This window comes from Blautia sp. NSJ-140 (genome assembly GCF_022868965.1).
Taxonomy (GTDB): domain Bacteria; phylum Bacillota; class Clostridia; order Lachnospirales; family Lachnospiraceae; genus Blautia_A.
Genome location: NZ_JALIFS010000001.1, coordinates 346,029 through 549,242 on the forward strand (window position 1 = coordinate 346,029; position 203,214 = coordinate 549,242).

A 203,214-nucleotide genomic window follows, 5' to 3' on the forward strand; every position below is an offset into this window, starting at 1 on the left:
AGGACATATAGCGATTTTTTGTTATGACAGCCGACGTACCGCCAATTAGCGCCCAAAAAGCGCCATTTAAAAACAATCTCAGAAAGCTTACCGCCGTTCTGCCCACAAGCACTGCCATCTCATAATTTCCGTCAATCAGAGAAGGATACTGACCGAACCTCAGTATACAGATTACAAGAAGGAACACCATGGCTAAAAAAGCTGTCAAACCTCCGGAGACCAACAATCCTGCTGCTTTTCCTACGAGATACTGTTTTCTCCCTGAACGGATATAACTGAACAGAAAAAAACGACTGTGCAGCTCAGCCTCCGTATTCTCTCCACCCGCAAAAGCAACGGCAATGGGAACAAACAGAAGCATATTAACGCTGTTCATACAATAGGTGTATGCTACGAACCAGCCTGGTCCTTCTGCAGATCCGCCTGCATTTATGATCTTCTGCAACATCTCATGCTCAGACATCAGGGTAGCCGAAACGATTAGAAAAATCCCCAAAATAAAGCGAATGCTTCGAATATTGTTTTTTATGTCCGTTGCCAACACATTTCTCATACGCTTTTCTCCTCACTTCAAACAGCTATAGACTTGATTTTTTTATTTTTATAAAATCCTAGTTTTTTGCAATAATATCACTATTTGTATAAAACTACACTCCTTATCAAACAACAGTTAAGGACTTGCAAAAACTGTTGTTCCTACTGAAAGCATTGCAACAGCTGTAAAAATTGATAATATTTTAAATTTTCTATTATTCTAAGTTCTACAAATACATAAGCCGCCAGTTAAGTACGATTAGTTTTATTATAATTCAATAAATTTCATCCAACTTTCCACATTTTATTGTACAATTTTACCATTTATATAATAACATGTCAACATTTAATGAACGTTTATAACAAAAAAATGCAGGGCTATAAAAAACTAAAGAAATTGCTCTATTTTACAAAATTATATCCTATTTTTCAATTCCAACTCAATTTTCCCTCAATGTCTTTTTCCTCCAACTTTCGTATGCTTATCTCACAGCAAAGCAGTACCACACCGGTACAGCCTGCTGAATTAATCAATACGAAAATGGAGGTGTTTTTTATGCGAGAACTCAGAAACACAAAAATCATTGCTGTAGATCACGGCTACGGCAACATGAAAACAGCAAATACCGTCACACCAACCGGAATCAAAGCCTATGAAACAGAACCCATCTTCACCGGGAATATTCTGGAATATAACGGCATTTACTACCGGATTGGCGAAGGACACAAAGAATTTATCCCAGATAAAGCTATGGACGAAGAATATTATCTTCTAACTCTCATGGCGATTGCAAGGGAACTGAATGTCTTTTCCATCCGTGAAGCAGACGTTCATCTGGCTGCCGGGCTTCCTCTGACATGGATCAGAAACCAGAGAGAAGATTTCCGTTCCTATCTGCTCCAGAATCCAGAAGTCCATTACCGATTTAACAGCAAAGAGTATCATCTCCGTTTTGTGGGATGCAGCCTTTACCCGCAGGGATATCCGGCTATCGTAAACCGACTTGGAGATTTCAAGGGGACAAATCTTCTTGCAGATATCGGCAACGGAACCATGAACATTCTGTATATCAATAATAAGAAAGCACAGGAAAGCCGGTGCTGGACAGAAAAGTTTGGCGTAAACCAATGCATGATTGCCGCTAAAAACGCTGTTCTGGACAACTTCGGAGTAAAGATTGAAGAATCTACCGTAGAGCAGATTCTGCGGTTTGGAACCGCTGACATTTCAGCGTCTTATCTGGATTGTATTACTGCTGTTGCCAGACAGTATGTCACAGATATTTTTGCCACGCTCCGCAAATATGAATACAATCCTGGCCTGATGCGCCTGTATGTGGTCGGAGGCGGTGGATGCCTGATCCGTAACTTTGGAGCGTATGACAAATCACGAGTTACCATCCTTGATGATATCTGTGCCACTGCCAAAGGTTATGAATCTCTGGCTTATATGAGCCTGAAAAGGAGGGGATAAGCCATGCAGAACCATATCCGCAACACAAACCTGCGATTTAATCTGGACAAAGACCAGCAGCGGAGAGCCTGGGAATATTTACAGACGATGGACAGACAGAATTTTAAATCTTACAGCCAGGTAATCTCCCTTGCACTGGTCGATTATTTTGACCGCTACTACCGCACTCAGGCTGATCCCTATCTGGAAACAAGGGAACGGGAAGAACTTTTTGTGAAACAGATTGTAGAAGCAGTAGAACACAGCCTGAAACAGTCATTGCCGATTTTTCTGTCCGGGCTGACTGCAGGCATGTTGGAAAGGGAATCCCCCATCAGGATGCCCTTTCCAGCTCCTGAAAAAGAACAGCCGGATCGTGATATAGACTGGGATTTTCTTGGAGAATAAACCATTGTGATTGGAGGTGAACACATGACGGACTTTCTGACAGCAGACACAAGCCTGCCATCTTATATGATGTTTCCCCGTTTTCTTCTGGACATGGAAATAAACGAAACTGCCAAAATGCTTTATATGATCCTGCTCGACCGTGCAAGGCTTTCCCAGAAAAATGAGGGCTGGTCAGATACAAATGGTCATGTGTTCCTCTACTTTACGATTGAAGCACTGGCAGAAGTTCTCCACAAAAGCCAGATGACGGTGAAAACTGCTCTGGCAGTACTGGAAAAACAAGAGCTTATCTTCCGAAAACGGCAGGGACCCGGACACCCTAATCGGATCTATGTAAAAATCCCGAAAGAAACCCTCAGCAATACAGACAGAATTCTTTCCTCAAGACAGACAGAAAACTGTCCTATTGACAGACAGGATTCTTTCCCTGATACAGACAGAAAACTGTCCAGTAATAAGAAAGAGATAAAAAAGAACCATTTAACAATAAGAGGGAGTAAAGAGCCACGCTCACCCTATGGAACATTTCAAAATGTTTTTCTGTCAGAGACGGAGCTGGAAAATATCCGGCAGACAATCCCTGACTGGCAGGACTATATGGAACGCTTATCCGGTTATATGGCTTCTACCGGAAAGCAATACCAAAACCATGCAGCTACCATCATCCGTTGGGCAAGACAGGATCATCCTGTTTCCCGGCAACGAAATTATGAAAGTGAGGAATACGAAACATTATGACAACATTTACAGAAAAACCAACAGCTATCACACCAAACAGAGAGCTTCAGTCTGATGAATATTTTAACGAAACAAATCACCTGATCTACTGTTCCAAATGCAATACGCCAAGACAGTGCAGGCATGAATTACAGGGAAAGGTTCTTATTCCTTCCATCCGCTGTAAGTGCCAGCAGGAGATCTTTGAACAGGAGGAAGCCCAGAGAAAACTTCATGAAAAGCAAATGGAAATAGAGCATCTCAAAACCAGCGGCTTACAGGACAAATCACTTTATGACTACACCTTTGCCAAAGATAACGGCAGCAATCCGGAAATGAAACTTGCACACAATTATGTAAGTAACTGGGAAGAGATGAAAGCAAACGCTTCCGGACTTCTCATCTGGGGCGATGTCGGTACTGGAAAATCTTTCTTTGCAGGCTGCATTGCCAATGCCCTTCTGGAAAAAGGCGTCCCGGTACTGATGACCAACTTTTCCCGGATTCTGAATACCCTTACCGGAATGCATTTTGAAGACAGGAATCAGTTCATCCACAGCTTAAACCGCTACAGCCTTCTGATCATTGATGACCTCGGAATTGAACGGAACTCTGACTTTGCACTGGAACAGGTATTCAATGTGATTGACAGCCGTTACCGCAGTAAAAAGCCCCTGATCATAACAACCAATCTCACTTTATCAGAGCTGAATAACGCCGCTGATATCGCACACAAGCGAATTTATGACCGGATTCTGGAGAGATGTGTTCCCATCCGTATCAATAACCGGAATATCCGTCAGGACAATGCAACAGCTAATTTAAAAAAAACGAAAAAAATTCTGTTAGATAATCACACTTCAAACCAGAGTTGAAACAAAGCAGCATCGTACAATAACTATTTTTCACTGACAGTAGTACTACTTTCTTTTCTTATTTATCACCAGAGACATGCCACTGTCAGTTATCTAAAACTATAGTACTAAACCACAAGATTTTAAAACTAAATCGCCCGGATACGGGCATAAAAAGGAGGTGCCAGATATGGCAAATAAAAGAATTATGACACCAGAAGAAAAAGTGCTTTTACAGGCAAAACACAGACTGGAAGAAATCGAAGCAAGAAACCGTAAAAAGGAACGTAATGCCAGAACACGCAGATTGATTCAAGAAGGAGCGATTCTGGAAAGCATTGCTCCACATATTAAAGAAATGGATTTAGATACCCTAAAGCGGGAGCTGATGCTCCGGCTAAGAGGAATGTAAATACACAAGTTCTACTCCCGAAGGGCGCACTTACTCACCACCCGATAAATCGGGCGGTGGTATCCCCTACGGGGCTCGTGCGCTCTGCCGAGGGCTATCCGCTGTTGCAGGCAACATCGAAAGGAGGTGCCAGATATGGCAATTTATCATATGCAAGCCAAGGTCGTCAGCCGTGGTTCCGGGCGGTCTGCTGTCGCTGCATCTGCTTATATGAGCTGTAGCCGCATATACAATGATTACGATGGCATCCAGCATGACTACACCCGAAAACATGGACTGATCTATCAGGAAGTAATGCTTCCCCCTATGGCTCCGCCTAAATGGAAAAACCGGGAGCAACTCTGGAATGCTGTAGAAGCTGCTGAAAAAACAAAAGACAGCCGACTGGCAAGAGAATTTGTTGTCGCACTCCCTATTGAGTTGGATAAAGACAGCAATATTTCTCTTCTTCAGAATTTTATTCAAAAGAATTTTGTAGATATGGGAATGTGTGCCGATTTCGCCATTCACGATACAGATGGTCACAATCCCCATGCACACATTCTACTTACTGTCCGTCCATTAAACGAAAACGGAACATGGCAGTATAAAACCGAAAAAGAATATCTATGCATCAAAGATGGAGAGGAAAAGGGATTTACTGCTTCTGAATTTAAGGATGCTCAGAAAGAGGGCTGGGAAAAACAGTATCGTTATAAAGCTGGGAAAAAGAAAGTATATCTGACTCCCTCGGCAGCACAGGAGAAAGGTTATGAACGTATCGACAAACATCCAAAAAGCACCCGGTATGGCAGACAAAACCCGATTTCCGAACAATGGAACAGTGAGGAACAGCTCTGCCTCTGGAGAGCAAACTGGGCAGATGCCGTAAATAAAATGCTTGCCCTTAATCAGATAAATGCCGCCATTGATCACCGCAGTTTTGCAGCTCAGGGAATCACTGAACAGCCAACCATCCACGAAGGCTACATTGCCCAGAATATGGAAAAGAAAGGCATGATAGCAGACCGGTGTGAAATCAACCGTCGGGTTCGTGCGGATAACAGAATACTACGGGAATTAAAAACACAGATAAAAAAATTGGTTCAAGCTGTCGAAAAATCTATTCCGGTAATTGCAGAAACATTAGAAGCAATCCGCAATCATATGATTTTTACACAATATCATTTACTTCATAATGAAATGCAAAAAGAAGTGATCCATGACTGGATGCAGCATTTTCGTCCTATCCTAAATAAATATGATACCATTAAGAAAAAGCTCAAAGCGAAAGTTACTGAAAAGAAAGAACTAAATGTGCAAAAAAGTAAAACCAGTATTCTAAATCCTTTCCAGCATATAAAGTTAAACCAGCAGCTTACAACCGTAACAGAAGAAATCGAGGAACTGAAATCTGCCAAAGAACAGCTGCTGTTTCAGGCTGAATGCTCCACAGAGAAAGATATGGCGAGCCTTTCCAGAAAATACGACCAGATGGATAAGAATCTGGATATTCTCGATTCTCAGGATATGGCTCTCAAAGAGCAGCTTGAAAAAGATGCTGTCGCTTTCCAAGAGGAAAAACTCCGGCCTAAACCAGAGCAATATACAGAATTACTGGATGCCAGAATCCAGATACGACCTACTTTCCGAGAGAAACTGATTGAGCAGCTCAAAGGTACTTTTGGTGAATATTATGACTATCACTATCGTGATATCGCAACCCATGAAGTGGATGATCTCAATATGGAAGATCCCTATAGCTTCTCTCATCGTACCTGGGAACTTGAATATCAGAGGAAACAGGAATTGCAAAAAAAACATCCTGTTCAATCCAGGCAAAAATCGCACAACACAGAACTATAATGTTTAAACTACTAATATAAAAAATATCCCGTTTTCTCAAAACAGTTATATTGCTTCATCCCAATAATTCACAAACTGCTAACCACCGAGCAAAAGTGAGGCACAAAGTGCGTAAGCATAATTTGATTTCTTTCCGCTTACGCACTCTCTTTTTATCTTGAGCAAAAAATTCCTACTTTGTAAAGCCAACAAATGGGGTTTGGGGGGCTCCCAAAGTGCGTTTGGATATCCAAACGCTATGCTTGCAAAACCAGTTCCACTAATTTCCCTCGATACTCCCTTCTTCTAAAATCAATGATAATTATAACATTGCCAATTTTGTAAAGTAATAATCAACTTAAAATATAGACGACAAACAATAAAACCATGATACTGTTACAAAAAGCAGTAGCATGGTTTCTTTATATTTCATTATAGATTTTCTCTATCTATCATATTTTCTATTGTTTCTGAGAAACAACACTCTTTCAAATCAATACTTTTGTCCATCTTCACAAGATTTGTATATTTCTCATCTGTATAGTGTTTTGATATTACAGCAAATACTTTATATGTAGGCTGTGCTGTTACATCTCTGATGTCCTTTTTCAGCAATGTGTTCGGTACATTTAATTTCGTATTTTTATCTTTTACGAAGCCAATACAACCACATATATTCCCGGCAGCTTTTTCTGTATATAATTTCGGTCCTCGATCTGTAAATTCTCCTATCATTGTTACGTTTTTCTTAATAAGCATCATACGTTCCAATATATCCAATTTTTGCCCCGTAGAGCCATCTTTTGCAAAAACAAAATCATTTTCTGTTAATCGCTTATCCAGGCATTTCTGGTAAAAATGAATTGCAGAAGCTGTCTCTTTTTTATTCAATCGAACTCCTGTCAAATGTAAAAAATTGTATCTATGGAAAACAACTTCATATCCCTGTACAGATGACAAAATCTTATTACTTTCCTGTAATTGCTTATTCACCTCTTTCGGTAAGCCATATAGGAACAAAACCTTCTGATCCTCAAGATGTTCTTTATATAGTTGTGCCGCTTTTGTCATAATCTGAATTGCACGTCTTTTGTCCATAACTTAATCCTTATCCCATAAAATTTAGAGAAGGGAATGTTCACGCCGCAGCACTAAACATTCCCTTCTCATGGTTGATTTTTCCGTTGTCTGCCAACCTCCAGCACCTTCGTCTGGAAAATATCAGGTTTTTCCGTTGCCTGCCAACCTCCGACACCTTCGTTCGGAAAACGTATCAGATTTTAGGTGTCAACCCACCGCTGATGCACAGCTTTTCTAATTACATTTTACACGAACTATGTGGAAAATGCAATTACAATTTTATCTTATGATGCCCTGCTACATTTTATACACTATTTATCTTACATTTCATTCTTGATAAATTATCTCTTTATCCACAATCTCCCTCGCACATACTTGTATATTGTTCATTCTTCCTATCCATTCCAAGACATTTTCCACCTTTAGCTGTTCTGTAATGCCTTGTGCCTGTTTCATCTGTTCTACAAGTCTTTCAAAGCGTTCCTGTGCCTGTTCTTCTATATCAGCCAAATAACCATTCAGCCTGCCGCTTGTAAGCATATTCAGATATAGCAATCTGCGGTATTCCTTCAAATACCGCAAATGTCTTTGTCCCCATACACCGACAACCCTTTGTTCTTCTTCCTTCGGTAAGGTAAGAGCAGGGATAAGATAATCCCCATGTCTGATATAAGTACCGCCCATCTCTTCAAAAATTGTTTTCTTCATTGTCTGTTCTACCTTTCTTATCGTTCTCTATTCATAGATTTTCTTTACGACCGTTCCAATTTTACAGTAACAATAATTCTTCAATTTTCAGTTCACATTGCCCCTCCCGAAGAAGTATGATAGAATAATTCTATTAAATTGAATCGGAGGTGCCACATGGCTATCAGTTCCAACAATATTCAGGTCTATACTACTTTGTCCAAAGAACTGGTTGCTGAGATTGATAAGGATGCAAAAGCGAACTATCGTACACGTTCCCAGCAGATTAACATGATCCTGACCGAGTATTATAAGACTCAAACAACAACCAAACATGAATCCGAGTAAAACACTGAATTGCCTGAAAACACAGGAAATATCAGTGTTTTCTTATGTTTTCCCTTAATTATAAGGTTCATGAGACCCATAATTATTCCCAAAACTCAGATTGATCACCAACGGCCGATTTAGTTCCAGCGCCTTCCTCATCAGATAGTCGATTCCCTGGATCAGTTCCGTTGTCCTGGGAAAAGAATTCTCCTTTGGAATTCCCATTTTCACAACCAGGAGATCACTTTCATAGGCAACGCCTCTGTTCACACCACCGGAAGCCCTTCCGTTTCCGGCTGCGATTCCAAGCACAGCAGTCCCGTGTCCGCTGATATCCACAGACGGAACAAGGCGTCTGCCCTGGTTTTCTCCAAGTGCAAGCGCCTCATCAATTTCTTCTTTCGTATATTCTGTTCCTGCCCCATATCCTGCCGGTGGTTTTCCCGGAATTCCCTGATCCCATAGATACAGGATCCGGCTGCTTCCATCCTCATTTCGAAAATCAGGGTGGAAATAATCAACACCGGAATCCACGATTCCCATAAGGATTCCTTCTCCGGTCAACCCTTCCGCTCCGGTCTGTACCGCCTGGATGCAGCTGGCTGTTTTTCCCTGAAACACTTCAAAATAAAGTTGTTTTGGTTTTTCCATAAAGATCACATTTTCTCGGTCAGAATAGCTGTCGATCTCACGCTCCGGAAAAGTAACAACTGCATAGTTTCCCAGAAGCGGAACTGCCTGTATTCCCTCTCCGGAAAGCTCCTCCTCCCTGCCTGTGTATTTCACGATCACATCCCAGGTTTTCCCAGCAGGATCATATCCTGTGTTCAGATTTCCGGATTTCTGGCGTTCCTCTTCTGTAGCATCCAGGGCTAGATTTAAAAGATTGTCAATTTTCTGATCTGGCATGATAAGCTCGCTTCTTTGATTCCTTACTTTACTATACACAGTTAGCCCACATTAATTAACTTGAAAAGCTTATCAGATTACATGACAATTTCCAGTTCTCATTCTTAACACTGTCAGGATATCACGCTTCATTTCTGTTGTAGTTTCTTTTATGCAGTGCTATAATTCCAGGTAAAATTTACAACCTTCGGGAGAACTATTATGCAAATCACGAAACCTACTTTTTGTAATGAATTTTCCTGCATCGCAGGCAGCTGTCCGGATACCTGCTGTGCCGGCTGGCAGATCATGATCGATCAAAACAGTCTCAAAAAATACCGCCACTGCAAAGGAGCTTTTCGCAACCGCCTTCTGAATGACATCGACTGGAAGGAACATTCTTTCCGTCATTATCAAAAACGCTGTGCATTTTTGAACGAAGATAATCTCTGTGATATCTACAGCGAAGCGGGCAAAGATATGCTCTGCGATACCTGCCGTAAATACCCGAGGCATATCGAAGAATTTGAGGGACTTCGGGAATTGTCTCTGTCTCTTTCCTGCCCGGAAGCCGCCAGAATCTTTCTCAGCCACAAAGAAAAAATCACATTCCGGACTGTGGAAAAGGAAACTCCAGAAGAGACTTATGACGACTTCGACTATTTCCTTTTCACCGCGCTGATGGACACCAGAGACTATCTCTTCTCCGTGATCCAGGACCGTTCTGTTCCCTGTGCGTTACGCCGCCGGAAGCTTCTGGCCTGCGGCCATGATTTTCAGCTCTGTCTGGACCGGAACAAATTGTTTCAATGGGAAACGATCCGCAGTCGTCATCAAAATTCTGCTTTCGGAGATTCCTTCCAGAAAAAACTCCACAAGTGGATCACTGCCAAAAAGCCTTCTGCTGACCTGCGAAAAAACATATGGAAAACCATCATTCCTCAAATGGAAGTTCTCCGCTCTGGCTGGCATGATTACCTCTTGGAAACCTTAACCCCGTTATATACCGCCTGTGATACCGAACAACAATACCAGGATGTCTGTCTTGAATTCGAAACCTTTTATCCGGACTGGAAGATTCAGGAAGAACAGCTCCTGCTCTATTGGATCTACACGTATTTCTGCGGGGCCGTATATGATGAACAGATCTTCGCCAAAGTAAAAATGGCAGTTATCTGCACCTTCCTGATCCACGAGCTGGCAATGGGAACCTGGCTTTTGCAGCAAAAGCAGTTTTCCTTTCCAGATCTGGTCTCAATCTGTTACCGTTTTTCCAGGGAGCTGGAACACTCTGACCAGAATCTTAATAAAATGGAAGAACTTCTTGATTGGGAATCAATTTTTTCTCTGGAAAATCTGCTGGAAATATAAAGGGTAATTAAAGTTGTTGAAGGGCTCTCTTCGTGAGGGGCAAACTTGAGGGTGTTGCTAGAATAGCCTGCCAGAACGCCAATTTTGTGCCTAATATCGTTTTTACCAGCCACAGAACCGATTCCATTCTGGACATGGTGACTAATCAGGCCTGTGTGGCCCTGTTGATGGATGTTCACGTCCAGCTTCCCGAGAACGGTCCCAGACCCAGCTACTCTCCATGGCGTGCCATTCCCATCACACCTGCGATCTCTTCACATCTGTCCCTGTGCTACCGCAGTGACAGACCTCTTTCCAGAACAGCTCAGCTGTTTGTGGATCTCTGTAATGATAAACTGTTTAAAAAATAAAATAACAGCCCAGCAGAAGGCATGTGGCATACATAACCATATGCAGTCTTCAGCGAGGCTGTTTTCATAAAGCCAGGAGCTGACCGGATACTTAAAACTGATTTTTATAATACTCCAGATCCATATCCTTAAACACATTAAAGATCACCCGGTCAAAAGCATCTCCATGTTTTTCCAGAAAGGCTTCTGTGGTGTTCACAGCGATCTCTGCTGCTTCTTTGTTGGGAAAATGGAACTCTCCGGTGGAGATACAGCAGAACGCTACGGACCGGATATTGTTTTCCAGGCAGCAGTTCAGCACACTTTCGTAACAGTTTTTCAGATCCTGCCGTAACTTGTCCGTGACTTCGTAGTAAACAATAGGCCCCACCGTATGGATCACATGCTCCGCCGGAAGGTTATAGCCACCGGTCACCATGGCCTGGCCGGTTGGTTCTTCATAGGATCTTCCGTAGCGGATCCGTTTCTGGTTCATCTGGCGGCTGCACTCTGCACGAAGCTCCACTCCCGCAGCCGAATGGATCGCGTTGTCAATACATCTGTGGCAGGGCACAAAACAGCCCAGCATCTGGGAGTTGGCTGCATTGACGATAGCTCCCACCTGAAGTCTGGTGATATCGCCCTGCCAGATAGAGATTTTTTCCGCAAAAGGCACAGTACTGTGGTACGCCTCTTTTACCGTCGGGATCTGATTCAGTGTCACGATTCCTTTTTCCCTGGCATCTTCCTTCAGGAATTCATCCTGCACCTTCAGGATTTCTTCATCCATATGCCGGGGCATGCGAATGTTCATGAGAGAACGAAGGATTCTTCTTTTTTCTGCATCGTTGTCCGAGACCTTAAGGTTCCTGTATTCTCCGAAATCTTCTTTGAATTTTTCCACAAGATAATCAAGACGCTGTTTCTGATCCATATGTCCTCCTTCTGTTATTTACCAGTTCTGTTTTGACCTGCCTGTAATACTTCCGCAGATTTTTCCCATTGGGCACTTTGGTTTCTGTTGGGTTTTATATCAGCTGTCCTGCAAATGATCTGCGGATATCTTTTTTATTTCTATTGTAATATCCCGTAAGCTGTCGCACAAGTCACGATTAATTCCGATTCCACGTTCTCCGAAGCTTTCCGGTATCACAGCCTCGTCTCTGTTCAGGCGGATCAGCTCTGTATTTTTGTGCTCACGTACCATTTTTTCAAAAGGAAAGCGAATAATAGATGGTGTGTTAAAACCAACGCCCAGCTCCAGCAGTACAGACTTGCCTTTTTTCAGCTGTTTCAGATACTTTCCATAATTTTCCGCAGCCTCATTCCACTGCTCATCCTCCACAAAATACTGGTCGCATCGGAGATTCATAGCCATAGGGCCGCCGCATACCGGACATTTCGGCACCATATAAGAAGGAATCTTACAGTCCTTTTCTGCCTGAACCATCTGGGCAAACATGGAAACGGCATCATAGGTCCTGGGATGACATCCCTTCATGCACTGGATCCGGCCATAATCTCCCTGTGTGGCAAAGATCCTCTCTTCCAAAAATCCGGCTTTCTGAAACTGGTGATCCACATTGGTGGTCAGCACAAAATAGTCTTTTTCTTTCACCAGGTCAAAAAGCTGCTGATACAGTGGCAAAGCCGGTGGTTTGATACGGTTTACATAAGAATGTCTGCACCAGTAACCCCAGCGCTCTTCCTCTGTCTGAAATGGATAAAAACCGGCAGAATACATATCCTGCAGCCCGTATTTTTTTATAAAATCGCTGAAATTTTCCTGAAAACGTTTCCCGCTGTAGGTAAGACCGGCCGCTGCAGAAAGGCCGGCACCTGCTCCGATCAGCACATGATCTGCTTCCTTCAGATATGCCGAAGCCTGTGTGATCTGTTCCTCATAGGGCTCCTTCTGAAATATATAATCTCTTTCGGGTATCCCGCATAAAAACTGTGTCCAGTCCACTTTTTTCTGCCTCCTTACGATATGAAGATGTTTACGGATTTCCATAGCTTACCTTCTTTCCACTGCTCCGAAAGGACAGACCTCCATGCAGTTCCTGTGAAATGTATCTGTTGTAAATGTCCGCTTTTTATGTATTGGAAATGTTACTGTTCACAGAGTGAACAGTAACCAGGAAATTCCTGCGTCCATTGAATGAGAAATGAATGCAGGAATTTGCCTTGGTGCTATCGGGAGTCTGTTATGACATAGAATCAATTGGGTGTTGATTCAATTAGAATTCATATGGCGGGTTTCCGGAGAAGTCTGCGATCAGACCATGTGGGTTCTCAAGGTAGAATACCTCAAAGATCGGGTTCTCAGCAGTCTCATACTGACCTTTGACAATAGGATTCTCCATGCAGGATACCTTTACTTCATGGTTGTCCTCAAAAACAGCCTTTCCGTGAAGACGGATCCATGCATACTCAGGACTGGATACGGAAATCTCGATCTCCGGGTTAGCCAGGATATCCTTGTAAACATCCTTGGTGTTGTTGGTGCAGAACCAGAGCTTTCCGTCTTTCTCAAAACAGAACATGAACGGGCGGCATTTCGCCTTTCCATCGCGTCCTACAGTTGCCAGGTACTGTACCGGGTTTGCCTGTAAAAATTCTACTACTTTTTTCATGATCGTTTTCTCCTTTATTTTTATTATTCGCTTAAATAACATTTTCTTATGTTCATGACCGGCCAGCCATTGTTGTAACCTTCTTTATTACATCAAGTAATATAGCATCGTTTTATTGTAATGTCAATAGTTACAACTAGATTTTTATATTTTTTTCTCAAGTGCTTTTTTGTACCATGAAATATCACTGAGCAATTTCCCACAATATAAAAAACCGCTACTCAGCAGATTTCATAACTTCTCTGCTTGGTAGCGGCTTATCATTTCTGTGATGCGCTTTCGCGATTCTGTTCTGTTTTATCTTTTACTACTGAAGATATTTCTCCAGATCTTCTTTCACATCCTCCAAAGTGATAGACTGAAGCTCCCGCTCCATTGCGTCCTGCACCTGCTGCAGCTTATCATCCAGGATATTGTGGATATTTTTTCCTACCGGACACTGCGGGTTGGGATTCTCGTGGAAGTGAAAGAGCTTGTTGTCTTCCACACACTCCACCGCTTTATATATATCCAGAAATGTGATTTCTGATAACGGTCTGGTAATGGTAGTTCCGCCGGTTCCCCTGGCAACCTGCACCAGACCGGCAGCCTTCAGCTGCAGAAGGATCTTGCGGATGATCACCGGATTTACATTGGTACTGCCCGCAATAAAATCACTGGTTACTTTATATTCATTCTGAAACGTATCAATGCATGTAAAAATGTGCACTGCTAACGTAAATCTGCTGGATATCTGCATTCTTCTTCACCTCTTCTGTTTTTTCTTATCATATATCCTTCCCGTTGTAATGTCAATGATTACAGTAAGGTGAAGATCAAAATCACCTCGTCATCTGATAAAATGAGTAAATGCCCGTTCTTCTGTTTCCGGAAGCCCGAATTTTTCTTTTCCCAGGGCAATGCTCTTCATGAGGAATGTCATGTTTCTGGCAAGGACACGCATGGTCTGCTTACCTTCCTCATCCTGTTCTGCTTCTCCCTGCTCCCGTCCATGAATGGAATTCCAGTACTGGCTGGATGCGATGGGCATATTTGAGATGGTGAAAAATTTGTTCAGCTCATCAAAGGTGGCGGAACATCCGCCACGTCTTGCACAGACAACGCTGGCACCTACCTTCATGGTCTTGTCAAAATGGGTGCTGTAAAAAAGTCTGGTAAGAACAGCAACCAGTGTGGCATTGGCAGAAGCAAAATAGACCGGACTGGCAACTACAAGACCGTCTGCTTCTTCAAATTTCGGCGCCAGTTCATTTACGATGTCATCAAAGACACATTTTCCAAGCTCGTAGCAGCGCTGACAGGCAATGCAGCCTCTCACGTCTTTATGTCCTACCCGCACGATCTCAGCTTCCACGCCCTCCTGCTCAAAGACTTTTTTCATTTCCTCCAGCGCAAGTGCTGTATTTCCCTTTCCCCTGGGACTTCCGTTAAGCATTAATACTTTCATGTTTTGTTCCTCCTTATACATAACTGCCTTCCATTTCGACAAAAAAACAGCATCTGCAGCTTCTTTTCTGCAGACGCTGTTTTTTTATTCTGTAAATGTATATCTTACCATGTAACCGTTTCCGTCACCGGTTACGATCACCACATCCCCGTCCGGATTCTGCGCCGTATCGATCACCGGAAATCTTCCGTTCTGTTTCACATAAGCTTCCGGGCTCTCAATCTCCGCTTCAATGATCTCCTGCTGGGAATGACGCTCGCCGCCGCATGGATTGATCGTTTCAATAATGATCTCGTATTCTTTCATGTTATCCACCTCTTCCTGTTTTCTTAACTTACTACGATAAATGCCTGTTTGAATTTTATACAGATTCTATCTTTTATTTTACCGCAGAAAAGTTTTTTCTGCAAAAGGCTTCTTTCACAAAACACCCTTCTCAGCATTGGTGATTTTTACTATTCTTATACTTCTTCCGCTTCCATCTCTTTCTGAATCTCATCTTCGCTGTCTGCCATGGCCTGCAGTGTCATGGTAAGAAGCTTGGCAAGATCCCATCCCAGCTGATCAGCACCACGCTGGATCACCTCTCTGGAGCAGCCGGCTGCGAAGCCTTTGCTCTTATATTTCTTTTTGAGGGATTTCAGTTCCATGTCCTTGGTGCTTTTTGACGGACGCATCAGCGCTGCTGCCCAGATCAGTCCTGTCAGCTCATCTGCCGCAAAGAGAACTTTTTCCATTTCATGCTCCGGTTCCGTCTCAATGGTTTTTCCACAGCCAACGGTAATTCCGTAGCCATGGGAAACCACTGCATGAATGATATCCTCTCCCACACCAGCCTCACGAAGAAGCTCCGGTGCTTTCAGACAGTGTTCCTCCGGATAAAGTTCAAAATCAATGTCATGGAACAGTCCTACAATGCCCCAGTACTCTGCGTCATCTCCATATCCCAGCTCTTTTGCGTACCACTTCATCACTGCCTCAACTGTCAGTGCGTGCTGAATATGAAAAGGGTCTTTGTTGTATTTTTTTAATAAAACAAATGCTTCATCTCTTGCGATATGTTCCATTTTTTGTTCCTCGATTCTGTCATTATGTTTCTTCACAGTCAGCTGTTTTATTCCACGAAATGGATCCTGCTTTCATCAAACCGGTTCTGCTGTTCTCTTTTTTCTGCCGGATAGCCCAGGGCAAACAGAGAAAATACCTCCACGTTTTCCGGAAGCTCCAGCATGTCATGAACCTCATCCATGCGGTCCTGCATCGGTGCGATTCCGATCCACACACCGCCAAGTCCCAGAGCATCGGTTTCCAGCCAGATATTCTCCTGGGCAATGGACATATCGATCTGTGCCATAGACTGTACCACCAGGCCTTCTTTGCGATATACCGGAACGATCACAACAGGCGCACCTGCCGCGCAGCCGGAATAAGGCGTCGCACCGGAAAGCTTCCTGATCTTCTCTTTATCTGTTACCACATAAAATTCCCAGGGCTGCTGATTGCACGCGCTTGGGGCCTGCATACCTGCTTTCAGGATCTGCAGGATCTTTTCTTTCTCTACCGGTCTGTCTTCATATTTTCGGATACTTACTCTGTGAAAAATATTCTCCATGATGATTCCTCCCGTACAAAATTTTTATTTATTTTATCATAATTATAAAAGAATCAACAGTGCATATTTCTGAAAACGTTTTCTGTTTTTCTACAGTGCCGTTCCCTCCTTCGGAACAAAAAATCCGGTCATATCTGTTTTTTCCAGTTTCAGAAGCGCGATCTTCTTGTCGATCCCGCCGGCATATCCGGTGAGACTTCCGTTACTTCCCACCACACGGTGGCAGGGAATGATAATGGATATCTTGTTATGACCCACCGCTCCTCCTACCGCCTGCGCGGACATTTTTTTCACACCCCGCTGTGCGGCAAGCTGTCCGGCGATCTCACCGTAGGTGATCGTCCGGCCGTAAGGAATCCTGCGCAGGATCTCCCACACCGCACACTGAAATTCTGTTCCCACCGGATGAAGCGCCGGCATAAAATCCGGCTCTTTTCCCTGAAAATAAATATCCAGCCAGCGTTCTGTATCCTTCAATACCGGCGTTTCTTCCTGCCTGCATTCTTCTTTTTTTATCTGGGCAGCATAGTATTTCTGCCCTTCCAGCCACAGACCGGTAAGACCTTTTTCATCTGCCGCAAGAAAGATCGTTCCCAGTGGTGACTGATAATCCGTTGTATAAACCATAGCATTTTCCTCTTTTTTCATATAAGTACATTTCCATTACCATAATAATCCCGTACCATATCACTTTATACACGCTGCTTCTTTTTCAGATACAGCATGCAGTCAATGGCATAGGCTTTCAGATAATCTGCCGCCACATCAATAACCATGGTATCCGATGAGAAGATTCCCGCCAGAGCACCTCCATGGAAAAATGACAGGAAAAACATTCCCACGCCGATGGCAAAAGAAACTGCCACCCCATAATGCAGTGCTTTTTTTGCACGGTCCATCTGTCCCGCGCCGTAATTCTGAGCCACAAAAGCAGAGATGGACTGCATAAATGCTGAGGAGATCAGCATGATAAACGCGCAGACTTTTTCCGCAACTCCCACTCCTGCGGAAGCTGTCACACCCATGGAATTCACGATGGCAAGAATGATCAGGAAGGAAATACTTACCAGCAGATCCGTACATAATCCACAGTCTTGTCAAAAGCTTCTTCCGGCGCATTCATGATACTGCTGACCTGAGGCGCAAAAATCACAAGGATCACAGTCATGATCAGCGCGATCACTCCGAACATCACGATAGCTGTTCCCACCGTCCGACCTCCCTTTTTCCGCTCTCCACAGCCAATCTGCTGCCCCAGCAGAACCGTAGTTCCCATGGCAAAGCTGCTCACAAGATTAATCAGCGGCTTCAGGATCTTGCCCTGGGTGATTGAACCGCCAAAGAAGCCTATTGTCAGCTCTTCTCCTCTTTCGGCGCGCTGCATACAGCGAAAAAGTCTGCTGAAATCTTATTTTACCGTATCCATTTTTCTATCTCCCCTGCTGCATTTTTATTCATCTTCCTTATACGCCTGTCGGCTAAACAATTTCTAAACATTCTTATATTTATTGACGATATTTTTTTATCATATCACAAACTGCTCCGCCTGTCGTCCCATATAAAACTGCTTTGAAAAATTTCACTCAAAAGTAACACTCTGCAAACCATTGACATATCTTTTCTTTGCGATATAATGTTAGTTAAAACTAATTTAAAATAAAACCATTTTGCCGGAGGAACTATGCCACTGAATTTAGCTGATATCAACACAGATTATATCATTCAAAAAATATGCGGCAATGAAAACGAACGCCATCATCTGGAAACGCTTGGTTTTCTTGAAGGAGCAACGGTACGGATTCTGTCGATTCTTTTCGGCTCTTATATTGTACGAATCCAGGAAAGCAAGATCGGCATCAATCAGGACTTTGCCAAAATGATCATCGTGCAAGTCTGAAATACTCTGCCATTTTATCAGTAAACAACAAGGAGATTTATTTAATTTATGAAAAAAGAAAAAAGTGTACTTCATCTTTGTGAATGCATCCTGCTGGCGCTTGTAATCCTGCTGATCATTGACCTGTATCTCCTGAAATTTCTTCAGGAACCCGGTGTTTCTTATTATCCTATGCTCCGGCTTATGGAAATTGCACTGGCTCTGCTTGTGGTGACTCTTGCCCTTTCCCTGATTCAGAGAGAGCTGCTTTCCCGCCTTATCGTAAAAGCCTTCCGTGATATCACCGGTGTCCACAATAAAACTTCCCTGGAAAAACTGATTCTGGAGCTAAATAACCGTCCGAGTACCTTTGGCATCGGTGTCATGATGTTCGATCTGAATGATCTGAAATATGTCAATGACACCTACGGGCATGAAAAAGGAGACGAATTTATCCAGTCCTTCTCCTACTGTCTGACGCGCATCCTTGATTCTGACAGTTTCCTTGCCCGTTACGGAGGAGATGAATTTATCATCATCCAACAAAATACTTCAGAAGCCTCTCTTCGACAGATGGCCCGAAAACTGAATTCCCTTGTACAGGAATATAATAGCAGAACCACCCTTCCGCTAAGCTATGCCATCGGTTACGAGGTCAGCTATCAAAATCACTACTTTATGATGCAGGATCTTATTAATGCGGCAGATCAGAAAATGTATCAGGATAAAGCGCATAAGAAAATTGCAGCAAATAAAAAATTTTCTTCCCGTTCCGTTTGTGCAGGCACTGCAATTCCCACGATTTCTTCTGAAACTCTTTCCGAAAAGATTCGGCAGATTCAGAGTAATACCGGAAACACCCATTCCCTTGCTCTGATCTCCATTGATGTGGAAAACTTTCATTTTATCAATGATAAATATGGATATTCCCTGGGAAATGAGATTCTGAACATGGTCTATGAAGAAATTGCCGGTGCACCTTTTACCATTTTTACCACTCGTTTTTTCTCGGATGTTTTTATCAGCATTGCAGATATTTCTGATCTTACAAATGATGCATTTCTTTCAGAGATCCAAGCTCTTGACCGAAAAATCTGCAAGCGTATGAGAAATACCTTCCATGTAAATTTTTTCCGTACCAACTCCGGAATCTGCCTTGTTCCTGATGCCGATACCACTCCGGAAACTATCCTTTCCTGTGCAAATGTAGCCCGTAGACTTTCCAAAAAAATGCTTTCTCCTTGCTGTATTTATTCTGATGAGATCGACCGCCAGGAAAAAATGCAGGCCGAGATTCTCCACTCTTTTCATCAGGCACTGAAAAACGAGGAATTTCAAATATATTTTCAGCCCAAAGTAACTCCCCAAAATGGAAATATCTCCAGTGCGGAAGTTCTGGTTCGATGGATTCGTGACCAAAAAATGCTATGGTCACCAGCTGTATATATTCCTCTTTTTGAGCAAAACGGCTTTGTGATCCGCCTGGATTATTATGTTTATGAAAAAACCTTCCGTTGGCTTCAGGAATCTGTGGAATTTCTTCCCGAAAATTTTCGGCTGTCCTTAAATGTTTCTCCTCTTCATTTCGAAGAACCGGAAAACTTTGTAAAAAAGATCTGCGAGCTGATACATACCTATCAGGTGGATACTTCCAGGCTGACCTTTGAGATCACAGAATCCACTTATGTAAATAATACAGAAGCTGTCAATCAGGTGATCCGACGCCTGAAGCAGCTGAATATCCAAATCTCCATGGATGATTTCGGTTCTGGTTATTCCTCATTAAATACACTGAAAGATCTGCTCTTTAATGAAGTTAAGATCGACCGAAAATTCCTGGGGGATTCTCTGACCGAAAACACCCAGATCGTTCTCCAGGAAGTTTTCCATATGCTGAAACGTATGGGAAAATCTATCGTATGCGAAGGTGTGGAAACAAAAGAAATTGCAGAATTTTTAAAAGCAGAGGGCTGTGACGAAATCCAAGGCTTTCTGTATTACCGACCTATGTGCCAAAAGGATTTTGAAACACTTCTCCATATATAAAGCAAAGCTCCCGGACAGCCACATCCGGGAGCTTTTATGGTTCTCATATTATCCTCTTTTTCCATGTTTCAGATCTTCCACGATCTCATTGTATCTTTTTCTGTTCAATCTGTAGAAGAACAGCACCACTGCCGTAACGATCCACAGGATTCCGGGGATCGTGGTAAAGGAATGTTTCATGATGCTGAGCACGGCTGAATTCTGGGCCTGGTTTGCCACATAACCGTATTTTCCCAGAAGCGCCGCAAGGAGCGCTGTTCCGATCGCCATTCCAATCTTGTTTCCGAGGGATACGAACGCATACTGGAAACCATCGTTGCGAAGACCTGTTTTCCATTCTCCGTATTCCACGCAGTCCGGTATGATCGCATAGATTGCCGTGTTAAATCCGGAGAAAAAGAACTGTGTGATTCCTGCCAGGGCGTAAAAGGCAGCCGGAGATTCTTTTACATTAAAGAAATACATGGCAAGCATGGAAATTCCGGTAAGGAGCGCAAACAGAGACGCTGTCCGCCCTTTGTTGTTCAGTTTCCGGAAGACCGGCTGAAAGCAGGCAGCTCCGATAATGGACGGAATGATGATACACATGGAGTAAGTTGTATAGTAAGACGCGTTTCCCTCCACATAGGTAAAGTAATACAGAACATCCGCGTTTCTTCCGTAAAGAGTGAAACCAAACAGTACCTGTCCCACCAGTGCCAGAAGATATGGCCGGTTCTGCATGACTGCTTTCAGCTGAACCCGGATGGAGATCTTTTCTTTTTCCGGTGTGGTCACCTGCTCCTTTGTTTTTGCAAAGCAGAAAATATGACATGCCGCAAAAATGCATCCGTAAATGATAGCTACCAAAAGATAACCTGTCTTCTGACTGCTGCTTCCCAGTTTTCCGATCAAAGGCACAGTAATGATGTTGATAATTCCGATAGCGATCATAGCCGCAACCGAACGGGACGTGTTGATCTTCGCCCGCTCATCAATGTCCTGTGTCATTGCGCCGCAAAGCGTTCCGTATGGAATGTTTACACAGGTATATCCCAACACCAGCAGGCAGTATGTGATCACCATATAGATGATCTTGGATGTATCCGACCAGTCCGGATGTGCCCAGAACGTCATCATCAGAAGGATCGCTGTAACAGGCGCCGCAATGAGCAGCCACGGACGGTACCGTCCCCATCTGGTCTTCGTCTTATCCGTAAGTCCTCCGACAATGGGATCGTTGATCGCATCCCAGAATCTTGAGAACAGCATCAGTGCTGAAACAGCCGTCATACTGATCCCGAATACATCTGTGTAAAATATCATCAAAAAATTACTGACAAACATCCAGCTGAAATTACAGCCTACATCACCAAAGCCATACGCGATCTTACTGATCAGCGGTACCTTTCCGTATCTGTCTTCACTACCCATAACTCCTCCTGTTTTTCGTTACTCCTCGTTTACTGCTTATCGCTTATATCTCTCCCGGACATCCACATCCGGGAGATTTCCTGTTAGTACATTTCCTGGTGTTATTTCTCCTGCACGTTGATGATAACCTTCATGGTTGTCTCACGGTTGGCATCAATATACTGGTAAGCCTTGAGATAATCCTTAAAGGCAAAGGTCTTGGAAATCAGCGGTCTTAAATGAACCTTCTCTGCGTTCACAAGATCGATGGCATCCACATAGTCATCATGACGGTACATCATCGTGCTCTTGATATCCAGCTCATGGTCATTGGCAACTGCCAGGTCAATGGTGGCCATATCCGCAAAAACAGCTACCAGCACGATCACGCTGCCTTTTCTTGCGTATTTGATCGCCTGTCCCATGGTGATGTTATTTCCGGCACAGTCATAGATCACATCTGCTTTATCCGGGCCAAAAGCTTCCACCATAGCCTCACCAAAATCTTTCTCCTTGGTATTTACGCACACATCAATACCGCACTCTTTCGCTTTCTCAAGGCGAAGATCACTGACATCCGTGATCATAACCTTCGCAGCGCCCATTCCTTTGGCACTCTGTGCCACCAGATTTCCAATGGGGCCGGCACCAAGAACAGCAATATTCATCCCCTTCACATCGCCCATCTGTTTCACTGCGTGAACAGCAACTGCCAGAGGCTCGATCATCGCACCTTCCTCATAAGACATTTCCTCCGGGATCGGTGTGACCTTGGAAGCGTCTACCGCAAAATACTCGGAAGCTGTTCCTGTTGTCTGGAAGCCCATAACCTTCAGCTCTTCGCAGAGATTATATTTGCCGTGGCGGCATGGATAACAATGTCCGCAGTATACCTGTGGCTCGATCGTTACCTTCTGTCCTACCTGAAAGCCTGTGACATTCTTTCCCAGCTCTGTAATCTCACCGGACACCTCATGTCCCTGTGTCACCGGATACTTGGTAAAAGGATGCTTGCCGTGATATACATGAATATCGGAACCGCAGATACCAATGTTCATGATCTTAACGAGAACCTGGTCATCTCCCACCTTCGGAACCGGAACCTCTCTGAAAATAATCTCTCCTGGATTTGTCATTACCTGCTGGATCATAATGTTTTTCCTCCTTGTTTATTATGTATTATCTTTTATTAATTGTTTTATTAAAGTAATTACATTATTGTTCTTTTGAGAGGATTTGTCAATAGGGTTTCCGGTGATTCTCCCTGTTGAACAAATTCGATCCGGTTTTTTTATGCACATTTCACTATCCACCACATAAAAAAAGAACCCGCAGCTCCGGCAAGGTTCTTCCATGCCGGAGCTGCAGATTCTTTTCTCTGCATGATTCGTATTCTCTATGCATTTGGTCAATCGGATATTCACACCCCCGCAGGGGACTTACTTGATTCGGTTAAATATTTTTGATCAGCTCATGAAAAAAGTGCTTCGCCGCGCCAACTGCAGATGCTTCCTTCCGGTAGCTGCAGTTCTTAAGATATCTGGTATCACGGTCAAAACCATTGTACTCCATCACTTTTTCTCCGAGAGGCAGCATATGATCCGGCAGATATCCGCCAACCTCGCCGCCCAGGATAATATCCATATCATAAGCCATCCGGAGATTGGAGATCAGTACGGCAAGATGGTCCAGATACTCTCCCCATTTTTCAGAGGCATCTGCTTCTCCTGCGGAAAGACTGTCCATAAACTGTTCCAAAGACTCATAGCGCTCACCGGTCAGCGCGCTGGATGCACAGTAAGCGTCTGCGCATCCCTTCTTGCCGCAGTAACACGGTCTGCCACCCGGAACCAGGATCATATGGCCAAACTCACCGGCCTTCTGATTCTGCCCGGCAAACAGTTTCCCGTCAATACAGAAAGCACCGCCAAGCGTATTATTAAGAGACAGATAGATCGCGTCCTGATACAGATGAAGATCTTCCGCCAGCATAGCTGCATTCGCGTCATTTTCAAAATAAACAGGACAGGAAAAAGCCTGCTCCAGAAAACTGAGGCTGTAATTTTCGATCTTAAGCGCATGCGATTTCACAACAAGATGCTGCTCCCGACTGATGATCCCGGGAATTGAGATTCCGATTCCAAGCAGCTTCTCAGGAGCTTCCATATCTCCCAGAAAATCTTTGACCAGGGAAGACAACTCCAGGCAGTAAGAAGTCTCCGGAGAAAACTTCATTCTTACACGCTCTGTCTTCTCAACCTCTGACCGCATATTTACCAGGACCATCCCGACATGATTCGCCGTGATCATAATTCCTGCTGCATAACGGTAAGAAGGATTAATGCCGATACTTTTCGCCTTTCTGCCTCCTGTGGATGCATACTCCCCGGTCTCTACAAGAACACCGCTCTCCATCAGTTCATTTACGTTGGACAGCACAGTCGGCATACTCATATTCAGGTTTTTGGAAAGCTCCACCTTTGAGGTGCTCCGGTTATTCATCACATAGGTGATGATCCTGGATCTTGTATTGTTTTTTTTCTCTGCTTTTCCTGCCATATCAAACCTCTTGATTGCTTTTATTAATTCTTTTATAAAAGTATGATATTCCTTTCCGGCAGATTTGTAAAGAGAAAATCAATACCAGCGGGTCATTGGCAGATCATTATTCACACCCTTGGTCATAAGGATCTGATGAAGATCGATAATTCCGTTGTGGAAGGTTGCCGCACATGCTGACAGGTACAGATCCCACATACGCAGGAACTCTTCGTCAAACATAGTCTTTTCTTTTTCAATATTGTCCCGGAAATTCTTTTCCCAGTGAAGCAATGTCTTATTGTAATGCAGACGGAGATTTTCGATATCCAGGGTATGGAAATTGTCCTCTGCCATATGGTTCAGGATCTCACGTAAGCTCGGAACAGTTCCACCCGGAAAAATATATTTCTTGACCCACGGATCGCCCGGATGCTCCTTCAGAGCACTGATAAAATGAAGCAGGAACAGTCCGCCCGGCTTCAGAACCTTTTCTACGCAGTCAAGAAACAGCTGATAATTATCACGTCCAACATGCTCCAGCATACCGACACTGACAACACGGTCAAACTGATACTCTTTCTTTGGCAGATCACGGTAATCCATCAGCTCTACCGTAAGATAATCTTCCAGACCCTGATCCTTGATCCGTCTCTGAAATTCTGCATACTGTTCATGACTTAAGGTGATACCGGTACCATGAACCTTATATTTCTTAGCTGCCTCGATCAGCAGAAAGCCCCAGCCGCAGCCGATATCCAGAAGACTCATACCCTCTTCCAGATGTAATTTTTTAAGAATATAATCAACTTTATTTACCTGTGCCTGATACAACGTATCATCCTCATGGATAAAATACCCGCAGGAATAACTCATAGTCTCATCCAGCCAAAGTTTATAAAAGTCATTTCCAATATCATAATGGCTGGTTACTTCCTTTTCCTGGTTCTTCTTTGATGTTGAACTGAACATGATCTTTTTCAGAGCAGATTCATTGGTAGAAAATTTTCCCATCTGACCCAGAAAATGATCCAGCGCTTCATAAAGATTTCCCTCGATATCCAGATCTCCACGCATATACGCCTCACCCAGTGCAAGGGATGTGCTCTTCATCAGATCTGCCAGAGGAATCGCTTTCTTAAAATTCACCGTAAATGTAGGTTCACCCTCTCCGATGTGATACTCGGAATTCTTGAACTTTACCAGAAATGGATAATCTGTAAAGCGTTCAAGGAACTGCACCATTGCTTTCTCTTCAGTCTTCTCCTGTAATGTCTCAAACATAATAGTCTACCTCCTTTAACACTGCATATGATACACCCGGAGGAAGGCTTTATGTCAAGGGAGATATACGACAAAATTCCATCAATAAAATGGGGATATTTGGTAAATTTCTCACTTACACTTAGTGAAATAAACTAGATATTTACAATCCATTTTTAAACAAGCCGGTAAAAACACTGATATTTTTAAGACACATCTGTTAATTATATATCACTTTTCAATAATCGCCTTTGTATTTTACGTATTTTTTATTGCTTTATATACAATTCAGACTTATAATAAAAGATACAAAAAAAGAGCGAAAACCATATAAAATTCAACACTGGAGGGAACATTATGAACGAAGAACTTTTTAATGAAGCATCAAAATCCAATATTCTGTCAAAACAGCTGGTCGACAAGCTTCAGGAAAGCATGACCTACAGCAGCATCTCCTTCATCAATTGGACCATCGAAGTCCTCAAACTCCTGAAAGCCCGCATCGAACGCGGCGACAAGATCAAAGATGAGACCACCGGCGTGATCTACGATTTCTACACCTTCCGCCAATTTGTAGAAACCAACTTCTCCACCTACATCACCGGTCAGGTCTTCAACACCTCCATCCGGTCCCAGAAAGTCTACTTCACCCTAGAATCCTGCCCAGGCGGCTACAACCTTCTCATGGCAGACTCCGGCAACGAAAAAACCTACCGCTGGATCTCCAGCTTAAGCAAACGCTTCTCCCTGGTAGAAATGATCGCCACCGGAATCGTCTACGTCAAAGACAACCGGACCGACACCTACCAGCCATTTATCTCCGAAAACGGCAAATACTGCAAATACAACAAAGACCTTGGAAAACTCATAGAACTCTGATCAAAACGGGGAATCCGCAGCCGCAGATTCCCCGTTTTCCCCAGCCATCCAGCGCAGCGCTGATGGCCACCCCTCTCGTCAAACCACAAGGAAACTCAGCCTTTCCTCCCAGCCGTCCAGCGCAGCGCCGATGGCCCCCTCTCGTCAAACCACAAGGAAACTCAGCCTTTCCTCCCAGCCGTCCAGCGCAGCGCTGACGGCTCATCCAACTCCCGTCATGCCACCATACTATCAACACTCCCCACGAGATTTAACACGTCTCACGGCCAACGCACAGCCAGTAAGGGGCTTCTTTCCAGACTGACTCTGCAGGAGGGGAGCTGATTCTTAGGTGGCGGAAATCTGCGTTGCTTCAAAAAATCTCGCTGTTTGAGCGGCTTCAGACGCGAGTTCGAGATTATTTGAAGCGCTTTTAGCAGAATTCCGGCACCTTAGAAGCCAGCCCCCGACGAAGCCCCAGTCTGGAAAGAAGCCCCTCGCTGGCGTCCCCTTCCATCATTTAAATCTCCCCAAGGAACCCAAACGGCTCCTCATCCTTCAAAAAGTGCATCAACATATATGCACACATAATAGCAACCCTCTCCTCCTTCAAAATCCTTCGCACTTCATCTCTGTCAGCAATAACAACTTCAATCTCTTCACTATCCTCCTGAGCAGCCTTACTAACCTCACCACTGGCATACCCATAAACCGTAGCACAAGATTCATCCGTCATCCCAATCGTCGTAAAATACGGCTTCTCAAAAGCCTCCGCAACCTTGATCGGCTCCAGCTTCAACCCGGTCTCCTCAAACATCTCCCGCACGGCACCCTCATGGAAATCCTCCCCAGGCTCCACAAGTCCCGCCGGAAACTCATAAATATACCCGCCGATCGTATACCGATACTGACGGATCAGCACAACCTTATCCCTCTGCTCTCCATAAATACTGTAAATGATCACCCCGTCCGGATGATTCTCCCCCGTAGAAAGCTTCAAATCCTCCACACACTTCGCCCTGGAAGCCACAAAATAAGAAACCGGCGTATCATGTACACTGGTCGCATCCACCCCATAAAGATTCACGAACTTATTATCTGTAAGTTTTTTCACATTGTTGATCTTACCCATCTGAAAAGCTCCTTCCCGAAATTTTTTTCTAAAAACATTTTATCCCATCCAAAACCAAAGGTCAATTTTTTATACTTACACTCACTTCACAATAGTGCTATAATAAATACCCTACTATAAAAATTACTTATTACATTACCAAACAGCTACTGTAGATAAGAAAGAAGGAAAAAACATTGAAAAACCAGACCACCTCTGCCCAGGCCGAAAACCCTCTGGGAACCGCCCCTGTAGGCAGCCTGATCACCAAATTCGCCATTCCCGCCATCATCAGCATGCTGGTCAGCGCTCTGTACAATATCGTTGACCAGATCTTTATCGGCCAGGGCGTAGGAATGCTTGGAAACGCCGCCACAAATATCGCATTTCCCGTAACCATTATCTCTACTGCTGCTGCACTGCTCCTGGGAATCGGCAGTGCCTCCAATTACAACCTGGAAATGGGCGCAGGAAACGAAAAAAAAGCCAGCTCCATCGCAGGAACCGGACTTTCCTCGCTGATAATCTCCGGTACGATACTCTCTGTCATCGTCCTTCTGTTCCTGAAGCCACTGCTTCATTTTTTCGGCGGAACACCGGACGTCATGCCCTATGCCATTGATTACATGGGGATCACCGCCATTGGACTTCCTTTTTACGTTTTAAGCACAGGCGGCAATCACCTGGTCCGTGCAGACAGGAGTCCCACCTATTCCATGACCTGTATCCTGGCTGGTGCTGTCATCAACACCATCCTGGACCCACTTTTCATCTTTGGATTCGGCTGGGGCATCAAAGGTGCTGCCTGGGCAACCGTGATCGGTCAGGTCGTATCCGGACTTCTGATCATTTTTTATTTTTCCAGACTTCGGAAAATGTACCTAGACCGCTCCATGCTGATTCCTAAGGCACGCAATCTGTCTGCCATTTTTTCTCTGGGAATGGCATCCTGTATCAATCAGGTTGCCATTGCTGCAGTGCAGATCGTCATGAACAATACACTTCGCCATTACGGAGCACTCTCAGCCTACGGGAGTGATATTCCGATCGCCTGTGCAGGAATCATTTCCAAAGTCAACCAGGTATTTATGGCCATCTGCATCGGAATCTCCCAGGGCTCCCAGCCCATCTGGGGCTTTAATTACGGTGCCGAAAAATACAGCCGCGTGCGCCAGACATACCGCTATTCCGTAACCTTATGTACTGTGATCGCAACCATATTTTTTATCTGCTTCCAGTTCTTCCCACATCAGATCGTAGGCATCTTCGGAAACGGCAGCGACCTGTACTTTCATTTTGCAGAAAAATATCTCCGCATCTTCATGCTGATGACCTTTGCCAACGGAATCCAGCCTATGTCCGCCGGCTTTTTTACCTCCATTGGAAAAGCCAGACTTGGTGTGATCATGTCCCTTACAAGACAGGTGCTCTTCCTGCTGCCACTGATCGTCATTTTCCCGATTTGCTTCGGAATCGATGGCGTCATGTACGCAGGACCAATTGCAGATACCTCTGCATTTGTACTGGCCGTTGTTTTTGCCAGACGTGAGCTCGGAGTCATGAAAGCTGCTGAACAAAACGCCTGACATAAAAAATGCCATGTAATTTACTGCCCATCGGCAATATATTACATGGCATTTCTCACATTCTCAGATATTTATCTGAAACCACCAATTTCTGATCTTTTCTTCATCCTCCGGCAACTGCTTATGATCAGTCACCCTTCAGTACAACACGGATCTTCTTATAAATTACAAACACGATCAGAGATGTCAGTGCATACTTAAAGATATTAAACGGTGCAATGATCAGCAGTGCAAAGGTAAGCAGTCCGTTTACGGAACTGTGTACTGCGCTTCCCATCTGGATAAAAGTCTCGATCGGCATTCCAAAAGCCTTACCGTAAGCCGGAAGCAGCACAAAGGCATTGACAAAGCATGCAAGGATCGCTGTCAGAACTGTTCCTGCTGCCATACCTGCAACTGCATGTACTCTGCTCTTTTTATGACGGAAACGATAGATCAGGCCGGCCGGTACCACATAGGCACATCCAAACAGGAAGTTGGCAACATCACCAACACCGGCAGTCATGGTTCCCTTAGTCACAAGATGTACAAGGATCTTCACAAGCTCGATCAGGATACCTGCCACTGGTCCCATAGCGAAGGTTCCTACCATAACCGGTACCTCGGAAAAATCAAGCTGATAAAAAGACGGTGCAAGAAAAGGAATCGGAAACTCAAGATTCATCAATACTCCTGCCACAGCACCAAGCATGGCTACCTGCGCGATGGTTCTTGTTCTGCTTCTTTCCACGGCATTTCCTCTCTGTAATATCTGTTCACTCATAACTCTCTCTCCTTCTTCAGAAATATTCAAAGAAAATTTCTACAAGAAATCTTTATGCGAAAAAAATTTCTTCACATAAAAAGCCCCGGGAGCTTCTTCCCGGGGCACTGAGCACGTTCTTCAAATACTGCGCGTTCTTCTCTCATCCAGACTTTACTGTCGGTTCCGGAATCTCACCAGATCAGCCGCCAAAGCGGGTCGCGGACTATACCGCCGGTAGGGAATCACACCCTGCCCCGAAGAAATTTTCTTTTTTATGGGTTCATTATAACGCGCTCTTTTTATAATTACAAGCCTTAATTTTTCTCTACAAAAACCGGCGCTTTCAGAAGACCTGACGGTTTTATCTGATACTCATAGGACCAGAGGTCACCGGTTGTCCTCCATGCATTTGGTCCATACCAGTCTTCTTTCTGGTCACAGTTGTGTAAGATTCCAAATGTATTCACCCTGTTTCCAAATACAGTCAACTCCAGGAGATGCTCTCCTGACGGCAGTTCACCAAGAGATACCTCATAAGGAGAAAATGCAATATACCCCGCTTCTTTTCCATCCACAGAAGCCTTCATAACCGGTGCGCGGAACAGATTTGCCCGTACATTTACTTCTCCGCCTTTGCTGATAAATGGAATTTTATATGTCACATTTCCACCATAGAACGGATAACCCTGAACGGTAAGATCACTGAAGGCTGCCTTGTGGCTCACCGCATCCAGCACCTGATCTCTTCCCACAACTTTCACGGAAAACTCTCCCAGCAGGAACATTGCTTCGATATTCACTTTGGAATTGTAAGGGATCTCCACAACCAGTTCATGCTCTCCGGATTCCATCTTCGGAAGCGGCACTTTGCGGATACAGTGATCTGTATACCATCCCTCTGCACGGTTTTCCACTGCTTTCTCATCCAGGAATATTCTGGTTTTCCCGTCATTTTCCATGGCAAGGAAAATCCCTTCCAACAGAACCTCTGTATGAATATGGAATCGCAGGGACAAAGTATGTTCAAAGCCTTCCTCTCTGTCATTGGTCCACGGCTGTGCAAAAGCCTCCATGCGGAGCGGATATCCCAGTTTCTCACGGAACAGATTGTCAATGCGGAGAATCTCTTCCTCCGGCTGCCACTCCCCACCGTCAAACGCATATTCAGCCAGATCCAGAATACTTACATTCGGCTCACTGCGAACAATCTCCACCTGATCGGAAATATCCAGCTGGAAGCTACATTTCTTCTCCTCACTCGCAGAATCATTCTCAGTATTCTCAGCATTATCTGTTTCAGAAAGCAATTCTTCTGATACCATGGATGCTGTGCCAGCCGGCTCCAGCCAGAGAAGAAGACTGTCGTGATCAAACATGCTTCGTTCCAGAACAGTGTCCCCTTTATGGTACTCTGCTTTCACCGGATAAATTTCACCTGTCATGGCATCATATACCGTCATCTTCCAGGATCCACGGATACGGATGCGGAGTTTTTCTTCTCTTGGAAGATCCTGATTTTTCTTACGCTCCTGCAGTTCATTGATCACGATACAGGCATCGGAGACCTTATCTGTACGGTTTACATGACACAGGAACAGCCAGCGGTTTTCTCCCTCTTCTCTCATCTGGTAGATCAGGTTTGTAGCTGGTTTACCGTCATCCTCAAGTACCTCGATATCTCTTGCCTCTTTCACAGCCTCCAGCAGACGGTACTTACTGAATGACACAATCTCACACTTCTCTGCCAGCTTCGCACCTCTGTCTGACGGACTGGCATCCGCATATTTCGGAAGCTGTCCTGCAAAGATCACCCGGCCGCCTCTTTCCTTAAATTTCTCAAGAATCTCCAAGGTAGAGCTTCGAAGTGTCAGGCAGTTCGGTACGAGAACTGTATCATATTTCATTACTCCCACCTTCAGAAGTTTTTCCTCTTCCTGTCCCTGATTCAGATCCGGAAGCAGAGACTCTGAAATAAAATCAAAATCAACGGTACCATAAAGCAGCCATTCGATCATATGGATAAAGTTTTCATCCATCTCCTCACGGATTGGTGCTGTCTGCTCCTTCGGTCCCCAGAAAAGCCAGTAAGACTCTACCGGATGGATCACTGCCAGCTTCACATGTGGCACACCTCTTGTGAGGGCTGTATTGACTCTTGCAAAATAATTTTCCACAAGGGGATATTCTTTATACCACGGCGACTGGTAGCTGATAGAAGCCGGGTAATCACGTTTTGCCTCACCTGCCATGGAGGTCCAGGTCAGATGCGGCACACGGACCGTTACTCCAAGAGCTGCCTGCCAGTCTCCCTGAAGCTTATGGCCCCGGAAATCAAAATCCCAGTTTGTAACACCATAAAGTTCACTTGTCATTCCCTCTCTTCCAAACTGGTGCACAGCACTTTCTGCCTGCTTTGCAGTAGAAAATTCTCTTCTGTCACAGAGCATATCAATTCCCGGGATCTCAAAGGAACGATAGGAACGCATGGCTTCTCCCAGGGCCGCTGTCTGTGTTTCCAGAGTCGGCTCCTCCATCATATGTCCGGTCAGGGCAATGCCATGTTCCTTACACCAGCCTCCCACAGTATCCGCAAAAGCCTCTGCAAAACGCTCCGCAATGTGGTCATGATACTCATAACGGATTCTGGAAACTGCATCTCCCGGAAGTTCCCAGAACAGTTCCGGAAGATGCTTAAGAAGGCTATGTCCATATGCATCACGGAAAGTTTCTTCCAGATCATCGGTATATGGAATGGTCACATCCATCCGCTCATCTGCAAAATCCAGGCACTGTTTATGGGAAAACTGCGGCTCATCTGTAAAGATGGCAGGAATGGTTTTCCCAAACTCCTCTCCCAGATTTTCATAATACTTCTCGTGGGTTACCTGGATAAAACGCTCCACTGCCTCTTTATCCAGTGTGTTCAGATACGCCTCATTGTTAAACCATGGATTATCACCGGACACCTCAAGATAGGCAAACCATTCCTGAAATCCCTCCTTCAGCGGTGCATCCTCATCGATCTTTTCATACTCTGTAAGATAACCATCCTCCAGCCGTACCTGATATCTTCCAAGGAATGTACGCTCATTGCTTCGGATCGCCTGTCCGGAAGAACGAAGTTCGCTGTTTTCAATCTCTTTTCCATCCTGGCACTCCGGAGTAAAAAGCAGAAAACGGATCCTGTATTTGTGGTCTCTTGTTACCAGTCCGCCGCCTGCTCCGGATGGCCAGCGGTCTTCATCATACAGCCAGGTCAGCATATTTTTTTCCAGGCTTTTTTTCCAGGAATATTTTACCAGATCCAGAAACTCTTCGCCCATGTAAGGATTATCCATTCCTGTGCGGCAGTGGATATGTCCGCCGCCCATTCCCATTTCCTTCAGAGCATCCAGAGTATTGTCGATCTCCGCTTCTGTCATCTTACAGTTCCATGCCCAGAACGGAGCCGCTCTGTACTCGCTTCCCGGATCCTGAAATTTCTCTTTTGTAAGCTTTTCCCCATTATGATACAGCATACCTTAACCCTCCATTTTAGATTAATATTATTTTTGTTATATCATCCCATGATTTTCTTTCTCAACATATTCTGATGGTCTCACTCCTGTATAGGAATAAAAAATACGACTGAAATAAAACTGATCTTTGTATCCTACCTTTTCCGCAACATCTTTCACATACATCTTCTCTTCACGCTGAAGAAGAAGCTTTGCCTTCTCCATGCGAAGTGCTGTCAGATAAGTATTAAAAGATGCATCCTCATACCTTCTGAAAAGTCTGCTTAAATATGTCTGGGAAACTCCCACTGCTTTGCTCACACTGTGCAGAGACAGCTGTTCCGCCATGTGTTTTCGGATGTATTCTTTCACACTCTCAAAATATTCTTCGGTATCTGTTTTCTGTGTGGATGCCAGATCTTCCTTTATATCCTTAAAAAAGATATCGGAAATCCCGTTGCAAAGCTGTTCCACATTTTCTGCAGTGGAAAAAATATCATCCATAAGAAATTCTGACTCCCGGTAATCCCGGTTTCCTGCATCATAACGCTGAAGCAGATAGCCTATCTGCCGCACACGTCCTTCGATCCACAGCTGAGGATGTTCTTCCTGCACCCACCTGCTGATCAGTGCTTCTACTTCCTTCTGAAGCCGGTCGTACTTCTGTTTGCCAGCCAGATATTCCAACTCTTCCAGATATTCGTAATCCTTTCCCGGTCTTCCAGCTTGAACCTGCGATGCGGTTTCCTCCAGGAGCAATGTCTGATTTTTTCCAAGGATAATAGAAGAATCCAGCTTCCGGTAAAGCTCTCGCATCATTTCTCCGATCTGTGCTGCCGGAACTGATCTCCGCCGGATCACAGACGTCACATATGCAGCTTCCGGCTGTTCTTTTCCAATACGTCTCCTGATCATCTGTTCATAATCCTCATCATTGACCAGTTCTCCCGGACAGAGATACAGTGTCTCCTGAGTGTCACGTCCATATGCGATCATCATCTCATTGATGTCTGAAAAGACTTCCTTTTTCCCCCGTTCCCCGTAACGACTGGGAAGTCCGTTCAGTCTTACAATGGCCCCGTAATAACATTCTGACTGAAAATATCTCCGAAGTGTTTTTTCATCCACAGGAATTTCATTTACCATCTTGTGTATCAGTGTATTTCGTTCTTTATAATATTTTTGTTTCAGCTTTTCTTCTATCCTGGTGATCAGTTTGGAAAATTCCGAGGGCACGATCGGTTTCAGGATATAATCACACACCCCAAAAGCAATTGCCTGTTTTGCATACTCAAATTCCTGATATCCACTGACGATCACACTGATCACATTGGGATATTGCTTTTTTGTTTCTTCCACAAGCTTCAATCCGTTCATTACCGGCATCTGGATATCTGTGATCAAAATATCCGGTTCTCCTTTTTCCTGTATCAGCTCCAGTGCTTCTTCACCGTTATAGGCAGTTCCCATAATCTCGAACTTGTTGTATTTCTGTTTTATAATGTTGACGATCAGACTGGCGGCCATCGGCTCATCATCAACAACCATCACCTGATACATCGGCTTCGACCTCCTTTTCCGATACTCCTATGATGACGCTTAATCCTTCTTCAAGGTTTCGTATCCGGAATACTGCTCTTCCATTGTACAGAAGGAACATTCTGGCATAGGTATTCGCCAGTCCCATACCTCCGATTTCCATCTCTATGCTGCTTCCTCTGGACATGATCTTTTTCCGGATTTTTTTCATTTTTTGTTTTAACTCTTCACATACTTCATCTGTGGCACCCTGTCCGTTATCCCGTACTTCAAAGTACCAGCCGGTTTCATCCCGCCAGCCACGTACATAAATTTTCATGATATTTTTGCTGTTATTATATCCATGCTGTATGCTGTTCTCCACCAGCTGCTGCAGCACAATCTTGGGAAGCTGTTCATGTTTTACGGATTCCTCACAGTCTACTTCCACTTCCAGGCGATGCTCATACCTGGATTTCAGCAGAAAAATATAACGTTCAAGATACTCCAGCTCTTTTTCTACCGTTGCGTATCTCTCCTTTGTGTTTGTGGAATATCGGAGCATGGCTGCCAGACAGCCGCATATCTCACAGATTTCCTCATCACCGTCCATAATGCCTCTGCTCGATATCACATTCAGTACATTATAGAGAAAATGCGGATTAACCTGAGCCTGAAGGGTATCAAACTGAGCCTGAAGCTGCAGAAGAGACATTCGTTTTTCCTTTACAATGGATTCGTTCAGTCGACGCATCAGGTTCTGGTATGCGATTCCTACTGCCTGCACTTCATCATCTGTATCCGGAACTGCAAGCTCTGCATCCAGATTCTCGAGCCCGGTATTTTCCATCTGATCCTTCAGTGCAGTAAGTGGCTTGGAAAGCCTGCTTGCAATAAAGATCACCACTCCCATAGAGATCACAAAACAGCCGACAGCCATTCCCAGTGCGATCATCACCGCTTCCTTCATGCCCGCAACGATCTCCGTCTTTTTCTCCAGTGCAACCACCCGGATCCCGTAATTATCGGACACTTCTGATGCCGATGCCCACATGCTCGTGTCTGAAGAAACGGTAATGGAATCCATTTTTGTTACTTCCGGATGCTTCTTCATGTAGCTTACCAGATCGCCAGTCAGTCCCTCAGACTGATACAATACTTCTCCTCCCGGAAGAAACGCCACAACTTTAATATCGGAATCCGGAATCTCAAATATATCCTTCAGTTCATCCGTAGCATACTGAACTTCAATATATCCGAAATCTCCGCCCTGTACTTTTCTGGCCAGAGAAAAAACTTCCTCGCTTTCCCGGATTCCCCAGCCATCCATATGTGGTGCTATCAGGATCGGTTTACCGTGCATTCTGTCTGCTGAATCCAGCCATTTGATGTTGGATGTATTTCTTGCCTTATTGGTAAGCTTGGAACCGGTATTGGTACTGGATGCCACATCTCCGAATTCATTAAAAATAATCACTCTGTAAAAATTTCTGTTGATATAATACATAGCAAGTCCTGAATTCAACGCATCCAAAAGGTCATTGTGCACTATTGTCCTGCCGACACTAAAACTGCCGTTTTCATAATACTTCGGAAGCGTTTTCATCGCATTGAGCATATCCTGGTCCGACAGGATATAGTCTGTCACATGCTTCATGGAATCTATGGTAAAATCAACACTAGAAGCAGTCTGCCTGGAATATAATTTCAAATTTTGCGCTGCTTTTTCTGACAGCCTTCTAAAATTATAGTTATAGCAGACTATCCCCAAAATTGTTGATATAAAAAATATTACAACAGAAAAACCTAAGATCAGTTTTGTACGGAATTTCATAAGAACACCTCGCATTTCATCTGTATATAGTAATAAACAGATACCCCGCCTGTACAGCAGAGTATCTGTTTTTCCCAGTTGCACGGCATCTTAAATCTTACCATACAAAACTGATCTTGCATATTTGGTAACCTGTTTTGCATCAGCCTTTGACAGCTCCGGCTACCATACCATCTACAATCTTCTTGTTGAAGAACAGGAAGAGGATCAGCATCGGAATGGTGATAAGCAGTACATCTGCAAACAGCAGATTGTAGGAACTGGAATATCTTCCCATGAAGTTGTAAAGAGTAAGCTGAACTGTTACGTTGTCATTTCCGGGAAGGAAATACAGCGGGTTTGTAAAGTCATTGAAGATCGTTACCGCATTCAGGATAATGATTGTGGAAGTAACCGGTTTCAAAAGAGGGAAAATAATCTTTACAAACAGATTGTTTCTCGTACAACCGTCAATATATCCGGCCTCTTCAAGCTCTACCGGGATCGTATTCATAAATCCCTTATAAAGCATAATGGTAAATGGAATCTGAAGTGCTGTCTCAACCATGATCATACCAAACATGGTTTTATAAATATGAAGTCCCTGCATAACCCAGATGGTAGGAAGGATCGCAGGAGGGATCATAAGGCCTGTCATAACAAGTGTATCCACGATCTTTACAGGTCTGTCAGATCTTCTCTGAAGAACATAGCCTGCCATGGAGCCTACAATGATCAGCACGATCAGGGAGCCTATCGTGAGGATGATACTGTTCTTAAATGCTGTGATGATCTGATAATTGTTTGCGGAAAATACTTCTTTGAAGTTGCTCCACATCCACTCCGTCGGAAGGGAGAGTCTCAGAAGATTTGCTTCTTTTCTGTCCTTCAGTGCATTGATCAGCATGAAGAGAAACGGTACTGCAAAAATGAGAATACCGAAAACACATCCGAGGATGTCTCCTAATAAGGTAATTCTTTTCTGTTTTTTCATTTTAGTTGTACACCTCCCTGCTGTTAAGGAACTTCTGAAGTGGGAATGCGATGATCGCAATTACCGCAAACATGATAACGTTTCCTGCTGTAGACAGACCGAAGAAGCCTGCTGCGTACTGCTTGTAAACAACCGATGCAAGTACGTCAGTTGCAAATCCAGGACCACCCTTTGTCATAGCCCAGATCAGGTCAAAGCAGCGAAGCCCTCCGATCAGGGAAAGTGTGATGATAGTATTTGTTGAAGAACGAACCAGAGGCATTACAATGTTTCGGATCGTCTGCCAGCGGGTTGCACCGTCAATGGAAGCAGCCTCATAATAGCTGGAATCAATCGAAGTAATACCTGCAATAAAGATAACTGTGGAAATGCTGACACCTTTCCACACATCAACTGCAATCACAGAAAACAGTGCCAGGCTTGTATCTCCAAGCCAGTTCGGTCCGGAAATTCCGATGGCTGCAAGAAGTGTATTGAACAGACCCTTGCTCGGATGCATCAGTGCCTTAAAAATAATACCGATGGCTACTGCACTGACAAGATTCGGGAAAAATACAAGAGATCTTAAGAAATCTTTTGTTTTGATCTTACTTGTCAGGAACAATGCAATGAAAAATGCAATGATCACCTTCAGTCCACTTGTAAGAAATGCGTAGATCAGGGTATTTCTTACAGATATACTTAAGGATCTCTCACTGAAGAACGTTTTATAGTTATCAAAGCCACAGAATGTAAATGATTTCAAGTCCCATACAGTTAAGCTAAAAAACAGTGATGTCACCATCGGAATGATGAAAAAGATCACAAAGATCGCAACTGCCGGAACGAGGAACCATAAACTATATATTTTCTTTTTGTTCATGCTCTATTTCCTTTCCGTTTTTCCAGATATCTGGCAGCTTTTTGTAAATGCAGTTCCGTAAAATCGGCCGCCTGCAACACAGGCGGCCGACACACATTCATTTATTTCCAGTCAAGTCCGAGCTGTGTAGCCTGTTTCTTGCAGTCCTCATCGTAAGCCTTTGCAGCTTCCTCTGCTGTAGACTGTCCGGTTGCAACCTCAGAGCAGATATACTCGCAGTTTGTTCCCTTTACAGATGTCTGGAACTCCATTGCAACGCTTGTTTTGCCTGCATCGAAATATTTCTCCTGAGCCTCTTTAACTCCGTCATATGCGTCATCCGGAAGCTCATAGCCCTTGATGCAGTATGGGCCGTCCGGTTTCTGTGCAGCTGTAAATGCATCCAGTGCCTCATCAGATGTGTAGAACTCCATGAATCTTAAGATATCATCTTTCTTATCGCTGTTTGCATTTCCATAGATAGCAGTTGGCTCCCAAACTGTGATTCCGTGGTTATCTGCATCTGTTCCAGGAACACCCATAACACCGATCTTATTTACATCATCTCCGTAAAGCTCGTAGATGCTGGAAAGTGCCTGGGAAAGAATGAACCAGTGTGCGCCCTCACCATTTACAAGTTTATCGCATGCATCTGCATATGTAGTTGCTGTGTAGTCATCATTGAAGTAATCCTGAAGATCAGCAAGTTTCTGGAAGCTTGCAAGACCAGCCTCTGTTGTAGCGTATTTTGCCTCGCCAGCTTCAAATTTCTCTGAGAAATCAGGCTCTGCTGCAAGTACATTGTAGTGATCTCCAAGGTATGGAACCTGAATGGTCCAGGAATCTCCAAGAGATCCGATCACTGCTGTCTCACCAGCCTCTTTCAGAGTATCGCAGTTCTTAAGGAAATCTTCCCATGTGTCCGGAACCTCAAGATCATACTGCTCATAAAGATCTTTGTTGTAAAGAACGCATCCCAGCATGGAAGCGGTAAGCGGTACACCGTATACTGCGGAATCAGAACCTGCACTTACTGCAGATGCGAATGTATCGTCAAGACGGCTTGCCCACTCTTCGCCGGAAATATCGATGAAGTTGTTCTCCGGATCGAGCTCATTGAGTTTAGCTCCTGAGTTGTATCCGCAAAGATCTGTCATCTCGCCGGATGCAAGTCTTGTTTTTACCTGGTTGTCTCCGTCACCGCCTGATGCACGAAGCTCTGTCTCAATGTGGATACCTGTCTCTTTCTCGCAGAGATCAAATACTGCCTGATATCCGGATGATGCTGTGTCCGGATCGATCAGGAATGTAAGAGTAGCCTCTTTGTACTCCCATTTGCTGTCGGAATCTTTGTCGTCAGCTGCAAGTACGCTTGTTGCACCTGCCAGTGTTGTTCCCATCATCGCTGCACAGAGCAGAACGCTGAGCATCTTTCTTTTCATGTTTCGTCCTCCTTTATTTTGACGTTCTCCGTTATTTGATGATGCTATTTTAACAATTTGGACACAAAAAATACATGGATTATCCAATCCTTCTGCATGGATTATTGAGCACTTTGCATATGGAACATGTATTTTTTCGTCATATAGACGATATTTTGTATGTATATTTTTATTTTATACACAGAAAAAGAGCCGCCCTGTTGTGATATTTTACCACAGACATGGACGGCTCTGATATTCCGGTTTCTTCTATATTATACTGATTATACTGCAACGAAATAATATATCCGCTCCGGCTGGCTGCTGAATATCCCGAAAACAGTTATACTGTGCTGCATGCTTATCTGCATTCCGTTCTTTTACAGAATATCGATATGCTCTCCTGCAAGTGCCTTGTTCATGCTTCGTACTGCACAGAATTTACCGCACATGGAGCAGGTATCATCATGCTCTGGTTTGCGCTCGTTCCAGATACGTTTTGCGGTTTCTGGATCCATGGCGCATTCCCACTGTGCCTCCCAGTCAAGCTTTCTTCTGGCATCTGCCATCTTGTCATCGATCTCACGGGCACCGCGGACACCTTTGGCAATGTCTGCTGCATGTGCTGCGATCTTGGATGCCATGATTCCCTGTTTTACGTCTTCAAGATTCGGAAGTGCAAGGTGCTCTGCCGGTGTTACATAACAGAGGAATGCTGCTCCGGACATAGCTGCTACTGCGCCGCCGATCGCGGATGTGATGTGGTCATATCCCGGTGCAACGTCAGTTACGATAGGTCCTAATACATAGAACGGTGCGCCCTGACAGATGGACTGCTGTACTTTCATATTTGCCTCAACCTGATCAAGCGGCACATGTCCCGGTCCCTCGACCATAACCTGGACGTCTTTTTCCCATGCACGTTTGGTCAGCTCGCCAAGACGTACAAGTTCCTCGATCTGGCATACATCTGTTGCATCAGCCAGACATCCCGGACGGCAGGCATCACCAAGAGAGATGGTCACATCATACTCGCGGCAGATATCCAGGATCTCGTCGTAGTATTCATAGAACGGATTCTCCTCACCTGTCATGCACATCCATGCAAATACAAGAGATCCTCCTCTGGAAACGATATTCATTTTTCTCTTGTGGTTACGGATCTGATCGATGGTCTTTCTTGTGATTCCACAATGAAGAGTTACAAAGTCAACACCATCCTGTGCATGGAGTCTTACTACATCGATAAAATCCTTGGCTGTCAGTGTATCAAGATCTCTCTGATAGTGGATAACAGAGTCATAAACCGGAACGGTTCCGATCATGGCTGGACACTCGGATGTCAGCTTGCGTCGGAACGGAATGGTATTTCCGTGGGAAGAAAGATCCATGATGGCATGAGCGCCCATGTTTACAGCTTCCATAACCTTCTGCATCTCCACGTCGTAATCCTTGCAGTCTCTGGATACACCAAGGTTTACATTGATCTTGGTGCGGAGCATGGAGCCTACGCCCTCCGGATCGATACATTTGTGATTTTTATTTGCACAGATAGCCACCTTACCGGAGGCTACCAGCGGAAGCAGTTCCTCTGTTGTCATGCGTTCCTTCTTAGCTACGATTTCAAGCTCAGGTGTGATGATGCCTTTACGGGCAGCCTCCATCTGTGTACTGTAATTTCTCATGTAAAAAAACTCCTTTCATTTTGTATCCAAATCTGGAAAATCTGTCACTACTGTCGGAAGTTCTGTTCCCGGCAGATAGTTATAGGGTATCCCTCTGTAAATTCTTTGTGTTTATACAACAAAAAACCGGCTGCTGCAACGCACACGCATCACGGCAACCGGCTCTTAATCTTACGTACTTAATGAAAATCTTCTGTACTTCTGATCTCTTCTGTACTCTCTGATCTTCTGTGTCTTTAAGAATCCTTCGTGCATATGTCCCTACGTTGGCATTATCCAAATCAGGTTATGGGTCAAGACATTTACAGTCTACTCTCAGCTCGCTTCAGCGGGCCCCCCTGTTTTCATATGTTGGGGACGTCTGTTCGTCCATGTGATTATTATAGTATACCGGCTAAAATTTGTAAACCGCATTTCTGCATTTTATGACTTTTTCTTTCGACATAATGTGACTTGTGTCTATTGGTTGTACCAGATTATCACACTCTGTCTCCACAATCGACAGCGCATGCACATATCGTATGTGCGTCACATCTGCATTTACCGGCACTGTTAGACATATTCTCCGTAATATTTCCCGAACTTTTCTTTAATCGAGATATCATGACGATCAATTTCCGTAAAAATCTGCGGCGTTTTTCTTTTTTCTCCCGTTCTTTCTTAAACTCAACTTCAAATCCCTGGTTAATCATAGCTCCGATCATAGAATAAGTATCATTATATTTCATACTGGCTTCCTCCTTTTTTATTCTGCATTGATATTTTTTATTTACCTACATCATAGCGGAATATCGGAACTGCTTCCATGGTCTAAAATAATCAATTTAATTGACTTTATTTATTCTTTCTTCTGTATTGGCTTGGTGTATCATTGTATAAACGGCGAAATGCACGGATAAAACTTTCCGGATTTTTATACCCTACCCTGTCACTGATATCTTCTACGCTGAGCTGGCTGCAGAGAAGAAGCTGTTCGCCTTGCTGCAGACGGATCTCTGTGAGAAGATTGGAGAAAGTTTTTCCGGAGATAGATTTGATCAGTTTTGAACAATATGGTACAGAAAAATGAAATTTCTCTGCAAGTTCATTTAAAGTTACTGTACTGCAGTTTCTCATCATATAAGCAAGCATTTCGGATTCCTGCTCCGTTCGTTCTCTTCTGTTATCCGGTATGCTTACTTTTTTCCCGTGGCGTCTGGTCAGTTCCACAAAAAACAATGTAAGGATGCTACAGATGATCCTGTCCGAAAAACTGTCGCCGGTTTTCTGTTCCCTATACATGTCCAGAATGTAATTGCGGATAACTATATCATCCTTCGTATGGAAAAGAAGGTAGCGTATTTTTTCTCTGGAATATAGATTTCCTACAAAGAAACCGGAAATCTGGGTCTTATCACGGACTGTATTATAAAAGATATCCATAAATGTGCTGCGGCGGATCAGGATATTCAGAATGATGCTGCCATCCTCCACTGCCAAAATTCCATGTCTGACATTAGGTGCAAGCAGGCACAGGTCTCCTGCTGTCAGTTTCTCTGTGGAATCCCGGAAGGAATTAGTACAGGTTCCTGACAGAACATATATGATTTCAAAAAAATCATGTTCATGATAAAATACCGGCAGATAACGGGGATGCTTTACAAGACTTACATTATATTTTTCAGAAATAAATTCATCTTCACCTGCATGCTGATTCAGTAATTCTGGATTCAGCACCCATCCTACTTCCAGTTCGTGATCAGAATGGCTTTTCACAAAATCTTTAACTTTTTCGGGAGTTTTTTTCATAAAGTAGTATTCCCGGTATATCTTCTCATCATACCCCCATGTATTCAATTCCTGTATCAAATCATCACATTTCATTGCAGTGTCCTCTTTTACAATGTTTAATGTTCACAAGCTCCTTTCCTGAGCCCGTATTATATCTGCGATTTATGTTTCTTATGTTTCCAGTCTAACATGCTATTTTCAAATCCACAACGCAAAAAGCCCGGCAACGTACAGATTATCCCATACGCCACCGGGCTTCTTTATAAACGATATTTCGAATTTCCTTCAGTATTCTTCTGACTTTTTATCTTTCTTCTGCCAATGTACTGCTCCCTAGTTCTGTCTGACGTTCTGCACCTGCACGGCGGATCCCCGCAAAAATGGAGCCCGCAATATTGTGCCATACACTGAAGATCGCGCCCGGAAGTGTTGCAAGCGGATTGGCTGCAAAATTAGCTGCTGCCAGTGAGACAGCAAGACCACTGTTCTGCATGCCTACCTCTATAGCTATAGCTGTTGTTCTGGAATACTCCACATGGAAGATTTTTGCAGCCAGAAAGCCCAGCATCATACCACAGAAATTGTGGATCGCCACTACTCCAAGCACCAGAACTCCACAGCTTACGATCTTCTCTGCATTTACAGCCACAATTCCTCCGATGATCATAACAATAGCTACAACCGACACCAGCGGCATAACATCGGATACCTTATCCACATGCTCTCCCGCAAGGCTCCGGAGAAAAACTCCCAGGAGAACCGGGATCAGAATTACCTTTACCACAGAAATCACCATAGCCCAGAAGGATACTTCCACCCAGGCTCCTGCCAGAACATATACAAGAAACGGTGTCATCAACGGCGCTGCCAGTGTGGAAACTATGGTCATTCCCACAGAAAGCGCCACATCACCTCCTGCGATATAGGTGATCACATTGCTGGCTGTTCCGCCCGGACAGCATCCCACCAGGATCACTCCCAGTGCCAGATCTGCCGGAAGGTTCATCACTTTACACAGAAGCCAGGCAATCACCGGCATAATGGTATACTGAGCCACTGCACCGATCACCACTTCTTTGGGTCTGGAAAAAATTGCCCGGAAGTCGTCCAGTTTTATGGTCAGGCCCATACCAAACATGATCACTCCCAGAAATACAGACGTATAGTTCGTCATCCAGGAAAAGCCGTCACGCCAGAAAAAAGCCAGGCAGGAAAAAGCGATGATAATGATCCCGATATATCTGGATGCAAGGCTGCTGATGATTCCGATTTTCTTTAAAATTTTCCCCATACATTACACCTCGTAGCTGAAGTTGTCGATCAGTCTTGTTTTTCCGATGTAAACAGCCATTGCTACAAGAACGCTGCGGTCAGCTTTTTCCACCGGCTGCATGGTAAGTGCATCTACCATGGATACATAATCAATCTTTGCCAGAGGCTCTGCTTCGATCACTGCTCGCATTTTTCCGAGAAGCTCTTCTGCCGGGATTCCTGCGTGAATGGCTTCCTGTCCGGCTTTTACTGCCTTTGACAGGCAAAGAGCTGCTTTTCTCTCTTCAGGGCTTAAATATGTATTTCTGGAGGATTTTGCAAGTCCGTCCTCCTCACGGATGATCGGACAGCCTACGATCTCAATATCGAAGTTCAGATCACTCACCATCTTGCGGATGATGGCCAGCTGCTGTGCGTCTTTCTGTCCGAAATATGCTCTGTCCGGTGCCACAATGTGGAACAGCTTGGTCACAACGGTACACACACCTTTGAAATGGATCGGACGTGTTTTTCCACAAAGTGTCTCTGACAGAGTATCTATACTTACAAATGCGTGGGGATCATGATACATCTCGGAAGGCTCCGGGCAGAAGATCAGGTCCGCTCCCAGGCTTTCGCACAGTTTGCTGTCACGCTCAAAGTCTCTCGGGTAGGCTTCCAGGTCTTCGGTAGGACCGAACTGTGTAGGATTGACGAAATCGGATACCACTACGATATCATTCTGCTCTCTGCATTTTTTGATCAGGCTTGCATGTCCCTCATGGAGAAATCCCATGGTTGGTACAAGGCCTACTGTTTTTCCTTCTTTTTTCCACGCTTTGATCTGTTTTCTTGTTTCTTCTACTGTTTTTGTTACCTGCATTGTGCTCTCCTCTTTTCCGGTTCCGGAACCGGTTTTCTTTATAGATTCGAGATAGCCTCTTTTCTGAATTCACCTTCGTCTTATTGTATTTCTGATCTGCGTCAGGCCATATCCTTCAGCAGTCCGTGTTTCTCATAATTAGTCACTCTGCTGATCCTGTTCTCTTCATCTACAAATACAACTGCAGGCTTGTGGGTACGGGCCTCTTCCTGCTCGTACTGTGCATAAGCCATGATGATGATCTTGTCACCGGTACTCACACATCTTGCTGCCGCTCCGTTCAGGCAGATCATACCACTTCCGCGTTCTCCGCAAATGGTGTATGTCTCGAAACGGCTGCCGTTGTTCACATCTACGATCTGAACCTTCTCATATTCCAGTATCCCGGCAGCTTCCAGCAGTTCCTCATCCACAGTGATACTTCCTACATAATCCAGTTCCGCCTGGACAACGGTTGCTCTGTGGATCTTTCCTTTTAACATCTCTATTGTCATCTTATATAAGTCCTTTCCTGCAGGGAATAACTTTCAAGTGGATAAAAGCATCCGCTTCCGTATTTAATAAAAAAGCGTCTCGGGGCACACTTCGACCCTGAAACGCTTCTGATTGATTCCCTGTATATTGAGTCCTGTTTTTTGTACATAAAAAACATTCACATAATTTATGTCATTAATACAGGCTCGTATCTTTCATAATCTTTTATAATTTTCATATATCCGTCCGTTCCCGATCCCGGGTTCCGGCTGGCTATTTTTATATAAGATTCCAGTGATTTCAGCCAGAGTATAGTTTTGAGTCCAAATACTATCTCTGTGGGGTATTATTACACCCCGACACTGGTTTGTCAATAATTTTCATATTCTCTGCCATGTGAAAGGGCTTTATCTTTCTTCCTTTATGCATATTATTTATGGATATGCACATCCAGCTGATTATAAGGAATCTCAATTCCATAATAATCAAAATCTTCCTTGATCCTCTGGTTCAATCTCCATCTGGCTGCCCAGTAGCGGTCGGTAGCTACCCAGACACGAAAGCCCATGATCACAGAGCTTTCTGCCAGCTCGTCTACAAATACCACCATCTCTTCGTCTTCTCTTGTATCCGGATCTTCGGTGAGGATATCTTCCAGGATATCCTTGGCCTTCTGGATATCTGCATTGTAAGAGATCCCTACTTTGATCTCCAGCCTTCGCTGATCCCTTGCTGTTACGTTGGTGATGGTCGCATTGGAAAGAGTACCGTTCGGGATCACGATGTGCTTGTTATCAATGGATAATAACGTTGTATAACAAATCTCGACCTTGGCTACCGTTCCCTCGCTTCCGTCCTGTCCGTTAACGATGATGTAATCCCCTACCTGGAAAGGCTTGAACAGAAGAAGCATCATACCTCCTGCCAGATTGGCAAGTCCGCCCTGGAGGGCAAGACCCATAGTAACACCTGCAGTTCCAAGAAGTGCTGCCAGAGATGATTCCTTTACTCCAAAGCTTGTGGATATATTAAAGATCAGGAGTATGTAAAGTACGATCTTGACCAGTGAGGATATAAACTGTGCCGCTCCTGTATCCAGCCTGGATTTTGTCAGTGATTTCCTCACAAACTTTACGATCCATTTAATTACCGTGCTTCCTACCCAGAAAGCAACGATAGCCAGAACAACCTTGATTCCGAATTTTGTGATGTCCGGCAGATAATTTTCAAACATCTGCCTGTACTGGTTTACCTGATTTCCGACCTCCTGCACGGTCTGTACAGTACTATCCAAATATAATCCCCCCTGTCTGATCGATCATTCGATATACATATGCGGATCGATCTATGTATTCCTGATGTAAACATTCCCTATAATCCGCATCTGGCAATATAATAATACAGCAGTAGTTTTTCCCTGTAAACCTGATTTCTCCGGTTTTATAAAGTATAGGGTATAAACCACTGCTGTAATTCTGTTATAGGTTATAGCTTTATTGTATTTCTGTCCGGTAATCCGCCGCAGAATGCTGCAGAATATACGTTACTTTTCACTCCGTTCTCAGTAACACGCCTGGCGATGCACAGAATTTATGCTGATCGCATAAATTCGCGCGGTATGTCCCGGGTTTTTTCTTTATTTATTAATTCCCTTCATGGAAAGGCTGATACGTTTTTTCTTCATATCAACACCAAGAACACGGACATCCACGATGTCTCCCACACTGACCGCTTCCAGCGGATGTTTGATGAATTTCTCGCTCATCTCAGAAATATGGACCAGGCCGTCCTGATGCACACCGATATCCACAAAAGCGCCGAAGTCAATAACATTGCGGACAGTTCCCTTAAGAACCATGCCCTCTTTCAGATCCTTCATGTCCAGTACATCAGTACGGAGAATCGGTTTCGGCATCTCGTCACGTGGATCTCTGGCAGGTTTTTCCAGTTCCTTTACGATATCACGTAAGGTTGGCTCTCCGATCTCCAGCTCCTTTGCCAGTTTTCCGTAATCGCGGATCTGTCCGGAAATACCGGAAAGCTTGCGCTCTGCCACATCTTCCGGTGTGTAGCCTAGCTTTTCCAGGAGTTTTTTTGCTGCGTCATAGCTTTCCGGATGGACACTGGTTGCGTCCAGGGGATTTTTGCCTCCTGTGATCCGTGTGAAACCTGCACACTGCTCAAAGGCTTTCGGACCAAGCTTGGCAACCTTAAGAAGCTCTCTTCTTGTCTGGAAACGGCCATTTTCCTCACGGTAGGCTACGATATTCTTTGCGATGGCCTTACTGATTCCGGAAATATACTCCAGGAGGGAGGCAGATGCCGTATTCAGATCCACTCCGACCTTGTTTACACAATCTTCCACAACACCGTTAAGGGCTTCTCCCAGCTTCTTCTGGTTCATATCATGCTGATACTGACCGACACCAATGGATTTCGGATCGATCTTTACAAGCTCTGCAAGCGGATCCTGTACACGTCTTGCGATGGATGCGGCGCTTCTCTGTCCAACATCGAAATTCGGGAATTCTTCCGTGGCAAGCTTGCTTGCGGAATATACAGAAGCACCTGCCTCGTTGGTGATGACATACTGGACCTTTTCCGGAATTTCCTTAAGAAGCTCCACGATGATCTGCTCGGATTCTCTGGATGCCGTTCCGTTTCCTACAGAGATCAGTGTCACATGATATTTGCTGATAAGCTTTTTCAGGGTTTCCTTTGCGGCACGGATCTTGGTCTCATTGGTTGGTGCTGTGGGATAAATAACTGTGGTATCCAGAACCTTTCCGGTCGGATCTACCACTGCCAGCTTGCATCCGGTACGGAAGGCAGGGTCCCAGCCAAGAACTACCTGTCCTGCGATCGGAGGCTGCATGAGAAGCTGCTCCAGATTTTTGCCAAAGACATGGATGGCACCGTCCTCTGCTGCCTCTGTAAGGGCGCTCCGGATCTCACGCTCAATAGCCGGTCCGATGAGACGTTTATAGCTGTCCTCAATGGCTTCTTTCAGAACAGGTGTAGTGTATGGATTAGCGCGGACGATCACCTGTTTTTCAAGATAACGGATGATCTCTTCCTCAGGTGCAAGGATCTTCACAGTAAGGAATTTCTCTTTCTCACCACGGTTCAGAGCAAGGACACGATGACCTGCAAGCTTTTTCACCGGCTCTTCAAAGTCATAATACATCTCGTATACAGACTGCTCCTTCTCATCTCTCGCATTAGAGCATATAGTTCCCTTATCCATTGTTCTCTTACGGATGCTGATACGATAATCTGCTTCATCGGAAATGTGCTCCGCAATGATATCTCTGGCACCACTGATGGCCTCTTCCACAGTTTTGACTTCTTTTTCCTCAGAAAGAAATGCTTTTGCCTCTTCTTCAAGAGGTTTCTTCGTCATCTGGAGAAGAATGATGTCAGCCAGAGGTCCCAGACCTTTTTCCCTGGCGATGATGGCACGTGTACGGCGCTTCGGGCGGTACGGACGGTAAAGATCCTCTACCACAACAAGTGTCTGCGCTGCCTCGATCTGTTTCTTCAGCTCCGGAGTCAGCTTGCCCTGCTCCTCGATGCTGCCCAGAACCTGAGCCTTTTTATCCTCAAGATTTCTTAAATAGGTAAGTCTCTCATTAAGATTACGAAGCTGTTCGTCGTTCAGTGTACCGGTTGCTTCCTTACGGTATCTGGAAATAAAAGGAATGGTGCAGCCTTCATCGATCAGCTTAACTGCTGCCTCAACCTGCCATTTCTCAACGTTCAATTCTCTGGTAATTACCTGAATAATATCCATTTTTATCTTTCTCCCGTTGTTTCAAATTTGCCTGAGGCTGCATTTTCCTCTTTACACAGCTTCTGACATTTATCAAAGATCAATCTGTGCGATCACGTCCTTCAGAGCATTGGCGCTTGCATGAAGCTTCTCTGTCTCCTCCTCGGTCAGCGGAACACGAACGATACGTTTTACACCTTCCGGTCCGATAGAAGCCATGGTACTAAGACATACGTCTTCAACACCGTACTCTCCGTGAAGCATGGTTGATACACTGACTATTGTATCAGATGCAGCAAGAAGAAGCGAGCAAAGTCTGCAAACAGATACGGCTACCGCATAAAATGTAGCACCCTTCTTGGCGATCACAGTTGATCCTGAAGTATGAACATACTCCAGAACCTCTTCTCTGTCAAGTGGCTGCAGATCTTTCTGATCCTCATGAACAATCTTGTCAAATTCATCAAGGGTCGCACCTGCAACAAAGGCTCTGGACCACGGTACAAAGGAAGTATCTCCATGCTCTCCGAATACATAGGCGTGGATGTTTTTCTCAGATACGCCGTAGTGCTGGGAAAGTCTGCAGCGGAGACGGGCCGTATCCAGGGCGGTTCCGGAACCAAGGATCTGGTTCTCTGGAAGACCGGAAATTTTTGCAAATGCGTAGGTCATGATATCACATGGGTTGCTTACAATAATATAAAGCGCTTTTGGAGCCACCTTTACGATCTCCGGAGTGATGCTCTTCATAATGTTGACATTGGTCTGTGTCAGCTCGATACGTGTCTGTCCCGGTTTTCTGGCAATGCCGGAAGTGATGATCACAATGTCAGAATCAGCCGCATCCGGATAATCTCCTGCCACAATGGAGATCGGTTCACGGAAGCTGGTTCCCTGGTCAATATCCATGACCTCGCCCTCTGCCTTCTGCCTGTTGATATCGATCAGGACAATTTCCGAGGCAATGCTCTTCTGTGATAAAGTGTAAGCGATAGTTGAACCCACGCTTCCTGCTCCGATGATCGTAATTTTACTGCTCATATTTGTTCTCCTTTCAGCGTTGTTTGTCATTTAAATAACAACTTTAATTACATACATTCAAACATAACATAAAACATTGCCCTGTGCAATAAAAATTTTATTGTATTTCTCAGGTTAATCCCTGCCAATTTGCATTTCAAATTATTTAAACCACTTGTATTTTCTGATATTTCCCCTATTATTCTGTATACATTCCTGTTATTTTTTTATCGATTTATAGAAACAATTTCAGAAACATGGCAAAAAACCTCTGAACTTCAAAAAAAATCAGAAGTCCAGAGGTTTCTTTCATCTCTTATTATTGGCTTAGATTCAGATGTTTATAGCTGTTCCAACGTTCACCCGGTTAATTCTTCGCCTGGGCAAGGGCCTTTTGTGCAGCGCCCAGGATCCCTTCGGATGAATATGTGGCCCCGCTGACAGTATCAATTCCATCTGCCGACTGGTTTGCCATGATCTGAGAATAGATCGTGCTCCATGCAGGATCAAAAAATTCCGGTGTATCCTGATTTGTCTGCTCAATGGATGCGATCTGGCCTCCTGAGATCGTGATTGTCAGATATGTTTTTCCTCCATATCCAAAAGCTGATCCCGTATACGTTCCATCTCTGTACATTCCCGCCGGTTCCGGTGCTTCCGTTGGCTCCGGTGTTGCATCCGGCTCATCTGTCCCTGGTGTTGGAGTTACATTGGGTTTTTCAGGAACCGGCGTCACATCCGGGTCGTCCGGCTCCGGCGTCGGGGTTGCTGCCGGTGTCTCTGTTGGCTTCGGTGTGGCTGTTGGTTTCGGCGTTGCCGCAGGTTTCGGTGTGGCTGTTGGCTTTGGTATCGGTTTCTTTATCGGAGTTGGTGTGGGTTTCTTTCCATACTCCGGATTGACCGCTTCTTTGAGAGCTTTTTTTACAGCATTCAGAATTCCGTTGGAAGAATAGGTTGCTCCGCTGACTGCATCAATATCATCCACAGAATCTGTGCCTATGATCTGTTTTTCCAGCACGCTCCATGCTCTTTCAAAAAACTGCTCCGTGTCCGTATTTTCCTGTTTCAGAGCTTCGATCACTCCATCCTTGATGGTCACAATTACTTTCACGTCTCCATTGAAGCCCTTTGCCGAAGCTGTATATTTACCGTCCAGATATTTTTTCGGACTGTCCGGATCTTCCGGCTCCTTTGCAGAAGATGGTTTTTTTGTAGGTGACGGTGATGGTGTCATAGTTGGTACAGCCGTTACTACAGGTGCAGGGGTGACCTGCTGGCTACTTCCATCTGCCGCTGCCTGGGAGAGCGCATTCTGAACTGCCTGGATGATTCCGTTTGAGGAATAGGTTGCTCCGCTGACTGCATCTACATTCGGTGTATTTCCTGCGATCATCTTGCTGATCACGCCCTGAGCTGATGCAAAATAAGATGCGGTTTCCCCGGATGCATCCAGAATATCAATGGCTGTGATCTTTCCTCCGCTGACTGTTACCTGTACACGGATCGTACCACCGAATCCGGTTCCAGATCCTTCATATACTCCATCTTTATAGCCATTGGCCGGAACTGCCGCTACCGGGGTCTGGGTAGAACCCTGTCCTGCCGCACCGGCATTGCTTTTTGCTGATTCTGAAACCGTTCTCGTACCAGAACTTTTTTTTGCTGCTGTTTTTTTCGCACTTTTCTTTGATGAGCTTTTCTTTGATGTACTGTTTTTCTTATCTGAGGCAGATGTGCTGTCAGAAACAGTATTTCCTTCTTCATATCCGAGATATTTTTCCAACTCCGAAGCAGACATCACGGTTGTCTCTGCTTTCTGTACTGCTTCCGTTGATTCCTCGGATCCCTTCGCCTTTATGCCCGAAAACGCAAGCGCCGCAATCACAGCTGCTGCAGGGATCATTTTCGTCCAGGGCACCTTGGGTGTGCCATTTTCGGCTGGTTTTTTATCTTTTAAATCTTTTTCCATGGATACTTGTTCTCCCCTCTTTCTATGCGGCTTCCCGTCAGGCATATGCTCTGTATCGCATTCCAGGTGATTTTCCGGATTGCTGTAGAAATGAGCAGACCTCTGCCGCAGACATAAAAGGGTCTGCGGCAGAGGTTGTTCTTACTCTTTGCTAAACAGTTGCATTATTTAACAGTTACCACAAATTTCTTTGTAATTCCGTTGCATTTCACTGTGATCGTTGCTTTACCTTTTTTGATTCCCTTTACAACACCCTTGCTGTTTACAGCTGCAACTTTTTTATTGCTGCTTGTATATGTAATCTTGCCTGCAGGTGCTGCTTTGGATCTGATGGTTGTTGTTTTACCTTTCTTGATCGTTGCGGAGGATTTTACAAGGCTGAATGCAGGATTCTTGATAACTACCTTGCAGGTTGTCTTCAGAGTTCCTGCCTTTGCTGTAATCGTAACGGTTCCTGCTTTGATTCCTTTTACAACACCTGTTTTGCTGTTTACGGTTGCAACCTTTGTGTTGCTGCTTGTGTATTTTACAGTTGCAGATGGTGTTGCAGTTGCTTTTACAGTTGCTGTTTTTCCTTTGTAGATCGTTACGGAGGCCTTTGCAAATTTAATTGTAGAAGCTTTTACTGTTACCTTGCAGGTTGCTGTGGCATTTCCGACCTTTGCTGTGATAACTGCTGTTCCGGCTTTTACGCCTTTAACAACACCCTTGCTGCTTACTGTTGCAACCTTTGTGTTGCCGGACTTAAATGTTACTGCTGCATCGCTGTCATTTGTTGTTGCCTTAAGAGTCGTCGTTTTTCCTGTATATACAGCAGCTGCTGTCTTATCAAGTGTAACTGTTACCTTCTGAAGCTCTTTCTCTGCTCCCTGAAGATGTTCAAGTGCTTCATTTACCTCAGCCTGACTTGCATCTGTTTTTGCAAGAATGTCTTCTGCTTCCTGAAGCTCACCGGCAAAGGACTTCCAGGTTGCAATTGTGTAATCCTTCTCTGCCAGAGCTTTTGCAGCTTCCACTTCCGTTTTAAGACTTGTAAAATCAGTCGGCTCCATTGTAGGATTTACGATATTCTCTGCAGTTGCCTGGAAGCTGTAGGTATAGTCATTATATCCAAGAGCATACACTGTCAGTTTCCAGTATCCTGTTCCGTCTGTTCCTCCCGGAAGCTTGCAGCGTGCAGATTTTGTAAGTCCAAGCTGGATTCCCATTGCTTTATGCATCCAGTTATCTGCGGCAAACTTGGTTCCATAAGAAGCGAGGCATTTTGTATATGTGGAATCATCTCCATAATAATCCCAGCGTACAGCCTGCATATTTGCACCAAGATTGCCATAATTTCCATTGAGATCCACACGGAGGAATTCGCCGTAGCTTCCGCTTGCTGCTTTTACACTCGGCTTGATCCCTGTTGCTGTTTTTAACGCCTGATCCTTGATACCGGAAGCTGTTCCGTCTGATTTTCTTGCTGTAAATGTAAAGCCGTCACCATTTTTCTCCGCATATTTCAGACCATTTGTCTGTGCATTTACGTCTGCCACAAGGCCTTTATAATACTGGAGATTGTTTTCACTGTATCCTCCGGAGAGCATAGCTCCATCCTGTACGACATTATACTTTTTGCAGAAATCTGCAAAATCTGCGGTCTTAACTGCTACCGGAACATATTTCAGGCCATATATCTCATAATGATCCATCGTATAGGTTTTTCCATCTTCTGTTGTTATACTGCCTCTGTTCCATTTTACCTTGGAACCGTCTGTAAGATAAAGTGTGCTTCCTTTATCCTCCCAGTAGGATATATCGAATCTGGTCCCGTCTTCAGCAATGATCGTAGCTTCTGTCTGATAGCTTCCTCTGTGAAGTCCATGATTTGCAGTTGCTCTTGTTACTGTATCAAAAGCTCCTGTATCAAACTCACTATGTGAATCCTTCTCTTCTGAAGAGCTTGTATCTCCAGCTGCATAGACGCCTTCTGCTGCCCAGTACTCACCCCAGGTAAGTCCTGCATATACGTACTGATACTCGCCTGTCAGCTGGTCAGAATCGGAAAATGCTTCCGCCACTTCATCGCCTTCTGTGAAATCCTCTTCCCCTGTAGAGAACGGGTCTGCTTCCTCTGCTGTCTTATCCAGAGTCTCGACAGCTTCTGTATCTTCCTGCTGGATATCCTCTGTCTCGTCTGCCGCAGCTTCTGTCACTGCTGCTGTATCCTCTGTTGTATCCTCTGTTACAGCTGCAGTATCCTCTGCCGTTTCCTCTGTTACAAAATCCTCCGTATCTCCTGCCTCTGCCTCGGAAACCACGGCTGCATCAAGATCAGATGCCATTACAGCGGTCGGAAAAGTTGTTGCTGCCACCGCAAGACTTAAGATGCATGGAGCTGTTTTTTTCAGTAGATTCCACTTCTGCATTGCTTATTCCTCCTAAAAATATGATATATTTATAGAACCCTTTCCAGGTTTACTATCGCAAGTAACGCGGATATGAGCATTCCCTCTGCCAAACGGTCATAAACCGGATCGCCGGGAGATCAGCTTCACTCTGCAATATCCTCCACACTATAGGAATCCGCAAGCAGGCTGAACCGCTCCTTCATCCCCTCAGTGAGATACACATGATGGTCTTCATCCACAAAAAGTCCGTCTGCACCGTAAGCTTTCAACAGCTGTGTCCCTTTTTCCACCCCCAGCACAAAACATGCTGTGGAAAGCGCATCTGCCTCCAGACCTGAGTCACAGACTACCGTTACCCCGGTCACTCCGCTTTCTGCCGGATAGCCGGTAGACGGGTCCATAATGTGGTGATACCTTACACCATTTTCGATAAAATATTTCTCATAATCTCCGGATGTGGAAAGAAATTCTGTACCATTTAAGGCAACCACACCAAGATAGTCATCCTCATTTTCAGCTCTGGGATCTGTCACTGCCACATTCCAGGAAGAACCATCCGGCTTGCTTCCATAAGTCATGACACTGCTTCCTCCCAGATTCATAAGCGCCGCAGAGACTTCTTTCTGCGTTTTCAGATATTCCAGGATGGAATCACAGCCGATTCCCTTTCCGGCAGCTCCGAGATCCAGAGAACAGCCCTTGTCCATATGAACCATATTTCCATCCAGGGAAACCTTTTTGTATCCGGAATCCTTCAGCGCTTCCTGAATTTCATCTTTTCCGGGAATCCGCTGATTCTCCCCTCCGATATCCCACAGCCGGATCAGTTCTCCGATCGTCGGATCAAAGGCTCCATTAGAATCTTTCGCAATGGCAAGGATGCGTTCCAGATATCCGGAAAGTTCTTCGGAAATCTCCGTATCGTTTCCGCAATCTGCGTTCACCTTATAAATCTGCGAACTCTCATTTGTCCAGGACAGAAGATTCGTCTCCACATCTGTCAGAATTGAAGTCAGTTTACTGTTTATATCGTCTCCTGTGGTATAAAGTGTTTCCGATACCACAGTATCCATGGCAAAATCGGTATCTGTATAGTTCTGTATATCTTTCTCTGCCGCAGCCGGACATCCAACCGGAAACAGCATCACTGTCCCTGTGAGTACTGCTGTGGCAAAAAAAGCTTTCTTTTTAAGAGCCTGATATTTCATAGATTATTTTTCCTCAGTTGTTCCAATGTGAATATTTTTCCGCGGGCATGTCGCCGCACAGGCATGGCAGCAAAGACATTCCCCTGACATCGCCGTATCACCGTCAATATCCAGATGCGCCGGACATCTCTTTTTACAAAGTCCGCATTTCGGCGGGCATTTCTCACGATTTCTCCGGAATAAGGCTCCCGGCAAAATCGGCATCAGCGCAAACACCGCTCCCATCGGGCAGAGAAACTGGCAGAAAAAGCGCTCCTGGGTGCACATTCCGATCATGATCAGGATCAGCAGGATGATCCCTACCAAGTATTTACTGTTTGGAAGCCGTCCAGCTGTGATCATGGAAAAAACATCCCACGGGCTGGTTCCTGTGAGCTTTCCGTATACACCTGTGATGCAGGAAAGCAGGATCAGGGCCAGTACGATATATTTGACTTTCTGAAGTCTGTGGACCAGCTTTTCAGAAAGGGCTGGTTTCTTTTTTTTATGAAAACATTTCGTCCAGATCCAGGAAAAGCCTTCGTACACGGCATCACCGAAAGATCCGAACGCACACGCATATCCACAGAAATGTCTTCCGAAAAAGCAGGTGAAGATCAGAAGAACGGCCGTCACGGTCAAAAAAGAATTCCACTCCACCGCCTGTCCGGATCCAATGGCAAGAAAGATTGATTTGATTCCCGCAAAAGCTGTAGAGAACAGAGAAGGTGCCGCAATAAAGAACGCTAACTGTATCCCCGCACGCATCAGCCTTACTTCCCTCTGTCTCTTTTTCATGAATTTTCCGCCTTTCCAAGAGCTTCATCAACCGCATTCAGAATTCCTGTGGAACTAAAAGTTGCTCCTGATACGGTGTCCACATCTGTACTCTGGGCACTGATAATAGAATCGATCACGCTTTCTGCCTGAGAAAGATACGCGCTGTCCTCACCGGGAGCGCTTGTCACATTAATGGATGTGATCTCATCACCGGAAAGCGTCACCTCAACCTGAATCGTTCCACCGTAACCCTGTGCTTCTCCTGTATAGGTTCCGTCTTTATAGACATTATCTCTGCTGCTGTCTGCCTCGCCACTGTCCGCTGTACTGCCTGAACCGGAGCTGTCCGCAGATTCGTTGTCTGTGCTGTCGCTGCTGGATGCCTCGGTTTCTGCTGCAGTACTCTGGTTCTTCACACGGTTTGCGTAGCTTGTCTCCAGCGCGCTGAGAAGTTCATTCTGCTGCTCCTGAAGTGTATCTACCTTATCTGTCAGAGCCGCGATCTCTTTTTCATTTGCCTGGGCTTTCATGCTGCTGTTATAAAAAAGCACGGCAAGAACCACTAACAGCAATGAGATCACTCTCATGTAAAAATTCTGGTTTTTCATCTCTTTTCTCCCTTGTATTTATAACAATTCCGTAAATTGCTGCATCAGACTCAGGCTATACGAACATATATTGCTGCGTCAGATGCTCTCGATCCAGTCCTGCAATCTGCGTATAACTGTCTTTTGGATAAATTATGTAATTTTTATCCATATCCATAAATTAGTTTAGATTAATCATTTTTATAAAATTAGATGTTGCTAACTTACAGTCAAGTATTATATCATCTGATTTTTTTCTTGTCTACATTTTTGTTAGTAGTTTTTAACTTTTTATAATGTGAATTTTTTCGCCACTCCTCCCTTTCCGTTTGGAACAGCTGTATGAATTATGGTTAGATATCATTAACTTATGTTTGCCTTTTAATTTCGATTATGATATGATTTTTTTGAATCTGTAACAGAAATGGAGATTTGTTTTGAAGAAAAAAGAAATGATTTTTATTGCCGGGATCCTGATTCTAGCAGGGGTTCTCTGGCTTGGTTTTCAGATTGCGGGGAAACGGTCCCATAATATGATCCGTATTACCGTTGACGGAAAAGAGTTCGGAACCTATTCTCTTTCCCAGGACCAGATCATACACATCGGAGACACCAATGTCTGCGAGATCAAAGATGGAAAAGTTACCATGATCGAAGCAACTTGCCCGGATCATTACTGTATGAAACAGAAGGCTGTGGACGAGCACGGCGGTTCCATCATCTGCCTTCCTAATAAGGTTGTGATAGAAGGGGAAAATACTGCAGAGGATTCGGAGAGTTCCCCGAAAATTGATGCGGTGACATAAAATTTCCGGAGAATATGCGTAATGTATATTCTCCGTACAGTTTTCTCTGACAGATGGTATTCTGTCTGTGATATTCCTGCAACAAATGAAAGGATTTATTTATGAAACGAAAAACAGCTTATCTCGGATTATTTGCCGCAGTAGCAATCATTTTTGGATATGTGGAGTCTCTGATCCCTGTATTTACAGGGATTCCGGGTATCAAACTCGGACTTGCAAACCTGGCGGTGCTTTTTATACTGAACCGATATTCCTTTAAAGAAGCGGCTCTCGTGTCCGTTGTCAGAATCCTGGTGATCGGATTTATGTTTGGAAATCTGTTCAGTATTTTGTATAGTCTGGCTGGCGCTGCGCTTAGCCTGACTGTGATGGATCTTTTGAAAAAACATTCCTGCTTCAGTCTGATCGGTATCAGTGTGGCCGGTGGTGTCACACATAATATCGGTCAGCTGATCGTTGCCATGATCGTGGTGAGCAATACGAGTTTGATGATTTATGCACCGGCACTGCTGGTGGCAGGTGTCCTGGCAGGTATTCTCATAGGAGTGTTGACAAAGGAAGTTGTGGGACGACTTCCTTTGAATCTATAATGGATGTAGGTTTTAATTTCTTCCACAGCCTGCAACAACTGCGTGCCCGGAAAGACGATCAGGCTTCTGTTTCATCGTGGAACTGTGGAATCGGAGTCACCGGAGGATACGGCTCCGCCGGTGGCTCGTCGAACTCTCCGGAAATATTCCGATAGAAAACTGCCATACAGGTTTCTATATAAGGCACCAGCCAGATCAGTGCCAGATACAATGTAAATATGGAAAAAATGATCCACGGAACAAAACTTAAGAGCATTTTCATATATTCCCAGTAATGTCCTTTCATAAGCTTCGCACTGGCTTTCAGTGCCTGTACTCCTTTTATGTCCGAATTATCGGACAGGATGTAATAGCTCATGGTGAACGGCATAGCTGCCAGCAGGTTCAGCGCGAACCCGAGAAGTGTGAGCAGCATGTAAGTTACTGCCCAATTCATCTGCTCCTTCGTTGTATTTCCCATATTGCTTGTAAAAGAAAACCACACCAATGGAAGTGATGTCACCAGATTGATCAATGCCAGCACAAAGGATGCCACGATCACATGATCCGGCTGATGGCTGAAAAAGTACAGAAGATCTCCGAAAGAGTAGGCTTCCCTTCTGGAAATATTCAGGTAGATCCGGTAAAGTCCTGCGGAAAAAACACAAATCACCAGAGAAAGGATAAAACTGAATACCTCTCCTCCAATGATCGCATACAGGGAATCTCCCGGAAAAAGTGCTGTGGAAATATAGCTTGAAATTGCGCTCATCGCCGCAACTGCAATGCTCCCGATCACAGGGACAGTAAAATTACCGGCCAGAGTTTCCCCTGCCAGCTTCTTACAGCCCTTCAGATTTTTTCTCATAATTCTGTATCCCTTCGTTATAGAAGGCGAAGACTCCTCCAAGCCTCCGCCTCGTCATTTTACTTCAAATATATCATGTTTTTATATTTCAAATTTGTTTGTTTAGTCTGCAAGATTAAACGCATCATGTACCGCATTCATGGCACGTACGCCATCTTTCTCGTTAATGAGAACCGTCACACGGATCTCAGATGTTGCGATCATATTGATGTTCACACCCTCATTGTAAAGGCTCTCGAACATTTTTGCAGCAACACCCGGATTGCTCATCATGCCTGCTCCTACAATAGAAAGCTTGGCAATGTTTTTCTCCGCATGAAGCTCAGAATAGGCGATGCGTGCCTGGTTAGCTTCCAGAACATCCATTGCATCGTCCAGATCATTTTTATCAACGGTAAAGGAAATATCCTTGGTTCCGGCACGGCCGATAGACTGAAGGATCATATCCACATTGATATTTTTCTTAGCCAGGGTATCAAAAAGCTTAAATGCCACTCCTGGTGAATCTTTAAGTCCGATCACAGCAATACGTACTGCATCTGTATCCAGAGCAACACCGCTGATCAGCATTCTCTCCACTGTTACTTCCTCCTTTACCACGGTTCCTTCGCTGTTGTTGAGACTAGAACGTACCACCAGCGGCACGCCGTATTTCTTTGCCATCTCCACAGAACGGTTATGAAGCACTCCCGCACCCAAAGTTGCCAGATCAAGCATCTCATCGTAAGTGATCTCCTTGAGCTTGCGGGCATTCGAAACCTTACGCGGGTCTGCGGTATAAACACCGTCCACATCGGTATAGATCTCACAAGCATCTGCATGAAGTGCTGCTGCAATAGCTACGGCTGTGGTATCAGAACCGCCACGTCCAAGTGTGGTATAGTCATTATATTTATCAATGCCCTGGAAGCCTGTGACCACAACGATCCTGCGGTTATCCAGCTCTCTGCGGATACGTGCCGCATCGATCTTTTTCAGGCGTGCGCTACCGTGTGCACTTGTTGTGTGCATAGCCACCTGAAAGGCGTTCAGGGAAACAGCCGGTACTCCCAGACTGTCCATAGCCATGGACATCAGTGCCACTGACATCTGCTCTCCGATGGTAAAAAGCATATCCATCTCACGTTTCGGAGGTTTGTCATTGATATCTTTTGCCATGGTGATCAGCTCATCGGTATACTTACCCATTGCAGAAAGCACGACCACCACGTCGTTTCCTTTTTTGTAATCTTCGATACATCTTCTGGCAACGTTAAAGATACGCTCTTTGTTTGCCACAGAAGTACCGCCAAATTTTTTTACGATCAACATGTTCTTTTCTTCCCTTCGGCATCAATCCTTTACACGGATCATTGCCAGTACTTTTCCGGTAAGCTTGCTGATCTTCTCATAATATTCAGCCTGCTTCATCACCGGTGTGATAAATCCGAATTCGTCCGGAAGGTCATCCGGCTCAATGGTCTGTACATCACCAAAAGCTTTTTCCACTTCATCCATAGTAGTATCAGACACACGTACGAAGAAACGTCCCTCAACTTCATCCATATCCATAAGCTTCAGGGCATAGCTGCTCCAGTTTGTCATAATATTTCTGTGGAGATGCTTTGCTTCATCCACAACATCTGCAACTACTGCACTTGCAGTCGGAAGCTTACCTGCTCCGCTTCCGTAGAACATGGCATCTCCAAGAACGTTTCCGTGCACAAATACTGCATTAAACACATCATTTACACTGTAAAGCGGGCTGCTCTGGCCTACCAGGAACGGCGCTACCATTGCATAGAAAGAATCTCCGATCCTGCGGCTTGTGGCAAGAAGCTTGATGGTCATGCCAAGCTCTTTTGCATATTCCATGTCTGCCGGTGTGATCTTTGTGATTCCTTCTGTATAAATATCCTCGTAATTCAGGAATTTTCCGTATGCAAGTGAAGAAAGGATGGCGATCTTACGGCATGCGTCAGCACCTCCTACGTCTGCAGTCGGATCTGCCTCTGCATAGCCCTTTGCCTGGGCTTCCTTCAGAACCGTATCAAAATCACAGTTCTCTGTGCTCATCTTGTAAAGCATATAGTTGGTGGTTCCGTTAAGGATTCCTGTGATCTCATCGATCTCATCTGCTGTCAATGAAGAATTCAGTGCACGGATGATCGGGATACCACCGCCGCAGCTTGCCTCGAAAAGGAAGTTGATATTTTTTTCTTTTGCGATCTCCATGAGCTCGGAACCATGCTTGGCTACCAGGGCCTTATTGGATGTGCTTACGCTCTTTCCTGCCTGAAGCGCTCTTTTTACAAAAGTATAAGCCGGCTCGATCCCGCCCATAACTTCAACAACAATATCTACCTCCGGATCGTTTACGATCACTTCATAATCATGAACCAGAACTTTCTCAACCGGATCTCCCGGGAAATCTCTTAAGTCAAGAACGTATTTGATGTTGATCTCATCTCCGGCTCTCTTGTTAATGCTCTCATGATTGGTGTTGATGACTTCAACAACTCCGCTTCCTACTGTACCGTAGCCTAATACTGCTATGTTTATCATATGCTTACTCCCTGCCTAAAATTTTCAAATAGTGTATACCGTCTCTCTGCTCAATATCCTCCACCATAGCCTCTGCGTCGCCTTCTCCCGGAAGGATGTCAACGCTCAGCGTCAGTGTTGCGACTCCGTTAATTGGAATACTCTGATGTATGGTCAGGATATTACCGTGAAAACGGGCAATCGTCTGCAGCACCATTGATAAAAGCCCCGGCTCATCGTCCATCTGAATGATAAAGGTGATGGTCTTTCCCTTGGTCTCCTCGTGGAAAGGAAAAATATCGTCCTTATATTTGTAAAAAGAACTGCGGCTGATCCCGGTCCTTTCAGCAGCTTCCTGAACAGTAGCCACCCGTTTGGATTCCAGCAGTCTCTTGGCCTCAACCACCTTGAGAAGTACTTCCGGCACTGCCCGTTCTCTTACTACATAGTATTTTTTCTTTTCAACCTGTTTCTGCATAGTAACCTCTCTGACTGCTGTTCACACTGTGGCCAGCAGCCCCCTGTCCGTTTCATAAAGACAACTGTTTTTGTACAAGAGATATATTATCATAATAAAAGAAACTCCACAAGCGCTTTTTTTGCCTGCGGAGTCCTTTTCTCTGTCTTTATGGGGTTCCGTGACAGTAATGTTATTCTTTCTTTTTCGCCAGCGCGATCCATTTCAGGTATGCATTGATAAAAATGTCAATACCGCCGTCCAGAACTGCGTCAACATTACCGGTTTCTTCATTGGTTCTATGGTCTTTTACCATGGTGTATGGCTGCAGGACATAGGAACGGATCTGGTTTCCCCAGCCGATATCTGTCACTTCGCCTCGAATGCCGGAAAGCTTCTCCTCAGCTTCCTGCTGTTTCAGCATATACAGCTTGGCCTTCAGCATCTGCATAGCCTTATCCTTGTTCATGTGCTGAGAACGTTCATTCTGGCACTGTACCACGATTCCTGTCGGAAAATGGGTGATACGGATCGCAGAGGAGGTCTTGTTGATATGCTGTCCGCCGGCACCACTGCTTCGGTAGGTATCGATACGGATATCGTCATCATTGATCTCTACGTCCAGGTCCTTCTTGATATCCGGCATAACATCGCAGGATACAAAAGAGGTCTGTCTCTTTCCTGCTGCATTAAACGGGGAAATACGTACAAGACGATGAACACCCTTCTCGGATTTCAGATAACCGTAGGCGTTCTCTCCGTTCACCTGGAAGGTTACAGATTTCACACCGGCCTCATCACCGTCAAGGTAATCCAGGACTTCCAGCGCAAAGCCTTTCTTCTCCGCCCATCTGCTGTACATACGGTAAAGCATTCCGCACCAGTCGCAGGCTTCTGTACCGCCGGCTCCTGCGTTCAGCTTGATGATGGCATTCTCTCCGTCGTACTCTCCGGAAAGAAGTGTCTTCACACGGATGCTGTCAAAGCTTGCCTGGAACTCGTCCAGCATTTCCTGGATCTCAGGGACGATCTCAGGATCATTCTCCTCGTACCCCATCTCGATCATGGTTTCCATATCTTCCATCTGCGTTTCCAGATTATGGTATGTCTCAATATCGTCCTTGAGACTCTTTAACTGTTTCATCTTCATCTGGGATGCTTCCGCATTATCCCAGAAATCAGGCGCTTCCATCTCGCGCTCTAATTCTTCGACCTTCTGCTCTTTGTTAGCGAGGTCAAAGTGAATCCCTCACTTCCACTAATGGCTCTGTGTATGTTGCAAGAATACTCTTGAACTGATCTAACTCAACCACAGCTTCACCTTCTTTCTATATATTGATGCAGGATTTCCTGCCTGTCTTATACAATACCATATGGGCATAAAAATTACAACGAAAACGTGGTCAGGGCGTAAATATCCCCTCTCCTGTGCTTCAGAAGCGGCAGCTGCTCCCGGACTTTTTTTACCTCGTCCAGTTCCAGTTCCACAACCTTCACATCCGGCTTCTCATCCATCTCCATGAAGACTTTTCCCCAAGGATCTACGGCAATGGAATGGGCCCAGGAATGATATCCGGCGTTCAGGTCTCTGGCGGGTGCCGCTCCGATGGTGTACACCTGGTTGTCCACGGCTCTCTGGCGGAACATCAGCTCCCAGTGGAGGGGCCCTGTTGTCATGTTAAAAGCAGCCGGCACGATGATCACCTGAGCTCCTTTGTCCACCATCAGCCTGGCAAGTTCCGGAAAACGAAAGTCGTAGCAGATGCAAAGGCCCATCTTTCCAAATTCTGTGTCAAAAACCGTCACCTGGTCTCCTGGTGTCAGAGTATCGGATTCCTTAAAATACTGACCACCTTTTACGTCAATGTCAAAAAGATGCATCTTCCGGTGCTTACCGATCTGATGACCATTTTTGTCAAAGACATAAGAAGTGTTATAAATATGGCCGGCTTCATCTCTCTCCGGCATGCTTCCGGCTATGAGATAAAGCCTGTGTTCTGCCGCCAGTCGAGAACATTTTTCCCAGGTATCTCCGCCCTCAGTTTCGGCATATTCCGGAAAGTATTTATTTTCGTAGGGACAGCAGAACATTTCGGGCAGGACTGCCAGATCGATCCCCTGAAGCTCCGGGCTGGCAAGAAGTTCTGCCGCCTGGGTGATGTTGCGAAATTTATCAGCATGTACATGTGTCTGAAGAATTGCAGTTTTTATAATTGCCATATTATCCTATCCCTTCTCTTACAACGAAAATTAAGTATCTGCTATATTGACGCAGGATGATTAATATTCGCTGTACTCTGTTCCTGTGTAACAGAAATTCCAGAAAAAATAGCCCCACCGCATCCTCTGGGTGAGACTATTTCTATCTTCCTTCTCAGATCTTGGCAGCCTTGCGTCCGCAGCACTGTTTGTATTTCTTGCCGCTTCCGCATGGGCACGGATCATTCGGGTATACTTTATCTTCTTTTCGCTGAACCGGTTTCTTCGGGCCTGCGCTGTCATCTTTGTTTGTGCCGGTTACCTTAGCAACCTGCTCACGCTCGATCTTCTGCTCTACATGAACATGATACAGCATACGTACAGTGTCTTCCTGAATGGAGCTGATCATGCTGTTAAACATCTCAAATGCATTCATCTTGTACTCAACAACCGGATCTCTCTGGCCATATGCCATCAGACCGATACCCTGACGGAGCATTTCCATATCATCGATATGATCCATCCATTTGCTGTCGATGCATTTCAGAAGGACAACTCGCTCAAGCTCACGAAGCTGCTCCGGTTCCGGGAACTCAGCCTCTTTTGCTTCATAAAGCTTCACAGCCTCTTCCTTCACAATGTGCTTGATCTCGTCTTTTTTATGGCCTTTTACCTTCTCAGCGGTCAGCGGGTGGATCGGGATGATCGGAGTGATCGCAGTATTGAACTCATCAAGATCCCACTCAGAAGAATCCATATCATCGGAGAAGCACATGTCTGTCATGCTGTCTACGATATCTGTGATCATCTTGTAGATGGCATCACGCATATTCTCACCGTCAAGTACCTGGCGGCGCTCCTCGTAGATGATCTCTCTCTGCTCATTGTTAACCTGGTCATAGTCGAGAAGATTTTTACGGATACCGAAGTTGTTGAACTCGATCTTCTCCTGGGCTTTCTCGATGGCATTGGAAAGCATCTTGTGCTCAATCTGCTCATTCTCCTCAACACCAAGGGATGTGAACACCTTCATCAATCTCTCGGAACCGAACAGACGCATCAGATCATCCTCAAGGGAAATGTAGAAACGGGATTCACCCGGATCTCCCTGTCGTCCGGAACGTCCACGGAGCTGGTTATCGATACGTCTTGACTCATGACGCTCGGTACCGATGATCTTCAAACCGCCGGCCTCTCTTGCCACATCATCAAGCTTGATATCGGTACCACGACCTGCCATGTTGGTCGCGATGGTAACGGCATCTGCCTGTCCTGCCTGAGCTACGATCTCAGCCTCAAGCTCATGGAACTTGGCATTCAATACGTTGTGCGGGATTCCCTCTCTCTTCAGCATTCTGCTGAGAAGCTCGGAAGTCTCGATGGTGATCGTACCAACCAATACCGGCTGATGTTTTGCGTGAGCTTCCTTAACTGCCTCTACAACAGCGTTGAATTTCTCTTTCTTTGTCATGTAAACGGCATCGTCAAGGTCTTTACGCTGTACCACGCGGTTGGTCGGGATCTCTACAACGTCCATGCCGTAGATATCACGGAACTCTTTTTCCTCGGTAAGAGCTGTACCTGTCATACCGCCTTTTTTGTCATATTTGTTGAAAAAGTTCTGGAAGGTAATGGTTGCAAGAGTCTTACTCTCTCTTTTAACCTTCACATGCTCTTTCGCCTCGATCGCCTGATGAAGACCATCGGAGTAACGACGGCCCGGCATGATACGTCCGGTAAACTCATCAACGATAAGGATCTCGTCATCTTTTACAACATAATCCTGATCCTTATGCATCAGATTATGTGCACGAAGTGCAAGGATGATGTTGTGCTGGATTTCCAGGTTTTCCGGATCTGCCAGGTTCTCGATATTAAAGAATTTCTCAACCTTCTTGATACCCTGCTCGGTAAGGTTGACGATCTTGTCCTTCTCATTTACGACGAAGTCACCGGTCTCGATAACCTCCTCACCCATGATGGCTGCCATCTTGGTCATTTCATGGCTGGCCTCACCACGCTCCAGCTGCTGTGCAAGGATATCGCACACTTCATAAAGCTTGGTGGACTTGCCGCTCTGTCCGGAAATGATCAGAGGTGTACGTGCCTCATCGATCAGGACAGAGTCGATCTCATCGATGATACAGTAGTGAAGATCTCTCTGAACAAGCTGTTCTTTATAGATGACCATGTTGTCACGAAGATAATCAAATCCAAGTTCGTTGTTTGTTACGTATGTGATATCACATCCGTATGCTGCACGGCGCTCTTCCGGCTTCATGTCGTTAAGTACCACGCCTACGGTCAGGCCAAGGAACTCGTGAACCTTACCCATCCACTCGGCATCTCGTTTTGCCAGGTAGTCGTTGACGGTTACGATGTGGACACCTTTTCCCTCAAGGGCATTCAGGTATGCAGGAAGTGTAGAAACAAGAGTTTTACCTTCACCTGTTTTCATCTCGGCGATACGGCCCTGGTGAAGGATGATACCACCGATGATCTGTACCCGGTAATGCTCCATTCCAAGTACACGTTTGGCTGCCTCACGTACGGTGGCAAATGCTTCCGGAAGAAGATCATCCAGTGTTGCACCTTCTGCAAGACGTTTCTTATATTCTCTTGTCTTGTCTCGTAACTGCTCATCAGTAAGCTGCTGCATCTGAGACTGATAGCTCTCGGTTTTTTCAACCAGCGGCATGATACGTTTTACTTCACGCTGGCTGCGGGTTCCAAATACTTTTGAAAAAACATTCATGTTTCTGCTCCAATCATTTTATTCGAATAAGACTGCTGTCTCTGATCTGTCCAATTTGGGATCATTCCAGTTCTCTGTTGATATCCGTTATACTGGATCACATATGGTATATATTCTACCACTTTCCTGTTATAAAAACAATGAACAATTATTTAACAAATCATGTCAGGAACAACAGAAAATATCCCGCATAGGATCCTATTTTCGAGGACCCCGCGGGATATTACAGATCTTATTTCCTTACTTTTGCATTTTTTACACTGCTCCAGGTACCATAATATGCCTTTCCGTTTACTTTTTTGCAGGAACGGATACGAACATAGCAGGTGCTTCCCTTTTTCAAACCGGAAAGTGTTCGGGTCAGTGCACTGGTAGACACTGTCCTGGACCCTCTCATGGACCTTGATGCCGCATACTGGATCTGATAGCTGGAAGCGCCAGCTGCTTTTTTCCAGCGGACAGTCAGCTTCCCGGAAGCCTTGCTGGACGGTTTGTACTGCACCGGAGCTGTCAGGCGGACGATCCTGCTGCCGTTTTTGTTATAAGCACTTAAAGCAGAGCCTTTGTATGCGCGGACTGTATAGGTATACATGGTTCCTGCTTTTACTGATCCGTCTGTGTAGACCAGCGTATTGCTTCCGCTTATGGTAGCGATATTGACCCACTTGCTGCTGTTTCCGGTCCTTCGATATATCTTATAGCCGGAAGCATTTGCAGCTTTTTTCCATTTGAAGATGATGCCGGCAGGGCTGTTGGAAGTACCGGATAGCCCGGGAGTGGTAAGCTTTACAGTTGTCAAGGCCGCGGACCGGAACTGGTATACGGCTGACTGTACTTCGTCAGTCTTTTCCCATGCAGATTTCTGATAAACATACTTCTGAAAAAAGATATACATGTTATAAGTTGCGGCTTTATTTATTCCTTTGGCAGATCCGATCCGCCATGTAGTATTCTTCCTGTTATCGGTTGGATTTGGTGAAGTACTCCAGTAAACCGGCACCCACTTCACGTCTCCAGGCCCGGGATTTGAATTTGTAGTTCCCGCGCCGGTCACGGTAAAATTATAATATTTATTCGGAGTAAATTCCAGCGGAGAATCCAGACCTCTTACAAAACTTTCTTTGACATCCGGTATAAAAGGTGTATAGGTTGGTGTCGGCGTCACATCATATTTCGGACGGGTCCCCCCGTAATTCAGCTTTAATTTTTTCAGTCTGCTGGTTCTTCCATCTGAACCCAGTATCTTAAGATACAGATCAAATTCTTTCTCTGTATCCAGATTCTTAAGATATATCACAAAGCTTCTGTTTGCAGTAACCAACACACGAGAGTTTCCCGTATCAATCCTCGGAACATCAGATGTTCCGTCCTTTTTTCTCGCTGCAGCTTTGTAGTAACAGGCTCCGTTTGCATCAACTTGCAGTGTCACGTTTACAGAACTGCGGCTTACCCATTTTTCTCCGGTCCATTTTACGTTTATTTTGGGCACCGGTGTTGGTGTCACTGTCGGTTTCTGGATCTCTGTCGGCTCAGGATTCGCTGTCGGTGTCACTGTCGGCTCCGGATCCGCTGCCGGTGCCACCGTCAGCTCCGGATCTGACGTTGACGTAGCTTCTGCGGTTTCTTCTTCCATACTGTCTCCGGCTTCCTCAGGTATCAGTTCTGTCAATAATACTTCCGGATCATCCTCACTGGAGATTTCTTCTGAAACTCCTTCCTCAGCTTCGCCGAAAGCATCCTCGCTGTTCTCCGCATTTTCCGTATTTTCCACATCTTCCATGATTACACCGGAAGAGTTATCCACAGTTCCCTCAGAAATATCCTCACTGTCTTCTGCAGGCTGCCCGGTCTCTCCCATAAGCTCTGTAGTTTCCTCTGCGGAAAACATCTCCTGGCTGTCAGCAGCATTTTCTACGATTTCTGCATCACCGCTGCCAAACTCTGCAGCCATACCGGTTGCCGGAAGCACCGTCACACAAAGCGCGGCACTTAAAAAAAGCGCCAGAACTTTTTTCTTCATTTACCTTCCTCCTTTTCTCCATGTGTTACATATTTATTATATCAAGGAGATATTCGCACTCTACACAATATTATTTTTCAGAAAGTGAGGCTGACTGAAACTTGTACTGTACAGACTGTATCTTATCCGTAGACTGCCATTTGGAAGCTTCTTTTTCATTTCCCCTTCCTCCTTTCGCATATGTCTTCATTATATAGTTCTCCCCTATTGCTTGCAACAGAAAAGAAGTCTGATTTTGTTGTGACATAAAAGACTCCGGAAACCTGCCGATTTCTCACACAGATTCCCGGAGCCTTCCATTCAATATTCAGTTGTAATAATAGAATCCCCTATCAGAACTCTGGTTCGATCAGTCCGTAAGTATTTCCTTTACGTTTATAAACTACGTTAACCTGCTCTGTCTCAGCATTAAAGAATACGAAGAAATTATGTCCGAGAAGTTCCATCTGTACGCATGCATCTTCCGGATACATTGGTTTGATCCCGAATTTTTTGGTACGGATGATCTTAACTTCCTCATCCTCTTCATAATCCTTATCAAGGTATGCCTTCTGGAAGTTTGTGGATTCCTGCTGCTTGTCAACGATCTTGTTCTTGTATTTACGAAGCTGACGCTCAATTACCTCTTCAACCAGATCGATGGATACATACATATCATTGCTTACCTGCTCGGAACGGATAATACTACCTTTCACAGGGATCGTTACCTCGATCTTCTGGCGATCCTTCTCAACGCTTAAGGTTACTGAAATCTCAGTTTCAGGAGTGAAATACCTTTCAAGTTTACCAAGCTTGTCCTCAACAGCTGTTTTAAGTCCTTCTGTTACTGCTATATTCTTTCCACTAATAATAAATTTCATGACTTCCATCCCCTTTGCTGTTTTATGTTGCTATTATAACATATTAAATTGAATTTTAACATCACTTTTCAAAAATTTCATAAATTTTTTCCAAATTTATTCGATATATTCCTTCAAAATGTTTTTTTTGTCGTGAATGCGCAACTATTAGAGTATTTCAGCTAATTAATTCATTACAAATTTATGTCTGTACACCAGTGCCAGAAGATTGATGGGACAAAAGCTTCTGCTTCACTATTTGTGTATACTATTTCATTTTTGCCAGAGCTTCAAAGGATATGCTTCCGCCAAAAATATCCAAAGCACTGCCAACAGTTACATCCAATCTGCCCTGCCCTGCTTTTCGAAGTTCTTCAATATCTGCCATAGAACCCACACCGCCTGCATAGGTCACCGGATGAGCTGCATACTGTCCCAGAAGCTTTGCAAGCTCTGTTTCCACACCTCGGGCCTTTCCTTCCACATCCACTGCATGGACCAGAAATTCGTCGCAGAAGCTTCCGAGTCTTTCCATCAGCTCCGATGTCACGATCTCTTCTGTAAACTTCTGCCATCGATCTGTGACAATATAATATTTGCCATCTTTTTTGCGGCAGCTCAGATCAAGTACAAGATGTTCTTTCCCTGCTGCATCACGGATTTCCTCCAGATTTTCCCAGGATATCACTCCGTTTTTAAACACATAGGAAGTTACGATCACGTGGCTGGCACCAGCCTCCAGATATTCTGCCGCATTCTCCGGGCAGATGCCACCTCCGATCTGAAGCCCTCCGGGATATTTTCCCAGAGCCAGAAGTGCCTGGGCTTTCGTTGCTTCGTAGTTCGGAGAATCCTTTCCGTTCAGAAGGATCACATGACCGCCCTTTAACCCTGCCTTCTTATAAAGCTCTGCATAGAATGCCGCATCCTGCTCTGACACAAAATTTTCTGCCGCCTGATCTCCCTGATCATTCAGGCTTCCTCCTACGATCTGTTTTACCTTTCCGTTATGTATATCAATGCATGGTCTGAATTTCATAATCCTGTCCTCCGTTTTCTTTCCATGCACTGATAATAGCATCTGAAACAGTTTTATGCAATGCTGTGGTAAAATATCTGTTATCTTCCTTCTACCGCATTTCCCACTGCGTTTCCGATATCATCCACTGCATTACCTACGCCGTCTCCAAGGTCCTTTACACTGTCACCCAGCTCACCGGATACCGTTCCGTCATTTTCGTTTCTGTCAGCATCCGCAGCTTCGGATGCTGCTGTCCCGTTATTTTCATTTCCTGCAGGCGTCACGGTAATATTTCCATCGGACATCTCATTGTTATCCGTGCCGGAATCTTTAGTATGCTCTCCATTGTCCTTCACACCGTCATTGTCTGCTTTTTCTTCCATGGTTTCATCTTCTGCGGCAGTATTTTCGTTTGTATCTTTTTCATCCACTGTTTCATCCGCATTGTTTACCTCTGTGCCGCAGGCTGTAAATGTACACAGAGACAGGGTAAGCAAAGTACCAAAAAGAATCGCCTTCCATTTTTTCATATGATCTTCTCCTTTTTCTGAAAAATTCTGTATTCCTAATATGGCACTTTTTCCGCTATCCTATTCTGGGAAAAATTTCAAAAATAGTGTAGAGCGGACATTCGTTTTTCGTTCCACTGCATGCTCATGAATGAAATCGCCCACAATTTCATCAAAAAAAAACGAGGTCCGATTTTACACGAACCTCGTCTGTATTACCTGTATTTTATTCTGTTGTGGCTCAATCTGTCAGGATCAGCCGATCACGTCACTCATATCATAACGTCCTGCCGGTTTGCCGGCAAGGAATTTGGCTGCTTCTACAGCACCTTTTCCAAAAATAGCCTTGGAATATGCAGTATGCTTGAACTCGATCACTTCGTCCTGACCTGCAAAAATTATCTCATGCTCACCTACGATAGTTCCGCCGCGAACTGCGGAGATACCAATCTCCTTATCATCGCGTTTTTCACGTTTCTGGCTGCGGTCATATACATAATGATACTGGTTATCCATAGCCTCATTAATGCTGTCTGCCAGCGCAAGTGCAGTACCACTCGGTGCGTCTAATTTCAGGCGGTGATGTTTCTCTACAATCTCCATATCAAAGCCTGCAGCTGCAAGAACCCTGGCTGCGTCCTGAACCAGCTTCAGAAGTGTGTTGATACCAAGAGACATGTTTGCGGATTTCAGCACTGCTACCTTTCGGGATGTTTCTTCAACTTTTGCAAGCTGCTCCTGGCTTAAGCCGGTACTGCACAGAACAACCGGGATCTGGCGTGCCGCGCTGTACTCAAGAAGCTTGTCTGTTGCCTTTGCGGAAGAAAAATCAATGATCGCATCTGCCTCTACCTGACATGCGTCAATATCGGTGAATACCGGATAGCTGTTTTTTCCCTGATCTGCAATATCAATACCTGCTACGATCTCAGCATCCGGATCTTTCTCCACAATGTCGCTGATGACCTGGCCCATATGTCCGTTGCAGCCGTGCATGATGATTTTTACCATAGTATATTCTCCTTTACCTTTCGCTTACAGTCAGATCATTTAGCAAGCTTAAGGCCGAATTTCTCGATCTCTTTTGCAAGAGCCGTCTTTGTGTCCTCTTCCATCTCACAGAGTGGCATACGAAGAGGTCCTACGTTCATTCCCATAAGATTCATAGCTGTCTTAACAGGAATCGGATTTACTTCACTGAACAGTGCATTGATCAGTGGAAGAGCTTTCAGCTGATCCTCTGTTGCTCCCTTGGTGTCGCCGTCGAAATATTTCATGACCATGTCATGTGTAAACTTCGGTGCAACGTTGGAAAGCACGGAGATAACTCCAAGTCCGCCAAGAGAAAGAATCGGAAGTACCTGATCATCATTTCCGGAGTAAAGCTCAAGCTGTCCGTCTGCCAGAGACATCATTTTGGCGATCTGGGAAAGATCTCCTGTTGCTTCCTTGATTCCGACAATGTTCTTTACATTCTTTGCAAGGTAAGCTGCTGTAGCCGGCTGGATGTTGCAGCCTGTACGGCTCGGTACGTTGTACATGATGAGCGGAGTTTCCGGAACTGCATTGGCAATTGCTGTGTAGTGAGCGATAAGACCCTTCTGTGTAGCCTTGTTATAGTAAGGTGTTACAATAAGAAGAGCGTCTGCGCCATAGGAAGCTGCTTCCTTGGACATCATGATCGCTGTCTCTGTACAATTGGAACCTGTTCCTGCGATAACAGGCACACGTTTGTTAACTTTATCAATTGTGAACTTAATTGTCTGAAGATGCTCTCCGTGTGTCAGAGTAGAAGATTCTCCTGTTGTTCCACAGATAACGATGGCGTCTGTGCTGTTCGCGATCTGATCCTCAAGGATCTCCTCAAGTTTCTCAAAATTCACCTTACCGTCTTCGTGCATAGGTGTTACGATTGCAACGCCTGTTCCTTTAAAAATTGCCATTTGTCTTCCTCCTTCTTTCTTCTGTGAAATATTGCTTATTCCCGTTCCTGGTCAGTCAGCTCTGTTGTTATCGTGGTAATACTATCCACATAGGGCTTCAAAGCATCCGGAAGCCAGCGTCCGGTCATAATTATATGCATACTTTCATCCTTCTGCTTAAGCATATCGATGATCGTCTCAACTGGAGCGATTCCTTTATCCATAAGCCCGAGGATCTCATCCAACAGCAGGAAATCACACTCTCTGGTAGCAATTACCTTCCGTGCAAAATTAAGGCCATTGAGAATATTGGTTCTCTCTTCTGCCTTTTCCTGCTCGCTCAGGTCATTATAGCAGGTGTCCATTTTTTCGAAACGGAAAATCTTGAAATCAAAATTATCCAGTTCCTCAAGGAAATCCAGTTCTCTGCGTTCCCTGCCTTTGAGGAACTGTATGATGATCACACTTCTTCCCTGTGCGGCAAAGCGCAGCCCCTGGCCTACAGCCAGAGTTGTCTTTCCTTTCCCGTTCCCACAATAAACCTCTGTTATTTCTCTTTCCATGATTTTTCCTCTTACTGTTAGTAAAACCGGTAATTCCCCATTTTTATGATTTTTTTTATATTACCGCAGATTGGCTGGAAATGCAAGTGTTACCTTAATGTTCTCACCACTATTCCAAAATATATCCAATGTTACTCAACATATTCCAATTTACTTACCGAAACTTCATAGGCAATCCTTTTTTCTGTCTCGTTTTCACTAATCCGTTTCATGTACTCCCTGCTCTGGATCCTGCCCCAGATCAGTACATGCCCGCCTACTTCAAAAGCAGAAGCATATCTGGCATTTCTTCCCCAGCATATACATGGTATGTAATCGGATTTTCCGTAAGGTCGATTGACTGCCATCAGAAGATCTGCGATCTCTCTTCCCAACGGTGTTTTTCTGTATACAGGCGGTTTACAGATATATCCGTCCAGAAAGATCTGATTAACCGGCACAGTTTCTTCTTCCTCCCCCACAAACTTCACTTCCCGGGCAAAAACTGAAAGCACAAGCCGGTTTCTCTTTTCTTCATGACGGTTATAGGATCGGAACTGTCCGTGGATCTCGATATATTCTCCCACATAATCCTGTGTGATATCGATCAGCCGCTCAGACACCATCACCGGGATCCTGTCCTCCGAATCGCTGAGACGTTTTACCAGGATATCCATCATGTAAAATCCTTCTCCAAAGACCTGATGGCTGAAAGTAAACCCCGTAGCGATCCGTCCCATAACGGATACCTGATTGTTTTCAATAATTTTATCTGCCATAATAAGTAGCTCTCCTTCCTCTTCGTGTATTTCGTCTATATCAATCTATGTGCATTTGCGGTATAATATGCCTGAAAAATGAAAAACCAAAAATATTTTTTTATGTCTTGTAATCTCACCAAAATGTGATAGACTATAAATTTGGACATCATTTTTAACAAAAAAGATTACTTATATATGGAAAGAAAGGATTTGGATTATATGAAGACCAAGCGTGAAGATGTTCGTAACGTGGCCATTATCGCCCATGTCGATCACGGTAAAACAACACTTGTTGACGAGCTTTTGAAACAGAGCGGTGTTTTCCGTGAAAACCAGGAAGTCCAGGAACGTGTCATGGACTCCAACGATATTGAGCGTGAGCGCGGCATTACGATTCTCTCCAAAAACACCGCAGTTCATTATAAGGATGTAAAAATCAATATCATCGATACTCCAGGTCATGCGGACTTCGGCGGCGAGGTAGAGCGTGTGCTGAAGATGGTAGACGGCGTTATTCTTCTTGTGGACGCCTTCGAGGGTGCCATGCCTCAGACTAAATTTGTACTTCGTAAAGCTCTCGAACTGAACCTGCATGTTATTGTCTGCATCAATAAGATCGACCGTCCGGAAGCACGTCCGGAGGAGGTTGTCGACGAAGTTCTGGAACTTCTCATGGACCTGGACGCATCTGACGAGCAGCTGGACTGCCCGTTCCTGTATGCCTCCGCAAAGGCCGGCTACGCAGTTCGTAACCTTGATGATAAGCCTGAGAATATGGCTCCTCTTTTTGAGACTATCCTTGATGCGATCCCTGCTCCTGAGGGAGATCCGGACGGAGATACACAGGTTCTTATCAGCACCATCGACTACAATGAATATGTAGGCCGTATCGGTGTCGGTAAGGTTGAGCGCGGAACTATTTCCGTAAACCAGGAGCTGATGCTTCTGAACCATCATGACCCGGACAAGCACGAGCGTGTGAAAATCAGCAAGCTGTATGAGTTTGACGGTCTGAACAAGGTTGAGGTTAAGAGTGCCACCATCGGTGCTATTGTTGCAATCTCCGGTATTGCGGACATCCACATCGGTGATACTCTCTGTGCAGGAGATAATCCGGAAGCAATTCCGTTCCAGAAGATCTCCGATCCGACAATCTCCATGAACTTCCTCGTAAATGACAGCCCTCTTGCAGGGCAGGAAGGTAAATACATTACTTCCCGTCACCTTCGTGACCGTCTCTACCGTGAGCTGAACACCGATGTCAGCCTTCGTGTGGAAGACACAGACACAACCGAGTGCTTCAAGGTTTCCGGACGTGGTGAGCTTCATCTCTCCGTTCTTATCGAGAATATGCGCCGTGAAGGATACGAGTTTGCAGTCAGCAAACCGGAGGTACTTTATCACACAGATGATCGCGGACGTAAGCTTGAGCCGATCGAGATCGCATATGTTGACGTTCCGGAGGAATTTTCCGGTACTATCATCCAGAAGCTCAGCGAGCGTAAGGGTGAACTTCAGGGTATGAGCACAGCAAGCGACGGAAGTGTACGTCTCGAATTCTCCATCCCTTCCCGTGGACTGATCGGATTCCGTAATGAATTCCTTACCTCCACCAAGGGTACCGGTATCCTGAATACCATGTTTGACGGATATGCACCATACAAGGGAGACTTCCCGTACCGTAAACAGGGTTCACTCATCGCATTCGAGGCAGGCGAAACTGTTACCTACGGTCTTTTCTCTGCTCAGGAACGTGGTACTCTCTTTGTCGGACCTGGCGAGAAGGTTTACAGCGGTATGGTCATCGGACAGAACGGAAAGGCTGAGGACATCGAACTGAATGTCTGCAAGACCAAGCACCTTACCAACACTCGTTCCTCTTCCGCTGACGATGCACTGAAGCTTGTTCCGCCAAAGATCTTAAGTCTTGAGCAGGCCATTGAGTTCATCGACCAGGATGAGCTTCTTGAGGTAACACCGACAAGCCTTCGTATCCGTAAACGTATTCTGGACTCCAGAGACAGAAAACGTGCCGCATTCCGTAAGAGCTGATAGGTTTTGACTGCTATAGTTACGGTTCACCGGTAATATTTCGCATCAACCACATTTATACAACTGCCATATGGGAAGCATTTCCCGTATGGCAGTTTTTTTCTGCCGGAAATTCCGTTTTCTGCCGGAAAATCCGAATAGTTTTTGCTTAATTATTCTGAAATTTTTAACAATTTCAAGTTTTTTTATTTCTTATGATTCTATACTTTACCATGGTATGATATTTTTGTTAATTATTTGTCAAAATTCCCCTTTATTTTTGTTAATTATTTATCGAATCCGCTATTGACGTCTGAAATTACTTGAATTATAATGTCTACATGATCGTTTGACAAAAGTTTAACGTTAATATTTTAACTGCATGCTGCGTTTTATCTTTTGCCCGCCCTTCATATGTATGCATGTTTTTTGTCAGTGCTGACAATTTTTTAACATGTTTTTTATGCACAATGCTGAATTTCAAAAATTTTTTTTAAGGTTTTTCCAGTAATTCAGCGTTCTGCAAAGTAAAATTTACAGTATTTTCCCACGATTTTCTGTTCGTCATTTTGCACATAGCGAAAAAATTCAGAATTTGCGTTTTTTTCAGAATTTTGATACTATATCAGTATCAAAGCAGAAAATTCAATCAGATTGAATCAACAACGAAACGCAGCGCGGGGACTTACAAAAACTCTGCAGCATCTGCCGGCAAAAAAAGGATAAGCCCGCAGAACCACAGACCATTATCATATGAAAACAGGAGGATTCCACATGGCAAAGAAAGAAACTATCCCTACCATCATCGACACTCCAGAAGCCCTGACCGCGAAAATGGCTGCAATGAAAGAAGCACAGAAGATCTTTGCTACCTACACACAGGAGCAGGTTGACAAGATTTTTAAGGCAGCTGCTACCGCCGCTGACAAGATGCGTATCCCACTTGCCAAGATGGCTGTTGAGGAAACAGGCATGGGCATCATGGAAGACAAGGTTATCAAGAACCATTACGCAGCAGAGTATGTTTACAATGCATATAAGAACACTAAAACATGTGGTGTTGTAGAAGAAGACAAGGCTTACGGACTCAAGAAGATCCTGGAACCTGTAGGACTGATTGCCGCAGTTATCCCTACAACCAACCCGACCTCCACAGCAATCTATAAATCTCTTATTTCCCTGAAAACCCGTAATGCGATCATCATCAGCCCGCATCCGCGTGCCAAGAAATCCACTATTGAAGCTGCAAAAGTTGTTCTGGAAGCAGCTGTTGCCGCAGGTGCGCCGGAAGGAATCATCGGATGGATCGATATCCCAAGCCTTGATCTTACCAACATGGTAATGCAGAACGCTGATATCATCCTCGCCACCGGTGGTCCCGGAATGGTCAAGGCAGCTTACTCCTCCGGTAAACCGGCTGTTGGTGTAGGACCCGGAAATACACCTGCCATTATTGATGACAGCGCAGATATCCGTCTTGCAGTTAACTCCATCATCCACTCCAAGACCTTTGACAATGGTATGATCTGTGCTTCCGAGCAGTCCGTAACTGTTCTGGAGAGCATTTATAAAGAAGTGAAGGAAGAGTTCCTTTACAGAGGATGCTACTTCCTTAAGAAAGACGAGATCGAGAAAGTCAGAAAGACCATCCTTATCAACGGCGCACTGAATGCCAAGATCGTAGGACAGAAGGCTGCTACCATTGCTGAAATGGCAGGCGTTACTGTACCGGCTGAGACCAAGATCCTGATCGGTGAGGTTGAATCCGTTGATATCAGCGAGGAATTCGCACACGAGAAGCTTTCCCCTGTACTTGCCATGTACAAGGCCAAGAATTTTGACGATGCTGTTGCAAAGGCTGAACAGCTTGTTGCAGACGGCGGCTATGGTCACACCTCTTCCCTCTACATCAACGTAAATGAAACAGAGAAGATGGATAAATTCGAGGCAGCTATGAAAACCTGCCGTATCCTTATCAATACTCCTTCTTCCCAGGGTGGTATCGGTGACCTTTACAACTTCAAGCTTGCTCCATCCCTTACTCTTGGCTGCGGTTCCTGGGGCGGTAACTCCGTATCCGAGAACGTTGGTGTCAAACACCTTCTCAATACCAAGACTGTTGCTGAAAGGAGAGAGAATATGCTCTGGATGAGAACACCGGAAAAGGTTTACTTTAAGAAGGGCTGTATGCCGGTTGCTCTTGATGAGCTCGGTACTGTTATGGGCAAGAAACGCTGCTTCATCGTAACAGACTCCTTCCTCTACAAGAATGGCTACACCAAACCGATCGAAGATAAACTGGATCAGATGGGCATCGTTCATACATGCTTCTCTGATGTAGCTCCTGACCCGTCTCTCGCTTCCGCCAAAGCCGGTGCCAAGGCTATGACAGCCTTTGAGCCGGACTGCATCATCGCTCTTGGCGGCGGTTCCGCAATGGATGCCGGCAAGGTTATGTGGATGCTTTATGAGAATCCGGACGCTGACTTCTCCGATATGTCCATGGACTTCATGGATATCCGTAAGAGAGTTTATACCTTCCCGAAGATGGGCAAAAAAGCTTACTTCGTAGCGATCCCGACCTCTTCCGGTACAGGCTCCGAGGTTACTCCTTTCGCCATCATCACAGATCAGGATACCGGCGTTAAATGGCCACTGGCTGATTACGAGCTTCTCCCGGATATGGCAATCGTAGATACCAACAACATGATGAGCGCACCGAAGGGACTTACCCGTGCTTCCGGTATCGACGTTATGACACATGCCATTGAGGCTTATGTTTCTATGATGGCTTCCGATTACACCGATGGTCTTGCACTGAAAGCGATCAAGCTTGTATTTGAGTATCTGCCGCGAGCATATAAAGATGGCAATGACGTAGAGGCCAGAGATCATATGGCTAACGCTTCCTGCATGGCAGGTCTTGCATTCGCCAATGCATTCCTCGGCGTTAACCACTCTCTTGCTCACAAGCTCGGTGCTTTCCATCACCTGCCACACGGTATCGCAAACGCAGTTGTTCTTCTGGATGTTATGCGTTACAACAGTGCTGAGGTTCCGACTAAGATGGGTACCTTCCCACAGTATCAGTATCCGAAGACACTTGCACGCTACGCTGAGATCGGACGTTCTGTAGGTCTTACAGGCAAGAACGATGCAGAAGTATTCGAAAAACTTCTTGCTAAACTGGATGAGCTTATGAGAACTATCGAGATCCTGCCGACGATTCGTGATTACGGCGTAGATGAGAAGTATTTCCTGGAAACTCTGGATGAGATGTCCGAGCAGGCCTTCAATGACCAGTGTACCGGTGCCAACCCGAGATATCCGCTTGTATCCGAGCTGAAAGATATCTATCTGAAAGCTTACTACGGAGAAATGCCAAATAAAGAAAAGAAAAAAGCCAAATAAATGTGGAACATCCTTTTAATGAAACACAGCCGGGAGTCTATTCACTCCCGGCTACGTTTCATTTGCTTATTCCCTCTTGCAAAAGATCCCCGATACATGTCTGCATGAACAGACTGTACCGGGGATCTTTTATTCAACTGCTTTGTGATGATCGTTTATTTATTTCAAGCCATACTCTGCTGCAAGTTTATTAAATTCAGGAAGAGAATTCACAATTGTCTCATAGGATACACAATATGCAAGTCTCACATAACCGGGGCATGCGAAGGAGCTTCCCGGTACCATAAGGATGTTATATTTCTTACTGGCTTCACAGAAGGCTTTTTCGTCTTCAACCGGAGATTTTACAAAGAGATAGAAGGCACCCTGTGGTTTGATGCACTCAAATCCGCATTCTTTCAGGCCATTATAAAGTGCCTGACGATTTTTATCATAAGCTGCAAGATCAGTCTTGGCATCTACACATTTTGCAACTACCTTCTGGATCAGGGACGGTGCATTTACACAGCCAAGTGTACGGTTTGCAATGGTTGCTGCTGAGATCAGCTCTTCGCTTCCGTCTGCCTCATCAGGGATCACCAGATATCCGATACGTTCACCCGGAAGTGAAAGAGATTTGCTGTAGGAATAGCCTACAACAGTATTATTATAATATTTCGTCAGGTATGGGACCTCCACGCCATCATAAGCCAGCTCACGGTATGGCTCATCGGAGATCAGGTAGATCACGGTTCCAAACTCTTTCTGTTTTGCTTCCAGGATTGCGGAAAGTTTTTTGATCGTTTCTTCTGAATATACAACTCCGGTAGGATTATGTGGGGTATTTACGATAACCGCTCTTGTCTTCGGTGTGATTCTTTGCTCAAATTCAGCAAGGTTTGGCTGGAAGGTTGTGGTATCCGGAGAAACTTCCACAAGGATACCATCATAATTACGGACATATGCACCGTATTCCAGAAAATATGGTGCAAAAACAATCACCTCTTCTCCAGGGTTCAGGATTGTTTTCAGGATCACATTCAGTCCGCTTGCAGCACCGACGGTCATGATCAGATTCTTTGCGGAAAATTTCGTATCGAAACGTCTGTTGAGGGATTCTGCGATGGTCTGGCGTACATCCTCAAATCCTGCGTTGCTCATATATCCATGAAGAACTGTCGGATCAGTAGTGTTTACAAGCTCAATAATTGCTTCGCGGACGCTGTCCGGTGCCGGTACACTTGGATTTCCGAGGCTGAAGTCAAAAACCTTATCTGCGCCATATTTCGCACGGAGGCGATTTCCTTCCTCAAACATCATACGGATGGCGGAATTATTTTTTACGTAGGGTTTCATTTTTTCTGATATCATTTTGTATATTCTCCTTTTATCCGATTTTACAGGGTTCCAAATCATTATTTCTACCATAGTCAGAATCTGTCATACTGTCTACAATTTTACCCCGTCTTGCTTCAGCGTGTCAATACTTTGTCCAGGTAAAGTGTTTCATATTTTCCTATCTTCAGGACAATCTAGTGTACCTGTTTGTCTTCCGGTTTCGTTCGCACGATCCACACTGACAGCGTACTTCCCACCAGCGCGATCACGAATCCGGCCAGAACATCTGTCGGATAATGGACGCCAAGATACAGTCTGGAAAATGCCACCAGTGCTGCCAGGACTACTGCCGGGATTCCGAATTTCTTAGGAAGCATCCGGAGCATTACCAGAGCAACGGCAAAGGATGCTGTGGTGTGACCTGACGGAAAAGAGAAATCCTTCGGTTTTGTGATCATGGGGATCAGCGCTTCGATTTCCGCAAAAGGCCTTGGTCTTGCCACTATATTTTTGAGAAGCAGGTTGGTAACGATTGCCCCGAAGATCAGGGACAAGGCTGCCGCATAGCCTGTTTTTCTTGTCTTTGGGACAGCAAGAAGAACAACTGCACAGAGAATCCAGAACCATCCTCCGTTTCCCAGAAATGTAACAGATTTCATAAATGGTGTCAGCATATCCGTTCTTAAATATTGCTGGATCAGAAGAAGGATTTCTCCGTCCAGCTGTTGTATTGACTGTAAAATATTCATATACCTCTTACTGATCAGACGATACCGCAATCTGCTTTGCCAGCTGTTCATAGCCATGCAGCTGCCCGGCAGTTTACCTGGTCAAATCAGTTTCTCCTCTTTCTTTATTTTTCAGCAGACAGAGCAGCTTTCTTTTATATCTCTACATCTGCAGCTGTCTGATTTACCTCTTATCTATTATACTGTATTTTTCTTGATTTTCTAATAACAAAAACTAAATATTTATAAATTAACTAAATAACTGTCACTGTTCACTCCGTTCTCAGTAACACGCTTCGCGATGCACAGAATTTATGCTGATCGCATAAATTCGCGCAGTATGTCTCGGGTTTTCTGTGACCTACTTCAATTACGAATATCCACTTGTCCATCAAAAAACGTCTCTGTGCTGTCAAAACACTGCACAGAGACGTCTCCTTCCCGTTACTTAAAACCTTCGTAACTGTTCAGTACCCTCGTGGGATATTACGTTCTGAACAGCTGCAAACTTTCTATATAAACTTTTCTTTTTCTTTCAGGATGACTGCGCTTTACGCTCCGCGCTCTGCCTCCCGCTCCTTATAATGATGTGCCTCCTCCAGCATCATATCTTTCACCTTCATCAGTCGGATCTGAGTACTTCTCTCATTCTCATCCAGCTTCATGGTGATGTATTTAATGTTTGCCCGGGCTTCCGGTATGATGACATGCTCCAGGGCATTTACACGACGTCTTGTTTTTTCGATCTCGGAAGCCATAAGCTGACAGGCCTTTTCCACTTCTGCCAGACGAAGCATATCCGGCAGGATGTCTGCCAAAGATTTTACCGCTCCGTCCAGATCACTGGATGTAAAAGCAAAGCCATAGGAATAGATATCGTTGGCATCCGGTGTTCTTGTTTTGTATTCAAAAACAGGAATATCCACACTCATAACATTCTTTTTTCCGGTTTCCAGATAAACTTCCTGCTTGGGAGCCATCAGTGCCGTATTCAGCGTTTCCTCCGACATTCCAGCTTTTGCAATGACAAAATTGGTGTTGGCACTTCGGATACCGGCTTCTACTTTTTTTCGCAGCTCCATATTCTCCCGTACCAGATCCAGGAACTGTCTCATCAGCTCGTCCCGCTTATCCTTCAGAAGCTTGTGGCCACGTACTGCAGTCACCAGCTTCTTTTTCTGCTTCGTAAGCTCCATACGGGTAGGATTCACCTGTGTTGATGCCACAAATCATCCCCCCTTTATACTTTTCCGTAATACTGATCAAGGAATTTGTCATCGATACGTTTCAGCTCGCTTCTCGGAAGAATGGAAAGCAGCTTCCAGCCGATGGCCAGTGTTTCCTCAATATCACGGTTAGCCTGATAGCCCTGGGAAACATATTCCTTCTCGAAAGCATCCGCAAATTTTGCATAGATCAGGTCAATGTCGGAGAGAGCTGCCTCACCAAGAATGGTCATCAGCTCTTTGGCCTCTTTACCACGAGCATATGCGGCAAACAGCTGGTTCATGGTGTTAGCATGGTCTGCTCTTGTCTTGCCTTCACCGATACCCTTATCCTTCAGTCGTGACAGAGACGGAAGAACATCAATGGGCGGTGTGATTCCCTTACGGTAAAGCTCACGGCTCAGGATGATCTGTCCCTCTGTGATGTAACCGGTAAGATCCGGGATTGGATGGGTCTTATCATCCTCAGGCATAGTCAGGATCGGAACCATGGTGATACTTCCTGATTTTCCTTTCTGACGGCCTGCACGTTCATAAAGAGAAGCAAGATCTGTGTACATATATCCGGGATATCCACGACGTCCCGGAACCTCCTTACGAGCTGCTGAAACCTCACGGAGAGCATCCGCATAGTTTGTGATATCCGTAAGGATTACCAATACGTGCATGTTTTTTTCGAAGGCAAGATATTCCGCTGCTGTCAGTGCCATTCGCGGAGTAGCGATACGCTCAACAGCCGGGTCATTCGCCAGGTTCACAAAGAGAACAGTACGATCTATAGCTCCGGTTTCCTTAAAGCTCTCTACAAAGAAGTTTGACTCCTCAAAAGTAATACCCATGGCTGCAAATACAACGGCAAATTGCTCATCTTTTCCGCGAACCTTCGCCTGTCTTGCGATCTGTGCCGCAAGCTGTGCATGGGGAAGACCGGATGCAGAGAAGATCGGAAGTTTCTGTCCACGTACCAGAGTATTCAGTCCGTCAATCGCAGATACACCCGTCTGGATAAACTCCTCCGGATAGCTTCTGGCCGCCGGATTCATGGGAAGTCCGTTGATATCTCTTCTTTCCTCCGGAAGGATCTCCGGGCCGTCATCAATGGGACGTCCCAGCCCGTCAAAAACACGGCCCAGCATATCGCCGGATACACCAAGCTCCATGCTCCGTCCCAGGAAACGTACCTTGCTGTTGGAAAGATTGATACCTGTGGAGCTCTCAAACAGCTGCACCAGTGCATTGCTTCCGTCGATTTCCAGAACACGGCATCTTCTTGTTTCGCCATCGGCAAGCTCGATCTCACCAAGTTCGTCAAATGCCACATCTTCAACGCCCCGTACCAGCATCAAAGGGCCGGCAACTTCCTGTATGGTCCTATATTCTTTTGGCATTTTACAGGCCCTCCTTTCCCAGAAGTTCTGCAGTTTCTGCTGCCAGCTGGCGGGTTACCTTCTCATATTCCGCTGCCAGCTGATCTTCTTTTGTATATTTGTAACGGCCGATCTGCTCACGTACCGGCAGTTTTACGATATCATTGATATCTGCACCCTGTTTCAGCGCATCCAGGCCTGCATCATAGAATGCAAGTACCAGGCGCATCATGTTGTGCTGTTTTTCCAGAGATGTGTAGGTGTCGATCTCGTGGAAAGAGTTCTGGTGGAGGAAATCCTCTCGGATGGAACGGGCTGCTTCCATTTTCAGGCGGTCACCCGGAGAAAGCGCATCCATACCTACCATCTTTACGATTTCTTCCAACTCTGCCTCTTCCTGAAGAAGGGTCATCATTCTCTGGCGGAGCTTCATCCAGTCATTGGCCACATTTTCGTCAAACCATCCGCCAACGCTGTCCAGATACAGAGAATAGCTGGTCAGCCAGTTGATCGCCGGGAAATGACGTTTATATGCAAGGTTTGCGTCCAGTCCCCAGAATACCTTTACGATTCGAAGTGTCGCCTGGGAAACCGGCTCAGAGATATCACCACCTGGAGGAGATACGGCGCCGATTGCTGTCAGGGCACCCTCCCTTCCGTCTTTTCCACTGCAGATCACATGTCCGGCACGCTCATAGAACTGTGCAAGACGGGAACCAAGATATGCAGGATAACCTTCCTCACCTGGCATCTCCTCCAGTCGTCCGGACATCTCACGGAGAGCCTCTGCCCATCTGGAAGTGGAATCTGCCATCAATGCTACGGAGTATCCCATATCACGGAAATACTCCGCAATGGTAATACCCGTATAAATAGAAGCCTCACGTGCCGCAACAGGCATGTCTGAGGTGTTTGCGATCAGAACGGTACGCTCCATCAGAGACTGGCCTGTTTTCGGGTCTTTCAGCTCCGGGAACTCGTTCAGAACATCTGTCATCTCATTTCCACGCTCACCGCAGCCGATATAAACTACGATATCTGCCTCTGCCCATTTTGCAAGCTGATGCTGGATAACGGTCTTGCCGCTTCCGAACGGGCCAGGAACTGCTGCCACACCACCCTTAGCGATTGGGAACATGGTGTCAATAACACGCTGACCGGTTACCAGAGGTTTGGCCGGCGGAAGTTTTTTCTTATATGGACGGCCACGTCGTACCGGCCAGTGCTGCATCAGTGTCAGTTCTTTATCTCCATCTGCTGTGGAAAGAACTGCAACGGTCTCGTCCACGGTGAACTCACCGGATCTGATTTCTTTCAGAGTGCCCTTCATATTGGGTGGTACCATGATCTTCTGTGTAACAACGATAGTCTCCTGAACGGTTCCGAGAACATCGCCACCTTCCAGCTCATCTCCCACTTTCGCAACCGGGACGAAATTCCATTTTTTGTCCCGCTTCAGCGCAGGTACCTCAACACCTCGTTTTAGGTTGTTGCTGCCTGCTACTTTCATGATGTCGTCCAGCGGACGCTGGATTCCATCGTAAATACTTGTGATAAGGCCAGGTCCCAGTTCCACAGAAAGGGGAACTTCCATAGACTCTACCGGTTCTCCCGGGCGAAGTCCTGAAGTCTCCTCATATACCTGTATGGAAGCCTCATCTTCATGCATCTCAATAATCTCACCGATCAGACGCTGGCTGCTTACACGAACCACGTCATACATATTCGCATCTCGCATACCTTTGGCAATTACCAGCGGTCCTGCTACCTTTTTAATGGTTCCTCTGCTCATCTGAACCAATCACCTGCTTTCTTGTCACTCATTACTGAAAAGAATATCGGAGCCAACTGCCGTCTCCACAGATTTCTTTACATTTTCGATTCCTGCACCTGTATTTCCGGCAATTCCAGGTATCTGAATGATCGCCGGCATCAGCGCCTCACTGTATTTACTGATCTCAGCGGAAAGCTGGGCTGCCAGCTGTTCCGTAATATAAATAACCGCATATTCACCGGTTGCCAGACGGTTTAGCTTCTCTTTTCCCTCTGTGGGATCCTCCACCGGAAAGGTATCAAGGCCAAGCGCCGCAAACCCGTAAATGCTGTTATAATCACCCAAAACCGCGATCTTATACATACATTTCCCTTGCCCTTTCCCGGATAAACTCTTCCGGAAGGCCGCTGCGCTTTCCGGTGAGAATGATCCGCACCGTCTTGATCTCATTCTCACGGGCAAGCACATAGGCTACCAGCGGTCCCAGTGAAAATGAATTGTACAGCTGAGGGCGGATGGTCTCCATGATCTGGTTGTCACACCATCTCTCAAAAGCGGAAGCCGATTCCGCCAGTGCCAGAGCTCCGTCCCCGTATTTCGTTTCTGCCAGATAACTCATGATCTGATCCATTCCGCTGACTGCAGCGTGGATCAGTCTTTCCTTATCCAGTGTGTCACATTCTGCCATGGCTTTTTTCATGAAGTCCGAGCTTTTTCCTGTTTTGCAGGCACGGACTGCAATCCGGATATCTGCTACTGCAACCGTGGATTCCGCATACTGCCGGACGATCTCTTCTTTTGACCGTTCTCCGGCTTTTTTTATGGCATCCAGTGCTGCCCGGTCTACGATAATATCCGCAAGCTGTCCGTCTCTTGTGTGCAAAAAGGTCTCATAGGCCTCTCTTGCTACTTCCCGCATATCTTCCGGAAAACGGTCGTATTCTTTATCCTTCAGAAATTTCACCATATCCTCCCCGTCAATAGCACAGTCGCTGAAAAAAATATTCGGCGTTGTCCCATCCAGGATGCTGGCCTTCACAGCCGCTTTCAGGTTATGGAAAAGATCCTGATAAGAGAGAACGGAAAAAACAGATCGATCCGCTACCAGCGAATCCATGATCTCCCAGGTCTTTTCTCTCTCCCTGGAAAGAATGGCGTCCGCACCGGATGCAGGATCACCGTTTCCCCAGCCCTTCTCTGTAAGGATCTGAAGGCACTGCTGCTCATCCTGGCATGCCAGAAGCTGCTCGATCGCCGCCTGATTCAGAAGTCCGGTCTCCAGAACACGTATCCTCGCCACCGCATAGGCATAATCTTCACCAAACATCATTCACGCCCTCCTTTTTGCGATGGTGTTTTACGCAAACAAAATCTTTCTTACCTGATCCAGAAGCTCATCCCGCTTCTCCGCGAACATGGCATCAATAGAACAGTTTTCCTCAATGCCGCCGTATATCAGGATAAAACCTCCGTCTATGTTTCGGGTTTCACCGGAAATTTCCAGCACACCACCCTTTTTCTGTGCCAGGCTCTTTATTTCCTCACGGAAACCTGCCGGCATACGTTCCAGATCCTTTTTTGAAAAACAGATCTCTCCTTCTCTTGGAAGAAGATATTTCTCAGCCATATTCTTAAGGATCCCAAAATATTTTTCTTCATCCAGATTCTTCACACGGTCACAGGCATCTGCGATCACATTTCCGATCAGTTCCTGCTTGGCTGCAAGAACTGCGGTACGCTTCTTCATATCTGCAGCGGAAGCTGTCCGCTCTTCATAGCTTTTCACCTTTGCCCTAGACTGTTCTTCTCTCTGCTGCCGGATCTTATCTGCCTTTTCTCCGGCTTCCCTGAGGATCTCTGCGGCTTTTTTCTCCGCATCACTGATCGTAACGGCTGCAGAAGCATCGGCCTCTTCAAGAATCTGGCTTACCATCTTCTCTAATCCTGTCATGCTCTGCCCCTCCTGATGAATCAAACCTGAATTCCGCTGACTGCAAGAATGGAGATCAGAAGAGCCAGAATCGCATATGTCTCAACCATTGCAGGGAAAAGCATGGCTTTACCGAACTGCTCCGGCTTCTTGGCTACGATACCGATAGAAGCTACGGAAGTTTTTCCCTGATGGATTGCGGAAAGAAGACCTGCGATAGCAATCGGAAGACAAGCCACAAAGATCATAAGACCGGTTTCCAGGGAAATATCAGCAACACCTCCGCCCAGGATACCAACCTTGGAAAGTGCAAGGAATGCTACCAGCAGTCCGTAAATACCCTGAGTACCAGGAAGAAGCTGCAGAAGCAGAACCTTGGCAAATTTGTCCGGGTCTTCTGTTACAACACCTGCTGCTGCACGGCCGGCTGTACCAACACCGATGGCGGAACCTATACCTGCAAGAGCTACGGAAATTGCTGCTCCCAATAATGCCCAAACGATACCACTCATAATATTAATCCTCCTTAATATCTACATATTTTGTATTTTCGCGGAAGGGGTGGAACTCTTTTCCTCCGCCCTCAAAGAATTTGCCGAAAAACTCTACGTACTGTAATCGGCAGGTGTGCACGTATGCACCCAGAAGATTGATCAGAAGGTTAAAGATATGACCAATCACAAATACAAGGATAAATACGATCCATCCCAGAACACTGTCTCCCAGCATACTTCCCATCTGGTTCATAACTGACGCGATAACTCCGGTGGCAAGTCCCAGAGCCAGAAGTCTGGAGTAGGAAAGGATATCACTGACCCATCCCGTGATATTGTAAAGATCGTAGGCTCCAAGCGCCAGTCTCAGGAACGGATTCTTCTTATCTCTTCCTGACATGAAGAGAATTCCCACTGCTCCGATGATCGCCATCCATTTTCCGACCTGTATCACTGCCGGTGAAAGATTCAGATCCATCTGAGAAATAGAACGGAACATGCTGCTTGGGATAAAGATCAGGATCAGTCCCATAAGAAGCAGGAACCAAAGCACTACATCACAGAAAAAGTCAAGATATTTTCTGTCACGTAACAGCATGTAGCCCTTAAGCCCCATTCCCAGAAACATATGGATCAGGCCAAACAGCATGGAAAACACCAGAAGTCGCATCGGCTCATTTAACGGTGCAAACCATACCGGCTTCACCGTGACCGGCCTGTGCAGATATACCTTCGAAAATACATCGATAAAATCTCCGAAATATCCGCCAAACATCACTCCCCAGAACAAAGTGGACAATCCACAGTACATAAAAAGCCGGATGGATTTCTGCATTCCGCTCTCCATCCTGGGGAACTTCAGAAGTACTCCCAGACAGACTGCAAAGACGATCAGTCCATATGCTGCGTCTGACAACATCAGTCCGAAAAGAAATACATAGCAGGCTGTCATGATCGTGGAAGGATCGATCTCTCCCTTTCCGGGAAGACCAAATGCTGCCAGAACTCCCTCTCCTGCTGCTCCGAATTTACCATTCTGAAGGGCAACCGGAACATTTTCTCCCTCAGCATCTTCTGCTTCAAAAACAATATCGTACTTCTCCGTAAACCGTTTCTCCATTGCAGGAACCTGTTTCTTCGGAAGATATCCTGTCACAAAAAAAGTGCTCTCCGACTGGCGGAGCTGTCCTAATACCTCATATTTCTGTGCACGGATTCGGAAATAATCGGACAAAAGCTGAAGAGAGCTCTTCCTGCCGTGAAGAGCTCGTATCTGCTCCCGGATCTGTTCGGACTCTTCCTGAATGCGTACCACTTCATTCTTAAGGTTCTCCAGCTCCTGTGCCGGAACCTCTGATACCAGCTGTGCCGGTCTTGCAAATCCCTGCATCCGAAGCGCTTCTTCCAGTTCCTGCGCCTGTGCTTTCAGGCAGACAACCACCAGGCTCAGCTTACCGGCGTCATTTGAGATTTCCCGGATATCAAAGGCTTCAAGCTGTGGTGCATCCGCTGCCAGCTGACTGTATACCTGATCCAGAGTTATATTTCCGTCAATACTTCCCACAAGTACCGCTGCTTTCGCTGTACCTCCGAAGTTCATCGGAATATCCAGCTTCAGCCATGGAGCAAGAGCTGCTTCCTGCTGTTCTAGCTTAACTGCCGCCGCACTGTTCTCTGTAAGCTTCTTCCGGTATCCCTGGATTTCTCTGGCTGTTCTCAGGATCTCTTCCTGATCCCGGATAGCTTCTTCCTCCTGCTTCCTTCCGATCAGCGGTTTCCCTGCCAGGGATGCCAGCATGGATTGCTTTTCCTTTGAAAATTCATCCAGTATTTCGATTGCCTGATCACAAAGGGATGCGTTCTTCTCAAAGATCAGCCGGGCATTCATGGTATCCATCGTCTTAAGCTCCGGATCCAGCTCCGCTGCATCGATCTCCAATACTCCAATTGACTGCAGTTCTTCCAATATGGCCTTACGGTTCTTTTTCATTGCGCAGATACTGATTCGCTGCATCTGCAATACTGCCATTTTCGCACTCCCCCTCTCAGAACAAACTGTCCATTACTGCCTGGATAGCCTGCTCGTGCTTCGACTCCGCTTTCTTTTTCAAAGCTGCAAGCTCCTCCTCTACTTGTCCAACGACAGTGTTCTCTGTACTGTGTGCACGTTCCTCGGCTGCTTTCATATCAGATGCCGCCTGTTCGCCGGCGGCTGTTTCCGACTTTCTGATAATATTCTCTGCCTCTTTCTCAGCTTCGCTGATGATACTCTGTGCACGGACGGATGCATCCTTTATCTTCTGCTGCGCTTTTGCCTCCGCCTCTTTCACTGCCTTGATCGTTTCCTGGATCATCTGATCACCGCCTCTCTGCATATCCAAATTGTACCACAATCACTTTTTCAAAACAATATTTATTATGCAATTTAACGAGAAATTTATTTGTATTGTGTCAAAAACTCGTCATATATGTTATATTTTTGCCATTTTTTCGCACACTTTTTATTTGTTTATTCTATTCATATTTTTTATTTTTATTCAAAAAAGCCATCAGCCCGATGAAAATGTTCTTTACATCTTCATCGGACTGATGGCTTTCAGTTATGAACAGGTGATAAATGTGAACTGCCTCATCCGACCAAATTACAAATTATCTGTTAATTATACAGATAATTTGTAATGTCTTCGCTCTTGATATTCTCAGCATCGATCCATACCGGATCAAGTAAAACCTTCTTATCAATCTTTGTTTCCTTCTTCGGTGCAGTAGACTGAATAGCCGCCCACATTGTCTGATATCCCATCGCATAAGGATTCTGGGAAAGCACTCCCAGTTCTTCCCCTTTCTGGATTGCTTCCTGCTGTTTGCTGGTTGCATCTACGCCTACCATAGCAACTTTATTTTCTCCTGTGTCCTTATTTACCTCCAGAAACATTTCAGAAACCTCGGCATTGGTGCAGAAAACACCATCCAGTGCCGGATATTTATCCAAAACTTCCTTCATGGCTTCTTTCATATCATCAACCTGGTCAGAATATACGGTTTCCACCACTTTAATATCCGTATAATTTGCAATATTATCCAGAAATCCCTTTACACGTTCCTGAGCGCTCTGTGTTTTCTCCTGTGCAGAAAAAACAGCCACATTTCCCATTTTTCCAATGGCGCTGCCAAGCTTATATGCTGCATATTTGCCGATCTGTGTATTGTCTGTTCCACGGAAAGCTCTGACCAGCTTCGTATCACTGACATTGGAATCAAATGCGACCACCGGGATTCCGTTCTCTTTCGCTGCTTCCAGCTGTGCCTGACAGGAATCCATGTCTCCGGCAGAAAGACACACTACAGATGGATTCTCAGCGATCACTGCATCAAGAGTATTGATCTGACTTTCTACGTCCTCTTCATCATCCGGACCCTCAAAGGTCATCGTGATCTGCTTGTCTTTTTTGAAACCGTACGCCTCATTTACGTCCTTGACAGCAGCTTCCATTCCTTCTTTTACTTTATTCCAGAATTCACCTTTTTTGCTTTTGCTGACAACAGCTATTCTGGCACCTTCTTCAATAGAAAGAGTGTCATCGATCTCAGGGATCAGCGGGCTTTTTTCTTCTTCCACTTCAGTTGCTTCAGGGGTTTCCTGGACATCTGCTACAAGCGGTGCAACAAGCTTTTCTACTTCTTCTTTCTGACAGCCTGTCAGCAGGGTTGCCACAGCCAACAAGGCTGCTGACGCTACTGCAGCTCTTTTCATTGTAATCTCCTCTTCCTCGCTGGTTACTGTTCTTTATCGTCTGCCTTGTCCGTCCACAGTAACTTATACTTTACAAAAAACTTACATTTGGTTACTTGCTTTTTACATTATACACTTTTTCGTATTTCCGTCCAGAGTTTTTACATTTTTTTCACAAAATCCAGAAACGCGCTTCCCTGTGGCTCTGTTTCAAACTTCATCATTTTTCCTGTTCTGGGGTGTTTGAATTCCAGACAACTGGAACAAAGTCCCAGTGATGTACCTTTTTCTCCTGAAGGATTATATTTCCGGTCTCCCAGAAGGGGAATTCCCTCATGAGAGAGCTGCACACGGATCTGATGATGTCGACCTGTTTCCAGCCTGATCTTAAGAAGTGTCCGGGATTTTCCGTTTATCTCCTGCTGATTCAGAACTTTATAGTGAAGGGTCGCTTTTTTTGCTCCCGGTGTATTTGCAGACACAACCTGAGACATGTTGGCTTTTCCATTTTTTTTCAGATAGTCTGTAAGAGTCCCTTCTGGGTTCTTTGCTTTTCCCTCTGTTACTGCCAGGTAATATTTTCCGGCGCCTCCTGCCATCATCTGTTTACTCAAATTTCCTGCTGCTTCGGGTGTTTTCGCAAATACAAGAATGCCTTCTACCGGCTGATCAAGGCGATGCACTACTCCCAGATATGGGATCTTTCCCGGTGTTTTTTTAACCAGATAATTTTTCAGGGCACTTTCCATGTCCATTGTTCCTATTTTTGCTGCCTGCACCGGCATTCCTGCTGTTTTTCTGCACACAAGGATTTCTTTGTCTTCATATAAAATATTTTCTTCAATCTGATAATTCCACATATTTTCTCATCTTACTTCCTTTCTCACAGAAGTATAACTGATGATGTTTTTGATGGCAACTGATAAATATAACTGTTCGGAAAATCTCTGATTGAAAATTTTGATCTCTGATCGGATCATATTATTTTATCTAGGGCTTTTCGGAACGATTATATACTTAACATATGCAATCTTATATACACAACGAGACGGTCATCACTTTTTTTACTTTTACAGTTTCCAAAAATGATGACCGTCTCAACACTCTTCGTTATTCAATTTTTCTTCCTCTTCGTTCTTTCGAATAAAGTTTTCTTGTTATACTTATTATATTTATCAATCGAAATCTCTGATTTTATATACTTTATAAAATAATTTCGATTCTCTTTATTCAATTTTGAAATTTTTCTTTTTCAGATTCTCTCTTCTTTTTTATTTCCTGCTCATAAACGACTGATATATGTAAGTATATCTCTTCGATTACTTAGAAAGTTTTATAGATTGGAAATCATCTTTTACGATGTTTGATTTCCTGTTTATCTGAAGAATTTCGGTGGTTATACTTTTTCCTGTTCACTAAACAATTCTGGACTTAACTTCTTAAATTCAAAACCATTTGTTATCTCTGTACTTTGTGATCTGCTGATTCAAATCGACCTACTGGGATTTTCTCCTCTGCAGTTCTTTAAAGTATCCTGGAAAAAAGTTCCTGCCCGATTCTTCTGTTTTTAATATCCTCTCAGATATTCTTCTGATGCAAAGCTTCAATCCATATCCTAATGGTTCTGATATGCATTTCAAAGTATCGTTCTCATCTTCACGTTTGTTCTTGGAATCTCTTCTTTCCAACGAACCGGTGAGTTGAGGGTTTTACTCTTTCGGGAAACATTTCTTTACATATTTCCTGAAATCTTTGTATCAGGTGTGTGACAGTTGTTCAATATGAGTTACCGATTCTATATTACCTGAAATACTGATTTCCTTTTGTTTCTGATTTCTTAAAATATAAGTAAGATTTAAGAGGATCTTATTTATATTTCATAAAAGAAACTTCTGTTTTCTTAAGGTGTATCATATGTGATCTGTATCAGGTCTTTCTTGCAGGAAATTCGGTTCCTGTCACTCTCATATTGATGATGGTGTTTGTTCATGTTCCCACTGGAATCACCTTTTCCTTTCTTCATCCTTCATGTGCATCTATGCTATGAATTGAATGATTTTCTTTTTTTATTTTTCTCTTGTTGTTTTTGATGGTCTTATAATAACATCGTTGCTGGCATTTGTCAATACATTTTTGTGTTTTTATGCTATTATTTTTATTTATTTGTTTTGTTAGGTGTTTATATTTTATAATTTGTTTGTGTTTTTTATTATTTTCTGTTAATTTATGCTATTGTGAAGTTGTGAAGAACGGGATGGTATGTTGCGAACGGACGGTCGGGAAGGACGGGAGGGGCGGGTGAGGCTTCGGAGGTCTAGTGCTTCTAAGGCTGCGGGGATTCTGCTAAAACCGCTGAAAAAATCCCAGAACTCGCTGACGCTCAAACAGCTGGGATTTTTCCAGCAACGCAGCCTCCCCGCGGCCTAAGAAGTACTACGACTCCTGCAGAGTCACCCGCCCCTCCCGTCCTTCCCGCCCTGACTTTCGAACATGGAAAGTTAGTTAGAAAAGTTTCTGTGTGACTGCATTGGCCCTGCAAACATTGCAATGTTTGTACTTTACAATGTTTGTACTTTGCAATGTTCGCAGGGGATTGAGATAAACTTTATTCGAAAGAACGAAGAAGAAGAAAAATTGAATAACGAAGAGTGTTGAGACGGTCATCATTTGTTGAGCTTTTCTTGATATTTTTACCGAGGCTGGGGTTTGTCTCTGGGAATGTCAGCGTGAGGTGTCCTGTGGAGAGCAGGGGCTTCGGAGTGAGCCTTTGGTCATACTTGGCGGCTGAGGTGACCTGTGGAAAGGTATTCTGCGGATACAGGCCGCAGAATAAGACCCATCTGTCTGAGCCAGGTACGCATCAGCGTACATGGCGAGTTATGGGCCGGCCTTTTCACAGGTTGCCTCAGACGCTTAGTATGACCAGGCGAAACGACAGCCCCTGCTCCCCACAGGACACCTCACGCGTCCGCATCGTCCACATCCCATAAATAAGTATCCATAACCCCAAAAGCAAAAAGCAGACCGGCAACCTTGATCAAAATGGTCACCAGTCTGCAAAACAATACGGAAATTCTTAAATTACTATATTCCTCTCCGCAGCATATTCATGAACACAGCTCCAACGCCTTCACGCTCTGCATATGTTCAATCCCTGCATCTATTTACGATTATAATTGATCAGACAACCCTTAAGGATAATCTCTCTCTCATCGTCTGTCAGCTCACCCAGAGTTACCTCGAACTCCTTCAAAGAATCACCTTCAACGGTATAGCCTTTGATCACGTCTGCTTTTTCCTCAACCGCCTTGCGGATTCCCGGGAAGAACAGATAATCACCGTTCTTGAACGGAAGATCTCCGGACGGGATCAGGAATGGAAGCATACCCCAGTTGATCAGATTGGATCGATACCTCTTGGTTGCATACTCATTGGCAATGTTTGCCCAGCCGCCAAGTACCTTCTGACAGGATGCAGCCTGCTCTCTGGCAGAGCCATCGCCCGGTTTCACTGCAAAGATGGTACTTCCTACGCCAAGGTTGGTCTTATCTACATCCGGATAAGTCTTGTTGATGGTTTTAATAACCGGTTTCAGTTCCGGAACAGCCTCTGCCGGGCAGCTACCTGCCTGGATTGCCTTCTGTGCTGCCTGGATCTCTTTTGCACGGCCAACGTAAGCCGGATCCTTTCTGGACAATGTAAACTCTGCAAGTCCAAGCGGGTTGGAACGGTAGGAGGATGTCTCACCGGACGGGATCAGCTCGTCAGTGGTAGTAACTGGATCGTGAATCTCAGAAACAACCTTCAGGATCAGGTTGTCTGCAAGTGCAGCCATCTCCGGCCAATCTTTGATATTCGGTCCAAACTGGATTTCTACGCTTGGATCTGCCACGCCCTTGCTGTCAAATACACGGTTCTCGTAGATAGACTTATCGAAGTAGTATTTATGCTCGGAATAGCTTCCGTCAAACTCCTCTGCTGAGGTAAGGAATCCCTTGTTTGCTGCTGTAGCTGCAATGGAACGTGCATCCATAAGTGCAACAGAAGAGATCTGACCGTTCTGGATCTTGGAGCCTTCACGGTTCGGGAAGTTTCTGGTTGTATGACGGATACTGAATGCATTGTTTGCAGGTGTATCTCCGGCACCGAAGCACGGTCCGCAGAATGCAGTTTTCACAACTGCGCCTGTTCCGATCAGTTCTGCAAGAACACCGTTCTTAGCCAGCTCCATGTAGATCGGAGTACTTGCCGGGTATACACTTAAGGTGAAGGCATCATGGCCGATATTTTTGCCCTTGAGGATATCTGCTGCTGCACAGATATTCTCAAATCCGCCACCTGCACAGCCGGCAATGATTCCCTGCTCAACATAAAGCTTGCCATCAACTACCTTATCTCTCAATGTGAACGGAATCTTTCCGTCAAGGCTTACCTGTGCTCTCTTCTCCACATCTGCAAGGATATCGTCAAGGTTTGCCTTCAGCTCATCGATGGTGTAGGTGTTACTCGGGTGGAACGGCATTGCGATCATTGGTTTGATCTCACTGAGGTCGATCTCTACACAGCCGTCATAGTATGCAACGTTGCCCGGTTTCAGTTCTTTGTAATCCTCCGGTCTTCCGTGGATCGCATAAAATTCCTCGATTTTCGCATCTGTCTGCCAGATGGAGGAAAGACATGTGGTTTCTGTTGTCATAACATCAACACCGATACGGAAATCTGCGCTTAAGCTGGCAACTCCTGGTCCAACGAACTCCATAACCTTATTCTTCACATAGCCGTTGGCAAAAACCTCGCCGATGATGGCAAGCGCAACATCCTGAGGTCCCACACCCGGACGTGGAGCACCTTTCAGATAAATAGCAACTACGCCTGGCATATTAATATCGTATGTCTGGCAGAGAAGCTGTTTTACAAGTTCCGGTCCGCCCTCTCCCATAGCCATGGTTCCAAGTGCTCCGTATCTTGTATGACTGTCAGAGCCGAGGATCATCTTTCCGCCGCCTGCAAGCATTTCTCTTGCAAACTGATGGATAACTGCCTGATGAGGCGGTACATAAACTCCGCCGTACTTTTTGGCACAGGTGAGACCAAACATGTGGTCATCTTCATTGATGGTTCCGCCTACTGCACAGAGGGAGTTATGACAGTTGGTCAGTACATATGGTACCGGGAACTTCTCAAGTCCTGAAGCTCTCGCAGTCTGGATGATTCCTACAAATGTGATATCATGGGAAGTCAGTTTATCAAATTTGATCTGAAGCTTCTCCATGTTATCAGATTTATTGTGAGCCTTAAGAATAGAATATGCGATGGTATTCTTAGCAGCCTCTTCTTTCGCTACAGGCAGATCAGCCTGGTTCTCGGGAATGATTTCCTGTCCGTTCTGAAGATAAACGCCGGTATCGTAAAGTTTCATTTCGGTTCCTCCAATCTGTAATGATTCTTTTTTTCATAATTTCGTTTATTATAGAGGATTTTTACACATTAGTCAATAAAAGTGAGCATACCTGGTGCATTGTTTTGCGTACAAGCGTTGCTGCCCTGTGCTTTACTTTCCCTGCAAAATCCGCTATACTGAAGACCATATCGGACGGATATTTATATTCTGCCGGCTGTGGCAGTTTCAATACGGAGGTACTGTTTATGTTTCGTTTATGGGGAAAAATATGGAAAGACAATCGCATGCTTCAGGACACCGTTGTCTGTGATGACAGCGATGATACCAGAACCCACAAGATTTTTCACGGACTTGAGGAAATCTGCTATCAAATGGATCTGGGAAATCCTATCTGGCTGGATGCCACGGTGCGGGATTTCAAAAAGCATGATAAGGCCCGTTTTTATCAGGATAATTTCATTGAACATATTGAATTCGACTACCTGGAGATCCAGGTAATCGAGGAAGACTGAGTAACATGTAAAAGGACGCAGGAAAGCCACGAATGCTTATCCTGCGTTCTCTTTTTTTAAAAATTCCCAATCTGGGAGGTATATTCATCAATGCGCTCCAGCAGCTCCTGATTGGAGTAGTTTGTTTCTCTGCATATATAAGCGCAGAGCATTTCTGCGGCAAACATTCCTGCTACATAGGAATTATAGAATTCACTGCTGTCGCCTCTGGCCGTCAGTACCACGTCCGCAAACTTGGCTGTTTCACAGGTAGGCTTGTCTGTCAAAAGGATAATGGATGCCCCCTGCTTATGTACCATCTCAGCAGTGAGATACATCAGCCTGGAATACCTGGAGTAGGTGATAAAAACAGCAGCATCACCTTTTTTCAGATCACTGGCAAAATCAAACATGTTCTGTCCATGACTTCCGTAATTATATACATGAGGAAGTGTCTGTCTGAGGATCGTATTCAAAAATTCTCCCACACAGGTTGATCCTCTTGAGGAAAAAATATATTTCACATCGCTGTTGATGAGGATACTGGTGGCTTTACGGTACTGTTCTTCGGTATTGCCGGCGATGGTACTCTGGATATTGCTGAGAGTATAGGCACATACCGTATCCTGAACCGTTGCCTTGTGCTCCTTTTTCTTGATCGCCTCGATACGTTCCGCAGGAATGAGGATTCCGGCATCCACATCCCTGGACTGTTCCGCATAGCTCTCCCTCAGAAAATTCTGAAAGTCCGGATACCCGGTAAAGCCCAGTGTCTTGGTAAGCCGGATCACGGAGGAATAGCTCACATTCAGCACCCCGGCCAGCTCTGTTGACGTCATAAAACAGCATTTCTGCAGATTTTCAAGAACATAGTCTGCAACTTCTTTTTCCTTTGGTGTCAGCTGTGCTGAAATGATCAGCTTCTGTAACTGATTTTCCATGAAATATCCTCCTGGTCTTACTGATTTTATACTTGATACATCTGTCGTAAAGCAGTAAATCGAATGTTCACATTCTATTCTGTTATACACTGTTTTTATTTTAACATATGGTTATGTAAAAGCGCCCAAAAGAATATAAATATTTTTGTATATATTTTAATGAATAAAATTATTTACTACTCAAATTCATTATGATATACTCTGTTCATCAGATGAATAATATTATTCTTAATACCAAAATTAAAAATATTTATTTTCAAAGGAGTGGTAACAATGGCAGATAAAAAGTATAATCCATACGACAATATGCTCTCTGTCCTGAAGCAGTCTGCAGAGGCACTTGGTCTCAGTTATGAAGATTACGCAACACTTTGCTACCCGGAACGTGAGCTTAAGGTTTCTATCCCAATCCGTATGGATGACGGTTCTATTAAAGTATTCGAGGGATACCGTGTTCAGCATTCCAGCGCACGTGGACCGTGCAAGGGCGGCATCCGTTACCATCAGAATTCCGACATGGACGAGGTAAAGGCACTTGCAGCATGGATGTCTTTTAAATGTGCTGTTGTAAATATCCCTTACGGCGGCGCCAAGGGTGGTATTAAAGTTGACCCCTCCAAGCTTTCCAGAGCTGAGCTGATCCGTCTGACTCGTCGTTATACAACCCGTATCCTTCCGATCATCGGACCGGATAAGGATATCCCAGCTCCGGATGTTAATACAAATGGTGAGGTCATGGCATGGATCATGGATACCTACAGCATGTTCACAGGCCATACTGTTCCGGGTGTTGTTACCGGTAAACCGATCGAAATCGGCGGTTCTGTCGGCCGTATAGAAGCTACCGGACGCGGAGTTACCATCATCGCTTATCAGTGCATGGAAAAGAATCATGTTGATCCTGCACACGCCGCTATCGCTGTTCAGGGTATGGGAAATGTAGGCGGAACTGCCGCTGAGATTTTTTATAAGAATGGTCAGAAGGTGGTTGCTGTCAGTGATTACACCGGTGGTCTTTACTGCGAGGACGGACTTGATATTCCTGCGATCCGCAAATTTATTTCCGAAGGAAATACTCTTGATAAATACGAGGCAGAGGGCGTTTCCCACGTTACAAATGACGGCCTTATCACCTGCAAATGTGATGTTCTGATCCCGGCTGCCCTTGAGAATCAGATCACAGAAGATAACGCCGGACGCATCCAGGCAAAACTGATCATCGAGGCTGCCAACGGACCGACTTCTGTTGAAGCTGACGAGATCCTGAATTCCAGAGGAATCATCGTATGCCCGGATATCCTTTCCAATGCAGGCGGTGTTGTTGTTTCCTACTTCGAGTGGGTACAGAACATCCAGAACCTTACATGGGATCTTGATGAAGTTAACAAGATGCTTCAGAAGATCATGCTTACTGCCTTTAATGAAGTTTATGCTCTCAGCCAGGAGAAAAATGTAACGCTCCGTATGGCAGCTTACATGGTTGCGATCAAGAGGATCACCACAGCCGGCAAGCTCCGTGGCGGCCCGATCTCCATGGGTTGAGGCGGTATAGCTGATAAATTCCTTATCTTACACAACTGCATACATAAAAGAACTCTCCGGCGGATACAAAGAATCGTATCTGCCGGAGAGTTTTTTTGTAAGTATATATTTCGTCAAGCGGATATCCTCAAGCCCTCCGCTGCTTATTGCTTTTCGCAATTGAGGCAGGGGACTTACCTGATTCGGTTAATCTGCAGCATTTCTGGAAATCACTGCATCCGCTCTCCTTATTCAGGAATATCCTTATGCGCATGTCAGTATTTTCTCAGATATAACAGGTTCTGTTCTTACTCTGCATTCATAAATTCCCGTATGATCTCCCGCATGATCTCTTCCTCCTCCGGAGAAAGCATCTTGCTGAAGTGGCTTCCGGTAGCAGCCGTCTGACGGATACTTCTGGTGATCTTATCTACGATCTCTTCCTGCAAAACAGGATCCGGTTTTTCTGCGACCGGTACTTCCTCTACCCAGGTACGGACCTGTTCCACATAATCTGCAAGAGAAGCCATCACAAGCTCTTCCTTATAAGAAAAGTCCAATGCCTGACGAAGAAGAAGCAGTACTACCGGCACTGCTGCCCCTATATAGAGATAAAGCATAGGCAATCCTTCCCTGTATCCCAGTCTGCTGTTGAGAAAAACAGACAGTCCCAGAAGAAATGTACAAAACAGTGACGGATACCACACAAATCGGTTCATCCGATGCCAGAGCCTGTCCCTTGACTTCCACAGGTTCAGCCATTTTTCTTTGAGATTCTGTAATCGCTGCGTATTTCGGATCATTCTTCGGTAGGTAAGGTTTGTTGCCAGCATCCCCAGACCGCCGATACATCCCATGGATGTCATGACGTAAAGCGGGATGTTCAGCTTCATGATCATCTCCAGCATAAGCCCTCCCTTTTTCACTGCCGCACAGTGCCTGAGCGTACTTTCGTTCTATAGCTGCACTGCTCATCGCCTTAGGAATATTATACTTCTATATAACTTAACTGGAAAGAATTTTCGTTCGTCAAATGCTGCCCCTGTTTTCGGTCTTTTTACATTTCCTGCAGTGCTTTGACTACATTTTCAAATTTCATGAAGTGAGAAGCCTTTACGAGGATGGTATCTCCAGGTTTCACATATGTGTTCAGGTTCTTAAGAAGGCTTTCCAGATCTTTTTCCCGGATGACTGTCAGGTCCGGATTGGTCTGAGATGCTTTTTCCGCGATATGGGCTGCAAGTGGTCCTACGCAGATGCATGCATCGATCCTGCACTGACCTGCATGAACGCCTACACCTTCATGAAGTGCAGCTTCATCAGTTCCAAGCTCACCCATATCACCAAGGATGGCAACCTTTCTTCCAAGTCCGTCCTGAAGAACATCCAGGGAAGCCTTCATGGACATGGGGTTTGCGTTGTAGCAGTCATCTACGATCATGAATTTATCGGTCTCGATCATATTGAATCTTCCGCTGACCGGTTCCAGGCTTTCGATGCCATTTTTGATCTGCTCTGCATTCAGTCCGTAAAGTCTGCCCACAGCTGCTGCTGCCAGCGCATTGGATACCATATGACGTCCCGGCATTGGAATATCTACATGAAATGTCTGGAGTTCTCCGTTCTCTGCCATTTTTCCCTTCAGACAGATGTCACAGCTCATTCCCTTCAGGCCACGGCTTTCCACATTTTCACAGGTAACAGAAGCATTTTCTCCGTTTCCGAAAAATACCGGCTGCATACCGTTGTATTCCTTTACTGTGGAGAGCTTATCATCATCACCGTTAAGTACGATATTTTTCTTCACATACTGAAAAATCTCTGTTTTTGCCTTCAGGACGCCGTCTCTGTCCCCAAGGTTTTCCAGATGACAGGTTCCGATGTTTGTGATCACGCAGGTGTCCGGTTTTGCGATCTTTGCAAGACGGGTCATCTCACCGAAATCGCTGATTCCCATTTCCAGAACTGCGATCTCATCTTCATCACGAAGGCGGAATACTGTCAGGGGAAGTCCCAATTCATTGTTGAAATTCCCCTGAGTTTTCAGTGTACGGTATTTTTCCTTCAGCACAGAGGCAATCACCTCTTTTGTGCTGGTCTTTCCAACGCTTCCTGTGATTCCCACAACAGGAATATCAAGCTGCTCCAGATAAAACTCCGCAATGTCTTTTACTGCCTGAAGGGAGGAGACTACCTGGATATACGGATGATCCACTCCTTCAAGAGTTCTCTCGGATAAGGTTGCAAGTGCACCTGCTTCCATTACCTGCGGAATAAAACGGTGAGCATCCACACGCTCTCCTACTACCGGTACAAAAAGACCTCCTTTTTCCACCTTACGGCTGTCAGTTGTGATCGCAGTCACTTCCTCCTGAAGTTTTTCCTGCGGGCCGTGGTAAATACCATTGCAGATTTTTGTGATATTTTCCAATGTAAGATTTTTCATGAATAAAATCCTTTCTTTTGCCAGAAACTCCTCCTGTCAACAGGAGGAGTTACGGTCAGATATTTTATTTTCTGTATTTCTTAAAAGAAATGCGAATCAGTTCTTCACAGAGGTCCGGATAGTCGATTCCCAGGACCTTTGCTTCCTGCGGGATCAGACTGGTGGGTGTCATTCCCGGAAGTGTGTTTGCCTCCAGGCAGTACATATCACCGTTTTCTTTCATCATGAAGTCAAAACGTGCATAACCCTCAATACAGAGAGCCTTTGCGCCAGCTTCCGCATAATGCTGCATTTTCTCAGTCAGTTCCGGTGAGATCTCAGCCGGACAGGTTTCTACTGTGGAGCCTGCCTGATATTTGTTTTTGTAATCATAAAAGCCCTGCTTCGGTGCGATCTCGATGATCGGATAAGCCTTTCCGTCTACAACTGCAACGGAAAACTCACGGCCCCTGATATACTCTTCAACAACTACCTCATCTTCATAAGAATAAGCACCATCAATGGCATCCTCATATTCCTTCTGATCGTTTACAATATAAACACCTACGCTTGAACCACCGCAGCATGTTTTTACAACAACAGGAAATTCCATACCAAGATCATGGATGTTTCTTGTGCAGTTTTCTTTCAGCATGGAAACGCCCTTCGGTGTCGGTACCTGATCCATGAGAAAGATCTTCTTAGTGAGACCCTTATCCATAGCAAGGGCACTGCTTAAATATCCGGTTCCTGTGTAACGGATTCCCAGAAGATCGAAGGTTGCCTGAACCTTTCCATCCTCTCCGTTGGAACCATGAAGTCCCATAAATACAATGTCTGCTGCCTGACACAATTCCAGTACATTCGGTCCGAAAAAGCTTCTTCTTGTGCGTTTGATCTCTTCGATATCATCATCGAAGCTTCTCATATACTCTGCCGCAGAATCTACCTCATAATCTTTATCTCCAAAGGGCTCATCCCAGTCCACCGGCTCCAGTCCGCAGAAAATATCTACAAGAATGGCATTATGGCCTTTTTTACGAAGTGCCTTGCAGACACCTGTTCCTGTTACGATGGAAATCTCTCTTTCTGTACTGGTTCCGCCTGCCAATACAACGATATTCATACTTTCATCTCCCTTGATGATCTTATGTTTTCTTTCTTCGTATTCTTTTAATATTTCTTTTAATCTCTTATTCATAAACTACGATCGGTACTCCTACACTAATATTATTATAAATGATTGCCGCCTTATCCTTCGGGGTGTTTACACAGCCATGAGAACCATTTGTGATATAGATCTGCCCGCCATACTGTGAACGCCAGCTTGCGTCATGGATTCCGACTCCTCCGGAAAACGGCATCCAGTATGTAACCGGTGATGCATATCCAGGTCCCTTCAAAACTGCCGGTGAACGCATGGCATCCAGTGCAAAGCATCCGGTTGGTGTGGAATGGCCCTTTCGGACACAGCCGGTAACTACCGGTGTATCTACCAGAAGCTGTCCGTCTTTATAGAATACCATTCTCTGGTTGGTCAGGTCAATCTCTACATATGTATTTCCGATATCATTGGTATCTCTGCAAAGTCCACTGTAAGCATAAGCCGGCTGTCTCACTTCTGTGGTTCCTGCAAGAATGGCATTATAAAGCCATTCAGTCTCTGCGGTCTGATCGATAGCCCATCCGTAATCACCGCCCTTGATGGTTTTCTGGCGGCCATCGTAGGTGGTAAATGTCCTCGTGCAGCCAAAGGTATCATATTTGTATCCCAGGCTGTTCACATAAGCTGCAACCTGGTCTTTGTTTACTATATAATCTCCGTTTGCGTCCCTGACCAGCCAGTCTTTGATGGTATTTCGATCAAGCTGTTCAGACCGGTCCGAAAAATCATAGGTGATCACGCAGCTGGTAAGCTTGTTCATCTGGTCACAGTCTTTTTTCAGAGCTTCATCGTCTTTATATATCGATGGTTTTTTGTAGCAGTTTTTCTTTTCCAGACTGACTGCTTTGTCTCCTGCGGAAACAGCTGCACGGATCACCTTCTGAACCTTTTTTGTATCCAGGGTCGTTCCTTCTTTTTCCGGCTGGATCTCGTAGGTTTCGCCATTATCCTTAATGCATGCGTCTTCAGGCTTTTCCATATTGTCCTTCTGCATGCATTTCAGGTTCTTCACAGCCTCTGTCAGCTTGTTCTGATCTTCATAAGCAGTATCCGCTGCCAGTGTATATTTTTTCTTCTGATTAAAAGCAAGGAACCATTTGTACCGGTCCTGTTTCCTGATCAGCTTTTTGGCTCCGCCATCCGGCTTGTAGACCAGGCTGGCTTCTTTTGCGGTAATGCTCTCTTTTCCGTTGTTTCTTGTCTCAACGGTAAGGACATATGCCTGCACTTCCTTTGCAAGAAGTTTTTCTGTTTCATCCGCAGTTTTATAAGAGCAGTTAAAACCATTCACCTGAGATCCCGGCAGAAAATGATCTGTAAAATAGTGTACACCATATCCATAAGCCCCTGCTGTAAGGATCAGCAGGATCATGATCAGTGCAATGACCAACTTTTTGCCTGTTTTCATTTTTTCTTTTTCCTCATCCATGAGCTCTCTCCAATAGTTATGACTGCCCGGTATTACGCATGCTGAAATACCGGGCAGTCTGATGTGATCGATTTATTTCTCCAGAAGTTTTTCCACACTTACAAGCTTCACACAGAGAACAAATACCTCTGCTGCCTTGCCAAGTTCCTCAACGCTTGGGTAGCTTGGCGCAATACGGATATTGCTGTCTTTCGGGTCCTTTTCATATGGATAGGTTGCGCCGGCTCCAGTCATAACAACGCCTGCTTCTTTTGCTTTGGCAACGATGGCTTTCGCACAGCCTTCCATAGAATCAAAGGAAATGAAATATCCGCCGTGAGGTTTGGTCCACTCACCGATTCCAAGTCCATTAAGTTCTTTATCCAGTGTTGCGAGAACAAGCTCGAATTTCGGACGAAGGATGTCTGCGTGTTTCTTCATATGCTCATGCAGTCCGTTGATATCTTTGAAGAAACGAACGTGACGAAGCTGGTTCAGTTTGTCGTGTCCGATGGTCTGTACAGTCATATATTTGCGGAAGTCATCCAGGTTCGCTTTGGATGCAGCAACTGCTGCGATACCGGAACCAGGGAAGCTTACCTTGGAGGTAGAAGTAAATTTATAAACAATGTCCGGATTTCCTGCTTTTGCACACTCATCAAGAATCTCAAGAAGGAAATCCTGATTGTCATCATAGAGATGATGGATGCTGTAAGCGTTATCCCAGTAAATACGGAAGTCCGGTGCGGCCGGCTTCAGATGCGCAAAACGCTTAACTGTTTCTTCGGAATATGTGTAGCCCTGCGGATTGGAATATTTCGGAACACACCAGATTCCTTTTACTGCCGGATCTTCATTGACATATTTCTCAACCATGTCCATATCCGGGCCTTCCGGAGACATCGGAATGTTGATCATCTCAATGCCGAAAAATTCTGTGATACGGAAATGACGGTCGTATCCTGGTACAGGACAGAGGAATTTCACCTTGTCAAGCTTGCACCATGGTGTATTTCCCATTACTCCGTGGGAATAGGAACGCGCAATGGTATCGAACATTACGTTCAGACTGGAGTTACCATAGATGATGATGTTCTCAGGCTCTACCTCTGACATCTCACCGAGAAGTCTCTTGGCTTCCGGGATTCCGTCGATGACTCCATAGTTACGGCAGTCCACACCGGTCTCACATTTCAGATCTGCATCCCCTGCAAGTACTTCCATCATTTTCATGGAAAGATCAAGCTGATCCGGTGCAGGTTTACCACGGGACATATCCAGTGCCAGACCTTCGGCTTTGATCTCGTCGAACTTACGGTCGAGTTCTTTCTTTAAATCGAGTAGCTCTTCCCTGCTCATCTCACAATATTTTTTCATAAGTTTGCTTCTCCTCTTTTTGTGTACAGTTTCATATCTGCGGTTGCTGTGTTTCTTCTGTTAACGATTTCTGTCTGTCAGGAATTCTCTGCAAAATCTCTTCCGCAAAAAACAGCCACAGTTTCACGGAAGCGGGAAGCCTCTGCCCCGGCAGAAAATCTCTGCGTACATTTTAGTATGTAAAAGCGCTGTTGTCAAATCTTTCGTGGAAAATCCTTCACTTCTCTTGCACAGCATCCATTTTTCCTCTATACTGGAAAAAACATTATTATGGCGTTTTTATGGATTCACGCCCCGATCAGCCGGATCTGGTACAGTAATCTCCGGAAATGCTATATAAAAATGCTATATATATCTTATAAATTTACTATTATGAAAGAGGTATTGATCATCATGTGGATTGCAGATGGATGGAAAGAATATGAAGTTATTGATACATCAAAAGGAGAAAAGCTGGAGCGCTGGGGAGATTATCTTCTGGTTCGTCCGGACCCGCAGGTAATCTGGGATACTCCCCGCAAAAACCGTGGCTGGAAGCATATGAACGGACATTATCACAGAAGCAGCCGTGGCGGCGGTGAGTGGGAGTTCTTTGATCTGCCTCATCAGTGGGAGCTCCATTACAAGGACCTTACTTTCAATCTGAAGCCTTTCAGCTTCAAGCATACAGGACTTTTCCCGGAGCAGGCTGTGAACTGGGACTGGTTCGGTGAAAAGATCCGCAATGCAGGACGCCCGATCAAGGTGCTGAATCTTTTTGCCTATACCGGCGGCGCTACTCTGGCTGCAGCTGCAGCCGGTGCTTCCGTTACTCACGTGGACGCTTCCAAGGGTATGGTGAACTGGGCAAAAGAGAATGCTGCCGCTTCCGGACTTTCCGGTGCGCCGATCCGCTGGCTTGTGGATGACTGCGTGAAGTTCGTAGAGCGTGAGATCCGCAGAGGTAATCATTACGATGCGATCATTATGGATCCGCCTTCTTACGGCCGCGGACCTAAGGGCGAGATCTGGAAGATCGAGGATGCGATCCATCCGCTGATCAAGCTTTGTACGAAGATCCTCAGTGATGATCCGCTGTTTTTCCTGGTGAATTCCTATACTACAGGTCTTGCACCGGCTGTGCTGACTTATATGCTGGCTACCGAACTGAAGCCCTGGAAAGGTAATGTGGAATCTCAGGAGATCGGGCTTCCTGTGACGGAGAGTGGGCTGGTGCTTCCTTGCGGAGCTTCCGGACGGTGGAGCTCCTCCCGGTAGGATAGGGCCGTTGTGGCATCCTTATTAGCTGGCACTTTTTTTTCTGCTGTTGTGAACTGCTGTGAGTTGGGGTTTTTCCTTTCGAGGGGACACTTTGGCGTGGGCAGGTTTTTATCAGGTATTTCTTTGTATTTTCTGATTATTTATATTGAAACGCTTTTTTGATGGGTCTATAATATAGAAAAAAGGAGCGTGATCTTTATGAGTACAGAAACTACGAAGGATACTCTTCCTTTTACCTGCACGCCGGCTTATGACCGGGATGCCTGTAAGGGGTGTGTCTGTTCTACCTGCTATGAACAGGAATTTTGTGACCGGTGCAGCTCCTGTGTAGAGCAGGGACATCGGAAGGAACGATGCAATGCTTACGAGGGAGCCTACAATTACTAACAAAAAAAAGATCTGAAAAAGGCAGAACTATTTGTGAAATCGGCACAGCCTCTCCTCCTCGACACCTCCGAATCCTGCACCCTGTCAGAACATTCACTCCATCACAGCGCAGAACAGCGGCGTGGCCAGGAGGGGAAGAGCGCGAGAAGGGGAGACGGCCTTCGCAACTACGAGTGCTTCCCCTTCTCGCAAATTACCGCCTTCCAAAAGGCCGAACCTTTATCCCAAAAACAAAAAATAAAAACATATAAAAAAAGACTGTCAGACCAATAAAGTCCAACAGTCTCAAAAAAGAAAAAAACTCTTTTTATTCTTACACTTATTTATTCTTAACTTTCTCCAGCATCTCCTCAGCTCTCTCGATCTCACTCTTCTCATCCTTCGGAAGAACAATATTAAGAATAATAGCAAACACCGCTGCCGGAACAATACCGGAACCGCCGAAGATCAGGCTGATCGCCTGCGGCAGATGCACCAGGATCGCTGTATTGGAGCCAAGTCCATAACCAAGACCAAGTGCTACGGAAACGATCGTAACATTTCTCGGTCCTATCGGCCACTTGGTAATTAACTGGATACCGCTGACAACAATGGATGAGAACATCATAACAGCAGCGCCGCCAAGAACACTCTGCGGCATGATGGAGATCAGTGCTGCAAGCTTCGGGAACAGTCCGCATGCGATCAGGAAGATTCCTCCTGTAGCGATACAGAAACGGTTTACAACCTTATTCATTGCAACCAGACCAACGTTCTGGCTGAAGGATGTGTTCGGAAGCACACCGAACAGTGCTGCGAAGGAAGATCCAAGTCCGTCACACATAACACCACCGGAAAGCTCTTTGTCTGTAGCCTCTCTTCCAAGACCACCCTCTGTGATTCCGGAAATATCACCAACTGTTTCAACTGCAGTTACAATAAACATGATCAGAATCGGCACGATCGCACGTGCGTCAAATACCCATTTTACAGGCATCAGTGCCGGTACCGCAAACCATTTTGCCTGAGCAACCTTGTCCCAGTTGAGAACCCAGGCCTTTGTAGCCTCCACAGCAGCACCTGTGTCATCTACATATGTAAATGTTGTAGGAAGTACCATAGCCATGATACTTACCAGAATGTATCCCACAATAATACCGATGAGGATTGAAGAAAAGCTTGTGAAGCCTTTTGTTCCATGCTTCAGCACAATGATCACGATCAGAACTACAAAGCCTACGAAAAGGTTTTCAAGAGAACCGTAATCCTTTGCGGAGCTTCCGCCACCAAAAGAACTGATTCCCACACCGATCAGTGAAAGACCGATTGAAAGTACAACCGTACCTGTTACAACAGATGGGAAAAATTTTCTTAAGGGCTTCAGAAAGCTTCCCAGAACAGTCTCAAAAAGACCGCCGATAAAGCAGGCTGCCATGATCGAACCATAGGCAATGACACCATTTCCCATAACTCCGGCAACACTCTGACATACGCCGATGAAGCCTGAACTTGTTCCCATAACGATAGGAAGCTTGCCACCGACCGGTCCGATCGTAAAGACCTGTACAAGTGTAACAATTCCTGCGATCAGCATTGCATTCTGAAGTAATGCAACCTGAAGATCCCCTCCTGCTTCGATCCCGCAGGCAGCTGTGATGATCAGAAGCGGGGTAAGATTACCCACAAACATGGCAAGCACGTGCTGCAGTCCAAGGGGAATTGCCACCTTAAGAGGCGGGCGTCCGTCCAGCTCATAAGGGCTGGCTGTGTTTTTCTCCTGTTTTTCCATAATGAATCCATCCTTTCTTTCCCTATGTCCTGACGATAACATAAAAAAGAAGGCAGTTATACCCACTGCTGAATATAACCGCCCTGTTATCTGTCAGTACACGTATCGTGTCTCTTCTGTTTCGACACTCTTATCTGAACTGTTATTTCAGACTCCTGAAAAACGGGTTCATTATACAGTATCCCAACATCTATATCAAGTATTAATTAACAAGTTGTTGATTTTTTTGCAGCTTTTTTCGCCTGGCTCTCACTCCAGAGCTCATCGGCCTGTTTCTTCCATACCTCTGCATAGTGATCACACTTTGCACAGAGATGCTCCGCTGTTTCCGGTGACTGAAGATCTGTAGATTTCGCTCCTGCACGCTCAACCATCTTGCGGAGAAGTTCAGGATTTTCAAGCATCGGACATGGACGAAGCATGTTCTTGTTGAACGGCTGACCTTTGTGATACTCCATAAAGATCGGGCTCTTCAGCGCCTCAAGAAGTGTACATTCTTTAATGTTCGCATTGGAGAAATGAATGAATACACAAGGATCCACGTCTCCGTTTGCATTGATATGGAGGTAACGACGGCCACCTGCGATACATCCGCCTACATACTCTGCATCATTCTGGAAGTCCATTGTGAAGAGAGATTTTGTGGCACGGAATCTGCGGACGCTGTCATACATTTTGATTCTCTGCTCCGGTGTGGGAAGAAGATCTGCTGCCGCATCATTTCCAACCGGCATATAGTGGAAGAACCATGCAAAATAAGCACCGCACTCGATCAGATGATCAAAGTATTCCTCACTGCTTACTGCATCTACGTTTGCGGATGTGTAGCATGTGGAAACACCAAACGGAAGTCCGTGACTCTTCAGAAGCTCCATGGCATGCATAACCTTCTGATATACGCCATCTCCACGACGTCCGTCTGTAGTTGCCTCTGTTCCCTCAAGGCTGATAGCCGGAACGAAGTTTTTCACACGGAGCATTTCCTGACAGAATTCTTCGTCGATAAGAGTTCCGTTTGTGAAGGAAAGGAACTCGCAGTCCGGATTCATCTCACAGATCTTAATGAGATCCTTTTTGCGGACCAGTGGCTCACCGCCTGTGTAGATGTACATATAGGTTCCCAGCTCTTTACCCTGTTTTACGATAGAATCGATGGTCTCAAGATCCAGGTTCAGCTTGTGGCCATACTCTGCTGCCCAGCATCCTGTGCAATGAAGGTTACATGCACTGGTAGGATCAAGAAGAATTGCCCACGGTACATTGCAGTCATTCTCTTCTGATACCTTTTCCTGCGTTGCGCTTCCCTTAAGACTGGCATTTACAATAAAGTTACGGAAGAATGTCTGACGTACACCTGCATCCAGCTGATACATACGAAGGATCAGCTGATACCAGTTATCCTTTGCCTCGATGGAGTGACGGATCGCATTTCTCTGTCCTGCATACCAGCCATCCGGTGTTACTTTATCAACCATTTCCATGATCTTCGGTATGTTTGTCTCCGGATCCTTCTCAAGATAATCCAGTGCTTTTGTTACGGTAGCTGTGATCGCTGCCTGTTTTGCTTTGTCTACGATTCCCATACTCTATTTCCTCCTATGTTATTATCTAAAGTGATTGGTTATTTTTATGTTTATGTTTAAAGCCGACTCTTAATGATCTTGATCGTCAGGATCCCGACCCACAGATTGAGGATTCCTTCCAGTAAAATGGAAAATCCTACCAACGCCATCATCGTAGCTGCTGCTTCAAATGGTCTGATAAAAACCAGAACTCCGATCACTCCGGTGACCAGTGCGATCAGCAGGATCTGCCACCACAGCGCCAGACCGAATCTCTTCGCATCTACAGACATCTGGATCTTAAACAGGGCATCTGCCAAAATCAGGATTCCGAACACGGAAAAAATAAGATCCACTGCGAAATTTTTTCTGGCTATCATGATCACTCCCACTGCCATCAGCAGGATCCCGAAAGCCAGATCGAACTGAAATGCCAGACAAAAAGCATCTCGCGTGAAATATCCGCTGATCTTAATAGCTCCGTACAGGATCAGCATGACTCCCATAAGCACGCACAGCATTTTTACAGAGCTTTTGGGCTTTGCCATCAGAAAAATACCCAGCACGCAGAACAGTAATGACATGACGATGTAGATGTTTTTTACAAGCTTCAGCTGTTTCAGGTCATCCATACGTTCCCTCCTTGATAATTTTTTCTCATTTATTGTACTGAATTATACATCACCGTGTCGTTTAAAAAAACAGACAAAAAAGAGCCAGTGCCTAAATTTCAGACACCAGCTCAAAATTAACTGTTTCTATATTTTAATAATATTCGAGGACATTCCTGTTCCACAGGTGAATGGATATTTTTAATCTTTCAGATTTTTGTACTGACTCTCGAGGCTCTTCTCGTAAATATACTCCAGCTTATGCATATCTGACAGGATATCATAATCCATATCATGCCGCAGCCAGTCCAGGATCACTCCCACAAATACGCATTTATAATACCGGCTTATAAGATGCCTATCCTCCTGATCCATTTCAAAGTCTCCGACCGCCCTGTTGATCAGCTCCTCCACCACACGCTCCGTGGCATGATCCAGATAATCGGCAAATACATCCCTCTGGATCGAGCGGTACAGATGTATCATGGCTTTTTTGTTCTTCTGAACTGCATTGACAAGGATTTCCATACAGTCGCTGACTGATTCCGGTGCTTTCTGATCCTTCAGAATGTCATTCAGCTCTTCCTTCACCATTGCTTCCACCGCATCCGGAATATCCCTGAAATGGTAGTAAAATGTATTCCTGTTTACTCCACAGCGTTCCACGATGTCCTTTACCGTAATCTTGGACAATGGTTTTTCGTTCATAAGTTCCGTCAGTGTATGCAGTATGATCTGTCTTGTAAAACCTGGCATTTTCTCTCCCCCATCACAAGCTTTCCTCGGGTTATTTCCTTATTATGTCACAATATTAACACTCTTTCAAGCGACAACATGTTAGAAAATGTCCATAAATCCTCCCCCCGATAACTGTCCCATGGCCTGACTGAACAAGGTTTTGTCAGATTTCTTCTTTCTGTTCCTGCACTTTTTTCTCTGGCTGAACATGAACGATCCCCTCCACAACGGTATGGTTTCTGACCTGATTTACCACAATATCCAGGTTTTTCCAGCTGCATCGGAACTGTTCTCCGTCCTCCGGTACACGTTCCAGAACTCCGCAGACAAAGCCGCTGAAGGTATCATATTTTTCTACAGGAAGCTCCACATTTATGACCTCTGCCACATCATCCAGGATCGCTCCTCCCTGTATTTTCCAGATATGTTCTCCTGTCTTCTCAATATCATCCGGCTTCGGCAGATCTGTCCTGTCGTCAATATCTCCCACCAGCGTCTCCACAAGATCATGCAGAGTGACAATTCCTACAAAGCAGCCATATTCATCCAACACTACTGCAAAATAATCCCGTTTTTCCCTCATTTCCCGGAAGATCAGGTTGGCACGCATGGATTCCGGTACAAAAAACGGTGAATAACAGGCATGATGCAGAACAGCTTCTCTGGATCTGTCATCCAGGCGGAAATAATCTCTGGTGTCCAGAATATGGATAATATCATCCTGATCTTCCCCGCATACCGGATAAAAGGTGTGACGGTTCTCTCTGATGATCCGTTCCCATTCCTCATCGGAGTCTTCCATATAGAGGACAACCACATCTCTTCTGTGTGTACAGATCTCATCTGCCGCAGTATCATCCAGGTCAAAAACATTCTGGATCATCTCGCTTTCTTCCTGCTGGATGCTGCCCTGTTCATTTCCCTCTGTAAGCAGCATACGGATCTCTTCCTCTGTGGCCTGCTCCTCTTTTTCTTCCGGTTTGATTCCCATCAGATACAGCACACCATTGGCAGTTACTGTCAGAAGTGCAGTAGCCGGCCAGACTGCGATCATCGCGATCTTAAGAAGTCCTGCCAGACGCAGAGACAGCTCATCCGGATTTTTCATTCCCAGACGTCTTGGCACCAGTTCTCCGAACAGAAGACTTACATAGGAAAGCAGTATAGTCACAATGATCATGCATACAATCTTCAGAACATTCTGTGGTACATCTATTCCTGACCTTATCAGTGCTGCTGTCATCGGCTGTGCAAAATATTCTGCCGCAAAAGCGCTCTGCAGAAATCCTGCCGTAGTTACCGTTACACGGATCGCTGTCATAAAATGTGCCGGCTGTTCTGTAAGCTTTATCAAAATCTGCGCCCGGTGATCTCCCTCTTCTGCCAGCTCCTTCATCTTCGCTTCATTCATGGACAGAATCGCCATTTCCGCACCTGCGAAAACAGAGTTCAGAAAGATCAGGAATACCAGTAAAATAATTGCCTGTATCATATTTTTATTCCCCTCAGTATAGTCGTTCGGAATTATTCCGAACCAATTATAATACAGAAAGCGGACCGTTATCATCCGCTTTCCTGTTGCTTATTCTGATTATTATTACATAAGATAGCATAACCCTTCCGGTCTGTCAAACCATCCGCTTCCAACCAGCAATATACTATAATATAAAAAGCAGCAGATACATACAACAGAACGGCCTTTCATCTTCCACTCTGCTGCATGCCTATGAACATCATCGCTGCACGACCTATGTTCACTCTGCTGCTTCCTTTTCCATATGATGTTTCGGAAATTCCATAATGATCTCTGTTCCCTGTCCCGGTTCACTGTTAAGCCACAGCCTGCCGTTCAGAGTTTTTACCCCGTGCTTCACAATGGAAAGGCCAAGACCGGTTCCGCCGATTTCCCTGGAATGGCTTTTGTCCACCCGATAAAAGCGTTCAAAAATGCGTTCCTGATCTTCCTTCGGAATACCGATCCCTGTATCCCGCACATTCACGCGAACTGCATCCTCGCCATCCTTCAGTCTCACAAAGACCTCTCCACCCCGGCGGTTATATTTGACAGCATTATCGCAGACATTATAGAGAACCTCTTCCATGATCATCGGTACCGTATCCAGCACTGTACTTCCACCTTCCATATACATGTGCACTTCCTGCTTTTCGGCAGCTTCATGTAAGGTAGAAAAAATATCATGAGTCAGACTGTAAAGATCCAGTTTTTCCCACTGATACGGCAATCCGCCTTCATCCAGACGGGAGATGCGGATCACATCCCCAACCAGACGGATCAGTCTCTGCGCTTCCTTATAGATACGTCCTGCAAAGACCTTCACATCCTCATCCTTCACAAATCCGTCCTGCATGATCTCAGCAAATCCGGAAATGGAAGTCAGCGGCGTTTTCAGTTCATGGGAAACATTGGCGGAAAATTCTCTTCGCAGCTGTTCCCTTTCTACTTTTTCGGTCACATCCACCAGAAGGATCACCGCACCCTCTGTCTTGTTTTCTCTTGTGACAGGATTGGCGATCACCTGAATCTCACTGCCACCCAGACGAAGGATCTTGTTCTCATGCTTTCCTTCAAGGACCTGTCCAACGACACCTCGAAACTCCTCCGTGCGGTTCAGAAGATATACACTTTCTCCTGTTTTGATCTCCTTTACCTTAAGAAGCTTTCCCACACTGGAGTTGACAGAAAGTACCATGGTATAACGGTCGATCACAAGAAGTCCCTCCTGCATGTTCTCCGTGATAATAGAAAATTCTTTCTGCTGTCTTCTGGCTGCCTCAAGCTGCAGACGGATCTGCCGGCTCTGTCTGCCGATCTTGCTGAGAAGCGGCTGTACCTCATCATAGACATCATTCTCATCAGGATGCTCCAGATCAAGCCCATTAAGAGGTTCCACAACCTTCCCGGAAAGCCTGGATGCAAACACGCCGGACAGGAGCAGCATGAGTATCAGAACTGCAACAAAAGATGGAAGCAGCTGCAGGAGCAGCATCCATACAGAAGCCTGGTTACTGGAAACTCTCAGCACATTGCCATTTTCAAGGCGTACTGCATAATACATGGTTTTTTCGGAAAGAGTTGATGACATTCTTTCATCTGCACCTTCTCCGTTGATCTCTGCTTCACGGATCTCCTTGCGGTGTCCGTGATTATCCATGCTTTCCACATCTGCCTCATTGTCGTAGATAACTTTTCCACTTTCATCCACATAGGTGATCCTGGACTCCTCATCATTCAGCTTCTTCAGATAATCCGTCCCGGCACTTTCCACACCTCTGGAAATATACACGGCTTCTTTCTTCAGTTCACCCATCAGCTGTCCTTGAAAATAGTGATAAAGGATTCCCACGACAAATGCCAGTCCCAGTACTGTGATCAGCGATGAAACCAGCATGATATACTTGAATATTTTTTTACTCAAAGCTCAGCCCTTTCCTTTCTCCGAAATCTATATAGCATTTTACAAAAGCAATGTAAAAATAATTATCCGTAAAAAGTTAAATCCTTGTAAATTTCATCTTATCATAAAAAACAGGGAGAATGTGCTTAAACAAAAGGCACATTCTCCCTGTCTTTTCATAAACGATCAGATACTGGCTCTGTTTTATCCTTGTTTATTTTGCAAAAAGTTTTTTTGCATTTTCCTGAATATACATCACCTCTTCTGCAGTCAGATCCATAAAATCGCTGTTATCCATAGAGCAATTAGAATCCTGTACATACATCATCTTAGTATCTTTCTGAGTAATAGAATAGAACCATACTTCCTTTGGTACATTGTAAACTTTACCCTGCTCCATTAATGTAAGTTCAATATCAAATTTACCATCTTTACGCTCTGCTGTAATAAGAATTGCTTTCCCGGCTGCCAAAATAAACTGTTCGTCTGTGGAATGATGGATCTCGAGATGTGCGATTCCTTCAATATCATTATCTGGTTTCCAATTCTTGATACATACAAGCCATTTTTCATTTTTGTAAACGCAGAGAATACCTTCTCCATTATTTTCATACATATCTGGTTTCATTGTATAAATCCCCTTTCATACATGTTTTTACAGTTCTGTCTTTCCTTCAATCGGAACTCCATAGCCAAAAGCACCTTCCATTGCACATACCTTTGCGGAAAAAGCAGCACCCTTATTCATTGCGGTTAACAGACGTTCTTTCATTTTCTCATCGCTTTCCTCAATAAGGCTTCCATCCTTTGAAGTTTCCAGCAGGGAGCTTAAGAAAGCAGAGAAGTAACTGTCTCCGGCGCCCATGGTATCAATAGCATTTTCTGCATATATAGCTTTTGTATAATAGAAATTATCTTTATAAAGCACCCATGAGCCATCTTCTCCAATTGTACCAAGAACGATCTTAACTCCGGCTGCCTGTGCTTTTTTCATCTCTTCTTCCCGTTTCTCTGAACTCAGATGTGCGCAGGACATGATTGCCACCGTTACATACGGACATATCTTTTTAAGGTATTCATCTGTCCATCTTGTAGAAAAATCATAGGCAATCGGTACACCGGTTTCTTCTAATATGGAAAGTTCTTCTTCAATATAAGAATTCAGATTCGTGTAAATAAGCTGAAATCCTTTTATATATTCCATGTCCTCTTCTGTAAAATCAAAGGCATGTTCCTTGGCGATCCCGCCTTTATTTGATCCGAGAAATACACGATCATTTCCTTTTAATGTGACAAGGGCAAAACCGTTTTCTCCTTCAAAATATCTGCAATGGCTATAGTCAATTTTCAGCTCTTTCAATGTATCCTGTACACATTTCGCAACCTCATCGTTTCCAAATTTTCCAAGATATGCTGTTTTAGCACCATTCATTCCGGAAAATGCACAGGTATTTACGCACTGTCCACCTGGATACATTTTTCCCCTGGAAAGATATTTATCACATACGTTATCGCCTATTGCGATGATCCTGAAATCCTTCATCTGTACCACACCCCGGCTTTCTCTGATTAGTACTCTACTTTCCACATATAGCGACGGGTTGGAAGCGGATGCTCACGTTTCTCAGCCAGCTCATGATTGTAGATTGGGTACACGTTGTTGAACAGAGAATGATTGAAATAATCCACTACAGATGCATCAATAGTAGATAATCCGAGCTCTTTTGCATCCAGAACTTCAATACGTTTTCCATATTTGTTCAGGAATTTTAATGCTCTCTCATCAAGTTCTCTTGTAGTTCCCTCGGAAATCTGGATCATAAATGCGCGGTTTGCATCTGTGATCTCAAATGGTCCATGGAAGAATTCACCTGTGTGAATGCTGCTGGAATCCAGCCACTGCATCTCCATAAAAATACAGATACTTTCCATATATGCTGCGCCATAACCTGCACCACTTCCCATTGTATAAATGACAGTATCATCTTTATACTCTTCAGCAAATGCCAGTGCTCTCTCTTTTACATGCTTTCTTGCATTTTTAATAATATTGCTGATCATTCCAACGCCTGCATAGAATTTGTCATAATTCTCATATCCTGCAGTCTGCTGTAAAGTTTCTACTGCAACAAGAAGTGCACACATTGTTTTCTCACCTGCATAATCAATATTTCCTTCCAGATGATCCGGGCTTGCATCAAACTCATACTGAACAATATAGTCACCAAACTCTACGATTTCAGACTCTGCCAGCCATGTAAGAATTATAACGGAAGCGCCCATCTCTTTACCAAGCTTTGCAGCTGCAATTGTTTCCGGTGTGTTTCCTTTATGACAGGAAAGGCAGATGATAGAATTCTCACCAAAATCTTTCGGTGTGCAATGTACAAACTCGTTACTGCTGATCAGTGCACATTTAATATCTGCACTTTCTGTCTCCATGAATGTTTTTGCAGGATAAAGTGCTCCGAGAGAACCGCCGCAGCCTACAAAATATAAAGATTTTACTCCTCCTTTTTCTTTTTTGTCCTCAATAATCTCTGCAATAATGTTTTTAATATCTGTACTTCTGTATCCCATGTTTGTTCTCCTTTTCTTCTTAATCTTGACTTTTTAGTTTCTATATAAAGTGGATAGATATCCACCTTATTAACTTAATTCGGTTGTGTTGCTCCTAAGCCATTCTGTAATGTCATCAATTACCTTATCCGGATCACAGTAATAACGACGGTCACATATTTCAAAAGAAATTGTCCCCTCATATCCTCTGCGCTTCAGATCCTCATAATGCTTTTTCATTGGAAAATCTCCGTCTCCGGGAACTGTATGTCCCCGATCGTTAAAATGCACATGAACAAGCTGAGCACCTAAATTATCCATATAGTTATCTATACTTTCTTCGGCATAGGTCATCTGATCCAGATCTACCATACCATGTATGTGAGATGAACCTGTTTCTTCTATCATTCGTTTCAGATCTGAACTTTTTATCAGTACATTCGTTGTTGTTACCTTCAACTCCTCCAGCATCAGTTCCACATTCTTTTTCTCACAATAAGCCCCCAACTGTTGCAAAGAATCCCTGCAATACTTCCATGCCTCTTCCGGTGACTGATCGAAATATCCAAATCCGGTACTGATCTGAACTTTGTGACAGCCAAGAAATTCAGCCGTATCAATAGCTCGCTGATAATAACGAATACTGGACTCACGTGTTCCTCTGTCCTGTGTGCAGAAATTAACCGGGTATGTACAATTCTCCGGTGTCATTGCCATAACACTTAGGTTTCTTCTCCTGATCTCCTTTTCCAATTCAAGTAATGAAAAAAGAGAATAATCAAATATGTTAAACTGTGGTGCACTACAATACAGATCAATACTGTTAAATACTGACTGCTCTACCTTGTCCAGGAATTTCTTCAGAGGATATCTCAAATAATGATAATTCATTGGTGCAAATTTCATTTTTTCCTCCTATATTCTCTATGATGCTTTGAAAACACTTCTCTTATATTGGATAGTCGGATCATAAAGAAGGGAAAACACTACACAAAGTCAGGATTATAAAAATCTCCGACTATCCAATCAATTAAATCAGAAAATTACTGCTCCAAGTGCAATTGCTGCTACTACAGAAACTACGGTACAAACAAGACCCGGAAGCATGTAGCTGTGATTCAGGACAAATTTACCGATTTTTGTAGTACCTGCTGAATCAAAAGCAATAGCTGCTACACACTGGCCAGAAGCAGGAATAAAATAGTTGGATGAGCATGCGATCCAGCCAGCTACAATAATATTCACCGGAAGACCAAGTGCAATTCCGATCGGAACCATGATCATAGTAGTGGATGACTGACTGGTTGTAATAGCTCCTACAATAAACACTGCAACAATATAGATCCATGGATGCTGATTTGTCAGCGCAGACATATTATCTGTAATAAAGGAAGACTGATCTGCGATGAATGTATTTACCAGCCAACAAAGACCAAAGGCCAGAACTACTGCAAACATACCTGTACGAAATACTGGCTGATCCAGAAGCTTGTTACTGTCTGTTTTTGTAAGAAGAACCATAAGTGCTGCTGCAACCAGCATGAAAATCTCAATAACTGATGTCAGCGGAAGGCTTGTTTCATCTGCAAATACCGGAACAAGAGATTTTACTGCACCAAGTAATACAATTCCAACCATTGCGATAAGAAAGATTGCTACGGAAATCTTTGCCTCTTTTGTTGCCTGGAATTTTGTTTCTTTTTCGTTTCCCTCTAATGCCTTTTTTGCAAGATCTTCAATCTCACCAGCTGCAACTCTTCTCTGAAACTCCGGATCGTCCTTCAGTTCTTTACCTTTTTTCAGAACAGAAAATGCTGCTGCAACTGTACCGATCAGAGTAGCCGGAACACATACCAGAAGTAATGTGAAAATATTTACAGATGTGTACTGTGATTCTGCAAGAAATGCCAGTACACTGACAGTTGCTGCAGAAATCGGACACGCTGTGATCGCCTGCTGTGATGAAATAATAGATGCGGAAATCGGTCTTTCCGGACGAACTCCTGTTTCAATAGAAATTTCATTGATAACCGGAAGAAGGCTGTAAATAATATGTCCTGTTCCGCACATAAAAGTGAAAATGTAAGCAACGATCGGCGCCAGAACAGTTACCATTTTCGGGTTTTTACGAAGGATTTTCTCAGCAATCTTTACAAGATAATCAAGTCCTCCGCAAGACTGCATCATTCCGGCTGCACAGATTACTGCGATCATAATTAAAATTACAGTTACAGGTGGATCTGACGGTTTTACATGAAGACCAAATGTCATAATCAGCATTCCAATTCCACCTGCAAATGCTAAAAACGGTCCACTAAGGCGAACACCCACAAAAATAATCGCCAGGACGATCAAAAGTTCTATCCAAAACATAAACTCTACCTCCCAATTTTCATTTGTTTTGATAGTATCTAAAGATCATGCGCATATCTTTATTAGTAGTACATACAATTGTAATTTCATATCTCATGTTCGATATGTATTACTTTGTATTTACTACAATAGTATATCTGCAAAGCTCCTTTGTCAATCCCATTTGTTTTTTTCGCTTAATTTTACAATTTTCCCTACTTGTTTTTGTTGTATCTGCACAATAAAAATACATTATAATACATATTTTATTTCGAAATATATCTTTTTCGCACTTATAAATGCACCCATAGATGCATTTATCAATATCATCCACCTCATTTTCTGTATTATATTGTCATATTAGAATCATAAAAGTTTGTATTTTATTTTTCAATATTTTTTTCTTTTTTTGCTTAAAAAGAACAAATCTGCATATACAAACAGTTTTAAATGTATTATCATATATATATACAAAAAAGTATTTAACTATAAAATCAGATTACAATATCTGTTTTTTATTTATCGGAAAGGAGTTTTCATTAAATGGAACTTGATAATGCCATAGCCACACCACTTTATAAACAACTTGAAGAACTGATCCTAGACAAGATCACCAGTGGAACACTTACTCCCGGCAGTAAACTCCCGACAGAAAATGAACTAAGCGAACAATATCATGTCAGTCGTGTTACTGTAAGAAAAGCTCTTGCTGCACTGGACAGCCAGGGATACCTGGAGAAGAAATCAGGAAAAGGAACCTTTATCGCAGAAAAAAAAATGCAGCGTTCTCTTTCTCCTGCTGTTGTAAGCTTTTCTCTAATGTGCCAGCGCATGAACAAAAAACCCGGAGCAAAAACCATAAAAATTGCCATTGAAGATCCAACTCCTCATGAAGCAGAATTAATGGGACTTGATGAAACCGAAAAAATTTTAGTAATAGAACGTATTCGCTATGCGGATGATAAGCCTATGCTTCTGGAAATCAATAAATTCCCAGAGTCCTTCTGTTTCCTGTTCAGCGAAAATCTGAATAATACATCTTTATATGAGCTTTTGAAAAATAAGCATAATATTGTCTTTGATCATTCTTCCAAAACCATTGACATTACCTTTGCTTCTTCAAGAGATGCCAAAATACTGGGAATCACAAAGGGTTATCCGCTTCTTCGGATCGACAGCATTATACATGACTCAACTTCTGCCTATACACAGCTTTGTCTGCAGCTGTGTATTGGAGATAAATACAAATTGATCGTCTAAATACCAACATGATCAACAGCAAAAAATCCCCGGGAGGGGCAATTTTGAAACCCCCGGGGATTTTTTCCTAACAGCTATCCATACTCACTGTATCTTTTTCCATTTTTCTTCAAAAAGAGCATAATCATTCCACAAGGTATCTGCTCCTGTAGTATCTTGCTGTACTTCAGCTCCTTTATATCCTATCACATAAGCTCCTGCTGCTTTTCCTGCCCGGATTCCGGAAGGAGAATCCTCTATGATCACCGTTTCTTTCGGCATAACTTCCAGATACTCCATTGCTTTCCTGTACCCCTCCGGGCTGGGTTTTTTCTTTGTTACCATATCACCGCAGATCAGAACCTCCGGAAAGCTCATAAGCTTCATCCGATTTAACGCCGTTACAATAAGTCTGGTGCTGGTAGATGATACAATGCCAATTTTATACCCTGCCGTTTTCAGCCAGACGAGAAATTCTACCAGTCCTTCCATAGGCTTCAGATCCTGACTGTTTTCATATACATTACCAAGTGTCCTTCTTTCTTCCAGAAATTCCTCTGCTGTTTTACAGATTCCATTTTTTTCGAGCAATTTTCTTGTTGGTTCTTTTCCATCTGTTCCTATATATGAAATTTTTTCTTCCATACTCAAAACCGCACCGTACTTAAAAAACAGTTCCTCTGTATAAGCAAGTGTCTTCATTTCCGTATCTGCGATCACACCATCAAAATCAAATAATACTGCCTTTTTCATTTTTACCTCTTTTTGTGATTGTTTATAGCTTATCAATAATACATACTAATACATTTATTATCATGCGTCAATTATTTTTCCTATACTATCTTTTATTTTCAGTCAGTGTTTTCTTGTTAAATATACTTATATGTGTATTTTATACAATTTCTTTCTTGTATTTTTTTATATTATGCCGAAATATACAATACTTGTTGACATTCCATATAATTTTACGCATAATTGTATTAAATACATTTTAATACATTAAAAATAAAGATCTGTGCACAATCTTTATATAGCAACTCAAAACTAACGATGAAAGAGGTTAACGCTTATGAAGTCATACAAATTTCTGGCAGCCATAACTGCCGCAGCTATGATCAGCACCATAACACCAACCATGATATTTGCACAAGAACAGGAAGAAAAATCCGAAAATAGCAGTCAGACAAGCGATGAATATTCTTTTTATGAAACAAAAAGTGGTCTTTCCGTAACTGTTTCCAACAATGAAAAAGAAGATCTTCCTACTGTAGCAGTTTTAGCAACAGGCGGTACTATCGCCGGATCAGGAACTGCCGGGAAAGCTACCAACTATACCGCTGGACAGTTAGATGTAGGAACACTTGTAGACAGTGCTGCCGGAGTAACAGATATTGCCAATGTCCGTGGTATTCAGGTATGTAATGTAGGCTCCGATGATATCACCGACGAAAACTGGATCACCCTTGCCAATACGATCAATGAATTAGCTCAGGATGAAAATATTGACGGTTTTGTAATCACACATGGAACAGATACGCTGGATGAAAGCTCTTATTTTCTGAATCTTACCGTGAAAACAGATAAGCCAGTTGTTATGACCGGCGCTATGAGGCCTTCTACAGCTACTTCCGCAGATGGCCCCATGAATCTTTACCAGTCTATCGCTCTCGCTGCCAATGAACAGGCTAAGGGAAAAGGTGTCATGGTAGTATTCTCTGATGGCATTTACGGGGGACGTGATGTTCAAAAAATCAGCACCTGTCAGACAGATGCTTTTGACTCTAAAGACTTTGGCGGAATGGGATATATGGTAGATGGTGTACCTTATTTCTATAACGATTCTGTCAAATGTCATACCACCGAAACCGAATTTGATGTATCCAGCTTAAAGGAACTTCCTAAAGTAGGAGTTGCCTATTTCACAATTGACGCAGATCCTGAAATTCTGGATTATTACAAAGAGAGCGGCGTACAGGGCATTGTCATTGCCGGAGCAGGATCCGGTTGCTACAGCGAACAGTGGAACAATAAAATTGATGAGCTGGCAGAAACAGGCATTCCTGTAGTTCGGTGTTCTCGAATTGGTTCCGGTGTTATTACACAGGATGATTACTTTATCGGAAATATTGCAAGAGGAAATGATCTTGCTCCTCAGAAAGCAGCTACATTGTTAAGATTGATCTTAACTGTGACCAATGACATCGAACAGGTTCAGAATATGTTTGATAAATATTAAAGAAAAAGTGCTGTGATATTCTTTCAATACCACAGCACTTTTTTACAATAATGCAACTCTTTGCAATCTGCTCTTACTTATTTCTATTCCTCAACAAAATAGTTATCTGTATGGCTGGAACCGCTTCTGTGGTTTCCTGTGATGGAATATTCCACCCACTCTGCAATATTCACAGCGTGATCACCGATACGCTCGAAATATTTTGCAGCCATAAGGATATCCAGACCGATACTTGCATCCGGTTTTCCGTTATTCAGAACCTCGGCCAACTTTTCCTTAATATCATTGAAGGCATCGTCCACCTTATCATCATCGTCGATAACCTTTCTGCAAAGCTCAAGATCACCCTTTACAAAGGCATCGATGCTTTCTGTAACCATCCGGACAGTATCCTCTGCCATCTTCCGGATATTAATGATATCTCCGGTAACTGCTTTGTCCTCGATATGCTTGGACAGATCCGCAATATCTGCTGCCTGATCACCGATGCGTTCCATATCGGAGATCATCTTCAGCGCTGCGGAAATGGATCGCAGATCTCCGGCTACCGGATGCTCATGAAGAAGAAGCTTCATACAGAGATTTTCGATCTCTCTTTCCTGTGCATCGATCTCTTTTTCCGTCTCAAAGATCTTGCCAATGAGAGTCTTCCCGCCTTCGCCCTGAATAGCTTTGGCAGAAAGTGAAATTGCTTTTTCACAAAGACTTCCCATGGTGATCAGTTCCACGTGAAGCTCTTCCATCTGTCTTACAAAACGTTCTGACATAATATCAACCAAACCTTCCTGTAATATAATCCTCTGTACGCTTATCCGCCGGCATGGAGAACAGCTTGTCTGTATCCGCAAATTCCACAACCTCACCCAGAAGGAAAAATGCTGTCTTGTCGGAGATACGGGTTGCCTGCTGCATGTTATGTGTGACCATGACAATGGTGTAATCCTTTTTAAGCTCTACTGCCAGATCCTCGATCTTGGAAGTGGAGATCGGATCCAGGGCAGATGTGGGCTCATCCATAAGGAGCACCTCCGGCTGTACTGCCAGGGCGCGGGCAATGCAGAGACGCTGCTGCTGTCCGCCTGACATTCCAAGAGCACTTTTTTTCAGGCGGTCCTTGACCTCATCCCAGATTGCCGCATCACGGAGAGATTTTTCCACGATCTCATCCAGCTTCGCCTTGGAACGGATACCGTGAGTCCTCGGGCCATATGCAATGTTATCATAAATGCTCATCGGGAACGGATTGGGCTTCTGGAATACCATACCCACACGTTTACGCAGAAGGTTCACGTCCATATCTCCGTAAATATCTTCCCCGTCAAGCTCTACCTTTCCTGTGATGGTACAGCCTTCCACAAGGTCATTCATACGGTTTAAGGATTTCAGAAGTGTGGATTTGCCGCAGCCGCTTGGTCCGATAAATGCTGTGATCTCTTTTTCCGGGATCTCCATATTGATTCCCTTCAGGGCATGAAAGCTTCCATAATGAAGATTCATATTGTCAATTGAAATTTTTGTATTTTCACTCATGATCGATCATTATCCTTTCGCAATTTTTCTGGCTACCAGACCGGACAGTCCGTTGATAACAAGTACAAATGCCAGAATGACTACTGCTGTTGCAGATGCCTGGTTTACATGAAGTCCCTCACTGGAAAGCACATACATGTGAAGTGCCAGGGTACGTCCGGAACCCATCAGGCTGTTTGGAACTGCCGCAACAGTACCGGAGGTATAAAGAAGTGCTGCAGTCTCACCTACCACACGTCCGATGGCCAGGATCACACCTGCCAGGATTCCAGGAACTGCGGAGGGAAGTACAATCGTAAAAATAGTACGGAGCTTGCCTGCTCCAAGTCCGAAGCTTGCCTCACGGTAAGAATCCGGAACAGATTTCAGTGCTTCCTCAGCGGTACGCATGATCAGGGGAAGTACCATGATCACCATAGTCAGCGCACCGGAAAGAAGAGACATGCCCCAGTGCAGTGCAGTTACAAAGAACAGCATACCGAACAGACCATATACGATAGATGGAATACCGGAAAGTGTCTCTGCGGTAATACGGATCAGCTTTACAAAACAGCTGCCTTTTTTTGCATATTCCACAAGGAAGATCGCTGCAAAAATTCCTACCGGAGCGGCAATCGCCAGAGATACCAGTGTCATGATCAGGGTATTGATCAGTGACGGGAGAAGGGAAACGTTCTCTGAGGTATAGGTAAGGCTGAACAGACTTGCGTTCAGATAGGGAATACCTTTTACAAGCACATAGCCGATCAGGAAGAACAGCAGTGCAAAAGTGATCACTGCTCCCAGCAGTGTGAGAAATGCCAGGACTCCTGCACCAGGATGTCTTGCATAAGACTTCAGCTGGTCTCCTATGGTAAGTGTATTTCTTTTTTTCATGGTTGTTTCTGCCGCAGGATCTGCAGTTGCTGATACGTTAGTTTGCATACTCCGCCCTCCTGTTCAGCAGTGAAAGACTTAAGTTGATGATCAGGATAAATACAAAGAGTACAACTCCTGTTGCGATCAGTGCTTCTCTGTGAAGTCCTGATGCATATCCCATCTCTGTTACGATGTTTGCAGTCATGGTACGGACACCCTGAAGAAGTCCCTTCGGCATACGTGGCTGGTTTCCGGCTACCATGATCACGGCCATGGTCTCACCGATGGCACGTCCGATCCCAAGGACAACGCCTGCCAGGATTCCTGACTTTGCTGCCGGAAGCATAACAAAGAAAATGCTTCTTTCTTTTGTTGCGCCAAGTGCAAGTGAGCCTTCATAATAGCTTTCCGGAACGCTTCGTACTGCCGATTCCGTAACTCCGATGATCGTCGGAAGGATCATGATTCCCAGAAGGATACATGCTGCCAGCATACTACTTCCTGTTCCTCCGAACAGCTGGCGGATCAGCGGTACCAGGAGAACCAGACCAAAATAGCCATATACGATGGATGGAACGCCTGCCATAAGCTCAATACCGGATTTCAGTGGTTTATAGATTTTTTTCGGGCAATATCTTGCCATAAATACGGATGTAAAAAGTGCGATCGGAACTCCGATAAGGATTGCTCCTGCAGTTACATAAATACTTGCCACGATCATTGGCAGGATTCCGAATTTATCGTTTGTTGGTCTCCATTCTGTTCCGAAGAGGAATTTTAAGGGACCGATCTTTCCCATTGCAGGAAGGCCGTTTGCAAAAAGAAACACACAGATAAGAAATACTGCGAGAACCGATGCACAGGCCGCAATGAGGAAAACGACCTTCATGGCCTTTTCTCCTAAATGATTCATAAGACACCTTTCTCTCTGTTCCAGTGGATATCCACTGTGCTGATATATAACGGAGCGGCTTTCCTGACCTTGTCATGATCGCCGCTCTGTGGAAGATACTTCAATAATCAGTTTCGCAATTTCGGGAGATTATTTTGTAACGTCTTCCCAGTCTGTGATGTCGCCTGTGAAGATGGATTTTACCTGGTCACTGGAAAGTTCCTCAAGGTCATTTCCGTTGTTTACGATTACTGCAATACCATCTCTTGCGATTGCTTCGGAGCTGATTCCTTTATCTTTCTCTTCGTCCTTCAGATCACGGGATGCCATTCCGATATCACATACACCTTCTGCTGCACTGTTGATTCCTGTTGTGGAGTCGCTGACCTGAACCTCTACTGTGATGTTTTTATTTGTTTTCTGATATGCCTCTGCAAGCTTCTCCATTACAGGTCCTACGGAAGAAGATCCCATAACTACGACTTTGCCTTTTGCATCTCCGGCTTTGTATGCCTCTGCTTTTTCATCTACTTTGATGTAGCCTTCTTTTTCGATGATGTCCTGTCCGTCAGAGCTCATGATGTAGTTAATGAAATCCTGTGCTGCATCGCTGAGCTTGTCGCCTGTTACGATGTTGAACGGACGTGCTACCTTGTATGTATCATCTGCAACGTTCTCTGCTGTTGCCTCTGCTCCATCAATCTTTACTGCTTTTACTGTATCGTTCAGGGAACCCAGGGATACGTATCCGATAGAATTCTCATCTCCTGCTACTGTGGTCAGCATTACATCTGTGTTGTTTGTGATGCTTGCTTCCTGTGTTGTCATATCTACTTTCTCGCCGTCTTTTTCTTCTTCGATTCCAAACAGCTCTACGAATGCTCCACGTGTTCCGGATCCGTCCTCACGGGAAATTACGTCGATCGCTCCGGATGGTGCTGCCATTACAACTGTTCCCATTACTGTAGTTCCGATAAGTGCTGCTGTTAAGATGCCTGCGATTCTTTTTTTCATGATTTTTTCTCCTCATTTCTATGATCATTTTTACTTGCTCACTGCTTAAGTACAGGTGTTATTATAGGAATGGAAGGTAAAATATAAAATCGCAGTTTTGTAAAATGTTGGTTAAAAAACGGGATAAAAAAAAAGCTGCTTACGCAGCTTTTTTATATGATATACTCGTCCGCCTTCACGGATTGCCAATTCATCAGGTCTTCCAGTGTTATATGATCTACCACACCTTTGATGGCGTCGTCCAGCTTTTTCCAGAGGATCTGGGTGACGCAGTTCTCCTCACGGTCACAGATGGCTCCGTTGTCGTCCAGACATTCCACAGGGGAAAGACTTCCCTCTGTAAGACGGAGGATCATTCCGATGGTGTATTTATCCGGGGTCTGCTGCAGTGCATAGCCGCCCTGAGGGCCACGGACACTGCGGACAAAGCCTGCTTTGTTCAAGATGGAGATGATCTGCTCCAGATATTTATCGGAAATCCCCTGACGCTTCGCCACATCCTTCAGTCGGATCGGTTTTCCTGTATAATTTGTGGCAAGATCCAACATCAGTCTCAGCGCATATCTTCCTCTTGTAGAAATCCTCATGTAATATTTACCTCCAATATTTCAGTATTCTTCTGATTCATAGCCTTTTGCTCTTTCTGTTATTGTGCAGCTGTTCAGCCGGAAATATTCCTCTGTATTCCATGACCGGCACCCTTCTCTGTGATGCACAGGTAGCAGTGTCTGCTTTGCAGACTTTATTCTTTATATTGTTAATAGGTTTTATTCGTTTTCTCTATTATACCTGAAAAAGCTGCAAGATACAAGCACGTCCCCACAGAGTGCTTACTTAATTATAGCAATTCCATAAATTACTGAAAACAATCCAGTCCATCATAGCGTGAAGTCCTGCGTCAGATATCTTTGCCGTGCGTCAAAATCAAGAATAAAACCGGCGCTCCGGCAGCCTGCTTGAACAGGCATTCAGGAGCGCCGCAAATAATCCCGCAGAATCTCGCTTCGGGGCAAAAGAAGCGGTCTTCGGATCGATTATTTTATAAACAGTGGTGTGGAGTAGTAACGGTCTCCACTGTCCGGAAGAAGTGCTACGATCACTTTACCCTTGTTCTCCGGGCGTTTTGCAAGCTGGATCGCAGCATAGAGAGCCGCACCGGAAGAAATTCCTGTAAGGATTCCCTCTTTTTTTGTGAGGAGTTTGGATGTCTCGAACGCATCCTCATTCTCTACCGTGATGATCTCGTCATAAACCTTGGTGTCAAGTGTATCCGGAACGAAGCCTGCGCCGATACCCTGGATCTTATGCGGGCCGGCTTTTCCCTCAGAAAGTACAGGAGATGTTGCCGGCTCAACAGCTACTACTTTCACATTCGGGTTCTGACTCTTCAGATACTCGCCTGTACCTGTGATCGTTCCGCCTGTACCAACACCGGCTACGAAAATGTCTACCTTTCCGTCTGTGTCGTTCCAGATCTCAGGACCTGTTGTTGCTGCATGTACCTTCGGGTTGGCCGGGTTCTCGAACTGTCCTGGGATAAAGCTTCCCGGAATCTCTTTGGCAAGCTCTTCTGCCTTGGCAATGGCTCCCTTCATTCCCTTGGCTCCATCTGTCAGAACTACCTCTGCGCCGTATGCTTTCAGAATGTTTCTTCTCTCAACACTCATGGTCTCCGGCATGGTAAGGATCGTCTTATAGCCCTTGGCTGCTGCGATAGCTGCAAGTCCGATTCCCGTGTTACCGGATGTGGGCTCGATAATGGTTGCGCCTGGTTTCAGGACACCTTTCTGCTCTGCATCCTCGATCATTGCCTTACCGATTCTGTCCTTAACGCTTCCTGCCGGGTTAAAATACTCAAGCTTGGCAAGTACTGTAGCCTCAAGTCCCTCAGACTTCTCTACGTTCTTAACCTCCACAAGCGGTGTGTTTCCGATCAGTTCCAGTGCGCTTCCGTAAATTTTACCCATGATGGTGTCCTCCTTATTTCGCTTATATCTATTTCCCTATTTCCTAGTAACTATATATGTTTTCTGTGATTTGATTGAATTATATCATAGTACAGGGATTTGTCAATACATTTCAGAGAAAAAAACGCAGGAATTTTTTGCCTGGGAAATCCTCTTTCCAAAGCTTTCTGTCGTGCCTTTACCGGGCATAAAAAAAGTCTGCATACAGGTGGGGTTCCATGTATGCAGAACTCTTTTTCACTTTTCTGATTCTGTTAAGGTAATATCTCCATCTCCGCATTTCACATTCAGAGCCGGTGCGGAAGTATCCACTTTATTTTCGTAGACAGAGTAGGAATCCCCCTCACTGCTTCTGCCTTCTGATACGCCGGAAGCATCCACATCGCCATCTGTGGTCTCCAGATGTATGTTGGTTTTTTTCACGCTGCCAGCTTTCATTTCAATGGAAACATCACCGTCAGAACTGCTGATATCCATATCGCCGTTAAAACTGCTGTCTCCGATCTGCAGCTCACCATCTCCAAGGCTGATCTCCCCATCTCCAAGAACTGCCCTTTTCAGCGTCACATCACCGTTGCTGTTTTTCAGTTTCAGAGATCCTGTCCGGATATCCCCGATCTCAAGATCCCCGTCTCCAAGTGTCGTCTCGAAATCTTTAAACGTCCCTCTGTCCAGATTCATACCTCCATTTAAGAGCTTCACTGTCATTTTCTCACAAATCAGCTGTTCTGCGTTAAGATCTCCGTCCGAAAGATGGATATCGCCCTCCGAAAGTTCTGCGTTCTCCGGCACATAAAGGATCACTGTGTTTAAATACTTCTGCGTTTCTGTTTTCTGTACATGCTCTCTGAAGATTCCCAGATCATATGTTATATAATAATTTCCTGAAGAACCTTCATACTCTTTTAAGGTAAGTTTCCCGTCTTTATCTTCCCATGTAAGAGGATCTTTTTTTCCGGTTTTTTCAAGTTTGTATTCCATATAACAATAAGTATCATCGGAAGTCCGGATTTCCAGATCAAGATTGCTGAAATCAACATCCAGTTTCGTAAAATCATCGATCTGCTGTTTTTCCATCACTGCAAGGTTTTTATCAGAAGAATTTCCTCCGGATACATAGAAATGATCGGAAGCATATGTGAAATCTTTTCCCCCGGCAAAATATCCGGCAGTGGAAAGTACAACTCCCACCACACAGAGTGCTGTGCCTGTCATCAGTGCTGTCTTTGCAATCTTATTCATCTTTACGCACCTTCTTTCTTACAAATCTGTTTACCAGACGTCCGATTCCTGTTGCACACCATTTACAGATATATATGGTAAGAATTCCGATCAGGATCCCGGCGCCTGCCATAAGAAATCCGCTGCCTGCCATCATACACGCTGCTGCCACGGACTTCAGTATCAGCATCGCACCAAAACCGGCAAGCAGGATTCCTCCGGCTATCGCTGCAACACTTGTCACACCCAGGGAAAAGATCACTGATGCGATCACAACAACTACTGCAAACAGTACTGTCAGCGCACTGATCAGAAGTACCAGACTGACTGGTGACGCACAAAGGACCAGGATAGCAAGGAGGATGATCTTCCCCGGGGAACGCTTATTTTTTGTGGAATCATGGGCATTCTGCCCTGCTGTACTCCGCCCCTGGACAACGGAACCGACTTCCGGCAGTGCTGCCGTTTTTTCCCCGGTACTGTCCTTGCCGCCACCAACACTTTCCTGCAGAAGGTTCAAAAGCAACTCCCTTGCTGCTTCCCGGGGTTGTCCCAGTTCTTCCATGACCTGCTGTTCATTCTCAGGTCCTGCCTCATCAAAGTATTCCGAAAAATACTCAATGGCATTGTCATAATCTTCTTTCGGCAGCCGCTTCAGATATTTCTTCAGCTGCTCCATATATTCATTTCTTGTCATTTTCGAAGCCTCCCTTCCACAATATCATCTATGGTATCGCGGTATTCTCTCCACTCTTTTCTCAGATATTCCAGCTGTTCACGACCGGCTTCCGTGATGGAATAGTACTTTCGCTTCCTGCCCTGGAACTCCTCGGAATACGTTGTGAGATAACCACCTGTCTCCAGCTTACGCAGGATCGGATACAATGTTGACTCCTTGATAGATGCAACCATCTTCACCGTCTGGCTGATCTCATACCCATAAGAATCCTGCTGTTCCACAACGGAAAGGATCAGGCATTCCGTCAGCACAGCTGACACCGGATAGTAATACATACGCTCACCTCTTTATGTAATTATTTTATATATAAAATTTTTATATATAATTATTTTATATATATAATATCACACTTTTCCCTGTTGTCAACACCAATTTCACAATTGCTTTTTCCTACCTCCTTCTTTATAATATTTACAAATACAAAACATCCACCCAGAAAGGACATGAATTTATGGAAAAAAAGCCTCATCTGATGGCGATCGTCCTGTTTCTGACGGGTCTTATCTGTATTGGACTGCTTTTTGGTTTAAGCTATAAAACCTACCGGAAGATTGATACCGTTGACCAGAAAATGGCATCCGTGATCAAACCGGTCCAGCAAAAGCAGAAATCCATGAAAGAAGACATCGAACTTTATACAGCTAAGATCGAAAAGAAACAGGCAGCCGATAAATACCTGCAACAGCGGGCACAGACAGAAAAAGCTGTCAAAAACAGCACCGGAGAGCACGAACGGGCGCCGGAATCCGAAAACAGCCAGAAAACAACCAAACCTTCCGTTTTCAGTGAAGCCGGCGGCGAAGGATTCACGGATGGCGGTGATGACACCACATCTTCTGCTTCCAACGGCCATATCGTCGGGATTGATCCCGGACATCAGGGCGAAAATGTTGATATGAGTGCCACAGAGCCTAACGGACCAGGTTCCTCCACCATGAAGGCCAAGGCTTCCACCGGAACCAGAGGTTCCTTCAGCGGTCTCCCCGAGTATCAGCTGAACCTGGATGTTTCTCTTCTGCTTAAGGATATCCTGGAACAGCGTGGATACCAGGTAATAATGACAAGGACAGACAATGATGCCGCTATCAGCAACAAGGAGCGTGCAGAGCTGGTCGCTTCCCAGGGTGCGGAGATCTGTGTCCGTATCCATGCAAACGGAGATGATTCTGCAGATGTCTCCGGTGCTCTGACCATGTGTCCGTCCCAGCAGAATCCTTATGTTTCCAGTCTCTATGACAGTTCCAACAAACTATCCAAATGCATTGTGGATTCCTACTGCGCAGCTACCGGATTCCAGAACCGCGGAATCATCTACACCGATTCCATGACAGGCATCAACTGGAGCACGATCCCGGTGACTATTGTGGAAATGGGATTTATGACCAACCAGAGCGATGATCTGAAAATGGCAGATTCTTCCTTCCAGCAGACTATGGCAGAAGGGATCGCCAATGGAATCGATGCTTATTTCCAATAATAAAAAGGAGTTTGTTTATATATGAAAAAAAATACATTTCTGTATATTGTGATCGCAGTGCTTGTCATCGCACTGGCAGGACTTGGGGCACTGAATGTCCGCTCCCTAGACAAGCTTGCTTCTCTCCAGACAAAAGTTAACAAGCTGCAGAAAAGTGTGCAGGAGGTTTCTGATTCTGCCGCTGAGCTCAGCAGCAAAGCCGATCAGCTGGATGCTCTTTATCCTGATGATCCTACCGTTTCCAGCGCTGCTGCCGCAGCATCTTCAGCTGAAATCCAAGGTCCTTCCGTACAGGAAGAATCCACAGATACATCTGCAGCTTCCGATTCTTCCGAATCTTCCGGCAGCAAGGACAGTTCTTCTTCCACTCAGGAAGAAGGAACACTTTCCCCATCCAGCGGAGGCACTTTCACAGACAATTCAGACTCCAGTATGGACAACCTTCTGAACCAGGTACAGTCCCTTCTTCCCACCGATAACGGAACCTGGTCCGTGTATGTATGCAACCTTGCAAAAAATACCGAGGGAGCCATCAATGACCAGCAGATGCAGGCTGCCAGCCTGATCAAGCTCTATATCATGGGTGCCGTATACGAAGATTATGACAGTCTTTCCTCCAAATACAGCAAAGATGCCCTGGACAATGCGCTGAATTCCATGATCACCGTCAGTGACAACGATGCAGCCAACACTCTTGTCAACTACCTCGGCGGCGGTGATGATGCAGCCGGAATGGCACGTGTGAACAAATTCTGCCAGGATCATGGATACACCAGCACATCCATGGGACGTCTTCTTCTTGCAGATAATTCCAACGGAGATAACTACACTTCTGCAAAAGACTGCGGAAAATTCCTGAAGACCATCTACCAGATCGACAAGGGTACTGCTACCGACAATAATGACACACTTGCAGGAGCGGAATACATGTACCGCCTCCTGAAAATGCAGACCAGAAAAAACAAGATCCCGGCTCAGATGCCTTCCAATGTAAAGGTTGCCAACAAAACCGGTGAACTGGACACCGTAGAAAATGATGCCGGCATCATCTATGACACAGCCAAGGGAATCGACCTGGTAGTCTGCTTTATGTCACAGGATCTTAACGACACCACAGCCGCACAGAACACCATCGCACAGGACAGCCGTGCGATCTATGGCTACTACAACGAATAACGAAAGAAAACATCTACATTTTTTACCGGAAAGGAAAACATCATGAACGAGACAAAAGAGGAAAAAACAAGACATTTATTCTGGCCGGCGCTGCTGCTCCTGCTTCTTCTGCTGGCACCAGTCCACATGGTCCGTGTGCAGGCAGCCTCTGACCAGAGTACAGTTGAGCTGAAACTCAGCCAGGGTATCCGCCGCTATGACTATGCTTACCAGGTCCTTGATCTGGTAAATCAGGAGCGTGCCAAAAAGAACCGGAATCCTGTCACTATGGATAAGAACCTTCTGGAATGCGCCATGACCAGAGCAGAAGAACTGACCGTTTACGCCAGTCATACCCGTCCCAATGGTTCCATCTGTTTTTCAGCCTTTCCTTATTTTGAGGATCCAAGTGAAAATCTTGCGATCAACCAGGGAACTCCTGAAGAAGTTATGGAATCATGGATCGAATCTTCCGGACATTACACGAACATCATGAATTCCAAAAATGTTTCTGCCGGAATCGGCTGCTACTCACAGAACGGTCATCTCTACTGGATCCAGTGCTTTTCTTCTCACGCAGCAGAAACCTGCACACAGCCTGCCAACCAGAATGTCTCCCCTGTTCTTTCCGTGCTTCCACGCCTAATGAACATCCATTTTAATGTATCTTCTCCTGTAAAATTCACAGAAGAACAGAAGACTCTGACCATTTATGCAACCTGTAACGGATTCAGCTATATGAGTTCCAGCCTCGACCCGTCTTCTTTTACATGGTCAACAGGTGATCCATCTGTTGCTACTGTGGATCAGAGTGGTGTGATCCGGCTGAAAAGTAAAGGAAACACAACAGTTACCGCAACACTGAAATCCTGCCCTGACAAAATACTGACTGCAGATCTCAATGCCTACTATGATCTGGAAGATTCCAAAGAAACATCCCTGACCTATACAGGTTCCTGGAAGTATACCGGAAAGCCTATTACTTTTTCCCCTGTACTTAAGTTTCATGACCGCACACTGACTGAGGGAAAAGATTACACTCTGTCTTTCTCCAACAATCAAAACAGCGGTGTGGGAACTTTCACGATCACAGGTCTTGGCCTTTATTCCGGAACTCTGACGAATAATTTCGGTATCTGGCAGATCAATCTCTCTCAGGCAGAGGTTACTTTTTCCCAGTCCTCCTATCTGTATACCGGAACTCCACTGACCCCGAAGCCAACCGTCACATGGAATGGTATAACCCTGACAGAAAATGTAGATTATACACTCTCCTGGCATAACAATGCCCAACAGGGAAACGCTTATGTTACTGTCTCCGGTAAGGGAAATTTCACCGGTGAAACAAATAAATCTTTCTACATCGATCTTACCCCGATCACAGAAGCTGAGATCGGTGATATCCCGGATTATGAATATGCTCCTGGCAAAGAATTCAAGCCGGAGCCAACGGTCACATTAAATGGTGTTACTTTAAAGAAAGATGTTGATTATACCCTTTCTTATTTTGATAACACCATGGCAAGTTCCAGAACCAACAGACCTCGTGTCCATATAACCGGTATCGGCATTTACAGAAGCGGTTTTTCCAAATACTTCACCATCAATCCACTGAAGCTCTCCGGCGAGACGATCGAACTTCCGGATACTAATTGTGGAAATGGATCTGTAACCACTTTCCTGCGGAATCATCTTGTGATCACCTATAATGGCGTACAGCTGACCTCCGACGATTACTCGATCACTTCCCTGCGCTGTTCTGCCGGCAATGAAATCCTTGGTTTTTCTATTTCCTACAAGCAGAATTATTCCGGAACGAGGCAGATGACATCTGTAAAACGCTGTGATCTTTCGGACATTCCGGAACAGATTTTCAGTGGTAATGCAGTAACGCCGAAACCGACTGTAAAATACGGCTCTGCTACACTTCAGGAAGGTACCGATTATGTCCTTTCCTGGGCGGATAACACAAAGACTGGTACCGGATCTGTAACTGTCACCGGAATCAATAAATATTTTGCAAGCCAGACCCTGACCTTTAAAATATCCGCTCCGGCACCGACAGTTACGCCAACTCCGAAACCAACTGCTACTCCAACTCCGAAACCAACCAACACTCCAACTCCAAAACCAACCAGCACTCCGGCTCCGAAACCTTCCGGTACTCCGGCTCCGGCGGTTGTGAAATTAACAGCGCCGGCAATCAAGGCTTCCACATCCTGGAACAGCTGTACACTCCGCTGGAACCGTATAAACAATGCCCGGAGCTATATTCTCTACAGAAAAACAAATTCCGGAAAATACGCAAAGATCAAAACTTTAAACGCAAATACTACTTCATACAAAGACACAAAGATCACTATCGGAAATAAGTATTCTTACGTGATCCGTGCAAGCCGAAAAACATCCTCCGGTTATATCTACAGTCCAACTTCCAAAGCAGTGACCGTGAAACCGAATCTGCTCCGTCCGTCCACAAAGCTTAAAACCCTCAAAGGAAAACAGATACTTTCCTGGAAAAAAGTTCCCGGAGCAACCGGCTATGTCCTCTATCAGAAAAAAGAAAACGGCTCCTTCAAAAAAGTAAAAACCGTTTCCGCCAGAAACTTAAATTATACGTTTAAAACATCAAAGAACACCACATACAGTTACAGAGTAGTTCCATACCGTACTATAAACAGAAAAGCAAAGACAGGACCTGCAAGTGCGGTAAAAACCGGAAAAGCAAGATAACAGCGGATAAGCGGGCAGTCAGGCCAGGCAAATGGTCGAACCAGTCATCCGCATTCAGCAAAAAAGGATGATGCGCAAGCACAATACGCATCATCCTTTTTTCAATTCTTTTCTTCTCCCTCTTCATAGGATTTTTCCCAAATCTCGGAAAATACTGCCAGCGGACAGTCTGTCAGCAGGCACATCAGAAGAAAGCACTCATATGGGTTCACTATGTAGATCTCACTCATTTCACAGCGGGCCAGGATTTCCTGGATCTCCTCCAGAAAATGGCGGTATCTTGTATACGGATCATCATCTGCCATCTCCTGAGAGATCACAAAAAACTCCAGCGTGATCAGATCGAACCGCTCCACCGGAAATTTATGGTTCAGGATATTGTTGATCCTCTGGCGGCTGAAGCGCTTCTGGCTGAAATGTTTTGCCAGAATGGATGCGGACATCTTTTTGAGATTTCCCATTTTATTAATAGGAATCCCGCTGCAGATAACCTTTTCCAGATCCGAAGCACTGATATTCTCAGGCTTCCAGATCTTTTTGCCACCGTTTTCTTCCTCATCTTCCTGATACATGGCTGCAATGATCTTCTTTGCCCGCTCCAGAAGGATCATAAATTCCTGAAAAGCCTGGCTCTTCTCTGATTTCGGATCATCATGTCTTCCTTTCAGAAAAGCCAGATATTCCAGAAGCTTTTCTTCACTGTCCAGACAAAGCCCTGTGCCATACACGATCTCTCCGGTCTTTTTTTCCACCGGAGTCATCTGTTTGTAGGTTTCTTTATATTCCTCAGCTTTATAATAGCCAAGATGATTCCGATAGCAATACCAGTAGATCACTTCTTCCGGATTATGAAAATCAAAATCCTGCTCACGAAGCACCCGGGTCAGAAAATCTGAAACATCCTCTGTACTCATCCGAAGTCCGAACCCCAGAAGAAAAACTGTTTCACGCTTCACAGATGCCTGAGTCAGCCAGTTATTCACCAGAGAACTCAGTTTGGCTGATGTAGGTGACATGGATTTCGGTGTGTAGGTTTCCTTGAAGGATTCCACAACGATCTCCCTGTAGACTTCCTGCGGCACCTGGGAAAAAGGCTCCTCAAGCTCTGCACGCTCATACACATATCGTTTCAGATAGTCACCAAAGGAAACCAGTTCCATCTCCTTGTAAAGATAATGAAAAATAACATCTGCATCCTCATCTTCAAAGGAATCCAGACTGACAACCTGGCGGAACTTCTGTGCCGCCTTTCTTGTAAATTCAAAGTCCTTCACTGAATCGAAGGCAACTGTCTGTTCAAAATCAAGATCCTGCATTCGATTTCTCATCACAAATTTTCTCCTTATCCCTTTTCTTACTCCCCGGGTTTATTACCGTCCGGTACTGTGGCGTTCTGCCCAGCGTTTGAGAAGATTTTTTTCTTCATAGCCGCTGATCTGTGCAAGGACCAGTGTCACATTATCTCTGCCGCCTCTTTCCAATGCCTGTTCCAGGATCTTACCTACTTTTTCTTCTGCGGTTTCTGTCCCGTCAAGGATATTCTGAAGCTCCTGATCAGAAAGCATGTCTGTCACTCCATCTGAACAGATCAGATACGAGCTCCCCGGCTGATAACCGATCTCCACGATAGAAGGCTCCAGTGCCATGTTTTCTTCCTGGAAGCCCAGATACTGCGTCAGCGGGGCTTTTCCCAGCATTTTTCCACCGATCACATGGTCCGTGGAAATCTGCTGGAGCTTCCCCTGAAAATGACGGTAGATACGGCTATCTCCAAGGTTGCAGGCATAGATCGCCTTTTCACTGAAAGACAAAAGTGCCATGGTTGTTCCCATGCTTCTGATACAGTTTTCATTGCTGTAGCGACATACTGCCTCATTCATATTTTCGCAGGCTCCTGTCAGAAAAACCACAGGCTCTTTTTTCAGGGTCTTTTTGTTTTCTTCATAGAAGCCTCCCAGCGCTTCCACAGCTGCAGAAGCTGCCATTTCACCGCAGCTTTCTCCGCCCATGCCGTCAAAAACGGCCAGCATTGGAAGCTGCCAGTGCTGTGTATGACCTGCCAGGATCCCGTCAACCCCCTGGTTGTGCACCGGCAGACGCACTCCGCAGCACCAGAAATTATCCTCATTATTTGTCCTCACCTTTCCGGTGTGACATGTATACGCATAATCAATCTGATAGGCCATTCTTTTTCCTTTCGTAAAACCCCTTCGACATTACTGCTGAAGCTCCACTACAGAATTACTCCAGTATTTGTCTCCCAGTTCTACATATTTGTCGTTATCGCTCTCTTTATCATGAACCCTGCCATCTGCATCGATCCATCGGATCAGAAGGCCGTCCTGATAATAAAAATACTGCTTCTCATCTCCGTCCCATACATAAGTATAAAACATCTGCTCGCCCCAGTAAAAATATTCCTCATAAACGCCATCTGCGGAACTGCCGGGATATACAAGTACTTTGGCAATCTCTCCTGATCCGTTATAAAAGCGCAGACAATCCCCCTCTGTACCTTCACGTCTATAACTGTCCAGAGCATTTTCTATGGTTGTCGCATGGTCACGTATCGTTTCCATTGCCTGCGCGAAGCTTTTATCCGAATTGTCTGCAGTACCGAAATTTCCTTTATTCAGAGCATCAGAATCATCAGAATCTGTATACGAAGGCTCTCCATTATCCGCAGGTTTCCGTATCGTTCGTACCGCAAGGATCCCGCCGATCAGCACAACAAGGATCCCGGCAGTTATGAGCATTCTGAAAATACCTTTCCGCCTCTTTCTGTCATCGGTTTTTCCGCCATTCTCTGGCACGGATTCCTCCCACTCCTGGAGATTCTGGTCACGGTCGTCTTCCAGATCTGTGATAGAGGTAACTCTGGGCTTTACAGCTCCGGTTTTTCTTGTACCGGGCTCTGACTGAAGGGAACGTCCTGACGGATAACCGGACCGGCTATCTTTTTCAGATACTGCTTTTTCGGATGCAGATTTCTGAGGCTTCTGCATTGTGCTCTGAGCCTTTGGCGTATTCCGGGCTGCATTTTTTACTATTTCTCCGGCTATCGGTTTCTCCGGCTGTACGGATGCCGGCGCAGGATTTCTACGTGCCTGACGGATCGCATTCGTATTCAGCTGACTTGTTCTTGCCAGCTGTCTGGCGGCACCCTCCTGGAGAAACTTCGGCATGGACTCCGGAACAGGTCTTTCCTCCACTGGTTTCTGTTTCTCATGAACTCCCTGTTCTCTGTTTGCCGCTCCATACCGGATTTCTTCCAGTGCTTCCCGAAACTTATCAGGAGTCTGATATCGTTCTTTTGCATCATAGGCACAGGCTTTTAAGATAACGGAGCCGAAAGCCTCTCCTGCATCCACAGGTGGTGGCGGTGTTTCGCCTGACATTCTCCTCGTGAGTGCGTTTTCCTTATCTCTGTATGTGATCAGCTGTTTTTCAAGATTCAGAAACGGAAGTCTGTTATGATTCATCAGTTTATATAACACCAGGCCAAGTGCATAAATGTCCACTCTGCTGTCGTACTGTTCTCCCCTGTACATCTCCGGCGCCATATAAGAATAAGTTCCCTTTTTGGAAAGGGTGCTCATGGTTTTTTCCAGTTCTCTGGCGATTCCAAAGTCCCCCAGCTTGAAATCCCCAAACCTGGATACAAAGATATTCTCCGGTTTGATATCTCTGTGAATGATGTGAAGCTGCCCGCAGTATTCCAGTGCTTTACAAAGGTCAATGCCAAGCTTCATCACTTCTTTTTCTGTGAGATTTTTTCCCGCATAATACTCCATGAAGCTTGTGAGATATTCCATGCGGATAAAAATATCCCATCCGATCTCGTCCAGATATTCCATCACCTTGTAATCTTCTACAGATACAATATGGGAATTTCCCCGGAAATACTCCATGGTGCTTACTTCCTGAATGCACTCCTCCACCAGATTTTCAAAATAACCGCGGACAGATTTTTCATCACCGGATTCTGAGCGCACACTGTCCAGCTCCCCTTTACTGGCGGGGATTGTGATTATCTTAATTGCCGAGTAAAAAGAACGTCCCTTCTCAGTTCTCTGAGCTTTATACACTCTTCCAAAAGAGCCTTCCCCGATCTTGCTTACGATCTTCCATTCCGGCCACGGGGAAATTGGCAGTTCCTTGTCCATCGCAATCCCTCCTCTCTCAGAAAATCCCTGCTTATAAACAGAAATCTCCCTCCGGATTTCCGGGGGGAGATTTATTTATATTAGCAAGGTATATCGACTTATTCTTCTACCGGTGCAGTTTCCTCTGCTGTCTCTTCAACAGCAATGGTCTCTTCCGCCGGAGCAGTCTCAGTCTTCTCTTCCTCTACGGAAATTTCCTCTGTATCCTCAGGCTCCTCGGAAGCTGTTTTTACTTCCGGCATTCCTGTGTCAAGACTGATCTCACTGTAACGCTTCATACCTGTACCTGCAGGAATCAGCTTACCGATGATAACGTTCTCTTTCAGACCGATCAGCGGATCGACCTTACCTTTGATAGCAGCCTCTGTCAGGACTTTTGTTGTTTCCTGGAAGGATGCTGCTGACAGGAAAGAGTTTGTAGCAAGGGATGCCTTGGTAATACCAAGCATAACCTGTTTGCCCTCTGCCGGCTGTTTGCCCTCTGCCTCAAGTTTCTCGTTAACTTCCTCAACATCAAGGACATCAACAAGTGTTCCTGGCAGGAACTCTGTATCTCCGTTATCCTCGATACGGATCTTCTTCAGCATCTGATGAACGATAACCTCGATATGCTTATCGTTGATCTCAACACCCTGCAGACGATATACACGCTGAACCTCACGGATCATGTAATCCTGAACTGCACGCACACCCTTGATTCTCAGGATATCATGCGGATTTACACTACCTTCTGTCAGCTCATCACCGGCCTCAAGAACCTGTCCATCAAGGACTTTGATACGAGAACCGTATGGGATCAGGTAAGTCTTGGAATCGCCTGTCTCCGGATCGTTTACGATGATCTCACGTTTCTTCTTAGTGTCGTTGATCGTGGCAACACCTGGGATCTCTGTGATGATCGCAAGACCCTTCGGCTTTCTTGCCTCGAAAAGCTCCTCGACACGAGGAAGACCCTGTGTGATATCTCCACCGGCAACACCACCGGTATGGAAAGTACGCATGGTCAGCTGTGTACCTGGCTCACCGATAGACTGTGCTGCGATGATACCAACAGACTCACCAACCTGTACCGGCTCACCGGTAGCCATGTTCGCACCATAACATTTTGCGCAGACACCAACCTTGCACTTACAGGAAAGGATGGTACGGATCTTCAGTTTGTCGATCGGTCCGCCTGTCTGGTTGCTTACGCCCTCTTTCATGATACGGGCTGCACGCTTCGGTGTGATCATGTGGTTTGCTTTAACAAGGATTTCTCCGTCTTTATTCTTAACTGTCTCACAGGAGAAACGTCCTGTGATACGCTCCTGAAGACTCTCGATCTCTTCTTTTCCGTCCATGAATCCACGAACGACCATACCGGAGATCTCTGCTCTGTTCTCACAGCAGTCCGCCTCACGAACGATCAGATCCTGAGATACGTCAACAAGTCGTCTTGTCAGGTATCCGGAATCGGCTGTACGAAGAGCGGTATCAGAAAGACCTTTACGAGCTCCATGAGCAGACATGAAGTACTCCAGTACGTCAAGACCTTCACGGAAGTTTGACTTGATCGGGAGCTCAATGGTATGACCGGTTGTATCAGCCATCAGTCCTCGCATTCCGGCAAGCTGTTTGATCTGCTTATCGGAACCACGGGCTCCGGAGTCAGCCATCATGAAGATGTTGTTGTACTTATCAAGACCTGTAAGAAGTGCCTTTGTAAGCTCATCATCGGTCTTCTTCCAGGTATCAACAACCTCTTTGTAGCGCTCTTCTTCTGTGATAAGACCACGTTTGTAGTTCTTTGTGATACGGTCAACAGTATCCTGAGCCTGCTTGATCATCTCCGGCTTCTGCGGCGGCACGGTCATATCGGAAATAGATACGGTCATGGCTGCACGTGTGGAGTATTTGTAACCCATAGCCTTAACGGAGTCAAGCACCTCGGCTGTCTTTGTTGCACCGTGAGTATTGATAACCTTTTCAAGGATCTGCTTCAGCTGTTTCTTACCTACAAGGAAATCAACCTCAAGAAGCAGTTCGTTTCCAGGTACGCTTCTGTCTACGAATCCAAGATCCTGCGGAAGGATCTCGTTAAACAGGAAACGTCCCAGTGTAGAATGAACATTGCCGCTTAAAACAGTTCCGTCCGGCATTGTCTTATGGCAATGAACAATGATCTTTGTCTGGAGTGTGATGACCTTGTTCTCATATGCAAGAATTGCCTCGTTGACACTCTTGAAGAACTTGCCCTCACCCTTGTTTCCAGGTCTCTCCTGTGTCAGGTAGTAGATACCAAGGACCATATCCTGTGAAGGAACGGCTACAGGACCACCATCTGACGGTTTCAGAAGGTTGTTCGGTGATAACAGAAGGAAACGGCACTCTGCCTGCGCTTCCTGGGAAAGCGGAAGATGTACGGCCATCTGGTCACCATCGAAGTCAGCGTTGAACGCTGTACAAACAAGCGGATGAAGCTTGATCGCCTTACCTTCTACAAGGATCGGCTCGAACGCCTGGATACCCAGACGATGCAGTGTAGGTGCACGGTTCAGCATAACCGGATGCTCCTTAATGACGTCCTCAAGGACATCCCATACTGCAGGCTCAAGCTTCTCTACCATTTTCTTGGCATTCTTGATGTTGTGGGAAGTTCCGTTGGCAACAAGCTCTTTCATAACGAAAGGTTTGAACAGCTCGATAGCCATCTCTTTCGGAAGACCACACTGATAGATCTTCAGCTCAGGTCCTACGACGATTACAGAACGTCCGGAGTAGTCAACTCGTTTACCAAGAAGGTTCTGACGGAAACGTCCGGATTTACCTTTCAGCATATCGGAAAGGGATTTCAGAGCTCTGTTTCCAGGGCCTGTTACAGGACGTCCACGGCGTCCGTTATCGATCAGGGCATCTACAGCCTCCTGCAGCATACGCTTCTCGTTGCGGACAATGATATCCGGAGCACCAAGCTCCAGAAGTCTTTTCAGACGGTTGTTTCTGTTGATGATCCTTCTGTAAAGATCATTCAGGTCAGATGTTGCAAAACGTCCTCCGTCCAGCTGTACCATAGGACGAAGATCCGGCGGGATAACCGGGATAACGGTCATGATCATCCACTCAGGACGGTTGCCGGACTCACGGAAGGACTCCACAACTTCAAGACGTTTGATGATCCTTGCACGTTTCTGGCCTGTTGCGTCCACAAGCTCTGCCTTCAGTTCTTCGGAATCCTTTTCAAGATCGATAGCCTGAAGGAGCTCCATGATGGACTCGGCACCCATACCTACACGGAATCCTTCTCCGTAAGACTCACGTGCTTCCTGGTACTCACGCTCGGTGAGTACCTGTTTGTACATAAGTCCGGAATCTGCAGGATCCAGAACGATATAGTTAGCAAAGTAAAGCACTTTCTCCAGTGTTCTCGGAGAAATATCAAGGATCAGACCCATACGGGACGGAATTCCTTTAAAGTACCAGATATGAGACACCGGAGCTGCAAGCTCGATGTGTCCCATACGCTCTCTACGAACGGCAGATTTGGTTACTTCAACACCGCATCTGTCGCAGACAACGCCTTTATAGCGAATTTTTTTGTACTTTCCACAGTGGCACTCCCAGTCCTTGCTCGGTCCGAAAATTCTTTCACAGAAAAGACCATCCTTCTCAGGCTTCAAGGTTCTGTAGTTGATCGTTTCAGGTTTTAAAACCTCACCGTGTGACCACTCTCTGATCTTCTCAGGGGACGCCAGTCCGATCTTGATGGCATCGAAAGTCATTGGCTGATATGTTTCATTGGCGTTGGTTGTTTCTGCCATGTATTCTTTCCCCTTTCTTATTCCTCATCATCAAAGGACTCTTCAAACTCGATCATATCATCTTCGTCTTCCATGTCCTCATCTTCTTCTACATTGACAAGCTCTTCTCCGCTGAACTCCTGCTTGGTATAGCCGTGTTTACCGAAGGACTCCTCATCTCTGCGTCCTCTGGAATCGCCCTCGATGACATGACGAAGATCAGTATCTCCGTAATCAGAGGTTTCCATAATGTGTACCTCTGATCCGTCCTCGCTGAGCACACGTACATCCAGACCAAGAGACTGAAGCTCTTTAAGAAGTACCTTAAAGGACTCAGGAATACCTGGCTCAGGAATGTTGTCACCTTTGATGATTGCTTCATAGGTCTTAACACGTCCGATCACATCATCAGACTTCACTGTCAGGATCTCCTGCAGTGTGTAGGAAGCACCATATGCCTCCAGTGCCCAAACCTCCATCTCTCCGAAACGCTGGCCACCGAACTGAGCTTTACCACCCAGAGGCTGCTGTGTTACCAGGGAGTATGGACCTGTGGAACGTGCGTGGATCTTATCGTCTACCAGATGATGCAGTTTCAGGTAATGCATATGACCGATTGTTACAGGGCTGTCGAAGTACTCGCCTGTTCGTCCGTCACGAAGTCTTACCTTACCGTCTCTGGAGATCGGAACGCCCTTCCAGAGTGCTCTGTGAGCTTTATTCTCATCGAGATACTGCATAACGTCCGGTGCAAGGATGTCTTTATATTTCTCACGGAATTCCTCAAAGTCTTCCGTATTAACGTAATCGTTGGCAAGCTCCAGAGTATCCTGGATATCAACCTCGTTTGCGCCATCGAATACAGGTGTTGCAATATTAAAGCCAAGTGCTTTGGCAGCAAGGCTCAGGTGGATCTCCAGGACCTGTCCGATGTTCATTCGGGAAGGTACACCCAGAGGATTCAGCACGATATCAAGAGGACGTCCGTTTGGAAGGAATGGCATATCCTCAACCGGAAGTACACGGGAAACGACACCCTTGTTACCATGACGACCAGCCATCTTATCACCAACGGAGATCTTTCTCTTCTGTGCAATATAAATACGTACTGCCTGATTTACTCCAGGGCTCAGCTCATCGCCGTTCTCTCTTGTAAATACCTTGGCATCTACGATAATACCATACTCACCGTGCGGTACCTTAAGGGAAGTATCACGTACCTCTCTTGCCTTCTCACCGAAGATAGCACGCAGGAGACGCTCCTCAGCAGTAAGCTCAGTCTCTCCCTTAGGAGTAACCTTACCGACAAGGATATCACCGGCACGTACCTCAGCACCGATACGGATGATACCACGCTCATCCAGATCCTTCAGAGCGTCATCGCCGACACCCGGAACGTCACGTGTGATCTCTTCCGGTCCCAGCTTGGTATCACGGGACTCTGCCTCATATTCTTCAATATGGACAGATGTATAAACATCATTCTGTACAAGTTTCTCACTGAGCAGAACAGCATCCTCGTAGTTATAACCCTCCCAGGTCATAAATCCGATCAGCGGGTTCTTACCAAGCGCAAGCTCACCATTGGATGTAGACGGGCCATCAGCGATAACCTGTCCTGCCTCAACATGCTCACCCTGGAACACGATCGGTCTCTGGTTGTAGCAGTTGCTCTGGTTGCTTCGCATAAATTTAGTCAGATGATAATCATCTTTTGTTCCGTCATCGTTCTTGATAGAGATATCTGTAGATGTGGAACGAAGTACTGTACCTGCTTTTCTTGCAACAACGCATACACCGGAGTCAACGGCTGTCTTGGTCTCCATACCAGTACCAACAACCGGAGCCTCTGTTGTAAGAAGCGGAACGGCCTGACGCTGCATGTTTGATCCCATCAGCGCACGGTTCGCATCATCGTTCTGCAGGAACGGAATCAGGGCTGTAGCAACAGAGAATACCATTCGTGGAGATACGTCCATGTAATCGAACATATGCTGCTCGTACTCCTGTGTCTCCTCACGGTAACGACCGGAAACGTTCTTATGAAGGAAATGTCCCTCTTCGTCCAGCGGCTCATTCGCCTGTGCTACATGGTAATTATCTTCCTCATCCGCTGTCATGTATACAACCTCATCAGTTACACGCGGGTTGGAAGGATCTGTTTTGTCGATCTTTCTGTATGGAGCCTCTACGAAGCCGTACTGATTGATCCTTGCATAAGATGCAAGAGAGTTGATAAGACCGATATTCGGTCCCTCAGGAGTCTCGATCGGGCACATTCTTCCATAGTGGGAATAATGTACGTCTCGAACCTCGAATCCGGCTCTGTCTCGTGACAGACCGCCAGGTCCCAGTGCGGAAAGTCTTCTCTTGTGAGTCAGCTCTCCAAGCGGGTTGTTCTGATCCATGAACTGTGACAGCTGAGATGATCCGAAGAACTCCTTAACTGCTGCAGTTACGGGTTTGATATTGATCAGGGACTGCGGAGAGATACTCTCTGTGTCCTGTGTTGTCATTCTCTCACGTACCACACGCTCAAGTCTGGAAAGACCGATGCGGTACTGATTCTGAAGCAGCTCACCGACAGCACGGATACGACGGTTGCCCAGGTGGTCGATATCATCATCGTTACCAAGGCCATACTCCAGATGCATATTATAGTTAATGGACGCAAGGATATCCTCCTTGGTGATGTGTTTCGGGATCAGGTCGTGGATATCACGTTTGATCGCATCACATCTGTCCTCAAATGTGTCATTTTCTTCCAGAATTTTTTCGAGTACCGGGTAGTATACTAATTCTGTAACACCCAGGGACTTCGGATTCTCAAGCTCCGGCAGATAGTGACGGATATCAACCATAAGGCTGGAAAGGACTTTGATCTCTCTCTCCTCACCCTGGATCCATACGTACGGAACTGCGGAATTCTGTAATGTATCAGCAAGCTCTTTTGTAACAAGTGTCTCAGCCTCAGCAAGGATCTCACCTGTTGTTGTATCTACAACATCCTGGGAAAGCTTGTGGCCTACGATACGTTTATTAAAATGAAGCTTCTTATTAAATTTATAACGTCCGACTTTGGCAAGGTCATATCTTCTCGGATCGAAGAACATTGCCATGATCAGGCTCTCTGCGCTCTCTACTGCAAGCGGCTCGCCCGGGCGGATCTTCTTATACAGCTCAAGGAGACCTTCCTGATAGTTTGTGGAGGTATCCTTTGTAAAGCTGGCAAGGATCTTTGGCTCTTCACCAAACAGATCAATGATCTCAGCATTGGTTCCAATGCCCAGTGCACGGATCAGAACAGTGATCGGAACCTTTCTTGTTCTGTCTACACGTACATAAAATACATCATTTGAATCTGTCTCGTACTCCAGCCATGCACCTCTGTTTGGAATTACAGTACTGGAAAACAGTCTCTTACCAAGCTTATCATGAGCGATCGCGTAGTAGATTCCAGGGGAACGTACTAACTGGCTGACAATAACACGCTCAGCACCATTGATAACAAAGGTACCCGTAGCTGTCATCAGCGGTAAATCTCCCATGAAAATCTCGTGTTCGTTGATCTCTTCTGTTTCCTTATTGATCAGCCTTACTCGAACCTTCAAAGGTGCGGCATAAGTCACGTCACGTTCTTTACACTGCTCGATGGAATATTTTGCATCTTTTTCATCGTATGTGAAATCGATGAATTCCAGACTGAGCTTTCCGCCGTAATCTGCAATCGGAGAAATATCATCAAATACTTCTTTTAAACCTTCGTCAAGAAACCACTGGTAGGAATCTTTCTGAACTTCGATCAGGTTTGGCATTTCCAGGACTTCTTTTTGTCTCTGGTAGCTCATACGCATGCTTTTTCCAGTTTTTACAGAACGAATTCTGTTTTTTTCCATTGACGTTTCACCCCTGTTTTTTTATTATTTATTACAACATGATCCCGCCTGACCTTTAGGCAGGCATATCTAGCCATAATATAGCATCCTCCACTTTAACATAAGAAAAAAAGTGTGTCAAGCACTTTTTTTGATTTTTTTACATTTTTCCCAAAAAAAGCTTCTGTTCCTTTTGTACATACGATGTACAGAACAGAAGCTTCTTATTTATCTCACTTTATCCGTTACCGTTACTGCGTTGCCGTATCTGTCTTTTGACACAAGCTTCAGTACGGTATTCTTTTTCTGTTTTTTTATTTTAATAGTGAAACGGCTGTTTTTGTCCACTGCAGCCCCTCCAAGTCTTGCAGTTTTTCCGGAACGGACGGTGTATGCGGTAACTGTTCTGCTACCAGCTGCCTTTCCGGTTATAGCCGTGCTCTTTTCCGTAACCTTCTGCGCGGACGGTCTGTTGATGCTGCTCCAGCCTTTGCAGTCCTTTGCATACAGTGCCTGTGCTTTTCCGTTTCCGTTGAAGGAATTGGATTTCATGGCAGTGATGACGGAATTATATGCATAAACGCCATTTCCTTTGTTTTTGTACATGCGGTTTCCGGAAATCTCCGAATCTTTGGCTTTCCAGATCATGAGACCACTTTTTACATTTGAGTAAAAGCTGTTATTTTTTACCCGAATACTTCCTGTGGTATATTCGATCTTTGCTCCGTGGTCTTTGTTTAAAGCGCATGTATTCCCGAGAATGCTGATGTTTCCTCCGGATCTGACCCGGATTCCGGATCCTCCGGCTGATTTCACCGTATTTTTCTCCGCAGTGGAAGCCGCGTTTACTGACTGCAGATATATTCCGTCTCCGCCTGCAGCCGAAACTCCGTTGTCACTGACAAGATTCTTCTCTCCGGAGCCTTTGGCATATCTCGCTTCATTAATATAGATTCCCGCATTGGCAGTTCCCGAAACCGTGTTTCCGGTGATCACCGTTCCTCTGGCATCCTTCGCATAAATACCCAGATTGGAATATGCAGAAGTTTTTTTCATTTTTATCTGGTTTCCGGTTACTGTGTCCGTATCTGCAAGAGAAATACTGACTCCGTTTCCGTATCCCGAGATCTCATTATCTTCCACCGTTACACCTTTTACCGGATACATCCCTTTTGGAATGGCACCCTCTGCCTTCATCTCGTAGCCTTCTATATGAACACCGCTGCAGACCCATGCCACTCCGCCGATGCTGGAGGTTTTTGCAAGGCTGATATAGTTGCCGGCGATCCGGATGTCTCTGTCCTTCTGGGTATCCGGTCCGCCTTCATAGCCCTGGGTCTGATGAACATTTTTGCTTGCGGATATAACATCCACACCCATTCCCACATTTACCATGGTGTTGTTCTCTGCAACAGCATCTTCATAATTCATAAATTCTATGCAGCGTTTTTTTATATTATGGAAGGTATTGTTGGTAACCGTGATCCGCTTATAGGTTTCTCCGGACATCATGCTGTGAGTTCCCACCCCGGAAAAAACATCTGAAAATACATTTCCATCAACAACAAAATCCTCGCAGGTAGTTCCATCGTAAGGCCGGTACTGTGGAAAAACATTCGTCTCATCTGTACAGCAGTCGATCTGGATGCACTCCTGACCGCCGCCTACGTAATTTTTGTAATAACCGCTGAAGGTGCAGCCTGTGATCCTGGCATTTTTCACACCGCCAAATTCCAGAAAATGAGACTTCAGATTATTAAGGAATGTAGCATTTTTGATGGTAACATTTCTGGCATGGCCAATGCAGAAGCCGACAAAACCGCCCGGTGCATCCTTGTCCGCCACGCACTGGTAATTATAATCCCAGGTTCCTCCATCAATAACAATATTCTGGTATCCGTCATATCCGCCCTGGGAATCCTTTGTGTTTCCAAGACGCAGGATCAGATGCTTGGTCGCAGAGGTTTTTGTGATGACCGCACCCCTTGCATACAGATACATATTGCTGTACATACAGAGGGTTCCTGTCAGCTGGTAATTTCCCGGCGGGATAATAATCTTATAGGGTGTTTCCTCTGTGGCCTTATCCTTCAGCTGAAGAAACAGAGTATTCAGCGGAGCTGTAATGTCCTGGCCATCTTCCACAGCAAGCGTTTCCTCCTGATATGTTCCAAGGTCACCCTGGGAAGCCTCCCCTGCGGAAAAGTCCTCCTGGTCATAGAAGTCCTCCGTTTCTTCTGAGGATGCACCGGCAGAAACCTCCGTCTCCTCTCCTGCTTCCATCTGAAGCTCCACAGAAGTCTCCTCGGTCTCATCCGAAAAAACTTCCGCAGCACCGGCAGATTCGTCAGCTGTTTCTCCATCTGCCTCCGTGTCCGTCATTTCCGAAGCACTGTTTTCTTCTGTGTCAGCAGTCTCCGCTTTCTCTTCCGTTTCCGGTTCCGGCGTCACAGATACGGCAGACTCTGCCCCGGCAGCTTCCATATCTGTCTCTGCCGCTTCCGATTCCGGCGCAGCAGACAGGACAGGCTCCTCCACAACTTCCTCTTCTTCCGAAGCTCCGTCAGAAAAATCATTCCGGGCATCAAAAACTGCCGCTGTCTCGTCGCCTTCCTCCTTCACCCAGGAAGCCTGCGATGCAGGAACTACATTTCCGTTATCCAGAACCAGCGGATCCGGATCCTGGGCAGGCATCTCTTCCTCTTCTTCCAGCTGCTCCTGGGCATCCATGGCACTGGCCTGTTCCTGTATCGCAGTCAGCGGATCTGCAGCTTTTACGGAAGATACCGTATTTTTAGAGGAAACTGTCTGCGTCGCTGCCGCCGGAACAGGAATTCCGGTCATTCCAAGCACGCCTGCCAGAAAACAGGCTGCAATCTTTCTTTTCATATTCCAATCTCACTTTCTGTTATGCTTCATCACCAGCTGCAAGTTCTATCAGGTATGGCAAAAAGGCTGCTGCGCCGCCGGTAAACCGGCAGTCACAACAGCCTTTAAAACTTCTGATCTGATTGGATTATTTAAGTGTAACCTTAGCTCCCTCAGCCTCGAGTTTAGTTTTGATGTCCTCAGCCTCAGCTTTGGATGCGCCCTCTTTAACAACCTTCGGAGCACCATCAACGATAGCTTTAGCCTCTTTAAGTCCAAGACCTGTAACCTCACGAACAACTTTGATAACTTTAACTTTGTTAGCGCCAACCTCTGTAAGCTCTACGTCAAACTCATCTTTCTCCTCAGCTGCCTCGCCTGCTGCACCTGCTGCTGCTACAACAACACCTGCTGCTGCGGAAACACCGAACTCTTCCTCACAAGCTTTTACAAGGTCATTTAACTCTAATACAGATAATTCTTTGATTGCTGCAATAAATTCTTCTGTTGTTAATTTTGCCATTTTAATTTCCCTCCATTTATAAATTTTAATTAATAATCATGCGGTCATTATGCCGCCAATTGCACGTTGCTGGGATTACTCAGCAGCTGCTGCGTCAGCTCCGCCGTTCTGCTCTGCGATCTGATTAAGCACACGAGCGAAGTTTGCGATCGGAGACTGCATACTTCCAAGCAGTTTTCCAAGAAGTTCCTCTCTTGAAGGAATTGTGGACAGTGCCTGAATTCCGGCCTGATCATTGTAGTTACCTTCAACTACACCTGCGATCAGCTCCAGTGCCGGGAACTGTTTTGCATATTTAGCAAGGATTCTTGCCGGAGCAGTTGCGTCTGTTTCGGAGATAGCGATCGCATTTGTGCCATGTAAATGATCACTGAGGCTCTCAAATGCTGTACCCTCGAATGCACGACGCATCATGGTATTCTTGTATACCTTGTACTGAACACCAGCTTCTCTTAACTCTTTACGAAGAATTGTATCCTGCTCAACTGTAAGACCGCTGTAGTTTACAAGTACAACAGACTCAGCGTTCTTAATGCTGTTAGAAATCTCTTCTACGATTGGTTGTTTCAGTTCTACTTTTGCCATGAAATGGTACACCTCCTTATAGATTTTGTATACCGCCGTCGCAATAAGTCAATCTGTTTAAAAAAAGACCTTACTGCTTCGCAATAAGGCCTTGTGTAATCTTAACTCAGAATACTTGGACCTCGGTAGGCGTTTTAATCCTTATGCCTTACGGCACCTACTGTCTTCGGCAGCGTTCTTAGGTACAATACCATAACAGTGCCGGGTGTGTCAAGTATTTTTTTGAGTTTTTGAAAAAATTATTTTGTTCCGAAAATTCTGTCACCGGCATCACCAAGTCCCGGGCAGATATAAGCATTCTCATTGAGTTCTCTGTCAAGGGAGCCGCAGTAGATCTGTACATCCGGATGCGCCTCATGGAGACGTTTCAATCCCTCCGGAGCTGCGATGATACACATAAACTTGATATTCTTTCCGCCCTGTTTCTTGACAAAATCAATGGCAGCCTCGGCAGAACCGCCGGTTGCAAGCATCGGATCAACGATCACTGAAATACGCTCGTCAATAGATTCCGGAAGCTTACAGTAATACTCATGGGGCTCATGTGTTACCGGATCACGGTAAAGTCCCACATGTCCGACCTTTGCAGACGGCACCAGTGTGAGAATGCTGTTTACCATTCCAAGTCCTGCACGGAGGACCGGGATCACTGCCAGCTTCTTGCCTGAGATCATCGGTGTCTTACAGGTTTCTATCGGTGTCTCGATTTCCACTTCCTCTGTAGGAAGATCACGAAGTGCCTCATATCCCATCAGGATTCCGATCTCCTCCACCAGCTTACGGAACTCGTTTGTTCCTGTGCTTTTGTCACGGAGCATTGAAATTTTGTGTTTGATCAGCGGGTGATCCATAATATAAACATTTTCCATTTTTTCCATCGTGATTTCCTCTCTTTGTCTGTGTTTTTTTGTAAAGCGAACATTCTCATCCCATTCTGCTTTAGTTACTGAGAATGGAGTGAACAGTAACCAGTAACCTGCTTTATACCCAAGAACGTAATCCTTTCGCTTTTCTGTATTCATCCTTCTACATTATAATATATATGACACTTTTTCAAAAGGGGTAAAACTATTTTCCCTGATGTTCCAAAACCTGATTGATAGCATAAGCCACACCAAACTCATTGTTGCTCTTTGTGATGTATTTTGCTGCCTTTTTGATCTCCGGAACTGCGTTTTCCATTGCAACGGTTGCGCCGAAATCCATAGAGATCATGGAATAATCATTAAGACTGTCACCAAGAACCATTACCTCATCCATGGTATATCCCAGAGCTTCAATATATTCTTTCAGAACGGGACCTTTCTGTGCCTCCACTGCTGTAACCTCCTGATTATATATAAAAGAAGAAGCTACCGCAACAGCCGGATTTTCTCTCAGCTCATCTCCGAGTTTCTCCAGCTGCTCCACATCTGCCGCAAAAATGAAGATCTTATATACCGGCGCACCGCTGCTTTCCAGAGAACGGATATCGGAAATCCCTTTCGTATTTCCGGCGATCCTGCGGTACTGCGGCGACTTCCGGACGATTTCCTCACTGGTATCTATGTCCATATTAAAAAGGCGAATCTGCTGAATGATCCCGTCTTCAATCTCCTTCTTTGTTCCAATACGGTAATCGTAGCGATCCGTAAAAAATGCCACAGATACCGGGTATTTTTTTGCCGTATTGTAGACCTCATCACACAGTTCAATAGAAATCGGTGTTCTCTTTACAACCTCCTGCTGCGGATTCCGTACTTCAGCACCACTGCTCACCACATAATCACAGGTCAACTCTGTTCCCTTCAGTTCCTCCATGGCACCGGGGAAATTCCGGCCGGTGGCAACCATAAAACGGATTCCTGCATCGCAGGCACGCCTGATCGCCGCAAGGGTTTCCGGCGCGATCCTGTGGTCATCACCAAGAAGTGTGCCGTCCATATCACTTGCAATTACTTTTATCATAAAAAATTTCTCCTTTTATCTGTAAAAAATCCGGTCAATCATTCAGATCCATATCATCCATAGCAAATATGTTCTTTTTTCGGAGAAATTATATCTTATATTATTGCAAAATACAATGATTTTTACGACAGGCATATGCCTTTCTGATTTCAGAAATACATGGTATAATGAGATTTCATAAATCTGTCTGATGTCGGTCAGGCAGATATTCGCAATCCGCGTTGCTACTTGATTCGGTTAAATGAATAACCCCATCCACATATACTACATAAATTTGCATCAAATAAATGCTCTTCAGTCAGGCCAGTCAATCAGAAAGCAGGAGAATATTATGTCAACTTATTTTTTTCATTCCAAAAGAAGCCGCTCGCATTCCCGTTTCTTCTATTTAATATTGTGCACAGTTCTTGTCTGTCCAATGCTCCTTTTCACAGGCTGCGGAAATATCACTGATGCAGATACATCCACCACCGGAAATCAGCCCATCAGTATCAGCAGTATCAAATTGAATACAGCTGTACAGATCACAATTTATGATTCTCAGGATAAAGCTCTCCTGGATGACTGTCTGGCACTGTGCGATAAATATGAGCTGATCTTCAGCCGGACAAATGAGAAAAGCGAGCTTTATAAATTAAATCACCGCAAAGATGTATCTGATGGAGATTTCAGTACCGACGGGCAGACTACTCCATATCCGGTCAGCGGCACAGCAGACACCTGGCATATATCTGAAGACCTTGCCGCTCTGCTTTCCGAAGGACTCGATATCACCAGAGAGTCTGACGGAGCCTTTGACATCGCCATTGCGCCTTTGACCTCTCTCTGGGATTTCACAGCGGAAGACCCGGAGGTTCCGGATGATGCAGCTATTCAGAAAGCGCTCCCTCTGTGCAGCTCTGATGGCGTTACCATTGACGGTGAGGATATCACGCTTCCCTCTGATGATATCCAGTTCGATGTCGGCGCCATTGCCAAGGGCTATATCGCAGACCGCCTGAAAGATTTTCTGATAAAAAAAGGTGTAAAAAGTGCCATCATCAACCTTGGCGGCAACGTCCTCTGCATCGGTTCAAAGCCCGACGGTACTCCCTTCAAGATCGGTATCCAGAAGCCTTTTGCGGACCGCAATGAAACAGAGGCTGTTATGGATATCACCGGAAAATCCGTTGTATCCTCCGGAATTTATGAGAGGTGCTTTAAGCAGGACGGTAAATTATATCATCATATCCTGAATCCCCAAACCGGCTATCCTTATGATAACGGCCTGATCTCTGTGACGATCATCTCCGACCAGTCTGTGGACGGCGATGCCTTAAGCACCACCTGTTTCGCCCTTGGCCTGGAGGACGGGCTGAAATTTGCAGAGAAAAAAGGCGTGCAGGCTGTATTTATCACAGAGGATTATGAGCTGCATTATACGGACGGATTCCGGGATGAGATCAGGGTCACTGATGTGGAATCCTGAACCATGAAATCTTTTTCAGCAACAACCAAAAACATTCCAGATAGACCATATTTGTCACATAAGTCTGCGGATAATCTTTCAGAAGATTTGCCATTGCTGTCAGTGTCTGTGTCGTTGAAAATGGCTAGGATGGACCGTTCCACAGACATTCATAATCTGCCTGTTCATATCCGTACCGTGGATGTCTCTGTTCCGCAGTTGTAGGGCCACAGGGGGAGGCAAAACCTTCCGGATTCACAATCTGCTCCCAAGCTTCTTCATATCCCTTATCCGGAAGTTCAAAACACCATGGGATAAATCCGAGCAAACAGTGATCTTCTGGAAACAGATAATGCCGAAGATGGCCTGAAGATCATTCTCAAAGAGCATCCTGACATTATTATCACAGATATGAAAATGCCCGTCATGGACGGAACACAGCTCTTAAAAAATCTGGAAGAACTTCACATCGACAGCAAAATCAGTGTGATCAGCGGATTCAGCGATTTCAAATATACAAGACTTGCGATCCAGGCCGGTGTTATTGATTACATACTGAAGCCTGCTCTGCGTTCACCAGTAAGGTAATCGGTGACGTTTTTGATTATATCAATGCACATTATCTGGAAAATATCTCCCTGGCCGATATTGCAGAATCTTTTTTTCTAAGTAAGGAGCATCTGTCCAGATTGTTTTAAAAAAACGTCAGAATCTTTTTTCCTATACTATGCAGTTGAAGCTCACCGAGGCGAAACGGCTTCTGCCGTCTACGGATATGACTCTCGACGACATTGCCTGGCATCTTGGTTTCAGCAATGGAAATTACTTCAGCAAGGTTTTTAAAAAGAACTGTCAGATATCTCCCAGTGAATACCTGAACGTACAGCTATAGTTCTTCAGAAAACTTTTCTCCGATAAAAAGTAGCTGTAACTGAGCGTATTCGTTCAGTTACAGCCACTTTATTCAATATTATTATATTCAGTTATTGATCATATCTGGCCAGGAAAGAATCTCTGCAGAAATCTTCTCTTCATAATCTCCGTCAATGTCCTCACTTCTTCCAGCCGCATAAATATTGGTCTCGGCACCCCAACCGTTGTCCTCGTATTCCCATACATGGAATTTCAGTCCACGGAACATGAAATCCAGACTTCCGCAACCATCTTCCTCTGTGTATTCGAATTTGATATTTTTTTTGTTCAGGGCATCCTGTACTTTCTGTAAACGCATATAATATCGCTCCTTCCACGCCGAAAATCTTCCTTTATACACAAAGTATAACATGTTATGATTTTTGACACAAGTCAAGGATGAAAGTGCCTGTGAGCTACGGATATCTCAGGCCCAGTAGAGTCTCATTCCAAACTCATGGCTCATACGGTCCGGATGCCCATCAACTCTTGAAAGCAAAGTACAGATATCCTGATAGGTATTCTTTGCCATACATTTACCGCTATTATCAGAAAGAATTAGTGTAAGGTTCCACTTCTCGCCTTTTCCGTATTCTTTCTCAAAGGTTTTTACCATGACACGGCTGTCTGCCGGAACTTCTGCTTTAACACTTCCCTTTTCCACCAGTTCTCCGTTCAATGTTTCTGTAATGATCCATGTAAGTTCACACTCTCCCAGAGCTCCATCTGTATCATTTACAATATACAGACTGTCCAGATGATCTTTGTGCTTTGCAAAAACACCCACTGGTGCGTTGCTTTCCAGTATAGCCTGAAGACCCTTTTTGGGAATTCCCCACCAGTCATATAAACCGTAGAAGCTCTGAGGACACAGGTCGATAAACATAAACTGTACATATCCTGAGCAAGGTTCATATTTCTGGATCCTGTAATGCTCTGTATAATATTTCAGAAGCTTATACTGATATTCCTGGATCTTCGGGATATCATCCACCAGTTTTTCCAGACGATAATATACCGCCGGAACAGTTTTCAGATTTTCACTGCTGCCCGGTGCATCAAATCCGTACTCTGTATTCAGCTTTTCTGTCTGCTCATAAATATCTGCATATTCTCCACCGCTTAAAGAACCCAGATAATTGTGGCTGTCCCCGCTAAGCGGATCATCTTCGCAGAAAGAACCCTTGATGATCGGTCTGCCCGGATCCATCTTCTGTACCTCCCTATACAGAGCAGGTCCCGGATTTTCCTCCATAAATCTCCTTCTCACATTTCCATCCGGATCAACACATCCCGGTTCATTCATAATGATCCAGCAGATCAGAGACGGATGATGCTTCAGAAGTTTCACATTTTCTCTGTAAACATCTGCAAATCTCTGCGCCCATTCATCTGTTGAAGGATGCGTCCAGTTGTACTCCGAATCCTGAAGAACTGCAATTCCCAGCTCGTCACACAGATCATAAAAAACTTCCTGCTCTGTGTGGACATGTACTCGTACCAGGTTAAAACCTGCCGCCTTTACATTAAGAAGATCTCTCAGGTACCGTTCCCTTGTCATTGCGGAAATATAACAATCCGGAAAATAAGAGGTTCCTCTTATATACAGCTTCCTGTTATTAAGCCAGAATCTTGTTATTTTTTCATTACGCTCAATCTGAATGTCCCGGAAAGCAAAATTCGTTGTTCTGCTGCTCAGTATGTCTTTTCCCCTGCTTAACGTAAGTTCTGCCTGATACATCCAGGGATAACCATGATCCCATGTGGACCACAGTCTGACATCTTCCACTTTAAGCTCACATTTAAAGCCTGTCTCTGCTTTCTCTGCCATTATCTGAACAGTTTTTTCTGCCTTTATAAGACCGGACTCTTTTTCCCGGATCTTTACATTAAAATCATATGTCTCCCCGGATTTCAGACCTCGCGCTTCAGTTTCCACATATACGTCTGCTTTCTTTCCATCTGGATCCAGTTCATACTTCAGATCTGTCTGATCTTCCAGAACACCTTCTTCTGTCAGGATCAGCTCCACTTTTCCGTAGATTCCTACAGGATTTACATCTCTCTGGATAAATGTATCAGAATGTTCGTAGGTACCTTTTACCATATTTCTTTTTACCAGGGTGGTTCTGGAATCCTGTGCATCCAGCTCCACCTCATCATCCCATGGAGAACTTACCTTTACAATGAGATAATTTTTCTTTCCAAAAACAAGCTTATCTTTTACATTAAAGGAAAATGGAGCGGAATATCCTTCATGCTCTCCAAGAAATTCTCCGTTAAGCCATACTTTTCCATAATAATCCACATTGGTAAATTTAAGGACAGCATCCGTAACTTTCTGATCCGGAACTTCAAACTCTGTTTTGTACCACCAGGGTGCCTGATTGAAATATCTCAGTTCACGCCCGAAATATGGCTGTCTGGCATAGATAAGCTGCAGATGTTTCAGTTCCTCCAGTTCCTCCCATTCAGACACCTGGGAACCTACGGAAGTATCTGCTTCCCTGGCAGCATAAAGCCCGATCTTTTCCCCTGTATCATGAACATCCTGCAAAATTTTCCATCCTTGTTTCAATTCAATCCTTGTTTCCATTTCAGCCTCCTAACTCTTGACCGCACCTGCAGCCATACCTTCGATTATGTTCCTGTTAAGAATAAAATACACGATCAGTGTAGGCAGGATCGATATTACGATCGCCGCAAATGTACTTCCCCAGTCCACTCTTCCGAACTGCCCCACAAAGTCATTCAGGCCAATTGGAAGAGTTTTCATATCAGAAGATGAGATAAACGTATTGGCATAGGTAAATTCATTCCATACAAAAACAAAATTGTATGTAAGAACTGTCATTGTAGTATTTTTAGCCATAGGTACCACGATCTTGCGGAATGTGGTTCCCATTGTGGCACCGTCAATAACTGCCGCTTCCAGAAGAGAATCCGGCATAAATTTAAAAAATCCGGTGTAAAGATAGATACACATTGGAAGTCCGAACCCGATCTGCGGAAGCACCAGTGCCCAGTATGTATTTCTCAGTCCGATCCTGTTATAAATCTGGAACATGGGTACAAGGCAGGAAAAAATAGGCACCATCATTCCAAACAGGAAAAATGCCATCAGTGCATTGGCATATTTTACCTTTACCTTACTGATCACAAATGCAACCGGGCATCCCAGGACTACGATGCCAAGAAGTGTGAGAACTGCCACAACCGTACTGTTAAGAAAATATCTTGGAATGGATGAGATCGTCAGTGCGCTGATATAGTTTCCAAGATAAAATCCTGATGGCAGGGCATACTGTGCAGTATATGTCATTTCATCCGGTGTTTTCAGACTGGAGCAGATAACCCAGAAAATAGGGTAGACCTGTATCATGACAAAAATAAGGATCACTACATAGAACACAGCACGAATAGGTATATTTTTTCTTGATTTTATCATTCTGACCCATCTCCTTTCGCCGATCCCAGGCATTTCTGTATAATCCCTACTGCTACCAGACATTCAATGACCAGAAAAACGGACAATGTACTTCCATAGCCAAAGTCAGCCGAATTAAAAGCGGTTTTATACATATAAGTTGCCACCATCTCTGTTGATCTGGATTTATTGTCAAGAATATAGAATACATCAAAGGTTTTCAGACAACCATTTACAAGCATTACAATGACAATGCTGAATATATTTTTCACCAGTGGAAGCTTTATGTAACGATACTGTTGAAAAACATTGCAGCCATCCATTGTAGATGCCTCGATCACATCCTTTGATATGGATACAAATGCGGAATAAAAAATGATCATGTACAGACCACAGTATTTATATCCATCGATCAGGGTTATGGTTATCAGCGCTGTATGGGAATTTGCCAGCAAAGCGATAGGTTCCATTCCCAGTTTTTCCATCACATAGCAAACCAGACCCTGGGGCTGGACAGAAAGCATTTTGGAAAAAATCTGGCAGATCGCCATAGATGAAATGATACATGGAATAAAATAAATAACCCGCAGAATATTTCCACCCTTGGAAATATGTGTAAGCAAAATCGCCAGGATCAGTCCTGCACATAACTGGAACAGACTTCCCAGTACAACAAATTTAAGATTATTTACAACAGCCTCACGAAATGTCTCATCCTGAAACATCCTCACATAATTTTCTAGTCCGATAAACTTCATATCACCGATTCCATTCCAGGAAAAAAGGCTGTAACCCATTGACCACAGAATTGGGATGATAACAGTAAGAATATATATGAACAGTGCAGGAAGAACAAACGGTAAAGGCTGGATTTTATTTCTGGGCTTCATATCCTCTCCCCTTTCATACGCAGATGCAGATAAAATTCCGCATCTGCGCATTCTATCAGTTATTCTTCAGTGTCAAAATAATCAGATGCATACTGTTCTACAGCTTTGTCCATGTTTTCACAGAACTCTTCAGGAGTTGATTCTCCCATTCCAAGGCTTGCCAGCTCTTTTCTGTAAACCTCGTTTGTAGAAGGATCCAGACGAACATCCCAGCACTGGGCAAAAGTGCCACAGTTCTCAAGATCACTTAAAATCTGCTGTGTAAGCTCCGGCAGCTTCTCCGAATCACTTGGCATCATGGATGGAAGCATATTGAACTCATACATTGCCGTATCAGCAAAATTATCCCATACATAACTGATGAAATCTTTCATCTCATCACTCATGGAATCCTTGAGAATGGCAGTTCCGATTCCACAATTCGCATAGTAATCATTTTCTCCCGTAGCGGTTCCCTCGCTGTCTACAGGAAGTTTGAACATGGAAATATCATCTTTAAGATTTCCCTCATCATCTGTAAGATCCGGTGTATCCCATGTTCCGGTGTATAACATTGCCGCACCACTGTTCAGAAACAGATCCATCTGCGCGGTAGTATCTGAACTTGTCCATCCTTCACTGAAATACTGGGCTATATCCTGTGTATACTGGGCTGTTGCGATACCTGTCTCAGAATTAAATTTTTCTTTTCCCATTCTTGCATTGTCAATGAAGTCATTTCCTTCCAGTCTGAAAGCCTTAAATGCCGGATAACGCATGATCATGTCGTAATTTCCTGCGGATATCGGGGTCATTCCCGCATCTTTCAGCTTCTTGCACACATCCAGGAGATCTTCCAGTGTCTGGGGTGTTTCAGTAATTCCGGCTTTTTCAAACATGTCTTTGTGATACCAGAAATACTCTACATTTCCCTGCCAGGTCATAAGGTAATTGCTTCCGTCACTGAGTTTCGGATAATCCAGTGCAATACCAAAGAACTTGTCTTTGATACCCAGTTCATCATAAAGGTCATCCACACTGTAGATCAGATCTTTTTTGCAAAGACCTTCAAAAAATGCCTCCGGATCTGCATCAAACCAGTCCGGCAACTCATTGCTGGATGCAAGGATCTTGATCTTCTGAAGATATGTTTCTCTGTCTGCAATAGACTCTACATTGAATTCAAAATCCGGGTGATCTTTTTTGTAATCTTCTGCAAGCTTCTTCAATGTTTTTAACGCTGCATCTGTTTCGCCTCTGGCACTGATATAATTGATCACAAGTGGTTCGGAATCCTCTTTTTTATCTGCCCACACATTCATCATGCTGAATGAAGAGAGACACATCATTGTGGCAAGTGTAGCAGCCATCACTTTTTTTAATTTCATTTTCGTCCTCCTTTTGGTACATTTCTATTCATCCGGATTGAATATTTTGTTCCGCTTTCCTTATCGATGAGACCATTATATTAAATCCGTCCGGAAAAATACATGGAAAATCTTCGCTGTACCTGGAATATTTTCTCCAATAATTTCCCAACACTTGTGAGAATTTTTCCCTTATTATATAATGTAGCCAATAAAATCAGGAGGGGGATTCCATGATAGAAAATCTGAAAAAAAAGGCGTTTCAATTATTTTTAGGAATCAGTCTGAAACGCAGGCTTTTTATTACATATCTGCTGCTCAGTTCTCTGATACTTATGCTTACTTCCGTGTTTTTTTATACTGCATCCAAAAAAGTACTGATCAAGCGTGCCGCACTTTCCAGCCAGCAGCAGCTATCCCTGATCACCAGCAACCTTGGAGAAAAGATCGATCATATATCAAACTATGCCATCACCCTTTCCATCAACAGCAATATCGCCGATGTTTTAAAAGAAAACCCCACAGTTCCCGAAAACACACTGGAACATTTTCTGGTAAATTCCGAACTTACAGACCAGGCCCAGCGTATCATCGGACTTCACAAAAACATCTATGCCTGGGATATCCTGGATACAGAAAACCACTGGTTTCACAGCAGTACCACAGAAACAGATCAGCTTGATTCCATTTTAGATCCCGAAGTCCTTGACAGCCTTCAGACTAATCTGGCTTTTCAGTTTCTCGGACCCTTCCAGATAAGCGGGGAGCCAACCTTTGTAGCCTTAAAAAGCATTACAAACATTGATAACACCAAATATCTGGGCGCCCTGGTCCTTCTGATCAGAGAAACAAATATTTCCTCTGCATTCCGCGACCTTCCGGACAGCTCTTCCAGGGATTTCTATATTACTGATGAAAATGGACAGATACTTTCCTCTTCTTCATCCGAAGGTATTTATAAAGACTTCTCATCCTATACAAAAATCAGTTCAGAGAATTATAAAACCCTGACAGAAACCTACAGGCATTTTTTTCCGTAGACGGCACTAACACTCTTTTTATCTGCAAATCCTATCCTGACCTGAACTGGAATGTGATCAACCTGATTCCTCTGGAAAGTCTGCCTCTGGATCATATGGTGATCCTGCACAATATTCTTCTGATCAGCATTGTAGTGTTTATTTTATCTGTATTTTTTTCCATATTATGTACAGGTACTGTCACCGCACCTATACAGAGACTTGTAGAAAAAATGAAATCTGCGTCTGCCGGAAAGCTGAATATTTCTGCCAGTTACTCTTCAAATGATGAACTTGCAGTTCTCTATAACCAGTTTAACCTTATGATGCAGAAGATCCAGACATTACTTAACGATATCTATGAGGAACAAAATGCCAAACAGAAAATGGAAATACGTCTTTTACAGTCCCAGATCAATCCCCATTTTCTTTATAATACTTTAAACACCATCAAGTCTCTCATAGAACTTGACATGAATGATACCGCAGTAAAAGCAGTGTCTGCCATGTCATCTTTCTACAGAAACTCTCTTTCAAAGGGACAGTTTATCATTCCTCTGCGCCAGGAGCTGCTTCTTACAGAACAGTATCTTTATATCCAGAATCTGCGGTATATGGATTTTGTTGATTACGAGATCACCTATGAGCCGTCCTGGGAGGATCATGGGGCAGAGATACCTAAGCTGACCATACAGCCTGTTGTGGAAAATATTTTTGTCCACGGACTTACCAGCCAGATGTGCCATATTCACTTAAATGTTTCTATCAGAAATGGTACCATCTGTATTTCTGTTTCTGATAATGGTTCCGGTATCCCGCCGGAAAAACTTGCCGAACTTAACCGTTCTATCAGAGACTTCAAAACTGCCCGACATTCTTTCGGGCTTCCAAGTATCAACCACAGGATTGCTCTTCTCTACGGTGAGAATTACGGACTCACCATCGAAAGTTCACCTGAAAAGGGAACCACTGTAACCATAGTAATACCTGACAAAAAAATCTGATTGAGGGGGAAATATAAATTGAAAACACTCGTAATTATTGACGATGAAATTTTTTTCAGAAAATCTCTGATCAATTTTCTTGAAAAACAAAACATTTATAACATTGCAGGGGAAGCTAATAACGGACAGGCCGGAATCCAGCTTATTGAAAATGTCAAACCCGATATTGCCCTTGTGGATATATCCATGCCGGTTATGAGCGGTCTGGATATGATTGCAGCTCTTGGAACAGACTGTCATACCAGATTCATCCTTTCCACAGGATACGAAGATTTTGACTATGCCAAAAAAGCCATCTCTCTTCAGGTCCGCGGATACCTCCTGAAGCCACTGGATCACCGGGAGCTTATGGAGACACTCCAGAAAGTAAGTGACGAGATCGATCAGGAAAATTCCAAAAACAGTTATGTGAATAATTATTTTCAGTTCCGCGATCTGTATACACGACAAATGCAGCTTAATTTCTTCCAGAAGGTGATCAGCGGAACAACCATTTCCCCGGATGATCTGGAAAAAATTCCGATTCATAAAACTTCCGGTTATCTTACCATTCTTATGGAGATCCACAGTGCCAATCCGGAAATATGGGATGAAAAAGGTGATTTTTCTCTGCTCCACACTATCCTGGAAAATATATGCAGAGAAATCTTACAGCCTGTGTGCAAAGAGCTTATTTACATTGACTATTCTCAGATGAGACAGTATATCATCATGGAAAAAAGCTCTGATTTTTCTTTTGCCGATCTGGAACAATCCTGTCTCAGACTTGCCGGGATATATGATAATATTGCACAGATTTCCACTTTTTTCTGCTGCGGAACACCTCATGAAGGCGTGGAAGGAATCCGTTATTCCTATGAAGAGGCTCTTTCTGTTTTTCATAACAGAACTGCGTCTTCTTCCGGATTTCTTTATTTCACGCCCCAGTCCCATTCCGCTGATTTTACATTAAAGCCTCTGGTTTATGATGATATCCTGATCTTTCTGCGCCAGCAAAATTCACCGGCTCTCTGTAAATATATTGATGAATATTTCAACGATATCATCACAAAAAAAATCCACATCCGGCAGACTTGGAGTGTAACTGCTGCTTTTCTTACTGTACTTGACGGTTTTATCACGGAGTGCAGTCAGCGTGAAACACTTTTTCCTCTTCTGGAAAACGCCCTAAATACTTACCAGAACTGCCAGAGTGCCCTGCAATTAAAACAACTGCTCCAGTCTACCTGCAAAGCAGTTCTGGATTCCCTTGCTGATGAAAAAAATCCGCGGAAGTCAGCTCTTGTGTCCCAGGTTCAGGAATATATCTGTCTGAATTTTAATCAGACGGATCTTCGTCTTGAAACTATTGCTTCCCATTTTTTTGTCAATCCCCAGCATCTCTCTGCTGTATTCAGTCAGGAATCCGGAGTTACACTTACCTCTTATATCAATGTCTGCCGCATGAAAAAAGCCAGACAGTTTCTTCTGGAAGACAGCCCTTCCATTCAAAATGTAGCCTCTTTATGCGGATTTTCTGATTCTGGATATTTCAGCAAATGTTTCCGGAAATATTACGGAATCTCTCCAAAAAACTTTGTATCCCTGACTGAAAAGAACAGTTATCCAGGTTCTATCGGCATATGATCTTTATCTCATTAAAGCGTAACGTTTCACCGCTTCATCTCATTAAAATTACATTTTACTCTAACATATGTTTTATGTAAAATGCAAGTTCTTTTTATTGTGCAATATCCCGGAATGTGTTAAGATAAAACCTGTGGCTTTATACAAATAGCAGTTTACCATACTGCAATAATGAGGTGAGTTATGAAAGAAAGAGAAAAACTTGGATCCCGTCTGGGATTCATTCTGATTTCTGCTGGCTGTGCCATCGGAATCGGAAACGTCTGGAAATTCCCTTACATGGCCGGACAGGGCGGTGGCGGTGCATTCGTACTGTTTTATCTGATCTTCCTGGCTATCCTGGGACTGCCTGTTATGACCATGGAATTTTCGGTTGGACGTGCCAGCCAGAAAAGCCCGGTCAAAGCCTATTACGCTCTGGAGAAACCAAGCCAGAAATGGCACATCCACGGATATATCACTCTGATCGGATGTTATCTTCTGATGATGTTCTACACAACCGTTACCGGCTGGATGCTGAATTACTTCTATATGACAGCAACCGGCAAATTCCAGGGGCTTGATTCTGAAGGTGTTGCCGGTCAGTTTACAGATATGCTTGGCAAGCCTGTAACCATGGGATTCTGGATGATCGTTGTTGTTATCGCAGGTATTTTTGTCTGTTCCCGCGGTCTTCAGAATGGCCTGGAAAAGGTTACCAAGGTTATGATGATCTCCCTTCTGATCATTATGGTTATCCTGGCTGTTAACAGCTTTACCATGGATGGTGCGAAAGAGGGTCTGAAATTCTACCTGATCCCGGATTTTGAGCGTATGAAGGAGATCGGTATCATCACCACCATCACCGGTGCTATGAACCAAGCATTCTTCACTCTCAGCCTCGGTATCGGTGCCATGGCGATCTTCGGAAGCTACATCGGAAAAGATCACGCACTGCTTGGGGAATCCGTGAACATTGCGATCCTGGATACATTCGTTGCGATCACCTCCGGACTTATTATTTTCCCGGCATGTTTCACTTTCAATGTTGACCAGACCTCCGGACCGAGCCTGATCTTTATCACACTGCCGAATATTTTCAACCACATTCCACTTGGAAGACTCTGGGGAAGCCTGTTCTTCATCTTTATGTCATTTGCAGCATTCTCCACCATCCTGGCTGTATTTGAAAATATTATTTCCTGTGGTATGGAGCTTACCGGCTGGAGCCGTAAGAAATCCAGTCTTATCAACGCGATCGCGATCATCCTTCTTTCTCTGCCATGCGTTCTTGGTTACAACGTATGGAGCTGGAGCGGATTCGATGTATTCGGAGGTGCGGTTCTCGACTTCGAGGATTTCCTGGTAAGCAACCTTCTGCTTCCGCTTGGCTCTCTTGTATACCTGCTTTTCTGCGTTTCCAAACGTGGTTGGGGCTGGGAAAGCTTCACAAAAGAAGCCAACACCGGAAAAGGCATGAAGATCCGGAAATGGATGCGAGGATACATCACTTATATCCTGCCGCTGATCATTCTGTTTATCTTCTTCTTTGGTCTGTACGATAAGTTTTTTGCATAAAATAAAACACCCCTGACGGATATCGTATGTGATTTACACACGCAATTTCCATCAGGGGTGTTTTTGCTGAGTCAGACGGGTATTCACCGCCTGCACTAGGTTAAGAAGTTTACCGTCCCAGCAGCTCCAGTACTTCCTCCCGGCTGATCAAAGCCTGTCCGATTCCCTCGCCGCTTAAGATCTCGTCAGCCAGTTCCCGTTTTCTTTCCTGAAGGGCACGGATCCGTTCTTCTATGGTGTCTTTCATAAAGAGGCGATAGACACTGACCACGTTCTGCTGACCGATGCGGTGGGCACGGTCTGTAGCCTGATTCTGCACGGCAAGATTCCACCATGGATCGTAGTGGATCACAATATCAGCTGCCGTAAGATTCAGGCCTGTTCCTCCTGCTTTCAGAGAAATGCAGAAAACAGAAGTATCGTCCTCATTAAATGCCTGTACCATCTGCGCCCGTTTTTCCTTGGAAGTCGATCCGGTCAACATATAAAAAGAAACTTTTGCTTTTTTCAGACGGGCAACCAGCACATCCAGCATGGTAGTAAACTGGGAAAACAACAGGAGCTTATGTCCGCCATTCACCGCATTCTGAACCAACTCCATGCACATCTCCAGCTTGGAAGAATTCCCTTTGTATCCTTCATATACCAGTCCTGGATAACAGCAGATCTGCCGCAGCCTCGTGATCTCTGCAAGGATCTGCAGTTTAGAAGTGCGAAACTCCGCATCCGACTGCATCCCAAGCATCAGGCGAAGCCGTTCCGTATGGGCCTCATACAGCTCCTTCTGCTCGCTTTCCAACGGGGAAAACATATCTTTTTCCAGCTTATCCGGAAGATCCTTCAGCACATCCCTCTTCAGTCTCCGCAGCACAAAAGGACGGATCATTTTCTGCAGACGCTCCATCGCATCGGAATTGCTGTACTGCACAGCTGGAAGCTCTATTTCCTTGCGGAATTTCTCATAAGAATACAAAAATCCCGGCATCAGAAAATCAAAAATACTCCACAGCTCACTAAGCCTGTTCTCCACCGGTGTACCGGTCAGCGCAAGCCTGAATTCCGACCGGATCTCTTTCACAGCCTTTGCCACCTGAGTTCCGTGATTCTTGATATACTGCGCCTCATCAATGATCTGCACAGCAAAATCCAGGTTCTGATAAGCCTTCAGATCCCGTTTCAGAAGGTCATAGGAGGTGATCAGAATCTCCCGTTCTCCCGCATTTTTGATCAGTGCCTTCCTCTCCTTCACATCACCAGTTACAACGGTAGCCGGAAGTCCCGGCGCAAAACGTTCAATCTCGTTCATCCAGTTAAAAACAAGCGAAGCAGGCGTTATCACAAGGGCACGTCTGTTTTCTCCCGGCGCAGATTCCTGAAATTCTGACCAGAGAAATGTGATCACCTGGAGGGTTTTTCCAAGTCCCATGTCATCTGCCAGGATTCCTCCAAACTGATTATGCTTCAGAGTTTTGATCCAGTAAAAACCCTCTTTCTGATAGCCCCGGAGGATTTTTTCCTGCTCCCTGGGAATCTGAAATTTATGTTCTTCCATTGTCTGCATGTTCCGGATCAACGCACGAAAGGCATTATCCTTCTCTACCTTGATCAGATCGCCGCCCTTCAGCTGACTATCCAGATACATGGCACGATAGGCCGGAACCTGAGTCTTTCCTTTTTTCAGTTCACGGTCACTGATCTGCAGTCCATTTTTCAGAGCAGAAAGCTCCCTGAGCTGACCATCGGAAACATCCAGAAAGCTGCCATCCTTCAGGCGGAAATATTTTTTCCTGCGATCGTACCTGGAAAGAATATCAAAAAGCTGCGCCTGATCCATCCCCTCCACATCCAGATTCAGATTCAGAAGTCCGGCTGACAGAGAAACGCCAAGACGGATGTTTGGCAGCTTTGTCACCTGCATCTGTTTGATGGACTGGGAAATATAGACATCTGCAACTTTCTGCATGGCGGGGATACCTTCAGTGAGAAGCTGGTAAAGCTTTTCTTCGGAATCTTTCACACTGTCGGGCTTCCCTGAACCTTCCCTGCACAAAGATTCCAGTTCCCCGGCACGACAATCCAATGCCAGCTCCATCCGCTGGTCATCATATCCATTAAAATATTTTGACAGCAGCGCAAACACACCAAGCTCTCCCGGAATATCCCTGGTGCGGGCAGACATATCCCGGTCAAAAACCGAAAATTTATCCTTCCCGTAAACAGAAAACGCCTTACAGGTGATCCAGTCACGCTCCGGCGCATCCAGATAGATCTCATATGCAGCCTTGTAGCATTCAAGACCTGTTTCTTCCGGGAAATCCCTGAGATCACAGTGAAAAAATTTTTTCAGGGAAGGAAGCAGCTCACGCACAAACACAGGCACATCCGGTTCATCAATAAAGCCTCGGCCTGCAGGAAGCCGCTCCAGACAGGTAACAAATTCCTCCACTGCTCCAAGCTCCTGCCTGGAAACCAGATATACCTTCGCATTATCAAAATACATATGATACCGTATGCCTGTCACACTGTATACCGGCGCGATCTCAAGAGATAACCCCTGATCCTTCTTCCGGATCATCAGCGTCCTGTCCGGAATTTCTCTGACAGAATGCCATGTTGTTTCCGGATCATTGTTCATTTTGAACTTGAAACTTTTTTCGCCAAGTATAAGAAGCAGATCCTCAAGTTCTTTTCTGTCAACGGTAAGATCCCTCACCTTTTCCACAGCTATATTCTTCAGCTGTTCATATCTGGACATGTAAGTGCCGTGATGATTCTCGACCCATTCCCGGATAAAGGACAGCACGCTTCTGGATCCTTCTGAAAAGGCTTCATCGGAATGGATAAATTCCAGATTTTTTCCATAAGAAACCTTCTCATTATGATCCAGATTCCACACAAAGGCCAACACATCCTTGAGGATATATTTTTTCTCACAGCCAACACGGAATTCCACGGTAAAGCAATTTCTCACAGAATTAAATTTCAGGCAGGTTTCCAGCTCCACCCTGCCAAAATACGGATCCCCGGAAAACGGAAGCATACGGCTGTATAGCTGGCGATTAAGGAGGCTTTTCAGCTCAACGGTGGTTTTCGTTGCAGGCTGCCCTGGTCCGGATAAAGCAGCCGGAAATGCTGTTCCGCTGAATAACTCTGCCTGCTTCTGTTCCTCATCCTGCTGTCTGCGGATTTCCACACGCTCATAGGCCTTACGGTCTCCATATTCCAGAAGCACTGCCACGCAATGCTTACAGATCCCGGAATAGCTGCGAAAGGCCGGGCAGTCACAGTATGCTTCTTTTATGCGGTCCGCTTCTGTATCATACTGAAAGCCTGTATTGTATACATTACGCCCACTTCCCTTCACTGCTGCAGATATTTTATCCACAGCTCCTTCCGACTTAATATCCAGCGACTGGATCCTCTTTCCGGTACGGTAAATATCAAGGCCTCTCTGATATGCCGTTGTATTACAAAGTGCCCGTATGGCTGTTCGTTTAAGCATGCATCTTTCCCTTCTTTTCTTATCGCGTTTCTTCCATTATAAAAGGAGACCTGCACTGTGACAAGTCTCCTGTGTGTATTCATTGATATCTTATTCCTGTCGATGTTACTGTTCACTCCGTTCTCAGCAGGCTTTCCTTCTTGCTTCATCCTCTTTCCGCTCTTCTCCGACTTCTGTCATCAGATACGGATCAAGAACCTCTTCCAGCTCTTTCTCAGTCATGATCTCCTGTTCCAGAACAAGTTCCCGGACAGATTTGCCGGTTTTTACTGCAGTTTTTGCGATGGTTGCAGACGCCTTGTAGCCAATATGCGGGCAAAGAGCCGTTGCGATTCCTGCGCTGCTTTCCATCAGGTCTTTGCAGCGTTTGCGGTTTGCGGTGATTCCTGTGATGCAGTTTACGCTCAATGTATCCACGGCTTTTTCCAGAGTCGTAATGGATTCAAAAAGATTACAAAATACAACCGGCTCAAAAGCATTCAACTCCAGCTGTCCGGCTTCTGCCGCCATGGTAATGGTGGTATCATGTCCTACGATGTGGAAAGCAACCTGGCTTACTACCTCCGGAATGACCGGATTTACCTTACCTGGCATGATGGAAGACCCATTCTGCTTTGCCGGAAGATTGATCTCTCCAAATCCGGTTTTCGGGCCGGAAGACATCAGTCGAAGATCGTTGCACATCTTGGAAAGATCCACCGCACAGGTTTTTACCACACCGGATACAGCAACAAAGCCGTCCAGATTTTCTGTTGCGTCAAAAAGGTCCTCGGCCTGTTTCAGCGGATAACCTGTAAGCTTTTCCAGATTTGGCACGATCTTATAAAAATAAGAATCAGAAACATTGATAGCAGTTCCCACTGCAGTTCCTCCAAGGTTTACGGTATACATTTCCCTGTGAGCCTTTTCGATACGTTTCCGGTCTCTGGAAACCATAGACGCATAACCGTGGAACACCTGGCCAAGACGGATCGGAACTGCATCCTGAAGCTGTGTACGTCCCATAGTGATCACATCATCGAACTCCTCTGCCTTTTTTGCAAGCTCCTTCTCAAGTCTTATCAGTGCTTTTTCCAGAGGTGCAAGAAGATCCAGAACGGTAAGCTTACCGGCCGTCGGGATCACATCATTGGTGGACTGCGCCATGTTTACGTGATCATTTGGATGGACCATTTTATAGCTGCCCTTCGGACATCCGAGGATCTCACCGGCTCTGTTTGCGATCACCTCATTCATATTCATATTTGCGCTGGTTCCGGCACCACCCTGAATGGCATCTACGATAAATTCCTCAGCCAGTTTTCCTGCGATCACTTCATCACAGGCTCTGACGATGGCATCTGCCTTATCCTCCGGAAGAAGCCCTGCATTATTATTAGTGATAGCTGCTGCCTTTTTAATCTGTGCCAGATTCCTGATAAATACCGGATGAAGCTTTGTACCTGTAATAGGAAAATTCTGTTTTGCCCTTAAAGCCTGAACTCCGTAATAAGCCTCTGCAGGCACTTCCATAGTTCCGATTGAATCTGCTTCCAGTCTTGTTTCTGTTGTCATTTTGTCATCCCTCTTCTTTCTTCTGATCCTGTGCACATCTGATTTGCCCGTCCTCTGATCTCATTTTTTCAGTCCGACGGATATTCACTGTTTACAAATCATTCTGTTATTTTCATTTTTATCAGCAGCTGTTTTTCTGATGCCTAAGAAACTAACACTTTCTTTGTGGCTTGTAAATACTTTTAAGGGAAAACCATGATTATCCGTGTTTTTCAAAAGTTTATATTAATCTTTTTAAGAATTTCTTTTATTTTTCTTATTTATATTAAGTCGTTTCTTGTGTTGTAACAACACGCGCAGTATAATCAATACAGAAATATATATTTTCAATCCACTTCCCCACGCAGCTCTGCACCAGTTGCAAATAACATTTTTTCATCGAAAGGAGCCATTCCACATGGAACACAAACTCGACAACATCGACCGAAAGATCATCGAAATGCTTCAGAAAAACGCCCGCACCCCGGTAAAGGAAATCGCAAAGGAAGTCTTCCTCTCCTCCCCCGCTGTCTCCGCCAGGATCGAACATCTTGAAAAAAACGGGCTGATCACAGGCTACCACGCCCAGATCAACCCGGTATTTCTCGGTTATCATATAAAAGCATTCATCAACCTGGAAGTAGAACCCAACCAGAAAAAAGACTTCTGCCCCTTCATCCAGTCCATCCCAAACGTCATCGAATGCAACTGCGTCACCGGCGATTACTCCATGCTCATCGAAGTAGCCTTCCGCTCCACCATGGAACTGGACCACTTCATCAACGAACTCCAGCAGTTCGGCCGTACCAAAACACAGATCGTATTCTCCACCAACGTAGAACACAGAGATCTGCCGGTGGAGTAACCCCCCACCGGCATTTTTTTATAAACCGTATTCCCTGTACAATTCTTTACACACATCCTCACTATCAGCCATCTTCTGTATCTCATCCACGCGACCATCCGAGATCAGACAATTGATCAGGGCTCGTATTCTTGCTTCTCCCTCTGCTTTTCCTTCTGCTTTCCCTTCCGCTTTTCCACGGACTTCTCCAATAGCCATACCTTCCTCCCGAAGTCGCTCCGACTCCAGCTGCAAAACCTTTCCGCCCATAACTTCACCCACTCCTTTCCTGACTTTTTCTTCTTTTCGAAAAATATAATCCGATATTCTTATGATCAATTTATTAAGATCTGTATACATACCTGCTCTTCCAGTGATTGAAAATTCTCTCTCAAGTTTTATCCTGATATCTTCATATTCCATCAACAATCCCTGTAACTTCTCCGAATCTTTAGCAAATATATCTGCTACATTTTCATACCTCATCACGTAAAACGGAAGCAACATCAACAGATTCTTTTCGAAAATACTATCCTTCGTATAAAGTTCCATCTTCACTGTCGGAACCCGGTACACACACACCTGTCCATCCGGAAACAAAACCTTCACTTCCTCAACATCAGGCGTATTCTTCGTAGATCTCAAGTATATCACACAAGATTTCGGGAACTCTACATAAAACTTCCTTCCGACTCTCCGTCTGTTCTCCAAGGCAATTGCAAGATCATACTCAAACATCCTGATCGCCATCATAGTATCATCAGAACTCTGACACTCAATATGGTACACCTTATCCCCGATCAGAAGTCGAGCATCCGTGATCAGTTCACCATCCTCAAGCTGATGCTCATTCCTAAGGTGCATGATTTTCACATCTTCCGGATATGATGTATGAAACACCTCATTGATCAGCGGAACGATCAGATATGTCATCTTTTCCACTATCGTCCGGAAAACATCATCAAATATAGTATTGTTAGTCATTAACACTCCTACTGGTATATATAGATTATACCACACAAATAAAACTTGAAAACACCCTAAACCGGCCTTTCATAAATTTCACAGTACCCAAAAATGGAAAATGCTTCAGAACTCGAAGCTCCAAGAATGTCCATACAGACAAAAGATCTTATAAGATATAACAACCATACCACATACTATAATAAAAATCACTCAAAATTCATCCAAAAATCTCAACAACATTCGACAGCAGTTACTGTTCACTCCGTTCTCAGTAACACGCTTCGCGATGCACAGAATTTATGCTGATCGCATAAATCCGCGCGGTATGTCTCGGCCCCCTACCGTCAGACAACCGAAAACTCAACCTTTCCTCACAGCTATCCAGTGCAGCGCTGATGCCTCATCCATCTCCCGGCAGAAGCCACTCAACCCAACATTTACACCCAAACTCCCGAGCAGCCATCCTCCCCGGCCGCCTTGAAAAGGCAGCACACGCCTCACGGGCGTCCGTATTTCAACAAAAAAAGAACAGCAATGAACCTCAAATCCACCACTGCTCTTCACTCATTTCCTAAATCACTTTCCTATCAAAGCAACAATCTTCTCCTTCAGCTCCCGTGCATTCCCCTGAGGATCCTCCGCCTTCATGATCGCAGAAACAACCGCCATACCACTCATACCGGCACCCTCAAGCACATCCATATTCCCGGCATTCAATCCCCCGATCGCAACCGCCGGAATCGGAACCGCCTCACAGATATCCTTCAACGTAGAAACCTTGGTAAGAATCGTCACAACCTTAGTAGTAGTAGGATAAATCGCCCCCACACCAAGATAATCCGCACCATCCTCATAAGCCTTCACAGCAGCCTCCACCGTCTTGGCAGTAGCCCCCACGATCTTATCCGGTCCCATCAGCTTCCTTGCCACAGCAACCGGAATATCAGAAGCTCCAACATGCACACCAGCCGCATCACAGGCCAGCGCCACATCCACACGATCATCAATGATCAGCGGCACATTGTAACGATCTGTGATCTCCTTCACCTTAAAAGCCTTATCCAGATACTCACGTCCACCCTTATTCTTCTCGCGAAGCTGGACCAGAGTCACACCACCCTTACAAGCCTCCTCAACCGTACGGAGCAAAGACTCCTCCGTATGATAAGAACTATCCGTCACCAGATACAACGTTACATCCAAATCTTTTCTATCCATCCTGATCCCCTCTTTTTCAGTACATTTCAATTTTCAACAGATTCAGCAGCTGTCGATCCGAAAGCCCATAAATCTCATCCAGCAAATTCACCTGAAAGCTTCCCGGACCGCGGGAAATCTTCTCCGCTTCCTCGCCGGCGATACCCATAAGTGCAGTACCAAGCACTGCCGCAGCCAGATAATTCCCGGATTTCCCATTTAATTCCATCTCAACGCCAGACCGGACACCTACCTCTATACTATCCGTCATCTCTTTCGCAATATTATCTTCGCACCCTGGCAAAAACGCCGCAGTCAGTGCACCGACCATACAGCCGGTTCCTGTGATCCCGGACAGCGCCGCACTGCCATTTTGTACCAGAACAACCCGTTCACCATCCGTAACAAAATCCTGTTTCCCGGTAGCCAGCACAATTGCCTGATTACTCCTTGAAAAAGCCCTCAGCACCTCACTGACAGTCTCCATATTTTCCGCAGTCAGGGCATCCTGCGCCCCCGCATCGATTCCGATCGCATGAGACGGCAGTCCGGAAACAGCCAGAAGCTCTGACATATTTCCCTTCAGCACTGCCGGATGGCCGATGCTCAAAAGCTCCCGTGCCAGATCCAGCCTGAGATCACTGCAGGCAACCCCTACCAGGTCCAGAAGAACCGGGATCTTATTTTCCATCGCTGTTCTCATAGAACGCTTCATTGACTCGATCCTGGCATCGGTAATATTCCCGAGATTCAGCATCAGCGCACCAGCCGATGCCGTAATATCTGTCACCTCTGCCGGATGCTCCGCCATGATCGGCCTTGCACCTACTGCAAGGACCACGTTGGCACAGTCATGGATCGAGATCGGATTGGTGATGCAATGGATCAGCGGCTTTTCTTCTTTAATTCGCTTTCGCAGTTGTAAAATTCTTTGTCTCATATGTTTTTGAACCCAAAGCTGCCTGGAATTTCACCAGAAGACCTGCTTTACTCAGAGCCTTCAGGAAAATATAGGCAACACATCCTCCCATTGTGGTTGCTGCAAGGAACATCGGCGTATAATAAAATGCTGTCAGCCCGCCTCTTCCCATCAGGAATGCCATCACCGGATAAGAAACCATGGATCCGATAATACCTGTTCCAAAGATCTCACCGATCACCGCGCAGATGATCTTGCCTTTGGAAAGTCTGTAGAACACACCTGAAAGAAATGCGCCAAATATTGCACCGGTCAGTGCAAGTGGCGGAATTCCCATGAACATCATACGGATCACGCCGATCATGGTCGCACAGAGAAGGGAATACCACGGTCCCATCAAAACCGAGCATACGATATTGACAAGATGCGCCGTGGGGCACATTCCCTCAATCCTCAGGATCGGTGAAATAACGACACCGATTGCAACCATCATTGCCAGCATTACCATACGAAGCGTGTGCATCCTTTGTTTTTCCATAGTGTTTTTCCTCCCTGAAATATCAGGCAGAGCCCTGTCAGATCCGGGCAAAAGCTTCCCGTCTACTGCAGTCTGCCCTTAGATTTTGGCGGTCGAAGTTCCCTTACTTCCTCTCACTCCGAAAACACGGATTCCCATCGCTTACATGATCCTTCCGGAAAAATCCTCCGGAATATCACTCTCCTGCCAGACATTAAGGCGCTCCCCTTCCTGCCCGCTCTTTCGCAGAAGCTCCACATGCAGTCTCTGTCACTTTCACATCCCCACATTGTCAGAACATTCCAGTTCCATTCCTGCATCCGAAAAGAGCGCATCCCATGGAAAACTCCACGGAGACACGCTCTCAGATCACAATCCCTCCGTTGGCATTACCCAAATCAGGTACGGTCGAAGATCTATCTTCCTCTCAGCCTGTCACACAAGCTCCCGCTGGCTCTTTTCTTTTCTGTTTTTCAATATAGCACACCCCTGTTTCATTGTCAAACTTCTCTTATTTAGAAATCGCGTCGATCAGACGCAGTTCCTCAGCTGTAAACGGCGCACAGTGGATAGCCTTCACATTATCAATGATCTGCTGCGGTTTGGATGCTCCGATGAGCACGCTGGTGACTTCCTCATGCTGGAGCAGCCAGCCAAGTGCCATGTCTGCAAGTTTCTCGCCTCGCTGTGCTGCCAGATCGTTCAGTCTCCGGATCTGGTCCAGACGCTCCGGTGTCAGGGCGCTTTCTTTCAGGAATCTTCCGTCCCTGCGGATTCGGCTGTCCTCCGGAATACCGTTCAGGTAACGGTCTGTCAGCTGTCCCTGAGCAAGCGGGCTGAAAGTGATCAGGCCTTTTTTCAGGATGCCGGTAGTTCTCTTTAAACCGTTCTCTTCCACAGTTCTGTCAAAAATGGAATAACGGTTCTGGTTGATCACAAATGGGCATTTCAGGTCTTTCAGGATCGCTGCTGCCTGACTTAAGGTTTTTCCATCATAATTGGAAAGTCCTACGTAGAGGGCCTTGCCCTGCTGAACTGCGGTTGCAAGCGCGCCCATAGTTTCCTCGAGGGGAGTCTCCGGGTCCATTCTGTGATGGTAAAAAATATCCACATATTCCAGGCCCATACGTTTCAAGCTCTGGTCAAGACTTGCGAGAAGATATTTGCGGCTGCCCCAGTTTCCGTAAGGGCCCTCCCACATATCATAGCCTGCCTTGGTTGTGATGATCAGCTCATCACGGTACGGCATCAGTTCTTCTTTCAAAATCTTGCCAAAATTCCGCTCCGCACTTCCGTAAGCCGGACCGTAATTATTGGCAAGGTCAAACTGTGTGATTCCGTTGTCAAAAGCTGTGAAACAAAGCTGTTTCATATTTTCATAATCAGATGTATCTCCGAAATTATGCCATAATCCGAGAGATACCTTCGGAAGCATCAGACCGCTTTCTCCGCAACGGTTATACTCCATGGTTTCGTATCGTTCCTTTGCAGGTGCGTACATAAAAAAATCCTCCCATAATGTCCCATGATTTACCTTATCTGCAACTACTTCTACTATACTTCACCCACACCTATTTCGCAAGACGGATCATATTCCAGCTGTGTTTTGTAAATACTGCTTCCAGTTTTCCGCCGTCCAGCTTTGAGCATTCTGCACTGGCTTTTACAGGAACTACATTCTCGGGCTGCGCCTCTGTATTAACTGCCTGAAGATTATCGTTATTCAGCACGATATGCTCTATGATCTTATACCCCTCAAACTGTCTTAAATCACAGGAAACTTCCATATCCTCATCCAGACTCTTATTCACCGCAAAGATCGTCAGTGTATCCTTTTCCTCATTCCAGACGCACACCGAATCCAGATATGGAGCCTCTCCATAAGTCTTGCTCTCATATATAGGTGTAAGAACCTGTGTATTAAGGACGGTTCCTCTTCCAAACACACTTGTCAGCATATACGGATAAAAGATCGTCTGACGCCATGCGCCTGTATCGGATGTCATGATCGGCGCAATAACATTTACCAGCTGTGCCATGCAGGCGATCTTTACACGATCTGCATGACGGAGAAGTGTGATCAGCATACTTCCCACAAGAAGTGCATCCTCAAAGTTATAAACATCCTCCAGCTGATGGGGCGCCTGTACCCATTTTTCCAGCTTCTTATCCTGTTCATTGCTGTGGTACCATACATTCCACTCATCAAAGGAAAGATTTATCTGTTTTTTTCCATGCTTCTTTGCTTTTACAGCATCGCAGATGGAAACCACTCCTGAGATAAAATCATCCATGCCCTTGGAGCTTGCCAGAAAATCGGCAGTGTCTCCCGCTGCATTTCCATAATACTGATGCAGGGAAAGATAATCCACCTGATCGTAAGCCTCGTCAAGAACCGTATACTCCCAGGAGCCAAAGGTAGGCATTTCCAGATTGGAGCTTCCGCATGCAACAGTCTCAACCTCCGGATCCATAAATTTCATCAGGCGGGCAGTCTCTGCTGCAACTCTTCCGTACTCTGCCGCAGTTTTATGTCCCATCTGCCACGGACCATCCATCTCGTTTCCGAGACACCATAATTTGATATCATGCGGCTGTTCATAGCCGTGAGCCTTACGGAGATCACTGTAATAGGTACCACCCTTAAAGTTACAGTATTCCAGAAGATTTTTCGCATCCTCCGGTCCTCTTGTTCCCAGGTTCACCGCCATCATCACATCACTGCCGGCTTTTCTGGACCAGTCCACAAACTCATTGAGTCCAAACTGGTTTGTCTCGATGACACCCCAGGCCAGTTCCGGTCTGGACGGACGCTGAGCTTTCGGCCCGACACTATCCTCCCAGCGGAATCCAGATACAAAATTTCCGCCCGGATAACGGACAATCGGAACCTGAAGCTCTTTTACCAGCTCCAGAGTATCCTTCCGGAATCCCTGCTCATCAGAAAGAGGGCTGCCTTCCTGATAAATCCCCTCATAAACCGCACGTCCGAGATGTTCTATAAAGGAACCATAGATCCTTTTGTCTGTTTTTCCGGTGAGGAAATATTTGTCCACGATGATCTGCGCTTTTTTCATTGTAAAAATCCTCCTGTAAATTATTATTTTCTGCTGCTACCGCATTTAGCTCTGTTTCCGATTCCGCCATATACCGGCTCTTACGCCTCTGTTCGCTCACACACTCTCAGCGGAAATCAACCGTTTCTATGTTTCATTTTACCATCCTGTTCTATCCATACCAGTGATTATCTTCCGAAATAGTTGACTTTTTTTCCGGTAAGATTTATCGTAAAGACAGTCTTACCAGACGGACGTCCCTCTGTTACTTTACTTTATACTTCCAGACAGAAAGTTCTTTACAATGCCACAGTCGGATTGTCTGATCTACGTAATGAAAGGAGCGCAGCATTTCCATGGATTTTACCTTAAATTTCTGCGAATACAACCGTTCCAACTCCGATTATGACAGGATTTTCCGTCCGGAGGGAAGCGGTGATTATCTTTTTCTTTTATTTAAAACACCAATGAAGGTTTATCTGGGCGGTCAGCTTACTGTCACCCGGGAAAATGCCTGTATCTTTTATACTCCGGGAAATCCCCAGCATTATCAGGCTGTACGAAAATTTCGGAACAGTTATGTCCATTTTTCCTGCGGAGAAAATCTGGCAAAACGGTTCGGACTTCCCTGCAACGAGATTTTTTACCCTAATGACTGCCAGGAGATCGATCGCTGTATCCGGAAACTGCAGCATGAATATCTGTCCAGAGAAGATTTTTCCCGGGATTATGAATATGCTCTGCTCTGCCAGCTGATGATCACTGCCACACGGGAACTCCGTAGTACAGATACCGGCAGTTCTTCCGACTCGGAGCTATACAGCCTGTTCCAGAAGATCCGCCTGGAAATGCTCACCAATTACGAAAAGCCATGGACAACAGAAAAACTCTGCGCCATGGCTAATCTCGAAAAAAGTCAGTTTTATTCCTGCTACCGGAATTTTTTTGACAGCACGCCCCATGCTGACCTGAACCAGCTACGTCTGGAAAAAGCAAAAAATCTGCTTACCAATGAGGCTCTGCCGGTTCAGCAGGTGGCTCTGCTATGTGGATTTTCCAATCTGTCGCACTTCAGCCGGTATTTCCGGAAGAACTGTGGCTGTTCACCCAGTGAGTGGACGCGCCGCCCCTGACCAAAAGGATATTCACACTCTGCATCCACTGCGCAGGCAGCTTGTCTGATCTGATCACCGTGCTGCAGTACACTTCTCATAAGCAAACAGTGCCGCACCAAGCGCACCGCAAAGCTGTGCCTCATCGCAGATATAAAGCTTCGCACCCAGCTTCTCCTCCAGTGCCTGGATGATACCTTTATTTCTGGCAACACCACCGGTCATCATATATTCACCCGGATTCTTTTTGCCAAGGCGGGCTGCAAGAGCTCCTACCTTGGAGGCAACGGATACATTCAGACCGTGGATGATATCTGCAACATCCTTATTCTGGGCAACCAGGGAAACCACCTCGGACTCTGCAAATACAGTACACATGCTTGAGATCACTACGTTCTCTTTCCACTCCAAGCCACGGGTACTCATCTCCTCCAGGGAAAGTCCAAGAGTACGGGCCATCATTTCCAGGAAGCGTCCGGTTCCTGCTGCACATTTATCGTTCATCAGGAAATTTTTTACCGCACCGTTCTCGTCAATGCTGATCGCCTTGATATCCTGACCGCCGATGTCGATAACTGTACGCACATTCGGATTCAGATAATGGGCTCCCTTTGCGTGACAGGTAATCTCTGTGATACTGTCATCACCACTGTCAATATAGGCACGTCCATATCCGGTAGTAACGATACGCACGATATCTTCTTTCCTGATCCCTGCTTTTTCCACTGCCATCTCCAGGCTCTTCTCTGCGCTCATCATAGCGCCGCCGCCTGTGGGGATGATCATGGTCGATTTAATTTTTCCGTCTTTATCCAGGATCACAACATCCGTACTTGTGGAACCGCTGTCGATCCCTGCCACATAATAAACTCCTGATTCCATTTTTTTCCTTATCTCCTCGCTAATTCCTTTTGATGGGTCCATATCCTCAGAGCCTTCCAGAGTCTCCGCAAAAGCCTGTACTCTGGTAAGGAGCTGTCCTGCACTCTGGCTTGTAAAATCTGTCTCGATCTTCAGAAGCGGAACCTTGATATCACGCTTGATGCTTGCATACTCAAATCCGTAATAGTCGCAGAATTTAATAGTATGATAAATGATTCCCCTCAGGTTCGGATCCAGATACAGCCGGTTTCTTCGGGTGCTGTTGTTCATACGGAAGCAGGGCATCTGGGAAAGAAGTGCATCCGCATAAGCCAGGAACATAGCATCGTCTTCCATTTTTTCCAGTTCTTCACGGATCACTGCAAGACGTCTTCCACCTGTACAGGTCAGGTTTTCCACATCCATGCGGATGTTATCCCGGATCATTTTTTCCAGGACACCGCTGACACGGACACCCAGAACGCCGATATATGGCTGGTTATCCACATCTTCATGGGAAAAAGCGTTCAGAAATCCACTTTTATCGAAGGTTTTCCCCGAAAATTTTTCGTAAGCTTTCTTAAGACGGTGGATACCCTGGGCAAGCTTCACCTTTTCACAGTCATTATCCTCATGAGGCATGTCCAGCATGTACAGAAATTTACATTTACCGGTACTTTCCACAATGTCGTACACACGGCGCATGGAATCACAGCAGTTAACAAGAACAAGCTGCTCCACCTTTCCCTCCAGCACTGCCTGGATCACAGATTTTCCGAAGCCGCAGAGATTGGCATGGGCAATCTGGTCCGAAAGTTCAAAATTCTCCGGCATTTCCTCAAGAACCGCACATTCCTCGCCAAAGCCCTTAAACAACTCCAGCGGTGTATATTTACAGACGTAATGTATCATGACCGTTTTTCCTCCTTACCTTCTGACAACATTTCCAGATATGCCTGAAGTCGTGTGGATACCTGGCCGTCACTGGAATTGGCCGGGTTGCAGCCGTCACCGTCCAGGACCATGGTTGGAAGTCCTGCATTTTCCAGAGAATTTTTGATCAGGCTGGAAGCTCCGATGGTTCCCTTGCAACCCCAGTGTGCAAAAAGGATCCCGCCGTCTGCCTCTGTAAGATCCGCCAGCTCCTGGGCGCGCCGGATCCTCTGCTTCACACTTCCGTTGTAAATGCAGTTGACCATTTTTTCCGCAAGAGCCTCATAAGGATCCGAGGCCTGCATCCGCTGAAAGCCGTCTGCGACAAAATCACAGGCACTGATGTGCACGTTCTGGCTGTAATTAAATACATCCTTTACCGGCTCCTGCAAAAACGGCATCATATGCATCCACAAAATGTGAAGCCCTTCCCCCTTTGGCGCCTTCTTCACATCCTCAAGAAGCATTTTTGTGTATTTCAGGGATTCCTCTGAGCCAGCCAGAAGATGGCACATAAAGATCGCATACAGCTCATTTGTCAGGGAAGTCACCGGATCGTGATCCTTTCTGAGGGCAAGCTGGCGGCTGTAATAGGAGGCCGCTTCATTGCTGTTGGCAACTGCACGCTGTACCGACTGCTCGGAGATTTTTTTCCCTGTGACATCCTCCAGAAATTTCTTCATCTCGCGGAGCTGATCTGCAACATAGCTGATGGAATCCTGATTTTTTTCATAGGGTACGTCGATATAAAAGCCCGGGATCTGATATTTCTGTTTCAGATAAGGAAACGTCATCATGTTTCCATCGCAGGCAAGGTTTGTGTAGATGGTACATTTGGGCTTCGGTACCAGTCCTGTCATGGACGCTCCCAGAAAAACTCTGTGATAGGAGCACATGGTTTCCGGAAAGCCCTCTGATTCCGTCTGTGCCAGAAATGCCTGCTCGCATCTGGTTCCGGCGATGAAGCAGGACATTGCCTCCACGGAATAGGGAGTGATCCCTGCTGCTGTCAGAAGTTCTCCCGGTACAAAAATACTCACAAGAGCAGTATCGTCCGGTTTTGCAAGGGCTTTGATAATATTCTGCATAACTACACGGGCTACATACTGTCCCGAAGCCGGAAGCTTCCTGTCAGGAAAAAGCTGCAGACGTTTTTCCTGAAGCCGATATCCAGTGAGAAGAAGTTTTCGTGCTTTTTCCGGGTTCCTGATGGATTCCTCTCCCACCATATCCCCAAATTTCTTTATAATATCCACTCTGTCACACCCTCCATCAAGTCAAAAAATCTATTATAAGTCTGTCAGACGCTTACCCGAAATTTTGTCTCGGACAAAATCCTGTAGCATTATCATCGTCTGGATGGTATAAAGATTCTACCTGTCAGACCAATATTTTTATTATAAAGATATTTTTTTCAAATGTAAACACGCCAATTTTTACAAATTTGAAGCCTTTTGCACATATCAAAACATCAAAATGCAGATTTTCCCCAAAACTCTCATTCCTTTTCGTGGAAAACCTGCATTTATCTTATCACTTTATTTCTGCTCTGTTTTTTCCGTTACTCTATGTCACATCTGATGACGTACCACCTTATATTCATCTCCGGAACGATAATACGGACATTCCTTGTAATCACTGCTCACAAAACGATAATATTCATCCTCATCCAGATTGACATCACAGTAATATTCGTCACACTCTTCATCATATGTATAGTTTGCACAGTATTCGCAGCTGGTTCCCTTCATGTTTGTTTCTCCTCTCTTTGCAGGAAAGTATTTCTCCCTGCTGTTCTCCTGATTATATAATAAAAAAAGGAAGAATTCCATTACTGAAATCCTCCCTTTTTTTATATATCAGAACATTCCGTTCGCAGTCTTATATTTGTAAAGCATCTCCGCATGATTCTGCTCTTCCACCTGGATATCTGCCAGAAGCTTCCTCACACCACTGTCTTCAAAAGCAAAAACCTCCGAGTTGTATTCTCCGGAAATCAGCTTTTCTGTTCCGATACAGTCTGTTGCAAGAAAAGCATCGTGTTCCTTATCCTCTGAGGACATCACAGATGTGTAAGTAGTCTTTGGCTGGTAATCACGGCCGTCACTGTCATTACAGTTTACCTGTGGAACTGTGCCGGAAAGCACCTGGCTCAGGGAATCGTAATGCTCCTGCTCTTTTTTCTGAAGAGTCTGAAATAAGCTTTTAAGCTCCGGATCCCTGGCCTGCTGTGCGTATTTTCCGTATTTTTCAATGCAGCTTTTTTCCTGTGTCTGAAGATCCTGGATCACTGTGCGTTCTTTTTCCTTTAATATCATTATGATCATCCTTTCTTTTGATAATAATGATAGTATGGTTTGGAAACGCGATTTTATTCATATTTTACGCAGTCAGGATCTCCATCAGTGCTCCGTAAAGATCCTTTTCCAGTTCCATAGACTGAAGCTCCGACAGAAGAACCGGCAGCTTCTTTCCGGCTGTGATCAGCTGATATAATCTGTCCTTCAGCACAAAACCGATCTCTGCCTGGTTCAGGAAATCAAAGATACGTTTCTCTATACGATTATCCGCTACCTCTCCTGCGAGAATGATCTGCACCTCTGCCGCTGTATCTGCTGCCACTTCCACACAGATCTTCTGAAGCTTCTCCTCATATTTTACAGCAGCCTCAGCATCTGCTCCGTTAACCAGAACCTTCACAGTATCTGTGCCTGTTTTCGCAAAATTACAGAACTCCACGGTATAAGCTCTCTTTGCCGGGATCAGCTCTGTTTTTCCCTGTGCGGGATGAATGGTAAACACTCCCTGATTCTTTTCCTTATAATCCATTTCCGTAAATACACAGGCACCATTTTCGTAAGCACAGGTTTCGTTGTCATCCTCATACAATCTGAAGCTTCCGTCAGCACTCGGGAATACCCGGATATTCAGGCTTTCCGGATTCTTTTCCGCCTCTGTTCCACGGATCTCATCGGTCATCACCAGAATGCCGCCTGCTTTTGCAAGAACCGGGATACTGTCCAGAGTACGGTACATATCCACCATTCGTCCACCCTCATAGCGCAGACCTGTGTAAATATCATACCATACCCCATCCGGCAGCCATACTGCCGTCTTTGCTACATTAAGGCCTTTTACTCTCGGTGTTGTCACAGCCGCTACCATCAGCTGGTCTCCGAAAAAGTACTGATTTTTTACCGCATATGCCTCCGGTGCCTCCGGATATTCGTAATACATCGGCTCCACCAGAGGAAGATCTTCCTGATAGCTTCTGTAGTTCATTGTATAAAGATACGGCATCATTCTGTGACGCTCACGGAGAGCTTCTTCCATGACAACCTCTGTCTCCTTTTTGAAACGCCACGGCTCTTTTCCGTTGAAGTCACTGCATGAACTGTGGAGACGCATGATCGGAGAAAAGATACCGTACTGTGTCCAGCGGGCAGTCATCTCGTCATCCTTATATCCAAGCATATGTCCACCGATATCATGACTCCACCATCCATAACCGATGTTGGAGGCTGTGGATGTAAAGTATGGCTGAAAATCAAGGGAATCCCAGGTAATATGAGTATCTCCGGAAAATCCTATCGGGTATCTGTGACTTCCGGGACCTGCATATCTGGAAAAGGTCATGGGACGTTTTCCGTTTCTGGCGCTGTCCAGGAAATGGAAGTGATTGAATATCCAAAGAGGATCAAGACCCTCGATCTTACAATTGCTTCCCTGCTGCCAGTCGATCCACCAGAAATCCACACCTTCTTCCTCTCTCGGATGATGAAGATATTTGAAATAGGCTTCTATAAATTTCGGACTTGCCGGATCGCATACTACCGGATCTTCATTTTCATAATCCACACCCATAGCCTTTGCCATGTCCTCATACATTTCTTCACAGCCCTGTACGCCGTCTGCAGGATGTACATTTAATGTGGTACGCATTCCTCTTTTATGTAAACCATCCAGAAAACGCTTCGGGTCCGGGAAGAGCTCCTTATTCCAGGTATATCCGGTCCAGCCACTTCCGTATTTCGGGTCAACATCGGTCACATGCCAGTCCATATCAATGACTGCAACCGTAAATGGGATATTTTTTTCCTGGAATTTATCCATCAGCTCATTGTAGCTTTCTTCAGAATATTTATAATATCTGCTCCACCAGTTTCCGAGAGCAAACCTTGGAAGCATCGGTGTTTTTCCGCAGAGTCTGTAAAAATCATGAAGTGCTTCTTTGTAGTCATGTCCGTATCCGAAGAAGTACAGATCCTTGATGCCCTTTCTTCTTGGCTCAATCCAGCCGTCCGGCAAAAGCACCTGCGACCTGCTGTCGTCCACCAGAGAATATCCGAACCTGGAAAGAATACCATGCTCCAGCTCTGTAGCTCCGTTCACCATATCCAATGTTCTGGCAGTTCCCTTCAGATCATGGATCTCTTCTCCATAGTGCCAGATGCTGTGATAGGCACTTAGGTTTCCTTTTACCTGAATACTTAATCCCCAGCTGGTAAATTCCTTCTCATTGTAAATAAGGTGGATTCTTTTCGTATGGACCTCGATCCCATCCTCTGTACGCACTACACGATAGTCCGTTTTCGGAAAATCCCTAAAAAACACCATCTGCGTGGGGCGATCCTCAAATACGCCCTCCTCATCATACTCCAGACGGATCAGTCCCTCTGTGAGAAACGTAATCCTGTATTTATCCCCTGTGATCATATTTTCACTTAACGCCAAAGGATGTGTTTCTACTTTATATATGTCCTGCATTTATGTTCCTCCGTTTATTATCTGTATGTCATCATCCCTTTACAGCAGAAGCTGCAATTCCGGCGATAAACTGTTTCTGGAAGAACAGATAGATCAGAAGTACCGGGATGATAGAAATGGCAGTTGCTGCAAACAGTGCACCATAATCTGTGGAATACTGTCCGTTAAACATCTTAAGACCAACGGCAAGAAGCTGTTTGTCTTTGTTTGTAATTACCAGGTATGGCCACAGGAAATCCTCCCATGCCCAAAGGAACTGGAAGATCGCAATACTGAAGATTCCGTTTTTTGACATCGGTAATACGATCTTGTGGAAAATATAAAACTCATTGGCTCCGTCAATTCTTGCCGCCTCCAGGATCTCATCCGGAAGTGCGGAGATATGCTGCTTCATCATGAAGATTCCGAAGCCGCTGAACATAGCCGGGATGATCAGTGCTTTGTAGCTGTCCATCCAGCCAAATGCCTGGATCATGGAATACTTCGGGATAATGGTAACACACCACGGGATCATCATAGTAGAAAGTACGAATCCGAAAAGAATATTTCTTCCTTTAAATTTGTATTTACTCAGTACAAAACCACAGATAGTACTTGTATAAATTACGATCAGAGTGATCACTACCGTAATAACAATACTGTTTAAAAAGAAACGGACAAAATTAAAATGTGCGTTCATATTGATGTAGTTATCAATGATGAATTTCTGCGGAAGGAGATGCTGCTCCAGAGCCATGATCTCCTGATTTTCCTTGAAGGATGAAAAAATCATCCATACAAAAGGATATACGGTAACCACTCCAAGGATCAGAAGGAGTGCATTTAAAGCAATACTACTGACTTTTCTTTTCATGAATGTTTTCCTCCTTTAATCTTCTGTTCCGGAAACACGGAATGATAACCAGGTAAATACTGCTGTGATAACGAACAATACAAAGGACAGTGCAGATGCATATCCGAAGTTGTATTTTACAAACGCTTCATCATAGATGATGTAGGACGCAAGGTAAGTTGCTGTTCCGGGGCCACCTTCCGTCATGATCAGGATCTGAACATATGCCTGAAGGTAGGAAATAATAGAAGTGATGATAACGAACAGTGTCATAGGCTTCAGCAGCGGAAGTGTGATGTAACGGAACGTCTGCCATGCGTTGGCGCCATCTACTTTTGCGGCCTCAAGAGCATCTGTCGGAAGAGAATAGAGACCTGCCATGTACATAACAACTGCGTATCCGAAATCCTTCCAGATGGTCATGATCATAATTGCAAGAAGGGCAGTTTTCGGATTCATCAGCCAGTTTACATCCAGTCCAAAAATCTGATTGATAGTACCGATCTGCGGATTGTACATAAATTTCCATACAAAGGCTACGGCTACCATAGGAGTTACAACCGGCATATAATATACAGCTCTGAAAAAGCTTTTATATTTTATCAATGTGGAATAGATCGCATAGGCGATTCCAAGTCCAAGACCTACACGAAAGAAAATAACTACTGCAGAGAAGATCACTGTGTTCAGCATGGATTTTCCAAACAGAGCACTGGTAAATACTTCCTTATAATTCTCAAGTCCCAGGAACCGGTAAGTACCGCTTAACGGGTTCCACTCATGAAAGCTTCCTGCAAAAGCGATTCCAATAGGTACGATCAGAAATACCGTGAAGAAGATCACCATTGCCAGAACAACGATATTTCTCAAAATGATCTCGCTTTTGCTCTGCAGCGGATTTGTTTTTTTAAACATCAATGCATCCTCCTTATCTTTTCGATACACATCTTTTTGCTGAGAAAGGCGCACCCTTTTCCAAGTGCGCCTTTCTGCTCTGATACCTGCGGATTGCTCACGGCATCTTTTTATTTTGCATACTCATAAAGGTTTTCTACAGATTTGAATGTACTGTTCTTCATATCCTTTGTGATGTTGGCTTCTGCCTCGTCCAGGGCAGTATCAATGTCAACACCGTTGAAGAATACATCCTCTCCTGCTTTTTTCAGAGAAGTCTCCATAGTTGCAGGCATCGGGCCCGGCCAGATATAGTGGTCAATGTGCTCGGAAAGAACCTTCAGAGAAGGATTCTCAAGGATCTTCTCATTATCTGCCAGAGATTTCTTAGCCGGGAAGGTACTCATTGCCAGGTTAAATGCAATCTGTGCGTCATCGTTTGCCAGGAAATATTTTACGAAGTCCTGTGCAACTGCCTGCTGGTCAGCCGGAGCGTTTTTGTTTACGCCAAAGGTAGACTCACCGTTGTAACGATTGTAAGCATATGGCTCGCCGTCAAAGGTCGGGATCTCAAATACGCCAAAGTCGATGTTGCTCCATGTTGTTTTCAGAGTGTTGTAGTAGTGTCCCCACTGGATGACCATGGCTGACTGTCCCTGTCCGAAGCTGTCTGCTGCTTTCTCACCGAAGTCCTTGGAACCGATGCCATCTACGTCATACATATCTACCAGCATCTGCATTACCTTCTTCATTGCATCAGAGTTTACATTCGGAGTAACTCCGTCTTCCTTGAAGAGGTTTTCTCCCAGCTGATAATTCAGGCCAAGGAGGTAATTCTGATGGAAATCATCGTTGAAGTTCAGACCTGCCTGAACGATCTTGTCACCGTCTTTAATAGTAAGCTTCTTGGCAACCTCGATCATCTCGTCCCAGGTCTTCGGGATATCATCATCTGTCAGACCTGCTTTCTCCCACATATCTTTGTTGTAGTATACAGATCCGGTCATCATACCGTAATCAATATAGTAAACCTTTCCATCGATCACATGGGCGCTTACACCATTGAAATCTGCCTCCAGATCCTCTGTGGGAATATCAAGAGGCGCCATGTAATTGATCAGGTTCTCATGGTAGCTGTTATGTACGTTGAAAATAGCCGGTCCGTTGTTTCCATCCAGTGCAAGAGGAAGCTTTGTCCAGTAATCCTCCCATGGATTATCAACAAGATTGATAGTTACATTTGGATGAATTGCTGTGTATCCGTCGATGATCTGCTGGAACAGCTCGTCACTGCCCCACTCCCAAAGCTCTACGGTGATGTCTTTTCCGTCATTGATCTCCACGCTGGGGTCATATTTGAGCGTATCTCCGAAAGGCTCTGTAGGTGCTTCTACCTTGGCTTCGGATTTGCTGTCACTTCCGGCAGAACTTCCTGTACTGCCACATCCTGTAAATGCAGTTACAACCATTGCTGCAGCAACTACCGCTGCAAAAACTCTCTTTTTCATGCATTACCTCTTTCTTTCCGGTATTTTCCTGTTTTTTGACTACGTTTTCCGTTCCTTTTAGTTTAGCGCTAAATCTATTGTTAATCTATCACGCGCATATAGATTCGTCAATATAATTTTATTATTTCGTCGATTTTTCTAGTATTTATATGAGTTTTTTGTGCATTTTTCATATTCCAAGGCTGCATTTTTTTATTTTCCCGCAATCATACATTGATTTTTTCACTATGTTGGACTATAATATATATAGTTTATAAACCGTTTTTTTCGAACATTTATATTTCGTGTTTAAACCTTGTAAACCTGTAATAATGTAATAAGAGGATACATGAATTCTGGATTTTTCATTGTATTTTTATTTTTACCTGAGAAATGTGTCAGAATTTTATATATATATGTATGACAGCAGTTTCCTTCCCGGAAACTGCTATGGAAGAACAGAGGTGTGTAGTATGACATTAAAAGATATCGCAGACCTGGCCGGTGTCAGTATGATGACCGTCTCCAATGTGATCAACGGCAAAACCAGCCGCGTTTCCCAGAAAACCAGAGACAAGGTCAATGCGATCATAGAAGAATACGGATATGTTCCCAACCTGAATGCCCGGAGCTTATCCAATAAAAAATCCCATATCATCGGCATCATCATTTCCCTCGATGAAAAAGATGTGCTCCTGGGAACCAACTATTTTGAGAACCCTTATGTCAGCACCATGGTCGGTGCTATCGAAAGAGAGCTGCAGAAGAATGAATATTTCACCATGATCCGCTCTGTATCAAAAAATGCGGACATCATTTCTCTTCTGAAGAATTGGAATGTAGACGGAATCATCATTCTTTATCCTGCCGCCGGCGAATACATGGCAAGGCTGATGGATTCTGCCACCTGCCCCATCGCCACCTTTGACTGTGAACTGGAACACCCCAATCTTATCAATATCACTTCCAATGATGAGAAGGGTCTTTACCTTTCCACAAAATATATGATCAATCACGGTCATTCCGCCATTGCCTTTGTGGCCGATTACAAAAACAACCACGTTCTTACCAGCCGTTTCAATGGCTATAAACGGGCGCTGGAGGAGAACCATATTACTTTTAACCCGGATTATGTTTATGAGTACTCTCCTTCCTATGAGGGCGGTATCCAGGCCGGCCGTGAGATCGCATCCAACAGCTCTCCAGTTACCGCTGCGGTAACTACGGCGGATATCTGTGCTATCGGAATTATGGAGGGTGCCCGCCTGGGCGGCTACCGCATTCCTGTGGATCTTTCTGTGATCGGATATGATAACCTGACTCTCTGCCAGTACACCCTGCCAAAACTGACTTCGGTTTCCCAGAACATCCCCCAGAAGGCAAAGCTGGCCACCAGCCTTCTTCTGGAAAAGATCCGCACCGGCTCTGTCAGCTCCTCCTGCCAGTCTGCCCTGGATGTTGAGATCGTGGACAGGCAGTCGGTGATCTCTTTGTATTAAGTACAGGGATTCTACCTCTTATTTTTTGATGTTGGATCCCTGTTACTGTTCACCGATAATGTTCTGCGAAGTGTTTTTGTGAACTCAGCATCTGAACCCCCAAAGGTATCTGTTCATGAACCAGGATCAAATCAAAAAATCCCGGAACTGCTGCAGTGCTTCTGATTGCCAGCACTGGCACAGCTCCGGGATTTCCGTTACAGCCCCTCCCGATACACGCTGTTGATCGTAGCCTGGGCGTGCTCCAGCTCTTTCTTCCGGATGATGGATTCCCGGTCACTTAAGATCGCCAGCATCTCATCGATCACATCCTCCACTCTGGGACTTGTCACCCTGTATAAATACCCCAGCATCCGTGTAGCTGTGTAATCGGTATTCATATGTTTGTAGGCGATTTCCCGGCACAGCTCATCGGGATAGCCCTTATCCTGAAGCGCTCTGTAAAGCTCATCTGTTCTTGTATCTGCCATATCCTCCTGAAATTCCTTTCCTGTTTTTATTATAACTTCGCCAGGCGGATATTCGCGATCCGCTTTCGCTGGTTCCATTCATATTCAGTACAATAAATCGAACCTTTACCTTCCACTTTGCTACATGATCACAAACGCGACCGCTTCACGATTTATCATCCTCATCCATGTCAGTTTCTTTACCAGTCTTATATATCTCCCGGATTCCCCGGAGCAATGTTACAAAAATCCCTGCGATCAGTATCCACACCGGCCACATAGGTGCCGTTCCCAGATTCCCGCTGATCCCGGCATAAAGACATATTCCAATGGATAACAGCTTGATCACAGACATCATTTTTGACGCGATCTCAAAGATATGCTCTCTGTTCTCCTCTGTCACCTCAACCGGATAATTCCACCACTGTGGAAATCTCTGACAGAACATCAGAAGTGCCAGGATCAACAGCCCCAAAATCGGCTCCAGAAGAAGGCTCCCCTTCTTCCCATACCGGTCCGGGATCCCATGAACATTAAAATGTATCGGCACCCTCTCCGGCAGATTTCCCCAGGTGGCCACAAGATACATCACGTACCCAAGGATCATCAGAAAGCAGAGCACATCTGTAATATTCCGCAGTTTTTTCTCAGACATTATCCATCCCCCTTTCATTGCAAAATAAACTCGTCTGTAAATTAAATACTCTCTTTCCTATATTTTACACACAAATTGCCTTCCTGTAAAAGTATTTTACAAAAAAACACCTATTATAATCATATCTGTGCACACTAACAATTGCATATGAAATTTTTATATGATAAACTAGACATGTTGTCCAAAAACATATTTAAGAAAGGGAAAGAAATATGTTAGAAAAAATCTTCAAGCTGTCCGCAAATAAAACGGACGCTAAAACAGAGGTTCTGGCAGGTATCACCACCTTCATGACAATGGCGTATATCCTGGCAGTTAACCCGAACATCCTGTCCGCGACCGGCATGGATTCCGGAGCTGTATTCACAGCTACCGCACTGGCAGCCTTCCTTGGAACACTGCTGATGGCGATCTTCGCCAACTACCCGTTCGCACTGGCACCCGGAATGGGTCTGAACGCATACTTTGCCTATACAGTCGTTATCGGTATGGGATACAGCTGGCAGTATGCACTGACCGCAGTTTTTGCAGAAGGTATCGTATTTATCGTTCTTTCACTTACCAATGTACGTGAAGCAATCTTCAACGCGATCCCTCTGAACCTGAAATCCGCAGTCAGCGTTGGTATCGGTCTTTTCATCGCATTTGTAGGATTACAGAATGCCAATATCGTGATCGGCGGCTCCACTCTGCTGCAGCTTTTCTCTGTAGATGGCTATAACGCAGCCAAGGGTGTGGAGGCATCCTTCAACAACGTCGGGATCACCGTTATCCTGGCTCTGATCGGTATCATCGTAACCGGAATCCTGGTTGTTAAGAATGTAAAGGGAAATATCCTCTGGGGTATCCTGATCACATGGGGACTTGGAATCATCTGTCAGTTCGCCGGACTTTATGTTCCGAACCCGGAAATCGGCTTCTACAGCCTGCTTCCGGATTTCAGCAATGGACTCTCTATCCCGAGTCTTGCTCCGATCTTTGCGAAGCTGCAGTTTGACGGAGTTTTCTCACTGGATTTCCTTGTTATCCTGTTTGCATTTTTATTTGTAGATCTTTTTGATACTCTCGGAACTCTCGTTGGTGTATCCTCCAAGGCCGGTATGCTGGATAAGAATGGAAAGCTCCCTCACATCAAGGGTGCCCTTCTTGCAGATGCTGTTGCAACAACTGCAGGTGCTGTTCTCGGTACATCCACAACTACTACTTTCGTAGAAAGTGCTTCTGGTGTATCCGAGGGCGGAAGAACCGGACTTACTGCAGTGACAACTGCCATCTTATTTGGCCTGTCCCTGTTCCTGTCACCGATCTTCCTGGCAATTCCGTCCTTTGCCACAGCTCCGGCTCTGGTGATCGTTGGTCTGTACATGCTCAGCAATGTTATCAGCATTGATTTCAGCGATATGTCCGAGGCGATCCCATGTTATGTATGTATCATCGCAATGCCGTTCTTCTACAGCATTTCCGAAGGTATCTCCATGGGAATTATCACATACGTAGCCATCAACCTGATCACAGGTAAGGCAAAAGAAAAGAAGATCAGCGCTCTGATGTATGTACTGGCAGTGCTGTTTATCCTGAAATATATTTTCCTGTAAAATATGGTAAAAAATTCCCGGGAGGTTTATCCCGGGAGTTTTTTATTTCTTCGGCTGATACCGCATATTCGACACATTATAAACCGTAATAAAAGCCTTCGGGTCCTCCTGGTTTATAAACTTCATCAGCTTCTGATATTCACCTTTATCTACAATGGTTATGATCTCATGGCGTTTTTCCATTTTATAGGCTCCGATGGCTTCATAGATCGTGGCTCCGCTGTGCAGGTCGTGAATGATAAACTGCCTCAGCTCCTCTTCCTTTTTCGTGATGATGCAGACACGCCGCTTGATATTATTGTCAAAAATAAAATGATCCAGAACGATTCCGTTAAAATACGTTCCCAGAATACTTAAGACCACCGTCTTTTTATCATACACAAGCGCCGCGGAAAGTGCCACGCACATACCGGAAAGAGACATGGCTTTTCCAAGTTCCATGTGGAGATACTTATTCATGATCTTCGCCACGATATCCAGTCCGCCTGAGGATGCATTCCTGTTAAAAAGAATGCTAAGTCCCACACTCACTACCAGAATATAACACAGAACATCCAGTTCCTGACTGTCTGTCATGGAACCGAAATTTGGAAAAATGATCTCAAACAATCCCAGAAACAACGGCAGCATCACACTGGTATAAACCGTCTTAACTCCAAACTCTCTTCCACAGGTAAAAAATCCGATGATCAACAATACCACATTCAGAATCATGGTAATAGCCGACAGCTGCAGCGGCACAAAGTTGGAAAGCACGATTCCAAGACCGGAAATACTGCTGACCGACGTATGGCTTGGCACCAGGAAAAAATATACCGCTGCTGCAATGATCGCCACTGCCGCGGTGAGGATCGCGGTTTCCTTAACGATATCCGCATAATTCAGTTTCTTTTTCATGATTTCAGATACTCTTCCCATTCTTTTTCTTTAGCGCCCACCAGCACCTTGTCTTCCCCAACAAGGATTGGTCGTTTCACAAGCATCCCGTCTGTTGCAAGAAGCGCAAGCTGCTCTTCCTCACTCATCTCCGGAAGTTTATCTTTCAGTTTCATCTCTTTATAAATATTTCCACTGGTATTGAAGAAACGCTTCAGCGGAAGACCGCTTTTTTCCCACCAGGCTTTCAATTCCTCTGCAGTTGGATTGTCCGTCTTAATATCACGCAACGTATATTCCACATTGCTCTCATCCAGCCATTTCTGAGCCTTTTTACAGGTACTGCATTTTGGATAGCATACAAATAACATGTTGTGTCCCTCCTGTTCTTCAGCAGTAAATAAATTCACTGCTGTCTGTTTTTGTCGCCTGCAGCACAGAATTTTTATAGAACTTTTTTTACTGTACTGTCCAGGTTTTATTTTAACATAGACGATGCAGTATTTCTATCCTGTATCTGCCCATCTTCCTGCATTTGCCTGGTTTTGCCAGTGAACAGTACCTTTGCCTGTTTCCATTTAACCAGAGTGAATAAATCCTTTGTGAATTACAAATCTCTACCTGATTCATAAACAGAGTTTTATTCTATTGTTCCGACCATATCAGCTTCGATTCCTGTTTCATTTCGTCCACAATTTTCTCCGCTGCATCCAGATCTCCCTTTACTTCCAGCTCTGTTAATTCCAGGCTCTTCTTTCCGGCTTCCGCACTCATATAATAAACCTCTGTTACAGTTTCCGGGATGCTGTCATCTTCCGGTGATACTTCCTCTGTCTTTTTGGAAAAATCCTGAAGCAGCATGTCATCACCTTTCAGTTCCAGAGTTCCTGCATATGGCGCATCAATGGCATAGACGAACTCTGTTTTTCCATCTTCCGTGTACTGTACTTTCATTCGATTGATGAGATTATTGGAAGAATACAAACTATTGTTTTTTACGTACATCCCGCTATTTTCCAGGGTCATGTATTTTTCGTTGAAATACCAGTGGTTGTAGCCTGCTGCCGCAACGATGAGTGTCAGGATAACTGCCACTGCTGCTGTCAGCACTCTGCGTATTATTAATTTTTTCCGGATTTTTTTAAGTGCGTCTGCACTTCCGATATTTTCCGTTTCACCAGCTCTGCGTCGTGCTCCGGAGGCTGCAGATGATATCATTTGAGCCTGCTCTTTTCCCTGCTCCTCTTTCATAATCTCCAACATTTTTCTGCATTCCTTACAAGCTTCCATATGCTCTTTTACCAACGCCTGACTGTCTTCACTTAAAATGCCGTCCACATAAGATGGCATCAGATCCTGTATTACATCACATGTGATCCTCATTGCTCCAACTCCTCTCTGATCTTTACTCTTGCACGGTAATAAGTCACCCTCGCCCAGTTTTCACTTTTTCCGAAAAGCATTCCGATCTCACTAAACTTAAGCTCTCCGAAGGTCCGCAGGGAAAAAACTTCTTTATACGGTTCCGAAAGTCTATGCAGAACTTTGTGGATCTCCATAGCCTGGCTCCGCTGCGCCAGCTTTTCCTCCAGAAGCTCTCCGCCATCACTTTCTGCTTCTTCCAGCTTCTCATCCCCGAGAAGTTGCTTCTTCTGTTTTTTCAGATGATCGTACAACGTATTTTTTGCGATCTGGCAGAGCCACACACGCACATCACAGTCACCCCGGAACTGGTCTATCTTTTCCAGAGCTTTAAAAAACGTTTCCTGTGTCACTTCCTCAACCAGCGCTCCATCCTGTGAGATAGAACGGATATACCGATATACAATGTCAAAATATGTCCGGTAAAGTTCCTCTATGTTCATCGGTTTTTCTCTTTCCTCCCTTCTCACTTATAAGACGAACCCGTTTCAAAAACGTTACAGAAAATCCCGGAAAAATTTTACCCGGATTTCCAGCTCTTTCTTCCATTACAAACGAAATGCCCGATATAAAAATACCGGGCACAACATAATCAGAAACTTTTTCCTGTTCTTATCGTTATTTCTTTTTTTCGTACAAACAAGCACAATTGAACCTGTCGCTGCGCTTCTGATCAACTATACAAACGGCAGCGTCAGCTGCTCATACTCCGGTTCCTTCGCTTTCTTCCCGGAAGCTGAAGCCAAACTTTTCGACGGCCGGTATCCTTCCATCTGCCGGTCGATCCAGGTCATCAGCACATCCACAACGTATTCCTGTTCTTCGCCGGTCAGTTCACGCCCTTTTGGTATCCCGTGCCACTTCTCCAGGCAGCCACGGCAGCAACAGGCACAGGCATGCTGGGCCAGAAATACAGGATGGCCTTTCATCGGCGTCTGTTTCCCGTCATTGGGGATCACTGCAGGCGCCAGACGCATACGGATGAAATCCTGTGCATGCTTTTCTATTTTTTCTCTGCCTTTGTCTGCTGCATAAGCCTTATCTTTTTCTTTCAGATAAAAACCGCTGCGGAATTTCGACTGTGCCAGCCGGTCAAACAACTCCATGTTCCTCATAATATTTCTTCTTTTCCTCATACATAAGATCATCTGCTCTTCTCAGCATGGTCTCAAGCTCCGAAGAGCTTTCCTCCCAGACAGCGCCAACAGAAACACTGATCCTTTTAGCAGCAATGCTGTCACAGATATCCCTGACCTTACTCCGAAAAATCTTCTCATCCATGTCAAAACAGATGAGTACAAATTCATCGCCACCTACCCGGTAAGCATTCTCCGGCAGAATCGCAAGCATGGAACGCGCTGTATTTATGATCAGCCTGTCTCCGGCCTCATGTCCGTAAAGATCATTCACCCGTTTCAGACCATTGATATCAATATATGCTACTCCTGTTTTTATCACTGTTTTTGCCTGCATGCCTTCCAGAACCTGAATATACCTGTTCCTGTTATACAAGGTCGTCAGCATATCACGGTAGCTCATGTACTGCAGACGCGCCTTACGCTCCTTGGCTTTCAGGCTGTCCGGTGACATGCTCCCACCACTTAAATCTTACGATTTTGAAGTGGGGGCTTCCTGCTCGATTACCCTTTAGGGCAAAGCTAAAACAGGCTATCCCCGCGTGTCCCGCGGTTTTGTTTTTTATGTTTATCCGGTTACGGATTTTTTTCTTGTGCCGTCAGGCACATTCTTTATAGATTCTTTTTCCTTCTTCACGGATGTTGACTGCTGCATTCACATCCCGGTCCATCCTATTTCCACATTCACAAACATACATTCTGTCCGACAATGCCAGTTCCTTTTTCTTATGTCCGCATACACTGCAGATCTTACTGGATGCAAAATAACGGTCTACTTTTATAAGATGTTTTCCATATTCTTCCAGCTTGTATCCCAACATGAACAGAAACTGCCCGTACCCGTTATCCTGCACACCTTTCCCAAGGTGCAGCCCTCCGGACATTCCCTTTATATTCAGATCTTCCACACATACTGCATCATATCTTTCCGCAAGCTCCCTGCTGAGCTTATGCTGGAAATCTTTTCTCTGGTTTTTTATCTTTTCATGACATAAAGCTACTCTTTTTTTCTGTTTCTGATAGTTCCGGCTTTCTTTTTCACAGTGGGAGAGCTTTCTCTGTTCTCTTGCAAGTTTTTTCTCTGCTTTTCTGTA

The 203,214-nt window shown here is 45.0% G+C and carries 176 protein-coding genes, 2 riboswitches and 1 other annotated feature (1 of these 179 cut by a window edge); of the genes, 37 read left to right on the plus strand and 139 right to left on the minus strand.

From position 1 onward, the window contains the following. Positions 1-553 carry the 5' portion of a hypothetical protein gene (locus MUB50_RS01550; RefSeq protein WP_005428267.1) on the minus strand. Its footprint begins 203 nt before the window's first position, so 553 of the gene's 756 nt are visible here — the first part of the coding sequence; its start codon is at positions 551-553; the stop codon falls past the left edge of the window. A gap of 537 nt (positions 554-1,090) precedes the next feature. Here MUB50_RS01550 and MUB50_RS01555 point away from each other — a divergent pair. From MUB50_RS01555 to mobQ, 6 genes are all read left to right on the plus strand, one after another. Next, the gene (locus MUB50_RS01555) at positions 1,091-2,008 is read left to right on the plus strand and encodes a ParM/StbA family protein (RefSeq protein WP_009245410.1); all 918 of its coding nucleotides are present in this window, start codon (positions 1,091-1,093) and stop codon (positions 2,006-2,008) included. Positions 2,009-2,011: 3 nt separating this feature from the next. Next, entirely contained in the window at positions 2,012-2,395 is a 384-nt protein-coding gene (locus tag MUB50_RS01560) for a hypothetical protein (protein ID WP_005428271.1), read from the plus strand. Between the two features lie 24 nt (positions 2,396-2,419). Then, on the plus strand, positions 2,420-3,136 hold the full coding sequence (locus MUB50_RS01565) for a replication initiator protein A (protein WP_005428274.1): 717 nt from the start codon (positions 2,420-2,422) through the stop codon (positions 3,134-3,136). After that, on the plus strand, positions 3,133-3,990 hold the full coding sequence (locus MUB50_RS01570) for an ATP-binding protein (protein WP_005428275.1): 858 nt from the start codon (positions 3,133-3,135) through the stop codon (positions 3,988-3,990). Before MUB50_RS01565 ends, MUB50_RS01570 begins: the two co-directional genes overlap by 4 nt. 169 nt (positions 3,991-4,159) lie before the next feature. Continuing rightward, positions 4,160-4,381, plus strand: coding sequence for a hypothetical protein (locus MUB50_RS01575; protein ID WP_005428277.1), 222 nt, complete (start codon positions 4,160-4,162; stop codon positions 4,379-4,381). A 135-nt stretch (positions 4,382-4,516) separates the two neighbouring features. Then, the gene (gene mobQ / locus MUB50_RS01580) at positions 4,517-6,226 is read left to right on the plus strand and encodes a MobQ family relaxase (protein WP_023924145.1); all 1,710 of its coding nucleotides are present in this window, start codon (positions 4,517-4,519) and stop codon (positions 6,224-6,226) included. A gap of 411 nt (positions 6,227-6,637) precedes the next feature. Here the strand turns inward: mobQ and MUB50_RS01585 are convergent, their stop codons facing one another. Beyond that, positions 6,638-7,303 carry a PBECR4 domain-containing protein gene (locus MUB50_RS01585; RefSeq protein ID WP_005428282.1) on the minus strand — a complete coding sequence of 222 codons (666 nt, stop codon included), beginning with the start codon at positions 7,301-7,303 and terminating at the stop codon, positions 6,638-6,640. Between the two features lie 309 nt (positions 7,304-7,612). Beyond that, positions 7,613-7,993 carry a TnpV protein gene (locus MUB50_RS01590; RefSeq protein WP_005428283.1) on the minus strand — a complete coding sequence of 127 codons (381 nt, stop codon included), beginning with the start codon at positions 7,991-7,993 and terminating at the stop codon, positions 7,613-7,615. A 156-nt stretch (positions 7,994-8,149) separates the two neighbouring features. Between MUB50_RS01590 and MUB50_RS01595 the strand changes: the two genes are divergently transcribed. Beyond that, positions 8,150-8,320, plus strand: a complete 171-nt coding sequence (locus tag MUB50_RS01595) for a hypothetical protein (RefSeq protein WP_005428285.1) — start codon at positions 8,150-8,152, stop codon at positions 8,318-8,320. Between the two features lie 54 nt (positions 8,321-8,374). Here the strand turns inward: MUB50_RS01595 and MUB50_RS01600 are convergent, their stop codons facing one another. Next, positions 8,375-9,211, minus strand: coding sequence for a S8 family serine peptidase (locus tag MUB50_RS01600; RefSeq protein ID WP_118512634.1), 837 nt, complete (start codon positions 9,209-9,211; stop codon positions 8,375-8,377). A 201-nt stretch (positions 9,212-9,412) separates the two neighbouring features. Here MUB50_RS01600 and fliB point away from each other — a divergent pair, with 201 nt between their 5' ends. Then, the gene (fliB, locus tag MUB50_RS01605; protein WP_118623302.1) at positions 9,413-10,561 is read left to right on the plus strand and encodes a flagellin lysine-N-methylase; all 1,149 of its coding nucleotides are present in this window, start codon (positions 9,413-9,415) and stop codon (positions 10,559-10,561) included. A gap of 32 nt (positions 10,562-10,593) precedes the next feature. Continuing rightward, positions 10,594-10,911 carry a LysR family transcriptional regulator substrate-binding protein gene (locus MUB50_RS01610; RefSeq protein ID WP_118623300.1) on the plus strand — a complete coding sequence of 106 codons (318 nt, stop codon included), beginning with the start codon at positions 10,594-10,596 and terminating at the stop codon, positions 10,909-10,911. A 91-nt stretch (positions 10,912-11,002) separates the two neighbouring features. Here the strand turns inward: MUB50_RS01610 and MUB50_RS01615 are convergent, their stop codons facing one another. The 11 genes from MUB50_RS01615 to MUB50_RS01665 form a co-directional block, all read right to left on the minus strand. Next, positions 11,003-11,824: a protein-ADP-ribose hydrolase gene (locus tag MUB50_RS01615; RefSeq protein WP_118623298.1), complete on the minus strand. Its 822-nt coding sequence runs from the start codon at positions 11,822-11,824 to the stop codon at positions 11,003-11,005. Positions 11,825-11,923: 99 nt separating this feature from the next. Then, positions 11,924-12,904, minus strand: coding sequence for a Sir2 silent information regulator family NAD-dependent deacetylase (locus tag MUB50_RS01620; protein ID WP_118512638.1), 981 nt, complete (start codon positions 12,902-12,904; stop codon positions 11,924-11,926). Between the two features lie 226 nt (positions 12,905-13,130). Next, the gene (locus tag MUB50_RS01625) at positions 13,131-13,526 is read right to left on the minus strand and encodes a pyridoxamine 5'-phosphate oxidase family protein (protein WP_118512639.1); all 396 of its coding nucleotides are present in this window, start codon (positions 13,524-13,526) and stop codon (positions 13,131-13,133) included. Positions 13,527-13,833: 307 nt separating this feature from the next. Continuing rightward, the gene (locus MUB50_RS01630) at positions 13,834-14,265 is read right to left on the minus strand and encodes an Rrf2 family transcriptional regulator (RefSeq protein ID WP_118512640.1); all 432 of its coding nucleotides are present in this window, start codon (positions 14,263-14,265) and stop codon (positions 13,834-13,836) included. 90 nt (positions 14,266-14,355) lie between these two features. Further along, positions 14,356-14,973 carry a flavodoxin family protein gene (locus tag MUB50_RS01635; protein WP_118512641.1) on the minus strand — a complete coding sequence of 206 codons (618 nt, stop codon included), beginning with the start codon at positions 14,971-14,973 and terminating at the stop codon, positions 14,356-14,358. Positions 14,974-15,057: 84 nt separating this feature from the next. Beyond that, positions 15,058-15,279 (minus strand): hypothetical protein, encoded by a 222-nt coding sequence (locus MUB50_RS01640; RefSeq protein WP_118512642.1) that lies wholly within the window; start codon positions 15,277-15,279, stop codon positions 15,058-15,060. Between the two features lie 155 nt (positions 15,280-15,434). Continuing rightward, positions 15,435-16,040, minus strand: coding sequence for a hydrolase (locus MUB50_RS01645; protein WP_118623296.1), 606 nt, complete (start codon positions 16,038-16,040; stop codon positions 15,435-15,437). A gap of 47 nt (positions 16,041-16,087) precedes the next feature. Continuing rightward, positions 16,088-16,585: a nitroreductase family protein gene (locus MUB50_RS01650; RefSeq protein ID WP_118623294.1), complete on the minus strand. Its 498-nt coding sequence runs from the start codon at positions 16,583-16,585 to the stop codon at positions 16,088-16,090. A 90-nt stretch (positions 16,586-16,675) separates the two neighbouring features. Further along, positions 16,676-17,212, minus strand: coding sequence for a methylated-DNA--[protein]-cysteine S-methyltransferase (locus MUB50_RS01655; RefSeq protein WP_118623636.1), 537 nt, complete (start codon positions 17,210-17,212; stop codon positions 16,676-16,678). Between the two features lie 65 nt (positions 17,213-17,277). After that, complete coding sequence (locus MUB50_RS01660; RefSeq protein ID WP_244789912.1) at positions 17,278-17,610, minus strand: MATE family efflux transporter; 333 nt, start codon at positions 17,608-17,610, stop codon at positions 17,278-17,280. Between the two features lie 38 nt (positions 17,611-17,648). Further along, a complete protein-coding gene (locus MUB50_RS01665; RefSeq protein WP_118512643.1) occupies positions 17,649-17,969 on the minus strand; it encodes an MATE family efflux transporter in 321 nt (106 codons plus the stop codon). A 297-nt stretch (positions 17,970-18,266) separates the two neighbouring features. On the opposite strand from MUB50_RS01665, the gene MUB50_RS01670 reads away from it, so the two are divergent. Both MUB50_RS01670 and MUB50_RS01675 read left to right on the plus strand, forming a co-directional pair. Next, entirely contained in the window at positions 18,267-18,482 is a 216-nt protein-coding gene (locus MUB50_RS01670) for a FeoA family protein (protein WP_118512644.1), read from the plus strand. A gap of 48 nt (positions 18,483-18,530) precedes the next feature. Then, a complete protein-coding gene (locus MUB50_RS01675; RefSeq protein ID WP_118623292.1) occupies positions 18,531-20,507 on the plus strand; it encodes an EAL domain-containing protein in 1,977 nt (658 codons plus the stop codon). A gap of 48 nt (positions 20,508-20,555) precedes the next feature. On the opposite strand, the gene MUB50_RS01680 is transcribed toward MUB50_RS01675, so the two are convergent. The 4 genes from MUB50_RS01680 to MUB50_RS01695 all read right to left on the minus strand — a co-directional run bounded on the left by MUB50_RS01680 (position 20,556) and on the right by MUB50_RS01695 (position 25,721). Further along, positions 20,556-21,920 carry an MFS transporter gene (locus MUB50_RS01680; RefSeq protein ID WP_118512646.1) on the minus strand — a complete coding sequence of 455 codons (1,365 nt, stop codon included), beginning with the start codon at positions 21,918-21,920 and terminating at the stop codon, positions 20,556-20,558. A 101-nt stretch (positions 21,921-22,021) separates the two neighbouring features. Continuing rightward, on the minus strand, positions 22,022-23,050 hold the full coding sequence (locus MUB50_RS01685) for a zinc-dependent alcohol dehydrogenase (protein WP_118623290.1): 1,029 nt from the start codon (positions 23,048-23,050) through the stop codon (positions 22,022-22,024). Positions 23,051-23,351: 301 nt separating this feature from the next. After that, positions 23,352-24,458 carry an ROK family transcriptional regulator gene (locus MUB50_RS01690; protein WP_118512648.1) on the minus strand — a complete coding sequence of 369 codons (1,107 nt, stop codon included), beginning with the start codon at positions 24,456-24,458 and terminating at the stop codon, positions 23,352-23,354. Positions 24,459-24,536: 78 nt separating this feature from the next. Further along, entirely contained in the window at positions 24,537-25,721 is a 1,185-nt protein-coding gene (locus tag MUB50_RS01695; RefSeq protein WP_015526215.1) for an SAM-dependent methyltransferase, read from the minus strand. Positions 25,722-26,057: 336 nt separating this feature from the next. Between MUB50_RS01695 and MUB50_RS01700 the strand changes: the two genes are divergently transcribed. Next, positions 26,058-26,579, plus strand: a complete 522-nt coding sequence (locus MUB50_RS01700) for a hypothetical protein (protein ID WP_118623288.1) — start codon at positions 26,058-26,060, stop codon at positions 26,577-26,579. Between the two features lie 499 nt (positions 26,580-27,078). Here MUB50_RS01700 and MUB50_RS01705 read toward each other — a convergent pair whose 3' ends face one another. Next, positions 27,079-27,690 (minus strand): NUDIX hydrolase, encoded by a 612-nt coding sequence (locus MUB50_RS01705; RefSeq protein ID WP_138277020.1) that lies wholly within the window; start codon positions 27,688-27,690, stop codon positions 27,079-27,081. A gap of 176 nt (positions 27,691-27,866) precedes the next feature. On the opposite strand from MUB50_RS01705, the gene MUB50_RS01710 reads away from it, so the two are divergent. After that, a complete protein-coding gene (locus tag MUB50_RS01710) occupies positions 27,867-29,255 on the plus strand; it encodes an MATE family efflux transporter (protein ID WP_244789910.1) in 1,389 nt (462 codons plus the stop codon). A gap of 127 nt (positions 29,256-29,382) precedes the next feature. Here MUB50_RS01710 and MUB50_RS01715 read toward each other — a convergent pair whose 3' ends face one another. From MUB50_RS01715 to MUB50_RS01815, 21 genes are all read right to left on the minus strand, one after another. Further along, positions 29,383-30,018, minus strand: coding sequence for an ECF transporter S component (locus tag MUB50_RS01715; RefSeq protein ID WP_022426189.1), 636 nt, complete (start codon positions 30,016-30,018; stop codon positions 29,383-29,385). Between the two features lie 130 nt (positions 30,019-30,148). After that, a riboswitch (FMN riboswitch) is annotated at positions 30,149-30,266 on the minus strand. A gap of 48 nt (positions 30,267-30,314) precedes the next feature. Then, positions 30,315-33,518: a glycosyl hydrolase gene (locus MUB50_RS01720; RefSeq protein WP_244789908.1), complete on the minus strand. Its 3,204-nt coding sequence runs from the start codon at positions 33,516-33,518 to the stop codon at positions 30,315-30,317. 36 nt (positions 33,519-33,554) lie between these two features. After that, complete coding sequence (locus MUB50_RS01725) at positions 33,555-35,057, minus strand: response regulator transcription factor (protein WP_244789906.1); 1,503 nt, start codon at positions 35,055-35,057, stop codon at positions 33,555-33,557. Beyond that, complete coding sequence (locus MUB50_RS01730; RefSeq protein WP_244789904.1) at positions 35,035-36,726, minus strand: sensor histidine kinase; 1,692 nt, start codon at positions 36,724-36,726, stop codon at positions 35,035-35,037. Before MUB50_RS01730 ends, MUB50_RS01725 begins: the two co-directional genes overlap by 23 nt. 265 nt (positions 36,727-36,991) lie before the next feature. After that, positions 36,992-37,822 carry a carbohydrate ABC transporter permease gene (locus tag MUB50_RS01735; protein ID WP_118623278.1) on the minus strand — a complete coding sequence of 277 codons (831 nt, stop codon included), beginning with the start codon at positions 37,820-37,822 and terminating at the stop codon, positions 36,992-36,994. A gap of 1 nt (position 37,823) precedes the next feature. Continuing rightward, complete coding sequence (locus tag MUB50_RS01740) at positions 37,824-38,684, minus strand: carbohydrate ABC transporter permease (protein WP_138277015.1); 861 nt, start codon at positions 38,682-38,684, stop codon at positions 37,824-37,826. A gap of 101 nt (positions 38,685-38,785) precedes the next feature. Further along, complete coding sequence (locus MUB50_RS01745; RefSeq protein ID WP_138277014.1) at positions 38,786-40,105, minus strand: ABC transporter substrate-binding protein; 1,320 nt, start codon at positions 40,103-40,105, stop codon at positions 38,786-38,788. A 359-nt stretch (positions 40,106-40,464) separates the two neighbouring features. After that, complete coding sequence (gene thiC / locus MUB50_RS01750; RefSeq protein WP_022426187.1) at positions 40,465-41,769, minus strand: phosphomethylpyrimidine synthase ThiC; 1,305 nt, start codon at positions 41,767-41,769, stop codon at positions 40,465-40,467. Between the two features lie 479 nt (positions 41,770-42,248). Further along, positions 42,249-42,497 carry a hypothetical protein gene (locus MUB50_RS01755; RefSeq protein ID WP_118512653.1) on the minus strand — a complete coding sequence of 83 codons (249 nt, stop codon included), beginning with the start codon at positions 42,495-42,497 and terminating at the stop codon, positions 42,249-42,251. Positions 42,498-42,603: 106 nt separating this feature from the next. Further along, positions 42,604-43,632, minus strand: coding sequence for an AraC family transcriptional regulator (locus tag MUB50_RS01760; RefSeq protein ID WP_244789902.1), 1,029 nt, complete (start codon positions 43,630-43,632; stop codon positions 42,604-42,606). 211 nt (positions 43,633-43,843) lie between these two features. Continuing rightward, positions 43,844-44,830 (minus strand): bile acid:sodium symporter family protein, encoded by a 987-nt coding sequence (locus tag MUB50_RS01765; protein ID WP_244789900.1) that lies wholly within the window; start codon positions 44,828-44,830, stop codon positions 43,844-43,846. A gap of 3 nt (positions 44,831-44,833) precedes the next feature. After that, the gene (panC, locus tag MUB50_RS01770) at positions 44,834-45,673 is read right to left on the minus strand and encodes a pantoate--beta-alanine ligase (protein WP_015526223.1); all 840 of its coding nucleotides are present in this window, start codon (positions 45,671-45,673) and stop codon (positions 44,834-44,836) included. 101 nt (positions 45,674-45,774) lie between these two features. Next, positions 45,775-46,167, minus strand: a complete 393-nt coding sequence (gene panD, locus MUB50_RS01775; RefSeq protein WP_015526224.1) for an aspartate 1-decarboxylase — start codon at positions 46,165-46,167, stop codon at positions 45,775-45,777. 410 nt (positions 46,168-46,577) lie between these two features. Further along, positions 46,578-47,441, minus strand: coding sequence for a mechanosensitive ion channel family protein (locus tag MUB50_RS01780; protein WP_306466229.1), 864 nt, complete (start codon positions 47,439-47,441; stop codon positions 46,578-46,580). Positions 47,442-47,783: 342 nt separating this feature from the next. Then, positions 47,784-49,940 (minus strand): Tex family protein, encoded by a 2,157-nt coding sequence (locus MUB50_RS01785; protein WP_244789898.1) that lies wholly within the window; start codon positions 49,938-49,940, stop codon positions 47,784-47,786. A 72-nt stretch (positions 49,941-50,012) separates the two neighbouring features. Beyond that, complete coding sequence (locus MUB50_RS01790) at positions 50,013-50,960, minus strand: L-lactate dehydrogenase (protein ID WP_118512657.1); 948 nt, start codon at positions 50,958-50,960, stop codon at positions 50,013-50,015. A gap of 346 nt (positions 50,961-51,306) precedes the next feature. Then, positions 51,307-52,908: an FMN-binding protein gene (locus MUB50_RS01795; RefSeq protein WP_118512658.1), complete on the minus strand. Its 1,602-nt coding sequence runs from the start codon at positions 52,906-52,908 to the stop codon at positions 51,307-51,309. 164 nt (positions 52,909-53,072) lie between these two features. Further along, on the minus strand, positions 53,073-55,319 hold the full coding sequence (locus MUB50_RS01800) for a penicillin-binding Tp47 domain C-containing protein (RefSeq protein WP_244789896.1): 2,247 nt from the start codon (positions 55,317-55,319) through the stop codon (positions 53,073-53,075). 125 nt (positions 55,320-55,444) lie between these two features. Beyond that, a complete protein-coding gene (locus tag MUB50_RS01805) occupies positions 55,445-56,509 on the minus strand; it encodes an FAD:protein FMN transferase (protein WP_244789894.1) in 1,065 nt (354 codons plus the stop codon). A gap of 3 nt (positions 56,510-56,512) precedes the next feature. Then, entirely contained in the window at positions 56,513-57,286 is a 774-nt protein-coding gene (locus MUB50_RS01810) for a 4Fe-4S binding protein (RefSeq protein WP_138277007.1), read from the minus strand. Further along, positions 57,283-57,876 carry an FMN-binding protein gene (locus MUB50_RS01815; RefSeq protein WP_244789891.1) on the minus strand — a complete coding sequence of 198 codons (594 nt, stop codon included), beginning with the start codon at positions 57,874-57,876 and terminating at the stop codon, positions 57,283-57,285. Before MUB50_RS01815 ends, MUB50_RS01810 begins: the two co-directional genes overlap by 4 nt. 416 nt (positions 57,877-58,292) lie before the next feature. Here MUB50_RS01815 and MUB50_RS01820 point away from each other — a divergent pair, with 416 nt between their 5' ends. Further along, complete coding sequence (locus tag MUB50_RS01820) at positions 58,293-58,661, plus strand: NusG domain II-containing protein (RefSeq protein ID WP_138277005.1); 369 nt, start codon at positions 58,293-58,295, stop codon at positions 58,659-58,661. 101 nt (positions 58,662-58,762) lie between these two features. After that, positions 58,763-59,251 (plus strand): Gx transporter family protein, encoded by a 489-nt coding sequence (locus MUB50_RS01825; protein WP_118623258.1) that lies wholly within the window; start codon positions 58,763-58,765, stop codon positions 59,249-59,251. A 58-nt stretch (positions 59,252-59,309) separates the two neighbouring features. On the opposite strand, the gene MUB50_RS01830 is transcribed toward MUB50_RS01825, so the two are convergent. From MUB50_RS01830 to MUB50_RS01900, 15 genes are all read right to left on the minus strand, one after another. Beyond that, the gene (locus MUB50_RS01830; protein WP_244789889.1) at positions 59,310-60,098 is read right to left on the minus strand and encodes a DUF975 family protein; all 789 of its coding nucleotides are present in this window, start codon (positions 60,096-60,098) and stop codon (positions 59,310-59,312) included. A 102-nt stretch (positions 60,099-60,200) separates the two neighbouring features. Beyond that, positions 60,201-61,409, minus strand: a complete 1,209-nt coding sequence (locus MUB50_RS01835) for an aspartate kinase (RefSeq protein ID WP_118623254.1) — start codon at positions 61,407-61,409, stop codon at positions 60,201-60,203. Positions 61,410-61,430: 21 nt separating this feature from the next. Then, positions 61,431-62,642: a homoserine dehydrogenase gene (locus MUB50_RS01840; RefSeq protein WP_021652697.1), complete on the minus strand. Its 1,212-nt coding sequence runs from the start codon at positions 62,640-62,642 to the stop codon at positions 61,431-61,433. 4 nt (positions 62,643-62,646) lie between these two features. Further along, entirely contained in the window at positions 62,647-63,099 is a 453-nt protein-coding gene (locus MUB50_RS01845) for an ACT domain-containing protein (protein ID WP_059086691.1), read from the minus strand. Positions 63,100-63,271: 172 nt separating this feature from the next. Continuing rightward, positions 63,272-64,391 (minus strand): peptide chain release factor 2 gene (prfB, locus tag MUB50_RS01850; RefSeq protein ID WP_118512668.1). Its coding sequence is split into 2 segments (ribosomal slippage): positions 63,272-64,315 and positions 64,317-64,391, totalling 1,119 coding nucleotides; the frame shifts between segments, so codons are not numbered across the junction. 73 nt (positions 64,392-64,464) lie between these two features. Further along, on the minus strand, positions 64,465-65,298 hold the full coding sequence (locus MUB50_RS01855; RefSeq protein WP_244789887.1) for a carbon-nitrogen hydrolase family protein: 834 nt from the start codon (positions 65,296-65,298) through the stop codon (positions 64,465-64,467). A 154-nt stretch (positions 65,299-65,452) separates the two neighbouring features. Continuing rightward, positions 65,453-68,032, minus strand: a complete 2,580-nt coding sequence (gene secA / locus MUB50_RS01860; RefSeq protein WP_092069768.1) for a preprotein translocase subunit SecA — start codon at positions 68,030-68,032, stop codon at positions 65,453-65,455. 232 nt (positions 68,033-68,264) lie between these two features. Next, positions 68,265-70,052 carry a hypothetical protein gene (locus tag MUB50_RS01865; RefSeq protein ID WP_244789885.1) on the minus strand — a complete coding sequence of 596 codons (1,788 nt, stop codon included), beginning with the start codon at positions 70,050-70,052 and terminating at the stop codon, positions 68,265-68,267. Between the two features lie 332 nt (positions 70,053-70,384). Next, complete coding sequence (hpf, locus tag MUB50_RS01870) at positions 70,385-70,912, minus strand: ribosome hibernation-promoting factor, HPF/YfiA family (RefSeq protein WP_118512672.1); 528 nt, start codon at positions 70,910-70,912, stop codon at positions 70,385-70,387. Between the two features lie 247 nt (positions 70,913-71,159). Beyond that, positions 71,160-71,930, minus strand: a complete 771-nt coding sequence (hisA, locus tag MUB50_RS01875; RefSeq protein ID WP_118512673.1) for a phosphoribosylformimino-5-aminoimidazole carboxamide ribotide isomerase — start codon at positions 71,928-71,930, stop codon at positions 71,160-71,162. Positions 71,931-72,010: 80 nt separating this feature from the next. Next, entirely contained in the window at positions 72,011-72,442 is a 432-nt protein-coding gene (locus MUB50_RS01880; protein ID WP_244789883.1) for a hypothetical protein, read from the minus strand. A 234-nt stretch (positions 72,443-72,676) separates the two neighbouring features. Next, positions 72,677-73,432 (minus strand): 4-hydroxy-tetrahydrodipicolinate reductase, encoded by a 756-nt coding sequence (dapB, locus tag MUB50_RS01885; RefSeq protein ID WP_118512675.1) that lies wholly within the window; start codon positions 73,430-73,432, stop codon positions 72,677-72,679. Between the two features lie 35 nt (positions 73,433-73,467). Next, positions 73,468-74,364, minus strand: a complete 897-nt coding sequence (gene dapA, locus MUB50_RS01890; RefSeq protein WP_118512676.1) for a 4-hydroxy-tetrahydrodipicolinate synthase — start codon at positions 74,362-74,364, stop codon at positions 73,468-73,470. 35 nt (positions 74,365-74,399) lie between these two features. Continuing rightward, positions 74,400-74,906 carry a cob(I)yrinic acid a,c-diamide adenosyltransferase gene (locus MUB50_RS01895; protein ID WP_118512677.1) on the minus strand — a complete coding sequence of 169 codons (507 nt, stop codon included), beginning with the start codon at positions 74,904-74,906 and terminating at the stop codon, positions 74,400-74,402. Between the two features lie 131 nt (positions 74,907-75,037). After that, the gene (locus tag MUB50_RS01900; protein WP_015526248.1) at positions 75,038-75,664 is read right to left on the minus strand and encodes a single-stranded DNA-binding protein; all 627 of its coding nucleotides are present in this window, start codon (positions 75,662-75,664) and stop codon (positions 75,038-75,040) included. A gap of 201 nt (positions 75,665-75,865) precedes the next feature. Here MUB50_RS01900 and typA point away from each other — a divergent pair, with 201 nt between their 5' ends. Both typA and adhE read left to right on the plus strand, forming a co-directional pair. After that, positions 75,866-77,698: a translational GTPase TypA gene (gene typA / locus MUB50_RS01905; protein WP_118512766.1), complete on the plus strand. Its 1,833-nt coding sequence runs from the start codon at positions 75,866-75,868 to the stop codon at positions 77,696-77,698. 753 nt (positions 77,699-78,451) lie between these two features. Beyond that, the gene (gene adhE / locus MUB50_RS01910) at positions 78,452-81,088 is read left to right on the plus strand and encodes a bifunctional acetaldehyde-CoA/alcohol dehydrogenase (RefSeq protein WP_244789881.1); all 2,637 of its coding nucleotides are present in this window, start codon (positions 78,452-78,454) and stop codon (positions 81,086-81,088) included. 159 nt (positions 81,089-81,247) lie between these two features. Here adhE and MUB50_RS01915 read toward each other — a convergent pair whose 3' ends face one another. The 14 genes from MUB50_RS01915 to MUB50_RS01980 form a co-directional block, all read right to left on the minus strand. Then, positions 81,248-82,438 (minus strand): pyridoxal phosphate-dependent aminotransferase, encoded by a 1,191-nt coding sequence (locus MUB50_RS01915; RefSeq protein ID WP_244789879.1) that lies wholly within the window; start codon positions 82,436-82,438, stop codon positions 81,248-81,250. 161 nt (positions 82,439-82,599) lie between these two features. Next, complete coding sequence (locus tag MUB50_RS01920; protein ID WP_118512680.1) at positions 82,600-83,154, minus strand: phosphatase PAP2 family protein; 555 nt, start codon at positions 83,152-83,154, stop codon at positions 82,600-82,602. A gap of 530 nt (positions 83,155-83,684) precedes the next feature. Next, positions 83,685-84,359 carry a V-type ATP synthase subunit D gene (locus tag MUB50_RS01925; RefSeq protein WP_022427340.1) on the minus strand — a complete coding sequence of 225 codons (675 nt, stop codon included), beginning with the start codon at positions 84,357-84,359 and terminating at the stop codon, positions 83,685-83,687. A 14-nt stretch (positions 84,360-84,373) separates the two neighbouring features. After that, positions 84,374-85,747 (minus strand): V-type ATP synthase subunit B, encoded by a 1,374-nt coding sequence (locus MUB50_RS01930; RefSeq protein WP_118512681.1) that lies wholly within the window; start codon positions 85,745-85,747, stop codon positions 84,374-84,376. 1 nt (position 85,748) lies between these two features. Then, positions 85,749-87,518, minus strand: a complete 1,770-nt coding sequence (locus MUB50_RS01935; protein WP_118512682.1) for a V-type ATP synthase subunit A — start codon at positions 87,516-87,518, stop codon at positions 85,749-85,751. 24 nt (positions 87,519-87,542) lie between these two features. After that, positions 87,543-87,863 carry a V-type ATP synthase subunit F gene (locus MUB50_RS01940; protein WP_118512683.1) on the minus strand — a complete coding sequence of 107 codons (321 nt, stop codon included), beginning with the start codon at positions 87,861-87,863 and terminating at the stop codon, positions 87,543-87,545. Further along, a complete protein-coding gene (locus MUB50_RS01945; protein ID WP_244789959.1) occupies positions 87,856-88,827 on the minus strand; it encodes a V0D/AC39 family V-type ATPase subunit in 972 nt (323 codons plus the stop codon). The genes MUB50_RS01940 and MUB50_RS01945 overlap by 8 nt, the downstream gene beginning before the upstream one ends. Positions 88,828-88,857: 30 nt before the next feature. Further along, complete coding sequence (locus MUB50_RS01950; RefSeq protein ID WP_015526258.1) at positions 88,858-89,451, minus strand: V-type ATP synthase subunit E; 594 nt, start codon at positions 89,449-89,451, stop codon at positions 88,858-88,860. Positions 89,452-89,471: 20 nt separating this feature from the next. Beyond that, positions 89,472-89,942 carry a V-type ATP synthase subunit K gene (locus tag MUB50_RS01955; protein ID WP_015526259.1) on the minus strand — a complete coding sequence of 157 codons (471 nt, stop codon included), beginning with the start codon at positions 89,940-89,942 and terminating at the stop codon, positions 89,472-89,474. A 4-nt stretch (positions 89,943-89,946) separates the two neighbouring features. Then, a complete protein-coding gene (locus tag MUB50_RS01960) occupies positions 89,947-91,953 on the minus strand; it encodes a V-type ATP synthase subunit I (RefSeq protein WP_118623230.1) in 2,007 nt (668 codons plus the stop codon). Between the two features lie 16 nt (positions 91,954-91,969). Next, positions 91,970-92,278: a hypothetical protein gene (locus MUB50_RS01965; protein ID WP_118512685.1), complete on the minus strand. Its 309-nt coding sequence runs from the start codon at positions 92,276-92,278 to the stop codon at positions 91,970-91,972. A gap of 302 nt (positions 92,279-92,580) precedes the next feature. Next, entirely contained in the window at positions 92,581-93,678 is a 1,098-nt protein-coding gene (locus tag MUB50_RS01970; protein ID WP_118512686.1) for a substrate-binding domain-containing protein, read from the minus strand. Positions 93,679-93,818: 140 nt separating this feature from the next. Continuing rightward, positions 93,819-94,517 (minus strand): RluA family pseudouridine synthase, encoded by a 699-nt coding sequence (locus MUB50_RS01975; protein WP_244789877.1) that lies wholly within the window; start codon positions 94,515-94,517, stop codon positions 93,819-93,821. 2,300 nt (positions 94,518-96,817) lie between these two features. Continuing rightward, on the minus strand, positions 96,818-99,076 hold the full coding sequence (locus MUB50_RS01980; RefSeq protein ID WP_244789875.1) for a hydratase: 2,259 nt from the start codon (positions 99,074-99,076) through the stop codon (positions 96,818-96,820). Positions 99,077-99,303: 227 nt separating this feature from the next. Between MUB50_RS01980 and MUB50_RS01985 the strand changes: the two genes are divergently transcribed. Beyond that, positions 99,304-99,570, plus strand: coding sequence for a hypothetical protein (locus tag MUB50_RS01985; protein ID WP_015526267.1), 267 nt, complete (start codon positions 99,304-99,306; stop codon positions 99,568-99,570). A gap of 56 nt (positions 99,571-99,626) precedes the next feature. Here the strand turns inward: MUB50_RS01985 and MUB50_RS01990 are convergent, their stop codons facing one another. Further along, a complete protein-coding gene (locus MUB50_RS01990) occupies positions 99,627-100,490 on the minus strand; it encodes a MurR/RpiR family transcriptional regulator (RefSeq protein WP_118512689.1) in 864 nt (287 codons plus the stop codon). Between the two features lie 273 nt (positions 100,491-100,763). On the opposite strand from MUB50_RS01990, the gene MUB50_RS01995 reads away from it, so the two are divergent. Next, positions 100,764-102,032 (plus strand): Glu/Leu/Phe/Val family dehydrogenase, encoded by a 1,269-nt coding sequence (locus tag MUB50_RS01995; RefSeq protein ID WP_244789873.1) that lies wholly within the window; start codon positions 100,764-100,766, stop codon positions 102,030-102,032. A 287-nt stretch (positions 102,033-102,319) separates the two neighbouring features. Here the strand turns inward: MUB50_RS01995 and MUB50_RS02000 are convergent, their stop codons facing one another. From MUB50_RS02000 to MUB50_RS02020, 5 genes are all read right to left on the minus strand, one after another. After that, positions 102,320-102,919 carry a hypothetical protein gene (locus MUB50_RS02000; RefSeq protein WP_118512691.1) on the minus strand — a complete coding sequence of 200 codons (600 nt, stop codon included), beginning with the start codon at positions 102,917-102,919 and terminating at the stop codon, positions 102,320-102,322. Positions 102,920-103,068: 149 nt separating this feature from the next. Further along, positions 103,069-104,457: a UDP-N-acetylmuramoyl-tripeptide--D-alanyl-D-alanine ligase gene (locus tag MUB50_RS02005; protein WP_173752945.1), complete on the minus strand. Its 1,389-nt coding sequence runs from the start codon at positions 104,455-104,457 to the stop codon at positions 103,069-103,071. Positions 104,458-104,521: 64 nt separating this feature from the next. Then, on the minus strand, positions 104,522-105,562 hold the full coding sequence (locus tag MUB50_RS02010; protein WP_173753067.1) for a D-alanine--D-alanine ligase family protein: 1,041 nt from the start codon (positions 105,560-105,562) through the stop codon (positions 104,522-104,524). Between the two features lie 67 nt (positions 105,563-105,629). After that, positions 105,630-107,030, minus strand: a complete 1,401-nt coding sequence (locus tag MUB50_RS02015; RefSeq protein ID WP_118623226.1) for a L,D-transpeptidase family protein — start codon at positions 107,028-107,030, stop codon at positions 105,630-105,632. Between the two features lie 72 nt (positions 107,031-107,102). Continuing rightward, complete coding sequence (locus tag MUB50_RS02020) at positions 107,103-108,386, minus strand: aminotransferase (RefSeq protein ID WP_118512694.1); 1,284 nt, start codon at positions 108,384-108,386, stop codon at positions 107,103-107,105. 393 nt (positions 108,387-108,779) lie between these two features. Here MUB50_RS02020 and MUB50_RS02025 point away from each other — a divergent pair, with 393 nt between their 5' ends. Beyond that, on the plus strand, positions 108,780-109,643 hold the full coding sequence (locus MUB50_RS02025; RefSeq protein ID WP_092069884.1) for a class I SAM-dependent methyltransferase: 864 nt from the start codon (positions 108,780-108,782) through the stop codon (positions 109,641-109,643). A gap of 201 nt (positions 109,644-109,844) precedes the next feature. Next, positions 109,845-110,033 (plus strand): hypothetical protein, encoded by a 189-nt coding sequence (locus MUB50_RS02030; protein WP_015526276.1) that lies wholly within the window; start codon positions 109,845-109,847, stop codon positions 110,031-110,033. A 319-nt stretch (positions 110,034-110,352) separates the two neighbouring features. Here the strand turns inward: MUB50_RS02030 and MUB50_RS02035 are convergent, their stop codons facing one another. The 11 genes from MUB50_RS02035 to MUB50_RS02085 all read right to left on the minus strand — a co-directional run bounded on the left by MUB50_RS02035 (position 110,353) and on the right by MUB50_RS02085 (position 123,060). Beyond that, a complete protein-coding gene (locus MUB50_RS02035) occupies positions 110,353-111,801 on the minus strand; it encodes a uracil-xanthine permease family protein (RefSeq protein ID WP_173752951.1) in 1,449 nt (482 codons plus the stop codon). A gap of 206 nt (positions 111,802-112,007) precedes the next feature. Beyond that, on the minus strand, positions 112,008-113,384 hold the full coding sequence (locus tag MUB50_RS02040) for a radical SAM protein (protein ID WP_244789871.1): 1,377 nt from the start codon (positions 113,382-113,384) through the stop codon (positions 112,008-112,010). A gap of 56 nt (positions 113,385-113,440) precedes the next feature. Next, positions 113,441-113,995, minus strand: coding sequence for an HdeD family acid-resistance protein (locus MUB50_RS02045; protein ID WP_244789869.1), 555 nt, complete (start codon positions 113,993-113,995; stop codon positions 113,441-113,443). 180 nt (positions 113,996-114,175) lie between these two features. After that, the gene (locus tag MUB50_RS02050) at positions 114,176-114,730 is read right to left on the minus strand and encodes a TetR/AcrR family transcriptional regulator C-terminal domain-containing protein (protein ID WP_118512698.1); all 555 of its coding nucleotides are present in this window, start codon (positions 114,728-114,730) and stop codon (positions 114,176-114,178) included. A 145-nt stretch (positions 114,731-114,875) separates the two neighbouring features. Then, positions 114,876-116,204 (minus strand): hemolysin family protein, encoded by a 1,329-nt coding sequence (locus MUB50_RS02055; protein ID WP_244789867.1) that lies wholly within the window; start codon positions 116,202-116,204, stop codon positions 114,876-114,878. A gap of 262 nt (positions 116,205-116,466) precedes the next feature. Further along, a complete protein-coding gene (locus MUB50_RS02060) occupies positions 116,467-118,149 on the minus strand; it encodes a sensor histidine kinase (RefSeq protein WP_330637391.1) in 1,683 nt (560 codons plus the stop codon). A 193-nt stretch (positions 118,150-118,342) separates the two neighbouring features. Beyond that, a complete protein-coding gene (locus MUB50_RS02065) occupies positions 118,343-118,756 on the minus strand; it encodes a cupin (protein WP_118512700.1) in 414 nt (137 codons plus the stop codon). A gap of 27 nt (positions 118,757-118,783) precedes the next feature. Continuing rightward, a complete protein-coding gene (locus MUB50_RS02070; RefSeq protein WP_118512771.1) occupies positions 118,784-119,671 on the minus strand; it encodes a fructoselysine 6-kinase in 888 nt (295 codons plus the stop codon). A 26-nt stretch (positions 119,672-119,697) separates the two neighbouring features. Continuing rightward, on the minus strand, positions 119,698-120,708 hold the full coding sequence (locus MUB50_RS02075) for an SIS domain-containing protein (RefSeq protein WP_118512701.1): 1,011 nt from the start codon (positions 120,706-120,708) through the stop codon (positions 119,698-119,700). A 69-nt stretch (positions 120,709-120,777) separates the two neighbouring features. Continuing rightward, positions 120,778-121,593 (minus strand): sugar phosphate isomerase/epimerase family protein, encoded by an 816-nt coding sequence (locus tag MUB50_RS02080; RefSeq protein ID WP_118512702.1) that lies wholly within the window; start codon positions 121,591-121,593, stop codon positions 120,778-120,780. A gap of 129 nt (positions 121,594-121,722) precedes the next feature. Then, positions 121,723-123,060, minus strand: coding sequence for an anaerobic C4-dicarboxylate transporter family protein (locus MUB50_RS02085; RefSeq protein WP_118512703.1), 1,338 nt, complete (start codon positions 123,058-123,060; stop codon positions 121,723-121,725). Between the two features lie 522 nt (positions 123,061-123,582). Between MUB50_RS02085 and MUB50_RS02090 the strand changes: the two genes are divergently transcribed. Beyond that, positions 123,583-124,299: a GntR family transcriptional regulator gene (locus MUB50_RS02090; protein WP_118512704.1), complete on the plus strand. Its 717-nt coding sequence runs from the start codon at positions 123,583-123,585 to the stop codon at positions 124,297-124,299. An 84-nt stretch (positions 124,300-124,383) separates the two neighbouring features. Here the strand turns inward: MUB50_RS02090 and MUB50_RS02095 are convergent, their stop codons facing one another. Further along, entirely contained in the window at positions 124,384-125,031 is a 648-nt protein-coding gene (locus MUB50_RS02095) for an HAD family hydrolase (protein WP_118512705.1), read from the minus strand. Positions 125,032-125,347: 316 nt separating this feature from the next. Here MUB50_RS02095 and MUB50_RS02100 point away from each other — a divergent pair, with 316 nt between their 5' ends. Then, the gene (locus MUB50_RS02100; protein ID WP_243101040.1) at positions 125,348-126,514 is read left to right on the plus strand and encodes an asparaginase; all 1,167 of its coding nucleotides are present in this window, start codon (positions 125,348-125,350) and stop codon (positions 126,512-126,514) included. 83 nt (positions 126,515-126,597) lie between these two features. On the opposite strand, the gene phoU is transcribed toward MUB50_RS02100, so the two are convergent. From phoU to MUB50_RS02150, 10 genes are all read right to left on the minus strand, one after another. After that, positions 126,598-127,281 carry a phosphate signaling complex protein PhoU gene (gene phoU / locus MUB50_RS02105; RefSeq protein ID WP_244789865.1) on the minus strand — a complete coding sequence of 228 codons (684 nt, stop codon included), beginning with the start codon at positions 127,279-127,281 and terminating at the stop codon, positions 126,598-126,600. Between the two features lie 4 nt (positions 127,282-127,285). Next, a complete protein-coding gene (gene pstB / locus MUB50_RS02110; RefSeq protein ID WP_015526284.1) occupies positions 127,286-128,044 on the minus strand; it encodes a phosphate ABC transporter ATP-binding protein PstB in 759 nt (252 codons plus the stop codon). A gap of 9 nt (positions 128,045-128,053) precedes the next feature. Further along, complete coding sequence (gene pstA / locus MUB50_RS02115; protein WP_330637390.1) at positions 128,054-128,968, minus strand: phosphate ABC transporter permease PstA; 915 nt, start codon at positions 128,966-128,968, stop codon at positions 128,054-128,056. Next, positions 128,958-129,815 (minus strand): phosphate ABC transporter permease subunit PstC, encoded by an 858-nt coding sequence (pstC, locus tag MUB50_RS02120; RefSeq protein ID WP_021652474.1) that lies wholly within the window; start codon positions 129,813-129,815, stop codon positions 128,958-128,960. Before pstC ends, pstA begins: the two co-directional genes overlap by 11 nt. Before the next feature lie 129 nt (positions 129,816-129,944). Further along, positions 129,945-130,808, minus strand: coding sequence for a substrate-binding domain-containing protein (locus tag MUB50_RS02125; RefSeq protein WP_138276984.1), 864 nt, complete (start codon positions 130,806-130,808; stop codon positions 129,945-129,947). Between the two features lie 152 nt (positions 130,809-130,960). Beyond that, positions 130,961-131,395 (minus strand): RrF2 family transcriptional regulator, encoded by a 435-nt coding sequence (locus MUB50_RS02130; RefSeq protein ID WP_118512709.1) that lies wholly within the window; start codon positions 131,393-131,395, stop codon positions 130,961-130,963. A 447-nt stretch (positions 131,396-131,842) separates the two neighbouring features. Further along, complete coding sequence (gene cysK / locus MUB50_RS02135) at positions 131,843-132,775, minus strand: cysteine synthase A (protein WP_244789863.1); 933 nt, start codon at positions 132,773-132,775, stop codon at positions 131,843-131,845. Between the two features lie 237 nt (positions 132,776-133,012). Next, positions 133,013-134,017 (minus strand): DUF4097 family beta strand repeat-containing protein, encoded by a 1,005-nt coding sequence (locus tag MUB50_RS02140; RefSeq protein WP_244789861.1) that lies wholly within the window; start codon positions 134,015-134,017, stop codon positions 133,013-133,015. Further along, positions 134,010-134,693 carry a DUF1700 domain-containing protein gene (locus MUB50_RS02145; protein ID WP_118623196.1) on the minus strand — a complete coding sequence of 228 codons (684 nt, stop codon included), beginning with the start codon at positions 134,691-134,693 and terminating at the stop codon, positions 134,010-134,012. The genes MUB50_RS02140 and MUB50_RS02145 overlap by 8 nt, the downstream gene beginning before the upstream one ends. After that, positions 134,690-135,010: a PadR family transcriptional regulator gene (locus MUB50_RS02150; RefSeq protein ID WP_118512713.1), complete on the minus strand. Its 321-nt coding sequence runs from the start codon at positions 135,008-135,010 to the stop codon at positions 134,690-134,692. The genes MUB50_RS02145 and MUB50_RS02150 overlap by 4 nt, the downstream gene beginning before the upstream one ends. A gap of 176 nt (positions 135,011-135,186) precedes the next feature. Between MUB50_RS02150 and MUB50_RS02155 the strand changes: the two genes are divergently transcribed. The 3 genes from MUB50_RS02155 to MUB50_RS02165 are packed head-to-tail and all read left to right on the plus strand — an operon-like array spanning position 135,187 to position 140,100. After that, a complete protein-coding gene (locus MUB50_RS02155) occupies positions 135,187-136,212 on the plus strand; it encodes an N-acetylmuramoyl-L-alanine amidase family protein (protein ID WP_244789859.1) in 1,026 nt (341 codons plus the stop codon). A gap of 21 nt (positions 136,213-136,233) precedes the next feature. After that, complete coding sequence (locus tag MUB50_RS02160) at positions 136,234-137,388, plus strand: serine hydrolase (RefSeq protein WP_118512714.1); 1,155 nt, start codon at positions 136,234-136,236, stop codon at positions 137,386-137,388. A 42-nt stretch (positions 137,389-137,430) separates the two neighbouring features. Next, positions 137,431-140,100, plus strand: coding sequence for a CAP domain-containing protein (locus tag MUB50_RS02165; protein ID WP_244789857.1), 2,670 nt, complete (start codon positions 137,431-137,433; stop codon positions 140,098-140,100). 101 nt (positions 140,101-140,201) lie between these two features. Here MUB50_RS02165 and MUB50_RS02170 read toward each other — a convergent pair whose 3' ends face one another. The 10 genes from MUB50_RS02170 to MUB50_RS02215 all read right to left on the minus strand — a co-directional run bounded on the left by MUB50_RS02170 (position 140,202) and on the right by MUB50_RS02215 (position 157,840). Continuing rightward, positions 140,202-141,428 carry a hypothetical protein gene (locus MUB50_RS02170; protein ID WP_118512716.1) on the minus strand — a complete coding sequence of 409 codons (1,227 nt, stop codon included), beginning with the start codon at positions 141,426-141,428 and terminating at the stop codon, positions 140,202-140,204. A 42-nt stretch (positions 141,429-141,470) separates the two neighbouring features. Continuing rightward, complete coding sequence (locus MUB50_RS02175; protein ID WP_118512717.1) at positions 141,471-142,286, minus strand: PP2C family protein-serine/threonine phosphatase; 816 nt, start codon at positions 142,284-142,286, stop codon at positions 141,471-141,473. Between the two features lie 30 nt (positions 142,287-142,316). Then, positions 142,317-144,266 carry a serine/threonine protein kinase gene (locus MUB50_RS02180; protein ID WP_244789855.1) on the minus strand — a complete coding sequence of 650 codons (1,950 nt, stop codon included), beginning with the start codon at positions 144,264-144,266 and terminating at the stop codon, positions 142,317-142,319. Positions 144,267-144,364: 98 nt separating this feature from the next. After that, positions 144,365-148,063 (minus strand): DNA-directed RNA polymerase subunit beta', encoded by a 3,699-nt coding sequence (rpoC, locus tag MUB50_RS02185; RefSeq protein WP_244789853.1) that lies wholly within the window; start codon positions 148,061-148,063, stop codon positions 144,365-144,367. Positions 148,064-148,080: 17 nt separating this feature from the next. Then, on the minus strand, positions 148,081-151,938 hold the full coding sequence (rpoB, locus tag MUB50_RS02190; RefSeq protein WP_244789851.1) for a DNA-directed RNA polymerase subunit beta: 3,858 nt from the start codon (positions 151,936-151,938) through the stop codon (positions 148,081-148,083). A gap of 207 nt (positions 151,939-152,145) precedes the next feature. Then, positions 152,146-154,806: a right-handed parallel beta-helix repeat-containing protein gene (locus tag MUB50_RS02195; RefSeq protein ID WP_244789849.1), complete on the minus strand. Its 2,661-nt coding sequence runs from the start codon at positions 154,804-154,806 to the stop codon at positions 152,146-152,148. A gap of 127 nt (positions 154,807-154,933) precedes the next feature. Further along, entirely contained in the window at positions 154,934-155,308 is a 375-nt protein-coding gene (gene rplL / locus MUB50_RS02200; RefSeq protein ID WP_015526302.1) for a 50S ribosomal protein L7/L12, read from the minus strand. A gap of 75 nt (positions 155,309-155,383) precedes the next feature. Beyond that, on the minus strand, positions 155,384-155,893 hold the full coding sequence (gene rplJ, locus MUB50_RS02205) for a 50S ribosomal protein L10 (RefSeq protein WP_118512722.1): 510 nt from the start codon (positions 155,891-155,893) through the stop codon (positions 155,384-155,386). 51 nt (positions 155,894-155,944) lie between these two features. Further along, positions 155,945-156,081: a sequence feature (ribosomal protein L10 leader region), on the minus strand. A gap of 51 nt (positions 156,082-156,132) precedes the next feature. Continuing rightward, positions 156,133-156,762: a uracil phosphoribosyltransferase gene (upp, locus tag MUB50_RS02210; RefSeq protein ID WP_118623620.1), complete on the minus strand. Its 630-nt coding sequence runs from the start codon at positions 156,760-156,762 to the stop codon at positions 156,133-156,135. Between the two features lie 199 nt (positions 156,763-156,961). Further along, positions 156,962-157,840: a Cof-type HAD-IIB family hydrolase gene (locus tag MUB50_RS02215; RefSeq protein WP_118623184.1), complete on the minus strand. Its 879-nt coding sequence runs from the start codon at positions 157,838-157,840 to the stop codon at positions 156,962-156,964. Positions 157,841-158,171: 331 nt separating this feature from the next. Here MUB50_RS02215 and MUB50_RS02220 point away from each other — a divergent pair, with 331 nt between their 5' ends. After that, positions 158,172-159,308 carry an FAD:protein FMN transferase gene (locus MUB50_RS02220; RefSeq protein ID WP_244789847.1) on the plus strand — a complete coding sequence of 379 codons (1,137 nt, stop codon included), beginning with the start codon at positions 158,172-158,174 and terminating at the stop codon, positions 159,306-159,308. A gap of 124 nt (positions 159,309-159,432) precedes the next feature. Here MUB50_RS02220 and MUB50_RS02225 read toward each other — a convergent pair whose 3' ends face one another. Then, a complete protein-coding gene (locus MUB50_RS02225; protein ID WP_118512725.1) occupies positions 159,433-159,615 on the minus strand; it encodes an MGH1-like glycoside hydrolase domain-containing protein in 183 nt (60 codons plus the stop codon). An 11-nt stretch (positions 159,616-159,626) separates the two neighbouring features. On the opposite strand from MUB50_RS02225, the gene MUB50_RS02230 reads away from it, so the two are divergent. Next, a complete protein-coding gene (locus tag MUB50_RS02230; protein WP_227574283.1) occupies positions 159,627-159,875 on the plus strand; it encodes a response regulator in 249 nt (82 codons plus the stop codon). Between the two features lie 100 nt (positions 159,876-159,975). Next, a complete protein-coding gene (locus MUB50_RS17125; protein ID WP_270426856.1) occupies positions 159,976-160,179 on the plus strand; it encodes a helix-turn-helix domain-containing protein in 204 nt (67 codons plus the stop codon). An 87-nt stretch (positions 160,180-160,266) separates the two neighbouring features. Here the strand turns inward: MUB50_RS17125 and MUB50_RS02240 are convergent, their stop codons facing one another. The 5 genes from MUB50_RS02240 to MUB50_RS02260 form a co-directional block, all read right to left on the minus strand. Beyond that, a complete protein-coding gene (locus MUB50_RS02240) occupies positions 160,267-160,518 on the minus strand; it encodes a hypothetical protein (protein ID WP_044961921.1) in 252 nt (83 codons plus the stop codon). A gap of 108 nt (positions 160,519-160,626) precedes the next feature. Beyond that, complete coding sequence (locus tag MUB50_RS02245) at positions 160,627-162,795, minus strand: glycoside hydrolase family 2 protein (RefSeq protein ID WP_110103599.1); 2,169 nt, start codon at positions 162,793-162,795, stop codon at positions 160,627-160,629. A gap of 9 nt (positions 162,796-162,804) precedes the next feature. Then, positions 162,805-163,647, minus strand: a complete 843-nt coding sequence (locus MUB50_RS02250; RefSeq protein WP_021976595.1) for a carbohydrate ABC transporter permease — start codon at positions 163,645-163,647, stop codon at positions 162,805-162,807. Continuing rightward, positions 163,644-164,516: a carbohydrate ABC transporter permease gene (locus tag MUB50_RS02255; RefSeq protein WP_110103600.1), complete on the minus strand. Its 873-nt coding sequence runs from the start codon at positions 164,514-164,516 to the stop codon at positions 163,644-163,646. The genes MUB50_RS02250 and MUB50_RS02255 overlap by 4 nt, the downstream gene beginning before the upstream one ends. A gap of 59 nt (positions 164,517-164,575) precedes the next feature. After that, a complete protein-coding gene (locus tag MUB50_RS02260) occupies positions 164,576-165,883 on the minus strand; it encodes an ABC transporter substrate-binding protein (protein WP_110103601.1) in 1,308 nt (435 codons plus the stop codon). Between the two features lie 212 nt (positions 165,884-166,095). Here MUB50_RS02260 and MUB50_RS02265 point away from each other — a divergent pair, with 212 nt between their 5' ends. The 4 genes from MUB50_RS02265 to MUB50_RS02280 all read left to right on the plus strand — a co-directional run bounded on the left by MUB50_RS02265 (position 166,096) and on the right by MUB50_RS02280 (position 171,068). Beyond that, the gene (locus tag MUB50_RS02265) at positions 166,096-166,902 is read left to right on the plus strand and encodes a cache domain-containing protein (protein WP_244789845.1); all 807 of its coding nucleotides are present in this window, start codon (positions 166,096-166,098) and stop codon (positions 166,900-166,902) included. Between the two features lie 53 nt (positions 166,903-166,955). Continuing rightward, the gene (locus MUB50_RS02270; protein WP_244789843.1) at positions 166,956-167,885 is read left to right on the plus strand and encodes a sensor histidine kinase; all 930 of its coding nucleotides are present in this window, start codon (positions 166,956-166,958) and stop codon (positions 167,883-167,885) included. 18 nt (positions 167,886-167,903) lie between these two features. After that, entirely contained in the window at positions 167,904-169,511 is a 1,608-nt protein-coding gene (locus MUB50_RS02275; RefSeq protein ID WP_244789841.1) for a response regulator, read from the plus strand. 183 nt (positions 169,512-169,694) lie between these two features. Next, the gene (locus MUB50_RS02280; protein WP_244789839.1) at positions 169,695-171,068 is read left to right on the plus strand and encodes a sodium-dependent transporter; all 1,374 of its coding nucleotides are present in this window, start codon (positions 169,695-169,697) and stop codon (positions 171,066-171,068) included. Positions 171,069-171,177: 109 nt separating this feature from the next. Here the strand turns inward: MUB50_RS02280 and MUB50_RS02285 are convergent, their stop codons facing one another. Together MUB50_RS02285 and MUB50_RS02290 are read right to left on the minus strand one after the other, a co-directional pair. Beyond that, positions 171,178-174,570, minus strand: coding sequence for a DEAD/DEAH box helicase (locus tag MUB50_RS02285; protein WP_244789837.1), 3,393 nt, complete (start codon positions 174,568-174,570; stop codon positions 171,178-171,180). A gap of 123 nt (positions 174,571-174,693) precedes the next feature. Beyond that, a complete protein-coding gene (locus tag MUB50_RS02290; protein ID WP_138276964.1) occupies positions 174,694-176,124 on the minus strand; it encodes an aspartate ammonia-lyase in 1,431 nt (476 codons plus the stop codon). A gap of 397 nt (positions 176,125-176,521) precedes the next feature. On the opposite strand from MUB50_RS02290, the gene MUB50_RS02295 reads away from it, so the two are divergent. Continuing rightward, complete coding sequence (locus MUB50_RS02295) at positions 176,522-176,968, plus strand: Lrp/AsnC family transcriptional regulator (protein WP_118512732.1); 447 nt, start codon at positions 176,522-176,524, stop codon at positions 176,966-176,968. A gap of 18 nt (positions 176,969-176,986) precedes the next feature. On the opposite strand, the gene MUB50_RS02300 is transcribed toward MUB50_RS02295, so the two are convergent. From MUB50_RS02300 to arfA, 6 genes are all read right to left on the minus strand, one after another. Further along, on the minus strand, positions 176,987-177,931 hold the full coding sequence (locus MUB50_RS02300) for a hypothetical protein (protein WP_178687564.1): 945 nt from the start codon (positions 177,929-177,931) through the stop codon (positions 176,987-176,989). A gap of 558 nt (positions 177,932-178,489) precedes the next feature. After that, positions 178,490-179,131 carry a thiamine phosphate synthase gene (thiE, locus tag MUB50_RS02305; RefSeq protein WP_138276963.1) on the minus strand — a complete coding sequence of 214 codons (642 nt, stop codon included), beginning with the start codon at positions 179,129-179,131 and terminating at the stop codon, positions 178,490-178,492. A 16-nt stretch (positions 179,132-179,147) separates the two neighbouring features. Further along, complete coding sequence (locus tag MUB50_RS02310; protein ID WP_244789835.1) at positions 179,148-180,050, minus strand: hydroxyethylthiazole kinase; 903 nt, start codon at positions 180,048-180,050, stop codon at positions 179,148-179,150. Continuing rightward, positions 180,013-180,567: an energy coupling factor transporter S component ThiW gene (gene thiW / locus MUB50_RS02315; RefSeq protein ID WP_118512736.1), complete on the minus strand. Its 555-nt coding sequence runs from the start codon at positions 180,565-180,567 to the stop codon at positions 180,013-180,015. Before thiW ends, MUB50_RS02310 begins: the two co-directional genes overlap by 38 nt. Before the next feature lie 337 nt (positions 180,568-180,904). Beyond that, positions 180,905-181,007, minus strand: a riboswitch (TPP riboswitch). Positions 181,008-181,057: 50 nt separating this feature from the next. Continuing rightward, the gene (locus MUB50_RS02320) at positions 181,058-182,047 is read right to left on the minus strand and encodes an aldo/keto reductase (RefSeq protein WP_118623166.1); all 990 of its coding nucleotides are present in this window, start codon (positions 182,045-182,047) and stop codon (positions 181,058-181,060) included. 70 nt (positions 182,048-182,117) lie between these two features. Further along, complete coding sequence (arfA, locus tag MUB50_RS02325; protein ID WP_244789833.1) at positions 182,118-183,623, minus strand: arabinosylfuranosidase ArfA; 1,506 nt, start codon at positions 183,621-183,623, stop codon at positions 182,118-182,120. Positions 183,624-183,958: 335 nt separating this feature from the next. On the opposite strand from arfA, the gene MUB50_RS02330 reads away from it, so the two are divergent. Beyond that, positions 183,959-184,735: a helix-turn-helix domain-containing protein gene (locus MUB50_RS02330; protein WP_244789831.1), complete on the plus strand. Its 777-nt coding sequence runs from the start codon at positions 183,959-183,961 to the stop codon at positions 184,733-184,735. A gap of 54 nt (positions 184,736-184,789) precedes the next feature. On the opposite strand, the gene MUB50_RS02335 is transcribed toward MUB50_RS02330, so the two are convergent. The 8 genes from MUB50_RS02335 to MUB50_RS02370 form a co-directional block, all read right to left on the minus strand. Beyond that, a complete protein-coding gene (locus MUB50_RS02335; RefSeq protein WP_244789829.1) occupies positions 184,790-186,487 on the minus strand; it encodes an acyl-CoA dehydratase activase in 1,698 nt (565 codons plus the stop codon). Continuing rightward, on the minus strand, positions 186,484-187,764 hold the full coding sequence (locus MUB50_RS02340; protein WP_244789827.1) for a 2-hydroxyacyl-CoA dehydratase subunit D: 1,281 nt from the start codon (positions 187,762-187,764) through the stop codon (positions 186,484-186,486). Before MUB50_RS02340 ends, MUB50_RS02335 begins: the two co-directional genes overlap by 4 nt. A 315-nt stretch (positions 187,765-188,079) precedes the next feature. Continuing rightward, a complete protein-coding gene (locus MUB50_RS02345; RefSeq protein WP_015526328.1) occupies positions 188,080-188,259 on the minus strand; it encodes a DUF6472 family protein in 180 nt (59 codons plus the stop codon). 108 nt (positions 188,260-188,367) lie between these two features. Beyond that, a complete protein-coding gene (locus MUB50_RS02350; RefSeq protein ID WP_118512741.1) occupies positions 188,368-188,826 on the minus strand; it encodes a ferritin-like domain-containing protein in 459 nt (152 codons plus the stop codon). Positions 188,827-188,890: 64 nt separating this feature from the next. After that, on the minus strand, positions 188,891-191,275 hold the full coding sequence (locus MUB50_RS02355) for a glycoside hydrolase family 31 protein (RefSeq protein ID WP_118512742.1): 2,385 nt from the start codon (positions 191,273-191,275) through the stop codon (positions 188,891-188,893). A gap of 31 nt (positions 191,276-191,306) precedes the next feature. Continuing rightward, positions 191,307-192,128 (minus strand): carbohydrate ABC transporter permease, encoded by an 822-nt coding sequence (locus tag MUB50_RS02360; protein WP_118512743.1) that lies wholly within the window; start codon positions 192,126-192,128, stop codon positions 191,307-191,309. A gap of 15 nt (positions 192,129-192,143) precedes the next feature. Beyond that, the gene (locus MUB50_RS02365; RefSeq protein ID WP_118512744.1) at positions 192,144-193,022 is read right to left on the minus strand and encodes a carbohydrate ABC transporter permease; all 879 of its coding nucleotides are present in this window, start codon (positions 193,020-193,022) and stop codon (positions 192,144-192,146) included. Positions 193,023-193,132: 110 nt separating this feature from the next. Further along, positions 193,133-194,509, minus strand: a complete 1,377-nt coding sequence (locus MUB50_RS02370) for an extracellular solute-binding protein (protein ID WP_244789825.1) — start codon at positions 194,507-194,509, stop codon at positions 193,133-193,135. Positions 194,510-194,961: 452 nt separating this feature from the next. Between MUB50_RS02370 and MUB50_RS02375 the strand changes: the two genes are divergently transcribed. Further along, positions 194,962-195,987: a LacI family DNA-binding transcriptional regulator gene (locus MUB50_RS02375; RefSeq protein ID WP_244789823.1), complete on the plus strand. Its 1,026-nt coding sequence runs from the start codon at positions 194,962-194,964 to the stop codon at positions 195,985-195,987. 197 nt (positions 195,988-196,184) lie between these two features. Here MUB50_RS02375 and MUB50_RS02380 read toward each other — a convergent pair whose 3' ends face one another. Both MUB50_RS02380 and MUB50_RS02385 read right to left on the minus strand, forming a co-directional pair. Then, positions 196,185-196,457 carry a hypothetical protein gene (locus MUB50_RS02380; protein WP_138276954.1) on the minus strand — a complete coding sequence of 91 codons (273 nt, stop codon included), beginning with the start codon at positions 196,455-196,457 and terminating at the stop codon, positions 196,185-196,187. A gap of 145 nt (positions 196,458-196,602) precedes the next feature. Next, positions 196,603-197,091: a DUF1648 domain-containing protein gene (locus MUB50_RS02385; protein ID WP_244789821.1), complete on the minus strand. Its 489-nt coding sequence runs from the start codon at positions 197,089-197,091 to the stop codon at positions 196,603-196,605. 212 nt (positions 197,092-197,303) lie between these two features. Between MUB50_RS02385 and MUB50_RS02390 the strand changes: the two genes are divergently transcribed. Beyond that, positions 197,304-198,686, plus strand: a complete 1,383-nt coding sequence (locus MUB50_RS02390) for an NCS2 family permease (RefSeq protein WP_118623150.1) — start codon at positions 197,304-197,306, stop codon at positions 198,684-198,686. A 42-nt stretch (positions 198,687-198,728) separates the two neighbouring features. On the opposite strand, the gene MUB50_RS02395 is transcribed toward MUB50_RS02390, so the two are convergent. From MUB50_RS02395 to MUB50_RS02425, 7 genes are all read right to left on the minus strand, one after another. Then, positions 198,729-199,583, minus strand: coding sequence for a YitT family protein (locus MUB50_RS02395; protein WP_244789820.1), 855 nt, complete (start codon positions 199,581-199,583; stop codon positions 198,729-198,731). Beyond that, complete coding sequence (locus tag MUB50_RS02400) at positions 199,580-199,933, minus strand: arsenate reductase family protein (protein WP_118061718.1); 354 nt, start codon at positions 199,931-199,933, stop codon at positions 199,580-199,582. Before MUB50_RS02400 ends, MUB50_RS02395 begins: the two co-directional genes overlap by 4 nt. 274 nt (positions 199,934-200,207) lie before the next feature. Beyond that, positions 200,208-200,945: a zf-HC2 domain-containing protein gene (locus MUB50_RS02405; protein WP_244789818.1), complete on the minus strand. Its 738-nt coding sequence runs from the start codon at positions 200,943-200,945 to the stop codon at positions 200,208-200,210. Beyond that, entirely contained in the window at positions 200,942-201,427 is a 486-nt protein-coding gene (locus tag MUB50_RS02410; protein ID WP_118623144.1) for an RNA polymerase sigma factor, read from the minus strand. The genes MUB50_RS02405 and MUB50_RS02410 overlap by 4 nt, the downstream gene beginning before the upstream one ends. 234 nt (positions 201,428-201,661) lie before the next feature. Further along, the gene (locus MUB50_RS02415; protein ID WP_202030576.1) at positions 201,662-202,099 is read right to left on the minus strand and encodes a DUF4186 domain-containing protein; all 438 of its coding nucleotides are present in this window, start codon (positions 202,097-202,099) and stop codon (positions 201,662-201,664) included. Next, positions 202,077-202,574 (minus strand): GGDEF domain-containing protein, encoded by a 498-nt coding sequence (locus MUB50_RS02420; RefSeq protein WP_118623140.1) that lies wholly within the window; start codon positions 202,572-202,574, stop codon positions 202,077-202,079. Before MUB50_RS02420 ends, MUB50_RS02415 begins: the two co-directional genes overlap by 23 nt. Before the next feature lie 145 nt (positions 202,575-202,719). Then, positions 202,720-203,214 (minus strand): RNA-guided endonuclease InsQ/TnpB family protein (locus MUB50_RS02425; RefSeq protein WP_244802489.1); only part of this gene is annotated, 495 nt, incomplete at its 5' end.

Excerpts from the sequence above, each read along its gene's own strand:
- MUB50_RS02170 (WP_118512716.1), bottom strand. The coding sequence starts at position 141,428 with ATGAGAAATCGAATGCAGGATCTTGATTTTGAACAGACAGTTGCCTTC.
- arfA (WP_244789833.1), bottom strand. The coding sequence starts at position 183,623 with ATGAAAAAAGCGCAGATCATCGTGGACAAATATTTCCTCACCGGAAAA.
- MUB50_RS02370 (WP_244789825.1), bottom strand. The coding sequence starts at position 194,509 with ATGAAAAAGAGAGTTTTTGCAGCGGTAGTTGCTGCAGCAATGGTTGTA.
- MUB50_RS01965 (WP_118512685.1), bottom strand. The coding sequence starts at position 92,278 with ATGATCCAGGAAACGATCAAGGCAGTGAAAGAGGCGGAGGCAAAAGCG.
- MUB50_RS01980 (WP_244789875.1), bottom strand. The coding sequence starts at position 99,076 with ATGAAACTTTACGATACCGGCGTTTATCTTCAGAACGGACAGGAAATC.
- MUB50_RS02045 (WP_244789869.1), bottom strand. The coding sequence starts at position 113,995 with ATGGATGACCTGAAACAGCTGAAGCTTGTAAAAAACATCTACATCGTC.
- MUB50_RS01675 (WP_118623292.1), top strand. The coding sequence starts at position 18,531 with ATGAAAAAAGAAAAAAGTGTACTTCATCTTTGTGAATGCATCCTGCTG.
- mobQ (WP_023924145.1), top strand. The coding sequence starts at position 4,517 with ATGGCAATTTATCATATGCAAGCCAAGGTCGTCAGCCGTGGTTCCGGG.
- MUB50_RS01720 (WP_244789908.1), bottom strand. The coding sequence starts at position 33,518 with ATGCTGTATCATAATGGGGAAAAGCTTACAAAAGAGAAATTTCAGGAT.
- MUB50_RS01930 (WP_118512681.1), bottom strand. The coding sequence starts at position 85,747 with ATGCCAAAAGAATATAGGACCATACAGGAAGTTGCCGGCCCTTTGATG.
- MUB50_RS02295 (WP_118512732.1), top strand. The coding sequence starts at position 176,522 with ATGGAACACAAACTCGACAACATCGACCGAAAGATCATCGAAATGCTT.
- MUB50_RS01565 (WP_005428274.1), top strand. The coding sequence starts at position 2,420 with ATGACGGACTTTCTGACAGCAGACACAAGCCTGCCATCTTATATGATG.
- MUB50_RS01635 (WP_118512641.1), bottom strand. The coding sequence starts at position 14,973 with ATGAAAGTATTAATGCTTAACGGAAGTCCCAGGGGAAAGGGAAATACA.
- pstB (WP_015526284.1), bottom strand. The coding sequence starts at position 128,044 with ATGAGTGAAAATACAAAAATTTCAATTGACAATATGAATCTTCATTAT.
- MUB50_RS02145 (WP_118623196.1), bottom strand. The coding sequence starts at position 134,693 with ATGACAAGAAATGAATATATGGAGCAGCTGAAGAAATATCTGAAGCGG.
- MUB50_RS01650 (WP_118623294.1), bottom strand. The coding sequence starts at position 16,585 with ATGGAGAATATTTTTCACAGAGTAAGTATCCGAAAATATGAAGACAGA.
- MUB50_RS01600 (WP_118512634.1), bottom strand. The coding sequence starts at position 9,211 with ATGCCAGATCAGAAAATTGACAATCTTTTAAATCTAGCCCTGGATGCT.
- MUB50_RS02335 (WP_244789829.1), bottom strand. The coding sequence starts at position 186,487 with ATGATACATTACGTCTGTAAATATACACCGCTGGAGTTGTTTAAGGGC.
- MUB50_RS02050 (WP_118512698.1), bottom strand. The coding sequence starts at position 114,730 with ATGCCAGGTTTTACAAGACAGATCATACTGCATACACTGACGGAACTT.
- MUB50_RS02350 (WP_118512741.1), bottom strand. The coding sequence starts at position 188,826 with ATGATATTAAAGGAAAAAGAACGCACAGTGATCCAGGATCTTCAGACA.
- MUB50_RS02390 (WP_118623150.1), top strand. The coding sequence starts at position 197,304 with ATGTTAGAAAAAATCTTCAAGCTGTCCGCAAATAAAACGGACGCTAAA.
- MUB50_RS02385 (WP_244789821.1), bottom strand. The coding sequence starts at position 197,091 with ATGTCTGAGAAAAAACTGCGGAATATTACAGATGTGCTCTGCTTTCTG.
- MUB50_RS02125 (WP_138276984.1), bottom strand. The coding sequence starts at position 130,808 with ATGAAAAAAAGAATCGCAGGCATCTTAACAGCAGCACTTATCGGAACT.
- MUB50_RS02160 (WP_118512714.1), top strand. The coding sequence starts at position 136,234 with ATGAAAAAAAATACATTTCTGTATATTGTGATCGCAGTGCTTGTCATC.
- MUB50_RS01555 (WP_009245410.1), top strand. The coding sequence starts at position 1,091 with ATGCGAGAACTCAGAAACACAAAAATCATTGCTGTAGATCACGGCTAC.
- MUB50_RS02375 (WP_244789823.1), top strand. The coding sequence starts at position 194,962 with ATGACATTAAAAGATATCGCAGACCTGGCCGGTGTCAGTATGATGACC.
- thiC (WP_022426187.1), bottom strand. The coding sequence starts at position 41,769 with ATGAGAAATTACAGTACACAGATGGAGGCTGCCCGTAAAGGCATCATC.
- MUB50_RS02085 (WP_118512703.1), bottom strand. The coding sequence starts at position 123,060 with ATGTTTTGGATAGAACTTTTGATCGTCCTGGCGATTATTTTTGTGGGT.
- MUB50_RS02300 (WP_178687564.1), bottom strand. The coding sequence starts at position 177,931 with ATGACTAACAATACTATATTTGATGATGTTTTCCGGACGATAGTGGAA.
- adhE (WP_244789881.1), top strand. The coding sequence starts at position 78,452 with ATGGCAAAGAAAGAAACTATCCCTACCATCATCGACACTCCAGAAGCC.
- MUB50_RS02380 (WP_138276954.1), bottom strand. The coding sequence starts at position 196,457 with ATGGCAGATACAAGAACAGATGAGCTTTACAGAGCGCTTCAGGATAAG.
- MUB50_RS02395 (WP_244789820.1), bottom strand. The coding sequence starts at position 199,583 with ATGAAAAAGAAACTGAATTATGCGGATATCGTTAAGGAAACCGCGATC.
- MUB50_RS02360 (WP_118512743.1), bottom strand. The coding sequence starts at position 192,128 with ATGAAAAGAAAAGTCAGTAGTATTGCTTTAAATGCACTCCTTCTGATC.
- MUB50_RS01590 (WP_005428283.1), bottom strand. The coding sequence starts at position 7,993 with ATGAAGAAAACAATTTTTGAAGAGATGGGCGGTACTTATATCAGACAT.
- MUB50_RS01915 (WP_244789879.1), bottom strand. The coding sequence starts at position 82,438 with ATGATATCAGAAAAAATGAAACCCTACGTAAAAAATAATTCCGCCATC.
- MUB50_RS02180 (WP_244789855.1), bottom strand. The coding sequence starts at position 144,266 with ATGGACAAGGAACTGCCAATTTCCCCGTGGCCGGAATGGAAGATCGTA.
- MUB50_RS01825 (WP_118623258.1), top strand. The coding sequence starts at position 58,763 with ATGAAACGAAAAACAGCTTATCTCGGATTATTTGCCGCAGTAGCAATC.
- MUB50_RS01700 (WP_118623288.1), top strand. The coding sequence starts at position 26,058 with ATGAACGAAGAACTTTTTAATGAAGCATCAAAATCCAATATTCTGTCA.
- MUB50_RS01640 (WP_118512642.1), bottom strand. The coding sequence starts at position 15,279 with ATGAAAGAATACGAGATCATTATTGAAACGATCAATCCATGCGGCGGC.
- MUB50_RS02100 (WP_243101040.1), top strand. The coding sequence starts at position 125,348 with ATGAAGTCATACAAATTTCTGGCAGCCATAACTGCCGCAGCTATGATC.
- MUB50_RS01625 (WP_118512639.1), bottom strand. The coding sequence starts at position 13,526 with ATGAAAAAAGTAGTAGAATTTTTACAGGCAAACCCGGTACAGTACCTG.
- MUB50_RS02025 (WP_092069884.1), top strand. The coding sequence starts at position 108,780 with ATGTGGATTGCAGATGGATGGAAAGAATATGAAGTTATTGATACATCA.
- MUB50_RS01575 (WP_005428277.1), top strand. The coding sequence starts at position 4,160 with ATGGCAAATAAAAGAATTATGACACCAGAAGAAAAAGTGCTTTTACAG.
- MUB50_RS02345 (WP_015526328.1), bottom strand. The coding sequence starts at position 188,259 with ATGAAGGGAACCAGCTGCGAATACTGTGCAAACTATACATATGATGAA.
- MUB50_RS02400 (WP_118061718.1), bottom strand. The coding sequence starts at position 199,933 with ATGTTATTTGTATGCTATCCAAAATGCAGTACCTGTAAAAAGGCTCAG.
- MUB50_RS01845 (WP_059086691.1), bottom strand. The coding sequence starts at position 63,099 with ATGCAGAAACAGGTTGAAAAGAAAAAATACTATGTAGTAAGAGAACGG.
- MUB50_RS01940 (WP_118512683.1), bottom strand. The coding sequence starts at position 87,863 with ATGTATAAGATCGCGGTTTTGGGTGATTATAACAGCATTTACGGGTTT.
- MUB50_RS01785 (WP_244789898.1), bottom strand. The coding sequence starts at position 49,940 with ATGGATATTATTCAGGTAATTACCAGAGAATTGAACGTTGAGAAATGG.
- MUB50_RS01620 (WP_118512638.1), bottom strand. The coding sequence starts at position 12,904 with ATGGAAATCCGTAAACATCTTCATATCGTAAGGAGGCAGAAAAAAGTG.
- MUB50_RS02255 (WP_110103600.1), bottom strand. The coding sequence starts at position 164,516 with ATGAAGCCCAGAAATAAAATCCAGCCTTTACCGTTTGTTCTTCCTGCA.
- MUB50_RS01745 (WP_138277014.1), bottom strand. The coding sequence starts at position 40,105 with ATGAAAAGAAAGATGCTCAGCGTTCTGCTCTGTGCAGCGATGATGGGA.
- MUB50_RS02260 (WP_110103601.1), bottom strand. The coding sequence starts at position 165,883 with ATGAAATTAAAAAAAGTGATGGCTGCTACACTTGCCACAATGATGTGT.
- MUB50_RS01560 (WP_005428271.1), top strand. The coding sequence starts at position 2,012 with ATGCAGAACCATATCCGCAACACAAACCTGCGATTTAATCTGGACAAA.
- MUB50_RS02175 (WP_118512717.1), bottom strand. The coding sequence starts at position 142,286 with ATGGCCTATCAGATTGATTATGCGTATACATGTCACACCGGAAAGGTG.
- MUB50_RS02070 (WP_118512771.1), bottom strand. The coding sequence starts at position 119,671 with ATGAAGGATTTCAGGATCATCGCAATAGGCGATAACGTATGTGATAAA.
- MUB50_RS01795 (WP_118512658.1), bottom strand. The coding sequence starts at position 52,908 with ATGGAAAAAGATTTAAAAGATAAAAAACCAGCCGAAAATGGCACACCC.
- MUB50_RS01790 (WP_118512657.1), bottom strand. The coding sequence starts at position 50,960 with ATGAGCAGTAAAATTACGATCATCGGAGCAGGAAGCGTGGGTTCAACT.
- rplL (WP_015526302.1), bottom strand. The coding sequence starts at position 155,308 with ATGGCAAAATTAACAACAGAAGAATTTATTGCAGCAATCAAAGAATTA.
- MUB50_RS02140 (WP_244789861.1), bottom strand. The coding sequence starts at position 134,017 with ATGAATAAGATTGCAAAGACAGCACTGATGACAGGCACAGCACTCTGT.
- dapA (WP_118512676.1), bottom strand. The coding sequence starts at position 74,364 with ATGGCAATTTTTAAAGGAACAGGCGTTGCAATCGTAACACCTATGCAC.
- MUB50_RS02155 (WP_244789859.1), top strand. The coding sequence starts at position 135,187 with ATGGAAAAAAAGCCTCATCTGATGGCGATCGTCCTGTTTCTGACGGGT.
- MUB50_RS01695 (WP_015526215.1), bottom strand. The coding sequence starts at position 25,721 with ATGTTTGAGACATTACAGGAGAAGACTGAAGAGAAAGCAATGGTGCAG.
- MUB50_RS02220 (WP_244789847.1), top strand. The coding sequence starts at position 158,172 with ATGTCAACTTATTTTTTTCATTCCAAAAGAAGCCGCTCGCATTCCCGT.
- MUB50_RS01950 (WP_015526258.1), bottom strand. The coding sequence starts at position 89,451 with ATGACAGGATTAGAGAAGATGGTAAGCCAGATTCTTGAAGAGGCCGAT.
- MUB50_RS01715 (WP_022426189.1), bottom strand. The coding sequence starts at position 30,018 with ATGAGTGAACAGATATTACAGAGAGGAAATGCCGTGGAAAGAAGCAGA.
- MUB50_RS01970 (WP_118512686.1), bottom strand. The coding sequence starts at position 93,678 with ATGAAAAGAGCTGCAGTAGCGTCAGCAGCCTTGTTGGCTGTGGCAACC.
- MUB50_RS02090 (WP_118512704.1), top strand. The coding sequence starts at position 123,583 with ATGGAACTTGATAATGCCATAGCCACACCACTTTATAAACAACTTGAA.
- rplJ (WP_118512722.1), bottom strand. The coding sequence starts at position 155,893 with ATGGCAAAAGTAGAACTGAAACAACCAATCGTAGAAGAGATTTCTAAC.
- MUB50_RS02080 (WP_118512702.1), bottom strand. The coding sequence starts at position 121,593 with ATGAAATTTGCACCAATGAATTATCATTATTTGAGATATCCTCTGAAG.
- MUB50_RS02195 (WP_244789849.1), bottom strand. The coding sequence starts at position 154,806 with ATGAAAAGAAAGATTGCAGCCTGTTTTCTGGCAGGCGTGCTTGGAATG.
- MUB50_RS02000 (WP_118512691.1), bottom strand. The coding sequence starts at position 102,919 with ATGCTGGAGATGATCATGAAGCTGAACATCCCGCTTTACGTCATGACA.
- MUB50_RS01985 (WP_015526267.1), top strand. The coding sequence starts at position 99,304 with ATGTTTCGTTTATGGGGAAAAATATGGAAAGACAATCGCATGCTTCAG.
- upp (WP_118623620.1), bottom strand. The coding sequence starts at position 156,762 with ATGGAAAATGTTTATATTATGGATCACCCGCTGATCAAACACAAAATT.
- pstA (WP_330637390.1), bottom strand. The coding sequence starts at position 128,968 with ATGCAAACTAACGTATCAGCAACTGCAGATCCTGCGGCAGAAACAACC.
- MUB50_RS02405 (WP_244789818.1), bottom strand. The coding sequence starts at position 200,945 with ATGAGGATCACATGTGATGTAATACAGGATCTGATGCCATCTTATGTG.
- rpoC (WP_244789853.1), bottom strand. The coding sequence starts at position 148,063 with ATGGCAGAAACAACCAACGCCAATGAAACATATCAGCCAATGACTTTC.
- MUB50_RS02010 (WP_173753067.1), bottom strand. The coding sequence starts at position 105,562 with ATGAATATCGTTGTATTGGCAGGCGGAACCAGTACAGAAAGAGAGATT.
- MUB50_RS02415 (WP_202030576.1), bottom strand. The coding sequence starts at position 202,099 with ATGAGGAACATGGAGTTGTTTGACCGGCTGGCACAGTCGAAATTCCGC.
- MUB50_RS02030 (WP_015526276.1), top strand. The coding sequence starts at position 109,845 with ATGAGTACAGAAACTACGAAGGATACTCTTCCTTTTACCTGCACGCCG.
- MUB50_RS01855 (WP_244789887.1), bottom strand. The coding sequence starts at position 65,298 with ATGGCAATTATAAAAACTGCAATTCTTCAGACACATGTACATGCTGAT.
- MUB50_RS01975 (WP_244789877.1), bottom strand. The coding sequence starts at position 94,517 with ATGTGGAATTATCAGATTGAAGAAAATATTTTATATGAAGACAAAGAA.
- MUB50_RS01660 (WP_244789912.1), bottom strand. The coding sequence starts at position 17,610 with ATGGGTGTGACAGCTTCCGCAGGAGTGGGAGTTGCGGAAAAAGTCTGC.
- MUB50_RS01960 (WP_118623230.1), bottom strand. The coding sequence starts at position 91,953 with ATGGCAGTATTGCAGATGCAGCGAATCAGTATCTGCGCAATGAAAAAG.
- MUB50_RS01670 (WP_118512644.1), top strand. The coding sequence starts at position 18,267 with ATGCCACTGAATTTAGCTGATATCAACACAGATTATATCATTCAAAAA.
- MUB50_RS01655 (WP_118623636.1), bottom strand. The coding sequence starts at position 17,212 with ATGGTTTATACAACGGATTATCAGTCACCACTGGGAACGATCTTTCTT.
- panC (WP_015526223.1), bottom strand. The coding sequence starts at position 45,673 with ATGCAGGTAACAAAAACAGTAGAAGAAACAAGAAAACAGATCAAAGCG.
- MUB50_RS01830 (WP_244789889.1), bottom strand. The coding sequence starts at position 60,098 with ATGAGAAAAAATCTGAAGGGCTGTAAGAAGCTGGCAGGGGAAACTCTG.
- MUB50_RS01615 (WP_118623298.1), bottom strand. The coding sequence starts at position 11,824 with ATGGATCAGAAACAGCGTCTTGATTATCTTGTGGAAAAATTCAAAGAA.
- MUB50_RS01810 (WP_138277007.1), bottom strand. The coding sequence starts at position 57,286 with ATGAAAAAGAGACAGAGGGAAGTAAGGCTGATGCGTGCGGGGATACAG.
- MUB50_RS02420 (WP_118623140.1), bottom strand. The coding sequence starts at position 202,574 with ATGTCACCGGACAGCCTGAAAGCCAAGGAGCGTAAGGCGCGTCTGCAG.
- MUB50_RS02165 (WP_244789857.1), top strand. The coding sequence starts at position 137,431 with ATGAACGAGACAAAAGAGGAAAAAACAAGACATTTATTCTGGCCGGCG.
- MUB50_RS01920 (WP_118512680.1), bottom strand. The coding sequence starts at position 83,154 with ATGAATATTTTACAGTCAATACAACAGCTGGACGGAGAAATCCTTCTT.
- MUB50_RS01815 (WP_244789891.1), bottom strand. The coding sequence starts at position 57,876 with ATGAAAAACCAGAATTTTTACATGAGAGTGATCTCATTGCTGTTAGTG.
- MUB50_RS01645 (WP_118623296.1), bottom strand. The coding sequence starts at position 16,040 with ATGGAACATATCGCAAGAGATGAAGCATTTGTTTTATTAAAAAAATAC.
- MUB50_RS01835 (WP_118623254.1), bottom strand. The coding sequence starts at position 61,409 with ATGTTGATCGTAAAAAAATTTGGCGGTACTTCTGTGGCAAACAAAGAG.
- MUB50_RS02065 (WP_118512700.1), bottom strand. The coding sequence starts at position 118,756 with ATGAAACCAGATATGTATGAAAATAATGGAGAAGGTATTCTCTGCGTT.
- MUB50_RS01685 (WP_118623290.1), bottom strand. The coding sequence starts at position 23,050 with ATGATCCAGCAGGTAATGACAAATCCAGGAGAGATTATTTTCAGAGAG.
- MUB50_RS01900 (WP_015526248.1), bottom strand. The coding sequence starts at position 75,664 with ATGGCAGATAAAATTATTGAAAACAATCAGGTATCCGTTATGGGACGG.
- MUB50_RS01840 (WP_021652697.1), bottom strand. The coding sequence starts at position 62,642 with ATGATAAACATAGCAGTATTAGGCTACGGTACAGTAGGAAGCGGAGTT.
- hisA (WP_118512673.1), bottom strand. The coding sequence starts at position 71,930 with ATGAAATTCAGACCATGCATTGATATACATAACGGAAAGGTAAAACAG.
- MUB50_RS02320 (WP_118623166.1), bottom strand. The coding sequence starts at position 182,047 with ATGTACGCACCTGCAAAGGAACGATACGAAACCATGGAGTATAACCGT.
- MUB50_RS01680 (WP_118512646.1), bottom strand. The coding sequence starts at position 21,920 with ATGGGTAGTGAAGACAGATACGGAAAGGTACCGCTGATCAGTAAGATC.
- MUB50_RS02095 (WP_118512705.1), bottom strand. The coding sequence starts at position 125,031 with ATGAAAAAGGCAGTATTATTTGATTTTGATGGTGTGATCGCAGATACG.
- dapB (WP_118512675.1), bottom strand. The coding sequence starts at position 73,432 with ATGGTAAAAATCATCATGCACGGCTGCAACGGACATATGGGCCAGGTC.
- MUB50_RS02280 (WP_244789839.1), top strand. The coding sequence starts at position 169,695 with ATGAAAGAAAGAGAAAAACTTGGATCCCGTCTGGGATTCATTCTGATT.
- MUB50_RS02310 (WP_244789835.1), bottom strand. The coding sequence starts at position 180,050 with ATGAGACAAAGAATTTTACAACTGCGAAAGCGAATTAAAGAAGAAAAG.
- MUB50_RS02285 (WP_244789837.1), bottom strand. The coding sequence starts at position 174,570 with ATGCTTAAACGAACAGCCATACGGGCACTTTGTAATACAACGGCATAT.
- MUB50_RS02150 (WP_118512713.1), bottom strand. The coding sequence starts at position 135,010 with ATGTATTACTATCCGGTGTCAGCTGTGCTGACGGAATGCCTGATCCTT.
- thiE (WP_138276963.1), bottom strand. The coding sequence starts at position 179,131 with ATGGATAGAAAAGATTTGGATGTAACGTTGTATCTGGTGACGGATAGT.
- MUB50_RS02330 (WP_244789831.1), top strand. The coding sequence starts at position 183,959 with ATGGATTTTACCTTAAATTTCTGCGAATACAACCGTTCCAACTCCGAT.
- MUB50_RS01755 (WP_118512653.1), bottom strand. The coding sequence starts at position 42,497 with ATGAAATATAATGATACTTATTCTATGATCGGAGCTATGATTAACCAG.
- thiW (WP_118512736.1), bottom strand. The coding sequence starts at position 180,567 with ATGGAAAAACAAAGGATGCACACGCTTCGTATGGTAATGCTGGCAATG.
- MUB50_RS02055 (WP_244789867.1), bottom strand. The coding sequence starts at position 116,204 with ATGATACAGGCAATTATTTTACTGGTATTCCTGATCTTTCTGAACTCT.
- MUB50_RS02290 (WP_138276964.1), bottom strand. The coding sequence starts at position 176,124 with ATGACAACAGAAACAAGACTGGAAGCAGATTCAATCGGAACTATGGAA.
- MUB50_RS02410 (WP_118623144.1), bottom strand. The coding sequence starts at position 201,427 with ATGAACATAGAGGAACTTTACCGGACATATTTTGACATTGTATATCGG.
- MUB50_RS01705 (WP_138277020.1), bottom strand. The coding sequence starts at position 27,690 with ATGGGTAAGATCAACAATGTGAAAAAACTTACAGATAATAAGTTCGTG.
- MUB50_RS01595 (WP_005428285.1), top strand. The coding sequence starts at position 8,150 with ATGGCTATCAGTTCCAACAATATTCAGGTCTATACTACTTTGTCCAAA.
- MUB50_RS02215 (WP_118623184.1), bottom strand. The coding sequence starts at position 157,840 with ATGATAAAAGTAATTGCAAGTGATATGGACGGCACACTTCTTGGTGAT.
- cysK (WP_244789863.1), bottom strand. The coding sequence starts at position 132,775 with ATGGGTAAAATTTACGGAAGCGCACTGGAACTGATCGGAAACACACCG.
- typA (WP_118512766.1), top strand. The coding sequence starts at position 75,866 with ATGAAGACCAAGCGTGAAGATGTTCGTAACGTGGCCATTATCGCCCAT.
- MUB50_RS02015 (WP_118623226.1), bottom strand. The coding sequence starts at position 107,030 with ATGGATGAGGAAAAAGAAAAAATGAAAACAGGCAAAAAGTTGGTCATT.
- MUB50_RS02035 (WP_173752951.1), bottom strand. The coding sequence starts at position 111,801 with ATGGAAAAACAGGAGAAAAACACAGCCAGCCCTTATGAGCTGGACGGA.
- MUB50_RS01760 (WP_244789902.1), bottom strand. The coding sequence starts at position 43,632 with ATGAAATGTGATGATTTGATACAGGAATTGAATACATGGGGGTATGAT.
- phoU (WP_244789865.1), bottom strand. The coding sequence starts at position 127,281 with ATGTCAGAACGTTTTGTAAGACAGATGGAAGAGCTTCACGTGGAACTG.
- MUB50_RS02250 (WP_021976595.1), bottom strand. The coding sequence starts at position 163,647 with ATGATAAAATCAAGAAAAAATATACCTATTCGTGCTGTGTTCTATGTA.
- MUB50_RS01665 (WP_118512643.1), bottom strand. The coding sequence starts at position 17,969 with ATGCAGCGCGCCGAAAGAGGAGAAGAGCTGACAATAGGCTTCTTTGGC.
- MUB50_RS02355 (WP_118512742.1), bottom strand. The coding sequence starts at position 191,275 with ATGCAGGACATATATAAAGTAGAAACACATCCTTTGGCGTTAAGTGAA.
- MUB50_RS01570 (WP_005428275.1), top strand. The coding sequence starts at position 3,133 with ATGACAACATTTACAGAAAAACCAACAGCTATCACACCAAACAGAGAG.
- rpoB (WP_244789851.1), bottom strand. The coding sequence starts at position 151,938 with ATGGAAAAAAACAGAATTCGTTCTGTAAAAACTGGAAAAAGCATGCGT.
- MUB50_RS02240 (WP_044961921.1), bottom strand. The coding sequence starts at position 160,518 with ATGCGTTTACAGAAAGTACAGGATGCCCTGAACAAAAAAAATATCAAA.
- MUB50_RS01955 (WP_015526259.1), bottom strand. The coding sequence starts at position 89,942 with ATGAGTGGTATCGTTTGGGCATTATTGGGAGCAGCAATTTCCGTAGCT.
- MUB50_RS02265 (WP_244789845.1), top strand. The coding sequence starts at position 166,096 with ATGATAGAAAATCTGAAAAAAAAGGCGTTTCAATTATTTTTAGGAATC.
- MUB50_RS02020 (WP_118512694.1), bottom strand. The coding sequence starts at position 108,386 with ATGAAAAAATATTGTGAGATGAGCAGGGAAGAGCTACTCGATTTAAAG.
- MUB50_RS01735 (WP_118623278.1), bottom strand. The coding sequence starts at position 37,822 with ATGAAAAAACAGAAAAGAATTACCTTATTAGGAGACATCCTCGGATGT.
- MUB50_RS01585 (WP_005428282.1), bottom strand. The coding sequence starts at position 7,303 with ATGGACAAAAGACGTGCAATTCAGATTATGACAAAAGCGGCACAACTA.
- MUB50_RS01895 (WP_118512677.1), bottom strand. The coding sequence starts at position 74,906 with ATGGAAAGAGAAATAACAGAGGTTTATTGTGGGAACGGGAAAGGAAAG.
- MUB50_RS01800 (WP_244789896.1), bottom strand. The coding sequence starts at position 55,319 with ATGCAGAAGTGGAATCTACTGAAAAAAACAGCTCCATGCATCTTAAGT.
- MUB50_RS01740 (WP_138277015.1), bottom strand. The coding sequence starts at position 38,684 with ATGAACAAAAAGAAAATATATAGTTTATGGTTCCTCGTTCCGGCAGTT.
- MUB50_RS02075 (WP_118512701.1), bottom strand. The coding sequence starts at position 120,708 with ATGGGATACAGAAGTACAGATATTAAAAACATTATTGCAGAGATTATT.
- MUB50_RS01880 (WP_244789883.1), bottom strand. The coding sequence starts at position 72,442 with ATGAAAAAATGGAAGGCGATTCTTTTTGGTACTTTGCTTACCCTGTCT.
- MUB50_RS01935 (WP_118512682.1), bottom strand. The coding sequence starts at position 87,518 with ATGAGCAGAGGAACCATTAAAAAGGTAGCAGGACCGCTGGTAATTGCC.
- MUB50_RS02005 (WP_173752945.1), bottom strand. The coding sequence starts at position 104,457 with ATGAAAAATCTTACATTGGAAAATATCACAAAAATCTGCAATGGTATT.
- MUB50_RS02130 (WP_118512709.1), bottom strand. The coding sequence starts at position 131,395 with ATGAGGATTTCTACAAGAGGAAGATATGCGCTGAGACTGATGTTGGAT.
- MUB50_RS01630 (WP_118512640.1), bottom strand. The coding sequence starts at position 14,265 with ATGCAGATATCCAGCAGATTTACGTTAGCAGTGCACATTTTTACATGC.
- MUB50_RS02245 (WP_110103599.1), bottom strand. The coding sequence starts at position 162,795 with ATGGAAACAAGGATTGAATTGAAACAAGGATGGAAAATTTTGCAGGAT.
- MUB50_RS01995 (WP_244789873.1), top strand. The coding sequence starts at position 100,764 with ATGGCAGATAAAAAGTATAATCCATACGACAATATGCTCTCTGTCCTG.
- MUB50_RS02040 (WP_244789871.1), bottom strand. The coding sequence starts at position 113,384 with ATGGGAATCGTAGACAAAGCAAAACAGGCAGCGATCACAGCTACCGTA.
- MUB50_RS01725 (WP_244789906.1), bottom strand. The coding sequence starts at position 35,057 with ATGTATCAGGTGATGGTTGTTGATGATGAGCCGATGGCCGCCAGTCTG.
- MUB50_RS01865 (WP_244789885.1), bottom strand. The coding sequence starts at position 70,052 with ATGAAGAAAAAAGTTCTGGCGCTTTTTTTAAGTGCCGCGCTTTGTGTG.
- MUB50_RS01690 (WP_118512648.1), bottom strand. The coding sequence starts at position 24,458 with ATGGCAGGAAAAGCAGAGAAAAAAAACAATACAAGATCCAGGATCATC.
- hpf (WP_118512672.1), bottom strand. The coding sequence starts at position 70,912 with ATGAAATTTATTATTAGTGGAAAGAATATAGCAGTAACAGAAGGACTT.
- secA (WP_092069768.1), bottom strand. The coding sequence starts at position 68,032 with ATGAATGTTTTTTCAAAAGTATTTGGAACCCGCAGCCAGCGTGAAGTA.
- pstC (WP_021652474.1), bottom strand. The coding sequence starts at position 129,815 with ATGAATCATTTAGGAGAAAAGGCCATGAAGGTCGTTTTCCTCATTGCG.
- MUB50_RS01990 (WP_118512689.1), bottom strand. The coding sequence starts at position 100,490 with ATGGAAAATCAGTTACAGAAGCTGATCATTTCAGCACAGCTGACACCA.
- panD (WP_015526224.1), bottom strand. The coding sequence starts at position 46,167 with ATGACAATAGAGATGTTAAAAGGAAAGATCCACAGAGCAACCGTTGTC.
- fliB (WP_118623302.1), top strand. The coding sequence starts at position 9,413 with ATGCAAATCACGAAACCTACTTTTTGTAATGAATTTTCCTGCATCGCA.
- MUB50_RS01765 (WP_244789900.1), bottom strand. The coding sequence starts at position 44,830 with ATGGGGAAAATTTTAAAGAAAATCGGAATCATCAGCAGCCTTGCATCC.
- MUB50_RS01945 (WP_244789959.1), bottom strand. The coding sequence starts at position 88,827 with ATGTTTGGTGAAGATTATGCCTATGCGGTGGCGAGGATACGTGTTCTG.
- MUB50_RS01805 (WP_244789894.1), bottom strand. The coding sequence starts at position 56,509 with ATGAAATATCAGGCTCTTAAAAAGAAAGCTTTTTTTGCCACAGCAGTA.
- MUB50_RS02365 (WP_118512744.1), bottom strand. The coding sequence starts at position 193,022 with ATGTTTAAAAAAACAAATCCGCTGCAGAGCAAAAGCGAGATCATTTTG.